At 30.1% G+C, this 173,639-nt stretch carries 160 protein-coding genes, 2 pseudogenes, 9 riboswitches and 1 other annotated feature; of the genes and pseudogenes, 30 read left to right on the top strand and 132 right to left on the bottom strand.

Going from position 1 to position 173,639, the window contains the following annotated elements; genetic code table 11:
* Positions 1–140 precede the first annotated feature (140 nt).
* Positions 141–1,550, top strand: a complete 1,410-nt coding sequence (pdxR, locus tag EG57_RS0203620; RefSeq protein ID WP_032075909.1) for a MocR-like pyridoxine biosynthesis transcription factor PdxR — start codon at positions 141–143, stop codon at positions 1,548–1,550.
* A gap of 160 nt (positions 1,551–1,710) precedes the next feature.
* Here pdxR (EG57_RS0203620) and EG57_RS0203615 read toward each other — a convergent pair whose 3' ends face one another.
* From EG57_RS0203615 to EG57_RS0203585, 7 genes are all read right to left on the bottom strand, one after another.
* Positions 1,711–3,057, bottom strand: a complete 1,347-nt coding sequence (locus EG57_RS0203615) for a B12-binding domain-containing radical SAM protein (RefSeq protein WP_032075908.1) — start codon at positions 3,055–3,057, stop codon at positions 1,711–1,713.
* A 72-nt stretch (positions 3,058–3,129) separates the two neighbouring features.
* Positions 3,130–3,339 (bottom strand): helix-turn-helix domain-containing protein, encoded by a 210-nt coding sequence (locus EG57_RS0203610; protein ID WP_032075907.1) that lies wholly within the window; start codon positions 3,337–3,339, stop codon positions 3,130–3,132.
* Between the two features lie 9 nt (positions 3,340–3,348).
* Positions 3,349–3,801, bottom strand: a complete 453-nt coding sequence (locus EG57_RS0203605; protein ID WP_032075906.1) for a DUF2975 domain-containing protein — start codon at positions 3,799–3,801, stop codon at positions 3,349–3,351.
* Between the two features lie 304 nt (positions 3,802–4,105).
* Positions 4,106–4,786 carry a response regulator gene (locus tag EG57_RS0203600; RefSeq protein ID WP_032075905.1) on the bottom strand — a complete coding sequence of 227 codons (681 nt, stop codon included), beginning with the start codon at positions 4,784–4,786 and terminating at the stop codon, positions 4,106–4,108.
* A gap of 50 nt (positions 4,787–4,836) precedes the next feature.
* Complete coding sequence (locus EG57_RS0203595) at positions 4,837–6,432, bottom strand: ATP-binding protein (protein ID WP_032075904.1); 1,596 nt, start codon at positions 6,430–6,432, stop codon at positions 4,837–4,839.
* Between the two features lie 195 nt (positions 6,433–6,627).
* A complete protein-coding gene (locus EG57_RS0203590; protein ID WP_032075903.1) occupies positions 6,628–7,602 on the bottom strand; it encodes a 2-keto-3-deoxygluconate permease in 975 nt (324 codons plus the stop codon).
* A 26-nt stretch (positions 7,603–7,628) separates the two neighbouring features.
* The gene (locus EG57_RS0203585) at positions 7,629–8,801 is read right to left on the bottom strand and encodes an NAD(P)-dependent malic enzyme (protein WP_032075902.1); all 1,173 of its coding nucleotides are present in this window, start codon (positions 8,799–8,801) and stop codon (positions 7,629–7,631) included.
* A gap of 192 nt (positions 8,802–8,993) precedes the next feature.
* On the opposite strand from EG57_RS0203585, the gene EG57_RS26195 reads away from it, so the two are divergent.
* Entirely contained in the window at positions 8,994–9,437 is a 444-nt protein-coding gene (locus tag EG57_RS26195; RefSeq protein ID WP_029954867.1) for a MarR family winged helix-turn-helix transcriptional regulator, read from the top strand.
* 66 nt (positions 9,438–9,503) lie between these two features.
* Positions 9,504–10,709, top strand: a complete 1,206-nt coding sequence (locus tag EG57_RS0203575) for an MFS transporter (RefSeq protein ID WP_032075930.1) — start codon at positions 9,504–9,506, stop codon at positions 10,707–10,709.
* An 82-nt stretch (positions 10,710–10,791) separates the two neighbouring features.
* On the opposite strand, the gene EG57_RS0203570 is transcribed toward EG57_RS0203575, so the two are convergent.
* From EG57_RS0203570 to EG57_RS0203560, 3 genes are all read right to left on the bottom strand, one after another.
* The gene (locus tag EG57_RS0203570; protein WP_032075901.1) at positions 10,792–11,283 is read right to left on the bottom strand and encodes a MarR family winged helix-turn-helix transcriptional regulator; all 492 of its coding nucleotides are present in this window, start codon (positions 11,281–11,283) and stop codon (positions 10,792–10,794) included.
* A 216-nt stretch (positions 11,284–11,499) separates the two neighbouring features.
* Positions 11,500–13,092, bottom strand: coding sequence for an MFS transporter (locus EG57_RS0203565; protein WP_032075900.1), 1,593 nt, complete (start codon positions 13,090–13,092; stop codon positions 11,500–11,502).
* A gap of 120 nt (positions 13,093–13,212) precedes the next feature.
* Complete coding sequence (locus EG57_RS0203560) at positions 13,213–14,556, bottom strand: FAD-dependent oxidoreductase (protein WP_032075899.1); 1,344 nt, start codon at positions 14,554–14,556, stop codon at positions 13,213–13,215.
* 311 nt (positions 14,557–14,867) lie between these two features.
* Here EG57_RS0203560 and EG57_RS0203555 point away from each other — a divergent pair, with 311 nt between their 5' ends.
* Both EG57_RS0203555 and EG57_RS0203550 read left to right on the top strand, forming a co-directional pair.
* Positions 14,868–15,218: a hypothetical protein gene (locus EG57_RS0203555; RefSeq protein ID WP_029161356.1), complete on the top strand. Its 351-nt coding sequence runs from the start codon at positions 14,868–14,870 to the stop codon at positions 15,216–15,218.
* Between the two features lie 35 nt (positions 15,219–15,253).
* Positions 15,254–16,072 carry a diguanylate cyclase gene (locus EG57_RS0203550; RefSeq protein ID WP_242859802.1) on the top strand — a complete coding sequence of 273 codons (819 nt, stop codon included), beginning with the start codon at positions 15,254–15,256 and terminating at the stop codon, positions 16,070–16,072.
* A riboswitch (cyclic di-GMP riboswitch) is annotated at positions 16,073–16,161 on the top strand. It abuts the gene before it with no gap.
* A 192-nt stretch (positions 16,162–16,353) separates the two neighbouring features.
* Here the strand turns inward: EG57_RS0203550 and EG57_RS0203545 are convergent.
* The 35 genes from EG57_RS0203545 to EG57_RS0203365 all read right to left on the bottom strand — a co-directional run bounded on the left by EG57_RS0203545 (position 16,354) and on the right by EG57_RS0203365 (position 66,164).
* On the bottom strand, positions 16,354–17,421 hold the full coding sequence (locus EG57_RS0203545; protein WP_032075897.1) for a DMT family transporter: 1,068 nt from the start codon (positions 17,419–17,421) through the stop codon (positions 16,354–16,356).
* Positions 17,422–17,646: 225 nt separating this feature from the next.
* The gene (locus EG57_RS0203540) at positions 17,647–17,997 is read right to left on the bottom strand and encodes an energy-coupling factor ABC transporter substrate-binding protein (protein WP_032075896.1); all 351 of its coding nucleotides are present in this window, start codon (positions 17,995–17,997) and stop codon (positions 17,647–17,649) included.
* Positions 17,997–18,749, bottom strand: a complete 753-nt coding sequence (locus tag EG57_RS0203535; protein WP_032075895.1) for an energy-coupling factor ABC transporter permease — start codon at positions 18,747–18,749, stop codon at positions 17,997–17,999. The genes EG57_RS0203540 and EG57_RS0203535 overlap by 1 nt, the downstream gene beginning before the upstream one ends.
* A 40-nt stretch (positions 18,750–18,789) precedes the next feature.
* Complete coding sequence (locus tag EG57_RS0203530; protein WP_032075894.1) at positions 18,790–19,644, bottom strand: energy-coupling factor ABC transporter ATP-binding protein; 855 nt, start codon at positions 19,642–19,644, stop codon at positions 18,790–18,792.
* Between the two features lie 11 nt (positions 19,645–19,655).
* A complete protein-coding gene (gene cbiQ, locus EG57_RS0203525) occupies positions 19,656–20,510 on the bottom strand; it encodes a cobalt ECF transporter T component CbiQ (RefSeq protein WP_242859801.1) in 855 nt (284 codons plus the stop codon).
* 55 nt (positions 20,511–20,565) lie between these two features.
* Positions 20,566–21,336 carry a precorrin-6A reductase gene (cobK, locus tag EG57_RS0203520; protein ID WP_032075893.1) on the bottom strand — a complete coding sequence of 257 codons (771 nt, stop codon included), beginning with the start codon at positions 21,334–21,336 and terminating at the stop codon, positions 20,566–20,568.
* A gap of 112 nt (positions 21,337–21,448) precedes the next feature.
* A riboswitch (cobalamin riboswitch) is annotated at positions 21,449–21,647 on the bottom strand.
* 128 nt (positions 21,648–21,775) lie between these two features.
* Positions 21,776–22,756: a TIM barrel protein gene (locus EG57_RS0203515; protein ID WP_032075892.1), complete on the bottom strand. Its 981-nt coding sequence runs from the start codon at positions 22,754–22,756 to the stop codon at positions 21,776–21,778.
* 493 nt (positions 22,757–23,249) lie between these two features.
* Positions 23,250–23,436: riboswitch (cobalamin riboswitch) on the bottom strand.
* Positions 23,437–23,731: 295 nt separating this feature from the next.
* A complete protein-coding gene (locus EG57_RS0203510) occupies positions 23,732–29,245 on the bottom strand; it encodes a DUF4430 domain-containing protein (RefSeq protein ID WP_032075891.1) in 5,514 nt (1,837 codons plus the stop codon).
* A 122-nt stretch (positions 29,246–29,367) separates the two neighbouring features.
* Entirely contained in the window at positions 29,368–32,472 is a 3,105-nt protein-coding gene (locus EG57_RS0203505; protein ID WP_032075890.1) for a hypothetical protein, read from the bottom strand.
* A gap of 170 nt (positions 32,473–32,642) precedes the next feature.
* On the bottom strand, positions 32,643–33,434 hold the full coding sequence (locus tag EG57_RS0203500) for a hypothetical protein (protein ID WP_032075889.1): 792 nt from the start codon (positions 33,432–33,434) through the stop codon (positions 32,643–32,645).
* 321 nt (positions 33,435–33,755) lie between these two features.
* Positions 33,756–33,942: riboswitch (cobalamin riboswitch) on the bottom strand.
* Between the two features lie 110 nt (positions 33,943–34,052).
* On the bottom strand, positions 34,053–34,805 hold the full coding sequence (locus EG57_RS0203495) for a DUF4430 domain-containing protein (protein WP_032075888.1): 753 nt from the start codon (positions 34,803–34,805) through the stop codon (positions 34,053–34,055).
* A 132-nt stretch (positions 34,806–34,937) separates the two neighbouring features.
* Complete coding sequence (locus tag EG57_RS0203490; RefSeq protein WP_032075887.1) at positions 34,938–35,624, bottom strand: ECF transporter S component; 687 nt, start codon at positions 35,622–35,624, stop codon at positions 34,938–34,940.
* A gap of 31 nt (positions 35,625–35,655) precedes the next feature.
* Positions 35,656–36,885 (bottom strand): prenyltransferase/squalene oxidase repeat-containing protein, encoded by a 1,230-nt coding sequence (locus EG57_RS0203485; RefSeq protein WP_032075886.1) that lies wholly within the window; start codon positions 36,883–36,885, stop codon positions 35,656–35,658.
* A gap of 50 nt (positions 36,886–36,935) precedes the next feature.
* Positions 36,936–37,691, bottom strand: a complete 756-nt coding sequence (locus EG57_RS0203480) for a DUF4430 domain-containing protein (protein WP_032075885.1) — start codon at positions 37,689–37,691, stop codon at positions 36,936–36,938.
* Positions 37,678–38,403 carry an ECF transporter S component gene (locus tag EG57_RS0203475; protein ID WP_032075884.1) on the bottom strand — a complete coding sequence of 242 codons (726 nt, stop codon included), beginning with the start codon at positions 38,401–38,403 and terminating at the stop codon, positions 37,678–37,680. Before EG57_RS0203475 ends, EG57_RS0203480 begins: the two co-directional genes overlap by 14 nt.
* A complete protein-coding gene (locus tag EG57_RS0203470; RefSeq protein ID WP_032075883.1) occupies positions 38,400–40,025 on the bottom strand; it encodes an ABC transporter ATP-binding protein in 1,626 nt (541 codons plus the stop codon). Before EG57_RS0203470 ends, EG57_RS0203475 begins: the two co-directional genes overlap by 4 nt.
* Positions 40,006–40,944 carry an energy-coupling factor transporter transmembrane component T gene (locus tag EG57_RS0203465; RefSeq protein WP_052037733.1) on the bottom strand — a complete coding sequence of 313 codons (939 nt, stop codon included), beginning with the start codon at positions 40,942–40,944 and terminating at the stop codon, positions 40,006–40,008. The genes EG57_RS0203470 and EG57_RS0203465 overlap by 20 nt, the downstream gene beginning before the upstream one ends.
* Positions 40,945–41,089: 145 nt before the next feature.
* Entirely contained in the window at positions 41,090–43,810 is a 2,721-nt protein-coding gene (locus EG57_RS25345; RefSeq protein WP_052037732.1) for an Ig-like domain-containing protein, read from the bottom strand.
* A gap of 118 nt (positions 43,811–43,928) precedes the next feature.
* Positions 43,929–47,831, bottom strand: coding sequence for a cell wall-binding repeat-containing protein (locus EG57_RS0203445; protein WP_108849497.1), 3,903 nt, complete (start codon positions 47,829–47,831; stop codon positions 43,929–43,931).
* Between the two features lie 224 nt (positions 47,832–48,055).
* Positions 48,056–48,245, bottom strand: a riboswitch (cobalamin riboswitch).
* A gap of 90 nt (positions 48,246–48,335) precedes the next feature.
* Positions 48,336–51,851 carry a cell wall-binding repeat-containing protein gene (locus EG57_RS0203440; protein ID WP_032075882.1) on the bottom strand — a complete coding sequence of 1,172 codons (3,516 nt, stop codon included), beginning with the start codon at positions 51,849–51,851 and terminating at the stop codon, positions 48,336–48,338.
* A 189-nt stretch (positions 51,852–52,040) separates the two neighbouring features.
* Positions 52,041–52,220, bottom strand: a riboswitch (cobalamin riboswitch).
* Between the two features lie 315 nt (positions 52,221–52,535).
* Positions 52,536–52,712: riboswitch (cobalamin riboswitch) on the bottom strand.
* Between the two features lie 67 nt (positions 52,713–52,779).
* Positions 52,780–53,196, bottom strand: a complete 417-nt coding sequence (locus tag EG57_RS0203435) for a response regulator (RefSeq protein WP_029161336.1) — start codon at positions 53,194–53,196, stop codon at positions 52,780–52,782.
* A 120-nt stretch (positions 53,197–53,316) separates the two neighbouring features.
* The gene (locus EG57_RS0203430) at positions 53,317–53,796 is read right to left on the bottom strand and encodes a hypothetical protein (RefSeq protein ID WP_032075881.1); all 480 of its coding nucleotides are present in this window, start codon (positions 53,794–53,796) and stop codon (positions 53,317–53,319) included.
* A gap of 130 nt (positions 53,797–53,926) precedes the next feature.
* Positions 53,927–54,109, bottom strand: a riboswitch (cobalamin riboswitch).
* A 61-nt stretch (positions 54,110–54,170) separates the two neighbouring features.
* A complete protein-coding gene (locus tag EG57_RS0203425; protein ID WP_032075880.1) occupies positions 54,171–55,286 on the bottom strand; it encodes an ABC transporter substrate-binding protein in 1,116 nt (371 codons plus the stop codon).
* Between the two features lie 53 nt (positions 55,287–55,339).
* Positions 55,340–56,092, bottom strand: a complete 753-nt coding sequence (locus EG57_RS0203420; RefSeq protein ID WP_032075879.1) for an ABC transporter ATP-binding protein — start codon at positions 56,090–56,092, stop codon at positions 55,340–55,342.
* A complete protein-coding gene (locus tag EG57_RS0203415) occupies positions 56,089–57,150 on the bottom strand; it encodes a FecCD family ABC transporter permease (protein WP_032075878.1) in 1,062 nt (353 codons plus the stop codon). Before EG57_RS0203415 ends, EG57_RS0203420 begins: the two co-directional genes overlap by 4 nt.
* A gap of 15 nt (positions 57,151–57,165) precedes the next feature.
* Entirely contained in the window at positions 57,166–57,987 is an 822-nt protein-coding gene (locus EG57_RS0203410) for a class I SAM-dependent methyltransferase (protein ID WP_032075877.1), read from the bottom strand.
* A 15-nt stretch (positions 57,988–58,002) separates the two neighbouring features.
* Positions 58,003–58,392 carry a 4Fe-4S dicluster domain-containing protein gene (locus EG57_RS0203405; RefSeq protein WP_032075876.1) on the bottom strand — a complete coding sequence of 130 codons (390 nt, stop codon included), beginning with the start codon at positions 58,390–58,392 and terminating at the stop codon, positions 58,003–58,005.
* Between the two features lie 63 nt (positions 58,393–58,455).
* Complete coding sequence (locus EG57_RS0203400) at positions 58,456–59,259, bottom strand: ABC transporter ATP-binding protein (RefSeq protein ID WP_032075875.1); 804 nt, start codon at positions 59,257–59,259, stop codon at positions 58,456–58,458.
* Entirely contained in the window at positions 59,253–60,056 is an 804-nt protein-coding gene (locus EG57_RS0203395) for an ABC transporter ATP-binding protein (protein WP_032075874.1), read from the bottom strand. Before EG57_RS0203395 ends, EG57_RS0203400 begins: the two co-directional genes overlap by 7 nt.
* Before the next feature lie 76 nt (positions 60,057–60,132).
* The gene (locus EG57_RS0203390; RefSeq protein ID WP_032075873.1) at positions 60,133–60,666 is read right to left on the bottom strand and encodes an ECF transporter S component; all 534 of its coding nucleotides are present in this window, start codon (positions 60,664–60,666) and stop codon (positions 60,133–60,135) included.
* 32 nt (positions 60,667–60,698) lie between these two features.
* The gene (locus EG57_RS0203385) at positions 60,699–61,502 is read right to left on the bottom strand and encodes an ABC transporter permease (RefSeq protein WP_032075872.1); all 804 of its coding nucleotides are present in this window, start codon (positions 61,500–61,502) and stop codon (positions 60,699–60,701) included.
* Entirely contained in the window at positions 61,502–62,467 is a 966-nt protein-coding gene (locus EG57_RS0203380; RefSeq protein WP_032075871.1) for an ABC transporter permease, read from the bottom strand. Before EG57_RS0203380 ends, EG57_RS0203385 begins: the two co-directional genes overlap by 1 nt.
* Positions 62,464–64,059, bottom strand: a complete 1,596-nt coding sequence (locus EG57_RS0203375) for an ABC transporter substrate-binding protein (RefSeq protein ID WP_032075870.1) — start codon at positions 64,057–64,059, stop codon at positions 62,464–62,466. The genes EG57_RS0203380 and EG57_RS0203375 overlap by 4 nt, the downstream gene beginning before the upstream one ends.
* A gap of 557 nt (positions 64,060–64,616) precedes the next feature.
* Positions 64,617–65,708, bottom strand: a complete 1,092-nt coding sequence (locus EG57_RS0203370) for a GTP-binding protein (protein WP_032075869.1) — start codon at positions 65,706–65,708, stop codon at positions 64,617–64,619.
* A gap of 90 nt (positions 65,709–65,798) precedes the next feature.
* A complete protein-coding gene (locus EG57_RS0203365; RefSeq protein WP_029161322.1) occupies positions 65,799–66,164 on the bottom strand; it encodes a PadR family transcriptional regulator in 366 nt (121 codons plus the stop codon).
* A 168-nt stretch (positions 66,165–66,332) separates the two neighbouring features.
* Here EG57_RS0203365 and EG57_RS0203360 point away from each other — a divergent pair, with 168 nt between their 5' ends.
* The 4 genes from EG57_RS0203360 to EG57_RS0203345 all read left to right on the top strand — a co-directional run bounded on the left by EG57_RS0203360 (position 66,333) and on the right by EG57_RS0203345 (position 69,285).
* Complete coding sequence (locus EG57_RS0203360; protein ID WP_032075868.1) at positions 66,333–66,665, top strand: arsenosugar biosynthesis-associated peroxidase-like protein; 333 nt, start codon at positions 66,333–66,335, stop codon at positions 66,663–66,665.
* Between the two features lie 12 nt (positions 66,666–66,677).
* Positions 66,678–67,658, top strand: coding sequence for an arsenosugar biosynthesis radical SAM (seleno)protein ArsS (arsS, locus tag EG57_RS0203355; RefSeq protein WP_032075867.1), 981 nt, complete (start codon positions 66,678–66,680; stop codon positions 67,656–67,658).
* 117 nt (positions 67,659–67,775) lie between these two features.
* Entirely contained in the window at positions 67,776–68,243 is a 468-nt protein-coding gene (locus EG57_RS0203350) for a C-GCAxxG-C-C family protein (RefSeq protein WP_052037731.1), read from the top strand.
* A complete protein-coding gene (locus EG57_RS0203345; protein WP_052037730.1) occupies positions 68,233–69,285 on the top strand; it encodes a biotin synthase BioB in 1,053 nt (350 codons plus the stop codon). Before EG57_RS0203350 ends, EG57_RS0203345 begins: the two co-directional genes overlap by 11 nt.
* 104 nt (positions 69,286–69,389) lie before the next feature.
* On the opposite strand, the gene EG57_RS0203340 is transcribed toward EG57_RS0203345, so the two are convergent.
* The 15 genes from EG57_RS0203340 to EG57_RS0203270 all read right to left on the bottom strand — a co-directional run bounded on the left by EG57_RS0203340 (position 69,390) and on the right by EG57_RS0203270 (position 85,332).
* Positions 69,390–70,322 (bottom strand): DMT family transporter, encoded by a 933-nt coding sequence (locus EG57_RS0203340; protein ID WP_108849498.1) that lies wholly within the window; start codon positions 70,320–70,322, stop codon positions 69,390–69,392.
* Between the two features lie 91 nt (positions 70,323–70,413).
* Positions 70,414–71,379 (bottom strand): M14 family metallopeptidase, encoded by a 966-nt coding sequence (locus EG57_RS0203335; RefSeq protein WP_032075866.1) that lies wholly within the window; start codon positions 71,377–71,379, stop codon positions 70,414–70,416.
* A 106-nt stretch (positions 71,380–71,485) separates the two neighbouring features.
* Complete coding sequence (locus tag EG57_RS0203330; RefSeq protein WP_029161315.1) at positions 71,486–72,451, bottom strand: ABC transporter ATP-binding protein; 966 nt, start codon at positions 72,449–72,451, stop codon at positions 71,486–71,488.
* Positions 72,424–73,230 (bottom strand): ABC transporter ATP-binding protein, encoded by an 807-nt coding sequence (locus EG57_RS0203325; protein WP_029161314.1) that lies wholly within the window; start codon positions 73,228–73,230, stop codon positions 72,424–72,426. The genes EG57_RS0203330 and EG57_RS0203325 overlap by 28 nt, the downstream gene beginning before the upstream one ends.
* An 11-nt stretch (positions 73,231–73,241) precedes the next feature.
* Complete coding sequence (locus EG57_RS0203320) at positions 73,242–74,813, bottom strand: ABC transporter substrate-binding protein (protein WP_032075865.1); 1,572 nt, start codon at positions 74,811–74,813, stop codon at positions 73,242–73,244.
* A 75-nt stretch (positions 74,814–74,888) separates the two neighbouring features.
* On the bottom strand, positions 74,889–75,713 hold the full coding sequence (gene nikC / locus EG57_RS0203315) for a nickel transporter permease (RefSeq protein WP_029161312.1): 825 nt from the start codon (positions 75,711–75,713) through the stop codon (positions 74,889–74,891).
* Between the two features lies 1 nt (position 75,714).
* Positions 75,715–76,653, bottom strand: coding sequence for a nickel ABC transporter permease (nikB, locus tag EG57_RS0203310; protein ID WP_032075864.1), 939 nt, complete (start codon positions 76,651–76,653; stop codon positions 75,715–75,717).
* A 138-nt stretch (positions 76,654–76,791) separates the two neighbouring features.
* Positions 76,792–76,982: riboswitch (cobalamin riboswitch) on the bottom strand.
* A gap of 246 nt (positions 76,983–77,228) precedes the next feature.
* On the bottom strand, positions 77,229–78,578 hold the full coding sequence (locus EG57_RS0203305; protein ID WP_200880521.1) for an MATE family efflux transporter: 1,350 nt from the start codon (positions 78,576–78,578) through the stop codon (positions 77,229–77,231).
* Between the two features lie 6 nt (positions 78,579–78,584).
* Positions 78,585–79,553, bottom strand: coding sequence for an ABC transporter ATP-binding protein (locus EG57_RS0203300; RefSeq protein ID WP_032075863.1), 969 nt, complete (start codon positions 79,551–79,553; stop codon positions 78,585–78,587).
* Positions 79,498–80,346: an ABC transporter ATP-binding protein gene (locus EG57_RS0203295; protein ID WP_032075862.1), complete on the bottom strand. Its 849-nt coding sequence runs from the start codon at positions 80,344–80,346 to the stop codon at positions 79,498–79,500. Before EG57_RS0203295 ends, EG57_RS0203300 begins: the two co-directional genes overlap by 56 nt.
* Before the next feature lie 227 nt (positions 80,347–80,573).
* On the bottom strand, positions 80,574–82,130 hold the full coding sequence (locus EG57_RS0203290; protein ID WP_032075861.1) for an ABC transporter substrate-binding protein: 1,557 nt from the start codon (positions 82,128–82,130) through the stop codon (positions 80,574–80,576).
* Positions 82,131–82,145: 15 nt separating this feature from the next.
* A complete protein-coding gene (nikC, locus tag EG57_RS0203285) occupies positions 82,146–82,976 on the bottom strand; it encodes a nickel transporter permease (protein WP_029161306.1) in 831 nt (276 codons plus the stop codon).
* Between the two features lies 1 nt (position 82,977).
* Positions 82,978–83,916, bottom strand: a complete 939-nt coding sequence (gene nikB / locus EG57_RS0203280; protein ID WP_032075860.1) for a nickel ABC transporter permease — start codon at positions 83,914–83,916, stop codon at positions 82,978–82,980.
* Between the two features lie 123 nt (positions 83,917–84,039).
* Complete coding sequence (locus EG57_RS0203275; RefSeq protein WP_032075859.1) at positions 84,040–84,798, bottom strand: class I SAM-dependent methyltransferase; 759 nt, start codon at positions 84,796–84,798, stop codon at positions 84,040–84,042.
* A 318-nt stretch (positions 84,799–85,116) separates the two neighbouring features.
* Complete coding sequence (locus EG57_RS0203270; RefSeq protein ID WP_032075858.1) at positions 85,117–85,332, bottom strand: hypothetical protein; 216 nt, start codon at positions 85,330–85,332, stop codon at positions 85,117–85,119.
* A 135-nt stretch (positions 85,333–85,467) separates the two neighbouring features.
* On the opposite strand from EG57_RS0203270, the gene EG57_RS0203265 reads away from it, so the two are divergent.
* Positions 85,468–86,394, top strand: a complete 927-nt coding sequence (locus tag EG57_RS0203265) for a TraB/GumN family protein (protein ID WP_032075857.1) — start codon at positions 85,468–85,470, stop codon at positions 86,392–86,394.
* 518 nt (positions 86,395–86,912) lie between these two features.
* On the opposite strand, the gene pdxR (EG57_RS0203255) is transcribed toward EG57_RS0203265, so the two are convergent.
* Positions 86,913–88,340 carry a MocR-like pyridoxine biosynthesis transcription factor PdxR gene (pdxR, locus tag EG57_RS0203255; protein ID WP_032075855.1) on the bottom strand — a complete coding sequence of 476 codons (1,428 nt, stop codon included), beginning with the start codon at positions 88,338–88,340 and terminating at the stop codon, positions 86,913–86,915.
* A 311-nt stretch (positions 88,341–88,651) separates the two neighbouring features.
* Here pdxR (EG57_RS0203255) and EG57_RS0203250 point away from each other — a divergent pair, with 311 nt between their 5' ends.
* On the top strand, positions 88,652–89,257 hold the full coding sequence (locus tag EG57_RS0203250) for a DUF1847 domain-containing protein (RefSeq protein ID WP_032075854.1): 606 nt from the start codon (positions 88,652–88,654) through the stop codon (positions 89,255–89,257).
* Between the two features lie 144 nt (positions 89,258–89,401).
* Here the strand turns inward: EG57_RS0203250 and EG57_RS0203245 are convergent, their stop codons facing one another.
* From EG57_RS0203245 to EG57_RS0203235, 3 genes are all read right to left on the bottom strand, one after another.
* Complete coding sequence (locus EG57_RS0203245; protein ID WP_242859800.1) at positions 89,402–89,971, bottom strand: hypothetical protein; 570 nt, start codon at positions 89,969–89,971, stop codon at positions 89,402–89,404.
* A gap of 269 nt (positions 89,972–90,240) precedes the next feature.
* On the bottom strand, positions 90,241–91,620 hold the full coding sequence (locus EG57_RS0203240; protein ID WP_082085037.1) for an MATE family efflux transporter: 1,380 nt from the start codon (positions 91,618–91,620) through the stop codon (positions 90,241–90,243).
* 141 nt (positions 91,621–91,761) lie between these two features.
* On the bottom strand, positions 91,762–92,598 hold the full coding sequence (locus EG57_RS0203235; protein WP_032075853.1) for a MerR family transcriptional regulator: 837 nt from the start codon (positions 92,596–92,598) through the stop codon (positions 91,762–91,764).
* Positions 92,599–92,804: 206 nt separating this feature from the next.
* Between EG57_RS0203235 and EG57_RS0203230 the strand changes: the two genes are divergently transcribed.
* Positions 92,805–93,389: an RIO2 family protein gene (locus EG57_RS0203230; RefSeq protein ID WP_046065931.1), complete on the top strand. Its 585-nt coding sequence runs from the start codon at positions 92,805–92,807 to the stop codon at positions 93,387–93,389.
* 232 nt (positions 93,390–93,621) lie between these two features.
* Here EG57_RS0203230 and EG57_RS26470 read toward each other — a convergent pair whose 3' ends face one another.
* From EG57_RS26470 to EG57_RS0203220, 3 genes are all read right to left on the bottom strand, one after another.
* The gene (locus EG57_RS26470; RefSeq protein WP_161782697.1) at positions 93,622–93,786 is read right to left on the bottom strand and encodes a hypothetical protein; all 165 of its coding nucleotides are present in this window, start codon (positions 93,784–93,786) and stop codon (positions 93,622–93,624) included.
* Between the two features lie 242 nt (positions 93,787–94,028).
* Positions 94,029–94,688: a hypothetical protein gene (locus EG57_RS25340; RefSeq protein ID WP_152563667.1), complete on the bottom strand. Its 660-nt coding sequence runs from the start codon at positions 94,686–94,688 to the stop codon at positions 94,029–94,031.
* A gap of 61 nt (positions 94,689–94,749) precedes the next feature.
* Complete coding sequence (locus EG57_RS0203220; protein WP_032075852.1) at positions 94,750–95,607, bottom strand: AAA family ATPase; 858 nt, start codon at positions 95,605–95,607, stop codon at positions 94,750–94,752.
* 325 nt (positions 95,608–95,932) lie between these two features.
* On the opposite strand from EG57_RS0203220, the gene EG57_RS0203215 reads away from it, so the two are divergent.
* The 4 genes from EG57_RS0203215 to EG57_RS0203200 all read left to right on the top strand — a co-directional run bounded on the left by EG57_RS0203215 (position 95,933) and on the right by EG57_RS0203200 (position 100,216).
* Positions 95,933–96,388 carry a PTS sugar transporter subunit IIA gene (locus EG57_RS0203215; RefSeq protein ID WP_032075851.1) on the top strand — a complete coding sequence of 152 codons (456 nt, stop codon included), beginning with the start codon at positions 95,933–95,935 and terminating at the stop codon, positions 96,386–96,388.
* A gap of 2 nt (positions 96,389–96,390) precedes the next feature.
* Complete coding sequence (locus tag EG57_RS0203210) at positions 96,391–96,690, top strand: PTS sugar transporter subunit IIB (protein WP_032075850.1); 300 nt, start codon at positions 96,391–96,393, stop codon at positions 96,688–96,690.
* Positions 96,691–96,719: 29 nt separating this feature from the next.
* Positions 96,720–98,087 (top strand): PTS ascorbate transporter subunit IIC, encoded by a 1,368-nt coding sequence (locus tag EG57_RS0203205; RefSeq protein WP_032075849.1) that lies wholly within the window; start codon positions 96,720–96,722, stop codon positions 98,085–98,087.
* A gap of 62 nt (positions 98,088–98,149) precedes the next feature.
* Complete coding sequence (locus EG57_RS0203200; RefSeq protein ID WP_032075848.1) at positions 98,150–100,216, top strand: BglG family transcription antiterminator; 2,067 nt, start codon at positions 98,150–98,152, stop codon at positions 100,214–100,216.
* Positions 100,217–100,282: 66 nt separating this feature from the next.
* Here EG57_RS0203200 and hxsB read toward each other — a convergent pair whose 3' ends face one another.
* The 11 genes from hxsB to EG57_RS0203145 form a co-directional block, all read right to left on the bottom strand.
* On the bottom strand, positions 100,283–101,662 hold the full coding sequence (gene hxsB, locus EG57_RS0203195) for a His-Xaa-Ser system radical SAM maturase HxsB (protein ID WP_052037728.1): 1,380 nt from the start codon (positions 101,660–101,662) through the stop codon (positions 100,283–100,285).
* A gap of 147 nt (positions 101,663–101,809) precedes the next feature.
* A complete protein-coding gene (hxsC, locus tag EG57_RS0203190) occupies positions 101,810–102,988 on the bottom strand; it encodes a His-Xaa-Ser system radical SAM maturase HxsC (protein WP_032075847.1) in 1,179 nt (392 codons plus the stop codon).
* Positions 102,989–102,996: 8 nt separating this feature from the next.
* Positions 102,997–104,043, bottom strand: coding sequence for a prepilin peptidase (locus EG57_RS0203185; RefSeq protein WP_032075846.1), 1,047 nt, complete (start codon positions 104,041–104,043; stop codon positions 102,997–102,999).
* A 17-nt stretch (positions 104,044–104,060) separates the two neighbouring features.
* Positions 104,061–104,267 carry an HxsD-like protein gene (locus tag EG57_RS0203180; protein ID WP_032075845.1) on the bottom strand — a complete coding sequence of 69 codons (207 nt, stop codon included), beginning with the start codon at positions 104,265–104,267 and terminating at the stop codon, positions 104,061–104,063.
* 24 nt (positions 104,268–104,291) lie between these two features.
* A complete protein-coding gene (gene hxsD / locus EG57_RS0203175; protein WP_032075844.1) occupies positions 104,292–104,726 on the bottom strand; it encodes a His-Xaa-Ser system protein HxsD in 435 nt (144 codons plus the stop codon).
* Positions 104,727–104,749: 23 nt separating this feature from the next.
* Positions 104,750–105,202, bottom strand: coding sequence for a His-Xaa-Ser repeat protein HxsA3 (gene hxsA3 / locus EG57_RS25335; RefSeq protein ID WP_052037727.1), 453 nt, complete (start codon positions 105,200–105,202; stop codon positions 104,750–104,752).
* 17 nt (positions 105,203–105,219) lie between these two features.
* Positions 105,220–105,900, bottom strand: coding sequence for an MORN repeat-containing protein (locus EG57_RS25330; RefSeq protein ID WP_052037726.1), 681 nt, complete (start codon positions 105,898–105,900; stop codon positions 105,220–105,222).
* Positions 105,901–106,258: 358 nt separating this feature from the next.
* Positions 106,259–106,684 carry a winged helix-turn-helix transcriptional regulator gene (locus EG57_RS0203160; protein ID WP_032075913.1) on the bottom strand — a complete coding sequence of 142 codons (426 nt, stop codon included), beginning with the start codon at positions 106,682–106,684 and terminating at the stop codon, positions 106,259–106,261.
* Positions 106,685–106,700: 16 nt separating this feature from the next.
* A complete protein-coding gene (locus EG57_RS0203155) occupies positions 106,701–107,915 on the bottom strand; it encodes a cytochrome c biogenesis protein/redoxin (protein WP_032075843.1) in 1,215 nt (404 codons plus the stop codon).
* A gap of 163 nt (positions 107,916–108,078) precedes the next feature.
* Positions 108,079–109,455, bottom strand: a complete 1,377-nt coding sequence (locus EG57_RS0203150; RefSeq protein WP_032075842.1) for an MATE family efflux transporter — start codon at positions 109,453–109,455, stop codon at positions 108,079–108,081.
* A gap of 204 nt (positions 109,456–109,659) precedes the next feature.
* Complete coding sequence (locus tag EG57_RS0203145) at positions 109,660–110,124, bottom strand: MarR family winged helix-turn-helix transcriptional regulator (protein WP_032075841.1); 465 nt, start codon at positions 110,122–110,124, stop codon at positions 109,660–109,662.
* Between the two features lie 160 nt (positions 110,125–110,284).
* On the opposite strand from EG57_RS0203145, the gene EG57_RS0203140 reads away from it, so the two are divergent.
* A complete protein-coding gene (locus EG57_RS0203140; protein ID WP_032075840.1) occupies positions 110,285–110,647 on the top strand; it encodes a NifB/NifX family molybdenum-iron cluster-binding protein in 363 nt (120 codons plus the stop codon).
* Positions 110,648–110,759: 112 nt separating this feature from the next.
* On the opposite strand, the gene EG57_RS0203135 is transcribed toward EG57_RS0203140, so the two are convergent.
* The 12 genes from EG57_RS0203135 to EG57_RS0203075 all read right to left on the bottom strand — a co-directional run bounded on the left by EG57_RS0203135 (position 110,760) and on the right by EG57_RS0203075 (position 123,199).
* Positions 110,760–111,275: a C-GCAxxG-C-C family protein gene (locus EG57_RS0203135; RefSeq protein WP_032075839.1), complete on the bottom strand. Its 516-nt coding sequence runs from the start codon at positions 111,273–111,275 to the stop codon at positions 110,760–110,762.
* A gap of 53 nt (positions 111,276–111,328) precedes the next feature.
* Positions 111,329–111,715: a DUF134 domain-containing protein gene (locus EG57_RS0203130; protein ID WP_029160688.1), complete on the bottom strand. Its 387-nt coding sequence runs from the start codon at positions 111,713–111,715 to the stop codon at positions 111,329–111,331.
* 219 nt (positions 111,716–111,934) lie between these two features.
* Positions 111,935–112,579, bottom strand: coding sequence for a bifunctional 4-hydroxy-2-oxoglutarate aldolase/2-dehydro-3-deoxy-phosphogluconate aldolase (locus EG57_RS0203125; protein ID WP_032075838.1), 645 nt, complete (start codon positions 112,577–112,579; stop codon positions 111,935–111,937).
* 207 nt (positions 112,580–112,786) lie between these two features.
* Positions 112,787–114,130, bottom strand: coding sequence for an MFS transporter (locus EG57_RS0203120; RefSeq protein WP_032075837.1), 1,344 nt, complete (start codon positions 114,128–114,130; stop codon positions 112,787–112,789).
* Positions 114,131–114,248: 118 nt separating this feature from the next.
* A complete protein-coding gene (locus tag EG57_RS0203115) occupies positions 114,249–115,271 on the bottom strand; it encodes a zinc-binding alcohol dehydrogenase family protein (RefSeq protein ID WP_032075836.1) in 1,023 nt (340 codons plus the stop codon).
* Positions 115,272–115,571: 300 nt separating this feature from the next.
* Positions 115,572–116,645, bottom strand: a complete 1,074-nt coding sequence (uxuA, locus tag EG57_RS0203110; protein WP_032075835.1) for a mannonate dehydratase — start codon at positions 116,643–116,645, stop codon at positions 115,572–115,574.
* 26 nt (positions 116,646–116,671) lie between these two features.
* Positions 116,672–118,282: a mannitol dehydrogenase family protein gene (locus EG57_RS0203105; RefSeq protein WP_032075834.1), complete on the bottom strand. Its 1,611-nt coding sequence runs from the start codon at positions 118,280–118,282 to the stop codon at positions 116,672–116,674.
* Positions 118,283–118,547: 265 nt separating this feature from the next.
* Positions 118,548–119,219 carry a GntR family transcriptional regulator gene (locus EG57_RS0203100; protein ID WP_032075833.1) on the bottom strand — a complete coding sequence of 224 codons (672 nt, stop codon included), beginning with the start codon at positions 119,217–119,219 and terminating at the stop codon, positions 118,548–118,550.
* A gap of 177 nt (positions 119,220–119,396) precedes the next feature.
* Entirely contained in the window at positions 119,397–120,350 is a 954-nt protein-coding gene (locus EG57_RS0203095; protein WP_032075832.1) for a sugar kinase, read from the bottom strand.
* 78 nt (positions 120,351–120,428) lie between these two features.
* Positions 120,429–121,460, bottom strand: coding sequence for a LacI family DNA-binding transcriptional regulator (locus tag EG57_RS0203090; protein ID WP_242859799.1), 1,032 nt, complete (start codon positions 121,458–121,460; stop codon positions 120,429–120,431).
* A 325-nt stretch (positions 121,461–121,785) separates the two neighbouring features.
* Positions 121,786–122,430, bottom strand: coding sequence for a 4Fe-4S binding protein (locus EG57_RS0203080; RefSeq protein WP_032075831.1), 645 nt, complete (start codon positions 122,428–122,430; stop codon positions 121,786–121,788).
* A gap of 250 nt (positions 122,431–122,680) precedes the next feature.
* A complete protein-coding gene (locus tag EG57_RS0203075) occupies positions 122,681–123,199 on the bottom strand; it encodes a hypothetical protein (protein ID WP_032075830.1) in 519 nt (172 codons plus the stop codon).
* A gap of 449 nt (positions 123,200–123,648) precedes the next feature.
* Here EG57_RS0203075 and EG57_RS0203070 point away from each other — a divergent pair, with 449 nt between their 5' ends.
* Genes EG57_RS0203070 through EG57_RS0203060 form a run of 3 tightly spaced genes read left to right on the top strand, consistent with a single transcriptional unit; the run spans position 123,649 to position 126,539 of the window.
* Entirely contained in the window at positions 123,649–124,341 is a 693-nt protein-coding gene (locus EG57_RS0203070) for a response regulator transcription factor (protein ID WP_032075829.1), read from the top strand.
* Complete coding sequence (locus EG57_RS0203065) at positions 124,334–126,115, top strand: ATP-binding protein (protein ID WP_032075828.1); 1,782 nt, start codon at positions 124,334–124,336, stop codon at positions 126,113–126,115. Before EG57_RS0203070 ends, EG57_RS0203065 begins: the two co-directional genes overlap by 8 nt.
* A 19-nt stretch (positions 126,116–126,134) precedes the next feature.
* Positions 126,135–126,539, top strand: a complete 405-nt coding sequence (locus tag EG57_RS0203060; protein WP_029160675.1) for an SHOCT domain-containing protein — start codon at positions 126,135–126,137, stop codon at positions 126,537–126,539.
* Positions 126,540–126,606: 67 nt separating this feature from the next.
* Here EG57_RS0203060 and EG57_RS0203055 read toward each other — a convergent pair whose 3' ends face one another.
* The 22 genes and pseudogenes from EG57_RS0203055 to EG57_RS0202950 all read right to left on the bottom strand — a co-directional run bounded on the left by EG57_RS0203055 (position 126,607) and on the right by EG57_RS0202950 (position 142,921).
* Positions 126,607–127,053 (bottom strand): DUF134 domain-containing protein, encoded by a 447-nt coding sequence (locus EG57_RS0203055; protein WP_029160674.1) that lies wholly within the window; start codon positions 127,051–127,053, stop codon positions 126,607–126,609.
* A pseudogene (locus EG57_RS25660) lies at positions 127,026–127,495 on the bottom strand (Fur family transcriptional regulator); the annotation flags it as partial. The gene EG57_RS0203055 and the pseudogene EG57_RS25660, both read right to left, overlap by 28 nt.
* Before the next feature lie 16 nt (positions 127,496–127,511).
* Positions 127,512–127,868 (bottom strand): NifB/NifX family molybdenum-iron cluster-binding protein, encoded by a 357-nt coding sequence (locus EG57_RS0203045; RefSeq protein ID WP_029160672.1) that lies wholly within the window; start codon positions 127,866–127,868, stop codon positions 127,512–127,514.
* A 31-nt stretch (positions 127,869–127,899) separates the two neighbouring features.
* The gene (locus EG57_RS0203040) at positions 127,900–128,802 is read right to left on the bottom strand and encodes an ATP-binding protein (RefSeq protein WP_029160671.1); all 903 of its coding nucleotides are present in this window, start codon (positions 128,800–128,802) and stop codon (positions 127,900–127,902) included.
* Positions 128,793–129,623 carry a P-loop NTPase gene (locus EG57_RS0203035; protein WP_032075827.1) on the bottom strand — a complete coding sequence of 277 codons (831 nt, stop codon included), beginning with the start codon at positions 129,621–129,623 and terminating at the stop codon, positions 128,793–128,795. The genes EG57_RS0203040 and EG57_RS0203035 overlap by 10 nt, the downstream gene beginning before the upstream one ends.
* 20 nt (positions 129,624–129,643) lie before the next feature.
* The gene (locus tag EG57_RS0203030; protein WP_032075826.1) at positions 129,644–130,009 is read right to left on the bottom strand and encodes a NifB/NifX family molybdenum-iron cluster-binding protein; all 366 of its coding nucleotides are present in this window, start codon (positions 130,007–130,009) and stop codon (positions 129,644–129,646) included.
* On the bottom strand, positions 130,010–130,846 hold the full coding sequence (locus EG57_RS0203025) for an Mrp/NBP35 family ATP-binding protein (protein ID WP_032075825.1): 837 nt from the start codon (positions 130,844–130,846) through the stop codon (positions 130,010–130,012).
* Between the two features lie 213 nt (positions 130,847–131,059).
* Positions 131,060–131,989: a metal ABC transporter substrate-binding protein gene (locus EG57_RS0203020; protein ID WP_032075824.1), complete on the bottom strand. Its 930-nt coding sequence runs from the start codon at positions 131,987–131,989 to the stop codon at positions 131,060–131,062.
* 198 nt (positions 131,990–132,187) lie between these two features.
* Positions 132,188–132,556: a NifB/NifX family molybdenum-iron cluster-binding protein gene (locus EG57_RS0203015; protein WP_032075823.1), complete on the bottom strand. Its 369-nt coding sequence runs from the start codon at positions 132,554–132,556 to the stop codon at positions 132,188–132,190.
* A gap of 112 nt (positions 132,557–132,668) precedes the next feature.
* A complete protein-coding gene (locus EG57_RS0203010) occupies positions 132,669–133,403 on the bottom strand; it encodes a Rossmann-like domain-containing protein (protein ID WP_032075822.1) in 735 nt (244 codons plus the stop codon).
* A gap of 34 nt (positions 133,404–133,437) precedes the next feature.
* On the bottom strand, positions 133,438–134,148 hold the full coding sequence (locus EG57_RS0203005) for an ATP-binding cassette domain-containing protein (protein WP_032075821.1): 711 nt from the start codon (positions 134,146–134,148) through the stop codon (positions 133,438–133,440).
* A 28-nt stretch (positions 134,149–134,176) separates the two neighbouring features.
* Positions 134,177–134,977, bottom strand: a complete 801-nt coding sequence (locus tag EG57_RS0203000) for an ABC transporter permease (protein WP_032075820.1) — start codon at positions 134,975–134,977, stop codon at positions 134,177–134,179.
* Positions 134,978–135,081: 104 nt separating this feature from the next.
* A complete protein-coding gene (gene modA, locus EG57_RS0202995) occupies positions 135,082–135,879 on the bottom strand; it encodes a molybdate ABC transporter substrate-binding protein (RefSeq protein ID WP_032075819.1) in 798 nt (265 codons plus the stop codon).
* A gap of 33 nt (positions 135,880–135,912) precedes the next feature.
* Positions 135,913–136,338, bottom strand: coding sequence for an MOSC domain-containing protein (locus EG57_RS0202990; RefSeq protein ID WP_032075818.1), 426 nt, complete (start codon positions 136,336–136,338; stop codon positions 135,913–135,915).
* A gap of 46 nt (positions 136,339–136,384) precedes the next feature.
* Positions 136,385–137,008, bottom strand: coding sequence for a DUF1847 domain-containing protein (locus EG57_RS0202985; protein ID WP_032075817.1), 624 nt, complete (start codon positions 137,006–137,008; stop codon positions 136,385–136,387).
* A gap of 278 nt (positions 137,009–137,286) precedes the next feature.
* The gene (locus EG57_RS0202980) at positions 137,287–137,847 is read right to left on the bottom strand and encodes a class I SAM-dependent methyltransferase (protein ID WP_032075816.1); all 561 of its coding nucleotides are present in this window, start codon (positions 137,845–137,847) and stop codon (positions 137,287–137,289) included.
* A gap of 5 nt (positions 137,848–137,852) precedes the next feature.
* On the bottom strand, positions 137,853–138,044 hold the full coding sequence (locus EG57_RS0202975) for an ATP-binding protein (protein ID WP_029160658.1): 192 nt from the start codon (positions 138,042–138,044) through the stop codon (positions 137,853–137,855).
* Between the two features lie 453 nt (positions 138,045–138,497).
* Positions 138,498–138,857 (bottom strand): DUF1634 domain-containing protein, encoded by a 360-nt coding sequence (locus EG57_RS0202970; RefSeq protein ID WP_029160657.1) that lies wholly within the window; start codon positions 138,855–138,857, stop codon positions 138,498–138,500.
* Positions 138,858–138,860: 3 nt separating this feature from the next.
* Positions 138,861–139,694 carry a sulfite exporter TauE/SafE family protein gene (locus EG57_RS0202965; RefSeq protein WP_032075815.1) on the bottom strand — a complete coding sequence of 278 codons (834 nt, stop codon included), beginning with the start codon at positions 139,692–139,694 and terminating at the stop codon, positions 138,861–138,863.
* Position 139,695: 1 nt separating this feature from the next.
* On the bottom strand, positions 139,696–140,898 hold the full coding sequence (locus tag EG57_RS0202960; protein WP_032075814.1) for an ROK family protein: 1,203 nt from the start codon (positions 140,896–140,898) through the stop codon (positions 139,696–139,698).
* Positions 140,899–141,113: 215 nt separating this feature from the next.
* Positions 141,114–141,869 (bottom strand): prolipoprotein diacylglyceryl transferase, encoded by a 756-nt coding sequence (locus tag EG57_RS0202955; RefSeq protein WP_032075813.1) that lies wholly within the window; start codon positions 141,867–141,869, stop codon positions 141,114–141,116.
* A gap of 173 nt (positions 141,870–142,042) precedes the next feature.
* Positions 142,043–142,921, bottom strand: a complete 879-nt coding sequence (locus EG57_RS0202950) for a LysR family transcriptional regulator (RefSeq protein WP_032075812.1) — start codon at positions 142,919–142,921, stop codon at positions 142,043–142,045.
* A gap of 107 nt (positions 142,922–143,028) precedes the next feature.
* On the opposite strand from EG57_RS0202950, the gene EG57_RS0202945 reads away from it, so the two are divergent.
* Complete coding sequence (locus EG57_RS0202945) at positions 143,029–144,024, top strand: YeiH family protein (RefSeq protein ID WP_032075811.1); 996 nt, start codon at positions 143,029–143,031, stop codon at positions 144,022–144,024.
* A gap of 124 nt (positions 144,025–144,148) precedes the next feature.
* Here the strand turns inward: EG57_RS0202945 and EG57_RS0202940 are convergent, their stop codons facing one another.
* The 12 genes and pseudogenes from EG57_RS0202940 to EG57_RS0202890 all read right to left on the bottom strand — a co-directional run bounded on the left by EG57_RS0202940 (position 144,149) and on the right by EG57_RS0202890 (position 156,475).
* Positions 144,149–145,069, bottom strand: coding sequence for a SufB/SufD family protein (locus EG57_RS0202940; RefSeq protein ID WP_032075810.1), 921 nt, complete (start codon positions 145,067–145,069; stop codon positions 144,149–144,151).
* Entirely contained in the window at positions 145,070–145,801 is a 732-nt protein-coding gene (locus EG57_RS0202935; RefSeq protein WP_029160650.1) for an ABC transporter ATP-binding protein, read from the bottom strand.
* Positions 145,802–146,249: 448 nt separating this feature from the next.
* Positions 146,250–146,564 (bottom strand): thioredoxin, encoded by a 315-nt coding sequence (trxA, locus tag EG57_RS0202930; RefSeq protein ID WP_029160649.1) that lies wholly within the window; start codon positions 146,562–146,564, stop codon positions 146,250–146,252.
* 59 nt (positions 146,565–146,623) lie between these two features.
* Positions 146,624–146,923, bottom strand: a complete 300-nt coding sequence (locus EG57_RS27375; RefSeq protein ID WP_332925334.1) for a HesB/IscA family protein — start codon at positions 146,921–146,923, stop codon at positions 146,624–146,626.
* 467 nt (positions 146,924–147,390) lie between these two features.
* Positions 147,391–148,917, bottom strand: coding sequence for a sensor domain-containing diguanylate cyclase (locus tag EG57_RS0202920; protein ID WP_242859798.1), 1,527 nt, complete (start codon positions 148,915–148,917; stop codon positions 147,391–147,393).
* A 111-nt stretch (positions 148,918–149,028) separates the two neighbouring features.
* Positions 149,029–149,547, bottom strand: coding sequence for a type 1 glutamine amidotransferase domain-containing protein (locus EG57_RS0202915; RefSeq protein ID WP_032075809.1), 519 nt, complete (start codon positions 149,545–149,547; stop codon positions 149,029–149,031).
* A 48-nt stretch (positions 149,548–149,595) separates the two neighbouring features.
* Positions 149,596–149,754, bottom strand: a pseudogene (locus EG57_RS25655) (ATP-binding protein); the annotation flags it as partial.
* A gap of 160 nt (positions 149,755–149,914) precedes the next feature.
* Positions 149,915–151,138: a tyrosine--tRNA ligase gene (gene tyrS / locus EG57_RS0202910; RefSeq protein WP_032075910.1), complete on the bottom strand. Its 1,224-nt coding sequence runs from the start codon at positions 151,136–151,138 to the stop codon at positions 149,915–149,917.
* Between the two features lie 127 nt (positions 151,139–151,265).
* Positions 151,266–151,498, bottom strand: a binding site (T-box leader).
* Positions 151,499–151,707: 209 nt separating this feature from the next.
* A complete protein-coding gene (locus EG57_RS0202905) occupies positions 151,708–152,625 on the bottom strand; it encodes an FRG domain-containing protein (protein ID WP_032075808.1) in 918 nt (305 codons plus the stop codon).
* Between the two features lie 161 nt (positions 152,626–152,786).
* On the bottom strand, positions 152,787–154,463 hold the full coding sequence (locus EG57_RS0202900) for an acyl-CoA dehydratase activase (protein WP_032075807.1): 1,677 nt from the start codon (positions 154,461–154,463) through the stop codon (positions 152,787–152,789).
* On the bottom strand, positions 154,460–155,731 hold the full coding sequence (locus EG57_RS0202895) for a 2-hydroxyacyl-CoA dehydratase subunit D (RefSeq protein ID WP_032075806.1): 1,272 nt from the start codon (positions 155,729–155,731) through the stop codon (positions 154,460–154,462). The genes EG57_RS0202900 and EG57_RS0202895 overlap by 4 nt, the downstream gene beginning before the upstream one ends.
* 51 nt (positions 155,732–155,782) lie before the next feature.
* Positions 155,783–156,475, bottom strand: coding sequence for a cyclic nucleotide-binding domain-containing protein (locus EG57_RS0202890; protein ID WP_029160631.1), 693 nt, complete (start codon positions 156,473–156,475; stop codon positions 155,783–155,785).
* Between the two features lie 183 nt (positions 156,476–156,658).
* On the opposite strand from EG57_RS0202890, the gene EG57_RS0202885 reads away from it, so the two are divergent.
* On the top strand, positions 156,659–157,081 hold the full coding sequence (locus EG57_RS0202885) for a DMT family transporter (protein ID WP_029160630.1): 423 nt from the start codon (positions 156,659–156,661) through the stop codon (positions 157,079–157,081).
* A gap of 14 nt (positions 157,082–157,095) precedes the next feature.
* Complete coding sequence (locus EG57_RS0202880) at positions 157,096–157,557, top strand: DMT family transporter (protein ID WP_032075805.1); 462 nt, start codon at positions 157,096–157,098, stop codon at positions 157,555–157,557.
* A 66-nt stretch (positions 157,558–157,623) separates the two neighbouring features.
* Here the strand turns inward: EG57_RS0202880 and EG57_RS0202875 are convergent, their stop codons facing one another.
* The 6 genes from EG57_RS0202875 to EG57_RS0202850 all read right to left on the bottom strand — a co-directional run bounded on the left by EG57_RS0202875 (position 157,624) and on the right by EG57_RS0202850 (position 163,795).
* Positions 157,624–158,424: a sugar phosphate isomerase/epimerase family protein gene (locus EG57_RS0202875; RefSeq protein WP_029160628.1), complete on the bottom strand. Its 801-nt coding sequence runs from the start codon at positions 158,422–158,424 to the stop codon at positions 157,624–157,626.
* Positions 158,425–158,474: 50 nt separating this feature from the next.
* Positions 158,475–159,239: an IclR family transcriptional regulator gene (locus tag EG57_RS0202870; protein ID WP_032075804.1), complete on the bottom strand. Its 765-nt coding sequence runs from the start codon at positions 159,237–159,239 to the stop codon at positions 158,475–158,477.
* 231 nt (positions 159,240–159,470) lie between these two features.
* On the bottom strand, positions 159,471–160,442 hold the full coding sequence (locus EG57_RS0202865) for a ketopantoate reductase family protein (RefSeq protein WP_029160626.1): 972 nt from the start codon (positions 160,440–160,442) through the stop codon (positions 159,471–159,473).
* 108 nt (positions 160,443–160,550) lie between these two features.
* A complete protein-coding gene (locus EG57_RS0202860) occupies positions 160,551–160,997 on the bottom strand; it encodes a MaoC family dehydratase (protein ID WP_029160625.1) in 447 nt (148 codons plus the stop codon).
* A gap of 138 nt (positions 160,998–161,135) precedes the next feature.
* Complete coding sequence (locus EG57_RS0202855) at positions 161,136–162,731, bottom strand: acyl CoA:acetate/3-ketoacid CoA transferase (RefSeq protein WP_032075803.1); 1,596 nt, start codon at positions 162,729–162,731, stop codon at positions 161,136–161,138.
* Between the two features lie 203 nt (positions 162,732–162,934).
* Positions 162,935–163,795 (bottom strand): AraC family transcriptional regulator, encoded by an 861-nt coding sequence (locus tag EG57_RS0202850; protein WP_032075802.1) that lies wholly within the window; start codon positions 163,793–163,795, stop codon positions 162,935–162,937.
* Positions 163,796–164,102: 307 nt separating this feature from the next.
* Between EG57_RS0202850 and EG57_RS0202845 the strand changes: the two genes are divergently transcribed.
* The 3 genes from EG57_RS0202845 to EG57_RS0202835 are packed head-to-tail and all read left to right on the top strand — an operon-like array spanning position 164,103 to position 165,848.
* Positions 164,103–164,477, top strand: a complete 375-nt coding sequence (locus EG57_RS0202845) for a VOC family protein (protein WP_029160622.1) — start codon at positions 164,103–164,105, stop codon at positions 164,475–164,477.
* Between the two features lie 17 nt (positions 164,478–164,494).
* Positions 164,495–164,944 carry a type II 3-dehydroquinate dehydratase gene (aroQ, locus tag EG57_RS0202840; RefSeq protein WP_029160621.1) on the top strand — a complete coding sequence of 150 codons (450 nt, stop codon included), beginning with the start codon at positions 164,495–164,497 and terminating at the stop codon, positions 164,942–164,944.
* Between the two features lie 31 nt (positions 164,945–164,975).
* Positions 164,976–165,848, top strand: coding sequence for a shikimate dehydrogenase (locus EG57_RS0202835; protein ID WP_032075800.1), 873 nt, complete (start codon positions 164,976–164,978; stop codon positions 165,846–165,848).
* A gap of 136 nt (positions 165,849–165,984) precedes the next feature.
* On the opposite strand, the gene EG57_RS0202830 is transcribed toward EG57_RS0202835, so the two are convergent.
* On the bottom strand, positions 165,985–166,908 hold the full coding sequence (locus EG57_RS0202830) for an AEC family transporter (protein ID WP_032075799.1): 924 nt from the start codon (positions 166,906–166,908) through the stop codon (positions 165,985–165,987).
* A gap of 370 nt (positions 166,909–167,278) precedes the next feature.
* Here EG57_RS0202830 and EG57_RS0202825 point away from each other — a divergent pair, with 370 nt between their 5' ends.
* Together EG57_RS0202825 and EG57_RS0202820 are read left to right on the top strand one after the other, a co-directional pair.
* Positions 167,279–167,611: a PadR family transcriptional regulator gene (locus EG57_RS0202825; protein ID WP_032075798.1), complete on the top strand. Its 333-nt coding sequence runs from the start codon at positions 167,279–167,281 to the stop codon at positions 167,609–167,611.
* Between the two features lie 2 nt (positions 167,612–167,613).
* Positions 167,614–168,378 carry a permease prefix domain 1-containing protein gene (locus EG57_RS0202820; RefSeq protein ID WP_032075797.1) on the top strand — a complete coding sequence of 255 codons (765 nt, stop codon included), beginning with the start codon at positions 167,614–167,616 and terminating at the stop codon, positions 168,376–168,378.
* 167 nt (positions 168,379–168,545) lie between these two features.
* On the opposite strand, the gene EG57_RS0202815 is transcribed toward EG57_RS0202820, so the two are convergent.
* Positions 168,546–168,923, bottom strand: a complete 378-nt coding sequence (locus EG57_RS0202815; RefSeq protein WP_032075796.1) for a carboxymuconolactone decarboxylase family protein — start codon at positions 168,921–168,923, stop codon at positions 168,546–168,548.
* A gap of 433 nt (positions 168,924–169,356) precedes the next feature.
* Here EG57_RS0202815 and EG57_RS0202810 point away from each other — a divergent pair, with 433 nt between their 5' ends.
* The gene (locus tag EG57_RS0202810; protein WP_032075795.1) at positions 169,357–170,913 is read left to right on the top strand and encodes a histidine kinase N-terminal 7TM domain-containing diguanylate cyclase; all 1,557 of its coding nucleotides are present in this window, start codon (positions 169,357–169,359) and stop codon (positions 170,911–170,913) included.
* Positions 170,914–171,464: 551 nt separating this feature from the next.
* Positions 171,465–172,760 (top strand): IS110 family RNA-guided transposase, encoded by a 1,296-nt coding sequence (locus EG57_RS0202805; RefSeq protein ID WP_032075794.1) that lies wholly within the window; start codon positions 171,465–171,467, stop codon positions 172,758–172,760.
* The last annotated feature ends 879 nt before the right edge of the window (positions 172,761–173,639 follow it).

The raw sequence follows: 173,639 nt of genomic DNA, 5'->3' as shown, positions 1-173,639 counted from the left end.
GAGCAAAGCTCCAAAAGTTATCCACATTTTTCAACTTTCAATTCTGCAATCATCTATTTAAATTATAATTTCAATATGGTATTATCAAAAGTATCAGTTTTAATATATTTTATAGTATCAGTTATTGGAGGATATAAATAATGCTTGAAATTATGCCTATTTTGGATTACTCAAAAAACACTCCACTTTATGTGCAATTATATGAATATATCAAACATGAAATACAGATTGGAACAATTAAACCAGAAACAAAATTGCCATCAAAAAGAAAATTATCAACTTATCTAGGAATTAGCCAAAATACTATTCAAACTGCATATGAACAATTATATGCAGAAGGATATGTAGAAAGCAGACCTCGTATAGGTATGTTTGTAACCAAACTAGAAGATAGCTTATCATGTAATTTACCATTTAACAATAAACCTGATGAAAGCATTAAATTAAATAAGAAATTTGAATACTTAATTGATTTTAGTTCAGGAAATGTTGATTTAGAGCATTTTCCATACTGTACATGGAGAAAATTAACAACCCAATGTCTATATTCAGATCAAGGTAATCTATTATTAATAGGCGAATCTCAAGGAGAGGAATGTTTACGTAAGGAGATATCTAAATATCTTTTTCAATCAAGGAGTGTGAGATGTATTCCAGAACAAATTATTATTGGATCAGGCATGCAATATTTAATGATATTATTATGCATGCTGTTAGGTAAAGACTATACATATGCAATTGAAAATCCTGGATTCAATAAAGCAAGAAATGTTTTTATAGACCAAGGATTAAATATCCATCCTGTTTCAATAGATGAAGATGGCATCTGTTTAGAAGATTTAAGAAAAAGTTCTGCTAACGTTGTCTATGTTACACCTTCACACCAATTTCCTTGCGGAATGGTTATGCCCGTTTCTCGAAGGTTGGAATTGTTGAAATGGTGTGAAGAAAAAAATGGATATATAATCGAAGATGACTACGACAGTGAATTTAGATATAGAGGTAAGCCAATTCCTTCTTTGCATGGATTAGATAGTACTGGTAAGGTTATCTATATGGGTACATTTTCAAAATCTCTAATTCCCTCAATAAGAATAAGTTATTTAGTTTTACCTGAAAATTTGATTGAGAAATATCAAAAATATTTAAAAACATATAAGCAAACCGTATCTAGACTTCATCAAAATACACTATATAAATTTATGAAAGAAGGATATTTTTCAAGTCATATAAATAAGATGAGGACATTATATCGTAAAAAACATTCAATATTACTTTCTTCGATTGATAAACATATGAAAGCAAAAACTGAAGTTATAGGTGCAAATTCTGGACTACACATTTTATTGAAAGTTAAAAATGGACTGTCAGAAGAAGAGTTAATTCAACGTGCTCATGATGTGAAAATAAAAATCTACCCAACTTCAATTCATTATAATCAGTACATAAGTAGTAAATTCCCTATGATTTTACTAGGTTTTGGTGGCTTAACAGAAAGTAAGATTGAGGAAGGTATTCAGATGTTAAAAAAAGCATGGTTTATTCTATAAAGTAGAATTCCACTATCTACTTTATCCGATGGCTACCATCCGTAATACTTCCATCCTCTTAAGGTGGAAGATAACGGCTGACACGCCCCTGGATAAGTTCTTCTAAGACTCATATGTAGAGAGGTATTCCTCATAAGCAAACTCCATCTGAGTCTAAGAATCACTTGATAAAATAAGCCACCCATCTGAAAAACCTCCCTATATTTTTAAAAGAAACTATATTACACAATAATTCTGTCAGCTTACCAAACTTTCTATAAAACAAATTAAATGCTAGAAATGGAATCCACTGCTTTTTAGATTTTGGTAATCTTTTCACTATATTTTTAAACGTATATACCTCTTTATATATCCATAAATATCCCTTGTATAATTCTTCTGCTGTCATATTCTTTGGTTTATATACTACATGTGCAGTATTGTAATTTGACAAATTAAAATCTACAATTCTATTTTCCTCCATTAATGATGAATACAACTTTGTACCAGGATATGGGGTAAGTATATGTGAAGTGACTGTTTCTATCTTATTTTTAACTATCCATTCTAATGTATTCTTAAATACAGAAACATCATCTTCATCTAATCCAAAAACAAAACTTGCATTTATCATTATTCCCCTTTCATGTATTTCCTCTACGAGCTTCTCGTATCTCTTTACACTATTTTGTACCTTGTGAACACTATCTATTGACTTACTATTTATGCTTTCAAAACCTATAAACAGACTTTGACAACCAGCTTCCTTCATTTCATCTAATAATTCAAGCATGTCTACTATATTGGAGGTAACTGCTGCATTCCACTTTAACTTAAGCGGTTTTATTTCCTTCAATAATTTTTTTGTCCATTTAGGATTTCCAATAAAATTATCATCAATAAACATTATATGGCTTGTTTTTAATGCATTTATATCTTTAATTACATCATCTATAGGTCTATTAATATAAGTTTTAAGTACACTTTTGCAACTATTGTAGCAAAAATCACATTCAAAAGGACATCCCCTGCTTGTACTAATTATATTAGTATATAAATACTTTTTATTATCAATTCTGGAATAGTCAGGTGATACTATTTCTTCCCCATCAATGTTTTCCATATCATAATATATCTTTTTAAGTGAATTATTTTCTTTATCTTTAAGGATTTTTACCCAAACTCTCTCAGCCATTCCTACAGATATTGCATCAAAATTATTAATAGCGCTTTCTGGATCTGCTGTAATATGTATGCCACCTGCAATTACTGTAACATTGCGATTTTGAAACTCCTTTGATATTTCCATCGCCCTATTCATAACATCTACAGTAACAGTTATTACTACCAAATCTACAGGTTCATCAAAATCTATCTTTTCAACATTTTCATTCTCAATAATAACTTCATGCTCTTTCGGTGTAAGATTTGCTATTGTGAGTAATGCTAATGAAGGGGCCATTCTTGTTTTTAACTTTGTATCCATAGGTCTTGGAAACATTTTCGGTTGGATTAATTTAATCTTCATAATAAATACTATCTCCTCAAATGAACTTTATTCAATACTTAACTAATCTACTTACATTATTCAACTTCTCACCTACAAATCATTTCTGTATTCTAAAATATCACCCGGTTGGCATCCCAAAGCTTTACATATTGCCTCTAAAGTTGAAAATCGAATAGCTTTTGCCTTTCCGTTCTTTAGTATAGAGAGATTTGCCATAGTTATTCCAACTTTCTCTGAAAGTTCCGTTACACTCATTTTCCTTTTAGCCAGCATCACATCTAAATTAATTATAATAGCCATTATATCACCTCAGACTGTTAAGTCATTTTCCAGTTTTATATTTATAGCTTCTTTTAAAAGCTTTTGAAGAACAGCAGCAAAAACTGCAATCACAATGGATGCAAAAGTAAAAATAATTGGAAATGCTACAAGACCTGGTGCATCATCTGCATCTGCTATTGGAAATAAGAATGGTATCAGTCCTGCATATAAAATGCTAATTGTAATTGCACTATATTTTATATACTTTAAAGCATTTACAGATAACTTTGAAAAAGCTTTATTCTTGTCAATATAGCTTAAAAGTTTTAACGCTTGATACAGAGCAAAGAAAAATAATATTGCTGTAGCATACACCCCTACCAAAATGGGATAAGACAAATAATTTACAAATCCAGGCAACCAAAATATGCACAAAGCAAGGACTGGACTTCCAATAAAAATAACAGCTATCTTTAATAAAATTGTTGATCCTAGTTTCATAAAAAGCACCTCACTTTTAATTCTTGTGTATAAGATAACATGTTTTTTATTGTTTTTCAATAAAAACTTATTGATTATCGTTATGTATTTATTGTTGTATTTGAGATAACTAAACTATACATCAATTATTTTACAAATAAATTAAGGGCACTTCCAATTTATTACTTCTTCTCTTGTATAGATACTTTAAATAATAAAAATTATTTAATACAAGAAGAACATGTCACAATTTATGAAGAAATGCCCTTTATAAATTTAGATTTATGTATAACAAACACAAAGAATAAGTATCATAATCCCATTATTAAATTTTGTGATACTTATATTGTGGTCTGCCGACTTTGCCATACTCTATGGATTTATCTATTTTATTTTCCTTTTCCATATATTCAAGATATCTTCTAACAGTTACTCTTGCTATTCCTAATCTTTCTGCCAGCTCCTCTGCTGTAAAATCATTATAATTTCTTTTTTCTATTTCATCCCATATAGATCTATAAGTATACTTATTAAGTCCTTTAGCAAAATCATCTTCATTTTGAGAAACATTAGAACTAGCTATAAGCTTATCTAAATCCTTTTGTTCAATTACATCTACATCGCTTCTTTTAAACTTTTGATATCTACCTTTAAATTGAATAAGTGCTTCTTTAAATCTTTCAAAACTAAAAGGCTTTATAAGATAATCCACAACTCCATATCTAAAAGCTTCCTGTATTCTTTCAATAGATTTATCTGCTGTAATTAAAATAATATCTATGTCTATCTCTTTTCCTCTTATCCACTTTAAAAAATCCATTCCATTTTCTTTAGGAAGATATACATCTAATAATATTAAATCTGGCTTTTTAATAGATATAAATTTTTTTGCATCATCAAGATTGGAAACTGATTTATACAAAGCAAATCCTTCTACTCTTTTCAAAAACTTAGAATTTATCTCCATAACCATAGGATCATCTTCAACAATCATTACTGAAATCATGCTTTTTCCTCCTTTCACCAAGAAAAATAATAACTTAATTTCTCCATTTTTTACGTTCTTGCCATTGGTATAATTATATCCCAGCTGACCCCTTCGTCTACATCAAAATTTATTGTACCGTTATATTCATCAATTATTTTCTTTACAATATACATACCGTGTCCACGCTGTCCTTCTTTTGTTGAAAAACCTTGTTCATATATTTTTTCCCTATACTCTACTGGAATTCCTCCGCCATTGTCTTTTATTTTTATACTGAGCAAATGTCCATTTTCAACTATTTTAACATATATAACTCCAGTCCCATCATTCTTAACTTCATCTAGAGAATTTTCTATTAAGTTTCCTATAACTGATATAATTTCATCAGGAGCCATACCTTCAGGCATCTTTGTAAGCTTTGAATTTTCATCTATTTGAAGTTTAACCCTACATTCCTCAGCTTTATTATACTTAGACAATAATAAGGCTGATAATGAAGCATCTTTTATGTTCTTCGTTAAAATATTACTTATATTGCTCCTTACTTTTGCTATATCTGATATAAACTCTAAAGCTTCATTATATTCTTCTAACTGTATGAGTCCTGCTATAGTATGAAGCTTATTCATAAATTCATGATTTTGAGCCCTTAAAGACCAAGCCATCTTTTTAACCCCAGTAAGTTCTTCTGCCATTCTAGTCACTTCTGTTTTATCTCTAAAACTGGCAATAGCTCCTACAACCTTTCCTCTGTCAATTATAGGAATCCTGTTAGTCATTATAATAGTATCATTTAGTCTCTGCTCTTCTTCAAATTCACATTTTCCTGTTTCTAGTATATTCATCATGCGGGTATTGGGAATAACATCCTCTACATTCTGCCCTACAACCTGATCCTTATTAATTTTATTTTTAAGATGTAATATATTTAAAGCTGAATCATTTATAAGGTTAATTTTACCTTTAGCATCAACGGCTACTAACCCCTCATAAATAGCATCAAGAATTCCCATCTTTTCATTATAAAGTCTTGTTATTTCTTCAGGCTCAAGTCCAAGCAAAGTATTCTTTATATTAGTTGCCAATAAAAACGCTCCTATTATACCTACCATAAGTCCGCCTAATCCAATTAAAATTATGTATAAAATAGCTTTATGCTTAGCTGTTTCAATACTGTGGGTAAGTGTACCTACAGAAACAAAACCTATCTCTTTTTTATTTTCCGAATCATATATTGGAGCAAATGCTCTAAGTGACTTTCCAAGTGTTCCCGTAGCTTCAGAAATATATGTTTCCCCCTTTTGAACTACTCTCTTTTCATCCCCTCCTACAAACTTTTTTCCTATCATTTCAGGATTGGGATGAGAATACCTGATATCATTATTATCCACTACAATTATATACTCAATCTGCTCTAGATTTTTAAGCTGTATATTAACATAAGGTCCTATCTTTCGTTCTGGATCTTTAACTTCCAGTGCATCTACTATCTCTTTTGAATGAGCTACCATTTCAGCTACATTCATAATATTGGTTCTAGCCTTGCTTTCAATGTTTCCTGTCATCCATGGTACAATAAAAGAGATGATTATAGATATGGAAACAAATACAACTGTAATAACTAATAAAGTAATCTTTGTTTGCAGCTTCATTGCTTTTTTCATATTCATCACCCTATCTTTCTTATGTAAAAGTAAACGTCTTCTATAAAACCGTAAAAAACACAGAAGCGTAGGAGACCGTAAATGTAGATGAAAGAATCAACATAGGAACAGATATTTCAATCCTATTATATAATACTTCTTTCACTATTGTCTCCTACTTTTCCATGTTTAATTTAGTAACTATCTAATAACTTTTTATGATGCAGCAGCTTGATTATTTAACTTTTTCATTTTATTCCTATTAAGCAGTTTAAATGTATAAGTAACAATAAACGGACAAACTATGGCTGATACTACACATGCTGCTGCAACCTGTGCAGTGGCTACTGTTGCTACAGCAACCAGTGTTGGATCTGCTGCTGCAACTGCTGCTGGAGTAGCTACAGCATTACCTGCTGTTGAACCTGTAGCAAGTCCAATTATAGGCTCTTCTTTGAATAATTTAAGAAGTATAAATGCTCCTATTCCAGTGAAAGCAGCTATTACTCCTAATAATATTCCAGGACCTCCTGCTTTTGCAATAGTTGCAAGATTCATTCCTGCCCCTAATGGGAAAGAGAAGAATGGTATTAATAACATTTTACTGCTTCCAAGGAATTTTCTCATATCAGAATCAAGATTTCCTAAAATCATTCCAATTACTATTGGAATCATTACTGCTACAAGTGCTTTAAAAGGAACTTGTGCAAGTCCTGATGCACCTAATGCAACAAGTGTAAAGAACGGACCATCTTTTAAAGATAACAAAGCATAAGCACCTACGTCTGTTTCATCACCATACTGTGATGCAAGTGATGCATATAATCCACCATTACAATTTGTAAGTGCTGAAAGAATAGCTAATGGCGATAACCCAAGTACTCCTGCAGGACCAAAAACTTTTCCTACAAATATACCAATACCAGCACCTACTATAAACTTTCCTGTTATTAATATTACACCTTTTTTTATTGCCTTTGGTGCTAATTTGAAGTTAATCTGTGAACCAATCAAAAACATAAAACAAGCTAAAATTGTTGATGATGCACTTGCACTAAACAATGCTGTCGTAAAACCACCAATTTTTAAAAATTGTGGACAAAATGTGTTAACTAACACCCCTAGAAAAAGTGGAACAACCATCATGCCGCCTGGAATTTTGTCAAGTGTTTTCTTAATTGGAATTTGCATTTTTATACCTCCATTTATTCTTTCTTTTATACTCTTGCTGTGCCAGTTTTTCTAGCAGCTTTGATAATTTCTTCTGCTACATTTGAAGCTACCTTCTTGTCCAATGCACTTGGTATTACATTATTTTCGTTTAGCTCTTCTTCTTTAATACTATTTGCTATAGCATAAGCTGCTGCTATTTTCATTTCTTCATTAATTTCCTTTGCTCTACAATCTAAGGCTCCTCTAAATATTCCTGGGAAAGCTAGTACATTATTAACCTGATTTGGAAAATCTGAACGTCCAGTACCTACTACCCTTGCTCCTGCTGCCTTTGCTTCATCAGGCATTATTTCTGGAGTTGGGTTTGCCATAGCAAAGAAGATTGAATCCTTGTTCATTGATCTTACCATATCCTGACTTATTATTCCTGGTGCTGAAACTCCTATAAATACATCTGCACCCACTAATGCATCTGCTAAAGTTCCTTGAATATTCTCTGGATTAGTTACCATTGCAAGCTCCTTCTTAGCATCATCTACATTTTCTATTCCTCTATAAAGAATACCAACCTTATCACATGCGATTAGATTCTTTACTCCTGAAGAAAGTAGCAATTTAGCTATAGCAGTTCCTGCAGCTCCTGCACCATTTATAACAACTTTTATATCCTCTATTTTCTTGTTAACTACTTTCAATGCATTTATCACACCTGCAAGAACAACTATCGCAGTTCCATGCTGATCATCGTGGAATACAGGTATATCAAGCTCTTTCTTTAATCTTTCTTCAATTTCAAAACATCTTGGAGCTCCTATATCTTCTATATTAATTCCACCAAACACTGGCGCTATAAGCTTTACAGTTTTCACTATATCATCGATATTCTTCGTATCTACACATATTGGAAATGCATCAACATTTGCAAATTCTTTAAATAGAATTGCTTTACCTTCCATAACTGGTAATCCAGCCTTAGGTCCTATATCTCCAAGTCCCAATACTGCTGTTCCATCTGTAACTACTGCAACTAAATTTCCTTTTGAAGTATACTTGTACACATTTTCTTCATTCTCATGAATTTTTCTACATGGCTCTGCAACTCCAGGAGTATATGCTAAACTTAAATCATCTCTTGTCTCAACCTTAATCTTTGATACTACTTCAATTTTCCCTGTATTTTTTTCATGTAATTTTAAACTTTCTTCAAAATAATTCATTTTTAAATCTTCCCTTCATTTTTTATATCGATTTTTTGTAACCGTTTGCTATGAATAGATAATATCATCAATATTTACTTATTAAAATATTATGAACTTTTAAAATATATTTTGGTCATTAAAAATACTTTGTTTAATTTTTAACTACTCTAACTTATTGACACTTATGTATAGATACTATACAATAAAAGCATGAAACAAAATATTGATAAAATAAGTGAGCTCATGATCGATGTAATATGTGAATTTTACGAAAATGATAGCAAAGCTCGAACATTTGGCACAGATACAGAGCTTTATCATTCAGAAATACATATGCTGCAATGCATAATGGATAATCCAGGTTTACACATTTCAGGAATTGCACGCACACTTGGAATAACACGAGGTGCTGCATCACAAACTGCCAAAAGGCTTGAACGAAAACAAATGATTGAAAAGAAAGTAAACCCAATCGACAGCAAAAAAATTCTCATGTTACTCACAACTAAAGGAAAAACGGCTTGTCTAAATCATAAACTTGCTCACGAAAAGCACAGAACCGTTATTTCTAAAATTCTATCTTCTTCCAGCGCAGAACAATTACTATTTTTAAAAAGCTTTCTACTAAAATTTGAAACAGCACTGAAGGAGTAATTTTTTAAACCAATATTGTATAGTATGTATACAATATTGGTTTTGAAAGGAGTTAATAAATTGCATATTCAATCAAAAAATTCATCTTTTGTATTAACCAGATTGCTTACACTTTTAATGGCCATTGCTTGCGGATTGGCAGTTGCTAATCTCTATTATATTCAACCTTTAGAGTCACAAATAGCTGATACCTTCCATATCACACAAAATATGGCTGGAATTGCTGCTACCCTGACACAAATTGGATACGCTTTTGGTCTTTTATTGCTTGTACCTCTTGGAGATATGGCTGAAAGAAAATCAATGATTTTACGCATATTACTGTTAGTGGACATATCATTACTTATGGCTGCATGGTCACCCTTTTATGTACTACTTCTCATTGTCATGTTTGCTGTTGGTTTTACCACAATAGTACCACAACTCATTATCCCTTATGCAGCACATCTTGCCAACCAAGAGGAACAGGGAAAAATCATTGGTAATCTTATGAGTGGTCTTTTGATGGGTATACTTTTATCACGTACATTAAGTGGATTAATAGGTTCAGCTTTCAACTGGAGAATTGTCTATCTACTTGCAGCTATATTGATGTCAATTCTGGCTATCATAATTAAATATTTTTTTCCTAAAAGTCAACCAACTTCAAAAATTTCATATAGCGAATTAATGAAATCTATACCAAAACAAATAAAAAAAGAACGTACCTTACGTGAATCAGCAATAAATGGCTTTTTTATGTTTGGTGCATTTAGTGCTTTCTGGACTTCTTTAATTTTTCTACTTGAAACTCCATTTTATAATATGGGTACAAGAGAAGCTGGTTTGTTTGGTCTAGCTGGCATTGCTGGTGCTATTGCTGCTCCACTAATTGGAAAAATGGCTGATAAAAAAAGTCCTCGCTTCATTGTAGGGATTGGTGTTTTGCTGTCAACACTTGCTTATTTATGTTTTTGGTTTTTAGGCTTACATTTATGGGGATTAATCGTAGGTATTATCATACTAGATCTGGGTAATCAGTTCGGACAAGTTTCCAATATGGCAAGAGTACAATCTCTTAGTGATTCAATGCGAAGTCGAAACGGAACAGTTTTCATGTTTTTCTACTTTATAGGTGGAGCTTGTGGTTCTTTTTTCGGTACTTTATGCTGGCAAAATTTTGGTTGGAAAGGTGTTTGTACTGTTGGTATTATATCTATGTTTATGGCAATAACTTCTCATTTTATAATATATAGACTTCACTTTATCAAAAAAAGAAAACAAAACTACTGAATTTACAGTAGTTCATTAATAAAATATGAAGTTTAAATCCATGTATGCTTTAAAAGCAAAAATTTGTTAATAGAAAAAGCTTTTAACTTTCCTCTGTATATCTTTTTTTTATTTCATCTTCTGTGTACTTTATAATTTTTGTTCTTATGTCCAAATATTTTTCCATATCTTCACTGGCAAAATGAGCTAATACACTGCTTTGTACACTAGACATTTCCTCTACTAATTTATTGGCAAGTTCTACACCTTCTGGTGTTAACTTTATATAAATACGCCTTCTATCCACAGGATGAGGCGATCTTTCTACCAGATATTTTTTTTGCAATCCATCTACCATATTAGTTGTAGTCTGCCTCAAAATAGCTAGCTTATCAGCAATCACTGAAGGTTCAACTCCATTTTCATATTTTCTTAAAAGTCTAATTATACGATATTCAGAATAACTAACTCCATGATATATCATCATCTCATTAAACCAAAAATTCATCTGAATATTGATGGATGATTGATTATCTAAGGTATCTAATACTTTTTTGCGGAATAAGTGATCTGCTTCTACTTTTGAATCATTCATTGTTATTTTCCTCACTCCTAGTTTATCTACATATTTAAAGCATGATTGATGCTACATAACTATATTATATAATTAATTATTAATATGTAAAAGAGTGCAATTTAATTATATGAGAACAATATTTTTTAAAGGACAGAGGAGAATTGTTCTCTCATAAAAATAATTTATAGTAGCATTAATTTTTAAAAATGCTACTATAAATTAAATCATGATAAACTATTTTCTGAGTCTTCCTTTATATTCTACCTGGTCTAAAGGAATTTCTTTTAAAAGTAGTGCAGAAATAACACCTATACATATGAAACAAGCTGCAGTTATAAATACTGATCGTAAAGAAGTCTGTAAAGTATTTCTTACAACTTGTACAACTGTGTTGTATTGAGAAGAATCAACAAAAGTTGCTTGCAATTGTTTTAGTGAATCTTTATTTACTAAAACACGTGCCGTAGATACCAGTGATACTTGTTTTGGATTTAACGAAAGATTAGATATATTACTTACAATAAATTTAGCATAAACACTATTTAATATAGATCCTAGCAATGCTGGTGCAAGTGCATTTCCTAACGCAGTAAAGAAGAATAATGTACCATTACCTACGCCATAGTCTTTAGGTTCAATATAAGCCATAGCACTTAAAGTATTGATAGAAGGCATCCATGAGCCTCCACCTATATTATAAATAGCTCTGGCAGCAATTATTGCAATTAGAGATATTGTTGCAGGCATTAATCCAAAAAACAACATAGTTATAACTGCACACGAAGGAGCAAGTACAAGCATCCATTTATAATGTTTAGTTTTATCCATCATAAATCCTGCAAAAGCACCCATAAAGATACCTATAAAGCTTGCTGGTATCTCAAGTGTTGCATAAATAGTTGCTGATTTCCCCATAACTCCCTGCACATAAAGACTTAAATAAGTAGCTACACAAGTAAGTCCAAATGTCATAGTTACAGATATAAGACAACATGATAAAAAATTTCTGTTTTTCAATAACTTAGTTGATATTATTGAATATTCTTGGATTCTTTCTTCATGTTTTAAAAATAAAACAAAAACTATTATCGATACAATCAGCATAATTATGATTGTTGGAGAATTCCATCTAAATCTGGACCCTCCCCATGACAAAGCTAATAAAAAGTTAGAAACAGCAATTGTTAATGCTACAACACCTAAAATATCAATTCTATTATCAGCATTTTTATTTGTAACATTTGGAACTGTAAACATTACAAATAAAAATGTTATAATGAATATTATTGCTGTAAGTACAAATACATATCTCCATGTCCAGTGTTCTGAAATCAGTGCTGCCAATGTAGGTAAAGTTAATTGAACTACACTCATCACTGAAAGTATACTTCCACCTATTTTCCCACGTTCAGTTGGAGGAAACAACTGACCTAAAAGTGCCATATATGTGCCTTGCATAGCTCCAGCTCCAAATCCATTAACTGCATATCCCGCTATAAAAAACCATATATTTGGAGCTGAAAAACATAATACTTCCCCAGTTACCATAAGTCCTAATACAATTAATAGTATCTTTTTCTTACCATATATATCACCCATTTTCCCCCAGAATGGAGCTGCAATAGCTCCTGTTAAACTAAATACCATGGGTGCCCATGAATAATATGTAAGACCATTTAGTTCTCCTGAAATCATCGGAAGCAAAGCATTTGCTTTATATCTAGTAGACCAATATGCAAAACCACAAATTAAAATAGCAATAGCACAAAGAGTCTTTCTCTTAGATGACATTGTTTCAAGTTCATCAGTTTTTAGACCTTCTGGCATAACATTATACCCCCATATTCTATTTTCTTTATAAGACAAATAAATTCAATAGTTATCTTATTTCCTCATTAAAATTATTGATATTCAAAACCCCCCAGTAAAATATCAGATAAAATATCTTTATCTTGGAATATAAACATTTTGATTTTTTAGTATTTTTTGTACCCTCTTAATGTTTACTTGACGTACATTTATATTATCTTCTAATGATACAGCTGCTGCTACTCCAGCTGCTTGTCCTAAACTTGCACAGTGAGGAATCAAATTTGACCAGTCATTAGCTTCATGCGTTGATGAAAAAGATCGTCCTGCAACTAAAAGATTTTCAATTTTTTCTGGTACCATAACCCTATAAGGTATTTCTGTAGGTGTCTCACAAACATTAAAATTGAACGGCGGAACTACTGCTATAGTATCTTCATGCTCATAAGTGTTATCTAAGTCCATTTTCGAAAGTGTATATAATCCGTGAATCCTTCTGCTGCCACGAGTACCTGTTTGAGGTGCTATATCTATTAAATATGCGTTTTTAAAGCCTGGAACATTTTCTTTTAAATAGTCTATAGCTTCAGGCATTGTACGACGTACACTCATTTGTGTTTCCGTCAAATCTTTAATATCTAGACAATATCTAGGAAGCCAGTTATTTATCCAACACTGATCATTGCGTGGTGTGGCATGAGGAGACATTTTAAAGCCTGTAATTTTACTCATATTAGACATATGCACACTATACCACTCTTGAAAATTATCTGCCTTCCACTCTGCGAATGTCCTAAAATCTACTCCACCTAAGCGATAAACAGATGCCGTATTTGCACTTCTAAGTGATTGATTTCGATCTTCATCAAAATCACCACCTGCAAATGAGCATATATCAGCATCACCTGTGCAATCGATTACAACTTTTCCAAGAATCGCCTTACGACCTTCTTTACTTTCAATAATTACACCTTTTATGGTATCTTCATCCATTATAGCTCCAACACTCCAACATTCTAAGTAAGGAATAATCTTACTGCCTTCTTCTGTAATCATCTGATCCAATACGATTTTCAGTTGATTTGGATCTAAATATGCACCATAATTAATACTGCCATTAAGCACAAAGCCCCAATAACCAGCCCATTTTTTTAAGAGCATTGGATCTTTACTTCCTGTTTCTTCTTTCTTAGGTCCTAAAACTCCATATGGAAGCTTACTCATACGATCAATCCATTCCTGTTGTAATCCCCTGATCATTCTTTTTTCACCAAAGGATAAATGAGGAATTAAAATAACAAAACCTCCTGTAGCCATACCTCCTAAATGTCCATAACGTTCTACAATAATTACCTTCTTAGCTCCAGCACGTGCAGCTGCAACAGCTGCTGAATGTCCTGCAGGACCAGAACCAACAACTAAAACATCAGCTTCATCAAATACTGGCACTTCTCGTGATGATTCTACAATAATTTTACTCATACTTTACCTCCTAAAACAAAAAATATTTTTGCATTTTATAATAAACATAACAATTTAAATTAGTTATATTCACTATCTATACTAATTATTATAAAAAAAATTATAATAAAAAATTTTACTATAATTTTTTTTATAATACAATATTAGCACATTATAATTATGGTTGCAATAATATTTTCAGAACATTCAAATCATAGGACTTAATAAATTGGAGTATAATATATGATATATAACTCAAACATGAAGTTGCCTATAATAGAAAATTTAGACAAAATATGATAAAATATAAGCTATAGAAAGGGGATGAAATAATGGAAACCAGACTAGAAGAAAAAAGAAGAGCAGAAATAAATATGCACTTTTCAGAATTTGAAATGCCTCCAATGCAAGACATATTAATAGTAGGCAAAAGAGCCCCTATTGGACCAGAGGCTGCTAAAAGAATGGTGGATATACTTTCTCCAGAACAATATGAAATAGTTAGAATTGATCATCCACAAATTGAAGCAATTGTGATAAGAAAATTTTTGCTAAGTATGATACCGAAAGATAAATTAATTTCAATAATAATGGAAGAAGGAGGAAAAGTTGCTAACGAATCTATGATTATAAGATCTCAGATTAACATAACTATTCATGTTAGCAAATCTATTGAGTTATAATGCAAAAAGCTTTAAATATACTAGATAAAAATTTTATGAAAGTTAACATTTTGAATGGTATTAGAAGCGTAATAAATGCTTTTTATGAAAAAAACATTTATTGTTTTGTTGCATATGATGAAGAAGAGCTGGTTGGTGTAATTACTCAAAAAGAATTAATTTCTGCACATCCTAATAGAATAGTTGCTGATGTTATGACAGATAAATATAAATTCATAGATCCTTCAACACCCACATGGAAAATCAAAGAAATATTTGATTTCAATAAGGATATAAGTGTAATATTTGTAAAAGAAAATGATGATCTTAAAGGTTTCTTAACAAGAACAACCTTAGATATCGAGCTTGCAAAACATATTGACTTACTTACTGGTCTTTATAAAAGTGATTATATATTTTATAATACATATAAATTATTAAATAATGGAAATGAACTATCTTTAATTTTTATTGATTTAAATAATTTTGGAACTATTGACAAAAAATATGGACATATAAATGGAGATTTAATATTAAAAAATGTAGCAAAAATATTAAAAGAAAACATTCCTCAAGACAGTTATTTGTGTAGATACGCAGGAGATGAATTTGCAATATTAACACCTTTCTGTATAGACAGATGTACGCTATTTGCAGAAAATTTGATAGATGCTATAAACTCATATAAATTTCCTAATAATATTCCTGTTTCAGCATCAATAGGCATTACAGGATATAAAAATCATAATAATAAAAAAGGTGACACTCTAAGCATTATAGATAAATTAATAAATATAGCAAGCTTAGCATCTACAAAAGCAAAAAAGAGAATTGATACCTCAATTGTTGTTGAAAATATAAATGCAATTGCATAAAATTGAAAAAGGCAAACCCATTGAAAAGTGGGGACGCAAAGCCATGAGTCTAAAGCAATTTTAACTGCTATGACAGTCAGGTTGCCAATGAATTAATAAATCACTCATGGCAGGCAAATATGATGCCTGCCACTTCTATAAAATTTAACCTCTATTCATATGATAAACTTTTAAAATTAAATTGTATGATTATATATTCCCTTCAATGTATACTTAAACTTTATCTATTATAATCTATATATCTCTACTAATTTTCACATAATCATTTTTTATTTTTAAAATCAATGTTCATGTCTATGATGAATATCTGGCGAATGCGGATGAGTATGTTCTATAGCTTTGTGTGTATGCATATGCGAATGATATCCATTTATGATAACCTGACCAGAAGTATGTTCATGATTATGATGAGTATCATCATGATTATGTCTATGTTCATGTTGTATTGCCTTATGCATATGCGTATGATAATGTTTTTCCTTTAATAAAAGCACTGTTCCTATAATCATAATAGGAAGTGATATAAAAAACATAATGTTTGGAGTATCTCTCAATAAAATAAAAGATAAAATAACTCCAATAAATGGTGCTGTTCCATATAATGCACTTGTTCTTGTACTTCCTAAATCCCTCATGGCAAATACAAACAACACTATACTTAAACCATAGCAAAAAAATCCTATAATCATGGCAGATATTAAAATTGTAAAGCTTGGTATTTGATTACTAAGTATCATAGCTAGAATGAATGAAAAAGAACCTGATATAATTCCTTTTATTGTTACAATAGAAAATGGATTTTTTGCAGAAATATTTCTTGTGAAATTATTGTCTATCCCCCAACAAAAGCAAGCCAATATAATCCCGAAAGAACCTATGGACAATCCCCATTGATTTTTAAAATCCCATGACAAAATGATACTTGCTACAGTAATTAATACTATAGCACTTAATATTTGTTTTCCTGCATTTTCTTTAAAAAATATTACTGCAATTATGGTAGTTGCAACTCCTTCAAAATTTAACAACAGTGAAGCAGTTGAGGCCGGAGTTATTTTAAGACAATTTAACAAAATAATAGGTGCTATAATTCCTCCTGCAATACTTGCACCTAAAAGCCAAGGAAAATCCTTTTTCTTCAAAGGTGCTTCATCTAAAGCTTGTTTCTTTATAAATGAAGTGACAATCTGAAAGACTAACAATCCAATTCCACTGCCAAGATATAAAAATGCAGCAAGGGGAATAGGATCAATTTTACCTAAAAGCATCTTAGTTATAGGTGCGCTGGCTCCAAACAAAATTGCAGATACCAATGCCATCATAATTGGATAAGCTTTTGATTTATTCATTATACTCTCCTCTCTTATATAATTCATATAATATTGCAAAAGTTGTGTAATTTAATTATAACAGCAATTATGAATACATTAACACTATTGTTAAAAATGTCATTATTAAATTTTTCTCATAAAATTAAAACAATTTGAAGATAACATAACTTTTTGTTAAGTTTTCTTCAAATTGCTTTATTTAATCTCTATGAAATAAGTCTTTTAATATTCTTATATGAATTTCTAACTAATTACTGATTCTGTAGCTTTTTTCCCATCTTTAGTCTTTTCATTTTCTATCTTTTTTCTTTCTACTAATCTTCCCATAAAAAATGCTATGATACCAACACCAATACCTGTTTGTACACAGAATAATAAGCTTTCAATTTCACCTGGTAATTCTCCACCAATCCAAGTTTCCATAACAGGCGTAAACCAAGGTTCATACTCTTTACCTGTAATCTGTGAAACTACTTTACTTCCTGCATCATCTGATCCTCCAAATTCAGCACCTTTCAATGTGAATAATGGTATAAGAGCAATTAATGCAGCAATAACTAATAAAATAATAACCTTCTTTTTTGTCTTTGCCATTAATTTTCACCTCTCTTTAAAAATCCAATACCTGTTAACTCAGATTTTGCATATGTTTCAAGACCCATAATAATTACAACAGTAAGGATACCCTCAATAATTGCAAGTGGAACCTGTGTTGGTGCAAATACCCCAAGAAACTTGGCTGCAGATGCCATAACTCCACCACTTTGAGAAGGATATGCAAGTGCAAGCTGAATACTAGTTACACAATAAGTAAATAGGTCACCAACTGATGCTGCTATAAAAATACCCACACTTTTATTAACTTTCATATTCTGACATAATTTATAGATTCCATAAGAAACTAATGGGCCTGCAATAGCCATAGAAAAAGTGTTAGCTCCAAGAGTTGTAAGTCCACCATGAGCAAGTAAAATCGCCTGAAAAATTAAACAAATGATACCTAATATACTTACTGCAGCTGGTCCAAATAAAATTGCAGCAAGTCCTGTACCTGTCATGTGAGAACAACTTCCTGTTACTGATGGAATTTTTAAAGATGAAAGTACAAAAATAAATGCACCTGCCATAGCAAGAATGGTCATAGATTTACGGTTTTCAGCTAACGTTCTTTTAATTGATAAATATCCCAATACTAAAAATGGAACACAAATAGCACCCCATGCAATACAAAATTTTGGTGGAAGATATCCTTCCATAATGTGCATTGCATTTGCCACTGGAACTATTCCAAAAGTCAATGCAAATACTGTAATAATAGTGATAATTTTCTTTTCTTTTTGTCTCATTTTATTTTCCCCCTCATGCTAATTTAAATTTATATTTAATCTAAGCTAATGCACCTAGAAAAGATATCTGTTCTTCAAGCATTTTTTTAAATTCTTCAGTATTTTTAGGATAAACCTTTGTATCTTCTATCAAATGCTTTTCTACAAGAGATTCATAAACCTCCAGCATTGTTGGCTGCTTTAAATTTGCTTGCTTTAAAACCTCCTCATTTTTGAAAATTTCTAATGGTGTTCCATCTGATATAATTTCCCCCTGACAGAATACAATAACTCTTTCAGCCCATCTGTATACAAAATCTACATCGTGAGTGGAAATGAGCATTGTCTTCCCTTCTAAAGTAAGCTTGTCTAAAACTTCTTCTAACATCATGGCATTTAAAGGATCTAACGCTGCCGTAGGTTCGTCAAAAATAATAATTTCTGATTTCATAGCAATAATGTCTGCAATAGTAACTCTTTTCTTTTCTCCACCACTCAAATAATGAGGCGGACGATCCTTAAAATCAGAAATATTCATATATGCCAGAGCTTCATCAACTCTCTTTTTTACTTCTTCCTTTGGAAGCTTTAAATTCATAGGTCCAAATCCAACTTCCGCCATAACCGTAGATGCAATAATCTGATTATCTGCATCTTGAAACACAATTCCAATATTCTTCCTAAGTTCCTTTAGGTTTTTCTTATTAACTACTGTATCCCGATAAATGATTTTTCCTTGTTCTGGTGTAAATACACCATTAATATTTAAAAAAAATGTAGATTTTCCAGATCCATTGGAGCCAATAACAGCAATTCTTTCACCTTCATGAATATCCACACTTACACCATTTAATGCAACTTTTCCATTTCCATAAATATAATGCAAATCTTCAACCTTTAATATTGTTTTTTCCATAATAGATCCCCCTATCTCGTAAAGCTCCATATTACAACTAAAAAAATTATAAATACTGCTGCCATAACAATATGTGTTGTTTCTAACTTTTTATCTTCCTCATAAAATATGAGTTCTCCATCATAACATCTAGCCTCCATAGCATCATAATATGAGTTTGCTCTTTTCAGCGAAGTAACCAGCATATTGCTTGCAACATTTCCAAATGTATAACAGGAGGTTTTAAAATCACAGTAACCCTCTCGAGACTCTGCAGAATTTTTCATTTTACTATATACATCCATTAAAACAAAAATATATCGATAAATCATATTCATAAGCTCTATAATAAGCTTTGGCACATGCGCCTTACGAAGTACATAAATAATCTCAGAGGACGGAGTTGATAATGTCATCATCTGCAATGCACTAACTGCTGCAAAAACCTTTAATATCAAAAAGGCAGCTTCTTTAAGCTTTAAATTAGAAGTGAATACATAGGCAAAACCAAGATACATATTATACTGTCCCAAAGGCTGTTTAGAAAAATCAATAGCAATAGTAAAAGTACCCAATAAAATAAAGGCTATAGGAATTGTCATTATTGACAAATATTCATGTAATGGAAGTTCCCCTTTTATAACCGTCACATAAGTCATTGCAATAATCACCATAATAGATACACATGGGTTATTAAGTACAATACAAAGAATCAATACTAAAACAGAAAGTACTACTTTAAAAGTAGGATTCCAGTGTCTTATTTTTGAACTATAAGAATAAAAATCAATGGAAAATCCTTCACCATGTTTATGTCCAACTCTATGATGTTGTTTTTTATTTTCATGATTATGACCATTATTATTTCGAATTTTAAAAAAAAACACTGCTGTACCCCCTTTTACTTTTCACCCATGGTAAAATAATAATTTTTTAAAATTACTATTTTTTAATTATTTTTTTTACAAAGTCAATTATTTCCTCAATTGAAGTAGTTTTATTTTCATAGTTTTCATCAGATCTTTCAATCATAATTATTTCAATTCCTAATTTCCTAGCTGCATTTATTTTTTCTACAACACCTCCAGTATTACCACTATCTTTTGTCACTAGAACAGAAGCATTACAATACTTAAATATTTCCTCATTTAATTTTTCATTAAATGGACCTTTCATTGCTATTATATTTCTTAAATTGAATCCTAATTTTTCACATTTTTTCAAGACCATCCAATCCGGAAGCACTCTAAGATATACTCTATTTTGGTAATCAGGAATCTTAGTGAAGGTTTCAATTTTCTTACTTCCTACAGTTAGTATGATATTCCCTTTATATTTCAGTATGCTTTCATATGCTTCTTCATAATTTTTTACCTTTATAATGTCATAATCCTCATATACTACTTTTTCTCTCAAAAACCTAATATATGGTAATTCAGTTGATTTACAAGCACTTATTACATTTCGAGATATGTCTACTGAAAAAGGATTGGAAGCATCGATTATACACTTTGGATGTACTTTATCTATCATATCAACAATACTAAGCTTATTAATCTTTCCCTGATAAATATCAATACTATTGTCATGATCAATCAATTCACTGCCTAACTTAGTAGTGACCATTACAGTAACTTTTTCACCAATTTCATAAAGCTTATTTATTATTTGTTTAGCATCCATTGTTCCAGCAATAACTAATATGTCTGACATACTTACCTCCAAAAATATCATATATATAAAAAAACTCATTGTCTCTCAAAAGACAATGAGTTAATACTAAAAATAGACACACTGTATTAAACCTCCTCTATCTCTCGTAGAGTAATAGGTATTAAAACAGGTAGGTATTCTGGCTCAAGTATCATTATCACCTCTTGCCTTCCCGATCCATTCAGTGGCATTCTCAGAGGGACTCCTCTCTTACAGCGGCGGGACCGCGTGGGATTTTCACCCATCTTCCCCTTTTCATCGATTTATAACACTTTTTGATTACAATCGACACCTATTTAAACTATTATATTGTTTAAATATATACAAATTTTATCAAAATCTAATTTTTATCACACTAATTTTTCCTATGAAAATCACGATATAACATACTTATATCATATATACTAAATATATTTTTGTCAATATTTTATAAAAAATTTCAGAATTCTTTACCACAAGCACTATCTTGAGTTTCAATATATTCTTCAAGTTGTTCTATAGAATCAGCAATCAATTCATATATAAGATATTTTGGGTTAATAAACTCTATAACTTTCTGTATATTTTTATCCTTAAAAGGCTTATGGCAATCTATTTTAAAAACATGCATAAATACCTCTTCACTTAATGGATTTAAATCAAATTGTTTATTCTCTTTTTTCTTTTTAATTATCTGAGATCTTACATATTCTCCTGATAGCGAAGAATTAAGATGTATACCCTTTACTAGATTTTTTAACTCTCCAAGCTCATTTACAGTATTTATTATATATTGAACTGCTTCTTTTTCATCTTTAAGATATAAATTTGTATTCATTAAATGGGATATATCAAGCATAAATCCTTTATTTTTATATTCAACTTCATTCAACAATCTTAATGCAATATTTTTATTAAGCATGGTAAATCCAGGCCACCACATATTTTCAAATAAAAGTTCTATATCTGTGTCCATTCCTTCAAATACCTGGTTTATGAGATCAATTGATGCATCTAAAATATCATCATCAGAATAAGCGAAATTATAATCATAAGCATGTTCAACTTCCACATGAGCTACATGAAACACCATATACTTTACACCTATTTTAGCTGCAGTTTCAATTTCTTTTCTATAATGTTGTATCATAACTTCTTTACTATTGCCTGAATAATATTGGTTTATAATATCTTCAGTTTTAAATTGCCTTAAAAGTTCATTTTTATTATTTTTCCAAAAATCCAGCCATGTAGGATAATATTTTAAATGTACCCCTTTAACTATTCCTTTAGGAAGGATTTTTTCTTCCCACATAATTGGATTTAAAAGTTCAACACCATCCATATTGTGTTTTCCTAGAAATTTTTTTATTTGCTCACTTTTAAAGTTAAATCTTTTAAGATCATAATCATATGTAGACAAATTCATTAGTTTTATCATTTACAATATCCCCCATTAATTAAAATATCAATTTCAAAAACGTGTAAAATACTTTTAATATTTAAATAGACTACCTTATAGTATATTGTATTTAAAATATGCTATAAGATAGCCCTATGGTAATTTTTTAAAGAGAGAACTCCATTACTTACCCATTTTAATCTAAAATAATAGGCTAATCAATTCACTAGCCCATTATTTTATTTTAAAAACTGCAATCTGTAATGTTAAGCTAAGTAAAAATTTTTAATGAAGCAAATGTACGATTTCATAATATTTTAAACATTAATATTTATGCAAAACTATAAATGGTCAATGTATAAAACTCCACATTACAAATTACAGTTTTTTTAATAAGTACATGATTTTCATAATTTTTTTATATAAAAAAGGCCTTCTTTCGAAGGTCCTTAAATATACGACACGAATACAGCTTTAGCTTAAAAACTAAAATCATAATATCGCTCGATACTTATCTCTCCCTCCGAGAGCACTATATCCATAGAAACAGGTAGGTCTACTGACTTAGAATCATCTTACTCCTCACACCTTCCCAAAGACTCATGCCTTCAGTGGTATATCGTGAGTTTCATCATCCTTACAGAAGCGGGGGCTGCAGCGGCTTTTCACCACTTTCCCTATTAATTCCCATTAAGGAAGCCTGTACTGAAATATTATTACTTTTATAACTGTTTACATAATTATATTACATCTTTTTTCCTTATTTGTCAACAAGTCAAACTTTTTATATAATACAATTTGTTAACATAGAAGCTTTTTAAACGATAAAATATGTGGCTGTCGCATTAAGAATAAATACTACAATAATGTTGTGCTAATTTTAAATTTGCAAATCAACATATTGTATCTAAATTACTTAGTGCGACAGCCCCATCTGTTTAATCCCTGATAAATTTGTGATTACTCAAATGAGCTAAGCACCTTTTCATACTTAGCTCATTTAATTTCTTTTACTTATTTAATTGGTATGTCTATAGTATTAGAAATAACCTTACTATTTTCAAAGCTTTCACATACAAAAGCTTTTAATGTATACTTTCCTTCTTGTGGAATATTCATTTTTGTATTTAAAACTGAAAAATCTCCTTTTTTAATAATCTTTTCCCCACTTATGGATTTAATAATATTACCACTTTCATCATACAATGCTACTACTATTACAACATTTTGTTCATTATCAGAATTATTTACTGCTTTTATTGATACTTTTGAATCATTCCCTAATTTTACTGATGGATTAGAGCTTTCATTAGTTATTTCTATTAGTTTAGAGTCATCCTTTGGATCTTTAGCTTTATCTATCATATCAAATATAGATTTCTTGTTAAGTAATTCTACATATGCTGCAAATGCATAGTATGATGCTTCACTATTTTCAAAATCTAAACCTTCTCCTTGACAATATCCTGATTTTGAAGGATCACTGCCTTTAAATTTAGCTTTTTCCATAGAATCAATAACTGTTTTTCCATTCTTAGTCCACTGGAATGAAAGAGGATCAATTCCATTGACATGAAGTGCCATAACAACAGCAGCAGTTGCTACAGGACTGTTTTGAAAAGTGCTTCCAGCCTCCATATCAAATCCACCATCATTATTCTGTTTTTGTTTTAAATAATTTTCTAATTCATAAATCTTTGTCTGTGCTCCTTTAATATCCTTATGTTTTCCAAGTGCAGCAAGAGCAAGTGCTTCTGTTTTTATAGCCTTATAAGAACTTGCATTTTTATAATTTGGACTATTAATCATAGCTAAAAGAGCTTTCACTGCTGCTTCTTTATCATATTTTCCACCTGCAGCATCAAGTGCTAATATACACCAAGCTTGTGCTTCAATAGAATCTTCATCCATCAAAGCATTTACGATAAACTTTCCTTTATTATCCTCAGCAGATGACTGAGCTTTTTCAAGTGTTTCAACATAGTTATTTGTCTTTTCCTTCACTATATCATTTTTAGGATCAAGTCCTGCACCTAAAAGAGCTATAATTGTCTTTGCATTTTGAAGTGCTGTATTATTCTTAGAATATCTATATATATTATTAGCAACTTCATTTTTATCTAATCCTGACACAACTGCTGCAGGAGAAGCTAAAAATTCATAACCTTTATATGCTTTATAATGATCTTTTAAAAATTCAATTTCATTTTTTAATCTACCGCTGTAATCAATAACAGGTGGTGCAACTACTTTTACTTTTATACTATCTTTTATACTTTCATTACCTGTAATATATGCAGTAATATCCGCTTCACCCTCTGATATACCTGTTATTGTTCCATCCTTTACAGAAACTACTTTATCATTTGAACTTTTCCATGAAACTGCTGTATTGCTTACAACCACATTGTTATAGTCATATGCCTTTGCAGTAATAAGGGAACTTTGTCCATTATAAATCTGAACTGCTTTTTCTCCATCAATAGATATTTTTACTGGAGCAGCTGTGTCTTTATACTTCAATTCTTTATACATTGAAGTATTATATTTCAAATCACTTAAAGCTGCTAATACACTAGGTGTAGCCACATCTGACACAATTGAAGATTTTGGATTTAGTGCAAAACTATTGCCAATTTTACATTTTAGTACAGCATCTAAAAGTGTTACCTTGTTTCCATCAATATTTACATTCCAAGTATCACTATTTGGATTTTCACCAAGTGCAATTAAGGCTTGAATTAGTAATGATGTATTGAAACTATCATCAGCTACTAAACCACTTTCTTTTTGTTGAGCCTTTATATATTTCTTAATTCCCTCAATCACATTATTACAGTTATCTATATTTTTATGATTTGCCAATGCAATCAAAGTCCACATACTTCCTTCAATACTTGCATTATACTGATCTTCAGTTTCTTCTCCAAATTCATCTTCATCACCAGGTACTATATTTCCAAAGGAAATCTTACCATTTCCTTCATCATGAGCTTTACCCAAAAGAATATTTACAAGTTTTGCTTTATCATAATCAGCTTCTGCCATATCAAGAGCTATTACAGCTTTTGCAATATATTCAGAATTATTTTCCTTTGAATAATCATATTTTATTAGATAATCTACATAATCTTTGTTCCTATGATTTCTTGGATTTTTATTAGCTCCTATAAGAGTCATTATATTTCTTGAATAATTATGTAAATTATCCATACCATAAATGTTCATCTTTTGAACTAGTTTGTCAGTATCCATACCTGCTCTTCTCAATGCCAAAGTTGTAATAAAATCAAATGTCTTGTACTGATTATCCAAAATTGAATTATAATAACCTACAACATCATCTATAGCACTTTGAACAGATTGATTCTTATTTATTGAATCCTTAAATGCAGATATTGCACTTTGAAGTTTTACAACTTCAGCATTTATTTCAGTTTGAGACACTCCGCTTTTATCCATTATGCTCTTTGCATTTGTCAATTCTTTTGAAAGTTTATCCATGGATTCCTTAGGATATTGTCCATTTTCAGTTCCTACTGTAGAATGATCTACTAAATTTTGTGCCTCATCTATGAATTTTTCAAGAGTATCTTTATTTACAGATGATTCACCCTGCTCAACTATTACCTTACAATAAGGTCTTGTAATATCTCTTGTTTTTCCATCCTTATCAAATCTAACTGCCGATATAATATAGGTTCCAGGGGTATCAAATTTTAATTGGGCATTTCCATCTTTATCAGTAGTTATATATTGACCATTAACTACAAGTTCTTTATTATCAATTAATATTTTTGCATTGTCAATAGGAGTAGTCAATTCTTTGCTGCTGCTAATATCATATTTACTTCCTTTTAAATTAACTTTAAAACTTTCACCAGTTTTTACACTTATGTCTTTATTTTCAAACCATGTATATATATTTTTCAAATAATCTTCTTGAAAAAATACAACAATTGAATCCCCATCATGTATTTCAACATTATTCATATAATCAGGGGCATACTTATCATTCACATAATACATCCAGCCATCATTGCTGCCTACAGAACGTTCTTTAACTCCTGCAATATTTTTTATATAGGTACATCCGCTTGAATCAAACTGGCTCACATCTTTGCAGTCTATCTTCTTACTCTCCAGTGCCTTTATAAGTGCATGAATTGCAAATACCTTGTCGTCCTTCTTTTCCTTGCTGCCATATGGAGTCAAATCAAAATTATTTACTGTTAATTCTGTTTCAGTAACTATAGTGTGGTCATTTGCCTCTACTCTAACTTTAACCTTAGCACTTAGAGCCTTTTTATTATCCGTTAATTCCTCCCATGAAGGGATCTTTGACTCCATACCATTTAATGAGTAATACCAGACAATCTTATCTCCTTCCTTAACCTCTACCTTTGATGCTGCATTATTGGGAGCAGCTCCATTTACACTATACATCCATCCATTTTGATCTTTGTTTTCATATCCATAAATACTTGTAACCATATCGCCATTCATCTGAAATAGAGATGTTGCTGCTTGAAGTGCACCTAATGCTGTAAACCCTTTATCCTGTTTTTTATCACTTATTGTTACTTCCTTAGGAGTAAACATGCAGTCATATCCACCTGATTTTGGCATAACAATTGCAACATTTACTTTACATGTCTTTTCTTCTTTTGGGTTGTCTGGATTTGAAATTTTTACGCCATTAACAATATAGTTTCCATATCCTGCATCTTTCAAATCTAATAGGGTATATAAGCTCTTCCATGTGGCTTCCAGCCAACCTTTATTATTTACGCTTTCTCCCTCTTTTCCATCAAAAGAGCCATTATCTTTCCATAATTTAAATAGTGCATCTACTGGATTTTTACCTGAAGATTTAGTCCACTCCTCTGATGTTGGATTTTCTCCTGCAGCTATCAATCCTTGAAGTACTTCTGCGTGATATCCAGTTACATATGTTGTATCATATAACCCTCCATCGTCTTTTTGAATATTATGTATGTACCATATAGCTTTTTTTATAGCATTATCTACACCTTCTGCATCTTTATGTTTAGATAACGCCATCAATGCATAGCCTGTATTTCTAGGTACTGAGCTATTTGATTGTTTAAATCCACCATCATCACATTGTGCTTCTATAATTTTTTTCACTGCATGATTATAATTATAGCTTACTTTTTTATCTGGGTATTTTTCATTATATTTGTCAATTGCAATTACTGCCTGTATATCAGATTGCCTAAAATAACTATCATTTTTATCAATTTCTTCTTTTATTTCATCAATAAAATGCCTATTATTATAATCATTGGGATTTTTATTAATATCCAGCAATATTAAACTTTGATTTACTTTTGAAGCTAAATTTTTTAATTCTGTGTCATAACTTGATTCGTACTTATCTACTAAATACCAATTCTTTTTACTCAAGTCTGCACCTGTTCTATATAATGCAGAATATTGAAATCCTTTTAATTGCCCCTGATTTTCTACAAAATGTACATTATTGTAGTAATTGATAGCAGAATCAATAAATTGATTTATACTGCTTCCTTCTTTTTGAGGATTATTATTTTTAAATTTAGTACCCTTTAATACATAATCTCCATATCCTGAATTTTTTAATGCTGCTAAAGCATCTAAAACTTTCTCATAAGCTGTTTCATCTCTACCTCCTCCATAAGATGATTGAAATTCCTTACCATCCCATGAATTAAATAAGGCATCTATTGGATTTTTGTCAACTTTTATCCATTCAGTTGAGTCTAATTTTACACCTGCTGATACAAGCTTTGATACTGCTTCTGCATGTATTCCTGAACCAAATTTGCTCAAATAGAATCCAGAATCATCATGTTCAAAATTTTTTACTGAATCCATTGCTTTTTTTTCAGCATCTTTAACACCATCAATATCTCTATGTTTTACAAAAACATTTAAACCCCAAGCTACATTTTGAGGTACATTGAATACTGTACCTTTTGATTTATTTTGATTTTCAATAACTAGTTTTACTGCATTTTGAACATTATAATCCACCTTACTATCTTTATACTTTTCATTATATCTATCAAGTAAAGTTATTGCTTTTATTTCATTAATAGAAAATCTGCTATTTTCATCTAATTTACTTATTTCATCAGATATTTCTTTTATAAAATTCTTTCCATTAAAATTTGCAGGATCCTCATCCATATCCATCAATATCGCAGCTTGTTTAACTTTAGTTCCTATAACTGTAGATTTTGTATCAATTTCCTTCGCCAATATGTCTTTTTTGTTTTCTACCTTTACACCAGCTTTATATAAAACAGCCCATTGGTCTACTTTAAGAGCTGCACCTTTTTTGCTTAATTCATCTGATAATATTTTTATGGCATAATTAACTGTAGCACTATTACTTGTTTCTACTTTATTTCCTTCACTTGCAGAAACATTCGTGTTTACAATTAAATTACTTCCTAAAATACCTAATGTTAGTATGATTGTCATAAGCAATGACATTATACTTTTATACTTTTGTTTCATAAAAACCCTCCTAATCTCTATGTTTTAAAATAATTGGGCTGCCACATTAAGAAATTCGGTTTCACCATGTTGTAATATTTATTCTTAGTGTGACAGCCCTTTGTAATATTGAGTTTAATTTATTATTTATTCAAAACAGGTATTTCTATAGGATATGAAATAGGTGTCATTTCTTCTAGTCCATTCCATATAAATCCTTTAACTGTATAATTTCCTTTATTGGGTAATTTTAATAAAACTCTTAATTTAACAATACTTGAAGCATTTATATTTTGCTGTGATGCACCATAGCTTACAAGTGCTCCATTATTGTCATATATGCCAACTATGAGAGCAACATTTTTAGCTTCACTGCTTTTATTTGCAGCCTGTATAGTTATTTGAGCATCATTTCCCAAATTAAATTGTTTTTCTTGTGTCAAATTGCTAATTTCTATTGTTTTATCAATACCAGTATCATCCTTAGCTGATACTGTTACATTTATACTTGCAGTATCTGCTGTAGTGTTATCTGCTGTATTGGTTACTGTAAATATTAAAGCAACTGTGGTATCTTTATCTGGTGGTGTTATTTTTCCATCTAATCCTATAACCTCAGGTTTGTCTGATGATTTAATAACTATTTTATAACCAGATGGCACTATTGGTAAAATTAAATTTGTTACATTTTTTAATGGTGCTGTTACACTGGTTATTCCTGCTGCAACTGATGCAGCTGTAACATCTGGAATAGGATTATCCAAAGCTTTTTTTGCTGCATCAAGCTTTGCCTTAGTATTATCTTTAATAGAAGCTTTTTTAGCATTAGTAAGTGCATCATATAGTTTTTGAGCATCCTCAACCTCTTTCTTATTAGCAGAAGTTATACTGTCTGGCAGTGCTTCTATAGCATTATTTACTAATACTGTAGAATCCTTAACATCTGTACAATCAAAAATTGAATTTCTACCTTCATAAGATCTTACTAAAGAATCTATTCCACGACATATCTGTGCTGGCTCATAGATTGTAGAATCATACTGAGTAGTTCCATTTTTAATGTCAAACTTCTCTAATGCTGCATCTATCATTGTATTACCATTTTTTATATATTTACTGTCAAATATTTTTTCCTTTGCCATTCCAATGGTCATATAAACTTGGGCATTTGTCCATGGATTATTGTAATCACCATTATATCCACCATAAAATGAACCTTTATAGGTCTGTGAATTTGAACATCTATTGAATACATAATCCATAGCCTGTTTTACATCATCATAACCATTAACTCCATAATAAGTTGCTATTGGTTGAAATGTCATAAGCCACATATCACCAACATCATTTCCCACTGCAATAGAATCCTCATCATCCTTATTTCCTAATAAATCTTGAGCCCATTTATGAATTAATGCTTGTTTATCAATACGTTTTCCATTATCAGGTATTGTATAATTATAAGAATTTAAAGCAAGTAAAGCATATTGTGTAGAAAAAGTTTGATGTGAAATGGATAAATAATTTTGGTTTGAAATAATATCAATTAAATTGTAAGCTTCTATATCCCTTGGATCATATCCTATAGCAGTAATTGCTAAAACTAATTTGTCCCATTCTGTCATTTTTACATCCTGTGGAGTTATTCCTTCAGCCTTCATTTTTTGCAAACCAGTTTGTACACTTTTAAACCAGTCATCGTAAAAGCCATCTCTCACAGTATATCCAGAACGAGCAGACGAAAATATTTCCCATACATAATCATTTAATTCTACAGTCCCCTCTTCGCCTCCATCTTTTCCATCTTTACTTGTTTTATTTCCACTCCATGTAAATTTAGGTACAGCTCCTTGTCCAACACCTAATTTTTTATAAAGTATATCTTCTGCTTTTTTTGCATTCTCTATCTGTTCTTTTTGCTTGTCTTCTGTAGGAACTGCTGTACCATTATCTAATAACTTTGCATTTGAAGGCAATAACTTGCCAATAACAAATTCATAATCGTTATTCGGATCATAAGTAATTTTGACTTTACTACTATCAATATTAACCGGTACATTTCCAATAGTTGGTGCTGAAAATGCCACATTTCCATCATAAGCAGCAGTAACATTATATTTACTTATTAAATCTGCATATTTAGAATCTTGTGGAACTAATTTTATATCCTTAATTTTAGTTTTCAAATTTTCTCCAACTGATACATTAGTATCATAAGTTTTATCTTCAGCTGTTATCTTTACATCTACATTAACTTTTGTTGCTGATTTTTTTGTGTTTTCTGGATTTAAATATGGATATCCTTCATTTGAAGAGTCAATTTTCCAGATTTTATCAAAATCAAAACCTAGTGTTGTGTATGTATTTTTATTTTTCATATCCTCTGTAGTATATCCTTGAGCATTTCCGGAAAAATCTACTGAAAAATCGCCAAATAAATCTTTATCATATATGCAAGCTTTCGCACCTGCATCTAAATTTGTATCATTCCATACAATTGGTTGCCAAAATGCATTTTCAATATTATCTTTGACACCAATGCCTTCAAATTTGCCATAAAAATAACAATTATTCAACTGCCTCCCAGATTCTGCACAAATTCCTCCACAGATTCCTGCATTATCTACATCTTCTGATTTATTATAAATAATTATATTACTATAACAATCTCTTATACATCCTTTTACTAAGTTATTTCCACTTCCAGTACAATTTTCGGCAACTATTCCTCCTTCATAAATAAGATTGCTAATATTTGTGATGCTTCCTGTTGAAGAACAACAAATAATTGTTCCTCCAGCTTTATTGGCAATTAGCCCATAAGATTCATTTTTACCATTATAAATTTCTACCTTGGCATCAATTCTAACATTTGATATTACACCATCTTTACTAACAACTGAAAACAAACCAGACTTAGCATCACTATAACCACTTATAGTATGAAAATTTCCATTAAAATTTCCACCAAATGCATTATCTGTTGTAAAAGAATTTAAAATTTTAGCTTCACTTATATCAATATCTTTAGTTAATTCAACATTTTTGCCTGAATAATCTATACCCTTGTCAATATCATTACGTAATGTATTCAAATCATCTACAGTAGCCACTATGTAATTTCCTAAACTATCAGTCTTCAAAGATGGACTTAATTCTCCATCCGCTCTAGCCAAGTAGGGTGTAAATATAGTTATAATAAATACTAATATCATTTCTATACTTAATGCTTTAAAAAATTTTTTCATTTATATCCCCCTTACACAATTCAAAATAATGGCCTAGTTTATAATAACCAGACCATTATCTAAATTTACAAAACCCATTTCTCTAGTATTTAAAACTTAAGTATGAATTTTATATTTTTCAGCCAATATCATCGATATAGATTTAAAACTAATAATTTAAATCATTAAAATTATTTTAAAACCCCGCTAGCATCATAATCATCATCCACAGCAGCTTGTTGAATTGTCAAATTTTTTAAATCATTTAATGCATTAGTGTAAGAAGAGTCTGTTTTATCACTATGGTTTGCCATTGCTTTTATTAAAGTTGTCTTGTCTGCTCTTGTAAAAAATGGGCCAGTTGAAGAGGTATTCCAATTATAGTATCCATTTGTAACTGTTCCATCCGGCATCCATCCAGCATTTCCCAAATCGCATCCGCAAGCCATTGAAAATTCCCAACGTATTACAGCTCCATTTGGCAAGCTTGATATTGGTGTAGCTGCAGTATAATAATTATAGCTTGAATCATGATCTGTATTATTCACTGTAAACATCCAACCTGAAATTCCATTGTATTCTTTTTCTCTTAACCAATTTGGATCAGAAACAATTTTTTGATTATATGCTGTAGTTGTATCAGTAACAATTGCTGGTAATTGTTTTGCATATTTATATTTAGCATAATTAAAACTAGCAGTATCCTTAAAAGCTTTTATATAAGAACCTGAGGTATTTCCATCAATATTATCAGAGCTAACCGCATTTTTTGTAGCATCATAAATTGTTTTTGAATCATCAAGAATAACTGCTTTTGGTTGTAAAATAGGTGCTTGACCCATTACATTCTTTTCAACATCCACATAAACAGTTTTGTCAGCTGCTTGTACACTATTAAAAGTGGATGTAGCTGTTACAGCTCCTAAAGTTAATGCTGTCACACACAAAGTAGCAAATAATTTGTTTTTTAGTGTTTTAATCATTTTTTACACGCTCCCTTTAATTTTATTTTTTTCTTGGAGATTTGTTTTTTGTGTACACATATTATTTATTCAGCTATATAACTGTTATATTTTTATACTTGCCTTTATATAGGAAATTAGGTAAGAAGACATATTATTTGAGGGTATTTTTAATATAAAGGCAAGCTTGCTGACTTATCTTAATATTTATGTTAAATTCACCTTTAGTTAACATAAAAAAGACCTTCTTTCGAAGGTCTTAATATACGACACGAATATAGCTTTAGCTTAAAAAACTAAAATCACAACATCGCTCGATACTTATCTCTCCCTCCGAGAGCACTATATCCATAGAAACAGGTAGGTCTACTGACTTAGAATCATCTTACTTATCACACCTTCCCAAAGACTCATGCCTTCAGTGGTATATTGTGACTTTCATCATCCTTACAGAAGCGGGGGCTGCAGTGGCTTTTCACCACTTTCCCTATTAATTCCCATCGGGGAAGCCTGTACCAAATACTATTAAATTTGTAATTATCTACACCTTTACATTACATCATTTTCCCTTATTTGTCAACAAATTATCAAATTTTAATTAAATTATTGTGAACTATGTTATTATGACAATTTAAATTGCTACATCCAGTCATCAGAATAACCATCATGTATTCCATCAGCAAGATATTTCCAAACTATGATATCTCCTTTATGATATATCCACTGTCCACTTCCTACATTAGGCTTTTGAAACTTATTTTCTCCTTTCTTTCTTACATAGTAACACCATCCAGACAACTTTCCTGCTTTTTTTTCTTCAAGTCCGTTTATTGCAGCAAAATATATAGTAGATACTGAACCTGTAGCTTTATAGCTTATTTTAGCTTCATCTAAAAGTCTTTCAGTTATATAACCTACAGTCTCACCATCCATATTATCAACATTCTTCTTTAAAAACACATTGTTTCCATTAACTGTGTCAATAAACTGAAATGAATATTGTTCATCTGGATCATCTGGCTTTACTTTTATATTTTCACTAACAACTGAATTAGCCTTTGAATTTTCCTGTGTATTACTTGTTTTTGAACTTCCTTCACCAGATATATCAGCTGTGGCTGTACTGCTTGTTTTTGTATTGCTATTTTCTTTATTCTTAGCAGCTTCTGTTTTAGTGGAGCTATCTTCTGCTTTCTTATTTTCTTTTTTTACTTCTATGCTTTTTTTATCTTCACTTTTCCCAATATCACTCTGTTTTTTTTGAGAAGTTGATTGTTCATTGGTAACATTATTAGCATACATTTTTTGTACTCTAATAGCTAAAATGAACAAAATAAAACAGATAACAAAAGCTGATGCTGCTATTACATATTTTTTTTTATTTTTATCCATATTTCAACTCCCATCTAATTCTTTGTAAATTTATCCGATCGCTACCATTGCTAATACCCCCATATTCTTCAAATGGGGGATAAGCACTGCTACGCGCCTGGATAAGTTCTTCTAAGACTCACTTGATCAGCTTCACTTGATATAGCTTATATCAAGCTTCATCTTATAGCGCTTCAGCACTGGTAAAAAACTGTCATAAAAAATTATGGAAAATATAAAGGAACCTCCTCCATGTAAAATATCAAATGTAAAGCCTGCTATATATGCTCCTATAATACTTTTAATACTTATTGGCTTTATAAAGGCAGATACATACCATATATTCATAATCCAATCAAACATAAAACCAAATACAAAACATACTATGGAAAATGTTACAGCAGAAACTCCTTTTCCTCTTTTCCCCCATATTCCTGATAGTATTCCCACAAGTCCCCAAGAAAACATCTGCCAGGGTGTCCAAGACCCTTGACCAAAAAATATATTGGATAAAAAAGCTGTAGTACTCCCAATTAAAAAGCCTTCATAAGGACCAAATACAAAACCAGAAAGTGCTACAAGGAAAGTTACAGGTTTTACATTTGGAATAGGTGCAAAAGCCATTCTAGAAACTGCTGCAAAGGCACTTAAAGTTGCTATTATAGCTATTTCCTTTGTACCTGAGTTAGATTTTTCAAAATAAAAATAACTCATAAAAAGTATAAAAAATACTCCTAATGTAATAATTAAAGAAATCCCCGTCTGCATATCCTTATTTAATGTTATTAGCATAAGAAATATAACAATAACTGCTGTAAAAGTAATTATAAGCTTTTTCATATTGAGCTTACCTCTCTTTTAAATGCTTTTTTTATTTAAAAATATATAAGCTTCCTTTTCCTTCTTTAAACATTTTGTAAGCTTCAAGTGCTTCAAGTGCCTGATCTGTTCCCATGGTATTATATCCAGTTTCCTTTGTATGATAGAAGCCACCACCTTCTACCTGACATTGAAGTAATCCATCTAATGCATTTTTACCATTTTTAGTAAACTTATCTCCTGTAGGATCTATTCCATTAGCACAAAGAGCTATAATAACCTGAGAACAACTTTCACTATTTACTGTTCCCCAAGAAGAAAAACCGCCATCTGCATTTTGTATAGCAGAAAGCCTATTTACTGCTTGATCTATAGCAATTTTCACATCACTTCTATCCTTATAAGGTGCTAAAGCTATAAGTCCCATTCCAGTCATATCTGGATCTGCAGTATCTCCACCATAGGACCATCCTTTATCTTCAGTTCTACCATTCAATATTTCATTTATAAGCTTCTCTCTTGTCCAAACAGCATTTTCAGGTACATTAAACTTTCCTGAATCTAAAGCTATAAGTGCAAAAATATAAGCATTTATACCTTGATTTTGCATATCATCATTGTTATATATTTTTTCTATTAAATTATATCCATTAAAATTAGTAGGATCTTTTCCTATAGCCATTAAAGCTAAGGTAGTTCTTTCATAGTCTGTAGGTTGACCCATAATACCATTACAAGCTTTTAAATTACTTTCCAGATTGCTTAAATACTTTGCAGGAACTTCCTGTCCATATCTTGATAATATTAATGCTTCCCAATCATTTCCTGAACCCTCTTTAAATTCCTCTAATATCTTATTTATTCCAAGCTTCATTGCAGTATCTACTTTTTTCCCATAAATATCTTCAGCAGCATTTATTACAAAATTACACTTTACATTTTCCTTTAACTGTTTATTTTTTTTAGAACGAAGCTTATCACTTATATTTATTACATAATGTTCTCCTACTTTATATCCTTCTTTAGGGCAATCTACTATTATAGTTTTACTATTTCCTAATCTTATATTTGTAACTAAGACATTTCCTTTGCTATCTACTACAGTTATGTCACTTTTAACTTCATCATTAAAATCTACATCTTGATTAAATTCTAAATTCCATGATTTATGAGCATCTGTAGTTTCTCTATTTAATTCTCTTGCCTTAACAGTACCACTGGTAAAAATCACTGAAGCAATTATTGCTGCTATAAATACGTATTTACTTTTTCCCTTTGACATTTACATCCACTCCTCTTTAATATATTTTAAATTTCTATAAGATTTCATTTTTAAAAACTACTTTTACCCCAATCATCCTCATATCCATCATGTATTCCATCTGCAAGATACTTCCAAACCACTACATCACCTTTATGATATATCCACTGACCACTTCCTACATTAGGTTTATGGAATCTAGAGTCACCATTTTTCTTTACATAATAACACCAACCAGATAATTTTCCTGCTTTCTTTTCTTCAAGACCATCTATGGCAGCAAAATATAGAGTAGATGCAGACCCTGTAGCTTTAAATTTTATTTTAGCATCATCTAAAATTCTTTCTGTTATATATCCTACTGTTTCACCATCCATACTGCTTATGTCTTTCTGTAAAATCATTTTATTTCCATTTACTGTATCAATTATCTGTAAAGTCATTTGGCTATCAGGGTCATCTTGTTTAACCTTGACATTTGCACTAGATGATGCTTTCACTTCTGGATTTGTTTGTGAAGTACTTGTACTACTTGAGCTAGAATTAGAAACTTCTCCTTTGGTTTTACTTTCATCTACTTTTGCAGCTGTTTGAGCTGATGCATCAGTATTACTTTTTACATCTTGTGCTTTAGCATTATCTTTTACAGTTTTATCTGCCTTAGCTTTAGTTTTATCAGCTTTACTTTCAACCTTATGAGCAGCTTCTTGTTTATTTGTAAGAGTTTCTGCATACATTCTCTGTACTTTAATTCCAAATACAAACATAACAAAAAATATAATAAAAGCTACTGAAGCTATTAAATATTTCTTTTTATTTTTGTCCATAACTAACTCCTCCCAATTTTTTATTATCCTTGATATAGCTTACATCTAGTTTTCTTTTATACCTCTGTAGTACTGGAAGAAAGCTATCATAAAAAATTATCGAAAATATAAAAGAGCCTCCTCCATGTAAAACATCAAATGTCAAACCAGACATATATCCTCCTAAAAAAGTCCACATATTTAACGGTCTTACAAACCCTACCACATATTGTATATCCATAATCCAATCAAACATGACACCAAGAAAGAAACAGGCTATTGAGAATTTCATGGCTGATACCTTTTTGTTTCTTTTTCCCCAAAAACCTCCTATGATTCCTACTACTCCCCAAGAAAACATTTGCCAAGGTGTCCAAGGACCTTGACCAAAAAACATATTAGATAAAAAAGCTGTAGTACTTCCTACTAAAAAACCTTCATAAGGACCAAACACAAAACCAGTTAATGCTACAAGAAAGGTTACAGGTTTTACATTTGGAATAGGTGCAAAGGCCATTCTAGAAACTGATGCAAAAGCACTTAAGGTAGCAATAACAGCAATTTCTTTTGTACCTGCATTAGATTTTTCAAAATAGAAATAACTCATAAATAATATTAAAAACACACTTAATGTACAAATTATAGATACCCCAGCTTCAAAGGAACTTTTAACTGTCAGTGCCATTATAATGAAAATAACAACAGCAGTAAGAAAAATTATAAGCTTTCTCATAAGCTGCACCTTCTTAAGGCTTCTTCTAAAGTAAATATGTTTTTATCCTTATCCCTTACCAGCTTATTAATGGATGTAGTATAAAATATACCCTGTCCTAAAATATCTTTTCTTGTTCCTCTTGCTATAATTCTGCCATTAAACATGATCACATATCCTGTACAAAATTTACTAGCAAAGTCTGTATCATGAGTTACAAGTATAATTGCTGTTCCCTGATCATTAAGCTTTTTTAATATATTTCCTAACCTGTCTTTAAGATCACTTTCGAGTCCTCTTGTAGGTTCATCCAGTAATATTATTTCTGGTTTTAATACCAAAATAGATGCTATGGCAACTCTCTGTCTTTGTCCACCACTTAAATCTCTTGGATTTTTATCTTTAATATCATATATCTCCAAATCTTTCAAAACTTTTTCTATTACGGTATCATCATACACACCATAGTTATCCATAGTAAATCTAACTTCATCATATACACTGTCTTTTGACAAATAATCATTAGGATTTTGAGAAACATATCCTATATGTTTAGCTATTTTTCTTATCTCCATATCTTTTACATTTTCATCATGAAGCTTTATAGTACCTTTATAATCCTTAATACCCATAATGGTTTTTAAAAGAGTACTTTTCCCAGCACCATTGGCCCCCATTATACTTATAAAATCACCTTTATTTACACTAAAACTTACATCTTTTAAAACTTCTTTAGAATAATATTTACAGCTCATTTTCTTTACTTTAAGTAAATTTTCAGCATTCTCTTCTTTAAATATGCTTTCTTCTTTTTTAAATTTTATATCACTATTTAAAAATTGTATTCTAGCCTCCTTAAAACTTTTGGGCATAAGTTTAAAATTTGTCCTTTTCAAAAATTTTAAATAATCTGGCATAAAAATAAATTGTTCTTCACTGCAGTTATTATAAAAATTTTCTTTATTTCCAAATAACTTTAACCTTCCTTTATCCATAATAGCTATGGAGTCTGCCGCATCAAACCATCTGTTTACTCTGTGTTCAATAACTATTATAGTTATCCCTAATTCTTCATTTATTTTTTTTATTAAATTCATAACCTCTTCTGCTGCCGAAGGGTCCAGTTGAGAAGTAGGTTCATCTAAAATTATGCACTTAGGCATATATACAAGAGCAGACGCAACTGCTACCTTTTGCTTTTCTCCTCCTGACAATGATGTTACATCTCTTTCAGCAAGATGGAGTATTCCTAAAAATTGCAGTGCTTCATAAACCATTCTTTTTATAACCTTTTCATCAGCTCCAACATTCTCCAATCCAAAAGCTACTTCTCTATGTACCTTATTCATCATAAGCTGCTTTTCTGGATCTTGAAAAACCATGGTTACTTCTTTTGCCCTTTCTTTATGCTTCATTTCCTGTAAAAACTTTCCTCCTATTTTTATTTCACCGCCTATAGTTCCCCCATAAAAATTAGGAACAGTCCCCACTATAGCCCTTGCAAGAGTAGATTTGCCTGAACCAGATTTTCCAGCTATGAGAAGAATGGAATTTTTCTCTAAGGATAAATTTATATTTGCAAGTGATTTCTTTTTTTCCATAGGATACGTAAATTCTAAATTGTTAATTTCTATAAAAGCCATCTTTTTTCTCCTCACAATTAAAGATTACAAGTAAAGTAATACATACAACAAATGCAAAAATCCCAGCTATACCAATGTTTATAAAGTTTATGATGGTTACTCCGTCGTATATATTAAACTTTACCCAATTTTTAAATTCTGCTATTCCATAAAATACAATAAGAGCAATACTTAATACTATTATTTTGTAATCTCTAATGTAAAATTTCTGTCTTTCATAAACACTCCTATTTCCACTTAAAAATCCTCTTACATAAGCGGCTTCTCCTATTGCAAAGGAACCTTCCATAGAATCCTCCAATAGTATTGAAAGTACAGGAATATAACTGGCAGTCTTTTCTTTAGATTTTTTCTTGTTAAATCTTACTCCTCTAATTTCATAGATCTCCTTTAAATTTTTAAACCTATCTCTCATACTTGGTATAAGTTTAAAGCTTATCATAAGCATGAGTGTTGACTTTGGCATTACTGAAGAAAAGTATGATACTGCTCTATCGGTGTCAATCATGCTTTCAAATATCAGAAAAATATATATAACAGCTAAAAACTTAAAAGAGAAAACTACAGCATATACTACTGCCTCTAAAGTAAATCTTTTATGAAACAGATAAAAAAGTGTAATACTTCCAGAGCTTACAAAAAACATATTAATCACTACTATTAAAACAGCAATTGGTATAAAGTAGTAAAAACCTGTTTTAAACTTCTGTTTTTCTCTAGAACAAATTATCATGGATACAATAAAAACATAAACAGATGCCAATATTACAGGATTGTCATTAGAAAATATCATAATTATCATGGATATAAAAATAAGAGTAGCTGTCAGTACATGATATACTTTAAAATCTTTATAGTATTTAATTTCATCTTTCATATCTTTTTTCTTAACTAAAACTGTACTTTCACTTTTCAACATTTTCCTTTTTCACTTCCTTATCAAGCGGTTCTTATACTTCTCATCTAAGTAGAATGTGAGTATTATAGGTGACAGCCATTAGATAAAATACTTCAGAGAATGACTAATAAAATAGACATTCTCTAAAATTCACTTTAAATTTTTTCTATTTAACATGTATTTCTATGACATCTGAAAGTGGATTCATAGCCTCTAAAGTATCCCATACAAAGCCTTTTAATGTGTATACTCCTTGTGATGGAAGCTTTAACATACTAGTTAAAATAGATGAATCTCCCTTTTTAATAGTCTGGTTTCCACATACATAATCAACAAATTCACCATTTTGGTCATATAATGCTAATACTAATGATGCATCTTGATCCTTATTAGTATTATTCTCAATCTTTATAGATATTTTAGCATCATCACCTAAACTAAATTCTGATTTTGTTGTCATATTGGTTATTTTCATAGTTTTACTATCTGAATCTTTGATGGTAAAACCTGAATATATAGATCCTTTTCCTAATTTAAAAAGCTTGTATGCTGCTAGTGCCTCTAATCCTTGTTCTGTGCCCATAGCATTTATATTATTATCTGCATGTCCAAATCCTTTGTTGTCACCTGTTGCAAAAGTCAAAAGTGCATCCATTGGATTTTTCCCATTTTTCGTAAATCTATCATCCGTAGTAGGATCTATTCCATTAGCACAAAGACCTATTATAACCTGAGAACAACTTTCACTATTTTTTGTTTTATAAGATGCAAACCCTCCATCATTAGCATCTTGAATTTGTGACAATCTGTTTATTGCAATATCTATGGCTGATTTTACATCTGTATTTGTACTATAATATGGAGCTAATGCTGAAATAGCCATAGCAGTCATATCTGGATCTGCTGAACCACCACCATATGACCATCCATCATCTTCTTGATAACTCAAAATTTTGTTAATTAGTTTTTCTTTAGTCCATACTGCATTGTTAGGTATATTAAAGTTTCCCGCTTGCAAAGCTATAAGTCCAAATACATAAGCATTTATTCCCTGATCAGACATATTATTGTTGTTATATATTTTTTCTATAAGGTTCTGACCTGCAATATTAGTAGGATCTCCTCCACATGCTAATACTGCTAAAGTAAGTCTTTCATATTCAGTAGGATTTCCTAAATCTAATACCCCATTTTTTGTAGCAGCTTTTACTCTTTGTTCTAATTTTGAAAGATATCCTTCTGGGACATTTTTTCCTACCTTATTCAATCCTAATGCTAACCAATCATCACAATTATCAAGTATCACAGTTGAACTTATTCCATCTATAAGACTATTCATAGATTTTTTATAGTCTTTTGTATCTACTTTGGTAACTGTTACACTACAAGTTGCTGTTTTCTCCACATCTTCTGTAGTTGCTGTTATTATTGCATTTCCTTCTTTTACTGCTGTTACTTTCCCATTTGCATCCACTATTGCTATTGTTTCATCACTACTTGACCATTTTACATTTTTATTTGTTGCATTATCTGGGACTATTGTTGCTGTTAACTGTAATACTCCTCCTATTGATACATTTTCATTTGTTTTGTCCAAAGTAACTCCAGTTACAGATACTTTTTCTTGATTTTTTTCATTTATTATCACATTGCAGCTTGCTGTTTTTTGTCCATCTACTGAAGTAACTGTTATTGTTGCTGTTCCTTTCTTTAATGCTGTTACTTTTCCATTCTCATCTACTTTTGCTATTGTTTCATCACTGCTTTTCCAAGTTACATTCTTATTTGTTGCATTATCTGGCTGTACTTCCGCTGTTAACTGTAGTATTTCTCCTTCAGTAAGAGTTGATTCTGTTTTATTTAAGTTTATTGCTACTACTTTATTTTCTGCTGCTTTTACTGTGGTTTTCTTTTCTTTATAGGCGTCATCTTTTTCAACTCTAATAATATGTTCTCCTACTTCATTTATGGTTATTGTAGCGTACCCATCCATATCAGTAGTTGCAACTTCTTTACCATCTACTTTTACTGATACATTATAAACACCTCTAAATACACAAGTAACCCTAAGTTTTATAGGAGTTCCAGAATCAATAGAAGAATATAGTACATTCTCTATTTTTAAAGGCATTGTTTTAGTTCCTGGTGGTACTAAAGAATGCCAATCCCATTTGTGATAATCAAAATTTAAGATATCACCTGCTTTAGGATATACTCCAGTTGCCCCTACAGGTGTAAGACTTCCATTTAAATATATAAACCAATCAACACCATAATACCCAGCTTTTCTATCTTCAATAGACATATCCTTTAGAAACACATTTAACAATCCATCTATGCCATTTATAAAGCCTGGCCCTTGTAATTCAGTAACCTTAGTTACACTTTTTAAGTAATCCATAGAATTTTCATTTTTCTTATCTTTATCAATAGTCATAGTAAAAGTCTTTATTATACTAGCTCCATTGTCTTTAGTAATCAACATGGTAAAAGTATTATCTGTTGGTAAAACCTGTTTCTTGGTAACATCTACAATGCAAGTTGATGTTTTTTCACCATCTTCTGTAGCTACCGTTATAGTTGCTGTTCCTTCTTTTATTGCTGTTACTTTCCCAGTTGTGTCCACTGTTGCCATTGTTTCATCACTACTTGACCATTTTAAATTTTTATTTGTTGCATTATCTGGAGCTATTGTTGCTGTTAACTGTACTGTATCTCCCTCAGCAAGAGTTGACTTTGTTTTATCTAAACTTACCTCTGTTACTGCTATATTTATATTATTACCACTTTCATCTGCAAAAACATTTCCTACATTTATGCCTAATATACTTACTAACATAATAAAAGTCATGAATATAGAAATAATTTTCCCCTTGATGTTTTTCATATTACATCCCCTCTTAAAAGATATTTAATTTTGATATAACTCATGCTTTAACTATTCACTACATTTATATATACAAATATAGTGAATAGTTTTAAAGAATTATCCATATTAAATTAATTTATTTAACTTCAAATTCACCTATATTAACTATGCTGGTGCTAGAAGATTTTATATATCCATGATATTTTCCTAAAGCAAGTTTTGTAATCACATTTATAGAGCCTGTTGTCTGATTAATATATTTTAAATTTCCTTGCTCATCATACAAAGTTATAGCAATAATATCACTGTTGTTCTTACTATTTCCTTGTAGTTTTATATTGCCTTCTTTTGTTTCTATTATATTTAAGCTAACATCACCAAGTATATTGATAAGATTTGTATCTGTTGTTGGAACTTGTCCTTTAGTTACTGTTACAATACAAAATGTTTCTTTATTACCATCTTCTGTAGTAACTTTTATAGTTGTTGTTCCCTCTTTTAATGATGTTACCTTTCCACTTTCATCTACTGTTGCTACTGCTGCATCACTACTTATCCAAGCTACATTTTTATTTGTAGCATTGTTTGGTTGTATTGTTGTATTTAGCTGTAATACTTCTCCTACTTTTAGATTTGCATTTGTCTCATTCAAGCTAATTCCTGTTACTGGGATTAATTCTATAGGTACATCTTTGCCAGTAACATTTACAGTCCTAGTTTTTGACCCTCCATTTTTTTCTACTGTTATTGTATGTGTTCCTGAACCATTAATAGTTATTGTAGCGTATCCATCTATATCAGTCGTTGTCACCTGTTTACCATCTACTTTTACTGATGCATCATAAACTCCTCTAAATACACAAGTAACTCTAAGCTTTATAGAATCTTCTGATTTAATAGAAGCTGGTATATTTTCTAAAGTTAAAGGCATTGTTATAGTTCCTGGTGGAACTAACGCACGCCAATCCCACTTGTGATAATCAAATTTTAAGGTGTCTCCAGCGTTAGGATGCACTCCAGTTGCACCTACTGGTGTAAGATTTCCATTTAAATATATAAACCAGTCAATACCATAGTAACCTGCCTTTCTTTCCTCTATAGGCATATCCTTTAGAAACACATTTAATAACCCATCAATACCATTTATAAATCCTGGGCCTTGCAATTCAGTAACTGCAGCTATACTCTTTAAATACTCCATTGCATTTTCATTTTTCTTGTCTTTATCTATTGTCATAGTTTGTTTTTTTAATGTTGTTGTCCCATTATCCCTTGTAACTAGTAAAGTAAAAGTGTCCTTTGAAGGATTCTGCTTGGTTACAGTCATAATACAAGATGCTGTTTTGTTACCATCTAATGTAGTTACCGTTATAGTTGCTATACCTTCTTTCACTGCTGTTACTTTTCCAGATGCATCTACTGATGCTACTGATACATCATTGCTTGACCAGGTTACATTTTTATTTGTTGCATTATCTGGCTGAACTGATGCTGTTAACTGCAATGTCTCTCCTTCAGCAAGACCTGCTTCTGTTTTATCCAAAGTTATTCCTGATACAGAAACCGATTGTTTTTCTTCTATTGGTATAGTTTTTATGTCCTTGTTATCTTTATCTTTACATTCAACCTTAACATCTTTTGCTTTTTTAATACTGCCTACAGTTGATTTATCATCATTAAGCTTTATAGTGACATCTGCATCAGTATCAATTTTTGATATTTCAGCACTATTAGCCTCTATTACAGCTTCTTTTGCAACATTAATGTTTCCAAATTTACCTTGAAGCACTACATTTGGTTTTGAATCAGAATTCACCTTAACTTCAGGAATAGGAGCAGTACTTGAAGCAACTATTTTAACATTGGACTTTACCTCTATGTTATCTGCAAAATTTCCTCTTAACTCTAAAGTACCACAATCATTTTTATCATTGTTTTCAGCAGTAACTTGTCCAAAATATGATTTAGAATCCACTGTATCGAGTACACAACTATTTGATACTTGTGTATTTTTTATTTGAGTTTCATCTTTTCCTTCAATTCTTACATTACTGCTGCTATTAATTTCAATAAAATCTGATTTTACATTACTAAAGTGAATACTATTTACTCCTCCAGATTTTACAACAATCTTACTTGCAGTAACGTTTGTAATATTACTGTTTCCATCTGCACCTGGATCTATTATAAGTTCTTCATCAACATTTACATTTTTGAGCGAAACATTATTTGCAGAAATGATTACATTGCCATTTATCTCACTTTTATTTCCACTAGCATTTCCATCATAATTCTGACCTAATGTATTCAATTCTAAATCATTTATATCTGGATCATCATGTCCATTTGAAGTAACTGTTACTGTTTTACTTTTTGATGCTCCATCCTTTTCTAATGTTACTGTGTGTGTTCCTGCAGCATTTATAGCTATTGTAGCGTATCCATCTATATCAGTAGCTGCTACTTGCTTACCGTCTACTTTTACTGCTACATTATAGACACCTCTATATACACAAGTAGCTCTAAGCTTTATGGATTGTCCTGACTTAATTGAAGATGGAACACTTTCTAAATTTAAAGGCATCGTTGTAGTTCCTGGGGCTACTAAAGCATGCCAATCCCATTCATGATAATCAAAATTTAATGTATCTCCTTCTTTAGGATATACTCCAGTTGCACCTACTGGCGTAAGTTTTCCATTTAAATATATAAACCAATCAATACCATAGTACCCTGCTTTTCTATCTGAAATTGGCAAATCCTTTAAAAATACATTTAAAAGTCCATCTATACCATTTATGAAGCCTGGTCCTTGTAATTCAGTTACCTTAGCCACACTCTTTAAATATTCCATTGCATTTTCATTTGCTTTATCTTTGTTCATGGTCATAGTGAAAGTTTTTATTGTACTAGCACCATTATTTTTAGTAACTGTCATTGTGAAGGTTTTATCTCCTGAGGACCCACCTGAAGAGCCTCCTGATGAACTACCTCCAGATTGCGTTGTTGATTGAGTTGGTGTTGTAGAAACAGTTTTTCCACTAAATAAATCAATTAATCCATTTAATACATTATTTGCTACTACAGCCTCACCACCTAAAGCTATAAGCTGTGTCTTGTTAGACATCTTAGCTTTTATAAATTCTGCAGTCTTAGTCGGCATAGTCTTATAAATGAGAACTAAAGGTGAAGAACTTTGCGCTGCAAGAACTGCTCCTGAAAGTGCATCAGCAAATTCATTTCCAGATACACCATTTCCTTCTGCTATAAATATTTTCTCAAATTTCAATTCATTTTGAAATTCGTTCATTACAGCAAGATTAGTTTCAAATCTATCTTGTCCACTTAATCTTTTAGCATTGGATAAATCATTTTGAATTTTTGTATCTATAACTCCAGTGCCACCAACTATGTAAGTATTTTTTATATTTTTATCTTTTATATAATTTTTTATTCCATCTGTAAGACCATTCTTATCAGAAAGCAGTATAGGCATCCCCTTTTGAGCTGCAATAGGTGCTATGGATAAACTATCTGCATAACCATTTGCTGAAGTAACAACAACACCATTTATTTCCCCTAAACTTTCAGCTATCTTTAAAGAAGTTTCATATCTATCCTTTCCCCATAATCTTTCAATATGATTTATTCCTAAATTTTTTAATTGATTTTCTACGTTTGAAGATAAAGCGCCAGTCCCTCCAATTATGAAAACGTTTTTAGCATTAAGCCTTTTTAACTCATTAACAGTTCCACTATTCAATCCACTTTTATCTGTAAGCAATAATGGAGCATTATATTTTTTAGCAAGTGGTGCTGCACAAAGTGCATCTGCATATCCATAGCCTTGAGCTATGATAGCTGTATCTGTACCATTCTGCCATCCATTTTCACTTATTTTTATAGAAGTTTCAACTCTGTCATTTCCAAAAATTCTACTTTTGCTTATAGCTTCATTAGCATGTACGTTAACAATATTAGATAAAGTAATACTGAACATAAATAGAAGCAGTATTATTTTACTAAATATTTTTTTCATACCGTCCCCCCCTTATTAAGTTTTTTCAAGTATAGTATTAATTTTTAACAAAATATTTAAGTTATTATATTTTTCATAGCCGCCTCCTCTCTATTTATTTACATTATTAACAAATTAAGTAAAAATTGCATAAAAAAATGGACTCCTGAAAGAGCCCACCTGCATTCATGATAAACATTACCTATTACAGATAACGTTCCTTTGTATATATCTTTCCCTCCGAAAGAATCAACAAATATCAGGCAGGTTTCCTGGCTCGGATTCATTTTACTCCCCTGTCTTCCCAGATAAATTATCCAGTGGCATAATAAGGTTTCATCATCCTCACAGTAGCGGTGGGCTGCAGTGGTTCTTCCACTTTCCCTTTTAACTGCATTTTCAATAAATGTCAGCACCTAATACTATTATTTAGTTTTAATATTTTACTTAACATTCCTTTATTTCAGTATATTGCTATAATTGTAAAAAGTCAACACATAGTATTTTACACATTCAATTTTATTATTAAAATGTTATAATTACACTTCTTTCATTTATATCATCATTCGATGGTGCGTAATTAGCATAATTTCCAGCATTATCTCTTTGAGTTCTTATTGATGATGACAATGTACTCTTAACTCTTACTCCAATTCTGTTATTAAAATCTGCTCCATTATTAAATGTAAATATAATGGTATTTCCGCTTACTTTTGCTGAATCAGCTTTCAAATTTTTTCCATTATCGCCTACAAACATAAAATCATTTGTATCTATACCACTGTTTTCATCTAATACTGTATCAAATGTAATATAAACCTTTCCTAAATTCTTCTCCCTTGATGCACTCCAGTAACGTGAAATAGTTTCTGGAGCCGTCTCATAATCATATATTGTATTTTGATCGTTACCTTCCTTATCAGATAAACTAGCTATAGGTGCACCAGTTTCATCAATTGTTTCAGCATCTGATCTTATTCCAAGATATGCTTTTTGTCCTTGAGCTTTTATCAAATCTATTTTAGTTGTGTTTTTACTATTATTACTTTTTCCATTAGCAAAGCTTATCACTGGAACTGCTTTTCTTTCATCATCCGTAGCAGCACACCCATTATTAAATGTAAGTGTTACTTTATCCCCTGAAAAATTTGCAGACGTTGGTGATATCCCTCCTAATGTAAAATCACTAGAAGTTAAATTTTCTATACTTCTGTTAAATTGAATATCTGCCTTTAAATCATCTCCATCATAATAACTCTTAATTGTTTTAGCTTTTACTTGTGCCCCATAGGTATTAATGCATATTCTATCTGAATATGAAGTCCCATTTAATAAATTTCCAGCTTCATCCTTTACATTGAACACTAGTATTTTAATTACATCATTGCTCATACCAGTGTTAATATTACTGTTTTCTGTAGTATTTATTTTAACCTTATAGCTTGAAGGAAATTCTATTGTTACACTTTTGTTATCCCCACCTGGTATTATGCTTGCATTTTGTGGTAATAACTTACTCACTCCTTCTCCATTCATAAATTTATAATTTTCTTTATTAATAATAGTTTTGGAGTCCATAGCTTCGCTAAAATATACAACCACTTCATCTTTTTTTTCAGACTTACTTTGCCTATAATATATTCCTATTACATTTGGTGCTGTATCATCAGTACCTGTTAAGCTACCAGTATATTCTTCCATCATATTTGAAGGATTTTCTGTATCTATAATATGCTTAATTGTAATATTATATTTTGCCCCTGTTAATTTCCAATCATCTTTGGAATCCTGCGGATTTATCTTTTTTAGTTTAATGTCATAAACATCTGTATTTCTTTTAATGTTCTCATTTTGGGAATTATATATTCTATCAATATGATCTGTTATATCTATTCCTTTGCTGTCTTTTAATTCATAATTTGATATGCTTGCAGCATAAGAATAATTAACAATTTTATTAAATTGCACACGAACAGTTTCACCATCAATTGCAGTAACCTTTGTAACAGTTGGTTTTATTTCATTTTTAGGATGTTCAAAGCTTATTCTCTTATCATCATTCAATTTGTTTCCATAAGCATCCTTAATATTGCTGCTTATATAAACTATATTTGAACCAATTTTAATTGTATCATCTGTTATATATTTAAGTTTTATTAGATTTCCTCCACTGGAGATGCTTATGCTAGCTCCATCTATATCAGATACTTTTTTACCATTTATTTCATAGTTTGATTTATCCTTAGCTGTTTTCGCGTCCATTGGTCTGTCAAAGATAATATCCACTTCTCCATTTTCAGCTTCTTTTATAGATTTAATTGATGGAATAGTATTATTACTGTCTATTGAAAAATCCTTACTTTCTTTTTTCACAATAAATCCAGCAGCATCTTTTAACAAATCTTCATCTCCATCTAAAACTTCCAAAGTATGCTTTCCACTTTTAAGGGGTGAATCGAAATAAAACACAATTTTTTCTGACCAATTTTTTTCTCCCATTATCATGGGTTTCTTAATCTTAGTCAAATTTGAATCATTGTTCATTCCGTAACTTCCAATATTCAATCCATCTATTTTAAATTTGTTTTTTACACTATTAACATTCTTCATATTGACTGCTTTCGAAAACTCCACAATTACTTGATTATTTCCTCGTACTGTTACCGATTTCAGTGTAGGAGGTATAATATTAGAAAACATTACCTTCTGCTGAAAACCATCTATATAATTTTTCTTATCTAAGGTCAATATTCCTTTATTCACTGAAATTTTTATATTATCAAGTTGTTTTCTTGGTTTTGCTAAGGTTATTAAAACTGTATTGTTATCAAGTGTTGTTGCCACTGCACTATTTTCATCTATTGCTTTTCCATAATCATCTGCAAATGTCAATTGAGCTCCATCTATCTTATAATTTGTTACATTTTTAGAAGAATCCTTATCAACTTTCGTATTAAAATGAACTTCTATCTGGTTAAGGCTAACTGCTTCTATTGACTGAACTGTAAGCTCCCCTGTTGGAGCTTCACAATCACTTAATGCTTTATTTATATCATTTAATGTTGATTCTGAAATAGTATTTATTCCACCTATAACAGTTAACTCAGTTTTTTTAGCTGCAGAAGTCTTAATATATGCCATAGCATTAGTTGTTGCTGATATTCCTTGTTCATCTATTAATACTAATGGAGATGATGTTCTTCCTGCTAAAGAAGAAGCTACTAATGCATCTGTATATTCATCACCACTTGCATTTGCTACATATAATTTATCCACTTTAATACTATCCTTAAATAATTTTAAAACTTTCAAATTAGTATAAAATCTATTTTGTCCACCATCAATTCTTGTTCCACTAAAAGAATTTAAAGTTTTGTCATCTATAACACTTTTTGTTCCTATTACAGTAATTTTTGATTTATTATTGCTTATAAAATTAAGAACTGACTTCATTAAATTGGATTTATTGTTTCCTAACAGCAATATTTGTCCTTTGGCGGCTGCTATTGGAGCCACTGAAATAGCATCTGAAAAACCTTCTCCACCAACCATCATTACATTACTCGCATCCACTCCAAGTTCAACTAATTTTTGTGCTACAGAAACATTTGTTTCATATCTATTGTCTCCATTTAATTCTATAAGGTTATAGTTCTTCTTTAATTCACTTCTTATAGCTTGTGAAACTGAAGTGTTTCCCCCTACAACATATATGTTTTTAGCTTTTAATGTACTTATAGCATTTGCTGTATATGTATTTAATGTTCCTGCTTCAGTTAAAAGTACAGGTGCATCTAATTTCTTAGCTAATGGTATTACACTTATTGCATCTGCATACCCTTCACCAGAAACTAATATTATATTATCACTAATTTTCCAATTTGTTGTAGCTGCCTTAGCTGCTGTTGCATATTTGTCAGCTTCTCCTATTCTTGTAACCGACCCTGCGGCTGCACTAATTGAAGTGGGTGATAAAGCTGTAATTAAAACTATTAACATAAATACAGCACCTGTTAATACTCTTGTGACTATCCTATTCATTTTTAATATCCCCCTTAATTCATTGTGTACTTTTTAACAAATAAGTATATAAAAAAACCTGCAGCAACCTGCAGGTTAATATATTATCATATTGAATTTACATAACATTAATAGTCTTTATTTATAGAAAATAATAAACTATATAATTTTTATGCAAACATACATTACCACATACTTCCCACCGAAGTTGTTGTTAATTATTTTAAGGCAGGTTTCCTGACTCATAGATCAATTTACTCTCCAAACTTCCCAGCGGCATGCCAGTGTTTACTAGATTTCATACCTACTCACAGTAGCGGGGGCTGTAAAGGTTTTAAACCTTTTTCCCTATTATCTTCATTTTGAAGCACCCTAAAATATAATATTAAATTTTTATCATATATTTACATTATATCCATTAAATTTACATAAGTCAACATTTTATATATCTTTTCATAAATTTAGATCCTATATGTTACAAAAAAAGGTACACTTACTAAAAAGTAAGTGTAAATTAAGTTTTATAAAGGGATTAAATATATTTAAATTAACACTATATAATAAAAGAGACTTCTTTCGAAGTCTCTAATAAACAATTATAAATACATATTTTGTTACATTTAATACAACTAATTTCAAGTAAAACTCAAAATATAGCAATATTAAAATAATAACTGTTTATGCATTTTCTCTCCCTCCGAAAGACTATAGCAAAAGTAATAGGTAGGTCTCCTGACTTACGGGTCTTCCTCATTCTTCCTTCCCAGAGATACCTCTCCAGTGGATATAGAACTTGTCTCCGTTTACAGTAGCGGGGGCTGCAGTGGATTTTCACCACTTTCCCTTTTAATTAATAAATAAACCTAATACTTTATTATTTAATTTTACAATAATAATTGTATATCTATTTTTGAATTATGTCAATCTTTTTATAGTTTAAAATATTTTGTCAACCTTGACAATGTATTTCCATAGCTTTATCCATAAAGTATTCTCTATTACGATACATATGTCTTCTTATTGTTTCTACTAATTGTTCAGTTCTAGTAGATTTCAGCAGATAATCATTTGCTCCTATTTTTATTGCTTTTTGTACACAATAAAAATCTTCACAAGCACTTACAAATATGATAACCTTATTTTTATCTCTATTCCTTATTATTTCTGCTGCACGTAGCCCATCTAATATTGGCATTTTTATATCCATAAGAATAACATCAGGATTCAGTTTTTCATTCAATCGAATAGCTTCCTTTCCATTACAAGCTTCTCCAACAATGTCAACCTGCTGCATTCCATTTTGTATAATAATTTTAGAAGTTTTTCTTTCAAAACATTCATCATCAACAATCAATATCTTACACATGATAATTCCCCCCTCCACTTTCCCTTTTAACCTCTAATAGCATGAATTTATATAAGCACCTATCGTTTGAATCTTAAAATTTCTATTTAACAAAAACTTTTAAATTCTGTTAATACCTTTTTATGATCCAAAATTTTTCTTATACAAGTTATGCAATTTAGGCTTATTTGAAAAAACATCAGAAAATATCTTTTTTTCATTTAAAATATTCAAATCATGCTTACTGTTAAAGTAGTCAAGTAAAGTATTTTCATCAATTTTATGGACCCAATCCTCCATATATTCTTCAACTTCCAAATTTTCTTCAAATATAGTATCGTCCTGATATATACTTGCAATGTTATACAAATACATTTCAAATTTTAAAATTTCATTAATATTTTCAAGATTTACTCCATCCTGTTCTACTATTTTTTTAACCTTTAAAGAATAAAGCTCATAATAATGCTGAAGATCTTTGTAAAACCCTACTATTTTCTTAAGATATTTATAAAAATATACATTATTCATTTTCACTACTACTTTATTTCTTCTATTTAAATATGTAATCAATCCTGGCTTATAATCAGAAAATTGTGTCTGATAAAAATATCGTTTCATAAAAATCCTCCTCTGAAATAAAAAATCCTTTTAACGAAAACGTTAAAAGGAAATAATCTAATAAATCTTGTTCAATCATATCAAATCGACAAAATCATTATTATAACACTCCCCCTATCGCTCGTAGAGATATTTGTGTGAAATATAGGCAGGTCTTCTGACTCAAGATTCATCATTTTAGCACGCCTTCCCAATATATAAGTGGCATAATGCACTAAAATTCATCTATTACAGCTACGGGATAGTTCAGGATTCTCACCTGATTCCCTTTTAATTAATCAATATAGATTAAACCCATATTTTCTTTATTTTATTTAATTTTAATTTATACCTATTAGTCCCCAATGTCAATAAATTTTTTATTAGTAACTACACTATTTTAATACTATTTTTTTAAACCCTCCAAAATTATCTGCCATTTGTGAGTAAAGCTCTTTTCCAAGAAGAAGTTTATAAATTTCATCAGCTTTTTTCTGTGTATCAATATCTTTGAATTTTTCAGGATAAAGAACCTTTCCAAGATAATAAGCATCAGCCATAGCCGTTTCAATATTGGTAGTATAAAAATTATATGGCATTTGTGAATAAACTTCACCATTTTTAAATGCAGAAAGGTTATTATAATAACTTTGGTTCTTCTTATAATCATCTTTTACTACCTGTAATCCGCCTTCATCTATAAAAATCTTATCTGGATTCCATTTTAAAAGCTTCTCCTTATCTATCATAATTGAACCAGTCTTACCCACCTCATCTACTACATTCTTTCCATGTACAGCTTTAAGCAGCGAATAATTTCCTTGAGTACTTTCAATACCATGAGCACCTTTCATAGAAACTGCTCCTATATATGTACTTGGTTTTTCACTTTCAGAAATATCCTTAGTCCTTTTATCTAAATCATTTTTACAATTTTTCATATAATCAACTACTTCTTTTGATCTATTTTCATTTCCAGTTACCTTTCCTATAATTTCTAAAGAGTTGTATACATCAGAATCAAAGGTAGATTCTTTTCCATAGCTTAATACTACAACAGGTATATTAGTCTTTGATTGCAATTTATCAGCAGAAGACTTATCAGTAGAATAGGTAGTAAAAATCACATCAGGCTTAACTGAAAGTATTTTTTCAGCATCTGGAGAATTATTAGGTCCTCCTTGTCCTATAACCGTAAGCTTTGCAATATCAGTATTTGCCATCATATAAGGTTTGCCAATGGGGCTTCCCTTTTCTATCTGTTCTACACCAACTAAATTCTTTGAACCATTTATATAACAATAAAGTCTCAGCGATCCTGCTCCAATGGCTACAATCTTATTGGCTTTAGATTTTAATGTAACTTGCCTTCCTACTAAATCTGTAACAATTATTTTTTCAGATTTTGAAGTTGAACTTTCAGTAGATTTAGAAGAACATCCTCCAAATAAAAATATCACTCCAAATATTGCTACAATTAGTAAACTTGAAAATCTTCTATTCACAATCATTCCTCCCTGGTAATCTATTATTTATACTATCTACAAAATCACTAAATAATACTTTATAGAGGTACAACCACAAGATTGTCTCTACATTTCTCAATTACTACTGGAACTGAATAAACACTTTCAATATTTTCAGATGTCATCACCTCTGTTCCTCCAACTGCAAAAATATTTTCATCCTTTAAGAGAACAAATTTATCAGCAAATCTCATTGCAAGGTTTAAATCATGTACTATCATTATTGCAGCAATTTGCTGAGTTTTAACTATTTCTTTAATAATTTTTATGACCTCAAGCTGATTCTTCAAATCCAGATTACTTGTAGGCTCATCTAAAAGAAGTACCTTTGGTTCCTGAGCAAGAGCTCTTGCAATTATAACCTTCTGAAGTTCCCCACCACTTAACTCATCTAGATATCTTAAAGAATAATCTTTAAGTCCAAGCATATTAATAACATTACTCACTATTTTCAAATCTTCTTTTGAAGCATTCCATTTAATATAAGGCTTTCTTCCTAAAAGCACAGAATCAAAAACAGTAGTTTTTATGCTTACTTGTTGTTGAGAAACATAACCTATCTTTTGTGCAAGTTTCATAGGACTAAGTTTAAAAATTTCATCTTCCTCAACAAGCACTGCTCCAAACTGTGGTTTTAATATATGATCCATACATTTAAGAAGAGTAGATTTTCCTGCTCCATTCGTCCCTAAAATTGCAAGACATTCTCCTTTTTCTACTGAAAAATTAATATTTTTAAGAACAGATCTACTTGGATATTTAAAACTTAATCCTTGTACCGATAAAATCATTTTCTCTTATCTCCTCTCATAAGCAAATATAAAAACATTGGTGCTCCAAGAAATGATGTAATAGCGCCCACTGGGAGTACTATAGGTGAAATTATAGTTCTTGCAAAAGTATCAGAAATAAGCAGCAAAAGTGAACCCATTAATGCAGATCCTAGAATCAAAAAACGATGATCCCCACCAATAACTCTTCTCATTACTTGTGGACCTATTAAGCCTATAAATCCAATGATTCCAAGAAATGAAACTGCAGCTGCAGTAATTAAAGAAGCTACAAATAGTCCTCCAAATCTTATTCTCTCCACGTTTACTCCAAGACTTTTTGCAGTTTCTTCTCCACTATCTATAGCATTATAATCCCATTGCCTTACTACAAAATATACTATTGAAATTATAATAAGAATCATCATTATAATAACTTCTCTCCATGAAGCTCTTCCAAGATCTCCAAAAGTCCAAAAGACAACTGCAGCTACTTGAACATCCTGAGCAAAATATTGAATAAGAGTAATACCTGCTGAAAAAAGTGATCCAATAGCTACCCCAGCAAGAAGAACAGCTTCTGAAGAAAGTGCTTTAAGTTTTGCTATCATTAAGATAATGAATGTTGCCATCATTGAAAAACAAAAAGCACAAATTGTAACTATATATGGATTATTAATAAGTACTGCATCTGCACTACTGCTTTTTATACTCCCTGCTCCAAATACTATAATAGCAAGATTTGCACCAAATGCTGCAGCACTAGATATTCCTAAAGTTGATGGCGAAGCTAAAGGATTTCTTAAATTACTTTGCATTACACACCCTGAAACAGATAAACCTGCACCAGCTATAATTGCCGCTAAAACTCTTGGAAGACGTATATTCCAAATTACAACATCTGTTATTCCATCACCATTGCCCAAAACAGTCATTATAACTTGATAGGGTTTAATATTAGACGATCCAGCACATATTGAAAATATAGAAAATACTATAATTAACAATATAACAATTAAAACTATTATCCTTTTTCTTGCTGTATATTTTTCATAACTTTGGTTTATTGCGTGTTTCAATTTTCATCAATTCCTTCACGTTTTTTTCCAACAAAGCCATGCTATTTTTGCCCTTGTTTTTTCTTGTACCAAGCCATCCACAGCTTTACTTTCTATATAATTTTTAATAATAGATTTATCTTCTTTTGTCAAAACTTTTGTTCTTTGAAAATAACTCAAAAATTCTAAATAAAGCTCATCTACCGATTCAAATCTCTCCCAACTAGAATCTTTATAGGTTATTTTAGGATAATACCCCATATTCCACAATATGTTAAATGCACAGTATATTTTGTTTCCATGAGGATTATTATTACTAGAATTAAAAATAATCTTTAAAAGCTCATCCTTTAAATTATTTTTTCTTTCTACAAAACCACTTAAAAAATACAAATTTTTTCCACAATTAATCATTTTCATAAAATCCTCATAACTATCTATAGCTGGACTCATAGATGCAAAAACTAAATCAAATTTTTCATTGCAATCGAACTCTTCTAAGCTTAATTCTGACCAAGGTTTTTTAACAAAGGCTATATTATCTATATTCTTTTCCTTTGAATTATTTTCAGCATAAGTAATCATATTCTGAGAAATATCTGTAGCTACAACATAATCAGAAATTTGAGAAAACTGTATAGAATAAAATCCTGTACCACAACCTATATCTAATACGTTTTCAAATCTAACATCTTTTCCTACTTCAACAAAGTCTAATATGTAGCAAAAATCTATCTTTTCTTCTTTTTGTATATCTTTTCTATTAAACTCTTCAGCTCTTTGATTCCAAAATTTTTCTTCCATTGTGTAGTATTTTTTAGAATTATTCCATGACTGTGAAAAATACTTTATATCCATGCATCCTCTCACCTTTTAATCTAATTTTTCTTGAATTTCAAGAACTTCCATTGGACATGCTTTAACACAAATACCACAAGCAATACACTTGCTTGGATTAGGTTTATCTTCATTTTTTACTATAATACCTTTAGGACAGACTTCAACACATTTAAAGCAGCTAGTACATGTTTTTTTATCTATCATATATATACCCTTAACATTTTGTTTAATAGCTCCTTCAGGACATTTTTTTGCACATAATCCACATTGATTACATGTTTTTATGTTTGGAGAATTATCTTTTTTTACATCAATTTTAATACATGAACTACCATAAGTTTTGTAAAATGCTTCAGAACAAGCTATTTCACAACTTAAACAAGCCATACATAGAGAACTATCATTAACAACTAATTTTTTCATTTCACATTCCTCCAGATTATAAAAAATAGTTTTTTAATTTAATGAAATAACTAAAGTTTATTATTAAACTTTAACCCTCTTATTAGGATTATTTGTAGGTATAGATGCTATTAATTTTTTAGTATAAGAATTTTTGATCTTATATGCTTTATCTTCATTATCTATTTTTTCTACTATTGCCCCTTTATACATTACCATTATTCTTGAACAAAGATATTTTACTGCACTCATATCATGTGAAATAAATAATACACCCATGCTATTTGCTTTTATCAATCTTTTTAACATATTTAAAATAGCTGCTTGAGTACAAACATCTAAGCTGGATATAATTTCATCACATATCAAAAATTCAGGCTCTAAAAGCAGTGCCCTGCATATGTTTATTCTCTGTCTTTCTCCTCCACTAATATCTAATGGATATTTAGTCAATATTTCATTTTTTAAATTGGCAAAGGAGATTATATCTTGAATTTTTTTAATCTTCTCATTTTTAGGGATATTATAGTAATTGTTTAAAGGTTCAAGTAAAGAATCTAATACCTTCATATTTGGATTAAGTGAAGTCATGGTATCCTGAAAAATTATTTGACAACTTTTCCTAAAAGATTTTATTTTTTCTCCTTTAAAACTCCAAATATCGCTCCCTCTAAAATTTACGCATCCTTCAGTAGGTTTTTCTAATCTCATTATTAAACGTGAAAGAGTACTTTTTCCACATCCACTCTCTCCTACTAATCCAACTACTTCTCCAATATCTACATTAAAGGAAGCATCATTTACAGCCTTTATGATTTCATTATGAGATTTAATCAATGATAACTTAGTTTTATATACTTTAGATAGGTTATTTACTTCTATTAACATACTTCCAATACCTCTCTATCAAAGGTTGCCTTTATCAGTGAAATTGTATAAGGATGCTTAGGATTATTAAAAATTTCAAATACATTTCCTTTTTCAACTATAAGACCATCCTTCATAACAATTACTTCATCAGCCATTTCCGCTACTACTCCAAAATCATGTGTTATCATAAGTATTGTTGTATTGAATTTTTTTTGTATAAGCTTAAATTGTTTTAGTATTTCCTTTTGTGTAGTTACATCTAATGCTGTTGTAGGCTCATCAGCTATTATTATTTCAGGCTCCATAAATATTGCTGCAGCAATCATCATTCTTTGAATCATACCACCACTCAACTGAAATGGGTATTGCTTCAAAATTACAGCTGGATCTTGTAAATTAAGATTTTCCATTATGCTGCAAATTTTATTTTCAAATTCTTTTTTATCTATAGTCATATTACTTGATATTAAATCATAAATCTGTGTTTCCATAGTTAATGATGGATTAAAACAATTTATAGGATTTTGAAATATAGAAAATATCCTTTTTCCTCTAACTTCTCTTATTTCTCCATCCGTCATTTTAATAAGATCTTGTCCATTAAATAATATACTTCCTCCAGAAATATAACCACTTTTAGGAAGCATTTTTATAATAGACATAGCTGTCATACTTTTACCACTGCCACTTTGTCCTACAATACAGGTTATTTTACTTTTTTTCACTTCAAAATTTATTCCTTTAACTACTTCTTTAATTCCTTTTTCAGTTTTAAAAGTAGTATTCAATTCTTTAACTTCTAAAATATTTTCCAAAATCTCACCTCTTATTCTAAATTTAAATCATTAAGATTATACTTTCTTATCAACATATATATATTCATTGAAAACGCTAATAACTTGATGTACTTCTCTTTAAAGACTTTTGAAGGGCATATACAATAATAGGTATTAAAATAATTTGTATCACTATACCAGGTAAACCTTTAATAAACAGTCCACTTGCCACTACACTCAATTTAAAAGGCTTACTCATTATAATATGAAGTAATACAAAGGTTCCTATTATATTTACTAATCTGCCTAAAATCATACCTGAAATCAAGGAAGAATATACGCTCATCTTAAATTTGTTATAAAATATTGAAATAAATAATCCATAGGAAGCAAGTTCAAAAATCATTATATAAACAAATGGAAATGGAGGCACTCCTGTAAAGACATGACTAAGTAGTGGAGTCAGCACTCCTACACACAATGCATAATAAGGCTCTAAAACAAATGCTCCAATTAAAATTGGAATATGCATTGGCAAAAATATACTACCTGCATCTCTTACACCATGAAACAGAACAGGAAGTATTAAACCTAAAGCTATAAGCAAGGCTCCCCTTATCATTTGTTGTAAATTCGAAACTCTTTTCATATATAAAACCCCTTTCTATCTATTTATTCACCCTATGCATAAGTAACTTTCTTCTTTAAATATTCACCAATAAAGTTAATGCACAACATAGAAATTATTATGGTGATACCTGGGAAAACGACTACCCACCAAGCTCCTGATAAAATGTCATTTTGTGCATTATTTAGCATATTCCCCCAGGAAGGTGTACCTTGAGGTACTCCTATTCCCAAGAAGCTCATAGATACCTCCATAAATATAGACTGAGCACAATTTAAAGTAGCTATTACAACAATAGCTGGCATACCATTTTTAAGAAGATGATTGATTAATATCTTCCAGGTAGGTGTTCCGATGACAATGGCAGCCTTAACAAAATTCTTATCCCTAAGTTCTGCAAATTGTGATCTTACTATTCTAGCTGTAGCAAGCCATGATGTACAACCTATTACTAATATAATACTTACAAGACCACCTCTTATAATGGTTTGAAGTGCAAGCATTATTATTAGAGTAGGTATAGCAAGAAATGTATCCAAAAGTCTCATCATACAGTTATCTAATCTCCCTCCAAAATATCCGCTTATTCCTCCATATATTATTCCTATAGCAGTTGATATCATTACAGAAAAAATTCCAACACTAAGTGAAACTCTTCCTCCATATAGAATTCTTGAAAATATATCTCTTCCCATGGCATCAGTGCCCATTATATTGGAATTATTGGGACTTTGAAGTACTTTTGATAAATTTACATCATAAGGACTATTATGAGCTATAAAAGGAGCAAAAATTGCTCCAAAAATTACAATTAGAAGTATAGTTATCCATATAACATGTGATTTTTTACTTTTCATTATGTCACCTGCTTTCTCAAAGAAGGATTTATAGAAAGCTCTATTATATCAGTTATAATTATGCTTATAACTACCATTACCCCTGTTATAAAGATAGTTCCCATTAGTAATGGATAATCTTTCGAATTAGCAGCTTTGACACTTATCATACCTAAGCCTGGCCAGGAAAAAACCGTTTCAATCATAACTGATCCACCAAAAAAGCCAGGTATGGTTATACCAAGATAATTTATAAAGGGTACTAATGCATTCTTCACAATTCCCTTCATTATCTTCCTTTCTTCCATTCCATTTGCTCTACATGCAGTTACATAATGACTATTGCTCTCTTCCTTAACTTTTTCCTGAATAAATCTTGCATAGGCCCCAACATGTGCAATAACCATTACAGAAACAGGCATTACTAGATGTTTTATCATATCGACTATACTACCATCTCCATCTACACTTTTAATTCCTGATGAAGGAAATATACCAAGCTGAACTGAAAAAACTATTATGAATAAAAGGGCTAACCAGAAGGAAGGAATAGAATAAAATATAACACTTAATGAACTTATAAATTTATCCCAAAGGGAACCTTCATTAAAACCTGCCTTCAACCCTAACGTAAGTGATAAAATTAATATTAATATTATTGAGTTTGAAAATAGCATTAAAGTATTTGGTATTCTCTCCCTTAATATATCTGTAACTTTTCTTCCTTCCAAATATGAAATTCCAAGATCTCCTTTTAACATGCTTTTTGACCATTTTACATATCTTTCAGTTACTGGTCTGTCAACTCCATAATTTTTATTTATCCTTGTTCTTTCTTCTGTGGTAAGTCTATCTGCTAATGGCCCATATAAAGCTGTAGCCGGATCACCCGGCGCAGCATTAATAATAGCAAAGCTTAATATACTTAGGAAAAATATTACAAGCAATCCTTGAAATATTCTCTTTACTACAAATCTTGAAATCATTGCATCTTCCACTCCTCAGTATTCCACAAGAAGCCTTCTCCATGATGTCCTAAAACTCTCTTAGTTGTGTATCCTGAAACTTTCTTATTTACTCCATAAATTGCTGTTATATATGCATCCATACTAAAGGCAGGATTATCTGCTAATTCTTTTTGGAAATCTGCATAATATTTCTTTCTTTCATTCTCATCACTAGTAGTTCTTGCTTTTTCTAAAGCTTCATCTACTTTAGGATCTGAATAGTAACCAAAGTTGTTTCCACTTCCATGATCTGCTTGACTGGAATGGAATATCTTATAAGTGTTATCATCTGCATCAAATGGACTTCCCCATCCAATTACAAAAGCTTCTGTATCTTTTATCTTCATAGCCTTTGGATCTCTTGCATCAACTTTTATATCAAAACCAGCTTTCTTACCTTGAGATGCTACATAATTGGCAATTTTAACTCTAGTATCATCATTATTTCTTGCAAACAATGTAAACTGAAGCTTTTGACCATCTTTTTCTCTTATACCATCTGCACCCTTCTTCCATCCAGCTTGCTCTAATAGTTCATTTGCCTTATCCAAGTTATATTCATATTTTTCTACGTCAGGATCATTAAATTTATTAAGTTGAATTGGTGAATATGCTGCAAATCCATAACCAAGAAGTATTCCTTTTACTATACTTTCTTTATCTGTGGCATAGTTTAAAGCTTTTCTAACATTTACATCCTTAAACATTGGTTTTGTCTTAAAGTTAAACATTATGCCTCTATAATCTGCTGTAGGTATTTTATTTAAAGTAACCTTACTTTCCTTTTCTAAATTAGCAACCTGATTAGGGTCAATTAAAGTTGCATCTAGTTCTCCAGTTTTTAATTGCATAGCTCTAACATTAAAATCTGGTATAAATTTAAGTACAACCTTATCTATATTACCTACTTTATCTGGTCTGCCACCTTTATAATCCTTAAATCTTTCTACTGTCAAACTACTGCCTTTATCCCATTTTACAAATTTATATGGTCCTGCTCCTATTGGCTTTTGATTAAATTCTGCTGTATTTATATCTTTTCCTTCTAAAACATGCTTTGGAACTAGTCCCACAGTCATTTTATCCAATAATGCTGGAAAAGGTTTTTTTAATGTAACTTTAACTTCATAATCATTTAAAGCTTGTACATCTTTTATTTCTTCAAATTGAGGCTTAACTTCTGAATTTACCTTGTCATCTAATATACTTTTTACAGTAAAAACAACATCTTCAGCCTTAACCTCTGTATTATCATGAAATTTAACACCCTTTTTTATCTTAAAATCATATGTTAGTTTATCGTCTGATATTTTATAAGATTCTGCTATTTCAGGTTTAGGTACATTGTTTTCATCAAATCTCATAAGTCCCCTAAAAATTAAATCACTAGCAAAAGCATGTGATTCTATCAATATTGGATTTAATTTTTCATCTTCCATTTCTGCTCCATATACTAATGTTTTTCCTTTAGCTTCATTAGTATTATTTGCTGCCTGTTGTTTTCCACATCCAGTAAACATTGCTGTAATAACAAACACCATGCTTACTAAAATACTAGTTATTTTTTTCATGTTTGTTCCCCCTCATATAGTTTTTACATTTGTCATTTTGTTACCATATACTTATCACAAAGCATTTTTTATGCCAATGTCATAATTTTTATTATATTACTATCATTACTAACACCTATATATTTTATAAAAATATAAGCTGAATACCTTGCACGCTTGGATAAGCTCTTCTAATTTTCAGTTATAGAAAGCCTTTCTTATAAACAAGCTTCACATGACCCTAGAAATCATTTTATTTAAATTTATTGTAATTTCTTATACATTTTTATCAAAAAGATACAATTTCGGTTTCAATATGATATTTTTATCATATTGAAACAGCAAAAAAATACCTAAATACAAGAGGGATTGTATTTAAGTATTTTTTAATTAGGGTTAATTAGGTTTTGGGTTTTTAAATTTATATCAGACTGTACTTATTTACAGAGCAATTCTTATGCCAATGCCTTAAGCCTTAATATTAGTACAATTTATTTTAATATTTATCACTTTGAAATTATAATCAGTTTTAAAATGATAAAATACATTAAACTAGTTTCATTTTGAAATCAAAGTTTTTATCTTACTATGTAATCATATCGATGAGTTGGATTTGGTCGTCCTGGTTTTAAACATTTCGATGCTTCAACCTTTTGGGTTATATCTTCTCCACATACTTTGGAAACTACCTCTGATACTATATTATCTAGTTCGGCTGGATTCATTTCAACACGAGCGTTAATAATCATTTTAGCTTCATTTCCGATTCCAGCACTGCCTCTAATATTTAGAGATTCTTTTTTTCCTGTCAAGTTACCAATAACATATTGATCGCCTGCTTCAACAAACAGTTTTATATGTCCAATAGCTGCTTTTAAGTTATCAAAACGGCTACCTAATTCTTTTAATAACTTTTCTGCTAAACTATCCCATTTTACAGAGTTGCCATGTAGAACTAATGTGGTATTAAGCCACCCCAAAACTGCTTCTCCCTCTGCGTAAACGTCATAATCCACTTCTACCAGATGAGTTCCAGCATTAAGACGACTAGTAACTTCATTCAGCCACATTTCCATGCCTTCTCCATTCTTAGAACTCAATGCAAGGATTGTAGCTAAAGGCCACTTATCAGCTGCACGATTCTTTAATAATTCAAGGTTATCTTGTGACAACAAGTCTGTTTTAGTGATTGCGATAATATCTGCTTCTTCAAGCTGTTTTTGAACAATGTAAGCTGCGCTTTTATGTAACCCTGAGGTTCCTCCATCAAGTATATCATTCAATCTTTCTGGATCTACAAGCACTGTAAGAGGAGAAATATCCAAATCATTTCCGAGTTTCTCTTTTAATGGCTGCATTATAGTTGCTGAAAGATCTGTACAACTGCCCACAGGTTCAGCAATAATTATATCTACCTGTTTTTTTGCTTTTATATTGGAAATAGCATTAGTGAAACCGTTAAAATTACAGCAGAAACAACTCCCACTAACCTCTGATACAACACCACCTGTAAGTTCAAGAAATGCTGTATCCACTAGTTCAGAAGCCTGATCATTGGTTATTAATCCAACATGTTTTCCTTTTTCAGTAAGTTTTCGTGCTGCCTCCCAAAGAAGTGTTGTTTTGCCTGCACCTAGAAATCCACCAACTAAAATAATTCTTGTTTTCATTTTATATCATCCCTTCTTTCATTTTAGTTTGAACACTATAATTTTTGTAGTTACATTTATTATTCATAAGTAACTCCATCGGATTTGTATTTATTTTATTGTTTTTTGTATTTCTACAAGTAAAAGATCTATTGAATCCCTATAATCTTTAAGTGTACGAATCCAGTTTAAAAGACATTGTTTTCCACTCTCAGTAATACTGTAGCATTTTACTAAATTTCCATTATCAGAAATCTGCTCCTTTGACATAAGAAGACCTCTTTCTTCCATAGTCTTTAATTGCCTATATATCCCTGTAGGATCAGGCTTAGCACCTTTCATCATGGGAGATTCAGCTATTTTTTTCAAAATAACATAACCATAAGCATCACATTCATAAAGTATTTTAAGTATTATGGGTTGAACAAATTTATCTAAATTACCACCTTCACAAGAACATTTTTTATAAAGCTTCATATAATAATCACCTCTTAAATTAAAATGATATTAACATTCATATTGACAGACTATTCATAAGATTATAGAATTATATCATAACTATTAGATAATGTCTAATAGTTTATTTATCCTATACTATTAGACATTATCTAATATACTACTAATTCTACAGGAGGAGGAAAATTAATGAATACTTATTACAATCCAGAAGATTTACTTCAATTTGGAAACATAGGAGAAGACGCACCTGAAATGTGGAAAAAGTTTATGGAATATTATGGTCAGGTGTTTGCTGATGGTGAATTAACAGCTAGAGAAAAGGCTCTTATTGCTTTTGCAGTGGCACATGCTATCCAATGTCCTTATTGTATTGATTCCTATACTCAAACACTTCTAGAAATGGGTGTGAATCAGGAGCAAATGATTGAAGCAGTTCATGTTGCTGCAGCCATTAGAGGTGGAGCTACATTAGCTCATGGTATGCAAGCAAAAAATGTAATTAAAAAGCTTGAACTTTAGAAGGTGGTAAATATGGAACAAAATTTATGTTTGGAACAGCTTCATGGAATCCCTTCTTTTTCAAAGAGAGTTCAAGGCCAAGACTTTTGTATGACAAAGCCTCAATTAGATATCATGCAAATGAATATCACCAACTGCTGTAATTTAGGCTGTAAACATTGCCATGTAAATGCCGGACCCACACATACAAAGATGATGAGCCGTGAAACTATGAAAGATTGTTTACAGGTATTTGAAGAAAATAAATTTTCTATACTTGACATTACTGGAGGATCACCTGAAATGAATCCTGATTTTCAATGGCTGGTAGAGGAAGCATCAAGAAAAAACATACACACTATAGTTCGATCTAATTTAGTTATTTTAACAGGAGAAGGTTATACTCATTTACCAGAATTATATGCTAATCATAAAGTAGAAATCGTAGCATCTCTGCCTTACTACTCAGAAAAAGATACTGATAGACAAAGAGGCAATGGAGTTTTTACAGCTTGTATTGAAATGCTAAAAAAACTTAATAACCTTGGATACGGTAAAACATTAGATTTAATACTAAATTTAGTATACAATCCAGGCGGTGCATTTTTACCTCCTAAGCAAGACAGCTTAACTTTGGAATATAAAAAGAAACTTATGGATAAATATGGAATTACATTTAATCAATTGTACACCATTACGAACAACCCCATTGGTCGATTTGGTGAATTTTTAAAAAGCAGTGGAAATCTAAATTCTTACATGAACCGTTTGGTATCTGCTTTTAACCCTGCAACACTAAAAAATATGATGTGTCGTAATCAACTTTCAGTAGGCATAGATGGCACATTGTACGACTGTGATTTTAATCAAGCACGTGGATGGACAATAGAAGGCGTTCATGAAATTAAAGATTTAAAGGAAAAGCCTATAACTGTTCGAAAAATTGTTTTTGGAAATCACTGCTATGCCTGCACAGCTGGCAGCGGCTCTAGCTGTGGAGGAACTACTACTTAGATAAATAACTCAACTTTCGCAGTTTAAAAACATTAAGTCAAAATTTTATATGTGCCAAAGTTGAATAAATAACAAATATATCAAATAAATTTATTCAGAAGCAGGGAGGAAATATCAATGAAAGAAAATAAAATTGTAGAATTGTTTAAGCAGGGTTTTGATTGCGGCCAGGTGGTGCTAAGCAGTTTTGCTCAAGAACTTGGTATGGATACAAAGCAGACAAATAAGATCGCTGCCAGCTTTGGCGGCGGCATGTTCTGCGGTGAAACCTGTGGTGCAGTCATTGGCGCGCTTATGGCAATTGGTTTGAAATATGGACACTATTTGCCAAATACCCCTAACACCAAAAATGAAAATATATCAAAAATAATGGAATTTAGAGAAAAATTTTTAATGAAGTATAATTCTACAGTTTGCCGTGAATTATTAGGCTATGACATAAGCAAACCAGAAGAAATGAAAATTATTTTAGAAAAAGGATTATTATTTGACTTTTGTCCTAAATTAGTAAGCTATGTCACAGAAATTTTAGGCGAGATATTATCTCAGGATAACACTAATGGAGACAAAGAAAATGAAAATTGAGCAAAAACTTCAGCAAATTCTTGATAAGTCCTGGAGCAATATCCGCCTAAACCGAGAAGAGTGTAAATACCTTCTGTCTATTGATGAAACAAGTTATGCATCTGGACTAATACGCAGTACTGCAAATTCTATAATCCGAAGCAAAAATGATAATTCTGCCATCATACTTGGACAAATTGGTGTAGAAATATCCCCCTGCCCTGGAAAATGCAAATTCTGTACCTTTGGCGATGGACATACAAAGTTTGAACCAAGCCGTATTGGTCAGGAGGAACTACAAGAGAAAATGATAAGTTTCTGTAAAGAAGGAGATCTATATGCACTTTATCTTATGACAATGCATGAGTATGATCTGGAAAATTTTTTAAATACTATACATTTTGCAAAAAAGATTGCTCCACCAACCACACAGTTATGGTCAAATATAGGTGATACTGACCTTGATACATTTAAAGAAATAAAGAAGGCTGGCATTACTGGTGTATACCATGTTTGTCGTTTAGGAGAAGGTATAGATACAAGCTTAAAACCTGAAAATCGTATCAAGACAATGCAAAACGCTCTTGATGCTGGTTTAGAACTGTATACCTGTTGTGAACCAATTGGTCCTGAGCACACAATAGATCAATTAGTTGATAACATATTTATTGGTGCAGAAATGGGAATATACCAGCATGCTGCAATGCGTAGAGTACCAGTACCGGGTACACCTTTTGCAAAGTATGGTCAAATTAGCGAACTAAGGCTTGCCCATATAGTTGCTGTTATTGCACTCTGTACTGTTACCTTACCTACCATGGCTTACATGGGTGTTCATGAACCAAATCAGCTTAGTTATGCATCAGGTGCAAATATCATTACTGCAGAAAGCGGAGCAAATCCTCGAGATTGTCAGTCAGATACCTCTAAAAATCGCGGTATGGATATGGCACGCTGCCGTAAAATGTTATTTGAATGCGGATTTACCAACATACGTCGAGGCGATGAAAGTAAAATTCCATTGGATTTTGAATATCTCGTAAAAACAAATTCCCTAGACTAAATTAGTAAAAATAGTATCAGCCTATATCTTAAATTATCATATAAAATAAGATATAGGCTCTATTTTATAAGAAATGAACCTATAAACAATAATTTATATCCATATTATTCCCTATTAACAATCCATATGCCAATACAAGCTAAAACTAATGCTGCCAAGCTCTTCATATCCCATATAGAATCTCCTAATAAAATAGCAGATAATAATGCACCAAATACAGGTATTAGGAAGCTGTAAATAGCAATCTTACCAACTTTGTTATGTTTATATAACGCAGACCATATCACTAACGAAACAGATGATAAAAGAGCCATATATAATAATAAAATCCAGCATTTAGCTGATGTAAAAATTAAGCTACCACCCGCAAATTTCCCTATAACTATCAACATTGAACTGCCTAATATAAGCTGCCATATTGTTGCCACAAATACATCATTCTTTTTTACCAATTCTTTATTGTATATACTGCCAACAGACCCCATCACAGTAGATAAAATTACAAATCCATCACCAGTTAAATTAAATGATATATTCAAACCTTTTCCTTCAAAATTAATTATAATTATCCCTAAAAATCCTATGATACAGCCTATAATTTTATTTAAGGATAACTTATCATTCTTATAAATAAAATGTGCTAATACAATACTCACAAAAACCCCTACAGAACCTAATATAGAACTTTTTACCCCTGTGGTATTTGCCATACCAATATAAAGAAAAACATACTGCAAAAGAGTATGGACAACCCCTAAAAGAGTTAGACTTTTAAAATCTGATAAAACTTTAGGCATTACGCTTTTCCCCATAGCTTTCTGTATAAACATTAAAATTATGCCTGCCAAAAAAAATCTATACCCTGCAAATAGTAATTTTGAAAAGCTATCCTTTGATTGTATATAAAAAAAATCATATCCTAATTTGATTGCTGGATATGCACTCCCCCATAAGAAAGTACATAATATACATAATAACACTATATATCTCTTATTGGTAAGTATTTTATCTAAATTGATTTTTTTATTATTTGCCATATTTGCTCCTCGTCTTTATATATTTCAACATACTAAGAGGAGAAATCAAAAAATGATTTCCCCCATAAGTAAAAATGTTTAATTTGCTAAACTATTTCTCATTTGGATTTTCCCCATAAGCCACCATAGGACCACCCTTAATAATACATAAACTACCAACTTGGTAAAGTAATATTCCATTCATTTCAGCAACACAGGTTTCTAACACATTACCAAAATAATCCTTAACTTCACCTAATACTTCCCCATTTTTGAAAGTATCTCCTACTTTTTTAGTCGGATACCAACAGCCCGAATGTTCAGCATTTTTGTAAATAACATTTCCTACATCAACAGGATTATAAGTTCTTTGAGAAACATTTCCCTCCAAAACTCCCAAATAGCGTAGAACATTTCTAACATCCTGTTTTCCTAGTTCTACTTCTTCTTTCGACCACCGTCCCATGCAACCTCTCTCAATTAGAATACTAGGAATTCCACAGGAACCTGCATAATTGTAAGAACCACCACTAACACAAGGAGATTGCACCAAATAAGGAACATTTACTAGTTCAGCCATCTGTCTTGCTTTATGCACTACCTCTGGAGCTGCTGCTCCTACACAATATACATAAGGTATTAACTCCTCATATCCATCTCCACAATGAAGATCAATATAATAGTCTGCATTTTTTTGAAATTCTGTTACAACGGTATGGCAGATTTTATCTGCCACTGTTCCTTGATCACTTCCTGGGAATTCTCTATTTAGATTTTTTCCATCTTCATAAACCAAACTCATAGTTCGGTGTTCAAATCCAGTTCTATTCATCAAATGTAATATAATAAGATTTCCTGTAAGCTTTGATGGTAAGATTTCATTAGCTATTTCAATTGCTGTTTGAATTCCTACATATTCTGCATTATGTACACCTCCTGAAATGAATACTGTTTTTCCTTCCTTTTCTCCGCAAATAACAGTAACTGGGAGTTCTATATCTGTCCCTTTAACTTTTACATATCCTGATGACTTTTCTCCAGCCTCAGCGCATATATTTCCTATTTTCATTGTTTTCATAAACCATTATACCTTCCTTACTTAACATATATATTTTATTCAATTATAATGTAATTTAACAAAAGTCGTAGTTAACCCTATATTTACCTTAAGTGGTAAAGCACTATTATTCATGAGTAACACGATGGCATGCTACCTGATGTCCTAGAGCAATTTTATGCAATGTAGGCTTATCCTCTCTACACTTTTTTATGCAGTACTTACATCGATTTTGAAATATACATCCTGATGAAAAATCAAGTGTCCTATCAACTTCATATTCCATAGGTTCTATTTTTTTATTGCGATCCATATGAATTGAAAACAATGCTTCCAATAATGTCTGAGTATATGGATGGGAAGCATTCTCTCCAACTTGATCTCCTGGTATTATTTCCACTATATGCCCCTTATACATTACTGCAATTTGATGAGCAAATGTCTGAATCAATGCGATATCATGACAAATAAATATAATACTTATACTTTTTTCTTTTTGAAGTTTGACTAATAAATCAATAATATTTTTTTGTATAGAAACATCTAAAGAAGAAGTAGCCTCATCACATATTAAAATTTCAGGTTCCAGAGAAAGTGCTCTAGCAATACTAATTCGCTGCCTTTGCCCTCCACTCATATTATGTGGAAATCTATAAAGAAAATTTTCAGGCAATTCAACTAGTTCAAGTAATTCTTTTGCTTTTAATCCCTTTTCCTTCTTACTTAAGCGTCCAAAATTCATAAGTGGCTCTGTCAAAATATCTATCACTTTCATTTTAGGGTTAAATGAAGCCAATGGATCTTGAAATACCATTTGCATGTTCTGACGATTCAGCCATTTTTCTTTTTTTGATAACTCTAAAATATTTTTATCATGAAAAAATATTTCTCCCTTTGTTGGAGGATCTATTTGAATCAAAGTACGTACAAAAGTAGATTTTCCACAACCACTTTCCCCAACAATTCCTAAAGTTTTCTGTTTATATACATTAAGGCTAATATCATTACATGCTGTAAGGGTTCGATTTTTGGATATAGGAAACTGTTTTACAATATTTTTAGTTTCTAAGATAATATCCGACTCTTTAAACAAAAAGATTCCCCCCTAATTTCAGGTATTGCATTCAACAACTTTTTTGTGTACTCGCTAGTAGGATGATTTATAACTTCATCTCTTGTTCCTTGATCTACAATTTCCCCATGTTTCATAACAATCAGTTTATCTGACATATATGCAGCTATACCTAAGTTATGAGTCACAATAATTATCCCTGTATTATAAGTATCTCTAAGCTTCATCATCTGACTTACGATTTGTGCCTGAGTGGTAACATCAAGTGCACTAGTAGGTTCATCTGCCAATAATAGTTCTGGATTAAAGGTCATTGCAATTGCGATTCCTACTCTTTGCCGCATCCCCCCACTCAACTGGTGAGGATAACTTTTCATAATGTTTTCACAATCAGGAAGCTGCATTTTTTCCAGCATAGAAACAGCTTTTTCAAAAGCTTCATGTTTAGATACATCACTATGAGTACAAATATATTCTACATACTGTTTCCCAATCTTCCTTAAGGGATTTAAAGTTCCTCCACAATCCTGAAAAATCATTGACATTTTTGTTCCTCTTAGTTTTCTCCATTCATCCTTATGTATTCCTAATAAGGATTTGCCTTGAAATTCAATATATCCATCGGTTACTTTTCCAGCCTCAGGCAAAGCACCTAATATTGCTCGAATAACTGTAGTTTTTCCACTTCCACTTTCTCCAACTACACTAATGACTTCACCTTTCTTCATAGAAAGATTAAAATGTTCTATAGTAGGCTTTTGTTTACCATATTGAACTGTCAAATCATCAATTCTTAACATAATATACTCCTTTATTTTGCCAGTGTAATATCCTTTGTTAACCAATAATAATCATTTGGATACATATTAACCCCTTTTACTCTTTTTGATGAGAATAGATAAGTAGTTTCATATCCAAAGAAAACTGTTGATGCATCATTCATAATTAACTGTTGAATTTGTATAATTAATTTTTTTCTTGAATCTTTATCAAATTCTTTGGAAAGTTGATTTAAAAGCTTATCTACCTCTGCATTATTGTACCCTGTCTGATTAGATGCAGATGTACTGTACCAATTCTCACGTAAATACTTTTCTGGATCTCCTGTATTTGCCACTAACACATTCCAAATTAACAAGTCGAATTTACCAGAATCTCTTGTATCTAATAGTGTTTCATAACTAACGGTATTTAACTTAACATTTAAACCAATTTTTTTCAAACTTACCTGAGCAGCCTGTGCATAAACATTCAATTCTTTACGACTAGTATATATAACGAAATTTAATTGTAATGGTTTTCCATCTGGTGTCTCAACAAAGCCATCACCATCTATATCTTTATAACCAGCTTCTTTCAATAATGCTTTTGCTCCTTCTGGATTATAGCTATTTTCATCCTTTAATTCATTAAATCCAAAATCAAGAGTTGGAGGTACTGGTGCTTTTCCAGCTGTTGCACCGCCTTCCAATAAAACATTACAATAAGTTTGTTTATCCAATCCACGTATAAGTGCTTGTCTTAGTTTCAAATCATTTAATGGACCTTTCTGATTCATAAAAGCAAAAGTAGCTCGTAAAGATTGTAATTTCTGTATGTTGTACTTATCAGTATCTTTAAACTCAGATAAGTTTTCTGCTTTTAAATTGTATGCAATATCAGCCTCACCTGTCTGCAATGCCATAGAACGAGTTGTCTGATCTTCTATACATTTAAAGGTAACCTTATCCAAGGGTACATCACCATTCCAATAATTCTTATTTTTTACAACTACACAAGAATCTGTTGGCTTAAAAGATTCTACAGCATAAGGTCCTGTGCAAATTGGTCCTTTCATTGCAATAGAGTCTTTATTAGCATTTGTATCAACAATCAAGAACAATGGATCAGCTAAACTTCCAGGAAGTATTGCAACTGGTTCTTTTGTAGTAATTTTAAGATTCTGACCCTCAACTTCCATAGAAGCTAATTCAAAGAAAGAAACTGCACGCTTGCTTAATTTAAAAGTACGCTCTAAGGATTTCTTTACCATGTCTGGAGTCATATCATCTCCATTAGAAAATTTAACACCTTTACGGATTTTAAATGTCCACGTCTTTCCATCCTCGCTAGATTGGAAGCTTTCAGCCAAACAAGGTTCAATTCCACCTTTTTCATTAAATCTAACTAGGGTTTCTCCTACTCCATATCTAGTTATTACCCAACTAAAATACTGCTGTGTTGGTTCTAAAGTATCAGCAAAACTGGTTACAGCAATAGTAACTTCTCCACCTTTTTTTGATACATTAGATTTATCTTTAGAATTTCCACAACCAGCCATCAATGATAAACTCATTGTACTTACCAAAACAATGCCTAATACATTTTTAAAAAACTTATTCATTTTATATTCATTCCTTTCTTTAAAGGCAACATTTTTTAAACCTTATTACATCACTTTTTATATCTTATTTGTCTATTATTCTTGTCTAGGATCTAAAATATCTCTTAAGCTATCACCTAGCATATTAAATACTATTACAACAAGTACAATTGCAATACCTGGATAAATCATCAGCCACGAAGCTTTTGACAAATATGTTCTTCCTTCATTTAGCATAAGCCCCCATTCTGGTGTAGGTGCCTGTGCTCCGAAACCTAGGAAAGATAAAGCTGATAGCTCTAACATCATAGTTCCAATATCTGTAGCCGCTGTAACTATCATTGTAGTTATTATATTAGGAACTACATATCTCCATAAAATATTTTTTGTTTTTGTGCCAGATACTATTGCAGCTTCTATGTAAACGTTTTTCTTAATTTTTAAGACCATACTTCTAGACAGCCTAGCATATTTCGTCCAACTCACTGCTGAAATTGCAATGACTGCATTTATCATATTGGGTCCCAATAATCCAGCAATAGCAATAGCTAATACTAACCCTGGAAATGAAATCATCATATCTGCAATACGCATAATTATTGCATCCAAAATTCCTCCAAAATATCCTGCAAAAATTCCAAGTGTAGTTCCTAGGGTAAATATTACCACTACTAAACAAATTGCCATAGACAATGAAGTCCTGGCTCCATAAATAACTCTTGACAATACATCTCTTCCTAGTTTATCAGTACCCCATATATACATGTCTCCTGGTGCTTTTAAAGATTGAGTCATATTAGCTTCATATGGGCTCATTGGTGCAATGAAAGGAGCAAAAATAGCAACTGTTATAATTACCAATGCAAGAAATAGAAAAAAAGTAAATTGTTTGTTAGATTTTAAGAAATTAATTAGTTTCAAACTACAGTTCCTCCTTCAATCTAGGATCTAGACTATTATAGGAAAGGTCTATAAGCAAGTTAATTCCCATGTACAGAAGAGATATCCACAATACATAGCCTTGTACTAGAGGATAGTCTCTACAAGCTATAGCCTTTACAGCCATACTTCCCATACCTGGCCAGTTATAAATTATCTCTACCACTGCAGTTCCTCCTAAAAGGTTTCCTAGAGAGAGTCCTAGCAATGTAACAAGAGGAATCATAGCATTGGGTAGCACATGCTTCCAAAGAATTGTCTTTTCTTTAATTCCTCTCATACGTGCACCAATTACATAGTCTTGACGCAGCTCATCTAAGACAGCTATACGAACTTGCCTTGTATATTTTGCTGACATTGCAATAGCCAAAGTTACTGCCGGAAGAATTAATGCTTTAAAATCTACGCTTCCTCCTGAAACAGATACCCACTTTAGAGTAACGCCAAAAATACTCAATAAAATTAAACCAATCCAAAAATTGGGGATAGAAACTCCAATGAAGGTAATTCCTCTAATTAGATAATCTGGCCACTTATTCTGATGAACTGCTGATAAAATTCCTAGTGGCACTGATACGACTATCATAATAAGCAATGACGTTAAAGTCAGTTTTAATGTAGGCCAAAAACAAGCTGTTAATTTATCTACAACTGGTACTTTCATAGAATAGGATTCTCCCATATTCCCAGTAACAACACCTTTGACCCAGTTTCCATATTGTATAAAAAACGGTTTATCCAATCCAAGCTCTGCTCTTGTTTCTTTTAATAGTTCAGGTGTTGGTAAATTTCCACATTCTGTTAGCATAATTTCTGCTGGATCACCTGGCGATAGATAGGTTAATCCAAATGTAAAAAAACTAATACCTATCAAGACTATAAGAATTTGCAGCAGCCTTCTACCTACTTGTTTTTTGTTCATTTTTTCTCCCTCATCATTTATACACATTTCTTTAAAAAATAAATAGCCCTTTCTATTGATAATAGAAAGGGCTATTTATTGAAATACTGCAGCATTTGCACACAACAATTAAACATCCCTCCATCCATCGTAGAGTCATGATACATATAGTAACAGGCAGGTCTTCTGACTTAAGCATCAACGTAGTACAAAGCCTTCCCATATCAACAGTGGCATTTTTTGCACTACTACTCTATTACAGCGGCGGGACCGTACAGGAATCTAACCTGTTTCCCTTTTAATAAAAAACTAGCTTAACTAATTTTTTAACCTGTTACATTCATTACATATAAAATTTTGTTAATGTAATTATACGAAATTAATCATATTGTGTCAAATATTTCTTTTATTTTTAAAACATGTAAAGTAAACTTTTTCACTATATTTGTCTTATTTAGTTTTCTTACAGACACTTTTATCACATACTGATTATTAAGTCTATCCATACTTCTTTTTTGAAACTGTTCAGTTCTTGCAAACTTACTTTACAATAACCATCTAACCTGTTACTCCAATATTTTTATTATATTTCCACATTAATAATTTAAATTCTTCATCCAACTACCTTTTAAATAATAAACAAACATACATAATGCTGCTATCGCCCAAGTTATAGGATAGGTAATTGCTACTCCTCGAACATCATGATAAAAAGCCATTATAACAAAGAGCAGTACAATTCTAAGTACACATATATTTGATAATATAATCACCATTGGAGGAGTTGCTTTTCCTGCACCTCTCATGGTGTCACCCAATACTTCCAAAATAACATAAATCCAATAGAAGGGAAATGAAGTTCTGATTATTCTAATTCCATAATCAATTACCACTCTATCATGATTAAATATTCCAAAAGCTTGATGCTCAAATATCAACAAAAGCATACTTGATACTATGGTTATACCTATTCCCATTAATATACATACCTTGGCTCCCTTTTTTACTCTTTCAATATTTCCTGCACCCATATTCTGTCCGGAAAACGTTGTAATTGCTTGTCCAAGTGCTACAATTGGAAGATAAATAGGCAATTCTACTTTAAAATATGCTGTAAATGCAACGATTGCTTCTACCCCCAAACTATTAATATGATATTGTGCAAAAACATTGGACAATGTTATTACAATGCTTTGAATACCTGCTGGTATTCCAATCTTAAGAATAGGTAACAGTATCTCTTTATGTATTCGTATTTTTTTAAATTGTAATCTATATTCACTCTCTGTATGTTTCAAATAATATAATATCAGCACAGCATTGATAGTCTGCGATAGAAACGTTGCCCATGCAACTCCATTAACACCATTTTCAAAAATAACTATAAACAGTGCATCCATTAATACATGAACAATCCCTCCGACAAGTTGTATGTACATTGGTGTTTTCGAATTGCCCATGGCACGTATAATACCAGAGCCCATGTTATAGGTAATAAGGGAAATAAGACTTAAAAAATAAATTCTTATATAAGAAACAGCCGGTTTCAGTATTTCTTGTGGAACATTCATCCACTTTAAAAAATAAGGTGCACCTATATAACCAATAATAAAAAGTATTATTCCTCCAAGAAAACTCAATCCTATTGCTGTATGTATTGCATCTTTTACTTTTCCTTTTTTCCCTGAGCCAAAGAGATTAGCAATAATAACGCTTGATCCTACTGACATACCTGTAAAAAATCCTACCAGGCAGGTAACTATCAAAGAACTAGCTCCAACTGCTGCTGCAGCTTCTTTGCCAAGATAATTCCCAACAAAAATTAAATCCACTGTATTATATAATTGTTGAATAATGCTTGCTGCAATCAGTGGCAGTGCAAAAAACAACACTTGTTTCCATATAATGCCCTCTGTTAAATTAGCATTCTTCTTCAAATTACTCATTATTACCTATATCCATTCATGGTATAAATGACAAGCTACTAAATGACCTTTTTCTATTTCTTTTAATTCAGGTTTTTCCTTAAAGCATATATCTCTGCATTTTGTACATCTAGAATTAAAACTGCAGCCTGGTGGTATATCAGATGGACTTGGTGGATCACCTTCTATTATCTCTATTTCAGTGTCATTTTTTCCTTTAACAGAGAAAACTGATGATAGTAATGCCTTTGTATAGGGATGAGCTGAAGCTTTGGTAAGCTTACTACTGTAAACTACTTCAACAATTCTTCCAAGATACATTACCACAATTCTATGACTAATATTCCTAACTACCGCCAAATCATGACCAATAAATATATAGGACAATCCTTTCTTTTTCTGCAAATCTACAAGAAGATTTATCACTTGTTCCTGTATTGAGACATCCAGTGCAGAGGTAGCTTCATCACATATTATAATTTCAGGTGATAAAGATAATGCTCTTGCTATGGCAACTCTCTGCTTCTGTCCTCCACTTAATTGATGAGGATATCTACTCATAAATTCCTCATTTAATCCCACCATTTGCAGAAGTTTTATTATTTCCAGCTTGGCTTCTGTTTTATTCATAAGTTTAAAATTTAAAAGTGGCTCACCTATAATTTCTCCAATCCTCATACGTGGATTAAAAGATTCAGAAGGATCCTGAAATATCATCTGTAATTTTCTTCGGTTTTGTCTAAGCTTTTCCCCACTTAGACTAGAAATCTCCTCATTATTGTATACAATATTTCCTGAATCTAAAGTTTCTAAATTGGTAATTATATTTGCTAAAGTACTTTTACCACAACCACTTTCTCCAACTATTCCCAAACATTCTCCAGAATGTAATTCTAAGCTTACATTATCCAATACAGTTAATTTTTTTCCCTTTTCTAAATCAAACTGCTTCGTAACATTCTTTATCTTCAATATCGGTTCTTTCTCTTGAAGCAAAATTACTTCCCTCCAATTCAGGTATTGCTGCTAACAGCTTTTTAGTGTATTCACATTTAGGATTATTTATCACATGTTCTTTGGTTCCCCATTCAACTAATTCCCCCTGCTGCATTACTCCTATTTTGTCACACATATAAGATGCTACCCCCATATTGTGCGTAACTATTATTATACTCGTATTAAAATTATTTTTAAGCTCCATCATCTGTCTAACTACTTGTGCTTGTACTGTTACATCGAGAGCGCTTGTTGGTTCATCAGCTAATAAAATTTCAGGTTCCATAGCCATTGCCATAGCTATGGCTACCCTCTGCTTCATACCTCCGCTTAATTCAAAGGGATAAGAATTCATTATACGCTTTGCATCAGGTAAGCGCATTTTTGTAAGCATATGGACAGCCTTCTCGTATGCATCAGCTTTTGTAATACTAGAATGACTTCTTATACTTTCAATAAATTGGTCACCAATCTTTTTAATAGGAGTTAATGACCCTCCTGCATTCTGAAATATCATTGCCATTCTATTGCCGCGTATTTCCTGCCATTCTTTTTTAGAATACTTAGAAAGATTTTTATCTTTAAAAATTATATCTCCTGAACAAATAAAAGCTCCTTTAGGCAAAAGACCTAATACAGCTCGTACAAGTGTTGATTTTCCACTACCACTTTCACCTACTATTCCTATTATTTCTTTACTGTTAACTGACATGCTTACATTTTTTACAGTAGGTTCTTGTCCTCTATATTTTATAGATACGTTGTTTATATCCAATAATTTCATACTCATCATCTTCTCCCCATCTTATTTTCTTATAAACAGAGTTCTTAGCATCAGATGGAGTCTGATGCTTAGAACTTGTTATCCAGGCGCGTAGCAGTGCTTATCCCCATCTTTGATAAAAGATGGGGATATTAGCAATGGTACCGATCGGATAAATAGATATTAAACACCCTGATAATCCAGGATGTTTAATATCATTTATAGGTTTCTGTAGATTATAAAGTACAAACTCTATTCTATTTTATACTTACCTTGTTATCTAAAATATAATAGTCAAGAGGATACATTTTTAATCCACTAACAGTATTTTTACTAATTATATTAAGCATTGGTGAAACAATGAACGTATATGCATTATCATCTATAAGTTTCTGCTGTACCTTTGTAGCAACATCATATCTTGCTTCAGTATTTTGTTCTGTTGCTAATTTATCAATTAAAGCATCAACTTCTGGATTACTATATCCTCCATAATTTTCACTTCCTCCAGTTTTAAAATATGTCTGTAGAAAAGATTGAGGATCTCCTGTTACTGCTGTATTTACACTTAATAAACAAAGGTCAAAATTCTTACTTTTTAAAACTTGAGCAACAGATTCATAAGATTGTAACTTAGTGCTTATACCTATTTCTTTAAGCTGAGCTTGCATTGCTTCTCCAAGTACAGGTAACTCTGAACGAGTTGTATATAATGCTAAATTTAATGTTAATTTTTTACCATCCTTTTCTAATATACCATCACCATCTATATCTTTATAGCCTGCATCGCTTAAAAGCTTAGCTGCTGCTGCCTTATCATATTTATAGCCTGTAAAATTCTTGTTTCCAAAAGGTAATGATCCTGGGAAAGGCCCAATTGCAGCTACAGAACTACCTTTAAGCAGTGTTTTACCATAAGTATCTCTATCAATTCCTAAAGATATAGCTTTACGTACTACTGGATCTTTTAAAAACTCATTATTAAAATTTATATAGGACATAATTATTCTTAAGCTTGCAATTTTATCTGTATTATATTTAGACTTATCCGCAAATAATGCTAGATTGTTGCTCGGAATGTTAGTTGCAGCATCAATCTCACCAGACTGCAGAGCCATAGCACGAGTATTATCATCTTTAATATATTTAAAGGTTGCTTCATCTACCTTAGCTTTATCTCCCCAGTAATCTTTATTTTTTTCTACTACTACTGTTGAATTTGCAGTATAGGATTTAACTTTGAAAGGTCCAGTACATATAGGAGCTTTAGCAAAACTATCCTCAGGTTGGCTAGTATCAACTATTGTAGTAAGAGGGTCTGCAATATTTCCTAAAAGTGCTTCATGGGGAGTTTTGGTAGTTATTATAAGATCTTGTCCATTTGCAGTTATTGTGTTAACCAATAATATATCCTGTGTTCTTTTATTTAACTTTAATGCTCTTTCAAGAGATGATTTTACAGCTTCAGCATTAACTGCTTTACCATTATGAAACTTAACTCCTTCTCTAATATGGAATTTCCATGTTAAATCATCTGCTCTTTTCCATGAATCAGCAAGAAGCGGTTCTATTTTCATATCAGCATTTAATTTAACTAAAGTTTCACCTATACCAAATCTTGAGGGATACCAACCATTAAATTCAATAGCAGGATCTAAATTAGTTGGAAACTGATTAAAACCAAAGGTAATACTTTTTGGCTTTTCACTGCTGCTCTTATCAGCAGAACTTCCTCCTTTACAAGCAGTAAAGCTTGTACATAATAAAACTGTTGTAAATATTAATGCTAATTTTCTTTTTAATTTAATTTTCATTCAATATAATCTCCTTTAGTATTCTGTATTTGGATCTAATATGTCTCTCATACTGTCCCCTAGTAAATTAAATATCATTACAGTTACAAATATTCCAATACCAGGATATATCATAAGAGCTGGTAATGTCTGCATATAATCCTTTCCTTCATTAAGCATATTCCCCCACTCTGGAGTAGGTGGCTGAGCACCCAAGCCTAAAAATGAAAGAGATGATATTTGAAGCATCATAGTTCCTAGATCCATAGTAGCCATTACCACAAGAGATGGTATTACATTTGGCAATATGTATTTAAAAATTATTTGATATTCCTTAGCACCTCCCATCTTAGCTGCCTTGATATAATCTTTTTTTCTTATAGATATTACTAAGCTTTTACTCACTCTTGCATATTTAACCCAGTCCACTACAAGCAAAGCCATAACAGTATTTATTGAACTAGCTCCAAGAATTCCTACAATTGCAATTGCAAAGATAATGCTTGGAAAAGCAAGAAAAATATCTGAAAGCCTCATTATAATAGTATCAGCTATTCCTCCAAAATATCCTGCAAGTATACCAACTGTTGTTCCAACTATAAATACTGTTATAACTAACCAAAAGGTCAACTTCAAAGAAGTTACTGCTCCATATAGCAATCTTGAAAGCAAACATCTTCCAAGATTATCAGTACCTAGCGGAAACTTACTGCTGCTTCCTTGAAGTGAATTGGTCATGTTTGTTTTAAGTGGATCATTAGGTGCTATATAGGGCACAAATACACATATTAAAATTAAAAGCAATGCTAACATGCATAAAAAAGTAAACAATTTATTTTTCCTTATAAATGAAACAAAACCTTCCATGTCAAGACCTCTTTTCTAAACGAATCCTTGGATCTAAAAAGCAGTACGAAATATCCACCATCATATTAACCAATACATAAATCAATGTCATCCACACAACATACCCCTGTATTAATGGATAGTCTCTACTGAATATAGCTTCTATGGCCAATTTTCCAACCCCTGGCCATGAAAAAATAGTTTCAACTATAACTACTCCCCCAAGCAGTGATCCTAAAGATATACCTAGTAAAGTTATAATGGACAATAAGGAACTTTTTAAAACATGTCCTAACAATATTGCTTTTTCTTTAACCCCTCTTGCCCTAGCTCCAATTACATAATCTTGAGATATTTCTTCTAATATGGCTGTTCTAAGCTGCCTTGTGTATTTGGACGCCATTGCAATAATCAAAGTAATTGCAGGTAATATAATACTCTTGCCTCCACCGTCACCCATGACTGGAAGTATTTTAAATTTAATGGAAAATATGTACATTAACACTAGCCCAATCCAAAAATTTGGCATAGATATTCCTAAAAATGATATAACCCTGATTATGTAATCTAATGTCTTATTTTTATGTAGTGCAGACATTATACCTAAGGGTAATGCTATAAGCATCATGCCCATTAGTGATACACCTGCAAGTTTAAAGGTAGCTGGAAGACTTGTCATTATTAAATCCAATACAGGTTTACTGTACTTGTAAGAATTACCAAAGTCTCCTTGTAACACGCCACCTATCCAATGCAAATACTGAATAAAAAAAGGTTTATTTAGTCCCATATCTTCTCTAACTTTTTGTATAAGTTCTGGAGAAGGTGCCACCCCTGTAGCATTAAGAAGCATAGTGGCAGGGTCACCTGGAGAAAAATATGTGAGTGCAAAGGTTAAAAAGGTAATTCCAAATAAAACTGGAATTAATTGCATTAACCTTTTTATAATGTATTTTTTCAACTTGTCTTTATCATCCTTTCTATAATTCTTCTTAAAAGTATAATTTTTATTTTTTACAAATCAATCCATTGTATTTACTATTTCATACTTTTTTCTACAGTCGTTAACTACAAAATTTAAGAATTATTTTTCTCCAGCAATCATAAACATAGGTGTAGAACCATAATTAGTCTTTTCAACTTCATCCCATACTCTATTGCCTATTTCCATATCTACCATTACTTTTTTAAATCCAACATTAATCAATTCTTTCATGTCCCATTCTGGTCTATGCCTTCTACTTAAAGGCAGTTTTCTTGCTATATCCTCCATTACATTTGAATTAGGACAAATGTAATGATCCTCATATCCTTTTTTTACAGTATTTACTCTATCCTGTTCATATCCTTTTCTTTTTTCATCATCATATAAATATAAATACCAGTTAGCATCAAAATTTAGTAATCTTCCACCTTTATTTAATACTCTATGCCAATCCTTATATGCTTCACCAGGTTTTTCAAGATTCCAAGTAAGATTACGAGTAATTATTAAATCAAAAGTGTTATCTTCAAATTCTAAATTATGTGCATCCATTCTTTTAAACTCAATACTATTTGCATATATTCCAGCATTTCTTTTAGCTTTTTCAAGCATAGCATCTGTATAATCCACAGCGGTAACCTTATATCCGCAACTAGCCATTATTATAGAAAAGAATCCAGGACCTGCACCTATATCCAATACTTTTAATTTTCTTCCAGACACTTTTGGTGCATGTTCATTTATTAAATCTATCCATGCTTCTCTTTTTAAACTATTCAATTCTTCCAAATTTATCTTACAATAACCATCTGATCTCTTACTCCAATATTTTTCTACTTTTTCTAAAACCACTTCCATATAGTTCCCCTCCATGTATATAATTTAATAACAAATATATATACCAGCAATTTCCATGCCACTTATAAAACGTTTAAATTAGCCTGTTTTTTTGCTGTTTTGTATCATAATGATAATTTTTTCAGTTTCAAAATGATAATACAAGTTTTTTTTATCATTTTGAAACATAATTCTTTAGCCAAACTTACCATTTTTTAAGATATTTCTGAACACAATTATAAAAGAGCTGTCGCACTAAGACTAAATGCTTCAATATACTGTGCTTTAAAATAATATATTGTATGCAAATTTCTTAATGGGGCAGCTCATTTATATTTATTAAAGGTATCTAATAATTATAGTTGTTATATCCTTAAACCGTTTAATGGCACATGGTATATTATCTAAAACAGCTGGAAATACCGGCATCAATATATTAAAGAAATGATAAATCATATTTTGATTTTCTACTTTTATGGCAGCCTTACTATGAAGTTCTTGTATTGTTTGTAATTTGCTAAATTTAGATGGTTCACACATCACATAAATTTTCACAAAAATACCTCCTAAATTTCTAAATTGATCTACTTATAGATTCTATGCTTAAAATCTATCTATATTCATTAATAGTGAATAATATATGATTTAGTACAATATATTACTATGTGAATAATTTTTTAAGAGGTTCTTATGTCTAGTTACACATTTATCAATATAAAAAAACTAAAATTAAGACCTTTATTAAATAAAGTTAACAAATTAAAGAATAAAAAAGTTTATGATGGTATTTTTTACAAACTAGAAAATAAGAAATGCTATTTTTATATTGGCGGCTCAATACATCTTGGAAATAATAAAAAGGTATGTTTTAATAGTGCAGTTGAGGAAGCTTATATGAATAGTACAAAGCTTGCTGTAGAATTGGATATCACTAAATTTAAAAATAAAATAGATTACTTTAAATGTTTAGCTAATCCACCTACTATGAGAATCCCTACAAATAATGAGAACTTTGAACCTGAGTTCTTGCAAAATGAAAATAGCTTTAAATATAAAAAACTCTGTAAAGAATTAGGTTTAAATTTTGAAAAATGCTCCAAATATCCACCTAAAACTTTTTATTTCATATTGCATCAAAGACTTATGAAAAAGTATGGATATAAATCTATTTATGGAATAGATCTTATGTTTATTAACAGAGCAAAACATGATAAAAAAGAAGTGGTTTCTCTAGAAACTTCATGCATTCAAATTAATGCACTAATAGCAGCTACAAATATGTCACCAGAATGCCTTGGTAATAGTAGCATAAAAAATTTAAAAGACTTAGAAACTTCAATGAAGCTATTATCAAAAATGCATAATGCGGTTTTTGAAGGTGATGCTTTAACTCTTGTAAATGATATATTCACATATAAACCATTAAATGAATCAGACAAAAATAATCTTAATACACTGCTTTTTGAAAGAAATGAAAATATGGCAAATAAAATAGAAAGCCTTATAAACTCACAAGAGGTTTACTTTGTAATAGTTGGAGCCTCTCATGTAATCGGCAAAGGTGGATTATTAAAATTATTTAAAGATAAGGGGTATAAAATCTCTAGATTAAAATAAGAGTAGGATAAACCTACTCTACAACTAAATCTTTTATGTTTAATGAATTTAAATGGCTAAAGTCTTTAATTAAATTGCCAATCAACCACAATGAATCTTTGTTTAAATGAAGTTAGTTAATTTTTCTGTAAAATATTGCATCTAATTTAAATAAGGGTATAAGCACAGCTCCCATTACCAAAAAGCTGTGCTTTATCATATAAATAAATTAACAGTACTTTTCGAGGATGACATTGTTGATTATATAGGCATTATTCTACATGGAAGTCTATTCGTTACAAAATTATTTTTAGATGGAGAACATAGCATTATTCAGAATCTGAAACCTCTTAATATGGTAGGAGCTGATATAGCATGTACAAATACAAAGAAAAATCCTTATTTTATATATGCAAAGGAAGGTATACTAAAAACTAATCATAACAGGATTACAATACTTAAACAGCCATATTAAATCTATATAAACCGAGAATTATTTTGCCAAGCTGTCAGTTTTTAACCAAACAGAAAATTTTTATTTAATTATCATTAAACCAAATATCATTTAATAACTTAATGACAGGCTCTATATCTTCTATAGGTATTCCTTTATATGAAATCAACACTCTAACCTTTCCATTTCCACCATAATTATTTTTATCTATATAGTATTTAGAAATTGGTGTAATTTTTATACCAACATTCTTGGCAATGTTAACAATTTCTTCTTCTCCACAGCTTGTTTCAAACTCTAAAATAGCTCTCATACCAGTATTACTACTTATTAAATTGACCTTATCACCCATAAAAGTATGGATTGCCTTAGTAATAACCTTATATTTTTTTTCATAATGCCTTCTCGCTTTTCTAATATGACTCTGCAAATAGCCCTTATTCATAAAACGTGCTAGTGCAATTTGCTCCAGCTTAGAAGTTGTTTGTCCATTCATTTTGTATTTATCCAAATATAAATCTAACAGCCAATTTGGTAGTACCATGAAACTTATACGAATGCTTGGAATAAAAATTTTAGAAAATGTACCTAAATATATTACTCTATCAAAGTTATCTAAACTTTTTAATGCAGGAATGGGTTTATTAGAAAATCTCATTTCGCTATCATAGTCATCTTCTATAATAATCCCATCATTGTTTTGCGCCCAATTTAAAAGTTGAAGCCTATTTTTAACAGACATAATTACACCTTTTGGAAATTGATGAGATGGGGTTACAAATGTAATTTTACATCTACTATTTTCAAGTTTCCTTACATCTAATCCATTCTCATTCACATCAATAGGTTTAATATTAAATTGATTTCTTTCAAAAACATATCGTATATAGTTGCTTCCTGGTTCCTCCATACCGATACTATCAAAATTCCCCCTAAGAATTTGGCAAATCAAATTTAAACAATACTGTGTGCCTGCACCTACTACAATTTGATTAGGCTTACACTGCACACCCCTATTTTCATATATATATTTTGCAATTTCAAAGCGCAACTCATACTCTCCTTGTGAATCACCATAACTTAGAAGACTTTCAAATTCATTATTAATAACTGAATTAATTATATTTTTCCACGTTTTTATGTTATAGCATTCTTTATCCATATATTTAGGTGCTAAATCGTATTTTAGTTTTTTTATATTCTCAGCCTCTTCATTCTTAAAAGTTAAAGAATTAGAAATATGTGATAACTTTAATAAATCAGAATCTATATTTTCAACTACATAACCAACTTTAGGAATTCTTTTAATATATCCTTCAGCATAAAGTTGATCATAAGCAGCTTCAATAGTATTTTTACTCAATTGAAGATTCTTTGATAAATTCCTTAGTGATGGTAATTTTTCATCACCTCTAATATTTCCATAAATAATCTCTTTCTTTATACACTCATATAGTTGATAATATATTGGCTTATTTATTGTATTATCCAAAAGTGGAGTAAATGAAAACATTAATTTCATCTCCTTCTGTACCCCTTAATTAGTAAAATCTGTCCCTTTTAAATATGATAAATTACTATTATATTATAGTTGCTGCCACATTTTATAACAATTGCTATTTTTAAAAAATCAAGTGATTCTTAGAAGAACTTATCCAGGCGCACAACAGTGCTTATCTCCCAGTTAAGTAGAGAGCCAAAATCTATGGTTTTGTGCAAATCATTTACTCCTTCGACAATAGGAGAAAGAGTTTCATATAAAGAAATCAGTGGTATTAGCAATGGTAGCGATCGGATAAAATCAAAATAAAGGAGAAGAGTATTATGTATAATTGTGCTCTATGTTCTATACATGCATGCAGTAATGGTAATTTAAATGCTGCACCTAAAAATTGCCCATGTATAAGTAAAGAAATGAATAATATAAAAACATTATATAAAGATGAAGAAAATTACAAAATTGCTCAAGCTTCAGCATTAATCGTAAGTGAAAGTTATGGTAAAAAGACAAGATTAGAAGAGACTATTGATTTTGCAAAAAAATGCAATTATAAAAAAGTAGGATTAGCCTTTTGTATTGGATTAGCAAGCGAAAGCAAAATAGTAAGTAAAATACTTTCTTATAATGGCTTTGAAATAAGTTCTGTTATTTGTAAAAATGGCCATATTTCTAAAGAGTTAATTGATATAAATAATACAAAAGTAGCTATGTGTAATCCAATTGGTCAGGCATTATTTTTAAATGAAACAAAAACAGACCTTAACATTATTTTAGGTCTATGTGTTGGACATGATTCTTTATTCATAAAGTATTCAGAAGCACCAGTAACAGTTTTTGCAGTAAAAGATAGAGTTTTATGCCATAATCCATTAGCTGTAGTTTATCAAGCCGAAGCCTACTATAAAGATAAATTATTTCCACAAAAATAGATATATGTTATTAAAACATATCTATTTTTATGCTGTATTGATTTTTATAATTATGTAAAAACAGGTATTGTAAAGATTGATTAATATTGAAATTCAAGTAAAATTATTAATACAATCTAAAAGAGAACTAAGTCAATCTAACATTTATATAACATCAAACTCTTCAGCCGTAGGTAATTGAATTTGAGGTGATATTATAATCATATTTTCATTTTTTAGACTCCATTCATTAGGAGGAATATCATAAACCACTTGTAAATAAAATTTATTAGTTTTAAATTCTGAATTCTTTATTTTACTAAGATTAATTAATTTATTGTAATAGTCTTCTACAAGACAATCAGAAAAGAAAATAGTACACATTCTATATCCAGTTTCCCAATACCAAGATCTAAATGATCTCTTCACAATTTTATATAATTCAACTCCAATAGAAGTATCTTTAAACAATTTATCAAATGAAAATTTATTATTAGACCAATAATCTATATCATATTCATATAAATTATCAGAATTAAAAATCATTGACCATACTTGTTTTGCTCTAATTTGAAAATCACTAACATTTAATAATCCTTCTTTATTCAATGGCAACCAAGGAAATTTATCAATAGTCTCATGAGATTTATTATAATTTTCATATAAATTTTGAATATAAATAACAAAATTTAAATTAATTGAAGCTGCATTAGCTAAATAGAAATCATTTATCAAAAAATTCACCTCTTATTGCATAATTTTTTTAACATTTTCTTCTACTTTTAAATTTAATTTATAAATAACTTTATTGTGCACAAAACTTGATTATACTTAAGTATGACTAGATACTTATATTATCATACAAAACCGTGAGCGTAAACGATTATGGCATAAAAACAAAGATTTAGCACTTATTATATTCTCTTGCTTTTAGCTAGTAAGAAGATCAAAAGCACCATCTTTGATTGGTGCTTTACTTTCTTTAAATTTAATTTCTGTTGATTTTATACCCCCACCTTTGAATATTTCTTAAATTCTGAAGTAATAAGAATACTGGTGACTATAACTGATAATATTTCTGCACAGGGTCCTGCATACAAAACTCCTAAAACTCCAAGAAATTTAGGTAAAATTATCATAAGAGGAACTATAAAGAAGGTCTGCTTACATAGTGTAAGAAGCATTGCTTTTCCCGGTTTACCTACAGACTGGAAGAAAACACAACTTGTAAGCTCAAAACCTATAAACATACAAAGCATTAAAAATATCTTAAAGGATTTTAATGCAAATTCATTATACAATGCATTATTCTGACCAAATAGATTTATTATACCTTGTGTAAAAAACTGAAATATAATGAAACCTATTATTGATACAACAGTCGCTATTTTTATAAGCAAAAAATAAGTATCTTTAACACGTTTAAAATTTTTAGCACCGTAATTGTATCCAAGTATTGGCTGACCACCTATAGCTATACCTATTACCACTCCTAATAAAAGTTCGTTCACTTTCATTACAATACCTATTGCTGATATGGGAATATCACTGCCATAAATTGATTGTGCTCCATAAATTTTAAGCATATTATTGCTTACTATTATTATCACTGTTACTGCTACTTGCGTAATTAAACTTGATATACCTAAAAGCATTACTGTCTTACTCACCTTTACATCAAGCTTTAAATATTTTCTTTTAAACTTTATATTTTTAAATTTATTAATATACTTTAGAGAAATTGTGCAAGATAAAATTTGTCCTATTATTGTTGCTATAGCAGACCCCTTAACTCCCATACCAAAATGAAATATGAATACAGGGTTCAAAATAATATTTATAACTGCTCCTACTATCATAGCAAGCATTGAATATTCAGGACTTCCATCTGCACGTATTATTGAATTTAGACCTGCTGCTAAAATCATGAAAGGAACTCCTATTAAAATTATTCTCATATAATCTAATGCTACTAAAATATTAGTACTTGTGGCTCCAAAGCTCCATAGTAATTTTTCCATAAAAATATATCCAACTACCAAAAATATAAAACCTAAAATCACCATCAAAACAATAGCATTACCTATTGCTTTGGCACCCTCTTCTTTATTTTTCTCCCCTAATTTTATACTGTAAAAAGCAGCTGCTCCATCTCCTAAAAGTAGTGAAAAACCTAAGGCTAAAACTACAAGTGGAAATGTTACATTTGTAGCTGCATTACCAATATATCCCACTCCTTGACCAATAAAAATCTGATCTACAATACTATAAAGAGCATTAACAACCATTGCAAGTACACATGGAATTGAAAACTTCATAATAAGCTTGCTTAATTTTTCATTTTCAATATAGCTTTCGTTAATATTCATACTCTTTTCACTCACTGATATACACCTCTTTCAAACTTCATATAGACATCCTTTAAAATTGGTAAGCTTACTACCTATACATATAGTTTTTGATGTGAACATCTACAATTGAAAGAATAATGCATACAGTACCGGGAGAGTCAACACTTATTTTAACTATTTTATTGGAATTATAAGTTCAGTCACATAATTTTCTTCATCAGAAGTATTCATTATGTCCACAAGATAGTTATCTACAGGCTCACCACAAATTTCATATCCATTTTCATAAATATATTTATACAACTTTTTATAACTATCTATCATATTGTCATAACTACCATAATGAACAGCAGTAACAGCTTTAAAACCTCCAAATTTTCTAACTAAACCATCTATTTCTTTTTCTTCAGATACAGCTATACAAACTTCAATATCATAGACTTCCTTCTCCTTTTCTTCAAAGTCGATACAATCATCATAATATACTGCCATAGCATTCTTTATAATATGAAAATTGTTTCTTTCAACTAATGAAATCAACCTACAGTACCGAACTGTAAAATCTTCAATAGTAAAGGGGCCTTTGTTTCTGAGGTAAGCAACATAAGAAATTGGTATTTCCTTTATTTCAATTTTAAAATCCTTATTTTTTTTCTTTTCCTTTTTACTTTCTTTTATAAAAAACTGCAATTTTGTTTTTAGCATTTTTAAATCATTAATTTTATTATCAATTTCTATACATTTTTCATTAATTTTCCTTGTGTTATATTCTAAATCTTCTCTTCCCAAAAGCACTTTTATCTCCTTTAATGAAAAACCTGCTTCCTTAAAATGTTTGATCACAAGCACCAAAACCAATTGATCATTTGAATAATATCTATAATTACTATCTGGATCAATCTTTCTTGGTATCAACAGTTTTATTTCATCATAGTATCTCAGTGTTTTTATTGGAATATTGCATATTTTAGATATTTCTCCTATTTGATAAAGTTTCTTACTTTCATCCATTGTATTAATCAACTCCTCATATAAACGCAATTAACTATATTTTACCACATAGATAACTTTGTACGGTATTCAATTTCCATTCCTACCTCTTTAAATAATGCCTTTTTATTGTAGTTTAATAAAATTCTTTTTACATATAGTATCCTTTTTGCATCTAGTTGCATAATATAGAAAATAAGTAAGATTAATAATTTTAGAGGGATATTATGATAGAAAAAAATATCTATAAAAAAAACCCTTATGATTTAACAAATTGTAAGCTTTTAGGCAAAGGGCATAATGGAGAAGTTTATTTACTACCAGATGGAAAAGTTATTAAAATAGGTCTAAACAATAAAAGTTTTACTGGTGAATATCGTATTTTAGAACGAGTGAACGGAAATAAGTATTTCCCAAAAATAAGTGAAATTGGATCTAACTATATGGTAAGAGAGTGTGTTCACGGAAAAATCTTATCAAAACATATAAAGAAAAATGGTATGGATAAAAATCTTGCTTGTAAAATCATAGATATGTTAAAAGAATTTGAAAAAATAAAGTTTAGCAAAATCGATGTAAGATGCAAAGATATATTTATACAAGAAGATGGTGAATTAAAAGTGATTGACCCCAAAAAATGTTATTCAAGACAAAGAAACTTTCCAAGACATTTATCTAAAGGGTTATACAAATTGAAAGTTTTGGATTACTTTTTGGAAGTGTTGGAGGAATATGATAGTAGATTATATAAAAAATGGAGTAGAAAAATAAACAAGTACATTAAACAAAGAGAAAAATTATCAGAATTGTAACTTCAATAACATACTTTAACTTATATCATAATTTAGATCATGATAAGAAATGACAATTTCGGTTACGTTATACAGCGCTCCAGTTGTATTATATTTTGTGTCCATATGAGTATCTATAACAATTTTGCTAATTAACTTTTCACTTTCTCTATACCACAATCTGTCGGCTTTTGGATAACCTCTTATGTGAATATATTGTCAAATGTACAGCTTACCCAAAAGCCCCTTGTCTTCAATTTTTCAAAATAACCATAAATTCAGTATCGTTTAATATTACTGCTAAGATTTCTGCATCAAAACCGCTTTTAAATTGAAAAAAATTAAATGTTAAAACAAAATTTTCCATAATTCCTTCTTTTATTTTATCAAGTACATAAACAATGTATTTCCAAAACACTATAGGCTCACCATCTTTTTTAGGAAGAGATAACCAGGTATAATTTCAATATAGTTGCACGTAGGCAACTGGTATCGCTATCCCTTTAAGGAGGTAGGTGATACATATGTACGAAATGTTTATAGTGATTTTTGCTGCTCTATCATTTTTGATAGCTTTGATAAATTTAATTATCGTACTTATAGATAAAATAAAAAAGTAGCCCACCTGCGCAAATGGTAATGGCTACTTTCTTATAAAAACTAGTAATATTTTTGTTGCTTATTATTTTCAAGTGCTACAATATAATCATAAAAAATTTTCATCTCTTCTTCTATACAATTTTTAAACTGATTTTTGATAAAACTACTACTTTTATCAAAAGTCAGTTTTAAGTTGTACTTACTAATTAATTCTGGAAGCTTTTTACTGTATAAATACCACAGATAGTCAATTGCTTGAAAATCATATTTTTCTATATTCTCCAATGGATTTTTATGTAATAACTTATGATTAAATTCACTTACATAAATTAGATTTTCTAATTTATTAGTTCCACCATAAGTTAAAGGGTATATATGATGAATGTGTTCTGCTGTCATCAAAAATGTAAGTTGATCAAATTCCCCAACATCTATAAATGCAAAAAATTTATAAAATCTACGACATGTATAATGCGAAAAGTATTCTCTTGGATTATATGTTTTTAATGCCTGTATTGCTGTTTTTGATATGGGATTTTGTTTTTCGAACTCCCTATAAACATTACTATTAACTAAAAATATGTGCAATTTTGCTACGTCTGATATATCTTTATCATAGATTTTTTTTGTATACTTTACTGCCATATCTCTATTGAAGTTTTTAGCATTTAAACAATCTATATATTCTGTTAAAGGTATAGGACCGATTTTACTTAACACTTTAATCACCTCACCTCGATATTTTAACATATATTTACATTGCAATACATAAAAGAGAACATTAAAACTCATTTTCATGTCTTTTAAAAAACTCATAATATGCACGCACATTTTCTAACTCTGTCCATTTTTTCACATCAACTGGATTTTCATCAAGATCATATATTTTTGCTCCACTCATGGCAAGTAGAAATGGTGAATGTGTTGATATAATAAATTGACATCCTAAATATCGTGCAGAATCCTCAATAAATCTCACTAATTCCAACTGACGTTTTGGAGAAAGACTATTTTCAGGTTCATCCAATATATATAATCCATTTTCATCTATTTTTTCAATAAAGTATCGAAATGCACTTTCTCCATTTGAATATTCTCTCACATTATCCATCAATTCATTTCTCACAAAACGTGACTGAGTTATGCTTCTAGTAGTATTTACTTTTTTTAGCTGCTCGTAATCTGCCATAGATCTTATTTGAAAATGAGAATATTTTGCCTCCAGATACTCTTCAAAAAGTTTTTCCCTTTTTTGATCAATTCCTTCGTTAAGATTACGAATATTCAACATATAATCAAATACATCATCACTTGTTATAATTCTGCTGTTTTCAGGAATATCATCATCTTCAAGCTGCATCTCACACATATTCACATAGTGAGAATAAAAATTAGATTTATTATAGATAGAATCTCTACTTATTCCTGTTTTTTCTGCTATTACATTTAATGCTGTAGATTTTCCAGAACCATTTCCGCCATATAAAATAGTAATTGGTTCAAAATCAATTCTTTCAAAACTATGTTTCGATAATATCTTAAATGGATAAAAAGAATCATAGCATGTTCTTCTTTCCTCTATTAAAAAATCAAATTCCATATCATCACTTGGAAATGTAAAAACATTTAAATAAACCATTATCATCTTCCTTATTTATTCAACTTTATTTGTATGTTGAGATGTTATTTGAAACATCATAAACAACTTACTTTTTATACCCGTTGGTATATATTGGTCAATACAATTATAATATGCAAAATATATATGGTCAATATCCATAAATATCTTTACACTTACAGAAATTTAAAGTTTTTCCAATATATAAGAAGTCACTTTTTGCACCCAAAAAAGTGTCATATCTGCACTTGTAAACGCTTTTTTCTAAATCTATAATAAATCATGTAAATTAAATATTCGTTAGCATATCATTACATTAATACAATTGAAGCGAGGTGAGGATAATATGCTATATGATTTATTAAATAAGAATACTATTCAAATTGATAATAAGGCTCATATGGACTGGAAGGATGCTATTCGAAAAGCAGCCATCCCACTGTTAAAAAATAATAGCATTGAAGACAAATATGTAGATGCTATGATTGATTCTGTAAAAGAAAATGGTCCTTATATTAATATAGGACAAGGTATTGCACTGGCACATTCTCGGCCAGAAAATGGAGTTCATAAAATTGCAGTTTCTCTTTTAAGAACATATCCAGCTGTCAACTTAGTAAATGAAGATCATAAAATACAACTATGGTTTGTATTAGCAGCTGTAGATAATAACAGTCATTTAAGAGTAATTCAACAGTTAGCAGAACTCCTGGGAGATCAAGAAAAAATCAATCATATGCTAGCTGCAGAAAGTGCTTACGAACTAGCAAATATTATTAATTTAAATAAAAAGGAGAGATAAATATGAAAATTATTGCAGTATGTCAAAGTGGACTAGGAAGTAGTTTTATGGTTCAAATGAATATTCAACAAGTTATGCAAGATGAAGGGGTTAATACAGATAACATTCAACTAGAGCACAGTGATGTAGGAAGTGTTACAGCTGAATCAGCAGATTATTTCTTTGTTGAATCAACTCTTGCTGGAGCACTTAGCAGTATTCCTGAAGATAAAATTGTGTCACTAAAAAGTTTAATTGATAAAGAAGAAATTAAAAAACATTTAAATAAAATTTTAGATAAAGAAAATATAATCCATTCTTAAAATAAGTAAACTAAGAGGTGAGTTTGAAAATGAAATCTTTACTAAACTTATTTATATCCATTGCAACTCAGCCTGCTATTTTAGTTGCTCTAATTGCAATGTTAGGTCTTATTTTACAAAAGAAAAAGTCAACTGAAATCGTTCAAGGTACAATTAAAACTTTCGCTGGTTTTTTAGTTCTAATCGGAGGTGCAGGCATTTTAAGCAATTCCCTAACACCTTTTTCCAAAATGTTTGAATTTGCACTACATGTTCAAGGCGTTGTTCCAAGCAATGAAGCAGTTGTTGCAATTGCTTTAGTCAAATATGGAACTACAACAGCACTTATAATGTTAGTAGGAATGATTGTTAATATTACATTAGCTCGTTTTACAAGATTTAAATATATTTTTCTAACTGGTCAGGCAATGCTGTATGTTTCATGTTTAACTGCAGTTGTTTTAGTAAGTGCTAATTTAGGAACTGGCCTAGTAACAATTTTACTTGGAGGACTATTTGAAGGAACACTATTAACTGTTACACCTGCTCTATGTCAGCCATTTATGCGTAAAATTACAGGTGGTGATATGGTTGCAATGGGACATACAGGAAATATAGGTTATGCACTTTCTGGATTAATTGGCAAATACTTTGGAAATAATGAACAAAGTACTGAAGATTTGAATATTCCTAAAAGTTTAAGTTTTTTACGTGATTCAACAGTGTCAATTACTTTGTTAATGTCTGTGGTTTACATTGCACTAGCTATTGTTGCTGGTCCAAGCTTTGTTGAAAGTAAGTTGAGTTCAGGTAATAACTTTATCATATATGCCCTTGTTCAAGCAGGAACCTTTGCTGCTGGATTTATCGTAGTTCTTCAAGGAGTCCGCATGATTTTAGGAGAAATTGTACCCGCCTTTCAAGGCATTGCTCAAAAGCTAGTTCCAAACTCTAAACCTGCATTAGATGTACCAATTGTATTTCCATATGCACCAAATGCTGTTTTAATTGGTTTCTTTGTAAGTTTTATTGTAGGTACTATAAGCATGTTTATAATGATTGCTATGAAGACAACAGTTATTATTCCAGGTGTTGTTGGCCACTTCTTTTGCGGGGCAGCTGCTGCTGTTTACGGAAATTCAACTGGAGGAAAACGAGGTGCAATCCTTGGTTCAGCAGTTAACGGATTATTAATTAGCTGGTTGCCTCTGTTTATTCTTCCTGTACTGGGAAACTTAAAACTTGCAGCATCTACATTTGCAGATACAGATTACTTAGTTCCAGGAATTATATTGGGCAAAATTGGATCTTGCGGTCAATTAGCACTTATTTTTGGCATTATTGCTTTTACACTTATAGTAGTTCTTTTAAGTTTTTTACTAAATTCTCGCAGCCAAAAAGAAATAACAGAAAAATAGAAATTATAACCTCCGGATTTTAATTCGGAGGTTCTGGTATAGTCTGAAAAGAGGTGTATTTCATGATTCACTTTAGTCATACAAAACATGGAGATGAGCTGTTGAATTTATTAATAAATGCTGGTAGATATCTATCTCTTCAAGAATTACAAGATAGGCTAAAACTATCTAGAAGAACTGTGTTCTATATCCTTAAAAGAGTGAATTATGAACTCGAACAGGATAATCTAGATCCTATTCAAAGAATTGGTACTGTAGGGTACTATTTAACTCCAGATAATATTATGCAGTTAACTAAAAATTATTGTTCATCTAATTTTACAATAGAATCTAAACTTAGTCGTCTTGAAAGAGAGCAGTTTATTATATATAAATTGATAAATAATGAAAGAGTTTCTTTACTCACAATTACTTCAACTTTAAATATTTCTAAAAATACTGCTATTAGCAATTTAAAAAATGTAAGCCGTGAATTAAAAAAATATGAATTAAAATTAATTAAATCCAAACAAGGACAAAAGCTTGAAGGACCGGAATTATCACAACGTAATTGGATATATGAACAATTGAGCAAGCACAGTTCAGTTATTTACAGTCAACTATCCAATGATCCAAGTAAACTGTCACAAATTAACACTTATCTTCACCAGTTAGAAAAAGTAACTGGAAACTACTTAACAGATGATGCTTTAATGATTATAAGTACTTTTATACTTTGGTACTTAAATCGCACTAGCAATACAAACAAATTATTGATTAATACTTCAGAAAGTGTAAAATTTGAAGATCCAGCAGGATTAAAATGGACTAAAGAATTTCTTAATAAAAATGGCATTATAAATGAAGATGAAGCTCATTATTTATTAAAAATGATCAATTCTAGCCAGTTTTCTAAAGTAAATCAGGAAGATCTTACAATTAAAAAATTAATTCCTATTACTAGAGCAATAGTTGATAGATTCAATAAGGTAGCTGGCGTTTCTATTCCATCAAAAAATTTGGAAATTTCTTTAACTACACACTTGCTTTCAACTTATAACCGTGTAAAGTACAATATTTCTTATAATCATCCAAATTTAAAACAAATAGAAGTAGAATATCATCAGTTATTTAGCCTTACAAGATATTCTGTTTACTATTTCGAAAAATTTATCTCAACACACTTAAGCAATGATGAAATAGCACTTATTGCTCTTTATTTTGGAAGTGAACTTAGAAAGCTAGAAGAAAAATCTCTTAAAAGTGAAAATCCTGATGTAATTGTAGTTTGCTCCAGTGGAATAGGTACATCTATTTTTTTAGAACAGCAATTGCGCAGTCGTTATCCTTTAATTAAATTTTCCTCGCCTATGAATGTCCTTCAGTATGAAAGTAGTTCTCTGTCTGAAGTTAAACTAGTTATTAGCACAATAGATTTACATGAAAGAAAACAGATACCAGTAATTCAAGTTCCTGCAATTCCAGATATAGCTGAATGGAATTATATTACTCAGGCACTTTCTAAAGCCGGCCTAAATAGCGAAAATAAGTCACAAATTAATACGGAAAATTTGATGGATATTATTAGTAACTATGCTAGGATTGAAGATGTAAATGGTCTTAAAAAAGCATTGGAAAGTTATTTTAATCAAGTAAAAAATGTTAAGAAATTAACTACAGAAAATGATATCAAATTGCAAGATCTACTTTTTGAATCCCACCTTACGATATATAAACAAAAGTTAAGTTGGGATGAGGCTGTTCAACTTGCCTATTCTCCCCTTATTAAAGAAAATATCATAAAATGTAGATATATTGATGAAATTATTAATTTAACTAGAATTCACGGACCATATATGGTGCTTGGAAAAGGTATTATGCTTGCACATGCAAAACCAAGCGATGGTGTCAACTCCATTGGAATTTGCTTAGCACTGTTTAAAAATGCTGTAGATATACCTATCTTAAATGATAATAAAACAGTAAAAATTAATCTTATTATAGGATTAGCTCCAGTTGATTCAGTAAGTCACCTTACAGCACTATCACAATTGATGAAAAAAATTCAAGATAACAATTGGATAAATTCTATTTATAAATGCAATAATAAAAAACAATTAAAAGAATTAGTTTTGGAATATCAGTATTAATGGCTTTATGAATATACTATGATTCATTTTATCAAAATTCATAAAAATATTTATTTGCTAACTAATCTAAATCATATCCTCAAAAATTAAATTCAAAATACCTTTATAAATCTTGCATTTATAATTTCCTGGCATCTGGTCAAACAAAGATCCTGTTTTATCATAATGATATACCGGACAAACTCCACAATATGGATTATATACACAATCTGAACATGCTGGTAATGTTTCTATACAGGAAGCTGTACATAATGTAGAACATACTTTACTATTAACTAGCGAATTAAAATCATTTTTATATACATTACCTATTTTAAAACTTTCATTACCTCTTTCTGCAAGCATTCTGCCTTCATCACAAGTATATATATTTCCATCATAGTTATATGCCATTTGGCCTATAGTTCCACCACAAGGTGATCTAAGTTCCATATAGTTTACATAATCATTTTTTAATATCTTAGATAGGAATATAGAATAATGCCCTTCTTTTATATTTATCCCTTTAGTATTTAAACTTTTTATATAATTACAGCACTTCCTATAAAAATCCAAAAATTCTTCTGATGTGTATCCGATTTTATTCCACTGATCCTTTGAATTTCCCAAAGGTGTTAAGGGCCTTATAAATATATTTTCCATACCTAAATCTACATAAGCATCTATTATTTTCTTCCAATTGTCCAAACTAAACTTAGTAGTTGTTTGAATAGCCTGTACCCTACATTTTTTATTCTTCTCTTTATACAAATTATTGATCTTATTTATTTTTTCTTTTATAATTTTGAAAGAATTTCCTTTTTTATATGGCCTGTTTTTATCATGTACACTTTCATCCCCATCCAATGATGTAGCTATCCTTATATCATTATCTATAAGAAATTCTATAATTTCATCGTCTGCTAAAATTAAATTACTTACCAAATTAAAACTTATATCTTTATTTATAGTTTTATTTTTTTCCCTAGCATACTCAACTATATGTTTTAACACTTTAAAATTCATCAAAGGCTCTCCACCTTGGAATTCAAAAGATAAACTTTTGCTTGGAGATTGCAGTGCTATATCAACAGCTTTTTCTGCTGTTTCCTTGCTCATTACTTTACTTGAATTTTTCAAAGTACTAGCAGATGCCTGACAATAGATACAATTTTGATTGCAATTAGTAGTAAGCACAAATATATGAAGTTGAGTTCCTTCAAATAAATAGTTTTTATGATTTCTGAGTTCACTTGCAGCCTTATTTATAACAATTTCTCTATTTCCATCTACTACAAAATATTTTTTTGATAATTTATCACACAAACTCTTATCTTCCATATAAGTTTGATCGCATAATTTTTGAAATTCTTCTTGTGATAAAAATAAGTAATTCCCTAAATCATTAGTAATTAAATACTTATCTTTAAAACTTTTAAAATTAAAGTAATTTAATTCGCTGCTCATTATTTACCTCTTCTATTTTTAAAATTTTAATTCTATGATTTCCATCTGCAAAACCTTCACTTTTAGACAAAAACTATGTTGCAACCATTAAGTTTCAGCACCTTAGAATTCTTATACTGTGTATAAAACCTGATATTATTCTAAATATCACTTGATTGGTTTAACCTTTAAATCCTTCATATTTATAGTAGAGTTAAAAAAACCTCCACAATTTTTCATAACACTGCATTCATTGCACTGTTGTTTATATCTTATCTTATAATCGGATATACTTCTTACGCTTAAATTCCATATACTTTCATCTAAACTACATAATGGAAAATTATAGATTCTTGTCTCTATTCCACTTTTTAACAATATAAAAACGGCTTCCTTAAGCTTTTCTTGAACACTATTAAAATCAATCCACACCTTTTCTCTATTCACTACAGCATTTCCCAACATCTCCATAGCCATGAAATTTACCCTTACTACTTTAGGAAAATAATCAGAAATCATAGCAGCAATATTAGTAATTACATTATAATTTAATTTATTTATTACCACCCTAATTTCTATCTTTGCTCCTAATTTATATAAATTTTTCACTCCATAAAAGCTTTGTATAAAGCTGCCTTTAACTCCAGATATATTATCATGAAGTTCTGGATAATGACCATGAATAGGAATGGCTGTTATTAAATTTTCCGGTGCATTTTTAACAAAAGCTTCTACAAACCTTTTTTTATAAAACATTCTTCCATTAGTAAGTAAAAGATACTCCGTTCCAGATAACTTTTCTCTTAAATATCTTATTACTTCTATAAAATCTTCCTTTAACAAAGTAGGTTCTCCACCTGTAATGCATAAAAATTCAACTTTTTTATCTATGAGTTCTATATACTTTTTTAAAATACTTATAGGTATATTTTTATTTTCTGTTCTTACCTTTAAAGAATCGGGACACATTATACAATTATTATTGCATTTATTTGTAAGCATTAAAAAATTATCTATAGAATTAGCTCTATATAACACCCTTATAGTTAATGTATCCGGACTTATTTCAATTACATCCTTATCCACTAATGTATCTGTTTCACCTACACCACAAATATATGTACTATTATTTAATTTTAAATAATCTATAATTTGTCTCTGTATATTTTCTGATTGAAAAACATAAACATCATAGCCTTTTATAAAATTCTCATCTTTTAGTACTACTTTAACCTTATGTTCTTTATCCAAACTTTCTTCATTTTTACATACCGAAACTAATGAATAAGAGCCTTGTCCTATTTTTCCATTTAAAAAAAGAGGTCTGTATTTACCATCTTTAATCATAAAATCTCCTAACCTATCATAATTAAACTTATTACAGTTCCTAAAAATATAAATGGTGCAAAATGTATTTTTCTAACTATTACAACTTCATTTAATCCATTTTTGCTTTTTTGCCACAACTTAATACTTTCTATTTCTTTATCAGTTAATCTTGAATTCATACTTTCCGAATAATTCTTCGGCAATCCTTTAATTTTAGAATTATAAAAATTAAGTATAGTACCTGCTGATAGCAGCATACCAGGTTTTAAATTTTCTATTGATACTTTTTTATAATTATATTTTCCACACAAAGTTCTAAATAAAATTAGAATTATTACGAATACCATTAATTTTACATTTAAGTGTATATTTCCTGTTCCTAAATAAGCAGTACTAAAAACATATGTTAATGTTCCAAGAATAGTAATCCAATAGAATATCTTCTTATTATTTACATACCTTGTTAAATAAAGAATGAGTAAAGCATTTAAGACCATATATAATCCTAAATTATATAAGTAAAAACTTTTGAAAAAATGAACTATTAAACAATTTAAGTTTATTGATATAATCCATGAAAAAGCAATCCTTAATACTATTTTCTTCAGTTCTTCTATATCAATATACTTTACACTTTTTCTATCTACATTTAAAAATCTATCTTTTATGTATAAAAACAAACTTTCTAATATTAAATAGCTAAAACCACATAAAAAAATAAGAACTATAATAGAAAACCCAGGAAAAACATTTTTAGGATTAGACCTATACATTTCCATAGGCATTAAACTGATAATTAACATAACTAACTTAGCATCTCCTGCTGCCCATATTTTAAAAACATACATTATAATAGAAAAAAATATTGATGAAATTAAATTAATTAGATACATTTTAACTACAACAAAATTTGAGCTGTTTAAATAAAATATCTGGAATATTACTCCAGGTATAAAAAACATGATAAGGTGCTTATTATATATCTTGCCTTTTTTTATATCCGTATAAGAACTATTGATACCTAATATGATTATAATAAAAATTAGAGCTTTACATATTAAATTACTAGTCATGCATTCACCTACTGATATTATATATACTTTCCAACTAATCCTATAAGATAATTACAGAATTCATTTTTAATTATTTGAAAATCTTCTTCATCACAATCAAAATTAAGTATAACTGTATTTTCTTCTAAGCTGCACTTAATTTTAACTAAACTACTATAATCCTCTATAGCTTTCTTTATATACTTTAAAGGGTAAATCTCTAAATTTAGCTTAAAAAATTGCATAAAAATCTCCTTAATTTAGACAAACTAGCTTTCTTCCCAAGCTTTACTTATTTCATCATCACTAAATATTTCTTTTTCATCTTTTCCATTCATTTCATAGTAAGGAATATTTTTATTTAAGCTGCTACTTTCTTCAACTTCTACACATGTGTTATAAAATGCTCTTCCTAGTATTAATTCTCTTATATGTTTTGTTTCTTTAAAAATTTTAATTCTAAGAGTCTGATTTAATAATTCATTATAAAATTCTCCTACTAACTTTTTCAAAAAATCTTTATCTTTAACTTCTTTTAGAATAAATTCAACCCTTATTAATTTTTCTTTTTCATAATCAAAATAAATATAAACTTTTTCAATAAACATATATGCTGTTTTCATTACTGCTGTAAGAGAATATATTTCTTCGTTCACAAAAAATATTGCTTTATCATCTTTTAATACTTCAATTACATTATCCATACATTTCTTCCTTTATACTAATTTTACTTTGGCAAATCTGTATCAGCTGGTGTCTGAGGAGTTTGTGGTACTGGATCAGGTTGTATTACTGTTTGCTGAGGCTGTGCTTGTGGTTGAGTTTGTGTACTATTTACACTACTTCCAGCTGAAGTTGAAGAATTATTGCCATTTGACGAGCTGCCAGTGCTTGATGGTGTAGTATCTGGTGATGAATTCGTGTAGCTGTCACTATTTGTATGACTAACTCCCCCACCATAACTTGAAGAACTATGGGAAGAATGAGAACTGTGTGAAGAATGAGATCTATGTGAAGCAAATGCAGTTTCACTAGAAGCTATAAAACTAGCTATTACTAATAAAGATCCTATAAACATCAACTTATTTCTGCTTATTTCTCCTTCTTCTTCATATATAAAATCAGTTATAGATTTCTTTATTTGAGGAAATTGTAATTTGCTTATACCTTTTTCTTTCATTATTTATGCACCCCAAATCATTTTTTTAATTTATTATTTTCCCAAGTTCCCTGCTGTACTTGTCCATTTTTATAGGTATATTTTCCTTCGCCATTCATTTTATTATTGCTCCACTGTCCATCATAAACATCACCATTTTTAAATTTATAAACACCTTTTCCATTCATTAAATCATTTTGAAAACTTCCTTCATAACTTTCACTATTGGCCCATATATAAGTACCGCTGCCCTGCCTTTTATTGTTCACAAATTCTCCATTATAACTGTCACCATTAGCTTTCTTCAAAACACCTTTTCCATTCATCTTATTATCTTCCCACTGTCCATCATAAACATCACCATTTTCCCAAGTATACTTACCTAGATGAACTTTTTTATTATCCTTTATATAACCATCATAAGTATCTCCATCATACTTCAAAGTGCTTTTCACTGGAGCTGTTTCAGCTGCAGCTTGCTTTTGTGCACTTGAAGTTGTCTGCACAGAACTACTACTAGTATTATTGTTATTAGAACTGTTTGAGCTACCTATAACTCCTATAAGTATAAATAGTCCTACTATTCCTCCAATAATCCAAAGTTTTTTGCTTTTCTTAACTGGCTTTGTTTCAATATCTTTAGGTTTTAAAATCATAGTCTTATCTGAATCATTAGACTTTCTTTTTGCTAATTTATTATTTTTATCCTGTAATTTCAAAATACCACCTCCCACTTTTTATCTATAATAATTTCAAACCTATATATAAATTCACAAATTTTATCAATTACATTATACTTCTACAAAAATAGTTAAATTCCTGCATTAAATAAATAAATGTCCTATTTGTATTCCTTTTTTTCTCTAAATATAAATGTATAATTTTCTTATTAAAATATTGATAAATATATATTAATTTTCTCAAAAACTAAGAGGAAGACATTAAAATCTTCCTCTTATCCTTTAGACTATTTTTTTATTAAATCATTAATTACATTTTCAAATCCATTAGTTACAGCTCCTGTACCGCCGAAAATAGTAATTTCTTTTATTTTATCATCTTTTAAATATGTCTATTTTAGTACAATTCCTTAATTATTAAATCATCAACATATTCATCACAATCTTTACAGTAATATTTTATTTCTACTTCTTTTCCACATTTTTCATGGCACACTGTTTTTTTGCATGCTTCTAAATGCTTATTTGCCCATAATATCATTGAGTTAAATACATGTTTAAAATCCATTCCCTTTTCTGTCAATAGATATTGATATCTTGGCGGATGTTCATTATATATTTTAGCAACTATAAATCCACTCTTTTCAAGCAACTTTATCCTATCAGATAAAATATTAGTAGGTATTGGTTTTAAAGCCTCCTGCAGCTCCTTGAACGTATTTTTATTATTTAAAATTCTATGAAGAACCAGTAAAGTCCACTTATCGCCTACTATATTTAAAGTTTGAGCCAAATTACACTTGAAATCATATGTTCCCTTCAAAAAATCATCTCCTAAGTTATTTAACATTATTTATTAATGATTCCATTGTAGTCTTCTTCATAGGACCTGGAACATATTTATTTACATTTCCTTCTTTATCAATTATGAATGTAGTTGGAAAAGCTTCTATACTATATTGATCCATGATTTCTCCTGTATTATCAAAGACTATTGGAAAAGTATATCCCTGCTTATTGAGAAAATCCATTATATATTCTTTAGATCCCTCTCTGCCCAAATTAGGTGCGGTTACTCCTAAAATTATAACATCCTTATCATTATTTTCATACTCCTTATAAACTTCTTCTATATTAGGCAATTCACCTCTACATGGAGGACACCAGGTAGCCCAAAAGTTTAAGAATACTACTTTGCCTTTATAGTCACTTAACTTATGTGTTTTTCCATATTGATCAACCAAGTTAAAATCTGGTGCTTTAATTTTATCCTCTTTCGTAGAATTATCCTTATTGCTTTGTGCATTTTTATCATCCTTACTTTGAACTTGTTCTACTTTATTAGTTGATTCTTTATTTGTATAATCAAATGTTTTACCTGTTCCTCCAATTATCATAATCAATCCAGAAACTATAAGAATAATTCCACCAATTTTTTGTATTATTCCCATATGAAGCTTTATCTTATCAATAAATTTAAACAACTTGTTATAAAAAATGGCAATTATTATAAATGGCAATATAAATCCAATGGTATAAATTAATATCAAAAGATTTCCAATCAATACATTTTTTGAAGTTGACGCCATGATTAATACAGAAGAAAGCATAGGCCCAACACATGGAGTCCATCCAAAACTAAAGGTGAAACCGAGTATATAAGCAGTTATAGGTTTCATTTCCTTTATCTCAATATGTATTTTTTTCTCTTTTTGTAAAAATGGTATGTTTAAATACCCCATATAGAAAATTCCCATAATTATAATTAAAATTCCACCTATTAAAATAATTATTTTTTTATTAGAGGTAAAAAATTGGTTTAATACACTTACTGAAGAACCTAATATGAAAAATGTTGTAGATATTCCAAGAACGAATAAAATTGTATTTTTTAATAGTGAACTATTCATAAATTTAACTTCTTCATGCTTTAAACTCTGTACACTACTGTTTGACAATATACTTAAATACACTGGAAGAACAGGAAGTATGCATGGTGAAAGCAACGATAATACACCTTCTACAAACACCAAAAATAAATTTATATTCTCCATTTTAACGACCTCCATTCTTTATTTAAAACTCACCTTTATTGTTCTCTGTTAATTATTCTCTAAAGATATATAAGAGTAACTTTAAAAACTAAAGTTACTCTTATATTTTAAATCTACTATGCAATTAAGTCAATTATAATTATCTTAAAAAATGCCACTTATTTTAAATTCCATTTCCTGAAAAAAACTCTGTCTTCAAGACCTTCAGCTTTCTATTTAATGAGATAGCAAATATTATGGTTAAAATTACAGTGAACAAATCTGCTGCAGGCTGTGCCCAAATTACACCTTCAATACCAAAAAAACTTGGCATAATCAAAATAGCTGGAATAAAGAATAATCCTTGACGACTGATGCTTAAAATTCCACCTTCTTTCCCCATTCCTAAAGCAAGAAATAAACACATATATACTTGCTCAAATCCAAATAATATAAATGCAATCCCACTTGCTCTAAGCGCTCTGCTGCCTATATCAATGAGCATTGCATCATTTTTAGAAAACAAATACACAATTTGTTCAGGAATTAGGATTAAAATGAATGCAGTAACAATACAGAATATTGTTGACCATTTAATTGATACCTTTGTTGCTTCCTTCAATCTATCATAGTTTTTTGCACCATAATTATATCCTGCAACTGGCTGGTATCCCCTCATAAATCCAAAAACCACATAACTTCCGAGTGCCATGATACGAGTTACAACACCAATGGCTGCTACCGCTGAATCACCATAACTACTTGCTGCAGTATTGGAAAGTGCCATTGAAGTGCTTGACAAGAGTTGAGAAACAAAAATTGGAATTCCAACTTTAAAAATCTCTGCAAAAATGGCAGTATCAAATCTAAAGTTACCTATAGAAAATCTCAAACATCCTTTTTTACTTAACATGTACCAAATATACAAAAGAGAAGCTGCACCTTGTGATATAACAGTTGAAATAGCTGATCCTCTAATTCCAAGACCTAGAGGATATATTAAAATTGGATTTAATATAATGTTGAGCACACCGCTGAGCAGCATAGAGGTCATAGTTAATTTTGACATGCCTTCAGAGGTTACAATATTGTTCATGGTAACAATAAAAATGTTTAAAATTGAGCCTGTAATATATATAACTGCAAATTCTCTTGCATATGGCAGTATTGTTTTTGTAGCTCCCAAACCAACTAATATATCATCAAGAAAACATAAGGATATGGCTATGGCAATAATGCCAACAACCAAACTGGAAAACAGTGCAGTTGAAGCTGTCTGATTTGCTTTTTCAGTTTTTCCTTCTCCAAGTAGCCTTGCAATGTAAGATGCAGCACCGCTTCCAAAGGTCATGCCAAGTCCAATTACAATTTGTACAATTGGGAATGCAATGGATACAGCCCCCATCTGACTAGTTCCAAGACCACCTACGAAGTAAGCATCCACCACACTGTAAAGTGCAGAAATCATCATGCCTATCATAATAGGAATACCCATTTTCAACAGTACTTTAGGAATTCTTTCATCACGCATCATTTTAAGTTTTTCGTTTTTCGAATTCAAAATATCATATCCTTTCTAATATGTATAGTTGCTATACGCTTTCTTTAAAAAAGTATATCCTTTATTTAATCTTGTTTAAGGCGGCTTAGCATAGTTGTCATCTAACAAGTGTATAGGATCTATACTCTTTTGGTAAAAAAACACCTTACGTATAATTGCCTCCATTTCACCATTAACTTTTCATAATCAAAATTTAACCTGCATTTATTTTTCAAAAGCATCAATTTGTTTTTCTAATGAGTTAAGCAATTCTCTAAAAAACGTCTTGTTTTCTTCTGCTGCATTTTCAAGTAAATCGTCAAAAATCTCTTCATATTTTTTATGTAACTTTTCATGATTCTTATAGGCTATCTCACCCTTTGAAGTAAGCCTTAACAAAAGTCTTGACTGATTGCGGGGATCAGTATCTTTAATAATCATACCTTTACGGTCAAGCTTCATAATAATCTGGGAAACTGCTCCTTTCGTAACTCCCAACATATCAGCCAAACCTGTCACATGAATACCTTCATTTTCTTTTATAGACTTGATCATGTGAATTTCAGCTTCATATAAGGGTTCATCCGTCCCATAATATCGAGTTTTCTTATCAAATTCGGAAATTTTTGATACTATTCTCAAAAAAGTATAACTTATTTTATTTCTATTTTTAAATTTCATATTCATCATGGCAATAGTATATAGCTGCTAAACACTTTTGTCAAATATAATATAATTCTCTTATTTTATTGTTATTGACATATGTCATATATAAGTTTATTATATATATAAAGAGCATATGACAATAACTTATAATATGTTAAATAATTTAGAAGGAAGGTATTTATACATGAAAATTGCATTGCCATCTCGTGGAAATCAAATTGACGATCATTTTGGTCACTGTGAATATTTTACTGTTTTTACAGTTGATACAGCTGCTAAAAAAGTAGTTGGTTCACAAGTTGTTCCATCACCAGCCGGCTGTGGATGTAAATCAAATATTGCACAAACTCTTTCATCAATGGGTGTTACACTTATGCTCGCTGGTAATATGGGAGAAGGTGCAGTAAGAGTACTAAAGAATTCTGGCATTGATGTAGTACGTGGATGTTCAGGTGACATAAATGCAGTAGCTACTAGCTGGCTTCAAGGTTCACTTGTAGATTCTGGTGACTGCTGCCATGAACATGAACATGGATGTCATAGTTAATTTCTATTTAATATATACCCACTAAAAAGCCAGTTAGAATAGTTTTTAAAATTATTCTAACTGGATTTATTAATTTTCTAAGCATAGGGTGAAATTAAAATTCTATCTGATGCTAAGAACTCTGCTTATTGGACTTTATATATTCATACATAATTTCTGCAGCACTACCAACAATTTCTACACAGGGACGTTTCTTATAATATTCCTTTGTTCTTTCCTCAGGTACGTAACTTTCACTTTGGTCAGATAGCCCTAAAAGTTCTCTACAAATTAATGAGCCATTATTTTCTTTAAATTTCTCAGCAAGTTGTTGAATACGCTTATAATGTTCTGCTTTTGACAATCTATCCTTTGGATCAACATACCCATACTTCATACCAGCTACCATAAACATACCACTTACTGCTCCACAAACCTCTCGGAGCCTACCCATACCTCCACCAAAAGAAGATGATATTCTAAGCGCTGTTTCAAAATCCATTCCACATTCTTCACAAAAAGCTGCAAATACGGATTGTGAACAGTTATACCCTTGTTTAAACAATTCCACTGCACGCTCCTTAAAGCTGTTAATCTCACTATATTTACTACTACGTATATTATGATTATGCTTACAATTTTCGCTCATTTTTTATAACTCCTTTTACTTCATATTACTAATTACGCTTCATAGAAGTACTTTTATTTTAATCCACCTTCATCTTCATTTTTCACAAAATTTCTATTACAATCATATCTACAACATCTTGGACCACCACAAAATTTTTCAAATCCATTGCAAAGTTTATAATCTCCGCCCTCGATTCTTAGCACCCTCCCATTTACTAGTGACTCTGCAAGTTTTCTTCTCGCATCATTATATATACCTTGAACCGTTGTACGTGCAATATTCATTTGATTGGCACATTCTTCCTGAGTAAACCCTTCCAAATCAATTAGTCTTATAGTTTCATATTCATCAACAGTCATGGTTATAAAATTCTTCTCATCAATAGGAACATTAAGTGGGCCATATATATCTCTTTGTGGTAAGCAACATACTCTTCTGCATTTTCTTGGTCTAGGCATAAAATATTCACCTCATTTACAACAAAATCAGCACTTCGCCTTAGTTATTGACATATGTCGTTTTAATTTTATTTTACTCTTTTTATGATACATGTCAAATAAAATAAAAAAAGAATAGCCTTATATCTTAAATTACCATGTAAAATAAGATACAGGCTTTACTTCATAATATATAAGAGAACCCTTACTATATAATTTTAATATAAGGTATTAACAAATTTAAAGTCTTGCTTCCTTAACTTTTTGTACGAACTTTTTAGCAGTTTCAGTTACTTTATCGTAATCCCCAGTTTTTGCTCCAGCAGTAAGTTTTCCACCTACTCCAACAGCAATACATCCATTTTTTATCCACTGATCTACATTATCAAGACTTACTCCACCAGTTGGCATAATAGGTATCTGTGGAATCGGTGATTTTATATCCTTTACTATGCTTGGACCATAAGCACTTCCTGGAAATAATTTTATTATGGACACACCAGCTTCCATTGCAGTTATCATTTCAGTTATAGTCATGCAACCTGCCATATAAGGTATTTGATATCTATTGCATAGTTTAGCAGTTTCTAAATTAAAACTAGGACTTACAATATATTCGGCTCCTGCAAGTATTGCTATTCTTGCAGTTTCACTATCTAAAACTGTTCCGGCACCTAATATTAATTCATCTTTTGAAAATTTATTTTTTAAAGAAGTTATTACTTTATCTGCATTAGGCACAGTAAAAGTAAGCTCAATTGCAGGTATGCCCCCATCTATGCATGCTTTAGAAATTTTTTCAGCAGATTCTGGAGTTTCAGCCCTTACAACAGCTACTACACCTACTTCTTCAATTCTTCTTAGAGTTTCAATTTTTTCAATCATTATGTATATCTCCTTACTTAAAATTATTTTTTACAGTAATTTCATAAAAATCTTTACATGTTTGATTATGTAGAACTTACCAAACTCAACAGCATATCCCTTTTTTTGATTATTTACGCTAGATTTACTTACTAAATCTTTGATTTCAGATCTAATTGCATACTATTTCATTAATATTATCATAATATAAGTCAAATAGAACTAAAATTACATTGCATCTTCTAAATCATTTAAATCTCTTCCAGTGATATCTTCAGAAACATAAGAACTAAAGAATGTACTTAACGAAAATATAATGAGCATTATAGCAATTGGTATCCAGCTACCTGAAACTGCTGATACCCAACTAGCTGCAATTAAAGGACCAAAACCAGTAGCTATAAGACCTGCTATTTCTTTAGCAAGAGAAACCAAAGTAACTCTATTTTTTGATCCAAATAATTCACTTAGCATTACATTTTCCAAAGCAAATATTCCTTGACATCCAACATTTAAACCAATTACTAATCCAACAGTCAATAAAACAACATTTTTTGAATTAATCATCATCATCATTGGAATTGCATAAACTGCCATGGCAAGTGATAAGATCATATATATTTTTCTTCTTCCAAATTTATCGCCAAGATATCCAACCACGGGAATAGTTATAAAAGATACTAAAGATGAAATAATATTGGCATTAGTTGCAACAGTTTTTTGCATCACAAGAACAGTAACAACAAAACCAGCTAGATATGTTTGTAAAATACCACTATTTCCAGCTTGTCCAAAACGTAATCCCAAAGCAACTATAAAGCTTTTCTTACCTTTTCTCTTAGCTTTAACTGATTTACTATTTTTTCCCATTTCTTCTCTTTCTTTTAAAAGTAGCTTTTTCTTCTCTGCCATAACTGGACTTTCTTTAACAAAAACTCTAATTAAAATTGCTGAAATCATGACAATAAAAGAGGCAAAAAACGGAATTCTCCATCCCCATGTAAGTAAATCATTTCCTTTAATATTGGTTAGAATGATAGTCCAAATTAAATTCGCTAATAACGTTCCAGTTGAAGTTCCTAAACAAACTAAACTACCAATTAGACCTCTACTTTTTACTTTTGAAAACTCGGCAACCATAACACCGGCACCACTTATTTCTGCTCCAGCACCTAAACCCTGAAAAATTCGTAGTACAACTAATCCAATTGGAGCTAATATACCAACTTTTTCATAAGTAGGCAAAAAACCTATAAGTGTTGATGCAAGTCCCATAAGAGTTATAGTAACAAAAAGAACTGTTCTACGTCCCATTTTATCACCAATTCTTCCAAACATATATGCTCCAACTAACCTAGCAACATATCCAGCTCCATATGTTCCCATGGACATTATTAAACCCATTGCAGGACTTGCATTTGGAAAAAATATCTTATTAAAAACAATAGCTGCTGCAAGAGAATATAACTGAAAATCCATAAATTCCATTGCAGTTCCAAGCCAGCCACTTGCAGCAACTTTAACCAATTCTTTTGTTTCAATCTGATAAGTACTATTATCATTTTTCTGCATTTTTACTACACCTTCCTCACTATTTATAAAAAAATTTCAACTTTATTTTCTAATATCTAGTCCTAATTTCCAAACTCCCTTAATCCTAATTGATTTAGCAAATACAGAGTAATTTTAACTAATCTTCAAAAGTAAGAATCATTTTTTTAACCTTCTCAGAATCTTTATCAATGAAATCAAGAGCTTCTTGAACTTGATCAAATTTAAATTTATGTGTAATTAATCCATCACTTTTTAACATTCCAGATTCCATTAAACGAATAACATTATCAAATTGATATGCTTGTAGTCTAGTACCAACAACAGTTAATTGATTTTTAGTAATAGGCATCTGTGGAATTTGCGATGCTTTCTCAGAAAATCCTAAAGCAACAATAGTACCAGCTGGTGATGCCAAATCAAATCCAAGCTCAAATGTCTTTGGAGATCCAACTGCGTCAATAACCTTATTTACACCTTCTCCATTTGTCCAATCTTTAACTGCCTCTTTAATATCTTCTTTTGCAACATTAACAACTCTATCTGCACCATTTTCTTTAGCAAATTTCAACTTATCTTCAACAACATCTGTCATCATTACTGTTGCACCTTTGATCTTAGCCAATTTAAGTATACATATTCCTATAGGTCCTGCTCCTTGAATAAGCACAGTATCTCCAACACCAACATCACCACGTGCTGTTGAATTTGCACCAATTGTATATGGTTCAGCTAATACTGCAGTATCCCAATCTAAATTCTTATTCATTACATGACATTGTTTTTCAGGTACTGTGAAATACTCTCTCATACCACCATCTTCATGAACACCAAATACAGATAGATCCTTACATACATTAGGCATACCATGACGACATGCATAACATTTTCCACAATAGTTAATTGGCTCAATTACAACATGATCACCAACATTAAGATTTTTTACATCATCTCCAATTTCAACAACTTCACCAACAACTTCGTGTCCCATAACCCTTGGTAGTACAGCTAATGGATTTTCACCATGGTATAAATGAACATCAGATCCACAAATTCCAACTCTTTTTGTTTTTATTAGAACATCATCTAATTTTGTAATTTTAGGTATTTCCTCTTCTTCCAATCTAAGATCATCTTTTCCATAAACTCTTGCAGTTTTCATAATTTCTTTCTCTCCTTTATATACACTTAGTAAATTTTTATTTATCCTAATTTATGCATGCTTCTTAAGATTCTATATAAGAAAACGTTTTTATAAATATTAAAAATAATAAATTATTTTTAATACATTTGTTACTTAAATTAATTTGTGTTATACTAAATTCTGTAAATAATTCTTAAATGTTGTATAAAAAGTTTTATTTTCTAGACATTTTATTTCATAAATTGTTATATTAAGATGGCCGTCTTTATAGTGACAATTTATGAATATAAAATGCCTATTTTTTTCATAAACTTAATCTTATTTACTCATTTTTTTGATTGCTTCCCACAATCCATTTAAATAAGTTACTCCAAGTGCTCTGTCATACAAGCCATATCCAGGTCTTGCCTTTTCATTCCATATCATTCTTCCATGATCAGGTCTCATATATCCCTCAAAGCCTATATCATGATATGCCTTCATTATCTCAAACATATCGAAGGATCCATCACTTGACAAATGTGATACTTCATGAAATTGTTTTTCAGATAGTATTTTTATATTTCTAACATGGGCAAAATGTATTCTTCCCATATCCCCAAAATATCTTATTAGTTCAGGTATATTGTTTTTGGTACTTGATCCTAAGGCTCCACTACATAAAGTTATACCATTATAAGTACTATCTACCATTTTTACTATTCTCTCTAAATTTTCTTTTGAATTCACTATTCTAGGAAGTCCAAATACACTCCATGCAGGATCATCTGGATGTACTGCCATCTTAACATCATATTTTTCACAGGTTGGTATTATTGCTTTAAGGAAATACTCATAGTTTTCAAATAATTTTTCCTCACCCACATTTTCATATAATTTTAGTACATTTTTCAATTCTTTAAGTCTATCTGGTTCCCAACCTGGAAGTGAAAAACCATTAGAATTTTTTTCAGTGCTTTTAACAAGATCAATTGGATCTAATCCTTTTAATTTATCATCATCATAAAGCATTGCTTCTGATCCATCTGGAAGTTTATACGCAAGATCTGTTCTAAGCCAATCAAACACTGGCATAAAATTATAGCATATTACTTTTATACCGGCTTGTCCTAAGTTTTTTATTGTCTCCTTATAGTTTTCTATGTACTTATCCCTAGATGGTAATCCAAGTTTTATATTCTCATGAATATTTACACTTTCAATAACTTCAAGTTCCAAGCCATGAGCTTCTATATTTTTTTTATATTCAAGTATTCGCTCCATAGGCCATAGCTCTCCAACTGGAATATCAGATAAAAATCCTACAACTCCTTTAACTGCGGGTATTTGACGTATTTGATCAAGTGTAACACTATCATCATTTTCGCCAAACCATCTAAATGTCATCTTCATAAAAAAAACATTCCTTTCTCTAATTATCAATTTAAATATTTTTTGAGTGTGTTTCTAACTGCACCATTTCCCGTAATCATTTCAGCAAAATAATCTTCAATCTCATCTCCAAGTCCAGCTTTATAAAGGTCTAAACCAAATATATCTTCATTTGAAAGTATTGGTTTCAAGGTTCCATATACATACTTTTCTCCAATTTCAACAGCAGCTAAATATTTTTTCAGCGTTTCTAAAAGTGGATCTGAGCTAATTTCAAATTTTTCACCTTTATCATCTATGCCAAGCATATATCTACACCACCCTGCAATAACAAGAGGTATATATTTCAAAGATTTTGGATCTAAATCATCTCTTTTTACATATTCCTTAATTGTCTCTCCAAATCTTATTCCAACTTTTTGTGATGTATCAGTTGCAATTCTCTGTGGAGTGTCTGGTATATATGGATTTGGAAGTCTTATTTTGATAACTTCTCTTATAAAATCTTCTGGAGCAATTATTCCAGGATTTGTAACAACAGGCATTCCTTCATCATATCCTATTTTTTTTATAAGTTTTGAAATGCAATCATCTTTCATTTCATCTGCAATCAAAGTATATCCAAGTAAACATCCAAATACAGCCATGGATGTATGAAGAGGATTAAGGCATGTACATACTTTCATTCTCTCAACTTTTTCTACTGTTTCTCTATTTGTAAAATATACTCCTGCATCTTCAAGAGGCATACGTCCATTTGGAAAATTATTTTCAATAACAAGATACTGAGGTCCCTCAGCATTTACAAAGGGTGCTATATAAGTATTTTTGCTTGTTATAACAGGATCAACATTATTTAGTCCAATTGAATTAAGTAACTTCTTAACTTTATCAGAAGGCCTTGGTGTAATTTTATCTATCATACTCCAAGGGAATGTAACTTTTTTTTCATTATTTATGTAGTCAATGAATTCCTTTTCAACTAATTTATTTTTACCCCACTCATTTGCAATTGTATTAATGGAATTATACAATTTTTCTCCATTATGAGAGCAGTTATCCATACTAACTACTGCAATTGGATGCTCTCCTGATTTAAATCTTGTATATAAGAGTGATGTAACTTTAGAAATTACATTTCTAGGCTTAACTGGTCCATTCTTTATATCTTCACCTACTTCATCTATAAAGTTTCCAGTTAAATTTTTTAACTTATATCCCTTCTCAGTTATAGTAAAGCTTATCATTTGAAGGGAAGGATTTGAGAATATTTCATTAAGTCTTTTCCAATTTTCTTTTCTTTTAGTATCTGCAGGAATACTTTCTCCAATGCTTGCTATTACAGTATTACTTAGCTTTCCATCCGGATTCATAATTACTTGAAGGCTCAAATTATCATAGGGCGTATATATTTTATCTATGATCTCATAATCATAGGTTTCCACTGCAACAATTCCAGTATCAGCCTTTTTTGAATTTAAAAGTTTTTGCTGAAGTGCAGCTATAAACCCTCTGAAAATATTACCTGATCCAAAGTGAACCCATTTTGGATTTTCTATGGTTTTTTTGCACATTTCATCATAATCAAATTGAGGTAAACTTATACTTGCTTTATCCCATTCAGCTTTTCTTTTTATACCTTCCTTATTTAAATCCACATTACTACCTTCTTTCTGAAATATTTACTTTGTACAATTTTTTATAACTTATTTTTATCAAGCCTCCTTTAAATAACCATTTAATAACCTCTAAAAGAATATATATTCTTTTAGAATTGTGATATAATATATTTTGTATAATTTTTTACTTTGAGATTTTGTCAAGAATACTCATATCCCATTTTAGAATATTCTTGACAAATCTCTTTTTTTAATAATAACGTTTGCATATAACCTAAATATATAAACTTATAAGCTTATATATTTATTTAAAATATTCCTGGTACTTTTCTTTTAATTTAACTGAATCGAAATTAACCATAGTCAAGTGTTCTCTCATAACTTTATCAGCTATATCCAAATTTTTATTTCTTATTGCATCTGTAATTACCAGGTGTTGTGAATATACATTACCTAATTTTAACTTTAAAGACAATGATAGTACACGAATACGTTGAAAATCTGCTTCAACTTGACAAATTGTGTCCCAAGTTCTTTTTTTATTGCAACCTTCAAAAATTGTCTTATGAAATTCCTCATCTGCTTGAAAAAATCCTGTATAGTCATTTTTATCCATACACATTTTTTGAACTTTCAGATTCATTTCAAGAAAAAATATTTTTTCTTCTGGAAACTTATTACACGCAAGTTTAACTACTGCTCTTTCAACATGTTCACGCAAAAATCTTGCTTCCTCTACAACGTCCAAATCAATAAGTGAAACAAAAGTTCCTTTTTGTGGATATACATCTAATAGACCTTCTTGAGATAAAAGTAAAAACGCTTCCCTAACCGGAGTTCTACTTACATCAAACTTTTCTGAAATACCTTTCTCAGAAATAGTAAGTCCTGGCTTTAAATGCAATTTTATAATCTCTTCTTTTAAAATTTGATATAACCTTTTACTTGTTAACTTTTTTCCTGTCTCAAGAATCATTTATTAATTCTCCTTTTTTTTAATCATGTAACCATACTACTATACTACCATACTACCATACAACCATACTTGTATGGTAGTTATGTTTTTATTATAGCATACACTTTCATAAATTCAATATATTTTACTAAAATAATGCAAAAATATGTTTATTTTAAAATAAACATATTTTTAACTCTATTTATTTTTACTTACAAATTCATCAAGATGAACTTTATCTGGATAACCATCATTATCCCCTGCAGACATTACAGCAAGTGCTCCTATAGCATTTCCTCTCTGCACTGACTCTTTAATATCTAAGCCTTCCAACAATCCACTTATGAGACCAACTGCAAAGCCATCTCCTGCCCCTACTGTGTCTACAACTTTTTCTACGTTAAACCCATCTACTGTAAATGAATCATCTTTAGACTTCACATAAGCACCTTTGCTGCCAAGTTTTATAATAACAGTCTTAACTCCCTTATCTAAATAAAAATCTGCAATATCATCTGGATTATCACTTCCTGTCAATATTAATCCTTCGCTTATTCCTGGAAGCACAATATCGCTTTTAAATGCTATATCATTTATTACATGTTTCATTTCTTCTTTATCTTTCCATAGAGGTAATCTTAAATTTGGGTCAAATGTAATTGTAATATTATTTTTCTTAGCAATCTCTAACAATTTATAAACAGACTCTCTACAACTTTTAGATAGTGCTGGAAATATGCCTGTTAAATGAACATGCTTTAATTCACTTGTATCAAGCATTTTCAAATCCTCTGTTAAAAAATGAGATGCTGCAGAATTCTTCCTAAAATAAAATATTTTTGGATCTCCATGACTAACTTTTGATTTCAATTGATAACCAGTAAAATATTCATCAGTTTCTCTTATAAAATCTGTTCCTATTTTTTCTTTTTTTAAGCTTTCTTTTATAAAATATCCAAAAGGATCTTGTCCTATTTTAGTAATATATTGTGTAGAATGTCCAAGTCTTGAGAGTCCAACACATACATTAACTTCTGCTCCCGCTAAAAACTTTTCATAAAATTTCACATCTTTTAGTTCTTTATCAATTTCACTTTCTCCATTGGCACCAAATAATGTCAATGGCTCTCCAATAGTTAAAAATTCGTTCATTATATACCCTCCATTTTTATTAATTTATACACTTCAATGTATTTTATAGAAACCGGTTTACATTTGCTATATAAAAGTTTACTTAGGTACAGTAGATTCTCTTATTTCAAGCTTAGAATTTAAATAAATACATGTATTTTGCTCGCCTTTACCATGCTTTACTCTATCTAAAAGTATCTTTGCTGACGTCATTCCAATGTCATAAGATGGCTGTGATATAGTAGTGATTCCTGGTGATATCAAAGATGCCCATCCCCAGTTATCATATCCACAAATTCCTACATCCTCAGGTATTTTTAAATTAAATTTATTTATAAGCTGCAATACATTTAAAAGCACTACTCCATTAATAGCAAATATTGCCTTACTTCCCTTATAATTATTTAAGAAATCGAACAAATCAAGTTCCACGCTTCCTGTATCATGTCTATCTATAGTATAAACATTAAAATTGGAACCATTTAATTTGTTATTACAAGCATCCAAAAACGCTTTTTCTCTCTCAATCCTTACACTTATCTTATCTACATGTTGGGTAAATAATGCTACATTTTCAAATCCAGAATCAATTAAATAATTTGTAGTTTTAAATGTCATATCGTAGTTATTACTTGTAACAGAATCAAATATATTATCATCTATAATTCTGTCCATAGTCACAACTGGAATACCTTGATCTAATATATCTTTTAGTAATTTTCCGTTATATCCAGTCCCATTTATTATCAATCCGTCTATATTCTTGGATGTAAGTGAAAGAAGATATTCTCTTTCCTTATCCTTATCATTATTTGTATTAGCTATTATAACATTATATCCATATTTTCCACATTCATCATCCACACCTTTTATTAACAAAGATGAAAACGGATTGGTCAAATCTGCAATTATAACTTGTATAAGCATACTCTTCTTAAGTTTTAAACTTCTAGCTATACTATTTGGTTTATAATTTAATTCATCAATTACCTTTTCGATATTTTTTCTAGTCTTTTGTGACATATATTCAAATTTTCCATTTAAATATCTGGATACTGTTGATTTAGACACTCCTACCTTTTTAGCCACATCGTCAATTACAATTTTTTTCTCAGGTTTTATGTATATCACCTCTTCTTTTAGAAACCGGTTTACTAACATTATAGTATCATTTAAAATTAGTACTTTCAATAGTTAATTAAAAATTAGGGTAAGATATGTATTTTCTATAAGCAACCTCCACCTGAGTGTACGAGTCACTTAATAATAACCTATCCTACCCCAATTTCTATTTACTCCTCGTCTTAATAACTATAATATTTTATTTAAAGTTTCATAAGTATAATCTATAATTTCAACACAACTGATGCCACTTTTCTTTAAATCCCTGCAAAGTTCTGTTCCGTATTTTTCTTTTATGTTTATCATCAACTCTTTTGTATACTTTCTAGCGTTATTAACCCACTTTATCATATCCTATTGATTTTTTAGGACATGCTGTAACACATTTTCCACACTGTATGCAATCAGGATGACTTAATAAATCTCCTTTATATTCATAAGGAATTATTCCAAGTGAACACTTTTTCTCACATAATTTACACGATACACAGCTAGAAGATACTTGTAATACTTTTTTATTTTTTCTCACTCTTGATATAAAAGACGCTATAGTTCCCATAGGACAAAAGTGACACCAGGTTCTATGATTATAAAACAAAGATAAAAATATTCCTATTATAGTAGTAACAACAATTATTCTATAAAATACCATACCAATACCATAAAGATTTCCCCAATTTTTCTTAATTCCAAGTGTAAACATTGTTAACATAAATATCATAAGTATAATTCTAAAATAATTGGATTTTAAAAACTTTGGCACTTTTCTTTTGTTACTAAATTTAGAAACTATATTGTCATAAAAGTTTCCCCTTGGACATAAATTGCCACACCAAAATCTTCCTCTAAATATAGATACAATTATAGGTGCTATCATACAAATAGCAGCTACTATTGCAAATCTTAAATCAATCAATCCAATTAATACAAAAGCTATTAACAATATAAACGAATATTTTTTCCACAATTTTAAAAACATATAAAATAAACCCCTTTCAAAATCAGTTATTTAATATTTAAATCATATAACAGTATTATATCATAATATCGTAATATTGCAATATATAAATATAAAATTCATACATATACTCTATCTTTAAACACTAAAAAGAGCTGTAGCACTAAGAAATTCATATACAATATATTGCTTTACAAATTTAAAATTATGGCAATATTATTGTAATATTTATTCTTAATACAACAACCCATTTTATTTAAACTATTATATACTAATTATTAGTATAGCAGTTTGCAGTTCCTCTATTTCCATGACCCATATGTCCCTTTCCTTCATGTCCCATTCCTTTTCCCTCGTGTCTAATTCCTTGACCAGGAATGCCAGTACAGCTTTCCATATTACTTTTCAATTTTTCTTTCATGGAAGCTCCTTCCTCTTTAGTTATCTTTCCATCAGCAACTGCCTTGTCTATAGCCTTATTTCTTTCCTCTAACAATGCTGCTTTAAATTGCTCTTCTGTCATACCTTTATCCTTGGCCAAATCATACATTGTCTTTCCTGAATTAAGGGCATCTGTTATTTCCTTGTCTGTAATCCCAAGTTTATCTTTTAAAATTGATTGTACATAATCATGTCCACTTATACCTGTAACTCTTCCAATTCCAACTCCTTGATGATTAGTATTGTTTCCATTAGTAACACCAGTCGATGCTGCACTTGCATATGCTGTTGCTCCAATACCTACTGCAAGTGCCATAGTTAACGCTATGATTAAATTTTTCTTTTTCATTTTTATTCCTCCAATACATTTAATTTTGTACCTGTCTGGTATAATATAATAATAAAATATATCATGAACAAAAAAGTGTCATAATTGTGTTATATTTATTAAAATTCACATTAACATGTTTACAATTAAATCACAATTATAACAAATTCAGTCCACAATTATTTCACAAATCTATCCTATACTGATGTTATAATCTAATCAAGTGATTCTTAGACTCAGGTGGAGTTTGCTTGTGAGGAATACCTCTTACCTGAGCAAGCTCATAAAATGCCATTTAGACATTTTATTGCCGGAGCAGGGCTCGTAAAATGTCATTTAGACATTTTACCCATCTGAGTCTTAGAAGAACTTATCCAGGCGCGTAGCAGTGCTTATCCCCCACTTGAAAAAGATGAGGGTATTAGCAATGGTAGCGATCGGATAAAATAAAGAATACGAGGTGATGAAAAATGGATAAAAATATTTTGATTGCCGATGATAATATAGAAATCATTAAAATTTTAAAACCTTATGTAGAAAAAGAAGGCTTTACTTTAGTTTCTGCTCTCAATGGAAAAGAAGCATTGGATAAATTTGATATATGTAATCCTCAAATTGTTTTATTGGATATTATGATGCCAATAATAGATGGAATGGAAGTGTGCAAATCAATAAGATTTAAATCCAATACTCCAATAATAATGATAACAGCAAAGAGTGAGGACGCAGATAAAATTTTAGGGTTAAATTCTGGTGCTGATGACTATATTGTAAAACCATTTAGTCCTGGTGAGGTAGTGGCAAGAATAAACGCTGTACTTAGAAGAATTACACCACCTGAAAATATTAAATTAACTACAATTCAATACCCTCCTCTTGAATTAGATATTGAAAATTATTCAATTAAATTAAATGGTTCAAATATTAACCTTACTAAAAAAGAAATAGAAGTTTTATGGATGCTTTCAAGTTCATCTAACAAGATAGTTTCAAGAGATAGTTTACTTGATAACATATGGGGAGTAGATTATTTTGGCGATCCTCGAACAGTAGATACTCATATAAAAAGGATAAGAGCAAAGCTTGCACTTAATGGACAATATAACTGGGATATTAAAACTATTTGGGGTATGGGATATAAATTTGAGGTGAAAGATGTTTAGAAAAAATATTACTTTTAAACTCACTTTTGGTTTTTTACTAATTGTTATTATTTCAACTCTTTTAATAGGTATTATTTCGTTAAACATATTTAAAAACAACATCTTTAATGTAAAAAGAAGCAATATGACAAGACATGCTTTGGAAATTTCAAAAACACTTAAGCCTTATATAACTGAAGATATTAAAGGAAAAGAGTTTACTGATATTATAAACTTACTAGATTCTATTGATAATGCCAAGATTTGGATAGTTGATTCTAATAAAAATATTATATCTGCATCAAATAATAAGAGCCTTAGCCTTACTTATATTACTGATACAAGTGTATTGAAAACATATAATTCTATTTTCAAAAAAACATTAGATAATTCAAAAGAATATGATGAAATATATAATCCTTATTACAAAGAATACATGATGACTGTGTCAGTTCCTATAAAAAATAACAGCAATAATGTAATTGGTGCAGTAGTTATTAATTCTTCCATTACTGATCTATCTAATTCTATGAACAATTTTTTTATATATTTAATTTTAACTCTTTTAGGTGAAATATTTATTGCTGGCCTTATGGGATATTATTTTTCCAAAAATATTACAACACCTATAAAAAAAATAAATTCATCTGCACTTGAACTAGCAAAAGGTCATTATGGAATACTTACAAATGTATATCAAAAAGATGAAATTGGAGAATTGTCAAATTCCTTTGATTTATTATCTTTAAAGCTTCAGTACACTATAAATAAACTTTTCGAAGAAAAAACAAAGTTAAGTAATATTATAACAAGTATGAATGAAGGCATTTTAGCAATGGATTCAAAACTTAATATCATTAATATTAATCAGTCTGCTCTTTCTCTATTATCTCTTAAGGATTATGAATCAGGCTTAAAAATTAATACAGTGTTATCAGAATTAAATATAATTGAAGAATTTGAAGCTACTATATATGAAGATACAAAAAAATCTATATTAAAAAAATATCTACACAAAACATTAAATTTCTCCATGTCACCTGTAAAAAACAATTTAAATGAGACTATAGGTGGTGTAATTCTTATTCAAGATGTTAGCGAAAAAGAAAAACTTGAACAAATGCGTAAAGACTTTGTTTCAAATGTTTCCCACGAATTTAGAACTCCTTTAACAATTATAAAAGGTAATTTAGAATCAGTCATAGATGGAATGACAAAAACAGAATATATAAAAGATACTTGTATTACACTTTTAAAAGAAACTAATCGCCTTGAAAGAATGGTTAAAGACTTACTTAATCTAAGCAAATTAGAATCTGGAAAATTGGAAATTGTTTTTAACGAACTAAATATTAATATGCTTATTAATGATATTTTAAGAAGTCTTAGACCATTGATAAAAAATAAATTTATAAATTTACAACTGTCACTTGAAAATAATCTGCCTATTATATCTAGTGATTATGATAAGTTAAAACAGTTGCTTATAATATTTTTGGATAATGCTATTAAATTTTCTTCAAATGAAGGTATATTAAAAATATCTACTTATTCAGACAATAAGAATATTTATATAATTATTGAGGACAGTGGAATTGGTATACCTAAAAATGAAATTGAATATTTAGGCGAAAAGTTCTTCAAAGCTGACAGGGCGCGAACTTCAAATGTTGAAGGAACTGGACTTGGACTTTCAATAGCAAAAAGATTAGTAAGAATTTTAAATGGACATTTTGAAATAGAAAGTGAATTAGGCAAAGGAACAATTATAACTATTTCATTTTCCAAAATTTAAAAGTGGAAGGAGTAAAATTATGGGACATAGACATGGATATGGTCATCACATGGGAATAGGTTTTTATGGTTCCTATATCTTAATATTTTTGTTATTAACTATTTTAATTTTAATATTTTTTCTACTGAAAAATCGATCTCCTGCAAGTCCATTTATAATAAAACTCATTGGCATACTTAAAGAAAAATATGCTTCTGGCACTATTTCTGTTGACGAATATACTGAAAGAAAATCCATCATTGAGCATACTAAATATTCAAATTCTCATACTCCTATACTCCTAGAAAGATATGCTGAATGTTTAATAAGTACAAAAGAATTTTTAAATATTAAAAATGAAATTGAAAGTAATAAAAATGATTCTCTTATATGCGAACAACTTGCAAAGGGTGAACTTTCCTATAATGAATTTAAATCAAAATAAATTGTATAAAAAACGAGAGTTATTTTACTAAGCTCTCGCTTTTAATATGATAGTCTTTTCAATTATCCTAGGTTGAACTTTCTGTATTACACCATCGTCTACAAAATGCGGCTTTTTTACTACACACTACTCTCTGAGATCCACAATTAGGACAAGCTAATTTATCATGCTTATAATTTATTTCATAGGTTTCCCCACAATCCATACATTTGAATTTGCAGTGATTTGTAGTATAATATCCCCCACTAATTCTTATAGCTTTTCCTTCTGTTAGTGCTATTGCAACCTTTTTTCTAGCACTATCAATTATGTTTTGAAAGGTTTGACGGGATATTTCCATTTTTTCAGCACATTCTTCTTGATTTAGCTCTTCTATATCCTTAAGCCTCATCGCTTCAAGTTCTTCTACCTTTAAAACTATTTCTTCAGTTTCACATTTAGGTTTTCCCCATGGTACAAAATAATCATCTTTTGGAAAAAACTCAACTTTTCTAAATTTAGTTGGTCTTGGCATTTTTATCCTCCCTGCATTTATTACATAATCCAATTAGCATTATATCAGCATCAGATACAATTAAATTATTTTCCTTTTCAATTTTACTATTTAATTTCAAATAATCCAACTCTAAAAATTTATTATCTATATCTATTATACTATTACATTTAACACATTTAAAATGTATATGCAGAGGTTTTCCACTAAACATTTTCATTTCATAATAATTTGTACCATTTATATTTATTTCTTTTATTATATTTAATTTACTAAATACCTTTAAACTTCTATAAACTGTGGCAATGCCAATAGAATACTTTTTAACATCTTTACATATTTCTTCAGCACTTAAATGAATATTAGATTTAATTAAAGTTTTTAATATATATTCCTTTTGTCTAGTGAACATATAACCATTATCTTCAATTATTTTTTTTAAATAAATTAAATCTTTCTCCATTTAATTCTCCTTAATATTAATCTTCGCAGTGGCCTTCATGCTGATGTTCTGTGCAAACACTTCCTGTAGATTTTAATTCTCCATTTACATACTGATGTAGTAAATTATCACAATCACCCATTGCTCCAACAACTACTTCTATTCCATTTTCCTTAAACAATTCTTGAGCTGTTTCTCCCATGCCACCTGCAATAATAACATTTGTTCCTAAATCCTTTAAAAATACTGGTAAAAATCCTGGTCTATGTCCTGGATTTTGAACAAACTTCTTATTTAAAGCTTTTCCTTCCTCAACTTCATAAGTAGTAAAACCTTCACAATGACCAAAATGTCCACTTACTAATTTTCCTTCACTTGCAATTGCTATTTTCATTTTATATTCCTCCTAAAATTCATTTATGTTTTTAATAAATAATGGCTTTTATATTATTCCACATATGTTCTATTGCAATTTTTGCCTCACTATTTTCATAATAAATTATAGGCTTTAGTTCATTAATGGATTTCATAACCATATCATCATAAGGTATTTTTCCTACTAATTTAAAACCTTTTTCATTACAAAAAATTTCAATTTCTTTTGCTATTTCTTCATTAATATCATATTTATTGATACATACTAATGCAGGAATTTCAAAATGTTGACAAAGAGACATTACTCTTATAAAATCCTCCATACCTGACTTTGTAGGCTCTGTAACTATTAATGCAAAATCACAACCTGTTATTGATGAAATTACTGAACATCCTATACCAGGAGAACCATCTGTTATAATCAAGTTGGATTTCTTATTGAACATACCTTTAAAGCTATTTATTAATGAATTGCTACTGTCTTCTTTTTTATTAAATTCTCTACCATTTTTTCTTAATATGCTAATAAGTTTTCCTGAACCTTCACTTCCAATTTCCATTTTTGCCCTGGACAGTATTCCTCTTGACGTTTTTGTTATAAATACATCTGCACTTTTCTCTTCTAATAGTTTAACAGCCTTTTCAGGACAAACAATAGTGCAAGCTCCACAGCCTTCACATTTATAAACATTTATCTCTAAATTTTTTATAGCACCAAATTTACAATAACTTTCACATATGGCACAGTGAGTACAAAGATTTTTATCTATTACAGCCTTTTTATCTCCAAAAAAATCTTCCTGATGTAAATCCTCTCCATCATAAAACAAATAGAAATTAGGAGCATCTACATCACAATCCACTCTTATAACATCCTTAGCAAGCTCTGACAAAGCAACAGCAACTGTAGTTTTCCCTGTCCCACCTTTTCCACTTAATACTACTAATTCCATGCTGATGCCTCCTTTATCCTTCTAGCAATATCCTCAAAAAAGCTTCTATACTCTTCATTTTCTATTAGCATTCTGCCTGTTGAATAACACTGTGCAATATCTCTTCTATAAGGTAAATAACCTAATATAGGAATATTTTCTTTTTCACAATACTGAGTTATTATATTTTTACTGCCTGAGTTTTTATTTATCACTATACCCATAGGTATATTAAATTTTCTAATAAGTTCTACTGCCATTTTTAAATCATGTAATCCAAATTCTGAAGGTTCTGTTACAAGTACAGCTAAATCTACATTCTGAATTGTATTAACTACATTACAAGAGGTTCCAGGTGAACAATCGAATATATTAATTCCTTCATTTAAATCCTTTAAAAGTTCTTTAATAATTGGAACTGCCATAGGTTCACCTACGTTCAACAATCCTCTTTTGCTCTTAATACTACCTGAATTTCCTTCTTCAATTATTCCAATACTTCTCTTTTTATACTCTATAGCTTCATGTTTACATACAATTTTACAAACTCCACAGCTGTGACATAATTTTTCAAAAAGTATAATACATTCATTAACTCTAGCTAAAGCATTAAATTCACAAGCATTAGAGCACTCCCCACAATGTATACATTTGCTATAATCAATAAGAGGGTAATCAATTTGTATTTCTTTACTTACAATATCTGAAGGTTTTAGAAATATAAATCCATTTGGCTCTTCTACATCACAATCAATATAATTAGCTTTTAAAATCAATGCAAGATTAGTTGAAATTGTAGTTTTACCTGTTCCTCCTTTTCCACTTAATACTGCAATATTCAAATTCTACTCCCCCTTACGGATTATTGACCCATTCCATTATGTGCTGGACCTGCAAGCTTTATTTCATCTAATTCATTATTATTTAATTTTTGTAAAGCAGCTTTTACAGTAATGTTTCCACACTTATATGCTTTAATTCCTGATTTTTCAATAATTGTAAAAGCATTAGGTCCCAAACTTCCTGTAATTATTACATCTACCTTTTCATCAATTAACTGCTGAGATGCTGCTATTCCTGCTGCTCCGTTTGCACTTTGACCCTTATTATCAACAACTTTAAAATCTCCATTTTCACTGTCATGAATTTGAAAAAAGTCACACCTTCCAAATCTCATATCAAGTAAACTTTCAATATCCTTTCCTGTGGCAGAAACTGCAATTTTCATCTATTTTTCCTCCTCTAATTTTTTCAAAATATTTCTTACTATTGGACTAAACAACTCATCTAAGCTTTCACTTGAATTTTCACATCCACAGCTTGATAAGTTACAAATTTCACTAACCATTGGTAATTCACCAAGAAGCTCTAAATCGGCTTCTTCTAAAAATTTATCTATGCCATCTCCAGTAAATAACTTTATCTTCTTATTACAATCTGGACAGACTATATAGCTCATGTTTTCTACAACACCTAAAACTTTAATATCCATTTTTTTTGCCATATTTATAGCTTTGGAAACAATCATTGAAACTAAATCCTGTGGTACAGATACCATTACAAGTCCATTAATAGGAATAGACTGCATAACAGTTAATGCTACATCTCCTGTTCCTGGAGGCATATCTATTATTAAATAATCTAGTGCTCCCCAAAGTACATCAGTCCAAAATTGCTTAACTGCTCCAGAAATTATTGGGCCTCTCCATATTACTGGCTCATTTTCATCTTCAATTAATAAATTTAATGACATAACCTTTATCTTATCTTCTGTTTCTACTGGATATATAATTTCCTCTCTAACTTCTGCATTTTTACCTTTTAAGCCAAGTAATCTTGGTACACTTGGTCCTGTTATATCAGCATCCAAAATTCCTACTTTATATCCTGATTTTCTTAATTGTTTAGCAATCATTACTGATATAGTAGACTTTCCAACTCCACCTTTACCGCTCATAACCCCTATAACATTTTTAATACTATTCATTGGATTATTTTCTATCATACATTTCTCTTTATCCTTACTGCATGAATCGCCTGATGGACATGAATTACAATTTGACATAATTTCCACTCCTTGTCTATTTTTATTATTGGCATTTGCTAATTATATATTACACCAGCTTTTTATTATTGTCAAATGCCAATAATAAAAAATTTAAATGCCTTTAGAAACTTTACATATCATGTAATTTTTCTAAAGGCATTTTTTCAATAAATAATCATGGCTTTATATTATTTTAATCATATTTTCAATACTTCTATATAAAAGTACTCATTATTTTAGACTATTATATATTAGTTCTAAATTTCCCTTCATACTTTGAATATAATCTTTATTATCTTCCTGGTTTTCTAAAGTATAAATTTTTTGTACTTTAGCTCCAACTTCTTTAGCAAGAGTTTCTGAAACTTTAGGACTTACCATATCCTCTACAAATATAGTTTTTATTTTATTTTTCTTGGAATAACTAATTAGTTCTTCCATTTTTTTAGTTGTTGGCTCACCTTCTGCAAATACATCTTCTACACTATTTTGTTTCAATCCAAAATCTCTGCAAAGATAGGCAAATGCCGCATGACCTGTAACAAAATTTTTATTAGCTGCTGTATCAAACTTTTTCTTATAATCATTATATAAGCTATCAAGTTGAGTTGAAAAATCTTTATAGTTTTTTTCATAATAATCTTTATTAGATGGATCAACCTTTACTAAAGCTTCTTTTATGTTTTTTGCTTGAAATTCTGCTCCTTTTAAGCTTAACCATACATGTGGGTCATTTTGTCCATGTTCTTTAATCTCACCTTCATCAGTATTTTTTATTGGATCAAAGCCCTTTGATGCCTCAACTGTAACTAGTTGTTTGTTATCCAGTACTTCAAGAGATTTATCTACCCAAGACTCCATTCCAAATCCATTATAGACAAATACTTTAGCTTTATTTAAATCTTCAAGATTCCTCGCCTTAGGCTCAAAATCATGTGGTTCAGTTCCATTTGGAATCATCGTTTTAACTTCTACCTTATCCTTACCTACTGCTTCAACAAATTCTCTCATAGCATTAAAAGAAACTACAACTTGTATTTTGCCCTGAGACTCATTTTTATCATTAGTCTTATTACTGCCAACTTTACTAAAATTACCGCATGCTGAAAAAGTTATAACAGTACACATTAAAATTAAAATTGAGATTATTTTTTTATACATTTTTTCACTCCTTAAACAAAGTTGTTGCAAATCATTTGCATTTAAATATATAATATACATATATGCCACAATTGTCAATAGATTCCACACTAAAATTTACATTAATAAATAAATTACGACACAAGTGAAAATTACTTTGCTTACATTCACTTGTGTCGCATTATGCTTTTTTATATTAACTAGAATCACTACTTATAATTAATAATGATTGCTTCCACAACTATTTGTTCCATCATAATTTCTAATTAACTTCAATGATCTTTTTTCCATTTCTTCAAGAGCTTTTTCAACTGAATAGCCAGCACCAAAGAATCTTGTCACTCCTGCATCTGCTAAAATATCAAATGCTGTTTTTTCTATATCACCTGTAATCAATGCCTCACAATCATACTTCAATATATCATCAGCAAGACTTTTAGGGTATGAATCTTCAAACAATTCATCATTTTTTATAACTGTAATATTTAAATCATTCATATCAACAATCAATAAATACAAACATTTTTCAAATTTTCCAGACACCTTGCTACTTAAATTTTTTCCATTTGCTGCCACTGAAATATTCATATTTTCACCTCGCTTTATTTATATAGATATCAAATAATTCTTAGACCCAGATAGAGCTTGCCTGTGATGAATACCTCTAGGTAGATAGAATTTTACTAATTAAACATTTTTATTATTTCGAGCAAGGACAAAATCTTTCAAGCTTCATTAAAGCTGCTGTACCTGCAAGAGTAGTTCCAAAAAATATAGTTGGCTTATCTAATAAAACATTAGTTATTGTCTTATTAGCTACAGTGCTGCCTGTAGCAACCACAATATCACACCAATTCAACAAATCATCAATTGATTTACTTCCATCCTCAACCATTACTCCATATTTAACTTTTCCTATATTATTGTCATCTAAATCCACAATCCTTACCTTATAATTTTTACCCAAATTTTCTAACATAGCTGGTTGAAATCCTATTAATGCAATTTTAGGACTGCCATATTTATTTTTTATATATTCTACTAACTCCAAAGCACAGCTTTCTGGTTCTCCATCTTTACAGTGTACTGTATTATCTGTCATTCCTAAATATCTGCATACAGCATTTAAAGTGGCAATGTATACAGCTGTATCAAAGTTTGTGTTAAGTGGCATTTCAATTATTTGTTTTAAATTTCCCAGGAAATTATTCGGCATATCTGTAAATGCTTGGCCTTTAATACCTTTAAAATCTGCTTGCAGCAATTTTTCTTTTCCTTTTATAATGGGAAAATCTTTTCTTTCAGTATTTCCTATAGCTTCTTCTGTAGTTAAAGCTCTTCCTGTTATTTTTACTTCTTCATTTAACAATCCATTATCTTCTACAAGCTTTTTAAACTTACCAAATAAATCATTATAAAATTCATTTTTGTTCATTTAAATACCTCCCACAAATATAATTAACTCAGCTTTACAAAGTTTTACACCCTGTAAAATTTGCTACAAACTCTGATTTAGGATTTTTAAATATTTCCTCAGGAGTTCCTATTTCACAAATTTCACCATCTTTCATAATAGCTATCCTATCAGCTAAATATACTGCCTCATTAAAATCATGAGTTATATGAATAGTTGTAGTCTTTAGCTTTTCATGAATTTTTTTTAAGTTATGTTGAAAAATTTCTTTAGTACGTGGATCTAAAGCACTGCTTACTTCATCCAGTAATAATATCTTTGGTGAAGTCACAACAGCCCTTGCAAAAGCAACTCTCTGTTGTTCTCCTCCACTTAATGTCAAAGGATTTCTATTCAATAAGTGATCTATACCAAGCATTGTACTTATTTCCTGTAAAGCTTTATCCATATCAGCTTTATTTACATTCCTAGCTTTCAACCCAAAAACTATATTTTTTCTAACAGAAAGGTGAGGAAACAGCAAATAATCTTGATATACAAATCCTATGTTTCTTTTTTCTGGTGGAAGGTTACTTATGCTTATGTTGTTAATATATATATCACCACTATCTGGAGCATATATACCAGCTATAGTTTCCAATATTATTGTTTTTCCTGTTCCCGTAGGCCCTAGTATTACAAAATATTCTCCTTGATCTACCTCAAAATTTATATCTTTAAGTCTAAAATCTCCAAGCTTTTTATTAATATGCTCCAACTTAAGCATACTTTTAACTCCTTTTTCATTAAATTATTTAAAATCTTTTATCTTTTCCTAAGCACTCAAATATAAATAAACAAACTACAGATATAATTATTAATATAGCAGCTGCAGCTAAAGCCTTATCTAAATTTCCACTTGATAGATTTAAAAATATTGCTGCTGGTAAAGTTTCCGTTTTCATTCGAATGGCACCTGCTAGCATAAGTGCAGTACCAAACTCACCTAATGCATTTGTCCAAGTTATTATAATTCCTGAAACCAAGCCATTTCTTGCTAAAGGAAGTGTTACCTTAAAAAATGCTCCCCAACTACTGTATCCCAATGTTCTAGCTACAAATTCAAGTTTAGGATTAATATCTTCAAAGGTTATTCTAAAAATTCTTATCATATATGGAGTATTGATGAAAAAATGTGCCAATATAATCCCTTTAACAGAAAAAACAGGGTCCATACCTAGATTATTTAAAATATTCTCCATTGGTTTTGTGCTAAATAACAATAACAATGCAATTCCTGATGCAATAGGTGGAATAGAGTTTGGTATTTGTATTATGGAACTAATAAATCGTTTACCCCAAAATTTAAATCTAGCTAGTCCATAAGCTATTGGCACAGAAAATATCAAACAAATTATTGTAGACACAGTTGCCGTATACAAAGTTAACTTAATTGCAAATTGAATTTCTGTATCCTCAACAATTTCTTTAAGTATAAAAAAGCACTTGCCTAAAACTATACCTATAGTAAGCGCTATAAAGGTTATAAAAATCGTTATAAATAGACCTATAATTATCTTAAAACAAATATCTTTATAGTTTTTATTAAACATCATAAGCTGCCTTTCAAATTACTATTTAAATTATCTTCAATTATAAAATTGTATTTACATAATAAATATGGGCTCTTACTCTATAATGATTAAAATTTCACTTCATATTACTTTAAAGGCTTTAAATTGTATTTGACAAATATAGCTTTTCCTTCATCCGAAGCAGTAAAGTCTATAAACTTTTTACATAACTCAGTTTCTTTAGAACTTTTTAAAGCCGCTATAGGTATTACCTTAATTAAATTTTCTTTTTCAGGAATTTGTACTATATCTATATTTTTAGCCGCATTTAGAGCATTATCCTCCCATACAATAGATGCATCTGCTTTTTTTGCAGAAAGGAATGTTACTATTTCATTTACTGTAGTAACTGTAGAAACAGTATTATTCTTAGTCTGCTGCTCTATCCCAGCCTTTACAAATAACTTATATGCAAGCATGCCTAATGGTGATGTTTTAGGATCTCCTAAAATAATTTTAACTCCAGGTTTAGAAAGATCTTTTATATTAGTTATACTAGCAGGATTACCTTTAGGTACTGCAATTACAGGTATATGATAAGCCAAATCCTTTTTTTCTAAAGTAAGATTTTTTTTATTAGCTGTATTATAATCCTCATCAGATGGCAATACGCAAATATCACCTTTATGTGAAACTTCCATTTGGCCTATAAGCTGTGAAGCATTAGCATAAGTATATTGAATTTTAACTCCATATTTTTTTTCAAAACTTTTACCAATTTCCTCCATAGGTTTATTTAATCCTGCACCACAATAGATTAGCAACTCTTTTTTATCCTTACTGCTGCTTTTAGTAGTATTCTCCTGCTTTTGACCACATCCCATAAATGCAATGGAAGTTATCAAAAAAACTAAAACTGAACTTATTAATTTTTTTGTTTTCATAATACTTATCCCCCTTATTTTTAAATATATTAATTATTCTGATTTTATTGTTTTTACAAAATCGCCAATATTTATTTTGCCACCTCTAATTACTATACCAAATCTACCTTCTCTGCTAACTATGTAAGGTCTTCCATGTTCCTTGTACTCTTCTTTACCTATATGTTGTATTTTAATTACAGCTTCTCCAACTTGAATTACATCTCCAATTTTAAGATCATCAAGCAAAATACCTGATATAGTAATATTTTCAGTAAATCCTCCATTTTTGACTTCTTCCATCTTATTAGAAGGAATCTTACTCATAGCTTCTATAGGAAGAATACTTATTTGCCTATCCCAATTTCCAGCATGTGCATCACCTTCAATTCCAAATCCTTCAATAGCATTAACAAAAGAAACTTGAGCTTTTTCAGTCCCTCTCTTTTCACTAATGTTTAGAGAAATTACTTCACCCATAAAAATCTCCTTTCAAAATTTAGCTGCATATTTATTCTAAATACTACTATTTATATAGCTTATTTTTATAGTATCCATCTGAAAGATATAATGCACCTATAGGATTATGTGCAAGTACTCTATCCTTAACTGCAAAAACAGTTATTGGTGCATCAGAATATTTTATAAATAATGAATCGTGACCTACACATAACCCTAAAATAATATTTAAATCCGTCTTAGCATTATTTAAAAAAATAGCTTGTCCTACAGGATTACACATAGCTTCGTAGCTACCAGGTTTTACCTTTTCACTATCCTTAATATTCAAAAATTCTTTAGGTATACTTCCATTTTTACAGACCACAGAATTGACCTCAAATCCATTATGTTTTAATATTGTACATAACACTTTTGCTTCATTGCTTAATCCTACACAAAAAGCTACACCTAATTTTTTAAAACTGCATTTATTAGCAAAATCCATTATCTCTTCAAGTCTTGTTTTTTTACAATATCCTTCTGCTTCAACTAAAGCAGAATTATGTGCTAATTTATAATTTTCATCTTCAGAATATAATTTTTTTATTTTTTCTTGCTCCTCTTTTTCATTACAAGGACAATTAGCCGGTAATTTTTCAAGTTCTCCTTTCTTACAATAATGTTCACTACACATAGCACAAGTATACATATTCCCACCTCAAACCTTCTTCGTTTTATTTTAAATATTAATCATGCCTTTAAGATAAAATTTATTCACAAAAAGCATAACTATATTAATTATCTAAGCAACTATTAGCATATGCTATAAATATAATTATAGCATATGCTAACTATATATCAATTTCTATTTTACAAAATATTGCTGAGTTAATTTCTGTTTAATATATCAAAAAAACAATTAGAATAGTTTTTAAAATTATTCTAACTGTTTTTTTATTCTCAATAAAAACTAATATTTTGTTTTTATTATATTTTAAATTTTATACCATAATGTTCATTATTAATATTTACTTCTTCTAAAAATGTAAATTTTAGAGGTTCAACTAGGCTTTTTATTTCTTCTTTTGATATTCTTTCATTTACTGATGGACCATTTTTCATATTCCTTTTATCCCATTCAATTATACAAAAATATCCCTGATTTTTTAATACTCTTTTTACCTCAGCAAAAAATCTCACTTTATCCTCTATTTCATGTATAACATTGCATACAAAAACATAATCAATAGAATTATCTTCTACTGGAAAAAAGTATTCTTCGTTCTTTCTAAATTCTATATTCTTTATATTTTCTACTTTTCTCTTTGCAATATCAAGAATTTCTGATGTTATATCTATACCAATTACATTTCCTTTATTAATAATTTTTGCTGCTGGTATAGTAAAATATCCTATACCACAACCTATATCAAGTAACGTACCCTTGTTATCTACTTTAAACTTTTTTAGAGTTTCTTCAGGAGGCATGCTCTCTCTTCTTTTAGGATTATCTAGTTTTTCTATTTTTTTTAAATCAAATTTATGCATCTTACTCACTCCTCATCTTCAAATTCTAATGCACCCATAGGACAATAGTATACACATTTGCCACATTTTACGCATCTCTCTTCAAGTACATTAGGTGAACCAAACCCTGTTTGTTTTAATGCATATACTGGACAAATTTTTACCGCTAAACATGAATGATCTTGTGTGCAAATATCCTTATTTACTTTTATTATCATAATAGTCACTCCAACCTATAATATTTTAATAGCCTTATGATGAATTTACTTTCTTCCATTAATTTTTTGTAATGTGCTTTAAAATATTTTCCACAAATTTAAAAGCACATACAACTATCCTCTTTCATATTTATTATTTCCATTACTTAATACGATTATATTATAATATTACAATATAGAGATTCTAATTTCATACTAAATTTTTTATTCAAACTTTTAATTTAAGATTAGAGTTTATCTACAATGTGAAAAAATGCTTTGCTTTTAGAAACCAAGATTGGGTGAAATATAGACATTAAATAAAGCTGTTACATTAAGAATAAATGTTACAATATATTGTATCCAAATCTCTTAGTGCGACAACTCCATTAATAGGTAAAAATAAATACTATTTTTTATGATTTTTTTCATTGTTATCATCAAACAAAGTAATAATACTTGTGATTTATCTGTTTACTCAACTTTCCCAAGTATAAAACTTATAATTAATATTATGAAAACAAAAGAAGTGATTTTTACATATAAAGAGTCCTTTTCCTTTGCAAATACAATAATTGAAACACCCACACGAAATACAGGAGTTGCAATTAAAATCATAAGTCCAGTTAATATTATTGCATAGGATTTAAATGCCAAAGCTCCTTTTAAAATTGATATAGGTCCTGTTGGATATGTACTTCCTGGATATCCGCTATTTCCAGTTATCAAAAACATTAGAAAACCTATGAATATTACAAAAGCACTTAATAAAACACCAAATTTCAAAAATTTACTTATAACAATTTCCATTTCTTCAATTTCATTTTTATGCATCATTTAAACCCCCAATCCTTTTATAATCATTTCTACTGAAACATAAACAACAACTGGTATAAATATTTTTCTTATAGTTTTGCTCTTTAAATTCTGCATAACTTTAGTTCCAATAGTTGCTCCAAACAAAACTCCTAAAGCTACAGGAGCAGAAATTTTAGGATCTATGTCTCCTCTAATTAAATACACACCAGCACTTGCAGCTGCAGTTACTCCTATCATAAAATTACTAGTAGCACTGGATACCTTTAGAGGAAGCTTCATAAATAAATCCATAGCCATAACCTTAAATATACCACTTCCTATACCGAGTAGACCTGATATAACTCCTGCCACATACATCATACCAAATCCACCATAGACACCAGTGACATTATATTGAATTTCCTGATTTAAAACTTTATCATAATAAGATCCATTTAGATTAAGTTTTTTAGCTATAGGATGTGTTTCTACATTTTTAGGAAGTTCACTTTTTGATTTTTTAATCATGTTAACTGCAGAATATAATAATACTATACCAAATATCAAGTAAAGATATTTAGTGCTAATCATTCCACTTAAAAACGCTCCTGTAATTGCGCCTGTTGTTGTAGCCATTTCAAGAAACATTCCTATCCTTATATTTGTTATTTTGTCTTTTATGTAGGCAATAGCTGCTCCACTTGAAGTAGCAATTACTGATACTATACTTGCACCTATAGCATATTTTATATCTATTCCAAAGAATAAAGTTAGTACTGGTGTAATTATAATGCCACCTCCAAGTCCAAGAATTGAACCTAATACTCCTGCTATAATTGATATGATAAATATTTTTAAAGCTATTATAACCATTTTACTTTCCCCCAATGCCTGTTTTTTTTAGATAATTTTCTATTACTATTAATCCTGAACCGACTGCTATGGCATTTTCTTTAAATTCACCTCCATCACTAAATATAACCTCATTATTTAAGCAGTTATTTTTATTAAATGCATCAATACATTTATTGTAATACAATTTATAATTTTTAATTAAAGTTCCATATAAAATCACTAATTGAGGATTTAATATTCTCACCATATTGGCAAGTCCGACCCCTAGAATTTCAGCACCTTTATTAATAATTTCTACAGCAGTTTTATTATTATGCACTGCCAGCTCTAATATTTTCTTATAATCTTCTTCTTTTATTTCTTCATTTACACTATCACTATTATTTTTTAATGTTGAATTAAAACTTTTAACTATTGCATTAATAGATGAATAACTCTCCAAGCATCCTTTATTACCACAACTACACTTTTCACCATTGAAGTCTATAACCATATGTGCAAATGAATCTTCTGAATCCCTCATAGTTCTAATAATAATTCCATTATTTATAACTGCTGATCTTATTCCAATTCCACAATGTATATATACAACATTTTTTAAATCTTTTCCTTTGCCAAATAGGTACTCAGCTAAAACAGCAGCATTAGTTCCATTATCTATGAAACATGGAAGTAAAGTTTTCTTCTCCAACATATCTCTTATAGGAACATTACCCCAATCTTCATTGAAAAAATTTTCAGGATTTAGCATAATACCTTTTTCTCTATCCAATTGTCCTACAGTGCCTATACCTATACCTAATACCTCATTTTTATCTATTGACAATTTTAATAATTCTTCATTTATTAAATTTCCAATTTTTTCAACAGTTTTCTCTGGAGAAAAAGTATCATTCATAAAAAACTCTTCTTTTGCTAAAATTGTCATTTTCAAATTTAATATAATTATTCTTACATAAGTTCTTGATATATCGACTCCTATAGCATATAGCCCATTTTCTGCCACACTATATTTTACTGCCTTTCTACCTCCTGTTGACTTTGATATGCCTGCCTCAGCTATTAATTTTTTATCTTCAAGACTTTTCATTACTCTATTTAAAGTAGTCAATGTCATATCTGTTATAGCTTGTATACTTTTCTTTGTAATCAAACCTTTTTTTTGAATTATATTTAGAGTTTCTAATTCTCTATTTGACAATTCTCTTAAAATTTTCTTCATATAAACCTCCTTTTTTACATATTTGTCATAACTTCATTATACAACTTTTAACCATTTTGGCAATAAGTTTTTTGTATAATTTATGACTTTATTTTTAAATAACTTTTTATATATGCTTTATAATTAAATATTCAAATGCAAAAGATCAAGCTATAATGTACTTTTACAGCTTGATCTTATATCATGTATTACTATTTTAAAATTTATGAAATCAACTAATCATTTTTTTCTTTATTAGCAAAACCAAAAACATAAATACCTATAAAAAATATAAATATACAAATAAATTGTGAAGTTGATAAAAATCCAACATTACCTCTTTGGTCTCCTCTAAATATTTCAATAATAAATCTTCCTATACTATATAAAATCATATAAAGTCCTGACACTTGTCCCTTTCTTTTAGACTTTGATGAGTAATAAAGAAGTATACCTGCTATTATAAAATCTCCCGCACTTGAAAAAAGCTGTGTAGGTATTAGTGGTACTCCATTTGGTGCATATAAAGATTTTTGAAACACTATCCCCAAAATGCTATCCGTTTCTCTTCCAAAGCAGCAGCCTGTTTCAAAGCATCCTATTCTTCCAAAACCTTGAGCTAACGCAATTGCTGGTACTATTAAATCTAAATAGCCCCAAAAATCTAACTTCTTTTTTTTACAATAGGCATATCCTGTTAAAATACCTCCCATTATACCTCCATATACTACAAATCCGCTAGTTAACGTTTCAAAAATATATTTAGGGTCATGAATTACATTTTGGAATTCTACCATCCAAAATAAAAGTTTAGATCCGATAAAACCTCCTATTATTCCATATATGCCTAAGTCTATAATTACATCTTCGTTAAAACCTAATTTCCTCGCTCTGTATGTTGATAGCAGCAATGCAGCTATTATACCTATGGCTATCATAAGGCCATAACTGTATATAGTAATTGAACCAAATTTGAATAGTATTGGATGCATTTCTATACTCCTCTTTTCATATATCGTGTACCTTCTTAATACATCGATTGATTTTTTTTACCTGAAATTAACCTAATTATTAACATTTCTTTTAATACTTTTTTATTTATAATATAATTATATATGTTTCAACCGTTTTGGCAATAAGTTAATTGTCAAATAACTTCTAGAATTTATTTATACTTTACTTCACAACAATTCATAAAACGCTGCATTATTTCTGTCAAATATTTGTTCTTATGATATATGATTTTAAACTGTCTTTTAAATTTTATACCTTTTATAGGTATCTCACAAAGAATTCTAGAATCTAATTCATTTATTACTGAATTTCTTGAAATCACTGAAACTCCTAACCCTTCTACAACTGCAGTTTTTATAGTATCAGTATTATTACAAACCCAGGCAACTTGCCATGTTAATTGGTTTTCTATCATTTTATCCTCAAAGGTTTTACGCGTTCCGCTTCCTTCTTCACGAATAATAAACTTTTCATTTTCAAGCTCATGAGGTTCAATGTAAGATAGTTTTGAAAATCTATGATTAGATCCACAAATAAGTACAAGTTCATCATTCATAAATGGCTTGTTTATAATATCTGAATTTGTTGTTTCTCCTTCTACAAGTGCTAAATCAATTTCATCATGAAGAAGCATTTTTTCAATTTTCGTAGTGTTTTCTTCATACACTTGTATATCAACTTCAGTATTTTCTCTTTGAAAATGTGAAACAAGTTTAGGAAGTACATAAGCTCCAACGGTAACACTTGCACCAATACGTATAGATCCTTTTTCATTCAGAGTTTTCATTTCATTTTCAAGCTCTATATTTAATTTAATAATATATCTAGCATAGCTGAGCAATTTTTCTCCTGCCTGAGTTATATAAAGTTTTTTCGAAAGCCGTTCAAAAAGGCGCAGCCCATAGTGATTTTCAAGTTCAGAAATTGCCTGGCTAACTGCCGATTGAGACATAAATAATGTGTCAGAAGCCTTCGTCATGTTCATTTTGTCACATACAGCAACAAATATTTTAAAGTGTCTTAAAGTCATAATATTCTCCTTATACATTAGTATATACTTATTATATTGATTAAATAATAATATTTTACTTATACAATGTCAAGGTGTATCATAAGAAACAGATCGGAGGAGATATTATGAAAACAACAAATAACAAATTATATGGGATTATACTTGCTCTAATTATAGCAATTCCAGCATGGATAATTGGAAATGCTTTTCCTATTATAGGAAGCCCTGTACTTGGCATCTTATTTGGAATGATTTTAGCCTTTTGGAAAAGACCAAGCTATTTTAATACAGGAGTAACCTTTACTGCAAAAAAGTTACTTCAATATTCAATTATTCTTATGGGATTTGGCATGAATCTTTTCAATGTTTTTAAAGTAGGAAAGCAAACAATTCTTTTAATGCTTTTTACACTAACAGCAGCATTCATTACTGCTTATATTGCAGGTAAATTATTAAAAATAAATGGGAAAACAGCAGCCTTGATTGGTGTTGGTTCTTCCATATGTGGTGGTTCCGCTATTGCAGCAACAGCTCCAGTTATTAATGCAAATGAGCAAGAAGTAGCTCATTCTATATCAACCATATTTCTTTTTAATGCTATTGCAGCCTTTTTGTTTCCATTCCTTGGTCATTTATTTAACATGAGCAATCAATGCTTTGGACTTTGGGCCGGAACAGCTGTTAATGATACTTCATCTGTAGTAGCTGCTGGCTATTCTTACAGCACTGCAGCAGGTAATCTTGCAGTTATAGTAAAACTTACAAGAACCTTAGCAATTGTTCCAATTACTTTGGCACTTGCTATTTATACTTCTAAAAAAGAATCTAAAGGTAAAAAAGGATCTTACAGTATTAGCAAAATATTCCCTTGGTTTGTACTTGGATTTGTAGCTGCCTCTGTAATAAACACATTTATTCCTATACCAGCTGCACTTACTAAGTTTTTATCAGAAGCTGGAAAATTCGTAATTGTAATGGCAATGGTGTCTGTAGGATTAAATACTAATATTGTAGAACTTGTTAAGAATGGTGTAAGACCAATTGTATTAGGTTTTACATGTTGGGTTGTTTTAGCACTTACTTCACTTGGAGTACAGCATTTTATAATGGGAATTTTTTAAGGAAAGCAACTTTCTCAGAGGACAGATGACAATTGACAAAGGAAAGTGTAGGTAGCCATCAGATAAATTAGTTTTCTGACGTAAGGAGGAAAACTCACCTTCATTGTCCTCTGTCAATTGTCCTCTATTTTAGGAATCCATTTAATATCGTGTCTTCTGCTTCTTTTTCTGAAAGTCCTAAAGACATAAGCTTTATGAGCTGGTCGTTAGCAATTCTTCCTATGGCAGCTTCATGTATAAGTTGAGAATCTGAATGGAATGCTGATATTTTAGGTATAGATTCTACTCTAGCTTTATCCATTATTATGGAATCGCATTGTATATGACCTCTACATCTTTCATATCCAGACATATTTAAATGAAACATTTGCCTTGAATCATCTCTAGCTACAGAACGAGAAATTATTTGTGCAGAAGAGTCTTTCCCTACCATTTCTACATTTATTATAGACTCTGCATCTTGATTCTTATATGTAAGAAGTCTTTCTATTACTACAACTTTAGCATCTTTATGAAGTTTTATTTCTGTATCCCTTTTAGTACTGTCTACCCCTTTTATTTGAATTAATTCTAGTTCTGCATATCCTCCTTCTTCAACCTCGATTATTGTTTTAGGATTCAATACTCTTTCACCATTTCCATTACCTTCTCCAAAGTGTTTCTCTACATATTTTATACGAGCACCTTTTCTAATAAAAAATTCATGAACTCCATCATGTTGAGATTTTGTATCACCTGGATTATGTATACCACAGCCTGCTACTATAAGCACATCTGATCCTTCACCAATTTCAAAAGTATTATATACAACATCGTTTAAGCCTTCCTGTGTTATAATTACAGGTATATGTACACTTTCATTTTTAGTCCCAGGTTTTACTATTATATTTATACCAGGTTTATCTTCTTTTGTTACTATGTCTATATTTGCTGTAGTGTTTCTTGCAGCCTTTTCTCCATTTTTTCTTATATTATAAGCACCGATTGGCAATTCATGAAGTCCTGACATTTGATCTAACATACTTTTATCTAACGCATCCAACATCTAAAAAGTCCTCCCTTTTTCACAAGTTTCACCACAATTACAACTGTCATTTTTTATTATTTGTGCAAGTATATTTTCTTTTGAAGTTATTTCTTTAATTGTACCATCTGACAATATAATAACTTCATCTGCTAAATTTAAAATTCTCTCTTGATGAGATATTATAATTATAGTTGTTTCTTGCTTTCTATTCATATTTTCAAAAGTTTCAACTAATTTTTTAAAGCTCCATAAATCTATTCCTGCTTCTGGTTCATCAAATAATGCCACTTTAAGATTTCTAGCAAGTATAGTTGCTATTTCTATTCTCTTAAGTTCTCCTCCAGAAAGGCTGGAATCCACATCTCTATTCACATAATCTTGAGCACAAAGTCCTACATCTAAAAGCAATTTACATATGTTTACTTCATTATCCTTTGCAGCTAAGTTTAATAATTCATTTACTTTTATTCCTTTAAATCTTGCCGGTTGCTGAAAAGCAAATCCTACACCTTGTCTAGCTCTCTCTGTAATATTTAAATTTGTAATATCCTCTCCATCTAATAATATATTTCCAGAAGTAGTCTTATATATTCCCATTATTGTTTTGGCTAGAGATGATTTACCGCCACCATTTGGACCAGTAATTGCATATATTTTATTTTTTTCAAACTTCAGATTTATATTTTGTAGAATATTAACTTTTTTATTATCATTTTCTAATTCTAAAGATAGATTTTTTAATTCTAACATTCATATAGTCCTCCTGTTTTTTTAATCATAAAATTGTTTTACATTTATGTTTAATAAATACATCACATTAATTCTCAGTAGTTATTATACCATACATAATAAAAAATACTAAATTTTGTACAACTGCTTACTATCTAAAATTTTATACAATTACTATCATTGCTAATACTCCCACCTCAGTATAAAAATCACTTGATTTTAAACTCCAAAAATATCTATTCAAAACTTTTAATATTTTTATAAATTCTTTCTTTTTCAATAGATGAAATAATTTTATCTGTAATATATGCAAATATATAGTAATCATAAACTTCCATCACAAAAGCAATTATAAAAGAAAACACAAGAGTATAGTTGAAAGCTAATTCGCTTACATACTCTTGTGTCAAATTGTTCTTTTATTATTTACTTATTATAACTTTGCAATAAATAGTTGTTCATCCTAATTTTAATACTGCTGCAATCTAGCTTTAAGTATTTCCTTAGGTTGAAAACCTACCATCTTATCAACTGCTTTACCATCTTTGAAAATTATTAATGTTGGTACACCTGTAATTCCATATTTTCCTGCCAAATCACCACTTTTATCAACATCAACTTTAAATATTTTAGCCTTTCCTTCAAACTCTGTACTTAATTCTTCTAAGACTGGAGATACCATCTTACATGGTCCACACCATTCTGCAAAAAAATCCACTAATATTGTTTCATTACTATTTAAAACATCCTTTTGAAATTCACTACTATTTATTATTTTTGCCATAACTAAAAACCTTCCTTTCAAGTATAACTTTTCATTTTATTTAATATTTTCTTCATTCTTTAGCATGAAGAAGCATTGCCTCCAAGTATAGTAAACCCTCGTCTAAACCAACCAGTTGAATAATCAATAGTTGATTCATCCACATATTCCTTCAAATCTGAACTATAAACAACATTTATACCTTCTGATTTAACAATTATATCATCGTTATTTTTTGACTCATCCAGAGTTAACTGCAATTTTGGACCACCTCATCCATAACCTGCAAAAACAACTCTTAATATTGCATTTTCAGGATTTTTAGCTTTTTTTCTGATTTCATTAAATTTTTCAGCTGCTTTTTTAGTAACTTTAATCATAATAATATCACCTTTCTTTCACATTTTTTATTTCAATCAATATTTATATAATTAATTTCTGCCTAGCTTATAATTTTTATAAGTATGAAAACATGCTGAATTAACAACTATTCACATCAAATTGTGTATAACAACACATTTTCGAATCCAGCTTCAATCTTTATATTTATATATTACGATATTATGATATATATGTCAATACATTTTTTATGTAAAAAAATAGTCTCACTTAAGAGACTATACAAACTTAAAGCTATTATTATTTTTTTATTTCCTTAAAGTATTGACTTGGAACCATTCCTACACTATATAATTTATCTTATATTCAATAATCTTTTTACATCTATTAATGCTTTTTCTGTTTCTGATGTCTTTATTCCAACCATATCTATAATTATGCCCTTCTCTTCTAAGGCTTTTGTAAGTATTTCAATAAATTTACCTCTTGATTATTCTTTAAAGTAGTATTAATACCGCAACTTGGTGATGGATTTTTTCATTATTCCTACCTTTTTTATCCTACTCTTATATTCATACATACGATTATCCGCAATTTTTATCAGTTCATTAATTTCCACTCCGTCTCTTGGAAAGTTCACAATACCATAACTATAACTGCAAATAATTTTGTCTTTGCCAAAATTTATTGGATTATTTTTAAAGTGTTTAACTAATTCTTCAAATTTATCAATTAAATTTTCAAAATCTAAATTAAAGAAAACTCCAATAAATTCATCTCCCCCAAATCTTCCTATAATATCTGAAGCACCAGCTAATTCACTCAATCGTTTTGAAAATATTTTAATTAATTCATCTCCAGCTAAATGACCATAACTATCGTTAACAAATTTTAGTCCATTTAAATCAAAAACCACTACAAAAAATTCTTTTTTATTTATGTTATCATTGATATTATCATAAAGTAATTGTTCAAAATAGCTTCTATTATATACATTAGTTAACTTATCATATCTAGATAGATATACAGTTTTTTCATAAAGTTTATGCTTTGTAACTGCAATAGAAATCTGACTTGCCATATATTCCATTAATTCCAAGTATACTTCATCAAATATATTATTAGATGTACTGTCAATGTTTAGAAAGCCATACAACTCATTATTTATAATAATAGGTGACCTAATTACAGATTTTATTTTTTTTCCTTCTGCTGTATCTAGCATAATTATATTTTTTATTTTATCTACATTATTGTAAATAACTGTTTTGTTTATACTTTCTTCACCATCACTCCATTTAAAACGTTCTTTAAAGTTAACTACATATTTTTTAATATCTTCAGAATTATAACCTTTAGATGCAACTATCTTTAAATTTTCATCCTCATCTAAAAGTAATATTGAACCATTTCTCTTCTCATCAATACAATTGATAAGCTTATCTAATATTAATTGAAGTAAATCATTAATATCTGATATTTCATTAATAGAATACCCAATATCAAGCATAACTTCTTTTAACTTTAATAACTTATTTATTTTCTCTATATTTCTTTTTTGCTCTGTAACATCTATAAAAATAAGTGTTTTGCCAATAATTTCACCAGTATTTTCATATATACTATTAATATTAACCTTATAGTATATTAAATGATCTTTACCTTTTGTTGTTATTAAACTTTCATTACTAAAGCCATCATTCACTGCATTTAGTAATGTATTATGGTCTTTCAATACTTCATCAATCTTTTTATGGCCTACTTCTAAATACTTCAATTCTGAAATAATATTTTTTGATGCATTATTAAAATTAACTATATTATTTTCAGAATCTAATATTATAACTCCATTCAGCATATTAGAAAAAACCTTCTCTAGTTCAATTGGTGTACGCTTTAAAAATTTAAATTTTAATATGCGAATCAAAGATATAACAACATATTTCTTATCACTTTTACATGCAAAATACCCTAAAAAAAACAATACTAGTGCAGATACTAATAACATAAAGCTTAAAAGATTGCTTACCTTCAAAGAACTCACCTCGTACAACTATTATACTAAATATTTATTACAAACATGTAGAACTTTTTTATAGTCATAAAAAAATTCTCCAAAGAAACTTCTTGGAGAATTTATTATAACCTACTTATTCAAAACTTCAATATATTTTTTCATATATAAAGGTAAATCCATTGGTCGTCTGCTGGAAACAAGATTCTTGTCTACAACTACAGCTTCATCAATCCAGGTTGCACCTGCATTTTCCATATCATCCTTTATTCCAGGCGTACTTGTAACCTTTTTTCCTTTTAAAATCTTTGCTGAAATTGCTACCCATCCAGCGTGACATATTTGTCCTACTACCTTGTTTTCATCATTCATCTTTCTTACTATGTCTATAACTTCTGGAAATCTTCTTAGTTTATCTGGAGCCCATCCTCCTGGTATCAAAATACCATCAAATTCTTCTACATTTATTTCTGAAAAAGCACAATCTGAGTGTGCAGGAACTCCATACTTACCAATATATTTTTCATCAGCTTTTTCACCAGCTACAATTACTTCTACTCCTTCTTCCTTAAGCCTTAAAATAGGATACCAAAATTCTAAATCCTCAAAATCACTATGAATAAGACTTAAAACTTTTTTATTATTTTCCATACTAATTCCTCCTCATAAAATTAATATTTAACTTTAATAAATATATTATCAATCACATGTAAAAGTTGTCATACTTGACATAGGAAATACTAATGTAACTTTAGTTCCTTTATTAACATCAGAAGCAATGTCAATTTTTAATCCTAATTTTAAACAAAGCTTTTTGCATATATACAACCCCATTCCTGTACTTTTGCTAAATCTTCTTCTATGAAATAAAGTTAATACTAATAATTAATATTAACTTTATTTCATGTAATTTATTTTATATTATTCTTCTCATATCATCAATTTAAATATATTTCATTAACATTACATTTTTGTTATGTTAATATCAACTAATTTTTTTAATTGTCTTTTATCTAATTTACTTCATCAGAGCCTTATGGTAAGTCTTTTTACCTTTACGTATTTTAACACCATTTTTTAGTTGTTCTAAAGTAATATTACAATCAATAGAATTAACTTTATCATCACCAACAAATACACCACCTTGTTGAACTAAACGTCTTGCCTCACTCTTAGATGCAGTTAAACCACATGCTACCATTAAATCTAAAATAGTAATAACACCGCCGTTTAGCTGGTCATCTAAAATTTCAGTAGTTGGCATATTAGAATCATCTGTACCACCTGCAAAAAGAGCATGAGAAGCATTTTTTGCCTTTTCAGCTTCTTCTTCACCATGAACAAGCTTAGTCAATTCATATGCCAATATTTCCTTGGCCTCATTCAACTTACTTCCTTCCCATTTGTCCATTTTATCAATCTGTTCAAGTGGCAAGAAGGTAAGCATACGTATGCACTTGAGAACATCAGCATCAGCAATATTACGCCAATACTGGAAGAATTCAAAAGGTGATGTTTTATTAGGATCAAGCCATACAGCACCATTTGCAGTTTTTCCCATTTTTTTACCTTCAGAATTCATAAGCAATGTAATTGTCATAGCATATGCATCTTCACCTAACTTATTGTGAATAAGTTTCGTACCTCCCAACATATTAGACCATTGATCATCACCACCAAGCTGCATATTACAGCCATAATTTTTGTGAAGATGATAAAAATCATAGGACTGCATAATCATATAATTAAATTCTAAAAAAGACAAACCCTTTTCCATCCTCTGCTTATAGCATTCTGCACGTAACATATTATTTACAGAAAACCAAACTCCTACTTCACGAAGCACTTCAATGTAATTCAATTTTAAAAGCCATTCTGCATTGTTAAACATGATTGCCTTGTCATCACCAAATTCAATAAATCTTTCCATCTGTTTTTTAAAACAATCACAATTATGCTGAATTATTTCAGGTGTCATCATAGTACGCAAATCAGTACGTCCAGACGGATCCCCTACATGGCCAGTTCCGCCACCTAAAAGAACTATAGGTTTATTCCCAGCCATTTGTAATCGTTTCATAAGGCAAAGAGCCATGAAATGACCTGCGTGCAAAGAGTCAGCAGTTGGATCAAAGCCAATATAAAAAATTCCTTTACCATTATTAATAAGCTCTTTAATTTCATCTTCGTCAGTAACCTGGGCAATCAAACCACGAGCTACTAGTTCATCATAAATTTTCATTGTAACAACTCCTATCAAATATTTAATACTGAACTCATCATTCTTATATTGAGATGAGTAAGCAATCATTTCAAAATCATAGATTTTGGATGTCTGCTTAATAAAAAAGCCTTCTGTTCCAATTGGAACAGAAGGCAAAAATTGCGGTACCACCTCTGACTTAGAAATTCCTCACAGAATTTCCCTCACTGAGTGCAATCACACTCTCACGCTATATCGGGCGTCTCCGTCAAACCTTACTATAATTCAGGCAGCAGCTCCAGGATGTATTTCGAATCAGTGCATTTGCATCTTCTCACCAACCAGATACTCTCTTACTAACATGAAACTGACCTACTTCTTTCCTCTCATAGCTTTTTAATAGTTTAATTATATTATAATTTATAAATTGAAAAAAGTAAAGCCACAAAATATCACATATTGACATTTTATAACTTTTTAATCAATATATTAAAAAACATCTTTGGACAAAATTTCTTTAAGCAGTGATATCATTTTGCTCTTTTTCATTCCAATTTATAATAATCTTGTAAAAAATAGAATGCTTGAATTGATGCATCAATTTCATCCTAATATCCCTCTTCAAATATTTCCTTTGAAACATATTCAATTTCAGGAAATAATTGAGCATAGTTTATCCCATATTTTCTAAGTTGTTCTGTAATATCTTCTCTTGAATCTTTGCATATTATAAGTTCCTCCATATAATCAGAACTATCTGGAAGTTTATCAAACTCAGTCATATTATTGGTATATGGAAAAATTGTAAATACTCCTTTCTGAGCCACAATTCTTGGACTATTCAAAGGCCCATACACTGCACAAGGCTTTCTATTAACAAATCCACTTTGTTCTGGTCCAAACATCTCATATACTTCTTTTTCCTCTACATTAGGAATATATCCTAAAGGATAGAGATTATTAAACTTAAAAGCTTCATTTAATTTAATTGGATTCAAACACCAAACTGCAGGATCTTTAGCCAATTCTTTGGGTGTTGCATCTAAATTAATAGCAAAAATAAGTGCAACTAATGCATCCTCAGACCAATCCATAAGTCTTGTAGGTACACCATAATGTTGCATTAAAAACATCCAGTCCCAATAACCAGTAAGTCCTTCTGAAAAAGGATATGATGGTGATTGTCCTAAATAAGGTATTGCTTTTGATTTAAACTTTGATAAAAATATTGTCTCATAATTAACATTCAAATCATTTCTAGAAATAGAAGGCAACATATCATAATCCTGATCTCTAACACCCCTATACCATATTTTGGAGTTATATTTAATCGTGTTATCATTCTGAACTTCTCCCCAGAATTTTTTATAAACACTATCTATAGCATTAAGATATTCTTCAACAGTCTTTATCTTACCTTCACACTGATCCACTTTTTCTTTCTCTTTTTCTTTTTCTACTTTCTCTACTGGTTCAACTTTTTCATTATCTATATTAACTGAACTACTCATACGATTTCTGCTCATCTTTATTCCCCCCTAATAACTTCTTGGTGTATAATATGTAGAATAAACCTGAACAGTGATAATAAAAAATATGGAAACATTAAAATCTTTAGTATATACTGTAGAATGTATATTGATATTTGATTGAAGATTATAAATAAATGTTCTAGTATTAATTATCTTTAGCCAATATCCTCAAATCCAAATAATGCTGCTCCAATTGCTCCAACTATTTCTGGTTCATCTGAAATAAATAATTTTTCCCCTATTCTTTCATCTAAAGCTTTTACAACTCCTATATTTTGGGCTACTCCCCCTGTCATCATAAATTCACTTTCTCTCCCTACTCTTCCAAGGAGAGCATTAGTTTTACTGGATATAGATTGATTCAAAGCATGAATAATATCAGCTTTTTCTTTATTTTGTGCAATAAGTGAAATTACTTCTGACTCAGCAAAAACAGAACACATACTGCTTATTTTTATATCTTCTTTCCATTTTAAAGATTCTGGTCCCATATCTTTTATATCTATTTCCAATGTCCTAGCCATCATTTCTAAAAATCTTCCTGTTCCTGCAGCACACTTATCATTCATTACAAAATCAATTACTTCACCCTTTTCATTTAGCTTAATAACCTTACTGTCTTGACCACCAATATCTATTATTGTTCTGATTTTAGGATTTATATAGTGAGCACCTTTTCCATGGCAGCTTATCTCTGTTACTTCCTTGTCTGCAAAAGTTATACTAACTCTTCCATACCCTGTAGATACAATTAATGAAAGCTCTTCCCTATCTAGTCCAGCCTTTTTTAACACTTCATCTAAGGCTCTTTTAGCACTCTCGCTGCTTTTAGCTCCAGTTCTTACTACAGTATAAGCCACAATTTTCTTATCATTGTTTAAAATAACGGCATTAGTTGATGTTGAACCACTATCAATTCCCATTATATATTTTTTCTTTTCACTATTTTGTTTAATATTTTTTCCCATAATATCATCACCTATTTCATTTTTAACCTTTAATGCTTCAATAAAAGCTTGAACTCTTGTTTTTATTTGTCCTTCACACTGCTTAGTATAATCTGTTTCTACTTTTAATAAAGGAACATCATAATTTTCTTTAATATCTGCATATTCATAAGCATAAATATCACAGAATTTAACCGTATGATAAATGATTCCATCTAAATTTTCCTTCTGCTTCTCAAGAAAATCACTTCTTTCACCAATATCTGTCATGTGCAAACATGGAAATTTGCTTAACAATTCTTTTATATATTCATGATATATATTTTCACCTTTTAAGTTGTATTTACGTTCATCTCCAGTGCATGAAATATTAAATAATACATTAGCATCATATTTCTTAACTAATTCAATTATCCCATCATTACACCTTGCACCCATTAATCCTATATTTAACCCTTTTGAAGTCTTAATAGATGGTATCTTTAAAGAATCACATACTTCTTTAAGTTTTTTCTCATCAAAGCTTTTCCCGCTAAATCTTTCATAATCATATATCATTTCTTTAACTGTATCTTCATAAATTTTTATAGCTTCTTCATTCACTTTTCTTGGTAAATCCAATATATAAATAAATTTGTCTTGGAAATTATCTTTTAATGTATCATAAAGCCTTCTGGTGCTGTCACAGCAGCTAGTTAATATTATCCCTTCATAATCATTAATAATCACATCTTCTACTACACCCTTAACATAAGAACATAAATTAGTATGCATTATGGTTTCTGCTTTATCATAACTTGTCACATTAGGTTCAATTTTCTTTACCTGGACTCCCAAACTTGTAAATATTTCTAAAGGTGTATATTTGCATGCATATCCAATCATCTACTCGCCTCCTTATTCTTCAGTATTTCTAAAAATGCTTCTAATCTTGTTTTCAACTGGCCATCATGACAATTTCGTCTGTCCATACAATCACCATCTAAAATAAGCATCGGTATACTTTTTTCCTTCATAGTTTGTTTAAGCTGCATCACTCCACCTGAAGACTGTTTACAGCCCCAGTGACAAAAATGAATGACTGCTTCGGATTGAAGAGTATCAACAGCCTTTTCAATTGCTTTAATCTTTCTTTCATAAGGACCATTATATATATTTAAAATAAGCTTTTTAGCTAATGCCTCAAGTGGATGTTCTATATCTAATTCCTCCATATAATCAAAGTTTATATCGTAAGATTGAATTTGGTATTTAGGATTAAAATTAAAATATTCTTTCATTGTTTCTTGATAATATGGTAAAAGATGAACCCAAAACATTTTTACTCCTTCACTTTCAGGATACTTTTTTATATCCTCAGCTAATAGTTTGTAAAAATCATAAATTTCTTTAGTTCCTATTCCTACATGAGCTGCAAAGAGCATGTACATATGTAAAGTTAAAGAGCTTGGGTAATACTTTGTCCTTTGATATTTTAAGTATTCTTTAAAAAACTTCTTAGATTCATTTTCCCTTTTTAATATTTCCTTTAACTTATCCTCATCAAATTTTTTACCACTCTTTTCTTCAAGCATATCAATCATTTCTTTCAATTGGGTTACAACATATTTTTCGCTTTTTAAAGAATATTCATAAGGAATATCCAATATATATGAATCTAAACTATGTTTTTTTGCAAGGTAACGTATTGTATTAACATTACCATCACAACAAGTAGATGTCGTAAATGCAAATTTAGGTTTGGGAAGTATTCCACTTTCAACTGTTCCAATAAAACCTTTATGATAAGAGCACAAAGTCTCAGCTATACCTATATTTTCAGCATATTCATTTACAAAATCTTCACATTCAAATCCTGACATAAAACATGCCATACATTCTATTGATAAAGGATTTATATCAAAGCACTGCAATATTTCTACTGGAGTAAAAATATTAATCCATGCAGAATTCTCTGGCTCCTTTAAAGCTCTTAAGATTGAATTAATAGCTATTAAACTTAACTTTGTATAAGCTTTAGGAACTTCCTTAGATGATAATTTTACTATTTGCTTTTCCAAAAAAAGACCTAATTTAATCATCTTGTATGCTTTTTCGGGATTAGTTTCAGCTTCTTTCTTAGTTAATTCTTCATATTTTTTTACTATACTCATACTTCACCTCATTTTTATGACTAATTTTCAAGTTTAACACATTATTACACCTTATTCATATAAATCTCCTGCTAAACCTATTAAAATATCTCTTCTTACTATCTCATAGTTTGCATTTTTCTTTTCAATTGCTCCTCTTTCAATAAATTTATTTAATGTTCTTAATAAATGCCTATAACTTGTTCCTAATAGCTCTGACATTTCTGTTAAATTACAATCCTGTATGATTTTAGTCTCTTCACCTTCATCATTAATAGATATAGCTAAAATATAGCTTGCTAATCTATTTTCCAAAGGGTACAAAAGATTTATTGAATTATTATTTGTATTTCGAGTAAGTTTTTTACCTAAACTATTTATAATGTATCTTAAAAACCTACCATCATCCATTAAACACTCTCTAATAATATTTAAATCAATAGATATACAATGAGTTTCCTGAATAGCCTGTATATTGCAATGAAATTTATTTAACTTTATACATTCAAGATCCCCAATCACCTCTAAAGGATCATTAAAACTAAGCAATAACTGTTTACCATTACTTAATATAGTGTAGACCTTTGCCCTTCCTAATACTAAAAAATATAATTTAGTTATATTTTCATCTGACCTACAAATATGTTCTCCTTTATTAAATTTCCAAAGTTTCATATACATTTGCATATTATCTGTAAACATGTCATTTAGATTGTATTTTTTAACATAATAATCAATCTTAACATCATCAATAATTTCTATCATCACATCTCACCTTTACCATCTCATTATATGACGGAATTTTTAACCAATAAGCTTAATCAAAAAACTTACATTGCTCCACTATATAAATATAACATATATTTCATCATATATGACATATGTCATAGTATTGAATTTTGTTATTATGGTAATTTAATATTAGTTATTTTAGGAGGTCATAATATAATGTACAATCTTTTATCAATTTTAACAGGTATTTTAGTTACTATAATGGTAAGCTTTAACACAATAATTTCAAAAAATTTTGGAAACTACTCTTCAGCTATTATAATTCATATTGTTGGACTAATTGCAATTTTACTTGTGCTAGCTGTTAAAAGGTTGAAAATTCCTTTTGATAGATCAATATCTCTATTTACATATACGGCTGGTTTTATAGGGGTTTTCACAGTTCTATTCTGTAATTCTTCAATGATAGCTCTCGGAGCATCTCTATCTGTTGCATTAGGCCTTTTTGGACAAGGAGTTACTTCAATTATAATAGATCACTATGGACTTTTCGGAATGGAAGTTGTGAAATTTAATAATAAAAAATTAATTGGATTTGTAATAATGGTTATAGGCCTTGTTGTAATGACAATTTATTAGGAAGGAGAATTATAATGATATTAAATATAATCCTTGCTTTGGCAAGTGGACTAACCAACGTTTTAGGTAGAATTATAAACTCAAATTTAGCTAATAAAATAGGTATTTTACCTGGCACATTCTATAACTATTTAACGGGCTTAATAACTTCGGCAGTTTTCTTTATGTTTAGCAGTAATACCTTAAGATATTCTCCTGATAAATTTTTAGGCTTACCTGTATATGCATATATTGGTGGTGCTATGGGAGTAGTTGTTGTAGGAATTTCTAGCTACATAACCCCAAAAATCTCTGCTTTATATGCCACAATACTTTTATTTATCGGGCAACTTTTTGCTGGAATAATCATAGATTATTTCACATTACATGTTCTTTCAACAGGAAAAGTTCTTGGTGGAGTTCTAGTTTTATTAGGATTAGCTTATAACGCATTTGTAGATAAAAAGGATTTTGAATTACAACGTAAAACACTGTAAAATTCATTTGAATAATACAGTGTTTTTTGCGATTAATAATATTATTAATTTTTATAAATTTTGTTTTCACTTAAAATTTTCCTTAAAAAACTTAAGCGTTGCAAGAGCATCCAAATCGAAATCATCCGAATATGCTTCAATGCTTACTCCACCATCATAATGAATTCTTTTCAGAGCATTAATGAACGTCTGGTAATTCTTATCTTCAGACATATCTTTCGGATAACGGCGTCCTTCATATCTGGCAAAGTGCGTATGAACGATATTTGCTCCATAATGTACAACATTCAATATTGGTTCATTTTCTGCAGCAATATGGAAATAATCTACAAGTACTTTAATATTGGGATGATTTACGCATTCTGCCAGCTTTCCAACTTCATGCAACTGATTGAGAATATTGGTCTCTGCTTTGTTATTGTGCTCTAGCGCAATAACAATATTGTATTTTGCTGCAACACTAGCAATTTCCTTGTTCAACTCAACCAACTGCTGGTAAGCCTCATTTTTTGAGAAACCAACCGGTACTGCTTTAGCCCATGGACTTCCAAAAACAATAAACTTAACTCCAAGTAAGCTGGCACGTTTAATGGCTGCTGTATGATATTTTCTAACTGATTTATGATCCACATCGGGCCCGGTCAATTTAAGATTTTTCGGAAAGAAATTGTTACAGACACGACATGGTATTCTCGCACTCTTTAGTCTAGCTTTCAAACCATCAAACTCAGCTTCACTGAGCATCATTATTTCATACAGTGGTAATTCAATGTAATCATAACCAAATTCAGCGATTTTTTCAACAAAACCTATACCAGTATCTGTGGGTGTGTTTTTTAACATATTAACACAAACACCAAATTTCAATACCTATACCTCCTTAAAAAAAGAATATCACATTTTATTTTACTTGAACTCTATTTTGATTCAGATACAAAACCTAATTCACTTGATATTCTCTTAGCTGCTTGACAAACATACTCTACATATTGTCCATAATCCTTGGGAAATCTGAATCCTGGTGTAGATATAGCTATAGATGCTACAACCTCTCCACGTACACCAAAAATAGGAGCAGCAATACAACCCACTGTATCGTTTTGTACATTATCACGTAGTGCATAGCCTTGTTCTCTCACTACCTGCAAATTTTCAACATATTCTTTTATTTCTTTATCTGTACCTTGTGGATAGCATAATTTAGCAGCTTTTTCCCAGACTGTGTAATCCATAAATGCTAAAATAGCCTTTCCTGAAGCTCCATACCAAATAGGCTCTGTGCTTCCTACTTTTACAGATTGCTTAATTGGTTGGGGGCTTATAACTTGATCAATACAAATTCTTTCCCACTCACGAAACTCATACACATGTGAGGTTTCCATTGTTAAGTTTGTAAGTCGTTCAAGATAAGGTCGGCATATCTTTCTTATGTCAACATTTTCCTTTGCAACCTGCCCTAAATAATAAATACGGCCACCGAGATAATACTTATTATTAATCTCATCTTTACATAAAAAGCCCATATCTACTATTGTATTTAGCAATCTTGAAGCTGTTGATTTTGCCATATTCATATTTTTAGCAATTTCTGTGAGCGTTAACTCTTTATGATTCCAATCAAATAGCATCAATATTTTAAATGCTTTCTCAATAGTTTTTACATTTTTTGACTCGCCTTCCAATTTAAAATCTCCTATCATCATCTAAATTACACTTTAGTATATCAGATGACTTTTCATTAATCAAGAAAGCGGTGCTTATAGCACCGCCATTTATAAGCTATTCATATCATAATTAGAATCATCAGTAGGATAATATACCACACTAATCTCATTCGCTTAGGATTCGTAGATTTCTTTTATATACAAGTCTAATGCTCAATGTAGAAAGTTGATATGTCATTTACATTCTTCCTATTTATTCTGATAATTTTTGAACCAAAATTCCAATCCTTTTATACCTGCAACCATTGTTTTATTAACAGGTGTTGGAATACCACTTCTCTTACCCCATCTTACTACAGAACCATTAATATAATCTACTTCAGTAACAGCACTTTTCTCTATGCTTTGCAAAATTGATGCCTTAAATGTAGGTGGAAGTCCTGCAGAAGCTTTATACCAAATTTCTTCAGCATTTTCTGTTGATAATTTTATTTTATTTGCTTTAGCAACATTTATACCTTCATTAATAGCTTCTAAAGCTGTTTCTTTTAGTTCAGGTAGTACTTCATGCTCATATGTATCATAAAGTCCACCATAAGGTAAACGAGTAAGTCCACTAATTGCTCCTGTCGCTACATTAATAAGTAACTTATCCCATATCATGCCTTGAATGTTATCACTTACTATTGCCTCAATACCTGATTTTGTCAAGTTTTCAGCAACTTTCTTTATACGATCAGTGATTGTTCCATCCATTTCGCCAATATAGGTTTTTTTACCTTGAGTTGTAGATAATACTTTACCTGGTTTTAGCAATACGCCACCTACATAGGTTTTCCCACCTATAACTTTATCTTTACCTATAACATCAATGATTTCTTCTTCATTACCTAAACCGTTTTGAAGAGACATAACTAATGTATCAGGCCCAATAATAGAACTTGCTTTTGCTTCTTCAATAGCTTTACGTGTAGCAAAAGATTTAACAAGGACAATCACTAAATCAGCTGGTCCTATGCCATCATAGTTTGTTTTACCTATGACTTTAACAAATCTGCCTGGATCTGTATCAAGATTTGTCACCATGTGAAGACCGTTTTTATTTACTTCATTAATATGATCCGCCCACTGATCTATAAATATAACCTCATTTCCTGCCTCAGCAAGTGTTCCGCCAATAGAACTTCCAAGAGAGCCAGAACCTAACATGCAAACTTTCATAAAAAACCTCCATGCAATAATAATTTTATTAATAGACTGTGTAATCACACAGCACTATTTTAAATACTTTCATATTTAATTTTAGTATCAACACTACTTCTTACAAGATTATTCTTCTATTGGAAAGAACTTTAATATGTGATTTGCTGCAACAACTACTTGTCCATGTTGGTTTGTAATTTCAATTTTAGCAACCGATTTTAGATTTTCATTATCTATTTCAGTAATAGTGTATTTTGCTGTTACAGTATCTCCAAAATAAACTGGTTTGATAAAACGAACTCTATCATATCCGTAAGATACGCTTGGAATAGGTGATTTTGCTTGAGTTTGAATTAAAGTGGATGCTGTAGAACCTAACGCAAATGTTAACACACCGTGTACTATTCTTGTTTTATAAGATGTTGTATTCATGAATGCTTCATTCATATGCATCTGACTAAAGTCACCTGTAATTCCAGCAAAAAGATATACATCTGATTCGCTTATTGTCTTAGTATAAGTACATGTATCCCCTATTTCAAATGGTACTTTTGGTTGTAATTTTTCACTCATTTTATTATCTCCTTTTTTTATATATTTAATTTAGAGTTCTAAAACTTCAACTGTATATTTATATATATGTACAGCTATTGCTTAATCATTAAGTGATAGGACATATAAATATATCTTAATTTAAGTAGTAGAACTATATTACCTTGTAAAATTCCATGGTTCTTTATTTATTAATCCCATTGGACCAGACTCAAATATTCGTTTATCCATTTCCTTTAAGTCCTTTGAAATTATTGGCCTGAATTCCATATGAGCAATGACATCCTTTTCAATATCAAGTCCAGGTGCAACCTCACATAATTCTAAACCATCCTTTGTAAGTCTGAACACTGCACGCTCTGTTATATACAAAACTTCCTGTCCATTTTTCACTGCTTCTTTGCCACTAAAAGTAATTTCTGGAACTTTATTTACAAGTTTTTCAAACTTACCTTCTTGTGCTATCTTAATAGTTCCATCTCCCACTAAAGTTTTTAATCCACCAGCTTTTAATGTACCACAGAAAACAGCTTTTTTTGTATTTTGACTTATATTTACAAATCCGCCTGTTCCCATAATTCTTCCGTTAAACTTATGCACATTAACATTTCCACATTGATCTAGCTCTGCAAAACTCAAGAAGCAAACATCTAAGCCACCACCATCATAGAAGTCAAATTGGGATGGCATATCCAAAAGTGCCTGCATATTTATACTTGCACCAAAGAAAATTCCCTGAGCTGTAGCACCACCAATAGGTCCTGTTTCAACAGTTAAGGTAAAATCTCCACTTATACCTTCTTCTCTGGCTACAACACCAATTCCATCGGCAATACCCACACCAACATTACCAACGTTGCCTGGTTTAACTTCCAATAAGGCTCTTCTTGCAATAACTTTTCGTTCTGTCAATTTCAATGGTGTAACTGAGCCTTCATCCATCTTATAATCACCAGAGATAAATTTATTTACAGGTGCATTATACATCTGAGGCTGATCTGGTACTTCCACAATGATATCAATAAAGTATCCAGGAATACGTACAAGTTTAGGATGAATAGTCTTAGCTGCTACAACTCTTTGTACTTGACAGATGACGAGACCACCATTATTATGAGCTGCCTCTGCCATAGCCAAGGCATCAACAACCGCAACTTCATCTTCCATACTAACGTAACCTTCAGTATCTGCTGTTGTTCCACGTATAATAGCTACATCAATGGGGATTGTAGGATAAAAAAGATATTCCTTTCCCCCTAACTCCATTAATTTGATTAACTCTTCTCTTGTACAATCATTGAGTCTGCCACCCTTATTTCTTGGATCGATAAAAGTACCTAATCCCACATGAGACAAAAGTCCTGGCTGCTTTGCTGCTGCAGCTCTTAATAATTGTGCAATCATACCTTGAGGAAAGTTATATGCTTCTATTTCATTTCTTTCTGCCATTTCTGCAAGTCTTGGAGATTGTCCCCAATGTCCTCCAATAATTCGCTTAACCATACCAGGCTGAGCTAAAGGAGACATTCCTTTATTATCTCTGTCACCTAATCCAGTTCCATGATAGTAAGTTAGATTTTTTGGTTCTAAAGTTTCCTTATAACGATTTGCAAGGGCATTAATTACTTCTGTTGCTTCACATATACCTCCTCCGGCACCACAAAAACCAATGGTAGCACTATTAGGAATGTACTTCACAGCTTCTTCTGCACTGAGAATTGGTACTTTTGTTCCTTTTCTTTTTGGTCTGTTCATAAAAACCCTCCTTTTGTCATAATGTATCTTAATAATAGTTCCACTATTCGGAACTTAGTTCCTATATATAGAACATATCATTATTTTCACCTACTTGTCAATAATGATATAAAAAAAAATTACAAGAGAATATTTAAAAGTTTTTCTTTCAATTCCCTTGTAATTTTATTTTAATAATAAACTATTTAATTTCAAAACCAATGTTACTTACTTTCTTGTGCAAAAAGCTTTCGATATGCTAAAGGTAAGCAATTTAAACGTTTTACAAACATATTTGTAAAATGAGTAGGATTATCATAACCAACTTTTTGTGATATAAAAGCAAGAGGCTGTTCAGTATTAATCAATAGCCATTTAGCTTCACACATTTTAAGATCGATTGCATAATTAATAGGGGAAACCCCATATTCTTTTGCAAATGTATGACTTATATGACCAGGACTGATGTGAAAAACCTCTGATAGCTGTTTTAGTGTAATAGCTTCTCTATAGTGTTCTCCAATGTATATAAGTATGTCTCTAGCAAAAGAGGATTTAGTATGTTTCTCGAATTCCTCTTTCCTTGGCAATAATTCAAATACTACAGCTCCTAGGGCAGCTGCCATAAGATTACATATAGAATTGGAATGAGGCGTTTTTTGTAAACACAAAAAATAAATTTCTTTCATTGCATATTTTATAAAGTTTTCACTTGCACCTGCAGAAATTATCTGATAATTATTTGAAAAAAGCAATTGTGTATCGTCTTCAAAATCTTTTAATTTATAATTATTTATAACACATGTCCATGCATCCACTGGTTCATCCTTATCAGAAGTAATAGAGTGTACAATACCTTTCTCAACAACAAGTATTTGCCCTTTTTTTAAAACATGTTTAGCCATATCAATTGTATATTCAGCTTTTCCATCAGCAATATAAACAATTTCTGTTGCATCTTTATGAATGTGATAATTATAAGTCCATCCCGGATTGTCATGGTTATGGCAAAGCCGTGCTATCTCAGGATATCTTTTATCTTCAAAAATGTCCTCCACTGATTTGTCAAAGTTATGTGAAAACATAAGCCAACCCCCCATATTTATATAATTTTATACAAGTAAATTTTAGCTATATATCTATTTTCTTTCTATAGCAAAATACCTATAAAAGCAAAATATTTTTTAAAAAAAGCAAGATATTTAAGTATTTTAATCCAAAATACTCAAAAACAGTATACAAAATCGAAAATATAACAGCAAGATAATTTTAATCAAAAGCAGCATCATTTCTATTAAAATATTTAAAAAATTAATATAATTAAAATCAATGACAATATAATAACAAACTAAAAAACATAAAATTTTTATTAAAAATAAAAGGAGGATTTTTATGTCATCTTATTTAGAACATATGGCTTTGCGTGTTAAAGATTTAAATTGGCATTTGAAATTTTTTAAAGAAGTATTAGAAATGGATGTACGTATGACAAATGAAAAAGAATCTCCAAATAGACAAGTATGGCTTTATGGAGGTCTTCAATTAATTGAGGATTTATCCTTTAATGGCGTTGAGGGAAGATGTGCACATCTTGGAATTATGACAGAAAACCAAGAGGCAGTTCTAGAAAAAGCTTATGCAAGAAATGTAAAAGAGTTGCCTCAAGGGCACAATTGGTTTCAATTACCAGATGGCCTATGTATCGAGGTAATTCAAGTAAAAAAAGATGGAGTGCAAAAATACTTGGACATTGATCCATGGTTATAAAAGAAAGGAAGAGTACAATGAAAAAAGTAATGTTATTACATGGTATTAACCATAATATGTTTGGAAAAAGGGACCCTAAGCAATATGGAACTATCACTTTAGATGAAATCAATGAAAAAGTAAACACTTTATCAAAAGAATTAGAAATAGAAGTGACTAACTTTCAGACAAATAGCGAAAGAGAATTTGTAGATAAAATTCATCAAGCTTATCTTGAAGGTTATGATGGTTTAATGTTAAATGCAGGTGCTTGGACACATTATAGTTATGGTATGTCAGATGCCCTTGCAATATTAGAAGTGCCAATAATTGAGCTACATATGTCAAATGTTCATGCAAGAGAAGAATTCCGTCATCATTCAGTTATTTCACCATTAGCTACAGGAATTATTGTAGGACTTGGAGCACAAGTTTATACATTAGGATTACAAGCATTTGCAAACATATTTAAAGAACAAAATAAATAGGTTAATAAGTATAGATTAGGGGGAAATAGTTATGGGAGAAAGAATTACAGGATATACAGAACTCATTGGACTTATGGCGTATCCAATTCGTCATTCAAGTTCTCCAGCAATGCATAATGCTGCATTTGCAAAATTAGGCTTGGATTATGCATATCTTGCTTTTGAAGTAGATAATGATACATTAGAGAATGCTGTTAAAGGACTTAGAGCTTTAAAAATAAAAGGATGCAATGTATCTATGCCAAATAAAACAGTAATACATAAATATTTGGATAATATTTCACCAGTAGCTGAAATGTGTGGGGCTGTTAACACTGTTGTAAATAATAATGGTGTTTTAACTGGTCACATTACAGATGGTATAGGATACATGATGGCATTAAAAGATAATAATATAGATGTTATTGGAAAGAAAATAACAATTGTAGGTGCAGGCGGTGCTGCTACAGCTATTGAAATTCAGGCAGCTTTAGATGGAGTCGCTGAAATGTCAATCTTTAATCAAAAAGATAAGTTTTGGAACAATGCAGAAAAAACTGTTAAGAAGATTAATACAAATACAAAATGTAAGGCTACACTTTATGATTTAGCTGACTTAGATAAACTAAAAGAAGAAATTGCAAATAGTTATTTATTTGCAAATGCTACAGGTATGGGGATGAAGCCTTTAGATGGTAAGACTTATATTCCAGATAAGTCTTTTCTAAGACCAGAGCTTATTGTAACAGATGTAGTATACTTTCCAAGGGAAACTGCTCTTCTCAAGATGGCAAAAGAAGTAGGATGTAAGTCAATGAATGGACTTGGAATGATGTTATTTCAAGGAGCTGCAGCTTTTAACCTTTGGACTGAAAAAGATATGCCAATAGAATACATGAAAGAATTGTTAGATATTAAATACTAATAACAATAATCAGTGCTTTATTTACTTAACTAATAATACGAACAGGCTGATAGAAAAATCTAATCAGCCTGTTTATTTTTAAAAATGTTACCACATACAATGCATAGTACTTAAACTCATATTCTAATACCTAAACCTACATTTGATACATCCAAACCATAATTGGCATTGTTATAATACATACAATAGTTGTAATTGCATTTATAACACTAGCATATTCTTCATTCTTACCATAAATTTGAGCCATTTGTGTAACTGCTGATGCAGATGGAGTAATTGTTGCAAGCAGGCTGATAAGCAAAATAACCTTTCCATCAGACAGTAAGCTTGCCATTCCACCATATTTAAGCAAAATCAAAATTATAAAAGGACATACTATCATCTTAAGAAAAGTAACTATATAAATTCGCTTATAAGCAAATATCTGTTTAAAGCTCATATTTCCAATTAACATTCCCATTATAATCATGGAAATAGGTCCAAGCATAACACTTACTGATTCCATGGTTTTTATTACAATATCTGGTAGTTGAACTTTTGTAACAAAAAATAAAATTCCAAGAAATATAGTAATCATATTAATATTTAAAAGAATTTTTTTTAAATCTACTTTTTGTTCTTCACATAGCATCATCTTTCCATGAGTCCATAAAAGAAATAATTGTACGGATATAAAAGCACTTGAATAAATAACCCATTCCTTTCCAAGTACAGAAGTTACAATTGGAATGATCAGATTTCCAGCATTTGAATATATCATGGATGCTTTTTCAACTGCATCCAGGTTAAATATCATTCCAAGCATTTTTACTAAAATCAATAGTACAACATGAATCAATACTGCTGCCACAAAAGCAAGAATCAATCCATTTCGTATACTTTCTGTATATTTAATCTGGAATGCATTGATAATAACACAAGGCATTATTAGATAAAGGGCAACTGCTGAAAGTGTTTTACTCTCTTCTGCTTTTAATAAATGTGTTTTTACTAATATAAATCCCATGAACATAACTAAAAAAAGTTCAGTAATCTGTTTTATTAATAATAGACTAATCATAATTTTACCTCCACAATTCAAAGGAAACAGTCGTATTTTATATATAATTATTTACTCAATTTTTTCAATTTTAAAAAATTGCTTGTTATATAAAATTAAAGCTTTATATGTGCAAAAATTGAGTTCTTTTTAATAAACTCTAATTTTAATACAAGGAAAGCCTGTCCATAAATTACAGCAATTAAAAGCTAATTATATCATTAGATTTCATCAAATCATTAATTTTTCAGAAAAATTGGAATAAATAGAAATTATCTATTGACATATATAGATTATCGATATATTATAAAGATATATATAGATTATCGATATATATATATATAGAAATAATAAATATAAAAATTTTTAAGATATGAAAGAGGTGATTAAAATGCCATCTGACAACATTTTATATTCTGGTGATATGACTATGCTTATCTTAAAACTACTTGAAAATAAAGATATGTATGGCTATGAAATGATTGAAACTTTACAAATTAATTCAAATAATATGTTTCAATTTAAAGCGGGAACTTTGTATCCTCTGCTGCACACCTTAGTAAATAAAAACTATTTAGATTGCTGTGAAAAAGAAGCTAATGGGAAAATTCGTAAATATTATTCCTTAACACGTCAGGGAAAAAAATTACTACAGGATAAAACCTCCATATGGAAAAAATATGTTAAAACCATGGCATCTGTGTTAGAAGTAGAGGTGTATTAATTATGAAAGCAGATGAATATTTACATCTTTTAAGTAAAAATATTTCTAATAGAAAAATGCGAAAGGAAATCTGCACGGAAATACGAAATCATATTGATGACCAAAAAGAAGTCTATATTAAAATAGGATACTCTGATGAAGATGCAGAAAAAGCTGCTGTAAAAGACATGGGAGACCCTAAAACTACAGGTAAAATGTTAGATTTTGTACATCCTCCAACAATTGATTGGATTCAAATTATTGCATTAATTTTAATAACTATATTCTTATATTTATCAAAAATGGCAGCGGAATTTAATGGTTTAGATTTTATATCTATAGCACCAATCGATATATTTAGAATTCTCGGAATATTTTTCTTATCATATGGTTTGATATGGTTAGGAATTGAAAAATATTCAGATTTGCCATTTTTTTATGGAAGAAGTCAACACGGAGGCTCAAACGCCAATGGGGTATTTATTTGTTCATTAGGAATTGTTATGATATCTCACACTTTTTTACAAGCTATGATATTGATGTGCATTTTTATTCCAATAGTAGCTATTGAACGAGCTATTATCGAAGCCAAAAGAATAAAAAAAGAACAAAAGTTTCTTTTGCAGAAGGGTATAGCTTCTGAGAATTTTAATTATAAAGGTAAAGCTATATTTAACAATTCTCCTCAGAAAGTCTACAGTAAAAATGAATCAATAAAAAAAGGAGACCATATTATCATAACTAATGTAGATGGATTTAACCTAGTTGTCAAAAAAGCTAAACTTTGATATTGAAAATCTATAATATAAAAAAGTATATAAATTAAAGCTTTCTATGATAAATAGCTCATAGAAAGCTTTCACTATTATCATGTTACTAGCAATTTAGAACTATTATATTATATGTTTTATTACATTGTAAATTTGCATTTTTTACAAAAGCAACTTGGTAGTTGTTACTGATTTTCTTTTATTTCTTCAAATCTTTTTTCTGCTGCTTTTATTGCTTCAACACCTGTTTTACACATAACATTAATACCTTTCACAATAGTCACTATTACAAACGCTTCTACTAATTCTTCCATAGTTAAACCTGCATCTATTGCAGCAACAGCATGTTGTTTTGCACCACTTACTTCGTCATCTAAACTATCCAATATTGTAAAAATCAATTCTGTTGTCTTTTTAGGTAAATGTCCATTTTGAACTGATTCGCGCATTACTAAATATCCTTTTAAACCTTCTGAATCATATTTAGAAAGTATTTCAGCAAAAGGTGGATGCCATTTTAATTCATCCTCATAATAACTAAGTATACTTTGAAATTCATTCATAACTAAATTCCCCCAATTTTAATATTTTTAAATGATTTCTCATAATACATATTTATTATAAATCATTACGCTGTGTAATGTGCAAGTATAATCTTATTCCACCTTTAAATTAAATATAGATATTAGAAAGATTTTTTTGTAATAAACTTCATTTATTTACAAATTTTTATATAACATTAAATCTATTTATTCATAATCTAGCATTTTATATATACTAAAAGCCTTTTCCAAATAATTCTGGTTTTGCATAAATTATTACCTTACTATAAAAAAATTAAAAATCAAGCAGAAAAAGCTCGAATTTTAAAAATTTAAGGTCAATATTTTCTTAATTAATGATATAATTAGACATACAATATGCATTTATAAAAAAATCCTTAAAAAGTATAAATTTTTTTGCATGTTACTAATGTAGAAACATTGGAGGATTTTCATGGATTTATATATTTTTATTTTACTTATTTTATCTGTTACTTTACTTACTATATCTATTTTTCTTTTTAGAAGACATAATGTATCAGGGACAAAGCCTTTTATTATATGCATTTTGTTAGTTTCTATATGGAATGGTTTAAATATTGTTAATTTGCTATTGAATAGTCTCGGTGCTAAAATTATGTGCTTTGAAATTAAGATGGCATTTATTGTATATATACCTGCATTTTGGCTAATGACAATATTAGATTCAATGTATGAAAGAAATTTTAAGAGCAAACTAAATCTTATCCTTATTATTTTTCCAACTATTACTGCAATTATAGTTTTAAATTCAAAATATAATAATTGGTTTGCTTATAATTTCTATCTTGAATCTGTGGGTAACTATAAAGTTTTAATATTTAGTAAAGGTTTTTGGCTATGGATTAATGCCAGTTATAATTATTTATTGAATGCAGTTAGCATAGGAATATTACTCAAATCTGTGTTTTCAAAACAATATGCTCGAAAAAGACAAGCTTTAATAATGATAATTGGAATGTTTTTTCCAATTGTGACTGATGTCTTATTTGTAGGTAATATAAATCTTTATAATAATTTAGACATTACTTCAATTTCATTTTTTATATCCTTAGTAGTAAGTGTTTATGGAATGCTTCGGTATAGATTTATGGATATAGTTCTTGTTGCCAGAGAATATGCTTTTGAAGATATGGATGAACTTATGATAGTGCTTGATGAAAATAAAAAAGTTGTAGATATGAATAGAAAATCATTAAAAATGCTGAATACTAATATTTCAAATGTAATTGGAGTACCTATTGACCAAATTATAAAGGATATTTATAAATATGATTTTTATAATTTGCAAAAATCAACCTTAAAAATCCAGTTTAACAGCAAAATTTCAGACAAAAATATTAATTACTATGGATCTTTAAGTGCAATTAAAGGAAATAAAGATTATATAATTGGATATTTAATATTATTATATGATATAACAGAATTAGTAGTTACCCAAAATAAGTTAAAGCAGGCTAATGATAAATTAAGAAAATTAAATGAAGAGTTATATAGTAATTCAATTAGAGATGGGTTAACAGGAGTGTATAATAAAAAATATATTACTATGTTATTACATGAAAAAATTAAAAAAAACTCTATTCCTCTCACTATAGCTATGATTGATATAGACCATTTTAAAAAGATTAATGATACTTATGGACATCTAATTGGGGATGAGATATTAAAAAAATTAGCTGATTTAGTTACTTCTGAATTAGGAATTAACGAGAAATTTGGTAGGTTTGGTGGTGAAGAATTTTTAATATTAATGTTTGATACACAGTTAAATGCTGGTTATAAGCTATGTGAGAAGATTAGATCTAAGGTTAGCAACTATAGATTTGAATATGAATGCTCACATATTACCATCAGTATAGGACTAGCAGAATTAAAATGTACTGACAGCAGCAGCTCATTAATCAAAAGAGCAGACGATTGCTTATATAAAGCAAAACTTAATGGAAGAAACAAGATAGAATTATGTTAATTCAACTTTCACACATAAAAATTGGTGGCTAATATAAGCACATTGCGACGTAAGCGAAGTAACTTTTAACTGTATTCCGGCTGATATATGCTGTGAAGGAAAACTCACTTCATTAAGAAGTTCTAATGCTTGAGATATTGAAAAATGACTACCTCCTTGTATAATGTAGCCATAACATTCAATAGAAAACTATCTATACCATTTGTGAATATTACAACTCAGTTTTTTCTTATTATTCGTAATTCTTTTACCCGACAGGGTGTATGTTTCTACTCTAACTTAGTTTTCTATTTTCCCTTAAGGGGAAACCAAATTAGTAAATATTGATGTATAATATCTCCTGAATAGAAGATAGATGGACACCTCCTGGGAAGTGATTCTATCGAGTCATTATTACCCGTGACTGAGCATGTCATTCCATCAGTGAGAATTCTGTGTTTAGCTGGTTAGGTTTCCCCTTGGGAATTACCTGTGTCACAAACAAGGTTACAAAATTACTGATAGAAATGGAATATCTATTCTATCTCTTACAAACAAAGGAGATAATGTATATGAGTAAATTTTTTTATAGACCAACAGTTGGAATTGATGTATCCGCAGATTTTTCAGTAGCTGCTATACTAGCACCTAACGGTGAAATTTATAGAAAGCCTTTTAAGATTATGCATAATAGAAATGGTTTTGATTACCTAGTAGATCAAATAAAAAAAGTGGAAGAAGAGTTTAGCATGAAAACAGCCATTTTCATGGAATCTACTGGTGTATACCATCTTACTCTTTTCCACTTTCTTAAAGATACATTTGAAGTATGTATCCTTAATCCACTCATTACTAATTGTAACAAAAATGTGGATATAAGAAAAGTGAAAAATGACAAAAAAGATGCATTAACCATTGCTACTATAGGTAAATTTCAAGATGTCAAATATTCTTCTAATTTTGATATTGAAATCTACACTTTAAAATCTCTTTGTAGAGACTACTATAAATTTACTGATAGTAAATCTACATTTACGAAAAAACTTTCTACGGATTTAAGAGTCATTTTTCCTGGTTATAGATCTGTCTTTTCAAGTATTACAAGTAAAACATCAATAGCCGTTTTAAAAAAGTATTCTAGTGCTGAAGCAGTTTTAAATGCTGATAGAGTTGAACTTATTAATCTCATTTCAAGCAATTCTAGAAAGGGACTAGTATATAGTGAGAAAATATATAAAAAGTTATATGCTGCTGCTGAGGAAGCTGCTTACATTGGTCTTAAATCACCAAGTCTATTTGTAAAAGTAATTAATACTATTGCAATAATAGAATCATTGGAAATCCAAATTAGGAACCTATTAATTGAAATTCATATATTAATGCGCAGTAATAGAATTTCTGATGAATTTAAGAAAAATGTACAACTGCTTTACTCGATACCTGGTGTTGGAGATTTAACATCCATCACAATAATGAGCGAAATCGGTAATATTAAAGGTTTTGTTAAACCTAAGCATTTAGTTGCATATTTTGGCTTAGATCCTTCCGTTAGCCAATCTGGTAAGTTTAATAGTAACAAAAATGTTATGTCTAAACGAGGTACCAGAATAGGCCGAAGAGCTTTATATGTTGTCGCGTTAGCATCTGTACGTAAAAGTAGAAACGGTGAACCAATAAATAAAGTTTTACTTAATTTCTATGATGAGAATATGAAAGGTAAAAGTAAAAAAGTAGGCTTAGTTGCAATAATGCATAAGCTAATTAACTACATATTCTCTGTTCTTAAAAATCAAAAAAAGTATGAATTACGTGACCCTAAAATACATACAAAGATGTATCTTAATAAGCAATCTAAACCAGCAGCCTAACGGCTAAAATAATTAGGAGTCAATTTCCATTATTCGTGTTTTTTAATGGATTTTTTGTGATGCCTATTTTTATTAATAAAATTTTTTATAAAAACTTATTGACTTTTACTAGCTGGTCTCAAATGCGACGTCCTGTCGCTTTCGGAGCTTTTGCCGTCCTGGCAAAAATTACGCCATTTTTCAATATCTCAAGCAAAGAACTTCTAAAATTCATTCGCATCTTCCTTCACAGCATATATCAGTCTACATACAGTTGAAAGTTACTTCTTAGTGCATTACGTGTATGTATAATACTTTCCTGACATGGTTCTAAATAAAAAGCGTAGCTTTCATAATAGTTGTTATCTAGTTTATATGTATATTTCAGCTAGTTTAATAATATCTTATGGCGTAGCCTGAAAAAATAGTATGTTAGTTGATTGTTAAATGTATTTGAAATACTTGTATGTTTTAGCCTTATATTTTTCAATCACATAAATAATAAGTCTATTTTAAGACATTTCAATAGAATAGAAAGCAGCTGCTTTTTAAACTAAATATGTTAAACCAACAGCAGGCTCCGCCTTAATCTTTAGGCGTTGTAGGTTATGATTATAAATATAATTTGGCTTATTAAAACTACTTATAACAATGTAATTAGGTGCGTATACTTGAACTTGATAGTTTGGATTTTAACTTTTAGGTAGTGATATATGCTAAGTGTGTCATCACATTAGCTAAATTGTTTTAGTATTATTCTTAGCTCAAAATTTTTGAAAGCCTTAGAACTTTAGTCCTGTTTGAGGTAACCGAGTTTGACAAAGTTCTTAGGCTTTCAAAAATTTCGAGCTTTAGAATAATTAAAACATTTAGCCGTGATGACACACTTAGCATATATCA

It is taken from the genome of Clostridium drakei (genome assembly GCF_000633595.2).
GTDB lineage: Bacteria > Bacillota > Clostridia > Clostridiales > Clostridiaceae > Clostridium_AM > Clostridium_AM drakei.
This window is presented reverse-complemented; position numbering and strand designations above follow the sequence as displayed.

What these genes read in the sequence shown, in the direction of transcription:
- pdxR (WP_032075909.1), top strand. Translation starts at nt 141, where the DNA reads ATGCTTGAAATTATGCCTATTTTGGATTACTCAAAAAACACTCCACTT.
- EG57_RS0203615 (WP_032075908.1), bottom strand. Translation starts at nt 3,057, where the DNA reads ATGAAGATTAAATTAATCCAACCGAAAATGTTTCCAAGACCTATGGAT.
- EG57_RS0203610 (WP_032075907.1), bottom strand. Translation starts at nt 3,339, where the DNA reads ATGGCTATTATAATTAATTTAGATGTGATGCTGGCTAAAAGGAAAATG.
- EG57_RS0203605 (WP_032075906.1), bottom strand. Translation starts at nt 3,801, where the DNA reads ATGAAACTAGGATCAACAATTTTATTAAAGATAGCTGTTATTTTTATT.
- EG57_RS0203600 (WP_032075905.1), bottom strand. Translation starts at nt 4,786, where the DNA reads ATGATTTCAGTAATGATTGTTGAAGATGATCCTATGGTTATGGAGATA.
- EG57_RS0203595 (WP_032075904.1), bottom strand. Translation starts at nt 6,432, where the DNA reads ATGAAAAAAGCAATGAAGCTGCAAACAAAGATTACTTTATTAGTTATT.
- EG57_RS0203590 (WP_032075903.1), bottom strand. Translation starts at nt 7,602, where the DNA reads ATGCAAATTCCAATTAAGAAAACACTTGACAAAATTCCAGGCGGCATG.
- EG57_RS0203585 (WP_032075902.1), bottom strand. Translation starts at nt 8,801, where the DNA reads ATGAATTATTTTGAAGAAAGTTTAAAATTACATGAAAAAAATACAGGG.
- EG57_RS26195 (WP_029954867.1), top strand. Translation starts at nt 8,994, where the DNA reads ATGAAACAAAATATTGATAAAATAAGTGAGCTCATGATCGATGTAATA.
- EG57_RS0203570 (WP_032075901.1), bottom strand. Translation starts at nt 11,283, where the DNA reads ATGAATGATTCAAAAGTAGAAGCAGATCACTTATTCCGCAAAAAAGTA.
- EG57_RS0203565 (WP_032075900.1), bottom strand. Translation starts at nt 13,092, where the DNA reads ATGCCAGAAGGTCTAAAAACTGATGAACTTGAAACAATGTCATCTAAG.
- EG57_RS0203560 (WP_032075899.1), bottom strand. Translation starts at nt 14,556, where the DNA reads ATGAGTAAAATTATTGTAGAATCATCACGAGAAGTGCCAGTATTTGAT.
- EG57_RS0203555 (WP_029161356.1), top strand. Translation starts at nt 14,868, where the DNA reads ATGGAAACCAGACTAGAAGAAAAAAGAAGAGCAGAAATAAATATGCAC.
- EG57_RS0203550 (WP_242859802.1), top strand. Translation starts at nt 15,254, where the DNA reads ATGAAAGTTAACATTTTGAATGGTATTAGAAGCGTAATAAATGCTTTT.
- EG57_RS0203545 (WP_032075897.1), bottom strand. Translation starts at nt 17,421, where the DNA reads ATGAATAAATCAAAAGCTTATCCAATTATGATGGCATTGGTATCTGCA.
- EG57_RS0203540 (WP_032075896.1), bottom strand. Translation starts at nt 17,997, where the DNA reads ATGGCAAAGACAAAAAAGAAGGTTATTATTTTATTAGTTATTGCTGCA.
- EG57_RS0203535 (WP_032075895.1), bottom strand. Translation starts at nt 18,749, where the DNA reads ATGAGACAAAAAGAAAAGAAAATTATCACTATTATTACAGTATTTGCA.
- EG57_RS0203530 (WP_032075894.1), bottom strand. Translation starts at nt 19,644, where the DNA reads ATGGAAAAAACAATATTAAAGGTTGAAGATTTGCATTATATTTATGGA.
- cobK (WP_032075893.1), bottom strand. Translation starts at nt 21,336, where the DNA reads ATGTCAGACATATTAGTTATTGCTGGAACAATGGATGCTAAACAAATA.
- EG57_RS0203515 (WP_032075892.1), bottom strand. Translation starts at nt 22,756, where the DNA reads ATGATAAAACTAATGAATTTGTCTACATATGATTATGATCTTAAAAGA.
- EG57_RS0203510 (WP_032075891.1), bottom strand. Translation starts at nt 29,245, where the DNA reads ATGAAACAAAAGTATAAAAGTATAATGTCATTGCTTATGACAATCATA.
- EG57_RS0203505 (WP_032075890.1), bottom strand. Translation starts at nt 32,472, where the DNA reads ATGAAAAAATTTTTTAAAGCATTAAGTATAGAAATGATATTAGTATTT.
- EG57_RS0203500 (WP_032075889.1), bottom strand. Translation starts at nt 33,434, where the DNA reads ATGATTAAAACACTAAAAAACAAATTATTTGCTACTTTGTGTGTGACA.
- EG57_RS0203495 (WP_032075888.1), bottom strand. Translation starts at nt 34,805, where the DNA reads ATGGATAAAAATAAAAAAAAATATGTAATAGCAGCATCAGCTTTTGTT.
- EG57_RS0203490 (WP_032075887.1), bottom strand. Translation starts at nt 35,624, where the DNA reads ATGAAAAAGCTTATAATTACTTTTACAGCAGTTATTGTTATATTTCTT.
- EG57_RS0203485 (WP_032075886.1), bottom strand. Translation starts at nt 36,885, where the DNA reads ATGTCAAAGGGAAAAAGTAAATACGTATTTATAGCAGCAATAATTGCT.
- EG57_RS0203480 (WP_032075885.1), bottom strand. Translation starts at nt 37,691, where the DNA reads ATGGACAAAAATAAAAAGAAATATTTAATAGCTTCAGTAGCTTTTATT.
- EG57_RS0203475 (WP_032075884.1), bottom strand. Translation starts at nt 38,403, where the DNA reads ATGAGAAAGCTTATAATTTTTCTTACTGCTGTTGTTATTTTCATTATA.
- EG57_RS0203470 (WP_032075883.1), bottom strand. Translation starts at nt 40,025, where the DNA reads ATGGCTTTTATAGAAATTAACAATTTAGAATTTACGTATCCTATGGAA.
- EG57_RS0203465 (WP_052037733.1), bottom strand. Translation starts at nt 40,944, where the DNA reads ATGTTGAAAAGTGAAAGTACAGTTTTAGTTAAGAAAAAAGATATGAAA.
- EG57_RS25345 (WP_052037732.1), bottom strand. Translation starts at nt 43,810, where the DNA reads ATGAAAAACATCAAGGGGAAAATTATTTCTATATTCATGACTTTTATT.
- EG57_RS0203445 (WP_108849497.1), bottom strand. Translation starts at nt 47,831, where the DNA reads ATGAAAAAAATATTTAGTAAAATAATACTGCTTCTATTTATGTTCAGT.
- EG57_RS0203440 (WP_032075882.1), bottom strand. Translation starts at nt 51,851, where the DNA reads ATGAATAGGATAGTCACAAGAGTATTAACAGGTGCTGTATTTATGTTA.
- EG57_RS0203435 (WP_029161336.1), bottom strand. Translation starts at nt 53,196, where the DNA reads ATGTGTAAGATATTGATTGTTGATGATGAATGTTTTGAAAGAAAAACT.
- EG57_RS0203430 (WP_032075881.1), bottom strand. Translation starts at nt 53,796, where the DNA reads ATGAAACGATATTTTTATCAGACACAATTTTCTGATTATAAGCCAGGA.
- EG57_RS0203425 (WP_032075880.1), bottom strand. Translation starts at nt 55,286, where the DNA reads ATGATTGTGAATAGAAGATTTTCAAGTTTACTAATTGTAGCAATATTT.
- EG57_RS0203420 (WP_032075879.1), bottom strand. Translation starts at nt 56,092, where the DNA reads ATGATTTTATCGGTACAAGGATTAAGTTTTAAATATCCAAGTAGATCT.
- EG57_RS0203410 (WP_032075877.1), bottom strand. Translation starts at nt 57,987, where the DNA reads ATGGATATAAAGTATTTTTCACAGTCATGGAATAATTCTAAAAAATAC.
- EG57_RS0203405 (WP_032075876.1), bottom strand. Translation starts at nt 58,392, where the DNA reads ATGAAAAAATTAGTTGTTAATGATAGTTCTCTATGTATGGCTTGTTTA.
- EG57_RS0203400 (WP_032075875.1), bottom strand. Translation starts at nt 59,259, where the DNA reads ATGTTAATAGAAGTAAATAACCTATCTAAAGTATATAAAACTAAGTTA.
- EG57_RS0203390 (WP_032075873.1), bottom strand. Translation starts at nt 60,666, where the DNA reads ATGAAAAGAGTTTCGAATTTACAACAAATGATAAGGGGAGCCTTGCTT.
- EG57_RS0203385 (WP_032075872.1), bottom strand. Translation starts at nt 61,502, where the DNA reads ATGAAAAGTAAAAAATCACATGTTATATGGATAACTATACTTCTAATT.
- EG57_RS0203380 (WP_032075871.1), bottom strand. Translation starts at nt 62,467, where the DNA reads ATGATTTCAAGATTTGTAGTAAAGAGAATATTTCAAGGATTGCTTGTA.
- EG57_RS0203375 (WP_032075870.1), bottom strand. Translation starts at nt 64,059, where the DNA reads ATGAAAAAAATAACTAGTATTTTAGTAAGCATGGTGTTTGTTATTACA.
- EG57_RS0203370 (WP_032075869.1), bottom strand. Translation starts at nt 65,708, where the DNA reads ATGAAAACAAGAATTATTTTAGTTGGTGGATTTCTAGGTGCAGGCAAA.
- EG57_RS0203365 (WP_029161322.1), bottom strand. Translation starts at nt 66,164, where the DNA reads ATGAAGCTTTATAAAAAATGTTCTTGTGAAGGTGGTAATTTAGATAAA.
- EG57_RS0203360 (WP_032075868.1), top strand. Translation starts at nt 66,333, where the DNA reads ATGAATACTTATTACAATCCAGAAGATTTACTTCAATTTGGAAACATA.
- arsS (WP_032075867.1), top strand. Translation starts at nt 66,678, where the DNA reads ATGGAACAAAATTTATGTTTGGAACAGCTTCATGGAATCCCTTCTTTT.
- EG57_RS0203350 (WP_052037731.1), top strand. Translation starts at nt 67,776, where the DNA reads ATGAAAGAAAATAAAATTGTAGAATTGTTTAAGCAGGGTTTTGATTGC.
- EG57_RS0203345 (WP_052037730.1), top strand. Translation starts at nt 68,233, where the DNA reads ATGAAAATTGAGCAAAAACTTCAGCAAATTCTTGATAAGTCCTGGAGC.
- EG57_RS0203340 (WP_108849498.1), bottom strand. Translation starts at nt 70,322, where the DNA reads ATGGCAAATAATAAAAAAATCAATTTAGATAAAATACTTACCAATAAG.
- EG57_RS0203335 (WP_032075866.1), bottom strand. Translation starts at nt 71,379, where the DNA reads ATGAAAACAATGAAAATAGGAAATATATGCGCTGAGGCTGGAGAAAAG.
- EG57_RS0203325 (WP_029161314.1), bottom strand. Translation starts at nt 73,230, where the DNA reads ATGTTAAGAATTGATGATTTGACAGTTCAATATGGTAAACAAAAGCCT.
- EG57_RS0203320 (WP_032075865.1), bottom strand. Translation starts at nt 74,813, where the DNA reads ATGAATAAGTTTTTTAAAAATGTATTAGGCATTGTTTTGGTAAGTACA.
- nikB (WP_032075864.1), bottom strand. Translation starts at nt 76,653, where the DNA reads ATGAACAAAAAACAAGTAGGTAGAAGGCTGCTGCAAATTCTTATAGTC.
- EG57_RS0203305 (WP_200880521.1), bottom strand. Translation starts at nt 78,578, where the DNA reads ATGAGTAATTTGAAGAAGAATGCTAATTTAACAGAGGGCATTATATGG.
- EG57_RS0203295 (WP_032075862.1), bottom strand. Translation starts at nt 80,346, where the DNA reads ATGATGAGTATGAAATTATTGGATATAAACAACGTATCTATAAAATAT.
- EG57_RS0203290 (WP_032075861.1), bottom strand. Translation starts at nt 82,130, where the DNA reads ATGAAAATTAAATTAAAAAGAAAATTAGCATTAATATTTACAACAGTT.
- nikC (WP_029161306.1), bottom strand. Translation starts at nt 82,976, where the DNA reads ATGGAAGGTTTTGTTTCATTTATAAGGAAAAATAAATTGTTTACTTTT.
- EG57_RS0203275 (WP_032075859.1), bottom strand. Translation starts at nt 84,798, where the DNA reads ATGGAAGTGGTTTTAGAAAAAGTAGAAAAATATTGGAGTAAGAGATCA.
- EG57_RS0203265 (WP_032075857.1), top strand. Translation starts at nt 85,468, where the DNA reads ATGTCTAGTTACACATTTATCAATATAAAAAAACTAAAATTAAGACCT.
- pdxR (WP_032075855.1), bottom strand. Translation starts at nt 88,340, where the DNA reads ATGTTTTCATTTACTCCACTTTTGGATAATACAATAAATAAGCCAATA.
- EG57_RS0203250 (WP_032075854.1), top strand. Translation starts at nt 88,652, where the DNA reads ATGTATAATTGTGCTCTATGTTCTATACATGCATGCAGTAATGGTAAT.
- EG57_RS0203235 (WP_032075853.1), bottom strand. Translation starts at nt 92,598, where the DNA reads ATGGATGAAAGTAAGAAACTTTATCAAATAGGAGAAATATCTAAAATA.
- EG57_RS0203230 (WP_046065931.1), top strand. Translation starts at nt 92,805, where the DNA reads ATGATAGAAAAAAATATCTATAAAAAAAACCCTTATGATTTAACAAAT.
- EG57_RS0203220 (WP_032075852.1), bottom strand. Translation starts at nt 95,607, where the DNA reads ATGGTTTATTTAAATGTTTTTACATTTCCAAGTGATGATATGGAATTT.
- EG57_RS0203215 (WP_032075851.1), top strand. Translation starts at nt 95,933, where the DNA reads ATGCTATATGATTTATTAAATAAGAATACTATTCAAATTGATAATAAG.
- EG57_RS0203210 (WP_032075850.1), top strand. Translation starts at nt 96,391, where the DNA reads ATGAAAATTATTGCAGTATGTCAAAGTGGACTAGGAAGTAGTTTTATG.
- EG57_RS0203205 (WP_032075849.1), top strand. Translation starts at nt 96,720, where the DNA reads ATGAAATCTTTACTAAACTTATTTATATCCATTGCAACTCAGCCTGCT.
- EG57_RS0203200 (WP_032075848.1), top strand. Translation starts at nt 98,150, where the DNA reads ATGATTCACTTTAGTCATACAAAACATGGAGATGAGCTGTTGAATTTA.
- hxsB (WP_052037728.1), bottom strand. Translation starts at nt 101,662, where the DNA reads ATGAGCAGCGAATTAAATTACTTTAATTTTAAAAGTTTTAAAGATAAG.
- hxsC (WP_032075847.1), bottom strand. Translation starts at nt 102,988, where the DNA reads ATGATTAAAGATGGTAAATACAGACCTCTTTTTTTAAATGGAAAAATA.
- EG57_RS0203185 (WP_032075846.1), bottom strand. Translation starts at nt 104,043, where the DNA reads ATGACTAGTAATTTAATATGTAAAGCTCTAATTTTTATTATAATCATA.
- EG57_RS0203180 (WP_032075845.1), bottom strand. Translation starts at nt 104,267, where the DNA reads ATGCAATTTTTTAAGCTAAATTTAGAGATTTACCCTTTAAAGTATATA.
- hxsD (WP_032075844.1), bottom strand. Translation starts at nt 104,726, where the DNA reads ATGGATAATGTAATTGAAGTATTAAAAGATGATAAAGCAATATTTTTT.
- hxsA3 (WP_052037727.1), bottom strand. Translation starts at nt 105,202, where the DNA reads ATGAAAGAAAAAGGTATAAGCAAATTACAATTTCCTCAAATAAAGAAA.
- EG57_RS0203155 (WP_032075843.1), bottom strand. Translation starts at nt 107,915, where the DNA reads ATGGAGAATATAAATTTATTTTTGGTGTTTGTAGAAGGTGTATTATCG.
- EG57_RS0203145 (WP_032075841.1), bottom strand. Translation starts at nt 110,124, where the DNA reads ATGATGAATATGAAATTTAAAAATAGAAATAAAATAAGTTATACTTTT.
- EG57_RS0203140 (WP_032075840.1), top strand. Translation starts at nt 110,285, where the DNA reads ATGAAAATTGCATTGCCATCTCGTGGAAATCAAATTGACGATCATTTT.
- EG57_RS0203135 (WP_032075839.1), bottom strand. Translation starts at nt 111,275, where the DNA reads ATGAGCGAAAATTGTAAGCATAATCATAATATACGTAGTAGTAAATAT.
- EG57_RS0203130 (WP_029160688.1), bottom strand. Translation starts at nt 111,715, where the DNA reads ATGCCTAGACCAAGAAAATGCAGAAGAGTATGTTGCTTACCACAAAGA.
- EG57_RS0203125 (WP_032075838.1), bottom strand. Translation starts at nt 112,579, where the DNA reads ATGATTGAAAAAATTGAAACTCTAAGAAGAATTGAAGAAGTAGGTGTA.
- EG57_RS0203120 (WP_032075837.1), bottom strand. Translation starts at nt 114,130, where the DNA reads ATGCAGAAAAATGATAATAGTACTTATCAGATTGAAACAAAAGAATTG.
- EG57_RS0203115 (WP_032075836.1), bottom strand. Translation starts at nt 115,271, where the DNA reads ATGAAAACTGCAAGAGTTTATGGAAAAGATGATCTTAGATTGGAAGAA.
- uxuA (WP_032075835.1), bottom strand. Translation starts at nt 116,645, where the DNA reads ATGAAGATGACATTTAGATGGTTTGGCGAAAATGATGATAGTGTTACA.
- EG57_RS0203100 (WP_032075833.1), bottom strand. Translation starts at nt 119,219, where the DNA reads ATGATTCTTGAGACAGGAAAAAAGTTAACAAGTAAAAGGTTATATCAA.
- EG57_RS0203095 (WP_032075832.1), bottom strand. Translation starts at nt 120,350, where the DNA reads ATGAACGAATTTTTAACTATTGGAGAGCCATTGACATTATTTGGTGCC.
- EG57_RS0203080 (WP_032075831.1), bottom strand. Translation starts at nt 122,430, where the DNA reads ATGTTTTTAAAATTGTGGAAAAAATATTCGTTTATATTGTTAATAGCT.
- EG57_RS0203075 (WP_032075830.1), bottom strand. Translation starts at nt 123,199, where the DNA reads ATGAAAAAGAAAAATTTAATCATAGCGTTAACTATGGCACTTGCAGTA.
- EG57_RS0203070 (WP_032075829.1), top strand. Translation starts at nt 123,649, where the DNA reads ATGGATAAAAATATTTTGATTGCCGATGATAATATAGAAATCATTAAA.
- EG57_RS0203065 (WP_032075828.1), top strand. Translation starts at nt 124,334, where the DNA reads ATGTTTAGAAAAAATATTACTTTTAAACTCACTTTTGGTTTTTTACTA.
- EG57_RS0203060 (WP_029160675.1), top strand. Translation starts at nt 126,135, where the DNA reads ATGGGACATAGACATGGATATGGTCATCACATGGGAATAGGTTTTTAT.
- EG57_RS0203055 (WP_029160674.1), bottom strand. Translation starts at nt 127,053, where the DNA reads ATGCCAAGACCAACTAAATTTAGAAAAGTTGAGTTTTTTCCAAAAGAT.
- EG57_RS0203045 (WP_029160672.1), bottom strand. Translation starts at nt 127,868, where the DNA reads ATGAAAATAGCAATTGCAAGTGAAGGAAAATTAGTAAGTGGACATTTT.
- EG57_RS0203040 (WP_029160671.1), bottom strand. Translation starts at nt 128,802, where the DNA reads ATGGAATTAGTAGTATTAAGTGGAAAAGGTGGGACAGGGAAAACTACA.
- EG57_RS0203030 (WP_032075826.1), bottom strand. Translation starts at nt 130,009, where the DNA reads ATGAAAATTGCAGTTTCTGCCACAGGAAAGGATATTGAAAGTTTACTT.
- EG57_RS0203025 (WP_032075825.1), bottom strand. Translation starts at nt 130,846, where the DNA reads ATGTCAAATTGTAATTCATGTCCATCAGGCGATTCATGCAGTAAGGAT.
- EG57_RS0203020 (WP_032075824.1), bottom strand. Translation starts at nt 131,989, where the DNA reads ATGTATAAAAAAATAATCTCAATTTTAATTTTAATGTGTACTGTTATA.
- EG57_RS0203015 (WP_032075823.1), bottom strand. Translation starts at nt 132,556, where the DNA reads ATGAATATTTCAGTGGCAGCAAATGGAAAAAATTTAAGTAGCAAGGTG.
- EG57_RS0203010 (WP_032075822.1), bottom strand. Translation starts at nt 133,403, where the DNA reads ATGAACAAAAATGAATTTTATAATGATTTATTTGGTAAGTTTAAAAAG.
- EG57_RS0203005 (WP_032075821.1), bottom strand. Translation starts at nt 134,148, where the DNA reads ATGCTTAAGTTGGAGCATATTAATAAAAAGCTTGGAGATTTTAGACTT.
- EG57_RS0203000 (WP_032075820.1), bottom strand. Translation starts at nt 134,977, where the DNA reads ATGATGTTTAATAAAAACTATAAAGATATTTGTTTTAAGATAATTATA.
- modA (WP_032075819.1), bottom strand. Translation starts at nt 135,879, where the DNA reads ATGAAAACAAAAAAATTAATAAGTTCAGTTTTAGTTTTTTTGATAACT.
- EG57_RS0202990 (WP_032075818.1), bottom strand. Translation starts at nt 136,338, where the DNA reads ATGGGTGAAGTAATTTCTCTAAACATTAGTGAAAAGAGAGGGACTGAA.
- EG57_RS0202985 (WP_032075817.1), bottom strand. Translation starts at nt 137,008, where the DNA reads ATGTATACTTGTGCTATGTGTAGTGAACATTATTGTAAGAAAGGAGAA.
- EG57_RS0202980 (WP_032075816.1), bottom strand. Translation starts at nt 137,847, where the DNA reads ATGCATAAATTTGATTTAAAAAAAATAGAAAAACTAGATAATCCTAAA.
- EG57_RS0202975 (WP_029160658.1), bottom strand. Translation starts at nt 138,044, where the DNA reads ATGATAATAAAAGTAAATAAGGATATTTGCACACAAGATCATTCATGT.
- EG57_RS0202970 (WP_029160657.1), bottom strand. Translation starts at nt 138,857, where the DNA reads ATGCATAAAAATGAAATTGAAGAAATGGAAATTGTTATAAGTAAATTT.
- EG57_RS0202965 (WP_032075815.1), bottom strand. Translation starts at nt 139,694, where the DNA reads ATGGTTATAATAGCTTTAAAAATATTTATCATATCAATTATAGCAGGA.
- EG57_RS0202960 (WP_032075814.1), bottom strand. Translation starts at nt 140,898, where the DNA reads ATGAAGAAAATTTTAAGAGAATTGTCAAATAGAGAATTAGAAACTCTA.
- EG57_RS0202955 (WP_032075813.1), bottom strand. Translation starts at nt 141,869, where the DNA reads ATGCATCCAATACTATTCAAATTTGGTTCAATTACTATATACAGTTAT.
- EG57_RS0202950 (WP_032075812.1), bottom strand. Translation starts at nt 142,921, where the DNA reads ATGACTTTAAGACACTTTAAAATATTTGTTGCTGTATGTGACAAAATG.
- EG57_RS0202945 (WP_032075811.1), top strand. Translation starts at nt 143,029, where the DNA reads ATGAAAACAACAAATAACAAATTATATGGGATTATACTTGCTCTAATT.
- EG57_RS0202940 (WP_032075810.1), bottom strand. Translation starts at nt 145,069, where the DNA reads ATGTTGGATGCGTTAGATAAAAGTATGTTAGATCAAATGTCAGGACTT.
- EG57_RS0202935 (WP_029160650.1), bottom strand. Translation starts at nt 145,801, where the DNA reads ATGTTAGAATTAAAAAATCTATCTTTAGAATTAGAAAATGATAATAAA.
- trxA (WP_029160649.1), bottom strand. Translation starts at nt 146,564, where the DNA reads ATGGCAAAAATAATAAATAGTAGTGAATTTCAAAAGGATGTTTTAAAT.
- EG57_RS0202915 (WP_032075809.1), bottom strand. Translation starts at nt 149,547, where the DNA reads ATGGAAAATAATAAAAAAGTTTTAAGTCTTATTCATAGTGATTTTGAG.
- tyrS (WP_032075910.1), bottom strand. Translation starts at nt 151,138, where the DNA reads ATGAAAATTTATGATGAACTAGTAGCTCGTGGTTTGATTGCCCAGGTT.
- EG57_RS0202905 (WP_032075808.1), bottom strand. Translation starts at nt 152,625, where the DNA reads ATGAGCAGAAATCGTATGAGTAGTTCAGTTAATATAGATAATGAAAAA.
- EG57_RS0202900 (WP_032075807.1), bottom strand. Translation starts at nt 154,463, where the DNA reads ATGATTGGATATGCATGCAAATATACACCTTTAGAAATATTTACAAGT.
- EG57_RS0202895 (WP_032075806.1), bottom strand. Translation starts at nt 155,731, where the DNA reads ATGAGTATAGTAAAAAAATATGAAGAATTAACTAAGAAAGAAGCTGAA.
- EG57_RS0202890 (WP_029160631.1), bottom strand. Translation starts at nt 156,475, where the DNA reads ATGATAGAAATTATTGATGATGTTAAGATTGATTATTATGTTAAAAAA.
- EG57_RS0202885 (WP_029160630.1), top strand. Translation starts at nt 156,659, where the DNA reads ATGTACAATCTTTTATCAATTTTAACAGGTATTTTAGTTACTATAATG.
- EG57_RS0202880 (WP_032075805.1), top strand. Translation starts at nt 157,096, where the DNA reads ATGATATTAAATATAATCCTTGCTTTGGCAAGTGGACTAACCAACGTT.
- EG57_RS0202865 (WP_029160626.1), bottom strand. Translation starts at nt 160,442, where the DNA reads ATGAAAGTTTGCATGTTAGGTTCTGGCTCTCTTGGAAGTTCTATTGGC.
- EG57_RS0202860 (WP_029160625.1), bottom strand. Translation starts at nt 160,997, where the DNA reads ATGAGTGAAAAATTACAACCAAAAGTACCATTTGAAATAGGGGATACA.
- EG57_RS0202855 (WP_032075803.1), bottom strand. Translation starts at nt 162,731, where the DNA reads ATGAACAGACCAAAAAGAAAAGGAACAAAAGTACCAATTCTCAGTGCA.
- EG57_RS0202850 (WP_032075802.1), bottom strand. Translation starts at nt 163,795, where the DNA reads ATGTTTTCACATAACTTTGACAAATCAGTGGAGGACATTTTTGAAGAT.
- EG57_RS0202845 (WP_029160622.1), top strand. Translation starts at nt 164,103, where the DNA reads ATGTCATCTTATTTAGAACATATGGCTTTGCGTGTTAAAGATTTAAAT.
- aroQ (WP_029160621.1), top strand. Translation starts at nt 164,495, where the DNA reads ATGAAAAAAGTAATGTTATTACATGGTATTAACCATAATATGTTTGGA.
- EG57_RS0202835 (WP_032075800.1), top strand. Translation starts at nt 164,976, where the DNA reads ATGGGAGAAAGAATTACAGGATATACAGAACTCATTGGACTTATGGCG.
- EG57_RS0202830 (WP_032075799.1), bottom strand. Translation starts at nt 166,908, where the DNA reads ATGATTAGTCTATTATTAATAAAACAGATTACTGAACTTTTTTTAGTT.
- EG57_RS0202825 (WP_032075798.1), top strand. Translation starts at nt 167,279, where the DNA reads ATGCCATCTGACAACATTTTATATTCTGGTGATATGACTATGCTTATC.
- EG57_RS0202820 (WP_032075797.1), top strand. Translation starts at nt 167,614, where the DNA reads ATGAAAGCAGATGAATATTTACATCTTTTAAGTAAAAATATTTCTAAT.
- EG57_RS0202815 (WP_032075796.1), bottom strand. Translation starts at nt 168,923, where the DNA reads ATGAATGAATTTCAAAGTATACTTAGTTATTATGAGGATGAATTAAAA.
- EG57_RS0202810 (WP_032075795.1), top strand. Translation starts at nt 169,357, where the DNA reads ATGGATTTATATATTTTTATTTTACTTATTTTATCTGTTACTTTACTT.
- EG57_RS0202805 (WP_032075794.1), top strand. Translation starts at nt 171,465, where the DNA reads ATGAGTAAATTTTTTTATAGACCAACAGTTGGAATTGATGTATCCGCA.